This window comes from Stenotrophomonas sp. GQ19, from assembly GCF_059758695.1.
Genome location: NZ_JCAXES010000009.1, coordinates 1 through 229,194 on the forward strand (window position 1 = coordinate 1; position 229,194 = coordinate 229,194).

Below are 229,194 nucleotides of genomic sequence, written 5' to 3' on the forward strand. Positions count from 1 at the left end.
CGAAACGTTGTTGCCGATGCCGCTTCGTCGTTTGCCCCGAGAGGCTTTCGTCGTTGCGAGCCGCCTATTATGTCAGGCTTTTCGTTTCCGTCAACACCTTCTTTCGAAGGATGTTGCCGTCGCTGCGGGTGGGTGTTCACCGGGGTGAAGACCGCGTCGCAGCGAGGGAGCGAATACTAAAGACTTCTGAAAATTCGTCAAGGCTTTTCTTCGATCTTTTTCATCGACGCGTCATCAATGCGTGCTGCTCATCTACAAGCGCGGCAGCACGCGCGTTGCGCGTGCTGCCGCAGGCTTGCTAACAATGCATGTCTTGTCGTCAGGGATGCATGTGATGTCTGCAGTAGCCAAGCGTTCGTTGTTGCGCGATATGTCGTTGCCTTCGTTGATGGCCGGCTTCATCACCGTGTTGGTGGGCTTTGCCAGTTCGGCGGTGATCGTGTTCCAGGCCGCACGCGCGATGGGCGCATCGCAGGCGCAGATCGCCTCGTGGATGTGGGCGCTTGGACTGGGCATGGGCATCACCTGTATCGGCCTGTCGCTGCGCTACCGCGTGCCGGTGGTGACGGCATGGTCGACGCCGGGCGCGGCCATGCTGGTGGTGGGCGCCGGTGCGGTGGGCTACAGCGATGCGATCGGTGCGTTCGTGCTGGCCGCAGTGCTGGGCATGATCGCCGGCTTCTCGGGGATCTTCGCCCGGCTGATGCAGCGGGTACCGATGGCGTTGGCTGCGGGCATGCTGGCCGGCGTACTGCTGCGCTTCGGGCTGGAGGTGTTTGTGTCCATGCAGACGCAGCTGGGCATGGCACTGGCAATGTTCGCCACTTGGCTGATCGGACGCCGGCTGTTCCCACGCTATGCGGTGATCGCCACGCTGCTGGTGGGTATCGCCGTGGCTGCCGGCCAGGGGCTGCTGCATATGCAGGAGGTTCGCCTGCAGCTGGCCACGCCGGTGTTCACCTGGCCCACGCTGTCGTGGGCGGCAGTGATCGGCGTTGCCCTGCCCTTGTTCGTGGTGACCATGGCGTCGCAGAACATCCCGGGGGTGGCGGTGATCCGTGCCTCCGGCTACGACACACCGGTGTCCCCGGTGATTGGCTGGATCGGCGTGGCCAACACGCTGCTGGCCCCCTTCGGTGCGTTCGGACTCAACCTGGCGGCGATCACCGCCGCGATCTGCATGGGCCGCGAGGCGCACGAGGATCCCGCGCGCCGGTACACCGCCGCGGTGGCCGCCGGCGGCTTCTATATCGTGGTGGGCCTGTTCGGGGCGACGGTGGCGGCGGTGTTCGCGGCCTTCCCCAAGGAACTGGTGGCCTGCGTGGCCGGCATTGCCCTGTTCGGCACGATCGCCAACAGCCTGTCGATGGCGCTGCGGGAAGAAGCCGACCGCGAGGCGGCCCTGGTGACCTTCCTGGTTACCGCCTCGGGGCTGTCACTGGCCGGGATCGGTTCGGCCTTCTGGGGGCTGGTGGCCGGTGGCATCTGCCTGCTGGTGCTGCGACCCGCGCGCGCCTGAGCCGGCTCAGGGATCCAACAGGAAGGACAACGCACCGATCACCACGATGTAAATGGCCATGCCGACCAGTACCGCCGACCAGCGGGTACCGCCCAGGCCAGCCAGTGCGGCGTGCTGCGCGGGCGCGTCACCGGGATGGCGTGCCTCGGCCAGCGCGATCATCCGCTGGGTATGCCGCAGATACAGGTGATTGCCCACCGAACCGGCCGCGACGCTGGCCCCCAGGGTGATCACCAGCGATACGCTGTCGCTGACATCGATCAGGGTTTCCAGGATGGACAGGACGGTGAGCGCGCCGATCCACATGGCCGCCACCGCATACATGCGGCGGTACAGCATCCAGAACGCGCCAAACAGGAAGGCGGGCCAGTTCCAGGCGGTGGTGCTGGCCGCCGTGCCGTCGGCTGTGAGGTCCAGGCGCCACTTGCGGCGATACACCGGGAAGTTGGCGCCGACGAAGGCGGCATACGCCTGTTGGCCCGCCGCCAGGGGTTCCTGCACAGGCAGGGCGGTGGAATCGAAGGCCGACGCCGGCGCAGCGTAGGGATCCTGCGGCCGCTCGACCGGCGTCGGCGCGGGCACCGCCAGATCGGCCACGCCATGCAGGGGCTGCCACTGGGCCATGCCCTGGCGCCAGACCAGCGTGTCGGCGGTGATCTGGCCCTGCGCAAGCAGCTGCTGCAGCTGCGCGGCGGGCACCGGTCCCTGACGCTGCTGCTGGTGATCGGCGTAGTACCACGGGGTATCGGACATGACTCGTTCCTTGAGGGAAAGGCACCGGTTCGCCCGTCCGGGCGTCCGGCTGACGGATTACAGGGGGAGTACGCGGAAGGTCTGGGTGAGCGTGTGGCTGGCGCCGGCAGGCAGGGTGACCACGTCCGGGCCGGCGTTGGCGGCCTCCAGGCAGACGTAGTTGCGCCAGCCTGCACCGACGTCGGCCATGCCGGCCGCCCCCGCCTGGCCCGGGTTCCAGGCCACCAGCGAGCGGCTGCCCTGGGTGGTGATTTCGATGCGCCGCTTCAGGCCCGGATCCTTGAGTACGTAACGGCCGGCGGCGCCGGTATAGATGCGGTCGCTGCGGCCGGGATCGCGCGGGTCGCGCAGGTTCCAGTCGCCCTGCTGCACGCGCGGGGTGGCGTAGTTCTCGAACTTGTCCAGATAGGTGAGGCCGTCCAGCCCCTGTACGTCCACGGCCGTGGCGTCGTCCACCCGGAAGTAATTGTGCAGGGCCTGGGTGAAGCTGACCGCTTGGCTGCCGGTGTTCTCGGTGATCAGGCGCTGCTCAAGCGTGCGGCCGATGCGCAGCTGCATGGTCAGGCGCAGGGCCAGGTTGTCCAGCGGCGGCGGGGCCAGGGTGAGCAGCACAGTGCCGTCGGCCTCGCGGCGCGCCTCCTTCAGTGTCCATGCCACGTTGCGCACGAACCCATGCGAGGGCACGTCGGTGCCCTGCCCCTGTCGCCCGAAGTACGGCCAGCACACCGGGCTGCCGCCGCGGATCGGGGTGGGCAGCGCCTGCGCGCTGGGTGACAGCCACAGGAGGTCCTGGCCGCCCTTGGGGACATAGGACAACAGCTGCCCGCCGAACACCGCGATGGCCGCGCTGGCAAACGGGGTGTCCACCTTCCAGGCAGGGAAGCCCTGCACGGTGCCCAGGCTCAGGCCCTCGACCTTGGGCAGGGCGGCGCTGGGGCCGGCCGGGGACTGCACCAGGCGGGCGTGGTTGGGCGGCAGGGTGAACACGGTGGATGCGGGCATGGCAGTCGGGGAGATGGAGGTGGGAGGCGCACTGCGCAAGGCAGTGAGGATGCGTTGGCCGGCACGGCCATCGGTGGTGGCCCAGCCGAGGCGCTGCTGCTCGACCTGGATGGCGCGGCGGGTAGCGGTGCCCACCATGCCGTCGGCGGCACCGATGTCGTGGCCGCGGGCCAGCAGCAGGCTCTGCAGTTCGCGACGCTCGCGGCGGCCGATGCCGGGGTCGTCGGTGGGCCACGCCGCCACGGTGCCCGCACCGCCGCGCAGGCGGTCGGCCAGGGTGGCGATGGCCAGTGCATAGCTTTCGGCGGCGTTGTAGGCGTAGATCGCGTCGTAGTTGCGGAACACCAGCCAGGCCGGCCCTTTGGCGCCGGTAGGCAGCAGCAGCGCGGCGTTGCTGTCGTCGGGCAGGCCGGCCGGGGCCAGCGCACCGCCGCCGACCGGGGCGATGCCCAGTGCGCGCCAGCTGGCCAGCGGTTTGCGCTGGGTGCGCCCGGCCAACGCCGGGTTGAACCCGGCGGGAAGGCGGACTTCGATGCCCCACGGCTGGCCGGTGCGCCAGCCGGCCTTGGCCAGGTAGTTGGCGGTGGAGGCCAGGGCATCGGGAATGCTGGCCACCAGGTCACGCCGACCATCGCCGTCCCCGTCCACGGCGATACGCGCGTAGGTGGACGGCATGAACTGGGTGTGGCCGAAGGCACCGGCCCAGGAGCCGGTGAGGCCTTCAGCCTGCAGGTCGCCGGCGTCGAGCAGCTTGAGCAGGGCGAGCAGTTCGCCGCGGAAGAACGGCTGGCGGCGCCCATTGCATGACAGCGTGGCCAGCGACTGCAGCAGCGGGCGCTTGCCGAACACGCGGCCGTAATCGCTCTCCACGCCCCACACCGCCACGATGGTGGCCGGGTCGACGCCGTACTGGGTGGACACCCGGTTCAACAGGTCACGGTGCTCGAGCAGACGCGCGCGTCCGTCGTCGACGCGCTGACTGTCGACCAGCGCGGCCAGGTAGTCCCACAGCGGCGTGGTGAATTCCGGTTGCGCGTCGAGCAGCGGCAGCACGCTCAGGTCGGGGGTCAGGCCGGCAGTGAAGCGCGCAAAACCCGCCGCGCTGATGCCCTGCTTGGTCGCCTGCGGCTGCAGGGTGGCCAAGCAGCGGTCGAAATCGTCCTGCGGTGCGGCCGCGACCGAAGCACTGGCCAGGCAGAGCGCGCCGAGCAGCCAGCGGAGGGAAGACCTCATTGGCGGGAATCCTTGCAGCCAAGTGAAGCAACATCATAGCGGCACGCTGCGGTGTGCCGGCGGGGAACGGTCGTTTCAGGCAGCCTGCAGCAGGCGCAGACCGAACGCCGGCGCGCTGGCGGTCCAGCCGGCACACACGCGCAACCCGGCCCGGGCGGCCAGTGCCGCGAACGAGGCCTCGGTGTACTTGTGGCTGTATTCCACGGTCATCGCTTCGCCTTCGGCGAAATCGAATGTGCGGCCGGCCACCTCAACCCGCTGCGCACGGGTACTGACCAGATCGGTTTCGATGCGCAGCCGTTCCACGCTGTAACGCGCGCGATGCTGGAAGCCGTCGAGATCGAAGGTGCTGCCGATCTCGCGGTTGAGCCGGGCGAGCAGGTTCATGGTGAAGGCGGCCGTGACACCGGCGGCGTCGTTGTAGGCCGCTTCGATCAACGCGGGGTCCTTGTGCAGGTCGATGCCGATCAGGGCCAGCCCCTGCGTGCCCATGGTCTGGCGCATCGCCTGCAGCAGCGCGACCGCGTCGGGTTCGGCGAAGTTGCCCAGCGTGGAACCCGGGAAGAACAGCAGCCGGCGTGCGGGTTCGCGCTGCGGCTCGGGCAGCTGCACCGGGCGGGTGAAGTCGGCGCAGACCGGCAGCATTTCGATGTCCGGCAGGGCCACGGCCAGCCGCGCGATGCTGGCCAGCAGGGCGGCGCGCGAGATTTCGATGGGCGTGTAGGCCACCGGGTCGGCGAGCGCGTGCAGCAGCAATTCGGTCTTGCGGCCGCTGCCGCTGCCCAGTTCGACCACGTGCAGGCGCGGGCCGACCACGCCGGCGATGTCGGCGGCGCAGTCCTGCAGCAGCTGCAGTTCGGTGCGCGTGGGGTAGTACTCGGGCTGGCGGGTGATCTGCTCGAACAGCGCCGAGCCGCGGGCGTCGTAGAAGTACTTGGAGGGCAGCTGCCGGGGCCGGGTGGACAGGCCCTGCAGGATGTCGGCGGTGATCCGGGCGCGATCGGGCTGCAGGTCGGTGAGCGCCTCGAGCGCGTCGGTGACGGTGCTCATGCCGGGTCCCGCGCCAGGCGCACGCCGGAGAACTGCCAGCGCGCCGAGGGCGCGAAGAAGTTGCGGTAGCTGGCGCGTACGTGCGCGTCGGGGGTGGCGCAGCTGCCGCCACGCAGGATCCATTGGCCGTTCATGAATTTACCGTTGTACTCGCCGAGGTTGCCGGCGAAGGGGCGAAAGCCCGGATAGGCACCGTAGGCGCTGCTGGTCCATTCCCAGACATCGCCGAACAGCTGCAGGAGGGCGTGGTCGCCTGCCGGGGCGCCGCGCGGGTGGAGGTGGTCGGCGTCGGCGAAGTGGCCGTGGGACGGGACGCCGGCGGCGGCCGCTTCCCATTCGAACTCGGTGGGCAGCCGCGCGCCCTGCCAGCGGGCGTAGGCGTCGGCTTCGAAATAGCTGAGGTGGCAGACCGGTGCATGCGGGTCCAGCGGGCGCCAGCCGCCCAGGGTGAACTCGCGCTCCAGCGCGTCATCCCAGTACAGCGGGTGCTGCCAGCCTTCGGCCTGGCACAGCGCCCAGCCCTCGCTCATCCACAGGCCCACCTCGGCATAGCCGCCGGCCGCGATGAACTGCCGGTACTCGGCATTGCTGACCGGGCGGTTGGCCAGGGCATGGGCCGGGACCAGAACGCGATGCACGGGCGATTCGTTGTCATAGGCGAACGCGGCATGGGCGGGCCAGGCGGGCGCACCGATCTCGACGATCTGCTCGGGGCTGTCCTGCCAACGCAGCGGCGTGGCGGTGGCCTGCGCGTGGGCGAGGTCGTCGCGGTACGCCGGCTGCAACGGGTTGCACCACAGCGCGTGCTTGATGTCGGTGAGCAGCAGCTCCTGGTGCTGCTGCTCGTGATGCAGGCCCAGCAGCAGCTGGTGGCAGGCCTGCGGCGCGAGCGCGTCGGCCTGCAGCAGGGCGATCACCTGCGCATCGACCCGGGCACGGTAGTGCAGCACCTGCTCCAGCGAGGGACGCGAGAGCAACCCGCGCTGCGGACGCGCGTGCGCCGGACCGATGCTCTGGTAGTAGCTGTTGAACAGATAATGCCACTCGGCATTGAACGGGACGTGGCCGGGCTGGCTGGCCAGCACGAAGCGTTCGAAAAACCAGGTGGTATGGGCCAGGTGCCATTTGCTGGGGCTGGCGTCGGGCATGCTCTGCACCATCGCATCCTCGGCGCTCAGCGGTGCCGCCAGCGCAACGCTGCGCGCGCGGATGCCGGCGTAACGCGCCGCAAGTGCAGCGGCAGGGGATGTGGCGGCGGGCGGTGGCGAGGCGACGGCGGTGTTCATCGCGGTCAGGATCGACCAGCGCTGGTGAGCGGGACGTCATGGGAAGGCTCACGTGGCGTGACACGCTCAAGTTGAATACGCAGCGGCCGCTACCGGGAAGACCATTGCCTGCGTGGCCCGGTTTGCACCTGCAGCCCTGGCGCGCCGGCCTGCTTTCGTGGAACCGTTCTTGCCCAGTCACCCGCTACGCCAGCCCGGCCATTACCTGTTCCTGTTGCCTGCCCTGCTGGTAGGCGTCGGGGTGTGGTCGGCCACGCCGGCCGACGAGGTGGGCAGTGCGATGCACCGCATCCTGCCGCTGGTGCTGACCTGCCTGGGCACCGGCCTGGGCCTGGTCTACAACCGGGTGCGTGCGGTGTGCCTGCTGCTGGCGATCGCGCTGGCCTTTGCCGTGCTGCACGGGCTGGTGGGCAGCTTCCTCAATACCGGCGCGGTCAGTGCGCTGACGCCGCTGGTGTTCCATGCGGTGTCGCTGTGGCTGCCGCTGCTGTTTGCGTTGCACGGGCTGTGGCCCGAGCGCGGCAGGATGCGCCAGGACCTGCTGCTGCGCGGCATCGTCAGTGGCATGGCCGTGGGCGTCTTCGCGCTGCTGGCGGCGCAGGGCCCGCAGGGCATGCACGACCTGCTGTCGAACCATCACTGGCCCTGGTTGCCGACCGGCTGGAGCCGCCTGGCCCAGGTGCCGACGGTTGCCTTCGTGGTGGCCCTGCTTGGGCTGGCGGTGCAGGCGCTGCGTCAACCACGCCCGCTGCATACGGCGATGCTGGTGGCCCTGCTGGTGGTCTGGGCGATGCTGCCGCGGGTGTTCCTGTCGCCCGCCCTGCTACCGGCGTTGGCTAGCACGGCCTTGCTGCTGCTGGTGTCGGCGATGCTGCAGGAGTCCTTCCACATGGCCTACCGCGATGAACTCACCGGCCTGCCCGGGCGGCGGGCGCTGAACGAGTGCCTGCAGCGGGTGGGCGCCACCTACACGATCGCGATGGTGGACGTGGACCACTTCAAGCGCTTCAACGATACCCATGGCCACGACAACGGCGATGACGTGCTGAAGCTGGTGGCCGCGCGACTGGCCGGCGTGGGCGGTGGCGGGCGGGCGTTCCGCTACGGTGGCGAAGAGTTCGCGCTGGTGTTCCTGGACCGCCCTGCCCCGGCGTGCGTGGACGCGGTGGAAGCGGTCAGGGCCACCGTGGAAGGTACGCGCCTGCAGCTGCGCGACCGCGCCGCGCGGGTCCGCGACGATGCGGTCGGACGCTTGCAGCGCGGCCGCGGCGGCGCCGGCACGGTGGTGCAGGTGACGGTGAGCATCGGCATGGCCGACAGCCGGGTGGGCGACAGCCCGCAGGCGGTGCTGAAGGCGGCCGACCAGGCGCTGTACGCGGCCAAGGACGCCGGGCGCAACTGCGTACGCGCGCACGGCCAGCAACGGCCGGTGGCGGTGCGCAGCCGCGAGGCGGCTCAGGGCAGCGCGTCGAGGTAGAACCAGCGGCCGTCTTCGCGGACGAAGCGGCTGTGTTCCAACATTTTGACCGCACTGCCGCCGCCCACCTTGTAGCGGGCGGTGAACTTGACCTGGGCGTGGTCCGGGTCGGGGGTGGTGTGCGTATGGATTGTGAGGCCCAGCCAGCGGGTGCGCTGGGCGGGCGCTTCGTCCAGCGACAGTTCTTCCGGGCGCGTGGACCGATGCCAGCTGGCCAGCAGGTAGTCCGGCAGCTGCTTTACGTAGGCGCTGTAGCGCGAACGCATCAGGGCTTCGGCATCGGGTGCGGCGGCGCCTGCGTGGTAGAGGCCGCAGCAGGCGGTGTAGGCCAGCGGGCGGCCGCAGGGACAGGGGTCGGGTGTGGTCATGGCGGTATTGTCGCGCGTTTGGGTGGGTACGCCGTGGGGGTTGGGGCGGTGGATTCACCGTGGGTGCCGACCGTTGGTCGGTACGTGCGCGCGGCGGTGGACGGCAGCCGACCAACGGTCGGCTCTAGGTGGTGTCGGGGCGGTCGGTAAGGCAGCCGACCAACGGTCGGCTCTACCCGGTGTGGGGGGGCGGGCGTATGCTTGCGCGCCTTGTGTCGCGAAGTTGCTGCCGTGCTCGAGCTGGTTCCCCCTGAGCTGTTGTGGTTGGTGGCGATCGCCTTCATCGCCGGTCTGGTCGATGCCGCGGTCGGTGGCGGTGGGCTGGTGCAGTTGCCGGGTCTGTTCACGGTGCTGCCGCAGCACACGCCGGCGATGCTGTTTGGCACCAACAAGTTCAGTTCGATGTTCGGGACCGGTGCGGCCGCGTGGCGCTATGCGCGCAATGTGCGCTTCCCGTGGCGGCCGGTGCTGTTCGCGGCGGGCACGGCGTTCGTGTTTTCCTTCGCCGGGGCCACGGCGGTAAGCCTGTTGCCCAAGGACGCGGTGCGCCCGCTGGTGCTGGTACTGCTGGTGGCGATGCTGGGCTACACGTTGTGGAAGAAGGACTTCGGCGCCCTGCACCGGCCGCGCGAGATCGGCCGCAAGGAGCTGGGCACGGCGCTGGCGATCGGGGCGGTGATCGGCTTCTACGACGGCTTCTTCGGCCCGGGCACCGGCAGTTTCCTGATCTTCCTGTTCGTCCGCTTCTTCGGGCTGGACTTCCTGCGCGCCTCGGCGGCGTCGAAGGTGGTGAACCTGGCCACCAACGTGGCGGCCATCTCGTTCTTCGTGCCGACCGGCAACATCCTGTGGCTGTTCGCCCTGCCGATGGCCGCAGCCAACATCATCGGCTCGGTGGTGGGCACGCGACTGGCGCTGCGTGGCGGCACGCCGTTCATCCGCAAGCTGTTCGTGGGCCTGGTGGTGGTGCTGATCGCGCGGATGGGGTGGGATACGTTCGGCGGGTGACGCGTGGCGTTGGGGGATCGCGTAGAGCGGGGCTCTGCCCCGCTGCGGTTGGTGCGGACGTGGTCCGGGAGCAGCCGACCAACGGTCGGCTCTACCAGGGGTGCGCGCAGCCGACCAACGGTCGGCTCTACCGGGGTGCGCTTAGGCGTCCTGCTGGCGGCTGCGTTCGGGCAGCTTCAGGCGCTTGGCCTCTTCGTCGTACTCGATCAGCAGTACGCCGGAGTCGTGGCGGCCGCTGATTTCGACGAAGCAGGCGCCGCCGATGAACGGCTCGAGCGTCATCACCGACTTCAACGGCGTGGCCACCACCATCTGGAAGCCGAAGTTCTCGAAGATGTTCATCGCCAGCGCGGTGAACTCGTTGTCGGCCTTGTCGAACGCTTCGTCCAGCACCACGGCGGCATAGCTGGGCAGCTGGCTTTCGGCGCCGCCCAGCTGGTAGCGCAGTGCCGCGGCCAGGCAGGTGGTGGCCAGCTTCTGCCGCTGGCCGCCGGACTTGCCGGCGCCACTGCGGTAGATCTCCACCTGCTGGCGGGTGGCCGCATCCAGCTCGACGCCGATGAACTCCACATGCAGGCGCACGTCGAGCACGTTCTCGCGCCAGCGCCGGTCCTCGCCTTCCTGCGAGCCCAGCCGCTTGACCAGTTCGCGCAACACGGCGAACTGTGCCTCGGCCACGTCGCGTTCTTCGGTCTGGTGGTGCGACAGCACTTCGCGCAGCTGCTGGTGGAACTCCAGGACCTCCGGCAGGCGCCGGTCGCTGAGCTCGATGGTGAGCAGGGTGCCGCGGTTGAACGGCACCTGCTCCAGCGAGGCGTTGACCTCGTCCAGGCGCTGGCCGATCGACTTGCGGGCCTCGGCGCTGTGCCGCTGCAGGGCCAGCAGGTTGTTCTTGCTCTGGTTCTGCAGCAGGTCGAAGAAGCGCTCTTCGTGCTGCGGCAGGCCATCGCGTTCCAGGCGCTGCAGGCGGGCCAGGAAATCGTCGGCCGAGGCGACCGACGCGGTGAAGTCGCCGGATTCCTCCGGCCATGCCTGGGCGAAGCGCCGGAAACAGGCCACCAGCTGCGTCTCGACACGGTGGACGTCGTGCTGTGAGGCGGCGAGGCTTTCGTTGATGCCCTTGCTGATCTCGCGCATGTGCGCTTCCAGCGTTTCCAGGCTCAGCCCACCCAGCGCGTCCAGACGGCGCTGCAACCCGGCTTCCTGGGTCGCCCCGAGTGCCGGCAGTACCAGGGCGCGGCTGCGCTGGCGCTGGGCGTCGAGCTTGTCGCGTTCGCGGGCGTGCTGGGCAAGTTCGACGCGGGTGTCTTCGTAGGTGCGGCGGGCCTGCGCGATGTCCGCGCGGGCCTGGTCGATCTGCTGGGCCAGGCGGGCCAGGTCGGCGTTGCCTTCCTTCAGCTCGTGCAGCGAAGCGGCAATGTCGTCCAGGCGCTGGGTCGCGGTTGCGACGTCCACTTCCTCCCACACGAAGTTGACCAGCTGGTTGCAGGCCAGGCGACGGTCGTTGTCGCGGTCGCGCTGGCTGCGCAGCCGGACAACGTCTTCGTCGCACGCGGCGATGCGTTGCGCCAGTTCCTGCGCTTCCTTGCGGAACAGCGCCAGCTTTTCGGTGTTGCTGAAGCCCAGCAGCCAACGGCGACGGTCGCTGATGGAATTGCGGTCGTCCTTCTCGAAGCGGTCGCCGGGGTGCTTGACCTGGCCTTCGCGGGAGATGCCGCGATCGACATCGCGCAGCTGCTTGGCCTCCACGCACTCGTAGTCGTAGCGCTTGCCCAGCTCGCGGCGCAGCCACGATTCGAACACGCTGTCGCGGAACTCCAGCTTGTGCAGCAACGAACGCGCGGAGGGTTCGCGGGCGATGGCATCGTCATTGCGGCGCACGCGGTAGTAGGTCAACCGCATGCCAAGGTGGGTGCGATTCACCCACGCGTTGACCTCGTTGTAGTGCTTGTCTTCCACCAGCAGCGACTGCGCGAAGCCAAACAGCACGCGCTCGATCGCACCCTGCCACGCGCCCTGCTCCTGGCGGACCTGGATCAGTTCGCCCACGAACGGCAGCGCCGCTTCGGGCACGCCGGTTTCTTCGGCCAGGCGGCTGCGCAGTTTCTGCAGCGGGGCGGGAATGCTCGACGGATTGCGCTCCATCGCCTCCAGTTCGGCGCGGACATCGCCGAAGCGGCGCGTATCGTCCTGCTTGCCGGCCAGGCGTTCGGTGATGGCATCGTCCAGCGCGGCCGCGGCCTGCTGGCGATTGTCCAGCTCGCCCTGGGCGCGGGCGATCAGCTGGGCGAAGCCGTGCGCATCATCGGGCACCGTCTCCTGCAGCTTCTCTGCCGCCTGCCGGGCCTGGTCATGCTTGGCCTGGCGGCGGTCGCGCTCGGCCTGGGCACGGCCTTGCTCGCGTTCCAGTTCTTCGATGCGCTCGCCGCCCTGCTGGCGCCGCTGCAGCTCCAGCCCGGCCAGGTGTTCTTCGTGGTTGCCCAGCGTCTGGCGGCGCTGGGTTTCTTCGCCCAGCAGCCCGCGGTGGCGCACGTCGATGTCGTGCAGGCGCTTTTCCAGCAGCTGCTGCAGGCGCGATTCGCGGAAGCTGTCCAGCCCGAGCTTCAGGGTTTCCTCATCGGCGCGCTGCAGGTTCATCGCCTTCAGCTCGGCGTGCAGCGCACGCGCGGGCAGCAGGGTTTCCACCTGGCGGCGGGCGGTAACCACCGACTTATGGGCGCCATCGAGTTCGGCGAAGTCGCTGACCAGCCGTTCGGAGGCGTCGAACGTCTTGGGCGTGTCCAGCATGAAGTCGCGCAGGAAGACGTTGAGGTCGCCCAGGTTCTTGGCCGACTGCGTCTTGTGCAGCAGGCGCAGCGCCATTTCATTGTCGATGCCCAGCAGGTGCCGGAAGCGCTCGGCGTAGCCGACGAAGCTGTCGAAGTGATGCACGTCGCCCAGGCGCTGCTTGAGCTTGCGCAGGTCCAGGTCGAAGCCGCCCAGGTCCTTGGCGATGTCGAACGGCCGCTCGGCGATCAGGTAGTGCTTGCGCACGTCAGCGGCGGCCGCGCCGTTGCCGGCGATCCAGAACAGGCGCACCAGGCTGACCACGCGGCCATCGCCGGCGCGGTACTCGAGCACCAGCGCGGTCCAGGTGGCACCCTTGCGCAGGTACTGGGTGGCGATTTCACCGGTGCCCCGGTCCTGCTGGTCGGCCCACGCGCCGCGCACGTAGGACACCAGGTTGCGGTCGCGGCCACTGCGTTCGGCTTCGCGCGCGGCGGCGTTGAAATCGACGATCGACGGCGGTACCAGCATGGCCGACATGGCATCGAGCAGGGTCGACTTGCCCGAGCCCGAGCGGCCGACGAACAGGAAGCCGCGCTCGGCGATCGGCACTTCGGTCAGGCCGTTGAAGGTGCCCCAGTTGTGCACCTGCAGGCGGCGCATGCGGAACTGCTGCAGCCGCGGATCGGGCAGCCCGTCGTTGAACAGGGCGGGGGTGTGCTTGGAAATGGCCATGCGTTATCGGTGGTCCGTTCAGGCTTTTGCTGCGGGGGTGTCGCGCAACTGGCGGTACACGTTGGACAGCGCGGAGACGTCTTCGGCGGAGAACAGCAGCTTCAATGCCGGCGACACTTCGTGGCGGTCGTCCTGGCCGGCAAGGCGGGTCAGGATGTGGTTTTCCTTCATCTTCTGCACCGCCGCGGCCACGCGACGATTGAAGCCGGCGCGGTCGGTGGAGAGGTTCTTTTCGTAGATGGCCAGGGCCTCGGCCATCTCGGTGTCAGCCACCACTGCGCGGTTGCCGCGCGCATCGGCCTCGGCCAGCTGCTGGCGCAGGTACAGCAGCAGCACCGAGTCGATGAAGGTCAACGGCGAGCTGCGCAGGAGCACCGGTGCGTCGATGTCTTCGGTGTCGGCCTGGCGGGTGAAGGCCACGCCGCTGTCGCGGTCCAGCACCAGTTCCAGGAACAGGTCGGCCAGCGCCGAGCGGATGGCCGCCTCGCTGCGGATCAGGGCCGGCCACAGCTTGGCGTGGCGCAGCTGGTCGATGCTGGGGCCGATCAGCAGCTGGCACAGCGCGCGGCGCCCATCCAGCGGCAGCCGCCCGGTGTCGCCCAGGTAGAACACGTCATTGCTCCGCCGCGGCAGAGGCGTTACCACCACCGGTTCGGCGTCGTGATCGTCTGCGGCGCCATCGGTGGGGGCGACGTCATGGGAATCTTCATGCCAGTTCATGGCGTTTCTCCTGGGTGAACCAAACCAGCGGGATGCGGGCGCGTCGCCACTGTCCATCGCCGCCACGCCAATGGGCGGTTTCCTGTTCGCCGTCCACCACGGTGCCGTGGCGGGTGCCCAGCGACAGGTAGCCGATCACGCTGCCCAACCCCTGCGGCGCTTCGCGCTGCGACAGGGCCTGGGCGATGCTCAATTTCGGTTGCGCGCCCAGCAGTTCGTGCAGGTCGCGGCGCAGGGTGCGGAAGTCGATTTCCGACGACGCCACCAGGTCGCCGACGCTTTCCAGGCTGATGCTGGCCGCGTCGTTGCGCTGCACGCTGCCGTCCACCTGCGCGCTGCGCGGGTCGTGCAGCTTCCACTGCGACCACGAGCGCAGGCGGCTGGTGGTGAGCTGCAGGTCGCGGCCGATCGGGCGCTGGGCGGAGAATTCGTCGCGCAGCGCCAGCGCTTCGGACTGGGCCTGCTTGAGCAGCTGGTTGAGCCGGCGCTGTTCCAGGTAGCCCCGGCTCTGCACGAACCCGCGCAGGCTGCGCGCGAAGTGCTGCAGCACGTCGTGGACCTGGCCGCCGCGGTCGAGCATGGTGCCGGTGAAGCCGCGCAGGAAGGCGCGCTCGTTGCGGTCCAGCTTGCGCGCGAAGCCACGTGCCAGCACGGCCTCCAGCGCGGCGTCGAGCTGGGCGCTCTGCTCGGCATCGTTGAGCAGGCGCCAGAACGCCTGGAAGCTGCGCCCGGCATCGCTGTCGCCGATCACATCCACGCCCTCGAACAACCGGGAGAGTACGTCGCCGCGCTCGCTTTCGTCGTCGATGATGCGTTCGCGGAATTCGCGGTTGAGGCGCTCGAAGTCGTCGCGCACGCGGCGGAAGTCTTCGGTGAGGTCGTCGGCCAGGCCGATGATCTGGCGCGCACGTTCCAGCGCGCGCTTGCCATCCAGCGCCACCACCCGGCCCTCGCCCACCCGCGCGATCTCCGCGTCGATGCGGTCGCGTTCGTCGCGCAGTGCCGACAGCCGCGCATCCGGGTTGGATTCGGTCTGCGCGGCCAGCTGCGAGAGCTGCTCGATCACCAGCGCCAGGCGGCTTTCGGTAGCGGCCACGCGGCTCTGCTCCAGGCTGTCGGCGAACCGGATGGCCTGCAGCGCCTGGGTGGACAGCTCGTACTGCTCCTGGTCGGCGCCGTCGGGCAGGCGCCGCTCCAGCCAGCCCTGGGCCAGCCAGTGGGCGATGTAGGCCTGGGCGGTGCGCGGCAGCTCACGCGAGAGTTCCTCGCCGTTGAGCTGGTCCAGCGCGCGCTGCAGGCGTTCATGCAGGGCGGCGGCCGGCAGCGTGCGCTCGCCGTCCATCAGCAGGCTCTGCAGCAGGCCGATGATTTCCGGGGCGTTGGCCGCGGCCAGCAGCTTCCACTGGGGCTGTTCGCGCAGGGTGCGGTAACGGGTGATGCGTTCGCGGTGCTTCATGCAGCCAGGACATCCGGAAGAACACCGCGCGGCCGGACGCCGCGCAGCAGGAAGGGAACCGGCCCGGCACGATGGTGCCGGGCGCGCGGCAGGTTCAGCGCTTGCCGCCCACTTCGATGAAGCGCAGGAACTCGGCGCGGGTGCGGGCGTCCTCGCGGAAGCTACCCAGCATCTTGGAGGTGACCATGCTGACGCCGCGCTTGTGGATGCCGCGGGTGGTCATGCACTCGTGCGCACCTTCCACCACCACGCCCACGCCCACCGGCTGCAGCACGTCCTGGATGCACTGGGCGATCTGCGCGGTCATCTTTTCCTGCACCTGGAAGCGGCGTGCGTAGGCTTCGACCACGCGGGCCAGCTTGCTGATGCCCACCACCTTGCCGGCCGGCAGGTAGCCCACGTGCACGCGGCCGATGATCGGGGCCATGTGGTGCTCGCAGTGGCTTTCGTACTCGATGTCGCGCAGCACGATCAGTTCGTCGTAGCCGGCCACTTCCTCGAAGGTGCGCTCCATGTAGGCGCGCGGGTCGTCGCGGTAGCCGCTGAACCAGTCGCCGTAGGCTTCGGCCACGCGCCGCGGGGTATCCAGCAGGCCTTCGCGGGTGGGGTCTTCACCGGCCCAGCGCAGCAGGGTGCGCACGGCCGATTCGGCATCGGCCTGGGTGACCGGGGTGGCGTCGTTGTCTTTCTTGCTCATTACATACAGCACCCGAAGGGGGGCGAGCATCGTACCCGACAGAGCCCTCGGGCGTCCCACGCCACCGGCCCGGGACGCGCCCCGGCGGGCCCGGCGTTGGGCCGCGGTTGGGCTGGGGGTATTGATAGGATGGAAATTAGTAGTATCCTATCGATCTGCCATGAAACGTACCCTCGACGAACGTACCCAGCTGCAGATGCAGCTCAGCTCCGGCCTGCTTTACGCAGGGCGGCAGTGGCAGCGCCTGGCCGACCAGGCCTTGGGCAGCTACGGCATTTCCGCGGCGTGCACCATGCCGCTGCTGATGATCGGGCGCGCCGGCGGGGGTATCCGCCAGGTGACCCTGGCCCAGCAGCTGGGCATGGAAGGTCCGTCCCTGGTGCGCCTGCTGGACAAGCTCTCGGCCAGCGACCTGGTCCGCCGCGAGTGCGATGCCAGCGACCGCCGCGCCAACCTGCTGTGGCTTACCGACAAGGGCGAAGCGCTGGTAAGCCAGCTGGAGACCCAGCTGATCGGGCTGCGCCAGGACGTGTTCGGTGAACTGTCCGTGGACGAACTGCGCACCGTGCTGAAGCTGTGGCAGCTGCTGGCCGACGCTGCCGACCGCGTGACGTAAGCGTTGCCCCGTTGTACCGCCCGGTGTCGTGCTGCGACGGCATGACGTACGACGACCAACGGTCGTCGCCTACCTTTCTCCAGTGAACCCTTTGCCTCGATGTACGGTGAATTCAGTCTCTATGGTGTGTTTGTCCCGACCCTGCTCGGGCTGATGCTGCTGGCCTACCTGCTCAAGAGCGGGCTGCGCCTGGTCCTGCAGCGCACCGGCGCCTACCGCCACATCTGGCACCCCGCCCTGTTCAACCTGGCCGTGTACGTGATCGTGCTCGGCGGGTTGTTTTCCCTGATGCGTTGGATGCAATCGTGAACAAGATCCTCAAGCAGACATTCCCGGTCGTGTTGACCGTCGTGGCGGTGCTCGCCGCCGTGCTGGTGCTGCGCCACCTGTGGGCGTACTACATGGACGAGCCGTGGACGCGCGATGCGCATGTCAGCGCCGACGTGGTGCAGGTGGCGCCGGACGTGTCCGGGCTGGTGGAGGCAGTGAAGGTGGCCGACAACCAGCCGGTCACGCGCGGGCAGGTGCTGTTCGTGGTGGACCGCGCCCGTTACCAGATCGCGCTGGAGCAGGCCCAGGCCGCACTGGGCGAACGCCGCGCCACGCTGGAGCAGCTGCGCCGCGAGATCGCCCGCGACCGCAGCCTGTCCGACCTGGTGGCCGCCGAGGACGCCGAAGTGCGCCGGGCCAAGCTGCAGGCCGCGCAGGCCTCGATGGCCACCGCGCAGGCTGCCGTGGACCTGGCCAAGCTCAATCTGGCCCGCACCGAAGTGCGCAGCCCCAGCGATGGCCACGTCAACGACCGCACCGTGCGCGTCGGCGACTACGTCACGGCCGGGCGCCCGGTCATCGCGGTGCTCGATACCGGCTCGTTCCGGGTCGATGGCTACTTCGAGGAAACCCGCCTGCGCGGCGTGCATGCCGGGCAGAAGGTGGACATCCGCCTGATGGGCGAGGCGCAGCCGCTGCAGGGCCACGTGCAGAGCATCGCCGCCGGCATCGAGGACCGCTACCGCAGCGAGGGCAGCAGCCTGCTGCCCAACGTGACCCCGGCCTTCGACTGGGTGCGGCTGGCCCAGCGCATCCCGGTGCGCATCCATATCGACCACATCCCGGCCGGCGTGAACCTGATTGCCGGGCGCACCGCCACCGTCACCATCCAGCCCGATGCGGCCCAGCCGACGCCGGCACGACCGGCACAGGCGGCGTTGTGAGCCGCCCTGCCCTGCACCGCATCGCACTGGGGCTGGCGCTGACCACGCTGGCGGCGTGCACGACCGTGGGCCCGGACTACGCCGTGCCTGCAGGGTCGGTGTTCCAGCGGCCGGAGGCCAATGCCGCCTTCATCGACACCGGCAACCCGCAGGTGGCCGCCGGCGCCGAACTGCCCGCGCGCTGGTGGGAGCTGTACCAGGACGACACCCTCAACGCTCTGGTGCAGCAGGCGCTGCGCGACAACGTGGAACTGAAGGTGGCCGATGCCAACCTGCGCCGCGCCGCCGCCGTGTACGAACAGGCGCTGGACGCCGGTGGCTTCGAATACGAGGCCGACGCCGGGGTGAGCCGCGCGCAGCTGTCGGCCGAGTCGTTCCTGCTGGAACACGAACTGCCGCCGATCAATCTGGCCGACGGCAAGTTCGCGGTGTCCTACCAGTTCGATCTGTTCGGCAAGCTCAAGCGCGCCTCCGAGGCCGCGCACGCCGACGAACAAAGCGTGGCCGCCGCGCTCGACTTGGCCCGCGTGTCGCTGGTGGCCCAGGTGGCCGGCAGCTACGTGGAGATCTGCCACGCCAACCATGAGCTGCACGTGGCCGAGCACTCGCTGCAGCTGCAGCACCGCAGCCGCGAGGTGACCCAGCGGCTGATCAACGCCGGCCGTGGCACCCCGCCGGAACTGGCCCGCGCCAACGCCCAGGTGGCGATGCTGCAGGCCGCGCTGCCGCCGCTGCACGCGCACCGCCAGGCCGCCGAATACCAGCTGGCCGCCCTGCTCGGCCGCACGCCGGGGCGACTGCCCGACGGCGTAGCCGACTGCAGCCAGGCCCCGACCCTGGCCCAGCCGCTGCCGGTGGGCGATGGCCGTGCGCTGCTGGCACGCCGCCCGGACGTGCGCCAAGCCGAACGCCGGCTGGCCGCCGCCACCGCGCGCATCGGCGTGGCCACCGCCGAGCTGTACCCGGACATCCGCCTGGGGGCGTCGGTCGGCGCGGCCGGCCTGCTTGAGGATTTCGGCCAGCCGCTGACCCAGCAGTGGTCGATCGGCCCGCTGATCTCCTGGACGCTGCCGTCCTCGGGCACGCATGCGCGCATCCACGCCACCGAGGCCGGGGCCGACGCGGCGCTGGCCGAGTTCGACCACAGCGTGCTGCAGGCGCTGCGCGAAACCCAGACCGCGCTGAGCCGCTATGCGCAGGACCTGCAGCGGTTGCAGTCGCTGCAGCTGGCCCAGCAGCAGGCCGCGCTGGCGGCCAGCCAGAACCGCCGCCTGTACCAGGGCGGGCGCACCCCGTACCTGTCCAGCCTGGATGCCGACCGCACGCTGGTGTCGGCCGATGCCACCCTGGCCGACGCGCAGGCGCAGGTATCGCGCGACCAGATCCAGCTGTTCCTGGCGCTCGGCGGCGGCTGGAATGCCGACGCCGTGGCCCCGCGCACGGCCACGAGGTAACCCCATGTTGCTGCTGGACCGCCAGGCGTGGCTGTTTTCGGTCAAGACCTTCCTGGCCGCACTGGCCGCGCTGTACATCGGCCTGGCCGGCAACCTGTCGCGCCCGTACTGGGCGATGGCCACCGTGTACATCGTGACCCAGCCGATGCTGGGCCCCACCCGCGCCAAGGGCGTGTACCGCATCCTGGGCACGATCATCGCCGGGGCGGCCACGCTGTGGATGCTGCCGCACCTGGTGGAAACCCCGTTCCTGCTCAGCGCGGCGATGTCGCTGTGGTTGTCGGCCTGCCTGTTCATCGCCCTGCTCAACCGTGGCCCGCGCGGCTACGCGTTCCTGCTGGCCGGTTACACCACCGCGTTCATCGGCTTCCCGGCGGTGACCTCGCCGGACACCATCTTCGATACGGTGGTGGCACGCAGCGAGGAGATCATCCTGGGCACGGTGGTGGCGGTGCTGTTCGCCTCGCTGTTCTTCCCGACCTCGGTGCAGCCAATGCTGCGCGCGCGGATCGGCAACTGGATGGGCGATGCGGCGCAGTGGTGCCGGCAGATCCTGCTGCGTGGCCAGGCGCACGCCCCGCGCAACCGGCTGGCGGCCGACCTGGTGCAGTTCGAGGCACTGATCGAGTTCCTGCGCCGCGACGACCCGCGCCATGCCGGTGCGGCGGTGTCGATGCAGCGGCTGCGCGAACGCATGCTGCTGATGCTGCCGGTGCTGTCGTCCATTGCCGACCGGCTGGGCGCCCTGCGCGCGGGCGGACGCGCGCTGCCGCCCGGGCTGGAGCCGCTGGTGGCCGACATTGCCGCGTGGCTGGACACGCCCGGCCGGTCCACGGCCACTGAATACGCCGCACTGCGCGCGCGCATCCTGGCGCTGAAGCCGGCCGTGGATGGCGAGCTGGACCACCTGCTGCTGGTGACGCTGCTGCTGCGGTTGGAAGAGCTGGTGGACCTGTGGCAGGACTGCACCACCCTGCAGGCGGCGATCGAGGACGGCGACGCGCCGCGCGATACCGCCCACTACCGGATCCGCACCACGCGCAGCGCCGATGCCCGCCACGTGGATTACGGCATGGCGCTGTTCTCGGCGGCCAGCGCCGGGGTGGCGTTGATGACGTACTGCGCGCTGTGGATCACGCTCGGCTGGGAAGGCGGTGGCAACGGCGCGATGATGGCCGCGGTGGCCGCCGCGTTCTTCGCCGCGCAGGACGATCCGGCGCCGAGCATGCTGTCCTTCCTGCTGTGGGCCATCGTGGCCAGCGTAGTGGCCGGCGTGTACCTGTTCGGCGTGTTCCCCGCCGTGCACGACTTCGGCAGCCTGGCGCTGGTGCTGGCGGTGGTGTTCCTGCCGGTGGGGCTGCTGCTGCACACGCCGAAGAACGCGTTGATCGGGCTGCCGCTGATGGTCAACCTGGTGGCGCTGCTGAACGTGCAGAACACCTACAACGCCAACATCCAGAGCTTCATCAATTCCTCGGTGGCGATGTTCATCGGGATCGGGTTTGCGGTGGTGATGACCCGGCTGTTCCGCTCGGTGGGCGCCGAATGGACCGCGCGCCGGCTGGTCCGCCAAGGCTGGACCACGCTGGCCGACGCCGCGCAGGGCCGCGGCCAGCAGGGCCGCCAGCAGTTCGCCGCACGCATGCTGGACCTGCTGGGCCTGCTGGCGCCGCGGCTGGCGGCCACCCCCGAAGGCAGCGACATCGCCTCGGTGGACATGCTCACCGAAGCACGCATCGGGCTGAACATCCTGCAGCTGCGGCGCGCCCGGCATGGGCTGCCGCCGACCAGCGCGGAGGCGATCGAGGCGATCCTTGACGAGGTGGCCGCGCACTACCGCGCGCAGGTGGCCCAGCGCCGGCCGCTGGCGGCCCCGGCCGGGTTGCAGGCCAAGCTGGAGGCCTCGCTGCGGCGGGTGCAGACCGTGGACGCCGGCAAGGCCCGCGATGAGGCGCTGATGGGCGTGATGGGGCTGCGTTTTGCGCTGTTCCCGGACGCGCCGGTGGTGGACAGCCCCGCTGCCGCACAGCCCGCCCTGCCCGCGCCGCGCTGAACCGGCCGGGTGTGGGCGCGCCAGCCCGTGCCGATCAACGCTATCCTGACCCCTGCATTTCTGCATTGAAAAAGGTGATCCTGGATGAGTTACGACATGATGGTGTTCGACCCGGCCGTGGCCCCGCGCGATGCGGCGGCCTTCCTGGAGTGGTACGACGCGCAGACCGAGTGGAGCGAGAAGCACGAGTACGATGACCCGGCCGTGTCGGTGCCGGCGCTGCAGGCCTGGTTCGCCGCCATCGTCGAGCACTTCCCGCCGATGAACGGCCCGCTGGCCGATGACGAAGATGACCGTCCCGAAGTGACCGACTACAGCGTCGGCCAGCACGTGATCTATGCCTCGTTCGCCGATTCGGTGGCCGAGAACGCGCATGGCCTGGTGCAGGTACTGGCCAATGCCCACCAGGTGGGCTTCTTCGACGCCAGCGGCGACGGCGCCATCGTATTCCCCGACGGCACCGTGGTAGTTCCCGAGTAAGCCCGGCGCGGCGCTAGAACAGCTGGCCCTGGGCCGGCGTCGGCGCCTGCACCGCAGGTTCGGCCACGGCTGCATCACCGGATGCAGCCGTGTTGCCCGCCAGCCGCGTCGCCAGCCCGGATACGCGGCTGGCATGCCGCTTCAATGCGGCCTCCAGCACCGGCGCGCTGCCCAGCACATGCAGTGACTGGCGTGCGCGGGTCATGCCGGTATAGAGCAGCTCGCGCGACAGCACCCGGTTGTCGCGCCACGGCAGCTGCAGCCAGACCTCATCGAATTCGGACCCCTGCGCCTTGTGCACGGTCATCGCGAATGCGCTTTCGTGCGCGGGCAACGCGCCCGGGTGGAAGCCGCGGGGTTGATCGGGCGTGTCGCCGGGGAACCAGGCGGTGACCGCACCGTGGCGGTCGGCCAGGCAGATGCCGATGTCGCCGTTGAACAGGCGGTGGCGGTAGCTGTTCTCGGTGACCAGCAGCAACCGTCCGTGGAAGTAGCCCGGGGCCATGCCCGCGCGTGGCACGCCGGCCAGCAGCGCTTCGATGCGTGCGTTGAGCCCGCGCGCGCCCTGCGGACCTTCGCGCACGGCGGTGAGCAGGCGGATGCGACCGGCGTTGGCCAATGCCTGGCCCGGGTCGACGGCATCGCCGAGCCCGCGCCAGTGCGACAGCAGGTGGTCGCGGTGCTGCTGGAACGGGTCGACCTGGTCTTCGTGGAAGTGCACGCCGGCCAGCTGGCCGCCCCGCAGCAGGGCCAGCGCAGTGGCAGGGTCGCCTTCGCGCACGGCATGCGCCAGCGGTGCCAGGTCCAACGCATCGGTCTGGCGATAGCCGCGCTGCAGCTGCACCCTTCGACCGCCGAACCGCGTGGACGCCGCCAGCGGCTGCAGGGCGGCCGGGGCCAGCAGCGTGTGCAGCGCGGCGTGATCGTCGGCCTGGGTGCCCAAGCCATCGCCGCTGGCACGCAGGATCGCACTGAGCACATCGCCCGCTTCCACCGACGGCAACTGGTCCGGGTCGCCCAGCAACACCAGCCGGGTGCCGGCGGCGATCGCTTCCACCAGCTTGGTCATCAGCGGCAGGTCGATCATCGACGCTTCGTCCACCACCACCACGTCGAACGGCAACGGGTTGTCGCCGTGGTGACGGAAGCGCGGCGAATCGGGGATCACCCCGAGCAACCGGTGCAGGGTGGTCCCGGTGCTGGGCATGGCGTCGCACAGCGCGGGGGCAATGCCGAGCAGGCGCAGCCGCTGCACCGCCAGGCGCAGGCTTTCGGCCATGCGTTCGGCGGCGCGGCCGGTAGGCGCGGCCAGCGCCACCCGCGGCAACGGCTGGTCGGCCTGCACGGCCTGGGCCGCCAGCAGCACCAACAGCCGCGCGATGGTGGTGGTCTTGCCGGTGCCCGGCCCGCCGGTGACCAGCACCAGCGGATGGCGCAGTGCCACGCCTGCCGCGCGGGCCTGGTGGTCAATGCCCTCGCGCGCCTGCGGGAACAACTGCGCGAACAGCGACGCCAGCGCCGCTGGATCGGCCTGCCCCGATGCATGCGTGGCGATGCGCTGCAGGCCATCGGCCAGGCGGCGCTCGTACTCACGGTAGCGGCGCAGGTAGAGCAGGCCGTTTTCCAGTACCAGCGGGACGTCGGTCGCCGGGGCGTTGTCGGTGTCGGGCACGTCCACCCACGGCGAGGCCTGTAGCTGCTCCCGCCATGTGTCGGCGTCGGGCCAGGGGGTGTCCATCTCGACCAACCGCTGCGGCTGGCGCAGGTCCAGCCCGGCATGCCCCTGCGACACGGCCAGCGAGGCCAGCGCGGCCGCGGCCAGCACCGTATCGGGCGTGTCCGGGCGCAACCGGCGCAGGCTCTGCGCCAGCGCGTGGTCGAGGGTGCGCAGCGCACCGCTGTTCTTCAGTGTCGTCAGCAGGCTCATGCTTCACCCCGCGCGCGGGCCGCCATGCGCGCCTGGGCGTGCTCGCCACCGGCGAACAAGGCATCCAGTGCATCCACCAGGACCGGGTCGAAGCGGTGCGCATACACGCCGGGGCTGTCGGCGCGCGAGGCATCCAGGCCACGGCAGAACAGGTAGCGGATGCCGCCCATGTCGCGCGCGTAGTCGTACTGTGCGCCCAGGCGGAAGCGCAGCCAGCGATGCAGTGCCACCGTGTAGATCAACGCCTGCAGGTCGTATTCGCTGTGCTGCATGGCACCCTGCAGCCGCACCGGGTCGTAGCCGGGCAGCCGGTTGGATTTGTAGTCGAGCACGTACCAGCGATCGGCGCGCACGTAGGTGAGATCGATCTTGCCGGTCATCAGGCCCTCCAGCTTGCGCCGCGTGCCGAAGCCGCGCCGTTCGCGGACCAGCCCATGCGCGTGCAGCAGGTCGAGCAGCAGCGGCACGGCGGTGGGCTGCATGGCGAAGTGGAACTCGATCTCCGCCCGCCGGTCGGTGGCCGGCAGGTCGTGCAGTGCGCCGCCTTCCGGCAGCGGCACGGTCAGGGTCTGGCCGACCAGGGCGGTCAGCACCGCCACGCCATCGTCGAGGTCTTCGTCGGCATAGCCTTCCTCGCCCAGCGAGGTGCGCAGTACGTCCGCCTCGTCATCCGGCGCCGGTTGCCCGGCCTGCCAGTGTGCCCAGCGCGCGAAGTCGGTGTTCTCCAGCGCGTCGTGCAGCACGTTGCCGAAACGGCTGCCCATGAAGCGGGGGTCGACCTCGTCGTCGCGGAGCGGCACGGCCTGCGTGGTGTCCAGGGTGAGATCCTCGCCGCTGGGTTCGTCGGCGGCGGGCGCCGGAACTTCGGTGGCGGCCGCATCGGTGTCGTGGCCGGCATCGGCATGCGCCAGCTGGGTGAAGCTGTACACCCACCAGTCGTGCGGGATGCGCCGGGTCAGCGCGCGCACCGGCGGCAGATCGCCGTCGCGTTCGCTGGCCAGCTGCGCCGGGCGCGGTTCCAGCGGTGCCTGGATCACGACGATGTCCGGATGCGCGCGCAGCGCCTCCAGGTCGGACAGCATCGGGGCCAGCCGGGTTTTCGCGGCGCCGGCCAGGTCGCCCGCGGCGATCCACAGCGCGTGCTCGGCACGGGTCAGGCCGACGTACAACAGGCGCGCGTCTTCGGCCTCCTGTTCCTGCGCGCTGCGCGTGCTGGCCGCGCTCCAGGCCTCGTCCTTGTCCAGCTTCCAATGCAGTTCGCGGCGCGCGTTGGCGTGCACGGTGCAATGAGTGTCTGTATTGGGCGCGCTGCCGCCGATGCCCACGAACGGCAGGAACACCAGCGGATACTCCAAGCCCTTGCTCTTGTGCAGGGTGATGATCTGCACCCGGCGTGCGTCCGACTCCAGCCGCAGCAGCTGCGCCTCGTCATTCTGGTCGGCGTGGGCCATCTGCACCTGCAGCCAGTCCAGCAGGCCGTGCATGCCCAGCGTCTGCGCAGCGGCCTGCTGCAGCAGTTCGCCCAGCTGCAGGTAGTTGGTGAGGCGGCGTTCGCCGTCGATCAGGCCGAGCAGGCGCTCGGCGTGCTCGGCGCACAGGTCGGCGATCACCGCGAACGGACCACCGCGCTGCCAGCGTTCGCGCCACAGCAGCAGGCGAACCTGGAAGCTGCGCTGTGCGTCGCCCTCGCGTTCCAGCGCATCGATGGCGGCGGCATCTTCGCCCAGCAGCACGGTGGACAACGCCGCGCGCAGGCGGCCTTCGTCGGCCGGCTGCAGCAGAGCCAGCAACAGCACGCGCAGGTCCTGCGCCTCGGCCGTGGCATACAGGCTCTGCTTGCCGGCGGCGACAGCCGGAATGCCCACCGCGCTCAACGCCTGCTGGATGCGCGTGGCTTCCTTGTGCGAGCGCACCAGCACGGCGATGTCGCCGGGCTGCAACGGCTGCCCGCGCAGCAGCGCGCGGCCCTGGCGGGCCTCGCTGAGCAACTGGTGGATGGCCGCCACGCAGGCATCGCTGGCCTGTTGTCGCGAGGCATCGGCCTTGAGCGCGCCGCCCTCGGGGTTGTCCAGCAGGCGCAGGGTCAGGCCGGGCGCCGGCGTGCCGTCGCGCAGGAAGTCGGTATCCAGCCGGGTGCTGCCCGGGTGCACCGGCTCGAAGCGGATGTCTGCTTCCAGGAAGGCGGTGTCGCCGGCGTTGGCATACAGCGCCTGGATGGCCTGCAGCACGGCCGGCCGCGAGCGGAAGTTGCGGTCCAGCGGCGGCGCGGGATCGGCCTGGTGCTTGGCCTTGAGGTAAGTGTGGATGTCGCCGCCGCGGAACCCGTAGATGGCCTGCTTCGGGTCGCCGATCAGGAAAAGAGCCGGGGCCAGGCCCGCCGCACGGGTTTCCTCCGAATCGCCGAACACGCGCTGGAAGATGCTCCACTGGCGGTCATCGGTGTCCTGGAATTCGTCCACCAGCGCGATCGCGTACTGCGCGCGCAGCTGTTGCACCAGCACGGCGCGATGGGGCCCGTCGAGCGCGTCGGCAACGCCGTCGATCAGGTCGTCATAGGTCTGTACCCGGCCGATCCGCTTGAGCTCGGCCAGGCGTGCCCGGGCCTGGTCGCGCAGGGCGTGCAGGAAGGCGATGGCCTGGCCGCGCTGCCACTGCGCCAGCGCATCGGTGGCAGCCAGGTACAGCGCCAGCGCGTGCTGCAGCGGCGAGTGCGGCGCCTTGCCGGCGTGCGCCTTGTTGGTGCGCGCGCTGAGTTCTTCGGGGGTCAGCCGGCGCAGCCGCTCCGGATCGGCGTCCAGCGGCGCCCCCGGATCGTCCGCCCCGGCCCAGCGGTGCAGCTGCACGCTCAGCGGCTCCAGCCAGGCCAGCTTGTAGCTGGTGCCATTGAGCACCTTGCTATCGACCGCGGCACAGACCTCGCCCATGAACGTATCGCCGTGCTGGCGGTAGGCCTCGGCGAACTGGCGCGCGGCCAGCGCATGCGCCGGGCGCGGATCCTCGTTCTCCACAGCGGGCACCGGCGGCAACAACGGCAAAGGCTTGATCAGCGTGGCCAGGTCGCCGGCCAGCGCCTCCGGCGACGACCACAGGCGGGTCAGCGCATCGACGGTGGCCGCATCGTTGGCGTGGACCCGCCACAGGTCGGCGGCCAGTTCGTCGTGCAGCGCGCGTTCGCTGGGCAGCAGCGCGGGCGGGTCAAAGGTGTGGCCACTTTCCAGCGCATGCTCGCGCAGCACCCGGGTGCAGAAGCCATGGATGGTGAAGATGGAGGCCAGGTCGATTTCATCGGCGGCGGTCTGCAGCCGGCGCGCCAGCGCGGCCGGGGTTTCCTCGCCCAACGCCAGCTGGCGCTGCAGGATCCACCGGGTCAGCACCACCTCCGGGCTGTCATCCTCGCTCGGCGCGCGTTCCACCAGCTGCGCGGCCAGGGCCAGGCGTTCGCGGATGCGCTTGCGCAGTTCCTGGGTGGCCGCGTCGGTGAAGGTCACCGCCAGGATCTGGCCGATGCGCCAGCCTTTTTCCACCACCAGCCGGGTGAACAGGGTGGCCAGGGTGAAGGTCTTGCCGGTGCCGGCACTGGCCTCGATCAGGCGCACGCCGTCCAGCGGCAGCGCCAGGTAGGGGTCATGAAGCAGGTCGGGAGCGGTCATCGCGCGGCGCCTTGTTCGTCGAAGCCGGCAAACACCCGGCCTTCGCGCACCGCGGTGAACACCACGAAGCTGTTGTGCAGCAGCTGCCGGTAGCTGTCGGCGCTGGCGAAGGGATCGTGGCCGCGCAGCGCCAGCTGGTAGCCGGCGCCACTGGACTCGGCCCAGCTGCGGTCACTGCCATACCACCGCGCGCGACCCTCGGCCTCGCGCTTGGCCGGCAGGGCCGTATACAGCGCCCAACCGGTGGACGGCGCATACAAGAGCGGCGCGCGCAGCCCCTCGTTGCGCAGCTGCAGCAGCCGCCGCAGCACCTGCTGCGCCTGTTCGGGCGGCAGCGGCGGCAGCACATGCGGGCCCAGGCCATCCTCGCCACTGTCGTGGAACTGCACCAGCGGCAGCGTGTCGCCGGCGGCGTTGGCCAGCAGCCAGTCCAGGCCGTTGCGGATCGCGGCGCGGCCGTTGAGCGGCCCCGGGCGCAGGCGCACGATGCCCTGCGCATGCACGTCGTTGATGCGCCCGTGCAGGCGCACGCCATCGATGACGACCTCATGCCGGCGGCTGTCGGCCACGCTGCCGGCCTGCCACTGCGCCAACGCCTGCGCGTAGGGCCGGGTCTGTGCCTGCAGCACCTCGAACTGGCGCTCGCCCAACGCACCGGACGGCAGCAGCGCACGTGCGCGCAGCCGCGGATACAGCGGCGCCTCGTCCTGGCCCAGGGTGGCGTCGATCACCGCCTGCTGCAGCCGCAGGGTGTCGGTGCCGCGCGCGGCCATCACCAGCGGCTCCACGTCGTCGGCGTCGGCCAGGTCTTCGGGCAGGCGCAGGCCCAGCCGTTGCGACAGGAACTGGCTGGCCGGATCGGTCAGGAAGCGGCGCAGCGCATCCAGGCTGAGTTCGGTCTCGCCCGGCAGCGTGTCGGCCGGCGGCAACGGCTGGTCGAACCACGCGCCCAGCGGACGCCGCCGCCCGCCCAGCGATCCCGCGGCCGGATGCCACTGCTGGCGATAGCTGAAGCGGCGCGGCTCGTCGCCGCCGCCGAACGCGGCCGGCGCGAACGGCTGCAGCGCGTGGCGCACGGTGAGCTGGCGGGCAGCGGTGGCCGGCACCTGGTGGTACTCGGCCGCCGCATCGATCAGCTCACTGACCAGCACCGATGGCTCGCGCACGCTGCCATCGCGCGGATCGGCGCCCAGGTAGCTCAGGTAGAACACGTCCTGCGCCGAGGCGAACAGCTGCAGGAACAGAAAGCGGTCGTCCTCGCGCAGCGAGCGGTCGCCGTAGCGGCGCTTGTCGGTGCCCAGTTCGGCGGTGAGCTGGTTGAGCCCGGCGGCTGGATCGCGGCGCGGGAAATCGCCGTCGTTGAGGCCCAGCACGCAGATCACCCGGAACGGCAGCAGGCGCATCGGCACCATGCGGCCGAAACTGATCCCGCCGGTGAGCAGCGGCGCGCGGGTGTCCGCTTCGGCCAGCACGCCGGCGAAATGCGCGCGCACCACTTCCGGGGCCACCTCACCCTGGAACTCGGCCTGGTGAGCGTCGCGGGCGAATTCGTTGATCAGCTTGCGCAGGCGCTCCAGCGCACGTTGGCTGCTGGCCGCCTGCGGGGGAACCGGCAGCAGCGCGTCCAGCAACGCCAGCAGGCGCTGGCGCCAGTGCGCCGGCGGCATCGCCTCGCCCAGCACGCGCTGGTAGCGGGCCAGCACCCGCAGCAGGCCCAGCAGGCGATCCAGCGCGTCGAGCGCGCTGCCTTCCAGTTCCGGCCAGGGCGCCACCCCGGCGATATCGCCGTCGCTGCCACTGGCATGACCGAGCAGCAGCCGGTCCAGCGCGAACTGCCAGGTGAAGGCATCGTCGCGCGGGGCCTGGTGCTGGTGGCGGTGCTGGGCATCCAGGCCCCAGCGCGCGCCGGCGGCCTGCAGCCAGTCGTGCAGGCGATCAAAGGCGGCCGCATCCAGACCGGCGGCCTCGGCCAGCGGCGCGCTGGCCAGCAGGTCCAGTACTTCGTTCAAGCCGAAGCGCGACACCGGCAGGCCCAGCAGGTGCACGAACACGTCGGCCAGCGGTTCGCCGGCCAGCGGGCTGGTGTCGGCCAGCGCGTAGGGAATATGGTCCTCGCCGCCGCTGCGCCCGCCGAACACCGCTTCCAGGTAAGGCACGTAGGGATCGATGTCCGGGGCCAGCACCGCGATGTCGCGGGCCTGCAGCGGCGGGTCGAAGCGCGGGTCCTGCAACAGCGCGCGCAGCTGGTCGTGCAGCACCTGCAACTCGCGCAGGCGGGTGTGGCAGGCGTGCACCTGCAGGCTGGGGTCGTCGTGGCGCAGGCCCTCGCGGCGCGCGCCGGCCGGCTGGCCGCGGCGATGGAACAGGTCGCGCTGCAGCCGGTGCAGCAGGCTGTCGGACAGTCCGCCGGCGTCCATGTCCGGGCGCGCATCGTCTTCGGGATCGTCATAGGCGGCGATCTCGCCCGACGGATGCACCACTTCATAACTGCCCAGCACTGCCATGAAGTCGCGGCCGGCCGCGCCCCAGGCCTGCAGCAGGCGGTTCTCGCCGGCCGCGTCGCCGAACGGGTCCGGCGCGCCGCTGCGCAGCTTCTCGCCGAGCGTCTGCAGGTCGCCCCAGTAGGCCTGGGTGGGCGTGGGCAGGTAGAAGTGCATCGTGCCGACCCGGGCCTGGGTGGCCATCACCCGCAGCACGTCGGGGGAGATGTTGAGCGTGGCAAAGGCGAACACCCGCGCCGGCAGGCCCTGCGGCAATGGCTGGCCGGGGCCTTCGAAGCGCGACAGGTAGGCATCGATGCGGCGCGCGCGGTACTGGTGGCCACGGGCGATGTGCCGCCACAGGATGGCCTGCGGGTCCTGCGCGTCGGCCCCGGCCTCCCAGCGCAGCAGCCAGTCGCGACGCCAGGCCTGGTACTTCTCGTACACCGCCGCCAGCTCGCCGGCCAACGCCCACGGCTTGAGCGGGTCGGCCACCGACAGGTAGGCCTGCAGCGCCTGCATGGGTGCCTGCGCCAGCACTGCGGGGTCGGTCAGCGCGGCATACAGTTTCCAGCGCAGCGCCGCCGCGGTGAGGTCGTCATGCTCACCCGGCACGTTGGCGTTGAGCGCGCGGGCGACGAACTCGCCCGGGGTGAGGAACTCCAGGTTGGCGGCAATGCCATACTCGACCGCCAGGGTGGACTGCAGCCAGCGCCGCATCGCGACCTGCGGGATCAGCACCACCTCCGGCACCAGCACGGACTGGCCCGGTACCGGCTCACGCACGGCCGTGGCCAGCAGCGCAGCCAGCACGTCGAGTGAGTTGGAGTGGTACAGGCGGAAGTCGGACGCAGCATCAGTCATCGCGCCAGTGTGCCGCAGCGGCCGCGCGATCACGAGGGTGGCCGGGCTCGGATCCGCATGAAAAACCCGGCATGCCGCGTACCGGCACGGTGTGTTGCGAGCGGCGTCGCAGGCCGGGCGGCAGGGTCGTGCCACAATACTGCACGGTCCAGTTCGGTTATGTTCAGCCGTTCACCACGATCTTACAACGTTGGAATTTTGTTAATGGCGTCCATGACGGCTTCCGAAGTCCCGCTGGTGCAGTTGTCCAACGTGCGTATCGATCGCGGCGGTCGCAGCATCCTGCGCGACGTTTCGCTGCAGGTGCCGCGCGGCAGCATCACCGCCGTGCTGGGCCCGTCGGGCAGCGGCAAGTCCACCCTGCTGGCGGCGCTGACCGGCGAACTGCGCCCGGTGGCCGGCACGATCACCCTGTTCGGCCAGCCGATCCCCGAGCGCAGCAGTGCGCTGCGCGAGATGCGCCGCAGCGTGGGCGTGCTGCTGCAGGGCAATGGCCTGCTCACCGACCTGACCGTGGCCGAGAACGTCGCCCTGCCGCTGCGCACCCACACCCGCCTGCCGGCCCCGGTGCTGCGCCGCCTGGTGGACATGAAGCTGCACGCGGTGGGCCTGCTGGCCGCCGCCGATGCCTGGCCGCGCGAGCTGTCCGGCGGCATGGCCCGGCGCGTGGCGCTGGCCCGCGCGCTGGCCCTGGACCCGCCGCTGATGATCTACGACGAGCCGCTGACCGGGCTGGACCCGATCGCCTCGGGGGTGATCATGAGCCTGATCCAGCGCCTCAACCACAGCCTGGGCCTGACCAGCATCATCGTCAGCCACCATGTGCACGAGACCCTGCCGATCTGCGACCAGGTGATCGCGATCGCCAATGGCGGCGTGGTGTTCCAGGGCAGCCCGGCCGACCTGGACGCCAGCCAGGACCCGCTGCTGCGCCAGTTCCTGCACGGCCAGCCCGATGGCCCGATTCCGTTCGATGCCGCGCCGCGCGCGAGGGTTGCCTGATGCCGTTTGTTGACGCCACCCGCTCGCTGGGCCGCGCCGGCCTGTTCTCGCTGACGGTGCTGCGCGGTTCACTGCCCACTGCCGACTTCCTGGCCGAGCTCACCCGCGAGATCTACAAGGTGGGCGCCCGCTCGCTGCCGATCATCGCCGTGGGCGGTGCCTTCGTCGGCCTGGTGCTGACCCTGCAGGGCTACCGCACGCTGACCACCTTCGGCGCCGCCGATGCGCTGTCCACGCTGCTGGGGCTGTCGCTGTACCGCGAACTGGCGCCGGTGCTGACCGCGCTGCTGTTCATCGGCCGCGCCGGCAGCTCGATCGCCGCCGAACTGGGCCTGATGCGTGCCACCGACCAGATCAAGGCGCTGGAGCTGATGGCCATCGACCCGATCGCCAAGGTGGTGGCCCCGCGCTTCTGGGCGGCGGTGCTCACCGTGCCCCTGCTCACCGGCATCTTCTGCTCGCTGGCCATCAGCGCCAGCTACTTCGAAGCGGTCCACGTGCTGGGCCTGGACAACGGGGTGTTCTGGTCGGCGCTGAGCAACAGCGTGGACTTCTGGGACGACTTCGGCGTGGCAATGCTGAAGTCGGCGATTTTCGGCGGTACCGCCGCGCTGGTGGCGTCCTACGTGGGCTTCCACGCCGAACCCACCATTGAAGGCACCTCGGTGGCGACCACCCGCGCGGTGGTCAACGCCTCGCTGCTGGTACTGATGTTCAACTTCGTGCTGTCGGCAATGATGTTCCGCTGAACACCGATCCATGAAACCCGCCCGGGCACGCCTGGGCACCTGACAAACGAACAGTGAGACAACCATGGCCATCCGCGGTCCCAGACTCGAATTTTCCGTCGGCGCATTCCTGCTGCTGGCGCTGGCCTCGCTGCTGGTGCTGGCCGTCGCCTCCACCAACCAACGCTGGGGCTTTGGCAGCGACGGCTACGAACTGAAGGCGCGTTTCACCCAGATCGGGCAGCTGCGCAAGCAGGCCCCGGTCAAGATTGGCGGCGTGACCGTCGGCCAGGTCGGCGCCATCGAACTGGACCCGCTCAAGTTCGATTCCATCGTCACCCTGAAGCTGGACCCGAAGTTCAAGGATCTGCCGGCCGACACCTCGGCGGGCATATTCACCAGCGGTTTGCTTGGCGAGAGCTATATCGGACTGCAGCCGGGCGGTGATCCGGACGTGCTCAAGTCCGGCGATGAGATCGCCTTCACCCAGCCGGCGGTAGACCTGCTGCAGTTGGTTGGCAAATATATGTTCAGTGGCCCGGCCAACGCCGGTGGCACTGAGTCCCAGGACGCCCACGGCGCTGAAGCGCCTGCAACGGAACCGCAGAAATGACCCGTAAACTGATTCCGGCCCTGCTTGCCTCGGCCCTGCTCGCCAGCCTTCCCTCGCTGGGCTTCGCCCAGGCGGCCCCGGCTCCGGCCGCTGCCGCGCAGAACGACGCCGGCAAGGCTGTGCTCGACGCCAGCACGCGCATCCTGAGCACGCTGCAGCAGCGTCGCAGCGAGTTCCGCGCCAACCCGACGGTGCTGCGCAGCTTCATCAACAGCGAGCTCAACAAGACCTTCGACCGTGACTACGCCGCCCGCCTGGTGCTGGGCGTGCACGGCCGTGGTGCCTCCGATGCCGACGTCAAGCTGTTCGCCGATGCCATGGCCGACAACCTGATGCAGCGCTACGGCGCGGCCCTGCTGGAAATCCAGGGCAAGCCGACCTTCCGCCTGAAGGGCCAGTCGCCGCTGCCGGGCAACCGCGGCGTGCGCGTGTCCACCGAACTGATGCGCGCCGGCAACGAGCCGACCCCGGTCGACTACCTGATGCGCAACGTCAACGGCCAGTGGAAGATCTTCGACGTGATGATCGAAGGCATCTCCTACGTGCAGACCTTCAAGACCCAGTTCGATGCACCGCTGCGCCAGAAGTCGATCCAGCAGGTGGCCACCGAACTGCGCAACGGCACCATGCAGGCCGGTCAGGCGCCCCGTGGCAAGTAACAGCGCCAGCGTGCAGCGCAACGGCACGGCGCTGGTCTTCAGCGGCGTGCTCGACCGCGCGGCGGCGACCGCCCTGTGGCCGTCGCTGTCATCGCAGGAGGGCGTGCGCGAGCTCGACCTGACGGCGGTGACGCGGGTGGACAGCGCCGGCCTGGCGCTGCTGGCCGAACTGGCGGCGCGTGCGCGCGCGGCCGGCGGCACCGCGGAGATCATCGGCAGCCCCACCGGTTACAACGAACTCAGTGCCGCCTACCGGCTCGCACCGACCCTGGATTTCCATGCCCTTTCTGCGGCGAGCTGACATGAACGTCATACGCACCCTCCCCCTTCTCGTGTTGGCGCTGGCGCTGACCGCCTGTGCCGGCAAGCCCGCGCGCGACAGTGCCCCGGCCAGTGTTGCCGTGGACAGCAGCGCTGCTGCAGCCACGACCGACACCGCGGTTGCCGCAACCGACAGCGCCAGCACTGACGTCCCGGCCCCCGTTGCCGATGTCGCGGCGCCCACCGATGCCGGCACGCCGCCGGCCAGCGGTGATGCTGCCCCGACCAACGCCGAAGATGACTTCGCCGCGTTGTACGGCGGCCCGGCGCCAAGCGTTGACGGCACCGAGCCCAACCGCGCCACCTACGATCCGTGGGAGCCGCTCAACCGCCGCGTGCACAGCTTCAACAACGTGGTCGACCGCGCCATCGCCCGTCCGCTGGCCACCGCCTACACCCACGTGGTGCCCCGCTTCGCGCGCACCGGCGTCAGCAACTTCTTCAACAACCTGCGCGCCCCGGTGACCATCACCAACCAGCTGCTGCAGGGCCGTCCGGACGATGCCTGGGACAGCCTGGGCCGGTTCCTGATGAACTCCACGCTGGGCGTGGGCGGGCTGTTCGACCCGGCCAGCAAGGCGCTGGTGCCCAGCCGCAAGGAAGATTTCGGCCAGACCCTGGGTGCCTGGGGCTGGCGCCGTTCGCGCTACGTGGAACTGCCGTTCTTCGGCCCGCGTACCGTGCGCGACGTGTTCGGCCTGGCCGGCGACATGCCGCTCTCGCCGATCCGCACCATCGAGGAAGACAAGGTGCGCATCGGCCTGCAGGGCCTGCAGCTCGTCGATATGCGCTCGCAGTTGCTGGCCATCGACGACATGCGCGACAACGCCGTGGACGAGTACACGCTGGTGCGTGATGCCTGGCTGCAGCGCCGCAACTACCAGATCGAAAACGACCTGCGCGGCAAGCATGCGCGCGGCAAGGACGCCGACGACACCGCCCCGATCCCGATCGATGCGATGCCGATGCCCAACTGGGGCAACTGACCGGACAAAAAAAACCCCGCCAAGGCGGGGTTTTTTTCTGGGCCTGCGCCCCGCCGTGACTCAGGCGGCCAGCGCGGCGTCGATCGCGGCCACCAAGCGGGCGTCGTCGACGGCCACGTCCGGGGCGAAGCGGGCGATGACCTGGCCATCGCGACCGATCAGGAACTTCTCGAAGTTCCACAGCACGCCCGGCGCCGGGTTGACCACCAGCTCGGGGTACTTGGTGACCAGGCCTTCCAGCTTCTCGCGCATCGGGCCTTCGCCGGTGGCGGCCGGCTGTGCGTCGGTCAGCGCGCGGTACAGCGGGTGCACGTCATCGCCGGCCACGCTGATCTTGGCGAACAGCGGGAAGGCCACGTTGTATTCCAGCTGGCAGAACTGCTGGATCTCCGACTCGCTGCCCGGCTCCTGGCCCAGGAAGTTGTTGGCCGGGAAACCCAGCACTTCCAGGCCGGCATCGTGCTTGGCTGCATACAGCTGCTGCAGGCCTTCGTACTGCGTGGTCAGGCCACACTTGGAGGCCACATTGACCACCAGCAGCACCTTGCCGCGGTAGTCGGCCAGCGACGACGGCTGGCCTTCGATGGTGGTGACGGGGATGTCGTAGACAGTCTGGCTCACTACAGTTCCTTGGGTTGGGACAGGGACGCCACGGGCGGGCCCATGGCGGGAAAGCATCAATCAACGCAGATCGTGCCCAATGCCACACCACCGTCGATGCGCTGGCGGCAGCCGAAGTTCTGGCTGATGTCGGTCTGACAGAGGCCTTGGGCCTTGGCACCCGGGGCTACTTCGCCCTGCGCCAGGCACTGGCCGGTGCAGTCGGCCTTGGCGCTGCACGCCTTGCCGGCATCGGCGTAGGGCACCACGCACTGCACGCGTTGCAGCCGGCCCAGCGGCGTGAGCGCGCCACCGGCCTGCCGGCACGCGGCCGCGTCCAGGGTTGCCGGGGTCGCGGTAGCGGCACCGTCGGCAGGCACGGGGCCATCCGGGGTGGTGGTGCTGGCGCAACCGGCCACGGCCAGCAGCAGGGACAACAACAGAGTCAGGCGCATGCGGACATTCCTTGAACGATCGACAGGTGCACAGCATGCGCGATCACGTGCATGCGGGGCATGTACGCCAGGTGTCAGTCCTGCGCGCCGCTGCTCTCGTCCATGCCGCTGTCGTCGTCTTCGCCGGTGGTGTCGTCCAGCAGGTCCTGGCTTTGCTCGGCGGTGAGCGACTCCACGCCGCGCAGGCGGCGCTCGATGGTGCGGGTCTTGCGGCTGGCCTCGCCCAGGCTGCGGCCCACCGTGCTGATCTGCTTTTCGGCCTTTTCCAGGATGCCGGCGAACTTGCCGAACTCGCTCTTGACCGCGCCCAGCAGGCTCCACACCTCGCTGGAGCGCTGCTCGATGGCCAGCGTGCGGAAGCCCATCTGCAGGCTGTTGAGCAACGCGGTGACGGTGGTCGGCCCGGCTACCACCACGCGATGCTCGCGCTGCAGCAGGTCGACCAGGCCGGGGCGGCGGATCACTTCGGCGTACAGGCCCTCGGTGGGCAGGAACATCACTGCGAAATCCGTGGTGTGCGGCGGCACGATGTACTTGTCGCAGATCGACTTGGCCTGGATGCGGATGGCGCGTTCCAGCTGCGCGCCCTGCACGCGCACGCCGTCGGCGTCGCCCTGTTCCTGCGCATCGAGCAGGCGCTCGTAATCCTCGCGCGGGAACTTGGAATCGATCGGCAGCCACACCGGCGTGTCCTCGTGGCCACGGCCCGGCAGACGCACGGCGATGTCGACCATTTCCCCACTGTCCGGGCGCACCTTTACCCCGCGTGCGTACTGCTCCTGGGTCAGGGTCTGCTCCAGGATGTTGTCCAGCTGCACTTCGCCCCAGCTGCCGCGGTTCTTGACGTTGGTCAGCACGCGCTTGAGGTCGCCCACGCCGGTGGCCAGCTGCTGCATTTCGCCGAGCCCGCGCTGGACCTGCTCCAGGCGGTCGGAGACCAGCTGGAACGAGGCGCCCAGGCGTGCTTCCAGCGTGGTCTGCAGCTTCTCGTCCACGGTGACGCGCATCTGGTCGAGTTTTTCGGCGTTGTCGGTCTGCAGGCTCTTGAGCTGCTGCTCCAGCGTGGCGCGCATCTCGCCGATGCGGGCCTCGTTGCGCTGGGTCATCTCCTGCAGGCGCAGGCCCAGCGATTCGGCCAGGCGCTGCTGCGACTGCGCGGTTTCCTCGCGACCCTTGCGGGCGTCCTCGCCCAGGGCCTGGCGCAGCGCGACCATGTGGCTGTCGGTGCGCGTGGTCAGTTCCACCAGCTGCTGGCCGAAGGCCTCGATGCGGGCCTGTTGCTGCTGGCCGAACACGTCCAGCTGCGCGCGCATGTCGTGCAGGCGCTGGGCCAGCAGTTCGCCGGTGCGCTGCTGGGCCAGCGCGCTCTCTTCGCGCGCCTTGCGCGCATCTTCGCCCAGCGCATCGCGCAGCAGATCCAGGCGCTGGTCGGTGCGGGTGGACAGGTCGGTCAGCGCGCGCGCGAAGGATTCCAGCCGCGCGTCCTGCTGCCGGCCCAGCCCTTCCAGCTGCTCGCGCAGTTCGCCGCGGCCCACCCGCGCTTCGTCACGCAGGGCCTGTTCAAGACCGCCATGCTGGGAACGCCGCAGCAGGACCAGCAGCTGCAGGACGAGGACGACGCAGACAAGGCCGCCAAGGATCAGGAATTCGGTTTGCATGCACGCAAGTGTAGGCTGAGCCGGTCTCATTGGCTGCGTCGGGCGGGTACATGCTGGAGTTGTATGGGAAGTCGACCTCGATCAACGTACGCAAGGTGCTGTGGCTATGCGCCGAGCTGGAGCTCGATTACCGGCACATCGGCGCCGACGCCGGGGCGGCCGACGCGGACCTGGATGCCTGCGTGCGCCGGTTCAATCCCAACGCGCAGGTCCCGGTGCTGCGGGATGGCGACTTCGTGCTGTGGGAGTCCAACAGCATCTGCCGCTACCTGGCGGCACGCGAGAACCGGCATGACCTCCTGCCGCAGGCGCCGCAGGGTCGGGCGCAGGTGGAGCAATGGATGGACTGGCAGGCCACCGATCTCAATACCGCATGGCGCTATGCCTTCATGTCGGGTGTACGCCGGCATCCCGAATACACCGATGCCGCAGCAGCGGCAACCAGCCTGGCGCACTGGAATCGCCTGATGGGCGTGCTGGACCGGCAGCTGGCGCAGACCGGCGCGCATGTGGTCGGCAACCACTTCAGCCTGGCCGACATCGTGCTGGGACTGTCGACCCAGCGCTGGCGCATGACCCCGGGCGAAAAGCCGCTATTTCCGGCGGTGCAGGCGTGGTTCGCACGGCTGGGTCCACGTGCGGGCTTTGCCCTGCACGTGGACAACGGCGTGCCCTGACGCCGTTCAGAGCTGGGTGAACACCTGCTCGCGCGGCAGCCGCGACTTGGGCAGGCCGGCATTGAAGTTGGCCGCGCTGCCGTAGCCCAGCGCCACCAGCACCACGCTGGTGAAGCCGCGCGCACGCAGGCCCAGTTCGGCGTCCAGCACCTCGGCGTCGAAGCCTTCCATGGGGGTGGCGTCGATGCCGTGCACGCCCGCCGCGAGCAGCAGCGTGCCCACGGCCAGGTAGGTCTGCTTCTGCATCCAGTGCTGCACGTCGCCCAGGGTGTGGCGGTGCAGGTCCACATAGTGGTGCAGCGCGCCGCGCTGGCCTTCGCGCGCCTCAGGGCTGGGATAGCGGCCGTCAGCGGTTTCCTGGTCGATCACCTGGGCCAGGTACGCGTCATCGATACCGGTGCGGGTGGCGAACACGATCACGTGCGAGGCGTCGGTGATCTTGGCGGTGTTGTAGGGCTGGTCGGGTTGCGTGGCGCGGGCGATGCGCGCCCGTGCCTCGGGAGTGCCGGCCACCAGGAAGTGCCACGGCTGCGAATTCACCGACGAGGGGGCGTTGTGCAGCACCTCCAGCAGGTCCTCCAGCACCGCGGGCGGCAGCGTGCGGGTGGGGTCGTAGGCCTTGGTGGTGTGGCGGCGCAGAGCCACCGGAGCGAGGGTCATGGGAACAAAGTCCATTGCGGGTTCAGTTGGGGGGATTCAGTAAGGGGTTCAGAAGCCTTCGAGGACCAGCTTGCCGCGCGCGCGGTGGCTCTCGATCAGGGCGTGGGCCTGGCGCAGGTTGGCGGCGTTGATGCGGCCGTAGTGCTCGCCCAGGGTGGTGCGGAGCACGCCGGCGTCGACCAGCGCGGCGACCCGTTCCAGCAGGTCGTGCTGGCGCTGCAGGTCCGGCGTGTTGAAACTGGAGCGGGTGAACATCGACTCCCAGTGCAGCGACAGGCTCTTGCGCTTGAGCGCCATCACGTCGAGCTGGCCGGGGTCGTCGATCAGCGCCAGCTGGCCCTGCGGGGCGAGCACGGCCACGATCTGGTCGTAGTGCTGGTCGGTGTGGGTCAGGCTGGCCACATGGCTGACCTCGGCGATGCCCAGCCGCTGCAGGCCGTCGGTGAGCGGCTGCGAATGGTCGATCACATGGTGCGCGCCCAGGCCATACACCCAGTCCTGGGTGTCCGGGCGCGAGGCGGTGCCGATCACCGTCAGCCGGGTCAGCTGGCGGGCCAGCTGGACCAGGATCGAGCCCACGCCGCCGGCCGCGCCCACCACCAGCAGGGTCTGGCCCTCGCCACCGCCCTCGGCGATGCGCAGACGGTCGAACAGCAGTTCCCAGGCGGTGATCGCGGTGAGCGGCAGGGCGGCCGCAGCGGCGTCATCCAGGCTGGCGGGCTTGTGGCCGACGATGCGTTCGTCCACCAGCTGGTACTCGGCATTGCTGCCCGGGCGACCGATGGCGCCGGCATAGAAGACCGCGTCACCCGGCTGGAACAGGGTGACCTCATCGCCCACGGCATCGACGATACCCACCGCATCCCAGCCCAGCACCCGCGGCTCGGTCACGGCCACGCCGTTGCGCACCTTGGTGTCCACCGGGTTGACCGAGATCGCACGGACCGCCACGCGCAGGTCGCGCGGGCCCGGCTGCGGGATCGGCAGGGTGACGTCCTGCAGCGCGCGCGGGTCGCTGATCGGCAGGCCATGTTCGGTATAGGCAACAGCTTTCATCGGGGCAGGTCCGTTCGGGAAGACGCACAGCCTGCGCTTCACGCCGCGCGCCGGAAAGGCGCAGAATCGGGCAGCACTTTCACTGTGGGAATGAAAATGGTCCGCGTCGACGATCTCGGCCTGTTCGTGCGTACCGCCGCGCTGGGCAGCTTTTCCAACGCCGCACGTGAAGCCGACCTGCTGCCCGGGCAGGTGGCCGCGGCGGTGGCGCGGCTGGAGCGCGAGCTGGACCTGCGCCTGTTCGTGCGCTCCACCCGCAGCCTGCGCCTGACCGCCGAAGGCGCGCTGTACCTGCCCTACGCACAGGAAGTGCTGGCCGCCCTGAGCGAGGGCCAGGCGCGGGTGCGCGGCGAGGATGCCGAACTGCGCGGGGTGCTGCAGGTGGCCGCGCCGTCGGACCTGGGCCGCCACGTGCTGCTGCCGTGGCTGAGCGAGTTCCGCCGCGCGCACCCGAAGCTGCAGCTGCGCCTGCACCTGTCCGACCAGGTGGCCGACGTGTTCCGCGATCCGGTCGACATCGCCTTCCGCCTGGGCCGGTTCGACAACGCCAGCTACGTGGCGCTGCCGCTGCTGCCGGGCAACCGCCGCGTGCTGGCGGCGGCGCCGGACTACCTGGCCCGGCATGGCACGCCCGACAGCCTGGAGGCGCTCAAGGACCACCACTGCCTGCTGTACCAGCTGGCCGGGCGCGCTTACGACCGCTGGAACTTCGAGGTGGACGGGCGCCGGGTGGTGGTGCCGGTGCGCGGCAACATGGTCTGCGACGATGCCGACGTGGTGCGGCGCTGGGCCGTGGCCGGCGAAGGCATCGTGTTCAAGTCGTGGCTGGATCTGTGCGCCGACGTGCGCGCCGGGCGCCTGCAGGTGCTGCTGGGCGGTGCCGGCGACAGCCTGCCGTTGAACCTGGTGTGCCCGCACCGCAAGCAGTTCTCCCCGGCCATCCGCCAGCTGCACGCGATGTTCGAACAGCGCCTGCAACCGCTGCTGAAGGATCTGCCGCGCACGGCCGGCTGACGCTATCGGGATGGGGGGTGGTGCCGGACAATGGTGCTCCCCCGTAGTCGAGTCGCCGCCATGCCGTGGATGGGCATCCAGGACCTGTGGACCTTCGTTGCCGCCGTGCTGGTGTTCCTGGCCCTGCCCGGCCCGGGCACGTTCACCCTGCTTACCGCCACCGGCCGCGGCGGCGTACGCGGCGGCTACACGGCGCTGTTCGGGCTGCTGCTGGGCGACCAGATCCTGATGTGGCTGGCGGTGGCCGGCGTGGCCGCGCTGCTCAAGGCCAACCCGCTCGTGTTCCACGCGGTGCAGTACCTGGGCGCGGCGTACCTGGTGTGGGTTGGCATCAGCCTGCTGCGCCGGCCGCGCGGCGGGGGCGAAGAAGGTGGCATCCGCCTGCAGCCCGGCCACTACTTCCGCCAGGCGGTGCTGATCAACCTGCTCAACCCGAAGGCGATCATCTTCTACATGGCCTTCCTGCCGTTGTTCATCGATCCGGCCCGCCACCAGGGCGTGGTCACGTTCGCGACCATGGCGGTGATCATCTTCGTCATGGGGCTGGCGTATTGCTCGGTGCTGATCGGGGTGGGCAACCTGTTGCGACGTAGGATTCTTCAGCATCCTCGTGTAGGACTTCTACTGAAGCGCGTAGCGGGTGTTTTCCTGATCGGTTTTGGCGTGCGGCTCGGCGTCAGCGGCTGACGCCCCGCCCTGCGGGCCGATGCGCCGATCCGACGGGCACCGGTGCCGCGCGGCGAATAGCCAACGTCATCGGAACGCGTGCTTTCGATAAGCAACTTGAGATTCCCCGCGACGCCCTCGCGGTGTCCAATCGGCCCCATCGCCCAACGGTTGCCGTCCAGTGCGACCGCGCGCCCCACGCGAGGAACCGATGCCGCCCGTGTATTTCGTCCACCACCTTGCCGGTCACCGCGAGCGCCTGCTCGGCATGGCCACCGGCCGTGTCGACCTGGCCCACCCGGCGGTCAGCCGCATCCTCACCGGCCTGCAGCCGCTGGATCGCATCGACCTGCGCGCGTGCCGGTTTGACTGCCAGGCCAGCCTGGACCTGGCGTTGCGTCGGCGCATCCGCGAGGCCGAAGAGGCCGCGCAGGGCTGGCGGGTATTCGACGCGCACGGCGTGTTGCGCTGCAAGCGCTTCCCCTGCGACGACCGGGTGGTGTTTCCCCACGGGTTGCCGGGCGATGCGGTGTGGCTGCGTACGTTGGTGGACGACCGGCCCGACCTTCTCGCCGGCTGACGCGCGCCGCCTCAGCGCGCGTCCAACGCCTCCCGCAGGTGGTCGATGAACACCCGCAGCTTCGGCGCCATCTGCTCGCGCGCCGGGTAGTACAGGTGGAATCCCGCGAACGGCTGCTGCCAGTCCTGCAGCACGCAACGCAGGCGCCCGGCGGCCACGTCGGCGGCCACCACGGCCTCGAAGGCCTGGCCCATGCCCAATCCGGCACGCACCGCCGCGTGGATCAGGGCGGTGTCGTTGAACACCAGCGGCCCGCTCACCGCCACGTCGAAATCGCGGCCGTCGCGGCTGAACTCCCAGGGCATCAGCCGGCCGGTGCTGAGCCGGTGCACGATGCAGGCGTGGTCGACCAGCGCGGCCGGCGTGAGCGGTTCGCCGTGGCGCGCGAAGTAGGCCGGCGTGGCCACCACGACCTGCCGCTCCAGTGGGCCGATCGGCACGGCGATCATGTCGCGCGCCAGCGATTCGCCCAGCCGGATGCCGGCGTCGAAGCCACCGGCGACCAGGTCGGCCAGCCCCGGCTCCACGAACAGCTCCACCTCCACCTGGGGATAACGCGCCAGGAAGCTGGGCAGGTGCGGCAGCACCAGCAGTTCGGCGGCCACGCGCGGCACGTTGATGCGCAGTTTGCCCGCCGGTACCGCACGCACGCTGTCCAGGTCCACGAAGGCGGCCTCGATCTGGGCGAGGCCTTCGCCCACGCGCGCCAGGAAGCGCGCGCCGTGTTCGGTCAGGGCCACCCGGCGCGTGGTCCGGTGCAGCAGGCGCACCCCGAGGCTGGCCTCCAGCGCGCGTACGGTCTGAGACAGCGCCGACGGCGAGACGCCCAGGTCATCGGCGGCGCGGGTGAAGCTGGCACGCTCGGCCACCCGGGCAAAGGCAACCACGGCAGACAGCGGGGGCTGGGAGGACATTGTGAAGCCTGCCTTCAAGGTCGATGTGGCGAACACCAGTTTATCCACATGGTGCAGCGGAGGATGCTGTGGGCACCGGCGCTCGACCGCGCCGCCCCTTCCCCGCTTCCGGAGCCTTCCATGCAGACCCGTACCCTTGGCCACCACGGCCCCACCGTTTCCGCGCTCGGCCTGGGCTGCATGGGCATGAGCGCCTTCTACGGCGGTCGCGGCAGCGATGCCGAGGCCACCGCCGTCATCCATCGCGCGCTGGCGCTGGGTGTCACCCTGCTCGATACCGCCGACATGTACGGCCCGCATACCAATGAAGTGCTGGTCGGCAAGGCCATCGCCGACCGCCGCGACCAGGTGTTCCTGGCCACCAAGTTCGGGATCAAGCAGGAGCCCAGCGACAGCGCCGCACGCAGCGTGGACGGCCGCCCGGAGTACGTGATCGCCGCCTGCGACGCCAGCCTGCAGCGGCTCGGCGTGGACCACATCGACCTGTACTACCAGCACCGCGTGGATACCCGCGTGCCGATCGAAGACACGGTGGGCGCGATGGCGCGTCTGGTTGAACAGGGCAAGGTGCGCTTCCTGGGCCTGTCCGAAGCATCGGCGACCACCATCCGGCGCGCGCACGCGGTGCATCCGATCACCGCCGTGCAGACCGAGTTCTCGCTGTGGTCGCGCGACCCGCAGTCCAACGGCGTGCTCGACACCGTGCGCGAACTGGGCATCGGCTTCGTGCCCTACTCGCCGCTGGGCCGCGGCTTCCTGACCGGCGCCATCCGCCGCCCGGACGACTTCGACGCCGATGACTACCGCCGCCAGTCGCCGCGCTTCCAGGGCGACAACTTCGCCCGCAACCTGGCCCTGGTCGATGCGGTCACCGCGATGGCCCAGGCCAAGGGCATCACGCCCGGACAACTGGCACTGGCCTGGGTGCTGGCACAGGGCGACGACCTGGTGCCGATCCCCGGCACCAAGCGCCTCGCCTTCCTGGAAGAGAACCTGGGCGCGCTGCAGGTGCAGCTGAGCCCGGACGAGCTGGCCCGCATCGACGCGATCTTCCCGGCCGATGCCGCGGCGGGGCAACGCTACGCCGATGCGGCGATGGCCACGCTGGACCGCTGAGGGAGCGGTCACGACCAACGGTCGTGACCTACCGGGTTCCGTCCTGCCCCGGTCGGTACGAACAAGCCGGGTGCGGTTCCCCACCGGTAGGTACCGACCGTTGGTCGGTACGAACAGGCGATGGGCCACAATGGGGGGCCATCGCCTGTGAGTAAACGGATGTCCCACCCCGACGACCTGCTGGCCCGTGCCTGGGCAGAGCGCGAAGAATCCCTGTATCCCCGCCTGCTGGGCGCCCTGGGCCCCGGCCTGTACCCGCTCGACGCGGCGGTGTTCTCCACCGTGTTCGGCCAGGACAGCGTAGACCCGCGCTGGCTCACCATCGGCGTGTTCGAGTGCCCGCCCACGCCGGACCGGCCCGGTTGGGCCTATGTGAGCTCCGGGCTGTCCAACCCCTGGGATGAGACCGAGGCCGACCCGGACAGCGTGTCCGGCCTGGGCATGGAATTCCTGCTGCAGACCACCGAACGCGCGCCGTGGGCACTGACCCTGGTGCAGCGGTTCTGCGCCTACCAGCTGCTGCTGGCCGCCGGCCGCATGGGCGACCATGCGCCGCTGGACCTGTGGGACCGCATGCGCATCGGCACCCCCATCGACAACGCCGACAGCCAGCTGCAGGCGCTGGTGTTCGTTGCGGCCGAGCACCTGGGCGACATCCAGAGCCTGGTCAGCGGCCAGTTCCGCTTCCTGCAGATGCTGCCCCTGACCCTGGACGAACATGCCTTCGGCCAGCAGCACGACTTCGAGACCGTGGTTGAACAGCTCAAGACCCATCACGCCGCACCGGTGGTGGACGCGCGCCGCGGCAGCATTGCGCTGCAGCCGCCGGCCTGATCCAACGGTGGCTCCGCGGGCGGGGCCGCCGCCTGTCCCCTGCACCCGACACCAAGGAACCCCGATGCGCTGGTCTGCCCTGCTTCCCCTGCTGGTGCTGTTCGCCCCGGCCGTGGCCCACGCCGATGAGATCCGCTGCCTGAGCGGCGGCAGCCAGGGGCAGATCCACCTGTCCTGGAAACTGCCGGCCGAGGGGCAAGGCACCAGCTACGTGCGGTATGCCGGCAAGACCGCCTGGCTGCGCCTGACCCTGCTGAGCCAGGACAGCACCGAGATGGCCGAGGGCCGCCCGTGGCAGTTCGACACGGTGTGGGAGGAGCACCTGGACGGCACGATGATCGGCCGCTACGCGATCTCCACCCAGGGCGCGCGCATCTACGGGTTCGACTACACCAACGCCCGCACCGGACGGCAGACGACCTTCAGCGAGGACATCGGCGCGCTGACCGACACCGGCTGCCGCTGGGACTGACGCCGGCGCATTTGTGCTGTTTTCGTCACTCACCGGCACTCAGGATTTACTTACGCCCTCCTGTGACGCCCGGCAGTAGTAATGCTGCACCGCATTGGGTAAAACTCGCAGACTAGTCAGTAGCCGTCATTTACCGCGAGGTCCCATGTCATCGTTGCTCCGGCGCAAGTCCCTAGACCAAGTCACCGTCCATGAAGCCGGCAGGCGACTGGTCCCGACCCTGAGCTGGCCGCACCTGATCGCACTGGGCATCGGCGCTATCGTCGGCACCGGCATCTACACCCTGATCGGCGTGGGCGCCAACCTGGCCGGCCCGGCCGTGCTGATCTCCTTCGCCATTGCCGGTGCGGTCTGTGCCTGCGCGGCGCTGTCCTACGCCGAACTGGCCACGATGATGCCGGCCGCCGGCAGCGCCTACACCTACAGCTACGCCGCATTGGGCGAGATGATCGCCTGGGTGGTGGGCTGGAGTCTGATCCTGGAGTACTCCCTGGTGGTGAGTACGGTGGCGGTCGGGTGGTCCGGCTATGCGGTGGGCTTCCTGCATGGCTGGGGCATCGACCTGCCGCTGGCGCTCACCGCCGGCCCGCACGTGGCCGGCGGCTTCATCAACCTGCCCGCGGTGCTGATCACCTTCGTGGTGGCCGGCATGCTGATGGCGGGCACCAAGGAAAGCGCCACGCTCAACGCCATCCTGGTGGTGGTCAAGATCATCGCGCTGACCCTGTTCGTGGCCATCGCGCTGCCGCACTTCGATACCGCGCACATGGACCCGTTCATGCCGTTCGGCTTCGCCAAGTCGGTGGGTGTCGGCGGTGTCGAGCAAGGCGTGATGGCGGCGGCGGCGATCATCTTCTTCGCCTTCTACGGCTTCGATGCGATCTCAACCGCGGCCGAGGAAACCAAGAAGCCCGACCGTGACCTGGCCATCGGCATCATCGGGTCGATGGTGGGCTGCACCATCATCTACGTGCTGGTGGCGCTGGCCGCAGTGGGCGCGATGAGCTACACCATCTTCGGCCAGAGCGCCGAGCCGCTGGCGCTGATCCTGCGCGAGCTGGGCAGCCCGGGCGCGGCCAAGTGGATTGGTGCGGCGGCGGTGATCGCCCTGCCGACCGTGCTGCTGGCCTTCCTGTACGGGCAGAGCCGCATCTTCTTCGTCATGTCGCGCGATGGCCTGCTGCCGCGAGGGCTGTCCAAGGTCAGCGCGCGCACCGGCACGCCCATCGCCACCACGTTGTTCACCGCGGTGCTGGTCGCCGCGCTGGCCGGCGTGGCCCGCCTGGATGAAATCGCCGCCCTGGCCAATGCCGGCACGCTGGCCGCGTTCACCGCGGTGGGCCTGTGCCTGGTGGTGCTGCGCGTGCGCGAACCGGGCCGCGTGCGCAAGTTCCGCACCCCGCTGGCCTTCATCGTCGGCCCGCTGGCGGTGATCGGCTGCGTGTACCTGTTCTTCAGCCTGCCCAGCAAGACCCAGCTGTATTTCCTGGCGTGGAACGTGGTCGGCCTGATCGCCTACTTCGCCTATGGGCGGCGTAACGCGGTGATCAACAAGGCCTGATCCGAGGGCGTGCCGACCAACGATCGGCACCTACCGGGTGTGGCACACGGCGGCGGTGGGAGGCCGGGCAGAGCCCGGCTCTACGCGCTGCCGGCCACCCCGTTGTGGAAACACGGCGGCGGTGGGAAGCCGGGCAAAGCCCGGCTCTACGTGCTGCCGGCCATCCCGCCGTGGAAACACGGCGTCGGTGGGAAGCCGGGCAGAGCCCGGCTCTACGTGCTGCCGGCCACGCTCCCGTAGAGCCGGGCTCTGCCCGGCTGCTGTTGGCCATGACTGCGCGGCGCCCTCGCGCCTCGTCACTTCTTCGGCGTCGCCACCTTGTCCGCATGCGCCTGCGCCTGGGCCATCACCCGCAGCAGGTTGCCGCCCCAGATGCCGGCGATCTGCTTCTCGCTGTAGCCCTTGCGCAGCAGCCACGCGGTGATCTTCGGCAGCTGGCTCACATCCGGCAGGTCCGCCAGGCCGCCACCGCCGTCCCAGTCCAGACCGATCCCGGCATGCTCCGGGCCGACCACCTTGAGGATGTGCTCGAGGTGGGCGAAGAAGTCATCCAGCGTGGCCTTGCGCAGCGGGTAGCGCTGATCGAGTGCGTCCAGCCCCTGCTTCAGTGCCACGCCCTGGGCGATCGTCATCCCGTCGTAGTCGCCGCCGAGCTGCTTCATCAACGCCTCCTCGGCCTGCGCGCGCTGCTCGGTCTTGCCGGTGTCGATCAGGTAACCGCCATAGGCGTTGACCTGGATCACCCCGCCGGCCTTGGCCAGCTGCTTCAGGCGTGCATCGTCGAGGTTGCGCGGGTGGTTGTAGATCGCCTTGGCCGAACTGTGCGACAGCACGAACGGCACCGGCATGCGCTCGAGCAGGTCGTCGAACACCGCGTCGGAGGCATGTGACTGGTCGATCACGATGCCCAGCCGCACCGCTTCGTCCACCAGCGCCTTGCCGGCCGGGCTGAGGCCCTTCCATTCGGCGCCCTTCTTGTCGGTGGCCGAATCGGCGAACTCGTTGTTGGCGAAATGCACCGTGCTCAGCAGGCGCAGGCCCGCCAGGTGGTAGAAGCTCAGCAGCGAGGGATCGTCCACCAGCGGGCTGGCGTTCTCCATGCTGATGTAGACCACGCGCTTGCCGGCGGCCTTGATCCGGGCCGCATCGGCGGCGGTGAGCGCCAGCTGGAAGGTGTCCGGATGCGCGGCGAGCATCGCGCGGATGTCCATCAGCCGCAGCAGCCCCGCGTCGCGTTCGTGCACATGCGCCGCTTCGCTGCGGTCGCCCTGGTCGGTGTAGATCGCCCAGAAGCCGCCATCCAGCGCCCCTTCCACCATGCGCGGGTAATCCACCTGCGACAGCGCGTTGTGGTCGTGCCGCTGCTGGATGTCGAAGCCGGCGCGGTGGAAGTTGGCCGGCGTATCCAGGTGGCTGTCCAACGTGAGCAGCGTCTTCTGCAGGGCCGAGGCCCGGGCCAGTTCCTGCGGGGTGAACTCGATGGCGTGGGCGGCCAGCGGCGTGCACAACGCCAGCGACACCAGCAATGACAGACTGCGCAACGTCATGACGCCTCACCTTGGATGGGAAGCGTCAGACCATAGCGCTGTGAGGACAACAAACGGTAGTGCCGGCCGCTGGCCGGCTCCCCGCGACAATCGGAGACCAGGAGGAGCCGGCCAGCGGCCGGCACTACCTGATGCCGAACGTGGCCGGGATCCTGCGAATCAGTCCAGCACGCGGCAGAACACCGCCTTGAGATAGCGCGATTCCTGCACGTGCGCCATGAACGGGTGGTCCGGACCGGCGCCGGCCACCTTCAGGATCTGGATGGTGCGGCCGGAATAGAACGCCGCGCGGCGCAGCATGTCCAGGAACTGGTCCTCGGCCACCAAGCCGGTGCACGAGAACGTGGCGAACAGCCCACCGGGCTTGACCACGCCCAGCGCCAGTTTGTTCATGTCCAGATACTTCTTCAGCGCGGTGATGACCTGGTCGCGGTCGCGGGTCATCTTGGCCGGGTCCAGGATCACCACGTCGAACTGCTCACCGCGGTTGGCCGCATCGCGCAGCCACGGGAACACGTCGGACTGGATGAACTTCGGGCGCACGTTGTTGAGGCGCGAGTTGGCCTTGGCAATGGCGATCACGTCTTCATCGATGTCGATGCCGACCACTTCCGACGCACCGCGAGCAGCGGCGTACACCGCAAAGCCGCCGGTGTTGCAGCACAGGTCGAGCACGCTCTTGCCGTCCACCTGCTCGCTCAGCCACTGGCGGTTCTCGCGCTGGTCGGCGAAGAAGCCGGTCTTGTGCGCTCCGGCCGGGTCGGCGCGGAACTTCACGCCGTACTCGGTGATCACCGAGGCTTCGGTGGTGGTGTTGCCATGGAAGTCGAAGCTTTCCTGCTTCTGCACGTGTTCGTCGGCGAAGCTGTGGAAACGGCAGCCCGGGAACTGCTCACGCAGCGCTTCGTAGATCCACTCGCGGTGGCGGAACATGCCGGCGGCGAAGAACTCCACCACCACCAGGTCGTTGTAGCGGTCCACCACCAGGCCGGACAGACCGTCGCCTTCGCTGTGCACCACGCGCCAGGCGTCGGACACCGCGTCCAGCTTCAGCACGTCGCGGCGCAGCGAGACGGCCTGGGCGATCTTGCGCGAGAACCAGCCCGCGTCGACCGGAACGGCCTGGTCGGTTTCCAGGATGCGCACGGCGATGCGCGAATGGCCGTTGTAGAAGCCCCGGCCGATCCACTCCCCGTCCACGCCGATAACGTCGACGATGGCACCGGGTTTGGGACGGACGGCCGGCTTTTCGACCAGTTTCTGGAAGATCCACGGGTGGCTGGAGCGCCAGGCGTTCTTGAGGCGGACAACGGGGGCAGGGGTATTCATGGGCGTATTGTAAACGGGAAGCCTGCAGCCCTCGGCGTTGGGAGCGACACCGCCGGCGCTCTGGGAGTGACGGCCGCAGGCCGTCAGCGCGGTAACCCCGGCCGCTACGTGGTTGACGGCCAGCGGCCGTCACTACCGGTTGGGGCGTTTGGTTCAGCAGCACCGGGGCATGGAAAGGATTTGACGCCGGCCCGGCCACCCCGCAGAATCGGCCCCAGAAGGGGAGTAGCTCCCAGACGTTGTCGCCGTCAATTCGAGCCCGCAGGCTCCGGTGCAACGGCAGTCCCACCCATCGGGACTGCGAGCGAGACCTTCGCCGTATGGCGAAGCTCTGTTCCCCGGATCCCCCCGATCCTCCGTTGCAGATCCTCGCCGTCCGGCTTGAGGCAATCATTTTTCCAACGGATAAACCCAATGCAGACGATCGGTAATGTGTGGTTGTGGGGCGGCTTCGGCGCGGTGGTGATCATCGCGCTGCTGGTCGACCTCGTATTGATGCGACATGGCGGGCCGCACAAGGTCACCTTCAAGGAGGCCCTGTGGTGGTCGATCGGCTGGGTCGCCCTGGCCCTGGCCTTCAACGGCGGCCTTTGGTACTACCTGAACGAGACCGCCGGCCAGGTGGTGGCCAACAAGGTCGGCTTGGAGTTCCTGACCGGTTATCTGGTCGAGAAAGCCCTGGCCGTGGACAACATCTTCGTGTTCCTGATGATCATGGGCTACTTCGCGGTGCCCGAGGAACAGCGCCAGAAGGTGCTCATCATCGGCATTCTGGGCGCGATCGTGCTGCGTACGATCATGATCTTCGCCGGTAGCGTGTTGCTGACCAAGTTCCACTGGCTGCTCTACGTGTTCGGTGCGTTCCTGCTGTTCACCGGCTGGAAGATGTGGTTCTCGGCCGGTAGCGAGCCGGATCTTGAGACCAACCCTGCCCTGCGCTGGATGCGCAAGCACCTGCGCCTGCTGCCCGACTACGCCGGCAACGCCATGAGCGTCATGCGCGATGGCAAGCGCTGGTACACCCCGCTGTTCGTGGTGCTGATCCTGATTGCGGTCACCGACGTGATCTTCGCGGTGGACTCCATCCCGGCCATCTTCGCCATCACCACCGACCCGTTCATCGTGCTCACCTCCAACGTGTTCGCGGTGCTGGGCCTGCGCGCGATGTTCTTCCTGCTGGCCGGCATGGCCGATCGCTTCCACCTGCTGCCGTATGGCTTGGCCCTGGTGCTGGCCTTCATCGGCATCAAGATGATGCTGATCGACATCTTCAAGATCCCCACCCCGATCTCGCTGGGCGTGGTGGCCGTGATCATCGCCGCCACCGTGGTGCTGAGCCTGAAGAACCCGCCGAAGACCGGCGACGCGTAACCGACGTGCCACCGGCGGGATTGTCCCGCCGGTGGCACTACTCTCTCCCGTCGCGTTGCCCTTGTGTTCAGCCCGGGCGACGCAATCCCTAAGGGTATGAACGCCAACCTGCCCCTGCCCGCCGGCGAACCGCCGACCTCTCCCCGCAACGACCGCGGTCGCGTGCTGCGGGCGTTCAACCTGAGCCTGGCCTTCGTGCTGGTGCTGGTGGCCATCTATACCGCGCAGGGTCATTTCGACTGGCGCCCGTGGGCGGTGGCCCCGCTGGACAAGGCCGGCCTGCTTGGCATCCTCGGTGCGCCGCTGCTGCACGGTTCGGTACAGCACCTGGGGGCCAATGCCTTCGCCTTGCTGATCCTCGGGACGCTCGCCGGCAGCGTCTATCCCAAAGCCACCCTGCGCGCGCTGCCCCTGCTGTGGGTCGGCTCCGGACTGGGTGCCTGGCTGCTGGGTGACCTGGGCAGCCGCCATCTCGGTGCCAGCGGCATCACCCATGGCCTGATGTTCCTGATCTTCGTGCTGGGCCTGCTGCGCCGCGACCGGCCGGCCATTGCCGCCGGCCTGATCGCCTTCCTGTTCTACGGCAGCATGCTCATCACTATCCTGCCGCATGAGCCGGGGGTGTCCTGGCAGTCGCACATGGGCGGTGCCTTCGCCGGCATCATCAGCGCGCTGCTGTTCCGCCTGTCCGACCCGATGGCCCCGCGCAAGCGCTACAGCTGGGAAGAGGAAGACGACGAGGACGACCTGCAGCTGCAGCGTGACAACGACCTTGAACCGCCCTCCCCGCACCGCGTGCCGGTGCTGTGGCAGCCGCGCGAAGGACAGGACTTTGTGGTCCTCCCGTTCCGTCCGCGCGATCCGGGTGCGCCGCGCGAATAACGGCGGCTCACTTCGGGGGCTTGATCACGCCGGTGGCACTGATGCGCAGGCATTGCCAGGCGATGTAGCCCACCACCAGCACTTCCACCACGCCGAACAGCGTGTGGACCGAGAACGCCATGGGGCGCTCGTCCCACAGGTAGCTGTGCGATCCGGTGCGGAATCCGCTGACACGCAGGCGTCCGGTGAACAGCGCCGTTCCCACGGCCAGTGCCTGGGACAGCTCCAGTACCGCCAGGAACAGCCCAAACAGCGCGACCACCGCACGGGCAAGGAGGCCGATCCTGTCGTTGGGGTCGGACGCATTCGGCGCATTGGGGGTGGACGCTTTCCGCACCACGCGGGGTGGCGGGGCATGCACCGCGTTGAAGGCCTCTGCGCGCCGTCGCCAGGCCGGTAGTGGGGCCACCGGGCGGGCGTCTGCACCGGCAGCATCCCGATCAACGCGGGTGACCGCCACCTGCAGGTAGCCGGCAACTTCGCCAAGCCACCGCTCTGTCGACGGTCGGCCCGGCAGAAGCGCGAAGTTGCCGGGGCTGAGGCAGTGTTCGCGTCCGTCGGGCAGGATCATCCAGAGCGTACCGATGGCTGGCCGGGCATCCTTGCGGACGCGCAACTCCAACGCGGTGGGTCGGCCAAGTGCGAACTGCTCGACCTGCTCACGCAGGCCCAGCAGCATCCGGCGGCGGCGTTCAACCACGTCGTTGCGCCGGGACACGGTGAGGATCTCCCGCGGCGCCAACGACCAAAGCGCCAGCAGGCTCATCGCGGGCGGCAACAGCATCGCCAACCCTGCCAGCAGCGTATTCACCAGTGAGCCGGCTTTCATTCCCGCCATCAGCGCCGCCGCGGGGATGCCGAAGCCGATAGCCAGGAACAGCAGCACCATGCCACCGAGCACATGGTTGTGTGAGCGAATGCGTAGATCGCCGTCCGGCGTGTGTTCGTAGCGATGCCCGATCAGCATGCGACCTCCTTGTCTGCCGGGCACGGTAACGCGCGCAGCGCGCGGTCGGCAAGCGCGGTTGGGGCATGCCCCGGCAGGCATCGACCGTTGGTCGATGCGGGTAGCACCGATCACGGTCGCACCGACCAACGGTTGGTACCTACGGGTTTGCCACCGCCGTGCCATCGCCATCCACCGCGCGCCGGCCCAGCGCCGGGTCATCGGTGAAGAAGGCATCGATACCGGTGGCCAGATAGGCGCGCATCTCCGCCACGGAGCCATCGGCGTTGCGCGCGTTCGGTTCGCCCTTGCGGAACTCGGCGGCCTGGAACGGGTTCTCCGGGCGGAACGTGTACGGAACCACCATCAGCCCTGCCGCATGTGCATCGCGCACCAGCGACGTAGGCGTGCCGAGCGTGCCGGCGGCGTCCAGCGGAATGATCAGACGCAGGCTCGGGCCGATGCCGTCGGCATAGGCGGCCACCTGCTCCAGCCCGGCCGGGGTGATGATGTCGGCATAGCGCTGGCTGCCCTTGGCGGCCAGCACGTCGCCGGGCTGCTGCTTCGGGTCGCCGATCAACTGCAGCAGGCGGATGTTGGAATCGGGTGCCAGCTTGCTGCGCAGGTAACGCAGGTTGCCCACCTCGAACGACTGGATCGTCACCGGTGCCACGCGGGTATAGGCGTTGCCCTGCAGCGTGGCCAACACCTTGTCTTCCATCGGCAGGCCGATGCCCTTGAAGTAGGTGCCGTGCTTGATCTCCGGCACCAGCCCGATGCCGCGGTTGGCGCGGCCGGCCTGCTGGACCAGGAAGGCGATGATCTCGTCCAGGGTGGCGATGCGGAACTGGCCGTCGAAGGCGGTGCTGCGCAGCTGCGGCAGGCGCTCGCGGGCGTACAGCGTCTTCAGCTCGGCCAGGGTGAAGTCTTCGGTGAACCAACCCTCCATGCGTTCGCCGTCGATGCTCTTGACCGTCTTGCGGCTGGCGAACTCCGGGTGCGCGGCCACGTCGGTGGTGCCGCCGATCTCGTTCTCGTGGCGGGACACCAGCACGCCGTCCTTGGTCATCACCAGGTCCGGTTCGATGTAGTCGGCGCCGTCGGCGATGGCCTGGGCATAGGCGGCCAAGGTGTGCTCGGGCAGCAGCGCACTGGCGCCGCGATGGCCGTACACCGCTGCCTTGCGCGGCGCGGGAGGGGAGGATTCAGCGCTCATGGCCACCGATGGTGCCACGGTCAGCGACAACAGCAAGGCACAACCCCACGACAACTTCGACACTGCAAACCCCTGTTTGATGCGGCCCGCGCCAACGCGGCCGGGCGTGGATGGACCGGCGCATTGTGGTGGTGCGGTGTGACAGGGGGAAGAAACGGCACGCGGAAGGGCCGATGGACGTGGCAGAACCGGCTTCAGGAATCCTCGCCGGGCTGCCCTGATGCGCTACCAACCGCTTCCACCGCCTTTATCACCTTGTCGAAATCACTTTCGAACAATCGCGGGCTGATGGCATCGAGGTTGTAGTGGTCCACGCCTCGGGACACCGTGCGGCTGCCTTCCTGCTGAACTATCCGGAATTTCCGGAGGGTTGCCGCTGGGGTCAGCTCTTCGCTGTCAAAGATATTCTTCAGATGTTCATTGACCGTCCGCACGTCCACGCCGAACAACGCAGCCATCCGCTTCTGCGACAGCCAGATCGAATCGTCCTCGTAACGGGCCTCGATGCTCTGATCGCCCGTCTGGCTGGTGAAGATCAGGAACTCGACAGTACTGTTGCGGATCAATGTTGTCGTGCCCATCACCGGATCCTCAAAGGGGCTGTCACGCGACTGGGGCGTACTCCGGGGAGTCTGGTCGGTCTAACGCCGGCAAGGTGTGTCTGATGACGCACTTTCGGCGCTGACGATCATAGCCCCTACTTCCCGATGCAGAAGCTGGAAAAGATCCGCCCCAGCAGATCGTCGGCGCTCATCCGCCCGGTGATCTCGCCCAGTGCCTCATGCGCCAGGCGCAGTTCCTCGGCGGCCAGCTCCAGGTGTTCGTGGACCAGCTCGGCTTCGGCGCGCTCGGCGTGGCCGATGGCCAGCACGATGGCTTCAACATGACGGGCGCGCGCGGAGAACTCGCCGTCCACGCTGTCGCCGGCGCTGCCACTGGCGAGTTCGCGCAGGCGGGCGTGCAGGCGGTCCAGGCCCTGGCCGGTGGCGGCGGAGACGTGGACGACGTTCGCATCGCTGTCGCCGGGAAGGTGCTCCAGCAGGTCGCTCTTGTTGTGGACCCACAGCTGCTGCGGCACGCCGGCCAGGGCGTCGGCCACCGCGGCATGCCCGGCCTGCGGGTCGCGGGCGTCGAGCACGATGATGGCCAGGTCGGTGCGCTGCATCTCCACGTGCGCGCGGCGCATGCCTTCGCGCTCGATCGCGTCGCCGCCGTCGCGCAGGCCGGCGGTGTCGACCAGGGTCAGTTCGAGGCCATCGATGCGGATGGTTTCGCGCAGGGTGTCGCGGGTGGTGCCGGCAATGTCGGTGACGATGGCGCGCTCGCTGCCGGCCAATGCGTTGAGCAGCGAGCTCTTGCCGGCGTTCGGCGGGCCCACCAGCACCGCATGCAGGCCATCGCGCAGCTTGCGGCCGCGCTCGGCATCGTCGCGCAGCTGCCCCAGCGCGCGCAGCGCCTGGCCTAATCCGGCGCGCACCTGTTCGCCGCCCAGCGTGTCCAGCGGCTCGTCGGCGAAGTCGATCGCCGCTTCAACATGGATGCGGAGCAGAACAAGCTGTTCTGCCACCTCGTCCACGCGGCGCGAGAACACCCCGTCCAGCGACCGCCGCGCTGCGCGCGCTGCGCGGGTGTCGCTGGCCGCGATCAGGTCGGCGATGGCTTCGGCCTGGGCCAGGTCGAGCTTGCCGTTGAGGAAGGCGCGTTCGCTGAATTCACCCGGCCGGGCCTGCCGCGCGCCCAGCGCGATGCAGCGCGCGACCAGCTGCTGCAACACCACCGGGCTGCCATGGCCCTGCAGTTCCACCACGTCTTCGCCGGTGAAGCTGTGGGGGGCCGGGAACCACAGCGCGATGCCATCGTCGATCACCTCGCCCTGCGCATCGCGGAAGCGGGCGTAATGCGCCTGTCGCGGCTGCATCGTGCGCACGCCGATGGCGTCGGCGATGCCGCGCGCACGCGGGCCGCTGAGGCGCAGCATGCCGACGCCGCCGGCACCGGGCGCGGTGGCGATGGCAACGACGGTGTCGATGTTGGACGGGGTGGTCATCGCTCAGAGCTTCTCCAGCTGGGCGCGGGCCTGGGCCGCGGCGCTGCCCTGCGGTTGCAGGGCCAGGTAGGTGCTGTAGGCCTGCTTGGCCTTGGCCTTGTCGCCGGCATGGAAGTAGGCGTCGCCCAGGTTGAAGTGGGCCACCGCCCGCGAGGGATCGATCTTCAAGGTGTTCTCCAGCCAGCGTGCCGCTTCGGCATAACGCTGCTGCCGGTAGTACACGAAGCCCAGGTTGTTGGCGGCCTGGGCGAAGTCCGGACGCAGCTTCAGCGCTTCGGTGAACTGGGCCACTGCCTCGTCGTAGCGCTTCTCGCGGTACAACTGCAGGCCGCGGTCGTTGGCCTGCTGCGCGCGCTGGCGGTCGGACGTGGGCGCAGCCGCGGGCACCACCAGCGTGCTCTTACCGCCCTGCAGGTCGGCCACGGTCACCGGCGCTTCGTCCTTGCCCTTGGCGTCCTGCGCCGCGTCGACCTTGTTGTTCAACGCAATGGCGTCGGCCGACAACTGGCGGGTATCGGCGGTGAGGTATTCCTGGCTATCGGGCACCTGGAACACGAACTCGCCGCCCTGCGACCCCGGCAGGCTGCCAAAGGCGGGCGTCTGCTGCGACACCGCCGACACGGCCGGGGCCACGTACGCGGCCAGCTCGGTACCGGTGATCAGCCCGTCGCCGTTGAGGTCGCCCTTGCCGGCCAGGGCCTGCAGCAACACCCAGGTGAACACCGAATGGCCGTTCGGGCCGGCATCGGCCACCTGCTGGTCGGCGCCACCGGCGGTGAGCATCTGGCGCGCGCTGCGGCGTGCGTTCTCGCGCAGGAACGCCGACGACGAGGGCCCGCCGCGGGTCAGGCCGAGGCCGCTGTAGCAGGCGTCCATCACGAACATCACGTGCTTGGCCTGCATGCTCTCGGCGATGTTCTGGATGTCGGTCATCGCGATGGCATCGGTGGCGAACTCATCCGGGTTGGAATCCACCGGGATGATGTAGCCCAGGTCGCGGCCCGAGGCCAGGCGGCGGGTGGCGCCATGCCCGGCGAAGAACACGAACACCCGGTCGTCGCGCCCGGTGCGGTCATCGGCCAGGCGATCATGGAAGGCGGCCAGGATATTGTTGCGGGTGGCCTGCTGGTTCTTCAGCACGATCACCTGCGACGACGGGAAGCCGAACTGCCCGGTCAGGGTGTCGGCGATGGCCTGTGCATCGTGGCTGGCGTACTCCAGCTTCGGCCACTTGGCGTAGTCATCGATGCCGATCACGATCGCCCAGGACTTCTGGTAGCCGGTGGTGACCGTAGGCGCGCTGTCGGCTCCCTTGCGCGGGCGGGCCACGCTGAAGTCGCGGCCATTCCAGCCGGCGAACTGGTAGCCATCGGCAATCAGCCGGTCCAGGATCTGCGGCAGCGCCTTGACCGCGCGGTCATGGATGTCGTGGAACAGGATGATGCCGCGCTGTTCCTTCTGCACCTGGTCGACCACGCGCTGCACGATCGACTCGGGCACCGGGTCGGCCCAGTCCATCGAGTCGATGTTCCACATGATCGACTTCAGCCCGGCCTCGTTGAGCAGCTGCAGGCCTTCAGCGTTGCGCGCGCCATACGGGAAGCGGAACAGCGGCGCGCGCTTGTCATCCACGTCCTTGAGCAGCGTGTCGGTGGACAGCACCTGCTCGCGCAGCGCATCGCCGGTGGTACGCGACAGCTGCGCGTGGGTCAGGCTGTGGTTGCCCACCGCGTAGCCCTGTTCCATCAGGTTGCGGCTGATGCCGGCCAGCGGGCCCAGTTTGACCTTGCCATCGGCCTGCACTTGACCGAGGTTGCGGCCCACTTCGAAGAACACACCGGGCACGTCGTAGCGCTCCAGGATGGCCACCACTTCGTCGGTGTAGGCCTTGTGCGGGCCATCGTCGAAGGTGAGCACCACGGTCTTGGGCGGCAGGTCGCGGCCGAAGATCTCGCGGTCGCTGTCCTTCATCGACATCGGGTACGGCTCGATCACGCCGTAGTCGCGCAGGATGTCGGCGCGGCGGTACTGCGCGTGCAGGTGGGTGATGTAGTCGTCCCACTTCTCGCGCTTGAGCGCGATTGCCCGGGTGCGGTCGAAGCGGCTGAAGATGCGGGTGATTTCCTGGTTGTAGGTGCGCTCGATCTCATCCAGCGCCTCCAGGTCTTCCCCGATCCGCTGGTGCAGCTTCACCGCAGGCAGCGAGGAATCCTTGCCCACGCGCTCGTGCAGGTCGCGCAGTACTTCGCGGAAGGCCAAGCGGTCGGCATCGAACAGGTCCGGCGCCGATTCGATGTAGTCCAGCACCGTGCCCAGGGAGGCGAAGCGTTGCGGGCTCGGGCTGCGCAGCAGCGTGTCGAACTGGGCGGCGATGGCGGCGCGCTGCGCCAGGCCGTCGTGGAACAGCTGCTGGCCGATGCGGCTGGAGGTGGCGCGATCGCCCGGCGACTGCTGCGCCTCGTCGGCCAGCAGCACGATGATGCGGCGGTGGCCGTCGAGCTGCTTCTGCAAGGCCGCCAACAGCGGCGCTGCCGCCGGATCCGCGGCGGCGGCGGCCGCCTGCGCGCTGGGGGTGGCCGGCGTCTGGGAGTCGGTCGCGTCCTGCCGGCCACAGCCAGCCATCACCAGGGTCAGCAGCAGCACGGGCACGGGCAGACGGAACAGCGACGACGCAGGGGGCATGGGGGGACTCGGGGAAACGCGGCAACGGTGGCGGGGATTGTATCGCCGCCAAAGAAAAACCCGCCGGATGGCGGGTTTTTCAGGGGCAACCAACCAGGGGTCGGTTTTATTTCTTCTTGATCGGCGCGGTGGTGGCCGGCACCGGGTCGCTGCCGTGGCGCTTGGTCATCCACCACTGCTGCAGCAGGCCCAGGCCACCGTTGACCACCCAGTACAGCACCAGGCCGGACGGCATGAAGGCCATCATGACGCCGAACACCAGCGGCATCATCTGCATCATCTTGGCCTGCATCGGGTCCATGCCCGGCGCCGGGGTCAGCTTCTGCGTGGCCCACATCACCGCCACGTTGATCACCGGCAGGATGAAGTACGGGTCGCGTGCGGTCAGATCCTGGATCCAGCCCAGCCACGGCGCCTGGCGCAGTTCCACCGATTCCACCAGCACCCAGTACAGGGCGAAGAAGATCGGCATCTGGATCAGGATCGGCAGGCAGCCGCCCATCGGGTTGATCTTTTCCTTCTTGTACAGCTCCATCATCGCGGTCTGGAACTTCTGGCGGTCATCGCCATAGCGTTCCTTGAGCTGCGCGATGCGCGGCTGGAAGCGACGCATCTTGGCGCCGCTCTTGTACTGCACCGCCGACAGCGGATACAGCACCAGCTTCAGCAGCACCACCAGGCCGACGATGGCCCAGCCCCAGTTGTTGACGACCTTGTGGACCTGGTTCAACACCCAGAACAGGCCCTGGCCGATGATGGCCATCAGCGAGAAGCGGCTGTAGTCGACCACGCGGTCCAGGCCCTTCACGTCTTCCTTGGCGAGCAGGTTGACCAGCTTCGGGCCCACCCACAGGCGTGCCTCGGTGCTGGCCTGCTGCCCGGCGGCCACGGTGAAGGCCGGACCGGTGGCCTGGATCTGGTCGCGACCGTCATGCTGGGACAGCACGTAGTTGGCGGCCTGGTCCGGCTGCGGGATCCACGCGGTGAAGAAATGGTGCTGCAGCATCGCCAGCCAGCCGCCGGTGATGGTGCGGTTGAGGTTGCCGTCGTCCAGGTAATCCTTGAACGCGCGACGCTCATAGCCGTCCTGCGGGCTGAACCAGGTCGCGCCGTTGAAGCTGAACGAGTCCGGGTTGGTCATGCTGCGCGACAGGATGGTCGGGGTGCGGTCCAGGGTGCGGTACACGTAGCCGTTCCACGGCGCGGTGCTGCCGTTGACCACTTCGTCCTTCACCTTGATCGCGTACTCGTTGCGGCCCAGGGTGTAGGTACGGCGAATGGTCACGCCGTTGGGACCGTTCCACACGAACGGGATCTGCAGTTCCTTCTGGTCCTTGCCCAGCACGAAGTCGCGGCTGTCGCCGACCAGCTTGAAGCCATTGGCTTCGGGCACCGGCATGCTCTTGTCCTGGCTGGTCCAGCCGCTCACCGCGCGATACGGGTGCGTGCTCTCTTCGGTCAGCAGGCGCACCGGCGGGCTGCCGTCGGCCTTGGTCTGCGGGAACTGCAGCAGCTCGGCGTCCAGCACCGTGCCACCGTCCAGCACCAGGCGCAGGACGTCGGTGGTGACGGTCACGCGGGCGGCGCCGGCCTGGGCCTGGGCGGCCGGCTGGTTGGCCGGTGCGCTGCCCGGGGCCTGTGGCACCGTCGCGCCCGGGACCGACCCGGCGGCACCCGGCACGGTCGCCTGGGTCTGGGCAGCCACCGTCGGGGTGGCCGGCGCGGCCTTGTCGCGGCCCCACTCCATCCACAGCAACACGGCCACCATCAGCCAGGCAAAAATCAGGAAAACGCGGGTCTGGTTCATCAGCGGGCAGGCTCGACGGGGCCGGCAGGTGAGGCCGGCTCGGACTGGGAAAGGGGTGCAACGCCCAGGGGCGGCGGCATTGTGCCGTCCGCGCCCGGCATGGGCAATGCGCCAAGGCGGCGCAGCAGGCGTTCAAAGGCCTGACGGATGTCTGCATTGCTGGCGGTACGGGCGGCGCTACGGGCAACGACGACAAAATCGCCGGCACTCATCCACGGCCGTAGGTGGCGTGTGGCATCGCGTAGCACACGCTTCACTCGGTTGCGACCCACGGCTCGGGGATCGACTTTGCGCGACACGGCGAGACCCAACCTGGCTGGCGTATCGCTCTTCAGCCAGTGCAGGGTCATCAGCGGATCGGACACACGGCGGGCGCCGTTGAAGACCGTTGTATATTCGGCACGCGTACGAACCCGCGCAGAGCGAGGAAATCGCTTGCGCGGGTCGGAACTGCTCACAGTCAGGATTGCGTCTGCCGCGGGAAGCGGCATTGCAATCAAGCGCTCAGGACTTTACGGCCCTTGGCGCGGCGACGCGACAGGATCTTGCGGCCGTCAGCGGTCTTCATACGGGCACGGAAGCCATGGTCGCGCTTACGCTTGAGGTTGCTGGGTTGGAAAGTGCGCTTGGTGGCCATGCGGGCCTCTATATGAAGGGGACGGAAAGAACCGGAAATTCTATAGACCTGACCAAGGTGCCGTCAAGTGTCTGGCACTACGGGATTTCATCCGGCTGTGCAATAGCTGTGGATCATTTTGTGAATAACTTTGGGACAACCATTCCCGGCCCCCCTCGTCGGTGGTAGTCTGCGCCATCCATTCTTCCCTCCTTCCGGCCTGCGGTGCGGCGGTTTCCTACGCCTGTACGCTGGCCCCAGACGATTATTGCCGATGGATGCCTGGTCCCGTTGTCTCGAACGCCTCGAAGCGGAGTTCCCGCCCGAGGATGTTCACACCTGGTTGAAGCCACTGCAGGCCGATCTGCGCGTGGACAGCCTGGTGCTTTATGCGCCAAACGCCTTCATTGTCGACCAGGTGCGCGAGCTGTACCTGCCGCGCATCAAGGAACTGCTGGCGCACTTCGCCGGTTTCGGCGACGTTTTTCTTGAAATCGGCTCGCGTCCGCGGGCCGTGGAGGCGCAGATTGCGCCGAATCCGGGCTTCAGCGCCCCGGCCGTGGCGGCCGAACCGCTGGTGCCGTTCGCCGGCAACCTGGATTCGCACTACACCTTCGCCAACTTCGTGGAAGGCCGCAGCAACCAGCTGGGCCTGGCCGCGGCGTTCCAGGCGGCGCAGAAACCGGGTGACCGGGCGCACAACCCGCTGCTGCTGTACGGCGGCACCGGCCTGGGCAAGACCCACCTGATGTTCGCGGCCGGCAATGCGATGCGCCAGGCCAATCCGGCTGCCAAGGTCCTGTACCTGCGCTCGGAACAGTTCTTCAGCGCGATGATCCGGGCGTTGCAGGAAAAAACCATGGATCAGTTCAAGCGCCAGTTCCAGCAGGTGGACGCGCTGCTGATCGATGACATCCAGTTCTTCGCCGGCAAGGACCGCACCCAGGAAGAGTTCTTCCATACGTTCAACGCCCTGTTCGACGGCAAGCAGCAGATCATCCTGACCTGCGACCGGTACCCGCGCGAAGTCGAGGGCCTGGAAGCACGGCTCAAGTCGCGCCTGGCCTGGGGCCTGTCGGTGGCCATCGAACCGCCGGACTTCGAGACCCGCGCCGCGATCGTGCTGGCCAAGGCACGTGAGCGTGGCACCGAGATTCCCGACGATGTGGCGTTTCTGATTGCCAAGAAGATGCGCTCCAATGTCCGCGACCTCGAGGGTGCGCTGAATACCCTGGCCGCACGCGCCAACTTCACCGGCCGTGCGATCACCACTGATTTTGCGCAGGAAACCCTGCGCGACCTGCTGCGCGCCCAGCAGCAGGCGATCAGCATTCCCAACATCCAGAAAACCGTGGCCGACTACTACGGGCTGCAGATCAAGGATCTGCTGTCCAAGCGTCGGACCCGGTCGCTGGCCCGTCCGCGCCAGGTAGCCATGGCGCTGACCAAGGAACTCACCGAGCACAGCCTGCCGGAAATCGGCGATGCCTTTGCCGGCCGGGACCACACCACGGTGCTGCATGCCTGCCGTCAGATCCGGACGTTGATGGAAGCCGACGGCAAGTTGCGGGAAGACTGGGACAAGCTGATCCGGAAGTTGAGCGAATGATGCATGCACGCCGCACAGGCGTCATCGCATAAAACGGTGCAGAATCCGGTAGCAAGCAGGGGACAGGGTGTGGATAAGAAATCGGGTAAATTTCCCTGGTGATTTATCCACAGCTTCACCCTCCCCCCGAGGGTTAGTAGTGCAGAGGGTTTCAGGCTCTGAAACCTCTTTGTTTACAAAGACTTAGCTGTGTTTTCCAGCGATTCTGTTCCTACCATCACCACCAAGCTTTTGATTTATTCCATATTTTTTTAAAGCATAGGGGCACGGAACCACATGCGTTTCACACTGCAGCGCGAAGCCTTTCTCAAGCCGTTGGCACAAGTCGTCAACGTGGTCGAACGCCGCCAGACCCTGCCGGTTCTGGCAAATTTCCTGGTCCAGGTGCAGAACGGGCAGCTGTCGCTGACCGGTACGGACCTGGAAGTGGAAATGGTGTCGCGGATCGCGGTGGAAGATGCCCAGGACGGCGAGACCACCATCCCCGCCCGCAAGTTGTTCGAGATCATCCGCGCCCTGCCCGACGGCAGCCGGATCACCGTCTCGCAGACCGGTGACAAGATCACCGTGCAGGCAGGCCGCAGCCGCTTCACCCTGGCAACCCTGCCGGCCAACGACTTCCCGTCTGTGGACGAAGTCGAAGCCACCGAGCGTGTGGCCATCGGCGAAGCCACCCTGAAGGAACTGATCGAGCGCACCGCGTTCGCGATGGCCCAGCAGGACGTGCGCTACTACCTCAACGGCCTGCTGTTCGATCTGCGCGGCGATGCCCTGCGGACCGTCGCCACTGACGGACACCGCCTGGCGCTGTGCGAAACCGAGCTGGAAAAAGCCAGCGGCGCCAAGCGTCAGATCATCGTGCCGCGCAAGGGCGTGACCGAACTGCAGCGTCTGCTGGAAAGCGGCGATCGCGAGATCGAGCTGGAAGTCGGTCGCAGCCACGTGCGGGTCAAGCGCGACGATGTGACCTTCACCTCGAAGCTCATCGATGGCCGCTTCCCGGATTACGAGGCAGTGATCCCGATCGGTGCCGACCGTGAAGTGAAGGTCGACCGCGAAGCACTTCGGGCCTCGCTGCAGCGCGCCGCGATCCTGTCCAACGAGAAGTACCGAGGCATCCGCGTGGAAGTCTCGCCGGGCAACCTGAAGATCAGTGCGCACAACCCGGAGCAGGAAGAAGCCCAGGAAGAGATCGAAGCCGACACCACGGTCAGCGATCTGGCCATCGGCTTCAACGTGAACTACCTGCTGGACGCGTTGTCGGCACTGCGCGATGAGCACGTCGTCATCCAGCTGCGTGATTCGAACTCCTCTGCCCTGGTCCGTGAGGCCAGCAGCGAGAAGTCCCGTCATGTGGTGATGCCGCTGCGTCTCTGACGACGCATGGTTCCACGTGGAACCGACGTGTTGAAGAAGCCCGGCCATGTGCCGGGCTTTTTCTTGTTCCACGTGGAGCATTGCGGTTTTCAAGGTAACACGCAGCGGTTTCGATCCTGGTTGGTGGCTGCCGTCAAAAGCGTGGATCAACGACTCGCGACAGTGGGGGTCGCATCAAGTTTCGAGGTCGGTAGATCCGACGCATTGCGCAGAGGTTTCCCCTGCTCCCAAGCCTTGCTTTCGCGTTCCATGCCGACGGCTCGTTTGCCTGCCCGGATCACTGCTCTATGCTTTAAAAACTGTATATAAATCTAAAGCTAGGTGGTGGTGGTAGGGCCAGATTTGGTTGAAAAGTACCTTATCTTATTGAAATTCAAGGGAATATCAGGCCTGAAACCCCCTACATAAGGCCCCCTGAGGCTGGGGGTGATCCTGTGGATATCTTTCAAGGCGGGTTTTGGGCCTGTTTTTATCCACAGCTCGTACATGAGTTGTGCATAAGTCATACAGAGCCTCTGTGGACAGCGAAACTCAGCCGTGCCGTATTTGGCCAAATCTGAATAGGCATGCCGGGTCCAGTGCAGCAGATTTCAAAGAATTCACCCGTAGCGGGAATCGAACCCCGCGAAGGGTCAGGCGAAAGCCCATCAATTTTCTTGAAATCTGCAGGCCTGCCGCCCTGCCCGGCCGCCAGATTTCAAGAAATTCACGGTGCTGCGTGGCCATGTGGCGGGCGGCTCCGTGCCCTGCGCTGGTGGATCGACGTGGATCGGGGCAGCAGGAAGCGCGTTCACCCCGCGGCCCACGTGAAACACACCCGATGCAGTAAGCTGATCGATTGCCCCTACCCGACTGCCGCCTTGTGCGGCCGTGATCGACTGCATGCACATCCGCCGCTTGTCCCTGCACCAGGTTCGCCGCTTTGACCACGTGGAACTGGCCCCCCAGCCGGGCATCAACCTGATTACCGGTGACAACGGCGCCGGCAAGACCAGCGTGCTGGAGGCCCTGCATGTGATGGCGTATGGGCGCAGCTTCCGCGGCCGGGTGCGCGACGGTCTGGTGCGCGAAGGACAGGACGCGCTGGAAGTCTTCGTGGAATGGGACGAATGCCGCGAAGGCGCGCCAAGTTCCACGCGGCGCAAGGCCGGGCTGCGTCACAGCGGGCAGGAATGGAAGGGTCGGCTCGATGGCGAAGACGTTGCGCAGCTGGGAAACCTTTGCGCAGCGCTGGCCGTGGTGACCTTCGAGCCCGGCAGCCACGCCCTCGTCAGCGGCGGTGGCGAACCGCGCCGTCGCTTCCTCGATTGGGGTTTGTTCCACGTGGAACCAGACTTCTTGGCATTGTGGCGGCGCTACTCGCGGGCACTGAAGCAGCGCAACGCCCTGCTCAAGCAAGGGGGCAACGCTCATGCGCTGGACGCCTGGGACCACGAGCTGGCCGAAGCTGGCGAACCGCTGACCACGCGGCGCCAGCATTACCTCGAGCGGCTGCAGGACCGGGCCACCGCGTTGGCCCAGGTGCTGGCACCGAACCTGGGCATACAGTCGATGACGCTGAGCCCGGGCTGGCGCAAGCAGGAGGTGTCCCTGTCCGATGCCCTGTTGCTCGCCCGGGAACGCGACCGCATGGCCGGCTACACCTCCGTCGGCCCGCACCGGGCGGACTGGAGCGTGGGCTTCGCCAGCATTCCAGGCCGCGACGCCTTGTCCCGCGGCCAGGCCAAGCTCACCGCATTGACCTGCCTGTTGGCCCAGGCCGAGGACTACGCCGAGCAGCGCGGCGAATGGCCGGTGATCGCGCTCGACGACTTGTCCTCCGAACTGGATCGCAACCACCAGGCCCGGGTTCTGGACCGGTTGAAGTCCGGGCCCGCGCAGATATTCATCACCGCCACCGAGACCCCGGCGGCGCTGCACGACGCAACCGATATCACCCGGTTCCACGTGGAACATGGGCATGTCCAGCCTGTGCCATAGTGGTCGGGAGGGCGCATGCGCCCGGCTGGTATAATTGCTGTTGCAACCCCTTACCCACGGTGCCCCGCGTCAAGCGGCGGCCCGACCTGCGGAGCCTACGGCAAGCGCAATGACTGAAGAACAGAACACCCCGGCAAACAGCGGCAACTACGACGCCAACAGCATCACCGCCCTGGAAGGGCTGGAAGCTGTCCGCAAGCGTCCTGGTATGTACATCGGCGACGTCCATGACGGCACCGGTCTGCACCACATGGTGTTCGAGGTCGTCGATAACTCCATCGATGAAGCCTTGGCCGGCCACGCCGACCACGTGTCTGTGATGATTCACGCCGATGGCTCGGTTTCCGTCTCCGACAACGGTCGCGGTATCCCGACCGGCAAGCACGAGCAGATGAGCAAGAAGCTCGACCGCGATGTGTCTGCTGCCGAAGTGGTCATGACCGTGCTGCACGCAGGCGGCAAGTTCGATGACAACAGCTACAAGGTGTCCGGCGGCCTGCACGGCGTGGGCGTCAGCGTGGTCAACGCGCTGTCGCAGAAGCTGGTCCTGGACATCTACCAGGGCGGCTTCCACTACCAGCAGGAATACGCCGACGGTGCGGCACTGCACCCGTTGAAGCAGGTGGCCGCCAGCACCAAGCGCGGCACCACCCTGCGTTTCTGGCCGTCGCTGAAGGCGTTCCACGACAATGTGGAATTCCACTACGACATCCTGGCCCGTCGCCTGCGTGAGCTGTCCTTCCTCAATTCCGGCGTCAAGATCGTGCTGGCGGACGAGCGTGGCGATGGCCGCCGCGACGACTTCCATTACGAAGGCGGCATCCGCAGCTTCGTGGAGCATCTGGCGCAGTTGAAGACGCCGCTGCACCCGAACGTGATCTCGGTAACCGGCGAGTCCAACGGCATCACCGTGGACGTGGCGCTGCAGTGGACCGATTCCTACCAGGAAACGATGTACTGCTTCACCAACAACATTCCGCAGAAGGACGGTGGTACCCACCTCGCCGGCTTCCGCGGCGCGCTGACCCGCGTGCTCAACAACTACATCGAGCAGAACGGCATCGCCAAGCAGGCCAAGATCAACCTGACCGGCGATGACATGCGCGAAGGCATGATCGCCGTGCTGTCGGTCAAGGTGCCGGACCCGAGCTTCTCCAGCCAGACCAAGGAAAAGCTGGTCAGCTCGGACGTGCGCCCGGCCGTGGAAAGTGCCTTCGGCCAGCGCCTGGAAGAATTCCTGCAGGAAAACCCGAACGAAGCCAAGGCGATTGCCGGCAAGATCGTTGACGCTGCGCGTGCCCGTGAAGCGGCGCGCAAGGCGCGCGATCTGACCCGCCGCAAGGGCGCGCTGGATATCGCCGGCCTGCCCGGCAAGCTGGCCGACTGCCAGGAAAAAGATCCGGCGCTGTCCGAACTGTTCATCGTCGAGGGTGACTCGGCAGGTGGCTCGGCCAAGCAGGGACGCAACCGCAAGAACCAGGCGGTACTGCCGCTGCGCGGCAAGATCCTCAACGTGGAACGTGCCCGCTTCGATCGCATGCTGGCCTCGGACCAGGTCGGTACGCTGATCACCGCGCTGGGCACCGGCATCGGTCGGGACGAGTACAACCCGGACAAGCTGCGCTACCACCGCATCATCATCATGACCGACGCCGACGTCGACGGCGCGCACATCCGTACGCTGCTGTTGACCTTCTTCTACCGGCAGATGCCGGAGCTGATCGAGCGCGGCCACATCTACATCGGCCTGCCGCCGCTGTACAAGATCAAGCAGGGCAAGCAGGAGCTGTACCTGAAGGACGACCCGGCGCTGGATGCCTACCTGGCCAGCAGTGCGGTGGAAAACGCGTCGCTGATTCCGGCCGATGGCGAACCGGGCATCGAAGGTGTGGCCCTGGAAAAGCTGCTGCTGTCCTACGCCTCGGCGCAGGAAGCGATCAGCCGCAACGCCCACCGGTACGACCGCCAGGTGCTTGAAGCCCTGATCGATTTCACCCCGATGGACCTGGAACACCTGCGCAAGGCCGGTGCCGATGAGGGCCTGGGTGCGCTGGCGACGCGTCTCAACCGCAGCAGCCTGGGCTCGCCGCGTTTCAGCTTGGAGCTGCAGGAACCCACCGAGGAGCGTCCGGCCGCGCTGCTGGTCACGCGCCGCCACATGGGCGAAGCGTTGATCCAGGTGCTGCCGTTGTCGGCCTTCGAAACCGGTGAACTGCGTGCCCTGCACCAGTCCTCGCTGCTGCTGCACGGCCTGGTCCGCGCCGGTGCGAAGATCAGCCGTGGCGCCAAGTCGGCCGAGATCGAGAGCTTTGCACAGGCACGCGAGTGGCTGCTCGAGGAAGGCAAGAAGGGCCGCCAGATCCAGCGCTTCAAGGGCCTGGGCGAAATGAACCCGGAACAGCTGTGGGACACCACGGTCAACCCGGATACCCGCCGCCTGCTTCAGGTGCGGATCGAAGACGCCGTTGCGGCCGATCAGATCTTCAGCACCTTGATGGGCGATGTGGTGGAGCCGCGCCGTGACTTCATCGAAGACAACGCGTTGAAGGTCGCCAACCTGGATATCTGACACAATCGGGGCACGGTCGGCCGCCTGCGTACTGCAGGCGGGCCGGCCAACGCCTTCTGCTGCCAGGAATCCGATGTCTGCTACCGCACCGGCGTCCACCGCCACGCCCCCGTTGCCCCCTGCCTCGCCGTCGGCCTCCGGCGGCAAGCGCGGTTCCCCCGTTGCCGGCTTCTTCATCGACCTGGGCATCGCCGTCGTCGCGCTGTTCGGGCTCAGCCTGATCAGTGGACTGGCCTGGGGCCTGTATCGCGGTGCCGTGGTGGGTGCACAGGCAGCACGCGATGGCACTCCCCTCGACACCGGCGCGCTCTCCCAGCAACTGGGCCAGCCCGGCGCCCTGGCGCAGATCCTGATGGCGTTGATCGCCACCGGCGGCGCTGCCCTTCTGCTGTATTTCCTGCGACGTCGTGCCGACGCCGCCGAACGGCATGCCTCGATGCAGGCCGCACGCCGCCCTTCGACCTGGGGCTGGACCCTGCTGGTGGCCACCGGCGTGGTGATCGGCAGCAACCTGATCGCCTATCTGGCCAAGCAGGCCGGCATTGAACCGGTTCCCACCAACCTGGCCTTGATGGAACAGGCGCTCAGCCGTTTCCCGTGGTTCCTGGCCGTGTTCGCCATCGTGCTCGCCCCCGCCTACGAAGAACTGCTGTTCCGCCGCGTGCTGTTCGGGCGCTTGTGGAAGGCCGGTCGGATCTGGCTGGGCGTGCTGCTGAGCAGTCTGGCCTTCGCCCTGGTGCATGAAATTCCCGGCACCAGCGCCAACGGCCCGCTGGAGATCGCGCAGCTTTGGCTGGTGTACGGCGGCATGGGCGCGGCCTTCGCATGGCTGTACCAGCGCACCGGCACCCTGTGGGCGCCGATCGTGGCGCACGGCCTGAACAACGCCATCGCCCTGGCCGCACTGGTGTTTCTGGGTCTTCACTGATCCACCGCTTCGCTTGACGAAAATTTACGGCGCGCAGTTCCACACTGGGCACATGAACACGGGGGAGCTTCGATGAAACCAGTGCTGTTCGGGGTCGCGTTGGCGCTGCTGGTCAGCGCATGTGCCACCACCACCTCACCCACCGGCCGCCGGCAGATGGTGGGCGGTGTGTCGCAGGCCGAACTGGACCAGTTGGGCGCGCAGGCATTCAACGAGACCAAGCAGAAGGAAAAGGTCAGTACCGACGGTCGGCAGAATGGCTACGTGCAGTGCGTGGTCAATGCGCTGGTCGCGCAGCTGCCGCCACAGTACCGAGGCGTACGGTGGGAAACCGCGGTCTTCGTTGACGCCGAACCCAACGCCTTTGCCCTGCCCGGCGGCAAGGTGGGGGTCAATACCGGCATCCTCACCGTGGCCAAGAACCAGGACCAGCTGGCGGCCGTGATCGGCCACGAGATTGGCCATGTCATCTCGCGGCACCACGAGGAGCGCCTGACGCGCCAGATGGGTGCGCAGACCGGATTGGCCGTGCTCGGCGCGCTGGCCGGGGCTGCCTACGGCGATGGCGCCGCCGGCACGGTCAACCAGCTGGGCGGCATGACCGCGCAAACGGCCTTCCTGCTGCCGGGGTCACGGACCCAGGAAAGCGAGGCCGACGTGGTGGGCCAGCGGTTGATGGCCGAGGCCGGCTTTGATCCGGGCCAGGCGGTCAACCTGTGGCAGAACATGATGGCCGCCAGTGGCGGGCGATCCCCGCAATGGCTGTCCACCCACCCCGATCCGGCCAACCGCATCCGCGAACTGCAGCGTGACGCGCCGGCCCTGAGTGGGGTATACCAGCAGGCCCAGGCCGCAGGACGCAGGCCGAAGTGCGGCTGATACGACCAAAAGATGCTGTATTGCAGCATCGGAAACGATTTCTCACGCCATGAGTTTCTGATACGTTTGGCGGCTCAGATTTTTCTGACAGTCCGTTTTGATGCCGCTGCGGCGGTTCGATCGAGGTGAAAGATGATTTTCAGCAATTCAAAGCACGCCGTCCTTTCCGTCCTCATCGCGACCGCCATCGGTGGCGTCATGGTCACCGATGCGTTTGCCCAGTCGCGTTCGGCTGAACGCAACAATGAGCGCCGCGGTGGCAAGAACAAGGCCACCAAGGCCGAGCCGCTGTATCCGCAGGCGACCCGCCAGGAGCCGGATGGCAAGTCCTCGGCCAAGCTTGGCAGCAAGCTGCAGAAGCTGATTGACACCTACAACGACCAGAAGTTCCCCGAGACCCGCACGCTGGCCGATGAAATCCTGGCCAACAGCGCCGCCAACGACTATGACAAGTCGCTGGCCGCGCAGCTGGCCTCGCAGGCGGCCTACCAGACCGAAGACAACGTCGCGGCCAAGAAGTACCTGCAGCAGGTGCTGCAGTTCAACGGCCTGGACAACAACGGCCACTACCAGTCGCTGCTGATGCTGGCCCAGCTCCAGCTGCAGGACGACGAAACCGCCGCCGGCCTGGCCACGCTGGACAAGTACTTCGCCGAAACCAAGTCGACCAAGCCCGAAGAGCTGGTGATCAAGGGCCAGGCCCTGTACCAGACCCAGCGCTACGCCGAGGCCATCCCGGTGCTGCAGCAGGCCATCGCCGGCGCCGCCGAGCCCAAGGACAACTGGAACCAGCTGCTGATGGCCGCCATGGCCGAAGCCGGCCAGACCGGTGAAGCGGTCAAGCAGGCCGAAGGCATCGTCGCGCGCAACCCGAACGACAAGAAAGCCCAGCTGAACCTGGCCAGCATGTACATGCAGGCCGATCAGATGGACAAGGCCGCCGCGGTGATGGACAAGCTGCGTGCAGCCGGCCAGCTCACCGAAGAGCGCGAGTACAAGCAGCTGTACTCGATCTACGCCAATACCGAGAACAAGGAAAAGGACGTCATCGCGGTCATCAACGAGGGGTTGCAGAAGGGCATCCTGAAGCCGGATTACCAGGTTTACCTGGCCCTGGCCCAGTCCTACTACTATTCCGACGAGGTGCCGAAGGCGATCGAAGCGTGGCAGAAGGCCGCTCCGCTCTCCAAGGACGGTGAAACCTACTTGAATCTGGCACGCGTTTTGCATGCCGAAGGTCGCATCCCCGAAGCCAAGCAGGCTGCCCAGCAGGCCTTGGCCAAGGGTGTGAAGAATCAGGCGGATGCCAAGAAAATCATCAACCTGAAGTAAGTAGGAATAACGCCTGAACGCCTGCCACAGTGATGCGCAGGCGCTCAGGATTGGTATAAGCTTGGAGGTTCCTGCGGTGTCATGCACCGCTGATCATGGGCTACCTGTCCCCGGGTATCCCGGCCCCACTAATGAGCTCTTGGCGCATGACGGAACAACTAGTCGTTCACAGGTACGAACAACGCGATGACACCGGCTTAAGCTGGCCGCGAATCGTGGGTATCGCTTTTGTAATCGCACTGCATCTCGCCGCCTTCATGATGCTTCTGATCCCGGCCGTGGCTCCCAAGGCCGCTGCGGAGAAAGAACGCAACATCATGGTGACCCTGGTCGACGCTCCGCCGCCGCCCCCACCGCCGCCGCCGCCGCCGCCGCCGACGGACACCCCGCCGCCGCCGGTCAAGAACCTGTCGCCGCCCAAGCCCTCGCCGGTGCCGCCACCGCCGCAGGCCCCCGTGGTCGACGTGCCGGAACCGCGCGCCAACGACATCGTCACCCCGCCGAGCCCGCCGTCGCCGCCCGCGCCGCCGAGCACGATCGAGGCAAGTGTCGATATCTCCTCGAAGAACATGAACCCCCCGCGTTACCCGCCGGCCGCATTCCGTGCAGGTATCCAGGGTGAAGTCATCCTGATCATTGATGTCGACGCCAATGGCAACGTCACCAATGTGTCGGTCGAACGGTCCAGCCGTAACCGTGACCTCGACCGCGCCGCAATGGACGCAGCTCGCAAGTGGAGCTTCCGTTCTGCGGAGTCGGGCGGGAAGAAGGTCGCAGGTCGCGTTCGCGTCCCGGTCAACTTTGCGCTGAACTGATGGTCGCCGGTGGCCCGCCGGCCACCGCTCCGTCGGTCGTTTACAGCTACACCATTCATCACCACACACAACAAAGGTAAGCGTCATGCTGCAGGAACTCTTCATCGCCGCTGCTGCCGGGGGCAACCCGTCGAATGCCCTCTCGCAGATGGGCTTCGAGCATCTGATCCACGAAATGACCACCAAGCCGGGTGATTTCGCCGTCTCCTGGGTCGTGCTGCTGACCCTGATCATCATGTCGGCCATGTCCTGGTACTGGACCGTCATCAACATCTTCCGTGCTACCCGCCTGAAGAGCGCTGCCGACAAGGTCGTGAGCCTGTTCTGGGATACCCCGAACGCCCAGGACGCCATCCGTGCGATGGAAGAGCAGCCGGCTTCCGAGCCCTTCTCGAAGATCGCTCTGGACGCTGCCCAGGCAGCTGCCCACCACCAGCGTGCCGAAGGCGGCGCAACCGGTGGCCTGGGTGAGAACCTGAGCCGTTCGGAGTTCGTCGATCGCGCCCTGCGTCAGGCCGTGACCCGCGAAAGCAACAACCTGCAGTCGGGCATGACCCTGCTGGCCACCGTCGGTGCAACCGCTCCGTTCGTCGGTCTGCTGGGTACCGTGTGGGGCATCTACGGCGCGCTGATCAAGATCGGTGCCACCGGTTCCGCCTCGATCGACGCCGTTGCAGGCCCGGTGGGTGAAGCACTGATCATGACCGCCATCGGTCTGTTCGTGGCTATCCCGGCCGTGTTCGCCTTCAACTTCTTCAGCAAGATCAACAGCGCCACGATCAGCAAGTTCGATACGTTCGCTCACGACCTGCACGACTTCTTCGCCACCGGTTCGCGCGTTCGCTAATTGCGACGCGCTTTACCTGGCGAGAACGTAGTCAACACGATCTAGACGGAGCCCGTTATGGCTTTCAGTAGTGGTAACAGCGGCGGCCCCATGGCCGACATCAACGTTACGCCCCTCGTGGACGTGATGCTGGTGCTGCTGATCATCTTCATCATCACGGCGCCCCTGATGTCCCACAAGGTCAAGGTGGATCTGCCGGAGGCCAACCTGGTGCAGAACCCGGAAGACGCTGAGAAGCGTTCGGGCCCAATCACCCTGGCAGTCAAGGAAGACGGCTCGATCTACTGGAACGACGAGGAAATCAACAAGCAGACGCTCGAGTCGCGCTTGTCGACCGCCGCCCAGCAGACCCCGCAGCCCCCGCTCAATCTGCGTGGTGACCGCACCACCAAGATGCGTGTCATCAACGAGATGACCAAGATTGCGCAGGAGCAGGGCATGCTCGACGTTGGCTTCGTTGCCACCAAAGAGAAGGGGCAGTAAGCCATGGCGTTCAGTACTGGTGGTAACAAAGGCCCCATGGCCGACATCAACGTCACGCCCCTCGTGGACGTGATGCTGGTGCTGCTGATCATCTTCATCGTCACCGCGCCGATCATGACGTACCCGATCGCCGTGGACCTGCCGCAGCGCGTGCTCAACCCACCGCCGCAGCTGGTCGAGCCGCCGCCGCCGATCGAACTCAAGATCGACGCCAGCAACCAGGTCTCGTGGAACAACAGCCCGGTGGCAACCGGCGAGCTGCAGCAGCGTATGGAACAGGAGGTCCAGAAGGACCCGACGAACCAGCCGGAACTGCGCATCGACGCCAGCCCGGACTCTGAGTACGACGTGATGGCCAAGGTCTTGGCCGCCGCGAAGAACGCTCAGATGAAGAAGATCGGCTTCGTACAGCAGTAAATCGCACGACGCAGTCATGACGCGACTGGAAAACGCCCCTGGAGACAGGGGCGTTTTTTTTGGTTCTTCGCCCATCTGCGGGGCACGCAAAAACGGGCCTTGACGCTCTTCGGCGCGGCCGTCGGTGGGTCGGGCGCTGGGCCCCCATGCCCTTTCCGGCGACGCCCCCGGCGTCGGCCTGCGGCCGCCCCCTCCTCCTTTATTTCGCCTCCAAGGGCATGGGGGCCCAGCACCCGACCCACCGACCAGCGCCAGAAAAGCTGGCTTCCCCCTGCTTGCCGCAAGCCGAGCCCCGTAGCGGCCGGTAGGCCTCTGGGCAAAATAAAGGAGGAGGCCGCCCCGCGGCCGGGGGACATTTGCACCAGGGGCCTACCGGCCGTTACGGGGCCCTCACGCTCGCGACCGGCCTGATCGGGGACGCCAGCCGATCCGAACGGCGCCTGCACACCCGGCCACCCGCGCACCGTCGTGCTCACTCTGCGACGGCCCTTGCAAAAAGACGCTCCCCTCCGTTGGGAGAAGAACCTTTTTTATGGGTCGGTGCCGACCGCGGCGCCGGGTACGCGCGCAATGCACGCGGCCCGCTATCATCCGCCCATGCTCGCCACCTACCCTGCCCTTGCGGCCTGGCTCGACGCCATCCCGCACCTCCGTCCCCTGCTGGTGGCGGCCTACATCCTCTACCTGCTGTGGCTGACCGGCTGGATCATGCTGCAGAAACGCGAGCCGGTTGCCACGTTGAGCTGGATCCTGTCGCTGGCCGCCCTGCCCTACCTGGGGTTGTTCATCTATTACCTGCTGGGCCCGCAGAAGGTGAAGCGGCAGCGCCTGCGCCGCGGTCGGGCGCGCTCGGGCATGGAGCACTACAGCAGCGTGTGCCCGCCGGATGCGGACTGCACCGAACTGGCCAAGATCGCCCAAGCCACCACCGGCCTGGCGCCCACCTCGGCCACCGAGGTCGAATGGCTGGTGGATGGCGGGGCCACCTACACCGCGCTGCTGGCCGCCATCGCGCAGGCCCGCGACCACGTCCACGTGGAGTACTACATCTTCAACCCCGACCATGCCGGCACCGCGCTGCGCGATGCGCTGGTCGAGCGCGCCCGCGACGGTGTGCGGGTACGCCTCCTGCTGGATGCGGTGGGGTCCTCGGCCATCCGCACGCGCTTCCTGCAGCCGCTGCTGGACGCGGGTGGGGAGGTGGCGTGGTTCCATCCGCGGCAGCTGCTCAAGCCGTTCAAGCGCCCCTGGTTGAACATGCGCACCCACCGCAAGCTGGTGGTGATCGATGGGCGCACCGCCTTTACCGGCGGGATCAACATCACCGACGAGGAAGACGAACGCCGCCGCCCCGATGCCTACCGCGACCTGCACATGCGCCTGGTCGGCCATGTGGTGCGCAGCCTGCAGCTGGTCTTCATCGAAGACTGGATCTACGCCACCGCCCAGCCGCCCGAGCGCTTCGCCATCGCCCAGCTGTGGCCCAACGACATGCCCAGCCGCGCCGACGGCCGTATCGATGCGCAGGTGCTGGTGTCCGGCCCCGACTCGGCCTGGGAGACCATCCACCGCCTGCAGGTTGCCGCCATCCACGAAGCGCGCGAACGGGTCTGGCTGGTGACGCCCTACTTCGTGCCCGGCGAGGCCGCGCGGATGGCGCTGACCTCGGCCGCACTCGGTGGCCTGGACGTGCGCCTGCTGGTGCCGAAGATGAGCGATTCCTGGTTCGTCACCCAGGCAGCGCGCTCCTACTTCGACGAACTGCTGCAGGCCGGGGTGAAGATCTACGAATACGGCCCGCGCATGCTGCACACCAAGGCGTTCATTGCCGACCACGACGTCTGCATCGTGGGCAGCGCCAACTTCGACCATCGCAGCTTCCGGCTCAACTTCGAGCTGTCGATGATGCTGGTGGACGAAGACCGGGTGGCCGCGCTGGAGCGCATCCTGGTCGCCGAATTCGATGCCTCGGTGCGCGTGCACAACGACCGCCGCCGCTCCCTCTGGCGGCACCGGGTACCGGAAGCATTCGCCCGGCTGGCCTCACCGCTGTTGTGACCGCGCACGTGGAACCGCACCGGCCGGCGGCGCTACACTGGCGCGGTCAACGGGGAGAATGACGATGCATTGGCTGTTCCTGCTACTGGCGCTGGGCTGCTTTGCCCTGGCGCTGAAGGTGCCCCAGATGTCGCTGATGCTGCTCGCGCTGCTCGGTACGCTGGTGTTCCTGCTGATGTGGGTACGCGGGCTGTACGTGGCGCGCTTCGGCACCCTGCAGCGCGACATTTCCAGCGTGATCGACCCCACCGAACTGCGCCGGCTGCGCGAACAGGCCCAGGCCCGTCGCCAGCCCGAAGAAGACTCCGACACACCGTAGTGCCATGACCCAGCTCAGCGTCAACGTCAACAAGATCGCCGTCCTGCGCAACTCGCGCGGCGGCACCGACCCCGACGTGCTGCAGGCCGCCCGTGCCTGCCTGGACGCCGGCGCGCATGGCATCACCGTGCACCCGCGCCCGGACCGCCGCCATATCCATGCCGAGGACGTGCTGGCGCTGTCGGCGCTGACCACGGCACGCGGCGTGGAATTCAACATCGAGGGCAACCCGTTCGCGCCGCCGCGCGAGGGCTACCCGGGGCTGCTGCCGCTGTGCGCGCAGACCCGCCCGGCGCAGGCCACCCTGGTGCCCGATGGCGACGGGCAGCTCACCTCCGACCACGGCTTCGACTTCGGCCGCGATGCGGAGCGGCTGCGGCCGCTGATCGCCGACCTGAAGGCGTATGGCTGCCGGGTCAGCCTGTTCGTGGATGCCGGCAACCCGGACATCGCCCAGGCCGCGGCGATCGGTGCCGATCGCATCGAGCTCTATACCGGCCCTTACGCCGAAGCGCATGCGGCCGGCGATGCCGGGGACATGTTGGCCCTGTTCGCCGACGCCGCTCGCCGCGCGCAGGCCGCCGGATTGGGCGTGAATGCCGGGCACGACCTGTCGCAGGACAACCTGCGCGCCTTCCTCGCGGCGGTGCCGGACGTCCTGGAAGTCTCGATCGGACACGCGCTGATCAGCGAGGCCCTGTACGCCGGACTGGACGCCACGGTGAAAGGCTACTTGGCGCAATTGGCCCCCTGACAGCCCCGCGATGGCCGGTTCCAGGCCAGCGGCGATGTCTGATTCTGGCCTGTGGACAAGTATGGGGACCAATTCCGCCGATTTCGGTCAGAATCCAATGGTGGCAAGCCTTTCCCGGTTGACACAGGTCTGTGGTTAGCAATACTACTAACCCCGATTGATGGGTTACCGCGCATGCTTCCCCACCCTCCCGTCGCAGCCACTGCGACACCCCGGCGATAGCCTCGGCCGATGGGTATCGCGATCAAAGGCCGAGGCTCCACCACGCACCTGGCGGGCCGCTTCGAGGTCACCGTCAGCGAAGCCGTGCACGATGGCTGGGACGCCGAGGAGAGCGAGGAGTTTCTCGCGCCGCGCCTGCGCACCGAAGTGCGGGCCGAGACCGCGCGCAGCATCATCAGCCGCAACAAGTCGCCGGACGTGGGGTTCAGCCAATCGGTGAACCCGTACCGCGGCTGCGAACACGGCTGCTCGTACTGCTTCGCCCGGCCGTCGCATGCCTACCTCAACCTGTCGCCCGGGTTGGACTTCGAAACCAAACTGTTCGCCAAGACCAACGCACCGCAGCTGCTGCGCAAGGAGTTCTCGCGCCCCGGCTACGTGCCGCAGCCGATCGCCCTGGGCATCAACACCGACGCCTACCAGCCGATCGAGCGCAAGCTGAAACTCACCCGGCAGCTGATCGAAGTGATGCTGGAAACGCGGCACCCGTTTTCGCTGATCACCAAGAACGCCCTGGTCGAACGCGACATCGATCTGCTGGCCCCGCTGGCCGAACAGAACCTGGTGAGCGTGCACTTCTCGGTGACCTCGCTGGACCCGCACCTGTCGGCGAAGCTGGAACCGCGCGCCTCTGCGCCGCACGCGCGCCTGCGGGCAATGCGCCGCCTGCACGACGCCGGTATCCCGGTCGGGGTGATGGTGGCCCCGGTGATCCCGTGGATCAACGACGCCGAACTGGAAGCGGTGCTGGAAGCCGCGCGTGATGCCGGCGCCTCCACCGCCGGTTACGTGCTGCTGCGCCTGCCGCTGGAGGTGGCCCCGTTGTTCCGCGACTGGCTGGATACCCATCACCCCGATCGCGCCGCGCACGTGATGAGCACCATCAACCAGCTGCGCGGCGGCAAGGACTACAACAGCGAGTTCGGCAGCCGCATGCGCGGCGAAGGCGTGTACGCCGATCTGCTGTCGAGCCGGTTCAAACTCGCACGCAGGCGCTTGGGGTTCGACGCGCAGAACAGCCATTGGCCGAAGCTGGATTGCGACAAGTTCGTGCGACCGTTGCCGCCGCGGGTGGATTCGCCGCAGGGGTCGTTGTTCTAGATCGTCACCGGACGACGGGATGCGTGGGAACCTGCGCTGTACGCCACGCTGGATCAAGCGCGTGCACAGGGCACCATCAAGGACAGCTGACCATCTGCTCTGCCAGCTTGATGGTGATGCGCTGCGGACGCGTCGCCGTGATGGCGATGGGTCTGCGGTAGGGGTGTCGGGAGCCGGCCAGCGGCCGGCACTACCGGGGCGTGCGTGGTGTCGCCGTCAGTTTCCTGCAAACAACTTCTGCGCACTCTGGAACAGCACCCAGCTGGTGGCGATGAACTTGTCGCCACCCTGCGGACGATTGCCGCGATGCGTGTGGGTGAACGCCGTCGGGGCGATCAGCAGGCTGCCGGTGCGCGGGGCGATCTTGCGGTGCTGGAACAGGAATTCGGTTTCGCCCTGCTCGAAATCGTCGTTGAGGTAGAGCGTCCACAGCAGGTGGCGGTGCAGTGTTTCGCCGGCGGGATCGCGCGGGTAAAGCTCGCAATGCCAATAGGGATAGCCACCCTCGCCCGCTGCATACCATTGCAGATTGATGGCACCGGGGCGCAGGCACGTACGGGCCAGATCCGACAGCGTGGCATCGTCCATGCCGGGGAAATCGTCGGCCGCCAGGCGGCGCGGCTGGCCGTTGCTGTCTTGGATCTGCAACATCAGCGGTGAGATCAGCGCCTGTGGATAACGCCGTAGATAACTCAAAACGCCGCGGAAAACCGCCTGTTGCAACAGTATGTCGATATCGCGCCACGCGGCGTCGCCGCTGATGCGCAGATCCTTGCTGTGCTTGAGTTCCGGGAACACGCCGCTGCCCACTTCGCCGGGTCGCAACTGCGCACTGGTTCGCATCCTGGCCTGGATGGCGGCACACACATCGGCGGGGATGGCGTTGTGGATTACTTCAATGAAGTCGTGCTGCGTGTCGGCCGTCATGGGGTCATCCGTGGGCATCTGGCCCCGATGGTGACCGCTGCACTGGCCGATGTCACGCCGTTGCCACGTTGGGTTTCTTCATGGCACACACGGGGCCGGCAATGGGCCGGCCCCGTGCGTTGCGATCAGCCCTGCGCGCTGTCGTGCTCGCGGTGATAGCGGGTGGCTTCGGCCACTTCATTGCGCGAGCCAAGGAACACCGGCACGCGCTGGTGCAGCTGGTCGGGCTGGATGTCCAGGATGCGCTCGCGGCCGGTGGTGGCCGCGCCGCCGGCCTGCTCGACCAGCAGGCCCATCGGGTTGGCTTCGTACATCAGGCGCAGCTTGCCGGCCTTGGACGGGTCCTTCTTGTCCCACGGGTAGATGAAGATGCCGCCGCGGGTGAGGATGCGGTGCACGTCGGCCACCATGCTGGCGATCCAGCGCATGTTGAAGTTCTTGCCGCGCGCGCCTTCCTTGCCGGCCAGCAGGTCCTGCACGTAGCCCTGCATGGGGGCTTCCCAATGACGCTGGTTGGACATGTTGATGGCAAATTCCTGGGTGTCGGCGGGAATCTGCATGTCCGGCGTGGTCAGCACGAACTCGCCCTTCTCGCGGTCCAGGGTGAAGGCATGGGTGCCGTGGCCCACGGTGAGCACCATCTGGGTACTGGGACCGTAGATGCAGTAACCGGCGGCGACCTGCGCGGTGCCCGGCTGCAGGAAGCTGGCGTCGTTGGGCTGTTCGGTGCCGGGCGGGCAGCGCAGCACCGAGAAGATGGTGCCGACCGAGACGTTGACGTCGATGTTGGAGCTGCCATCGAGGGGATCGAACAGCAGCAGGAAGTCACCGCGCGGGTAGGTGTCCGGCACGGGCTGGCAGTGGTCCATTTCCTCGGAGGCGCAGGCGGCCAGGTGGCCGCCCCAGGCGTTGGCCTCGAGCAGGATCTCGTTGCTGATGACGTCCAGCTTCTTCTGCGCTTCGCCCTGCACGTTGCCGGTACCGGCCTCGCCCAGCACGCCACCGAGCGCGCCCTTGCTGACCGCGATGGAGATGCTGGTGCAGGCGCGGGCGACGACGGCGATCAGCTGGCGCAGGTCGGCGTTGATGCGGCCGGCATGCTGCTCTTCGATCAGGTACCGGGTAAGCGACGTACGGGACATGGAATGGCTGCCAAAGACATTTGGGGGCCGTATTGTCGCCCGTTGCCGCGGGCATTACGAGGCAGGCGCAGGACAGGCCGCCAGGTCAGGAAGGCAGGGCCGCGTACGCAGCAAGGATCTGGATACGGGAACGGCCGCACTGGGCGGCCGTTCCTGTGGGTGCTTCAGCGCGCGCCGATCAGCCCTTGGCGACGGTCGCCACGGCCTTGGCCACGTACGCCAGGTTGCCCTGGTTCAGCGCGGCCACGCAGATGCGGCCGGTGCCGACGGCGTAGATGCCGAACTCGTCGCGCAGGCGGTCCACCTGCGGGCGGGTCAGGCCCGAGTACGAGAACATGCCGGCCTGGTCGTTGATGAACGCGAACTCCGGTGCGTCGGCGGCGACCAGGTTCTCCACCAGGCCGTGGCGCAGGGCGTGGATGCGCTCGCGCATCTCGGTCAGTTCCGCTTCCCACACCTGGCGCAGCTCGACGCTGTTCAGCACGCCGGCCACCAGCGCAGCGCCGTGGTTGGACGGGCTGGAGTAGATGGTGCGGATGATGCGCTTGACCTGCGACTGCACGGCCTTGGCCGAGGCCGCGTCCGGGGCCACCACCGACAGCGCGCCAATGCGTTCGCCATACAGCGAGAACGACTTGGAGTACGAGTTGGCGACCACGAAGCTGTCGATGCCGGCCTCGGCGATGATGCGCACCGCGGCGCCGTCTTCGCTGATGCCCTTGTCGAAGCCCTGGTAGGCCATGTCGATGAACGGGAACAGCTGGCGGTCCTTCAACAGCTCGGCCACCTGCTTCCACTGCGCGACGGTGAGGTCGGCGCCGGTCGGGTTGTGGCAGCAGGCGTGCAGCAGCACCACGGTGCCCGGCTGCAGCTTGCCCAGGTCGGCCAGCATGGCGTCGAAATCCACGCCGTGGGTGGTCGGGTCGAAGTAGCTGTACTCCACCACCTCGAAACCGGCGGCGCTGAACACGGCGCGGTGGTTTTCCCAGCTGGGGTTGCTGATGGCGATGGTGGCGTGCGGCAGCAGGCGGTGCAGCAGGTCTGCGCCCACGCGCAGCGCACCACTGCCACCGATGGTCTGCGAGGTGGCCACGCGACCGGCGGCCAGCAGCGGCGAGTCTTTGCCGAACACCAGCTCGCGGGTGGCCTGGTTGTAGGCCGGCAGGCCGTCGATCGGCAGGTAGCCGCGCGGCTTGGCTTCATCGGCCAGCTGCTGTTCGATCTGCTTGACGGCGCGGAGCAGCGGAATGCGGCCGCTTTCGTCGTAGTAGATGCCCACGCCCAGGTTGACCTTGGTCGAGCGGCTGTCGGCGTTGTAAGCCTCGGTCAGGCCCAGGATCGGGTCGCCTGGGACCAGTTCCACATTTGCAAAGAAGGACACGGCGGTACTCATTCGGATGACGGAAGGGGGGGAGGTTGGCGCGACGCAGGTTGCGGCAGAATCAGCCAAAACCAAGCCATCCTAACAAAGCCGCGCCGTGGGCGCGGCGGCTGCCGTCACGTCATCTTCCGTACCATGGCGTGCGGCGTGCCCTGCCGCTGAGGACCCCTGCCCGTATGCTGCGTTTCTCCGCGTTTGTCGTCCCCTCCGCGCTGCTTTCGGCGGCGCTGCTGCCGAACCCGGCACAGGCCGCGCCTGCCCCGGCTGATACCCCGCCGATCGAGCGCCTGCCCACGGTTCAGGTGCAGGCGGCGCGCGTGCAGCAGGTGGACGATGCGGACCTGCCGGCGTCGATCAGCACGGTCTGGCTGGATGACGACGCCAATGGAACCCTGGCCCAGGTGTCCGAAGCGCTGGGCGGCATCCCCGGCGTGGTGGCGCGCGACCGCCAGAACTATGCGCAGGACACCCAGCTGTCGATCCGGGGCTTCGGCGCACGGTCCACGTTCGGGGTGCGCGGGGTGCGCGTGCTGGTGGACGGCGTGCCGGCCACCATGCCCGACGGCCAGGGCCAGCTGTCGCATGCCAGCCTGCTCTCGGCGCAGCGGGTGGACGTGCTGCGCGGCCCGTTCTCGGCGCTGTACGGCAACTCCTCCGGCGGCGTGGTGCAGGTGTTCAGCGCCGACGGCGCCCCCGGCGACCCATGGCGGCTGCGGCTGGACACTGGCAGCGACAACACCCTCAGCGCCGGTGCGCAGCTGCGCGGCCAGCAGGGACCCATCCGCTACAACGTGGCCGCCAACCACTTCCGCACCGATGGCTGGCGTGACCACAGCGCGGCCCGCCGCGAGTCGATCAACGCGCGGCTGGGCACCGACGTGGGCGGCGGCCAGCTGGACCTTGTGCTGAATTACTTCGATTCGCCCGATGCGCAGGACCCGCTCGGCCTGAGCCGGGCCCAGGTCAACGCCGACCCGCGCCAGGCCACCGCCGTGGCCAGCCAGTACAACACCCGCAAATCGGTCCGCCAGGCCCAGGCCGGGCTGGTCTTCACCCGCACCGACGGCGCCCACACCTGGCGGGCGATGGGCTATGCCGGGCAACGCAGCGTGGAACAGTACCTGGCCATTCCCCCCGGGCCGCAGGCCAACCCGCTGCATGCCGGCGGGGTGATCGACCTGGACGGCGACTACGGCGGCGTGGACGCGCGCTGGAGCTGGCACGGCGACTGGGCCGGACGACCGCTGGATCTGGTGATCGGCGCCAATGCCGACCGTCAGCTGCAGGATCGCCGCGGTTACGAGAACTTCGTGGGCGATCAGCTGGGCATCAAGGGCCGCTTGCGCCGCGACCAGGCCGACCGGGTGGAGAACATCGACCAGTTCGCCCAGGCGTGGTGGCAATGGGCCCCGCGCTGGTCGCTGCTGCTGGGCCTGCGCCACAGCACGGTGCGGTTCCGCTCCAACGACCACTACATCACCGCCAGCAACCCCGATGACAGCGGCGCGCGCCGCTACGCGGCCACCACGCCGGTGGCCGGGGTGGTGTTCCGCGCCAGCGATGCCTGGCGGCTGTACGCCTCGGCCGGGCGAGGCTTTGAGACGCCCACCTTCAACGAGCTGGGCTACCGCGCCGACGGCCAGGCGGGCTTGGCGCTGGACCTGTCGGCCGCGCGCAGCCGCAACCTGGAAGTGGGCAGCAAATGGCACGCGCAGAGCGGGGCGCGGCTGGAGGCGGCCGTGTTCCGGGCCGACACCGATGACGAACTGGCGGTGGCCAGCAACAGCGGCGGGCGTTCCACCTACCGCAACATCGGCCGTACCCGGCGGCAGGGCGCCGAAGCCAGCTACGTGCAGCCACTGGGGGCGCAGACCGAACTGGCCGTGGCCTACACCTGGATCGAAGCGACGGTGCGCGATGCGTACCCGCTGTGCGGTACCGCCGGCTGCAACACGGTGCAGGCCGGCGCGCGCCTGCCCGGCGTGCCCCGGCAGCAGTGGAACGCGCGGATGCAGTACACGCCCGGGCCGTGGCAGTGGGCCGCCGAACTGGTGGCCTCCAGCGACACCGTGGTGAACGATTTGGCCACCGAGAAGGCGGCCGGGTATGCGTTGCTGAACCTGGAAGCGGCGCGCCGCTGGCAGACCGCGCAGGGCACGTTGCGGGCGTTCGCGCGCATCGACAACGTGCTGGACCAGCGCTACATCGGCTCGGTGATCGTCAACGACGGCAACCAGCGGTACTTCGAGCCCGGCCCGGACCGGCGGGTAGGCGTGGGCCTGCAGTGGCAGTGGGCGCCGTGATCACCGGGCCGCTGCCGGTATAGCGCCGCCCACCCAACGGGCTGCCGCTAGCGCGGGATCTTGGCCGGCACGAACGGCGAGGTCGGGTCGCTGGCGGGGAAGGTTTCGTCCAGGGCTTCATCCTGGTTGTCGCTGGCGTGCTCCTTGCGCGCCTGGCGCTGTTCCTGGTTCTCCCGCCCGCCCGGGTGCGGCACGCCGGTGGGGTCCTTGCGGTCGCGGTAGCCGTGGCTGGGGCCGGACACCACCGGCAGGTGGTCCGCTTCGGCCGGGGGAGACATGCCGGCGCCGCGGTCTTCGGCGTCCTGGTTGTCGTGTTTGGCGTGCTGTTCGCCAGGCACCGGGGTGCTGGCTTCGCGCAGGGGATCGCGTGGCATGGGAATCACTCCGGAACGGGGGACCTCCACTACAGCGCTTGGCGGGTGAAGTCCCTGCGAATCGCCTGCCCTGAACACATCTGTCACGGCTGGCTAACGGCGGCGGGACTATTTCTGCCTGCCCTGTACCGCCGGAGTCGTGCCATGCCCCGCCTGGACCGTCGCGCCGCCCCCGCGCTGTTCAACGCCTACCTGCAGCCCACCCGGAACACGCGCCGCGTACGCCGTGAGCGCACCGAGGAAGCCCAGGCGGTGGCGCAGGACTACCTGCAGTACATGCGCAACGACTACGAGCGCCGCCGCGGGCATGGCCACCGCAGCTGGCGCGATCTGTACCCGGCGTACGCATTCGCCCTGACCACGCACTATGCGGCCTGGCCACGCGGCAACGACGACGACACCGACGGCGAGCTGGCCGAGCACTGGGAACAGATGCGTGGGCAGTCGCGGTTGGGCTGGGGGCAGGCACGCGGCATCGTCGAGGACGCCTGGCTGGCGCTGGATCACATGCCGCCAGCGGCGGTGCACGGCCTGCTGCAGTAACCCGTAAAGGGGTCCTGCACGGTGCGGACACGGGCGTTTCACGCCTGCCGCGGTACAGCTGCCCTCCCCCTGTAGCGTTGGAGTGGCCCTGCCATGGCCCGACCGATCTGGACCGGTACCCTCTCGTTCGGCCTGCTCAATGTGCCGGTCTCGCTGATGTCCGGCGAGCGCAAGGTCGACCTGCAGTTCCGCATGCTCGATTCACGCGACCGCAAGCCGATCCGCTTCGAACGGGTCAACGCCGATACCGGCGAAGAAGTGCCGTGGAAGGACATCGTCAAGGCCTACGAGTACGACAAGGGCAGCTACGTGGTGCTGGAGGAAGACGACATCCGCTCGGCGGCGCCGGAGAGCCATGAGGCGGTGGAGGTGGAGACCTTCGTGGATGCCAGCACCATCGACCCGCGCTACTACGAGAAGCCCTACCTGCTGGTGCCGGCCAAGAAGGCCGAGAAGGGCTACGTGCTGCTGCGCGAAACCCTGCGCAGGACCGACAAGGTGGGCATCGCCCGGGTGGTGGTGCGCACCCGCGAGTACCTGTGCGCGGTGATGCCGCATGGCGACGCGCTGGTGCTGATGATCCTGCGTTACCCACAGGAACTGGTCGACCCGGAAGACTACAAGCTGCCCACCGGCTCACTGGCCGACTACCGGATCAACAGCAAGGAAACGGCCATGGCCGAGCAGCTGATCGCGTCGATGTCCGGCGAGTGGAAACCCGATGACTACCACGACGAATTCCGCGAACGGCTGCAGGTGCTGCTGAAGAAACGGATCAAGGCCAAGGGCGGCACCACCAAGGTGGAGGAAGAACCCGCGCCGCGCGAGGACGACGCCACCAACGTGGTCGACTTCATGTCGCTGCTGCAGAAGAGCCTGGATGCCAAGAAGCGCACGCCGGCCAGGAAGACCGCCGTGACCGCTGCGCCGAAGAAGGCCGCCGCCAAGAAGGCCAAGGCACCGGCGAAGACACCAGCCAAGGCGGCCAAGGCCGCGAAGAAATCCACCAAACGCGCCACCCCCACGCGCAAGGCCGGGTAAGCGCCGATGTCACTGCAGGAATACCGCCGCAAGCGTCGTTTCGACGGCACCCCCGAGCCGGACGCCGACCGCCGCGGTGCGCCGGCGCGGCGCCCGATCTTCGTGGTGCAGCTGCACCATGCCAGTTCGCGCCACTACGATTTCCGGCTGGAAGCCGATGGTGTGCTGAAGAGCTGGGCGGTACCCAAAGGGCCGTCGCTGCGCGCGGGCGAGAAGCGCCTGGCGGTGGAGGTGGAGGACCACCCGCTGTCCTACGCAGGGTTCGAAGGCGATATTCCCAGCGGCCACTATGGCGCCGGGCATGTGGATGTGTACGACCACGGTACCTGGGCCTGCGATGGCGACCCGCTGGAGGCGATCGCTGCCGGCAAGCTCGACTTCGTGCTGCACGGCGAGCGCCTCAACGGCGGCTGGAAGCTGGTGCGTACGGCGATGAAGGGCAAGCAGCACCAATGGCTGCTGATCAAGCGCGACGACGCGCAGGCACGGGACGCAGAGGCCGATGACATGCTGGACACACCGCCGCCACGCGGCGCCGCCCGCAAGCGCGCAGCGGGGACCAAGGCTGCGCCGCGCGCTGCCGCAAAAACAGCCAAGCGCCCGGCCACGCCCGCGCCTGCACGCAAGGCCGACGCGCGCTGGCGCAAACGCGCGTTGGCACTGGAGGGCGCACGCGACGTCCCTTACCCAGCCGGCTTCAAGCCGCAGCTGACCGACCACCGCGCCACCGCACCGGACGGCGATGGCTGGCTGCACGAGATCAAATGGGACGGCTACCGCCTGCTGGCCGAGGTCAACGACGGGGTGGTCGCGCTGCGCTCGCGCGGTGGCCTGAACTGGACCGAAGATTTTCCCGAGGTGGTGCAGGCCATTGCCGCGTTGCCGGTGCGCGACCTGCGCCTGGACGGCGAGCTGGTGGTGCTGGATGCGCAGGGCCGCAGCGATTTCACCGCCTTGCAGAAGGTCATCGACGGCACCGCCAAGCAGCCGCTGCGCTACGTGGTGTTCGACATGCCCGGCATTGCCGGGGTGGATATCAGCCGCTGCGGGCTGCTGCAGCGCAAGGCGCTGCTCAAAGACCTGATCGGTCCGGGTCCGGGCACGCTGGCCTACAGCGACCACGTGCTGGACCATGGACCGGCGGTGTTTGCCGCCAGTGGCGAGGCCGGATTCGAAGGCATCATCAGCAAGCGCGTGGACGCGCCGTACGTCAACGCGCGCTCGCCGACGTGGATCAAGATCAAGCACGAGACCACCGACGAATTCCTGATCGTGGGCTACACCGATCCCAAGGGCGCGCGCAGCGGCTTCGGCTCGCTGCTGATGGCCACGCCCGACACAGGTGGCCTGCGTTACGTGGGCCGGGTGGGTACGGGGTTCGACGATGCGTTGCTGCGCACGCTGACCGCGCGGTTGAAACCGCTGGCGGTGAAACAGGACGTGCTGGCACTGCCGGCGCACGTGCCGTTCAACGCGCGCAGCGTGCATTGGGTGAAGCCGGTGCTGGTGGCCGAAGTGGCGTTCCGCGGCTGGGCCAAGGAAGGGCTGCTGCGCCAGGCCAGCTTCAAGCGGCTGCGCGAGGACAAACGTCCCGGTGACCTGGGGGCGGCAGGCCAGGTGCTGGCGAAGGGCAAAGGTATGAAGAAAGCAACCACGCGCGGCAAGGCCAGCGCGCCGGCCGCAGGTGAGGCCGCGGAAGACGTCAGCATCAGCCATCCCGAACGCGTGGTGTTCGCCAAGGCGAAGATCACCAAGGGCGAGGTGGCCGACTACTACCGGCAGATGGCGCGCTGGGTGCTGCCCGAAGTGGCGCGGCGGCCGCTGTCGGTCCTGCGCTGCCCGGACGGGGTGGATAAGCCCTGCTTCTTCCAGAAACATCACGGCACCGGGCTCGGCGAGGCGGTGCGCGCGATCCCGCTGGAACAGAAAAGCGGGCGCGAAGACTACCTGTACATCGAGGACGTGGCCGGGCTGCTGCAGCTGGTGCAGATGAACACGCTGGAGCTGCATCCCTGGGGCGCAACCGTGGCCGATCCGGAGCATCCGGACCGGCTGGTGTTCGACCTGGATCCCGGCGACGGGGTGAGCTGGGCGCAGGTGAAGTCGGCCGCGCGCGATGTGCGCGATCGGCTGTTGGATACCGGCCTGCAGAGCTTCGTGCGGCTGTCCGGTGGCAAGGGCGTGCACGTGGTGGTGCCCTTGCAGCCCAAGGCCGACTGGGCCCAGGCCAAGGACTTCTGCGACGCGTTCGCGCAGGCCATGGCCGAACATGCGCCGGACCGCTACGTGGCCACCATGAGCAAGGCCAAGCGCACCGGGGTGATCTTCATCGACTGGTTGCGCAATGCACGCGGCGCCACCAGTGTCAGCTCGTGGTCGCTGCGCGCGCGGCCCGGTGCCGGCGTGGCGGTGCCGCTGCGGTGGGAAGAGCTGGGCCGAATCACGGCCGCCGATGCGTTCCCCATGGCCAAGGCGCTGCAGCGTGCGCAGCGCTTGAAGCAGGATCCATGGGAGGGAATCGAGGCGGTGAAGCAGGTGCTGCCGGGGGCGTGACGCCGTAGGGAGTGCGCGGGTGGTGCGTTTGCCTCGGCGGTCGATCGGGATGCGACCCTACCGCGTGGTTCGCCTCACTGCGGGCGATAGCGCGCGCCCAGCCAGATGCCGGCGGCCTGCAGCGGCAGCGAGAGCAGCAGCACCAGCACGAACCAGAACGGGAAGTCGTTGCCCAGGTCCCAGGCGGCATAGGCCGACGCAGCGGCGATCACCGCCCACACCACCCCACCGTGGACGTAGGGCAGCGTCGGCGCGTAGCGCGCGGCGAATGCAGTGGCCGCCAGGCCGCCGAGGATGGTCCAGCCCAGGTCCCAGGCAAGGCGTGCCTGCCCGCCCTCGCCCAGGCCGATCCACGGCGCGATCCAGCCGGCCGCGCCGCTGACCATGCCCAGCACGAACAGCGCCACCACCACGCACAGCACGGACAGTACGACGGTCTTGGCAAGCGACAACGCGGACATGGCGATCCAGGGCAACGGGACGGTGCCCATTATGGACGCGTGCGCGGGCTCAGACCTTGCCGGCGTCCTTCAGCTGCGCGAACTCGTCATCGCTGAACAGCCGCGAGCGCACTAGGAAGCGCACGCCCTCGCCGTTCTCCAGCGAGAACATGCCGCCGCGTCCGGGCACTACGTCGATGATCAGCTGGGTGTGCTTCCAGTACGCGAACTGCGACGGGCTGATGTAGAACGGGGCGCCGCCGATCTCGCCGAGCTGCACGTCGCGGTCGCCCACGATGAAGTCACCCTGGGCAAAGCACATCGGCGAGGAGCCGTCGCAGCAGCCGCCGGACTGGTGGAACAGCAGCGGGCCGTGGCGGGCGTGCAGCGTTTCGATCAGCTGCAGCGCTGCCAGGGTGGCGGTTACCTGGGGTGGTTGGGCGCGCATTGTTGGGTTGTCCTGGGAGCCGGCCAGCGGCCGGCAGTACCGGGTTCTGGGCATTGCGGGGAGCCGGCCAGCGGCCGGCACTACCGGTGCAGGGTGCGGCCTGCCTTCGTTGGGAGAGGAGGAACGAGGACAGGCCGCGGCACGAGCGGTTACGCGTTGAGATCCAGCACCACGCGGCCTTCGATCTTGCCGGCGTGCATGCGCGCGAAGATGTCGTTGATGTTCTCCAGGCGGTCGCTGGTGACCGTGGCCGCCACCTTGCCCTGCTCGGCGAACTCCAGCGATTCCTGCAGGTCCAGGCGGGTACCGACGATCGAGCCACGCACGGTGATGCCGTTGAGCACCATGCCGAAGATGTCCAGCGGGAAGTTGCCCGGCGGCAGGCCGTTCAACGACACCGTGCCACCGCGGCGGACCATGCCCAGTGCCTGTTCGAAAGCCTTCGGCGATACCGCCGTGACCAATGCACCGTGCGCGCCGCCGATTTCCTTCTTCAGGAACGCGGCCGGGTCGGTGGTGCGCGCGTTGACGGTGATCGTCGCGCCGAGGCGCTCGGCGAGCTTCAGCTTGTCGTCGTCGATATCCACCGCAGCCACGTTCAAGCCCATGGCCCGGGCGTACTGCACCGCCATGTGGCCCAGCCCGCCGATGCCGGAGATCACCACCCACTGGCCCGGACGGGTGTCAGTGACTTTCAGGCCCTTGTACACCGTCACGCCGGCGCACAGGATCGGCGCGACCTCGATGAAGCCCACGCCCTTGGGCAGCAGGCCCACATAGTTGGCATTGGCCAGCGCGTATTCGGCGAAGCCGCCGTTGACCGAGTAGCCGGTGTTCTGCTGCGCTTCGCACAGCGTTTCCCAGCCTCCCATGCAGTGCTCGCAATGGCCGCAGGCCGAGTACAGCCACGGGATGCCGACGCGGTCGCCTTCGCGGATATGGCTGACACCCGCACCCACCGCCACCACGTGGCCCACGCCTTCGTGACCGGGAATGAACGGCGGATTGGGTTTGACCGGCCAGTCGCCCTCCACCGCGTGCAGGTCGGTGTGGCAGACACCACACGCCTCGATCTTCACCAGGATGTCGCCGGGGCCGGGCCGCGGTACCTCCACTTCCTCGATGCGCAACGGCTTGCCGAATTCGCGGACGACAGCGGCCTTCATGGTCTTGTTCATGCATGGATCTCCGTGGATTGCCAATGACAGCACTGTGGCGCCGGCCTCCGGCCGACGCCTTGATCGTGATCAAGCAGGGCGCGGGCTCAGAAGAAGCCCAGTTTCTTCGGCGAGTAGCTCACCAGCAGGTTCTTGGTCTGCTGGTAGTGGTCGAGCATCATCTTGTGGTTCTCGCGGCCGATGCCGGACTGCTTGTAGCCGCCGAACGCGGCGTGTGCCGGGTAGGCGTGGTAGCAGTTGGTCCACACGCGACCGGCCTGGATGCCGCGGCCCATGCGGTACAGGCGCGAGGCGTCGCGGCTCCACACGCCCGCACCCAACCCGTACAGCGTGTCGTTGGCGATCTCCAGCGCTTCTTCCTCGGTCTTGAAGGTGGTCACCGATACCACCGGCCCGAAGATTTCTTCCTGGAAGACGCGCATCTTGTTGTGGCCCTTGAACACGGTGGGCTTCACGTAGAAGCCACCGGCCAGGTCGCCGTCGAGGGTGGCCTGCTCGCCGCCGATCAGCACCTCCGCGCCTTCCTGCCTGCCGATATCGAAGTAGGACAGGATCTTCTCCAACTGCTCCGACGACGCCTGCGCGCCGACCATCGTGTTGGGGTCCAGCGGGTTGCCCTGCTTGATCGCGGCCACGCGCTTGAGCGCACGTTCCATGAATTTCTCGTAGATCGATTCCTGGATCAGCGCGCGCGACGGGCAGGTGCACACCTCGCCCTGGTTGAAGGCGAACAGCACGAAGCCTTCGATGGCCTTGTCCAGGAAATCGTCGTCCTCGGCCATGACATCGGCGAAGAAGATGTTGGGCGACTTGCCGCCCAGTTCCAGCGTCACCGGAATCAGGTTCTGGCTGGCGTACTGCATGATCAGGCGGCCGGTGGTGGTTTCACCGGTGAAGGCGATCTTGGCGATGCGCGGGTTGGACGCCAGCGGCTTGCCTGCTTCCACGCCGAAGCCATTGACCACGTTCAGCACGCCGGCCGGCAGCAGGTCGCCGATCACCTCCATCAGCACCAGGATCGAGGCGGGGGTCTGTTCGGCCGGCTTGAGCACCACGCAGTTGCCGGCCGCCAGCGCCGGGGCCAGTTTCCAGGCGGCCATCAGCATCGGGAAGTTCCACGGGATGATCTGCCCGACCACGCCGAGTGGCTCATGGAAGTGGTAGGCAATGGTGTCCTTGTCGATCTCCGACAGGCTGCCTTCCTGTGCGCGTACCGCCCCGGCGAAGTAGCGGAAGTGGTCGGCCATCAGCGGGATGTCGGCGTTGAGCGTTTCGCGGATCGGCTTGCCGTTGTCCCAGGTCTCGGCATGCGCGAGCAGGTCCAGGTTCTCCTCGATCCGGTCGGCGATCCTGTTGAGGATGTTGGCGCGTTCGGTGGTGGAGGTCTCGGCCCAGGCGCGTTTGGCGGCATGCGCGGCGTCCAGCGCCGCTTCGATGTCCTCGGCGTTGGAGCGGGCCACCTCGGTGAAGACCTTGCCGGTGACCGGCGTGGTGTTCTCGAAGTACTGGCCGCTGCGGGGTGCCACCCACTGCCCGCCGATGAAGTTGCCGTAGCGCGGCTTGAAGATGGACTGCGGGTCGGTGGCGTGCGGCTTGGCGGACGTGACGGCGTTCATCGGGGTGCATCTCCGGCAGGTAGGGAAAGGCCCGTAAGGGTCCTTCCCTGCCGCAAGGACGATGCCAACTCCGGCCTGCTGCGCTGCGGCACGCCTTCCGGCCGCGGCCGGCCACGGAACATGCCTGTGATCTGCGGCGGTGCAGCAGCGAAGGTCATTGCGCAGTAACGCTGCCTGTGCTGTTTATCGGAACAGGTCCCGCTACAACTGTCGCAGTTTGCGACACTGGAGAAACAGGTGTCCCAGCAGCCGCTCCTGCACCGTGTCGGCAATGCGCGTCGTTCGTTCTTCGAGCGCGGCGCGACGCCGGTCGGCATCGTGCCCGACACCATCCTGCAGTCGTGGCAGCGCTGCCTGCGTGGCGGGCTGTCGGTGGATGCGCAGCCGGAGGTGGAGCCGTTGCCGGATGCACGCCTGCGCGAACTGCGCGAGCGCCAGCAGAAGCTGTGGCGGCTGGCCCGCCCCGAACTGGACGGGCTGGCCGCCGACATCGCCGCCGCCGGCAGCATCGTGCTGCTCACCGATGAAGACGGCTGGATCCTGGATGCCGAAGGCAGCCCGGGTTTCCTCGACAAGGCCGGGCGCGTGGCCCTGATGCCGGGCGTGCGCTGGGACGAGACCACGGTGGGCACCAACGCCATTGGCACGGCCATCGTGGAAGGCCGCTCGGTGGAAGTGCGGGGTGGCGAGCACTACTTCGCCCCGCACGGCATCCTGACCTGCTCGGCCACGCCGATCTTCGACCCCTACGGCCAGCGCGTGGGCGTGCTGGACATCTCCGGCGATGCACGATTGCAGCACCTGCACGCGCGGGTACTGGCGCGGCAGGCCGTGGCGCACATCGAGCACCGCTACTTCGACGCGGGGCTGGCCGACTGCGAGCTGGTGCGGCTGCACCACGACGCCACCCTGCTGGGCACCCCACGCGAGGGCATCCTGGGCTTCCGCGGCGGCCGCCTGGTGGCTGCCAACCGTACCGGCCTTGCCCTGTTCGGGCTGGAGCATGCCGACATCGGCCATGCGCCGTATGCCGCGCTGTTCGATGGGCCGCTATCGCGGCTGCACGACGACGGTGCGCTGATCGACCGCCAGGGCCGCGCGCTGTACGGGCAGCTGGGCGAGGGCCAGCGTGCGCCGGTGCGGGGCCGTGCGGATGCGCGGCCGGCGGCGTTGCCGACCGGGTCACGCCGACCGGCGGCCACCGCAGTGGATGCCACCCCGCTGTTCGATGCCGACCAGCAGCGCGCGCTGGATCGCGCCTGCCGCGTGCTGGATGCGCAGTTGCCGGTGCTGCTGCAGGGTGAGACGGGCACGGGCAAGGAGGTCTTCGCCCGCGAACTGCACCGGCGCAGCCTGCGCGCCGACAAACCCTTCGTCGCGGTCAACTGCGCGGCCTTGCCGGAGGGCCTGATCGAGGCCGAACTGTTTGGCTATGAAGAAGGCGCATTCACCGGTGCGCGCCGCCAGGGCAGCACCGGCCTGCTGCGCCAGGCGCAGGGTGGCGTGCTGTTCCTGGACGAGATCGGTGACATGCCGCTTGCCCTGCAGCCACGGCTGCTGCGCGTGCTGCAGGAACGCACACTGTCGCCGCTGGGCGGCGGCAAGCCGGTGCAGCTGGATTTCACGCTGATCTGCGCCACCCACCGCGACCTGGACCTGGCCATGCAGGCGGGCGATTTCCGCAGCGACCTGTACTACCGCATTGCCGACCACGCGGTACTGCTGCCACCGCTGCGCGAGCACCCGGATCGCGCGGCGCTGGTTGCCGGCCTGTGGACCCGCCTTGGGCGGGGCCGTGAACTGGATCCTGCCGCGCGCGCTGCGCTGGCCGCGCATGCGTGGCCAGGCAACGTACGCCAGCTGTGCGCGTGCCTGCGCACGCTGGTGGCGTTGAGCGACCCGGGCGATGTCATCGGGGTGGATGCGCTGCCGGCGCAGGTCCGTCACCCTGCCCCACCGGCGCCGCGACCGGCGAGCGCCGGCGATGGCCTGGAAGCGATGACCCTGGCGGCCATGCGCGAGGCACTGGCCGTCAGCGGCGGCAACGTGGCCGCCGCCGCGCGGGCGCTCGGCATCAGCCGCAGCACCCTCTACCGGCGCCTGGGCGAGGCCGCGCACCGGCACTGAGCCGGCGCGTCGGCTCAGCCGACCAGCGCGGCCGAGTCGCGGGCCAGCTGTTCGATCGCGGCCCAGTCGCGGGCCTGCAGCAGCGCACGCGTGGTCAGCCACGAGCCGCCCACGCACAGCACGTTGGGCAGATGCAGGAAGTCGCGTGCGGTCTGCGCGCTGATCCCGCCCGTGGGGCAGAAGCGCACGTCGCCGAACGGCCCGTTCCACGCCGACAGCATCGCCGCGCCACCGGCCTGCACCGCCGGGAAGAACTTGAAGGTATCCAGGCCGTGCTCCAGGCCCAGCATCAGCTCGGACGAGGTGGCCACGCCCGGCAGGAACGGCAGGTCGGTGTCGCGCGCGGCGGCGTACAGGCGCGGGGTGGCACCCGGCGACACGGCAAACCGCCCGCCCACCTGCTTGACCTGTTCCATCTGCGCGGCGGTCAGCACGGTGCCGGCGCCCACCACCGCATCGGGCACGGCCTCGACCATGGCCTTGATGGCCTCCATCGCCACCGGCGTACGCAGCGTCACCTCGATCACCGGCAGGCCGCCGTTGAACAGGGCGCGCGCTACCTCGACCGCATCGTCGATGTTCTCGGGGGTGAACACCGGAATCACCGGGGCCAGTTTCAGGACAGCACGTACACGTGGATCAGCGCCGGACATCGAATCGCTCCTCGCCCGTCAGGGCCATCACGTCAGCCTCGCTGACAGGGTTGAAGTCGCCCGGAATCGAATGCTTGAGGCAGGCCGCAGCCAGGCCGAAGCGGACGATCGCCTCCGGTGCGAAGCCGCGCATCATGCCATGCAGGATGCCGGCGGCGAAGGCATCGCCGCCGCCGATGCGGTCCACGATGCCGATCATCTCGCGGGTTGGCGCTACCGCGCGGGTGCCATCGCGGCCGACCAGCATCGCCCCGAGGGCATGGTTGTCCACACTGTGCGGCGTGCGCTGGGTGCAGGCCATCCACTGCAGGCGCGGGAACGCGGCGAACGCCTGCGCGGCGGCCGCATCGACACGCTCACGCACATCGGCCTGTTCGAATTCACCGCCGAGCACCACGCCGATATCGCGGTAGTCAGCGAAGACCATATCGGCGCAGGCGAACAGCTGGCGCAGGATGCCGGGGGCATCGCCCTGCCAGCGCGCCCACAGCGACGGCCGGAAGTTGCCATCGAAGGACACCCGCACGCCACGCGCGCACGCCGCCTGGGCGGCCACCAGCGTGGCCTGGGCCATGGCCGGGTTCAGCGCGGGGCTGACCCCGGACAGGTGCAGCCAGTCGGCGCCGTCCAGCAGCGCGTCCCAGTCGTAGTCGGCCGCGCTGCCGCAGGCGAATGCCGAGTCGGCGCGGTCGTAGACCACTTCGCTGGCCCGCTGCACCGCGCCGGTGGTGAGGAAGTACAGGCCCATGCGGCCGGGCCGGACCTGCACGTGGCCGGTGTCCACCCCATGCCGGCGCAGTTCGCCGGCCACGAACCGGCCCAGCGGGTTGTCCGGCAAGGTGCTGACCATCGACACCGCGTGCCCCAGATGGGCCAGCGACACGCCCACGTTGGCCTCCGCGCCGCCAGGATGCACCGCCAGCTGCGCGCTCTGCAGCAGCAACTCGCGGCCCGGTGCGCTCATGCGCAGCAGCAACTCTCCGAAACAGACAACACGACTCATGGCGGTGGATCCTTGTGAAAGCGAGGGCGCGTGCGGCGGCACCCGGATGGAATGGCTAGCGGTGTCATTCTAGCCATGCCGGACCGGGCGTCTACCGCCCGCATTGTCGAAAGCATTGTCCCGCAAGCCTCCGGGAGACATTGAAAATCTGTTGCGCTGCAAGATGCTCCTTCTGGAACGGGCTGTTAACGTCCGCCCTGACCAGCGGTGTCATTGCACTGACATGTCGCCGGATAGCTGTTTCATGTAGCACCTTGGGAGAGGGAAAACATGCAATCTCGAAACATCCAGAAAAAGACACCGGTTACCTTGCTTGCCCTGTCGATCGGCCTGGCGCTGAGTGGTACCGCGCTGGCCCAGGAAGCCCCTACCGACCTGGACACTGTCACCGTGACCGGCTACCGCGCCAGCGTCGAGAAGGCGCTGGACATCAAGCGCGGCGAAGCCGGCGTGGTCGATGCCATCGTCGCCGAGGATATCGGCAAGTTCCCGGACCTCAACCTGGCCGAGTCCCTGCAGCGCATTCCGGGCGTGGTCATCACCCGTGAAGCCGGCGAAGGCCGCAACATCTCGGTGCGTGGCCTCGGCCCGGACTTCACCCGCGTGCGCATCAACGGCATGGAAGCGCTGACCACCGTCGGCGCCGGCGACCAGAGCGGCGGCACCAACCGCGGCCGCGGCTTCGACTTCAACGTGTTCGCCTCGGACCTGTTCTCGCAGATGGTGGTGCGCAAGACCGCCTCGGCCGACGTCGAGGAAGGCTCGCTGGGCGCCACCGTGGACCTGCGCACCGCGCGTCCGTTCGATTACGACGGCTTCACTTTCGTGGCCAGTGGCCAGGCCGGCTACAACGCCATGGCCGAAAAAGCCGATCCGCGCCTGGCGGCGCTGATCTCCAACACCTTCGCCGATGGCACCTTCGGCGCGCTGCTGTCGGTGGCCTATTCCGAGCGCCAGGCGCTGGAAGAGGGCTCCAACACCGGGCGTTGGGCCAATGGCCCGAGCAACGGTGGCTTCGCCGCCAGCCCGGCCTTCCCGGCGGCGCGCAGTGCAGACGTCTACCACCCGCGCTTCCCGCGCTACGTGCAGCTGGAACACCAGCAGGAACGCCTGGGCGTGACCGGGTCGCTGCAGTGGAAGCCCAACGACGCCACCGAAATCTCGCTGGACGCGCTGTACTCCAAGATCGACGCCACCCGCGACGAACACTACATCGAAGCCATTTCCTTCAGCCGCAACCGCGATACGGGCACCGGCGTGAATCGCCGCCCGGAACGCGACGGCAAGCCGGCGATGGTGGTGCGCAACGGTGAGATCCGCAACAACGCGCTGGTCTACGGCGAGTTCGATAACGTCGACATCCGCACCGAGAACCGCCACGACGAGTGGAGCACCGAGTTCAAGCAGGCCAGCCTCAACTTCGATCATCGCTTCAGCGACGCGTTCTCGATCAACGGCAAGGTGGGCGCCTCGCGCTCGGCGCACGAAAACCCCGTGCAGACCACCATCATCATGGACAAGTACGACGTTGACGGGTACAGCTACGACTACCGTGGCAACAGCCGTGCGCCGGTGCTGAACTACGGCATCGACCCGACCGATCCCAACGGCTGGGAACTGGCCGAAATCCGTCTGCGCCCGCAGTACGTGGACAACGACTTCGACACTGCCGAGGTCAACTTCAACTGGAACATCAGCCCTGGCTTCCGGCTCAAGGGCGGCGTGCTGGCCAAGAACTACACGTTCAGCACCGTTGAACTGCGTCGCACCAGCGAAGTGGCCGTGCCAACCTTCGCCGACGGCAGCCGTATCGTGTCGCCGGACCTGACCAGCCAGGCGGGCCTGAAGGGCATCTCCGGCTCGCCCTCCAACTGGGTGGTGCCCAACCTCGATGCCATCGCCGACGCGCTGGACATCTACAGCAACACCGGCACCTTCGCCGTTGCGCCCCGCGCCAACAACAGCCGCAGCGTGGAAGAGAAGGACCGCGGCGTCTGGCTGATGGGCGAGTTCTCCACCGACCTCGGGTCCATTCCGCTGTCGGGCAACTTCGGCGTGCGCTACGTGCAGACCGAGCAGACCTCCAGTGGCGCAGCCACGGTGGGCGGCGCGCTGGTACAGGCCACCACCAACCGCAAGTACAACGACACCCTGCCCTCGTTCAACCTGGTGGCGGAAATCGCCCCCGACTTCCTGATCCGCCTGGGCGCGGCAAAGGTGATGAGCCGTCCTGGTCTGGGCAACCTGACCCCGGGCGTCACCGTGGCGGTCGCCGGCGGCGCACGGACCGTGGCCGGTGGCAACCCGAACCTGGATCCGTTCCGCGCCACCAACGTGGACATGAGCTTCGAGTGGTACTTCAACGAAGGCGCGATGGCGGGCATCGGCCTGTTCTACAAGGACATCGAATCGTTCGTGCAGAACACCCGCGAAGTGCGTCCGTACTCCAGCAGCGGCCTGCCGGCCAGCCTGCTCGACGGCACCGGCGCGTCGGTCAACGATGATTTCACCTTCACCATTCCGCTCAATACGCCTGGCGGTGAGCTGTACGGCGTCGAGGCCAACTACACCCAGCCCTTCACCTTCCTGCCGGGCAAGTGGTCCAACCTGGGCGTGCAGTTGAACTACACCTGGGTGGACACCAGCATCCAGTACGTCAATGGCGCCGGCGTACCGGTGATGAAGAACCAGCTCACCGGCACGTCCAAGAATGCCTGGAACGCCACGCTGTTCTACGAAGGGAAGGTGTGGTCGGGCCGTGTCTCGGCGACCAACCGCAGCGACTACCTGACCGCGGCACCGGGCCAGGAGGTTGGCTTCAACATGGATGGAACGCACGGCATGACCGGCACCACCGTGCTGGACGCCTCCCTGCGCTACCGCATCAGCGACCAGCTGGAGCTGAGCCTGGAAGGCATCAACCTCACCAACGAGGCGTCCGACGAGTGGGTGTACTCGCCCAGCACGGGCGAGTTGCCGCTGCAGTACACCGAGAGTGGCCGCCAGTTCCTGCTCGGCGTGCGCTACAAGTTCTGATTCACCGGCAGGACCCAGCGGCGGCGTGAGCACTCACGCCGCCGGCTGCGCGCGCCGCCGTCGTTGCCATCCACACCCGTCACTGCATGCACGCTGCTGCGGCGCAAGATGCCGCCGCGTGAAGGGTTTGTTACGTTTCGGATGACCAACGGTGTCACAGCGGCACATGCGCGACAGACGCTCCGGGGGAGGCCGGACGTCCATGACTCATCACCATCACGCTCGCATGGCGGCGCACCCTGGAAGGAAACACACGATGGATCGACCGTTCTCCTGTAAAAAGACACCGGTTACCGTGCTTGCGGTCGCCATTGCATTCGCCCTGCAGGGTACCGCTGGCATCGCCGCGGCCCAGCAGACGCCGGAAGCGGCGGCCGCACTCAACGCGGTGGACCTGGACAAGGTGGAGGTCAAAGCCACCTACCGCGAAAGCCTGCAGCAGTCGCTGGATGAAAAGCGCTACAGCGTCGAGCAGGTCGATGCGATCTACGCCGAAGACATCGGCAAGTTCCCCGATCTGAACCTGGCCGAGTCGATGCAGCGCATTGCCGGCGTGTCGATCGACCGCGAAGGCGGCGAAGGCCAGCAGATCTCCGTGCGCGGCCTGGGCTCGGACTTCACCCGCGTGCGCATCAACGGCCTGGAAGCACTCTCCACCGCCGGCAGCGGCACCACCGGGGTCAACCGCAGCCGCGGTTTCGACTTCAACACCTTTGCCTCCGAACTCTTCAGCCGGGTCAAGATCAACAAGACCCAGTCGGCGCAGACCGACGAAGGCTCGCTGGGCGCCACGGTCGACCTGCGCGGTTCGCGCCCGTTCGACTTCGAGGGCTTCCAGGCATCGCTCGGTGGCCAGTACGGCTACAACGAGCTCTCCAAGAACAAAGACCCGCGCATCTCCGGGCTGATCAGCAACACCTGGGCCGACGGCCGCGTCGGCGCGCTGATGTCGGTGGCCTACAGCAAGCGCACCATTTTCGAGGAAGGCTACAACCCGGTCCGCTGGGAGCACGGCAACTACCGCAACTCCAACCAGAGCACCGCGGCCAACAACGGCACCTACGGCTTCTGCAGCCCCACCGGCTACGACCCGCAGACCCCGCGCAATCCGCTCGCCAATGAAACCGCCGCCGGTGTGGGCAGCGCCGCCAACCAGGCGCGCAGCAACGGCTGGGGCAGCTACGGTATCGATGCCACCCACTGCGGCCCCGGCCTGGACCGGCCCGCCGCCACGGCCGAGAACATCGCCGCCTACGAGACCGCGACCAACGCGTGGATCCCGCGCTACCCGCGCTACGTCCGCACCGAACACGAGATCGAGCGCCTTGGCGTCACCGGCGCGCTGCAGTTCAAGGTCAGCGACGACACCCAGTTGAACCTGGACGTGCTGTATTCCAAGCTCGACAAGGACGTGCGCGAAGACTCCATCGGCGCCAACCTGCACCGCACCGCGCAGTACGGCGGCAAGACCCAGATCGTGGTCCGCGAGGCGCAGGCCGATGCGCAGAACCGCCTCACCTACGGCGTGTTCGACAACGTGGACTTCCGCACCGAATCCACCGCGATCGAAGAAAGCACCGAGTTCAAACAGTTCAGCCTGAACCTGGAGCACCGCTTCAACGACGCGGTGCGGCTGGACGCGGTGATCGGGCATTCCGAGTCGAACTACGAACGGCCGGTGTTCTCGATGGTCAGCTTCGACAACAGCAACCTGGACGGCTTCGTGCTGGACATGCGCAACGGCAAGGTGCCGGCGATGTCGTTCCCGTTCGACCTCAGCGCCGTGGACAACTGGAAGTGGCTGGGCTACGGCAGCACGCCGGTCAATGCCAACGGCACCGCGCGCGGCGGCAACATCAGCGAAGTGCGTTTGAACCCGCAGTACGTCGACAACGCGTTCGACACGGCCAAGGTGGACCTCACCTTCGTCATCAATCCCACCTTCACCCTGCGCGGCGGTCTGGCCTACAAGGACTACGACATGAGCACGCAGGAGTACCGCAACATCAGTTACGGGCGCCTGTCGCAGGCGCTGCCGGACGGGGTCACCGTGGGTGACCTCAGCAGCTCGCTGAGCGGCTTCGGCAAGGGCATGGACGGCAGCCTGCCCAACGCGTGGCTGGTGCCGGACTTCAAGCAGATCGCCAACCTGCTGGACATCTATTGCAACTGCAACACCGGCACCCTGGGCGGCGACTACCGGCTGGCCAGCGTCGGTCACTTCGGCGCGTCCAACAACAACTTCGACGTCAACGAGAAGAGCTACGGCAGCTACCTGCAGCTGGACTTCAACACCGACCTGCTGGGCCGCGCGTTCCGCGGCAACCTGGGCGTGCGCTACGTGCAGACCCGCATCACCGCCGATGGCTATGCGCCGTGTACCGCCACCAACGCCAACGATCTGTCCTCGGCCTGCGCACCGTTCTTCGGGGTGGCCAGCGCCACCGCCGACCCCGGCGAGCGCCTGCAGGTCGGTACCCGGGTCGGCCACAAGTACGACGACTGGCTGCCCTCGTTGAACCTGGCCTGGGACCTGACCGACACCTTCGTGCTGCGCTTCGGCGCGGCCAAGACCATGGCCCGCCCGACCCTGTCCAACCTGTCGCCGAGCGTCAGTGGTGGGCCCACGGCGTATTTCGACGATGACCGCGCGTACTCGATCAACCTGGGCAACCCCAAGCTGGATCCGTTCCGTTCGACCAACTACGACCTCAGCGCGGAGTGGTACTTCGACGAAGGCGCGCTGCTGTCGGCGGCGGTGTTCTACAAGGACATCGACAGCTACGTGCAGCGCACCCGCCTGATGACCACCTGGGCGGACATGGGCTATTCGCTGGATCTGCTGCCGACCGGTTTCAGCCCGGACACCGTGTTCAACGTGCAGAGCTACTTCAACACGCCCGGCGGCCCGCTCAAGGGCTATGAAGTGTCCTACCAGCAACCCTTCAGCTTCCTGCCCGGCTTCTGGCGCAACTTCGGCGTGCAGCTCAACTACACGCACGTCGAGTCGAAGATCAAATACATGTTCAGCTCGGGCACCGGCAGCACCATCGTCACCACCTACACCGAGAACGACCTGCTGAACCTGTCACCGAACTCGTACAACGCCACCCTGTACTACGACGATGGCCGCTTCAGTGCCCGCGTCTCCACCAGCTACCGCGACGCGTACATCAGCACCATCCTGTCGCAGGAAAACGTGTGGGACCTGGATGGCAAGCAGCTCGCCACCGCCGATGTGCAGGGCAAGTACAGCGTGGAGAACGTGGACTTCAACATGTCTTACAAGGTCAACAAGAACCTCTCGCTGACCTTCGAGGCGATCAACCTGCTCGACACCGCCGATGAGCGTTATGTCGATTCGGCGTTGTCGCTGCCGGACCGCTACACGCATACCGGGCGGCAGTACTACCTCGGCCTGCGCTACAAGTTCTGACCGTGCTGCGCCTGCCGCCACCTGTATCGCGCCCATCCCCGTCCTTCTCTCCGGGATGGCGGGCGCGGTGCGGGGGCGGGAGGCCACCGTGAGCCGCTGACGCCTGCTGGTGGTTCCGCTGTACTGTTTCTGCTGTCGAAAGGAAGGTCCCATGCATCGCCCTGTCGCCCCCTTGATCCGTCCCTCCCGCCTGTCGGCCAGCCTGCTGGCCCTGCTGCTTGCGGGCAGTGGCACCGCCTGGGCGCAGACCGCCCCGCAGCTGCTGTTCCACGTCTCGGCCGACCAGGGCCTGCAGGCCGACACCGCCGCAGGCGATCCGGTACCGAACTTCGTGGACAAGGTGAAGCGGGTGCCGAACGGTGCGCATGGCAGCGCGATCGAATGGGCGGATGATGGCGTGTTGTCGTGGAACGCGCCGGGCAACATCCAGGCCCAGCGCGGCACGCTGGGCTTCTTCTGGCGGTCCCGCTACGCGGTGGGCGACGCACCGTTCGTGATCTTCCGGGTCGGCTACGCCGACCACAGCAGCTGGGACATGGCCTGGCTGCGCATCGACTGGAACGGCCACGGCTTCGATGCGTTCGTCACCGATGCCAACCTGGCGCGCACGCGCGTGTCGTTCAAGCTCGACCAGACCCCCTCGCCGCAGCAGTGGCAGCACATCGCCTTCGGCTGGGACGAAAACCACGGCGTGCGCCTGTACGTGGACGGCAAGGAAGTGGCCCGCCAGGAGACCACCGCCGACTACGACGCCGCACTCGATCAGCTGGGCCTGGCCGCGCGCGTGATGGCGCCCTACCAGGTGCAGAGCCGCTACAACTTCCTGCGCGGCAGCGACTTCGACGAGATCCGTGTCTACGACCGCCTGCTGGATCCGGCCGGTATGGCCGCCCTGGCGCGCAATGCCACACCCGCCACCGCCGTGGCCGTGCCGGACCCGATGCGCGCCTGGCGCCACCGCCATGGCTGGGACGCCACCCCGCCGCCGGCGCTGACCGCCGCGACCACGACGATCCGCAAGGTCGAGTTCGCCGATACCAAAGACCACAAGCAGTGGATGTGGAAGGCCACCGACGGCATCGCCGAGACCACCTGGCCGGGCGTGTACAACCGCTCGCGCCTGCCGGGCCGCAACGACTACTTCCAGCTGCCCGACTGGAACACCTACGTCGAGGGCGGCCAGCAGCTGGACCTGACCCTGCCGGCCGGTGAAAGCGTCAACCGCATCGAAGTGCGTGGCGCCGCGTTCGGCGGGCTCAGCCACAGCGCCGATGGCCAGCCGCCGCAGACCCTGTTCCAGCGCCCGCAGGGCGTGGTGCGCAGCGTGAACGCCATTGCCGCCCAGACCGGCGGCGTACTGCACTTCCGCAATACCGAACAGGAAACCCCGATCCAGGAAATCTGGGCCTACCAGGTGAGCGATGCCGCCGAGCCGGAGGGCACGGTCAAGCAGCGCTACCTGGTCGACAGCCAGGCCCTGCCGGACTACACCAACATCGCGGCACTTCGGGAGTACATCGACGGCCGCTACCCGGCCGCCGAACGCAGCACGGTGATGGCGTTGCCCAAGGGCGCCGGCGCGCGCCGGCGCACGGCCGATACGCTGCCCGCGCAGCCGCTGCCGATCGTGCACGTGCTGATTCCCTCCGGCGTCAGCGATGCCCCGGCGGCACAGCCGCTGATCCGCAGCTGGGCACACAGCTGGGAGAACATGCACGATGGCCTGGACGGCGTGGCCATCGACCTGCCCGCGCTGGACCTGCCCGCCACCCACGACGGGTTGATCCCACTCAACATCCGCATCAAGGACCCGATCTGGCCGGCGCGCGACATGATAGACGTGTCGGTGTCGGTCAAACCGGGGCAGAAGCGCACGCTGTGGCTGGATCTGCGCGACCGCATCCTCACCGCGGACAGCCTGTGGATCTCCATCGCCTCGGCCGCACCGGGCTTCAACGCCACCTCGCTGGACGGGGCGGAGATCCGCATGGTCTACAAGGACCGCGAGGAGGCGAAGAAGGAGCACATCGCCGACCGCTTCAACCAGGCACGCGACAATTGGGGCTTCCTGGTCGAAGAACACACCACGTCCAAGCGGCAGCGCCTGTACGCGCGCGTCTACGCCGACCTCAGCGACCTGCTGCGGGTTGATCCGGACCACGTCAACGGCCGCCTGTACTGGAACTACATCAGCTACAACAGCCAGGGCAAACCGCCGTTCACCCAGCCGCAGGCGCCCAAGGGCGTGCCGCAGTGGGCGTTCGCGCAGACCGAAGACCTCAAGTACGTGCGCCGCTTCATCGACTGGTGGATCGACAACCGCCAGATTGCCTACGGCGACTTCGGCGGCGGCATCTCCGACGACTCCGACCTGACCCAGCAGTGGCCGGGGCTGGCGCTGATGGGCGTGCAGCCGGACAAGCTCAACGCCTCACTGACCGCACTGTCCGATGCGGTGTACCGCAATGGCATGTTCAGCAACGGCCTGAGCACCATCGAGACCGACGAGCTGCATGCCTACGAGGAAGGCATCAACACCAACAGCGCGATGCTCTACCTCAACTGGGGCGATCCGCTCACCGTCGAGCGCCTGATGGAAACGGTGAAGGCCTTCGACGAACGCATCATCCTGCCCAACCCGCAGGGGCACCTGCTGTTCTCCAGCAACTGGTTCGGCGGCAACAAGGTCTACCGCGAACCGAACTGGCAGTGGCAGAAGCCGTATTCCTTCCCGGTGCTGCACCCGGCCTTCCTGATGGGCCAGTACAACGCCGACCCGACCGGGCGCAAGCTGGTCACCGGGCTGGCCGACAGCTACCTGGCGCATGCCTACACCGACGACAAGGGCCGCTGGGCGCTGCCGAACGAGATCCACTGGGCCACCGGCAAGACCCGCGGCGGTGAGCTCAACAACGGCTCGGGCAGCGGCGACATCATGCATACCTTCTGGGCGGCATGGCGCTGGACCGGCGATGACAAGTACCTCAAGGCGCTGGACTACCGCGTCGAGCGCGGTGGCCCGGGGGCGCTGTCCAACCTGGGCGAGAACTACGTGGAAGCGTTGGGGCGCGCGGCCGAATGGAACCCGCGGTTCATCAGCGACGCCGACGCGGGCAACACCGGCTTCTCCAGCCTGATGGCGTGGCAGGCCACCGGCGACAAGAAATACCTGGCGGCGCTGCACGCCGACGGCATCCAGGCCAAGGCACAGCGCGAGTACATGAATACCGAAGGCCACTGGTGGTCCGACCGTGTCGAGGCACCGAGCGAATTCCTGCAGCGTGCGCGGCTGGGCGGCATCGCGCTCAAGCGCAACCAGAGCTGGCCGGGCCACACCGTGAGCTGGCGCTTCGCCCAGCCGAACGCGGCCGAACAGGTGGCGCTGCTGGTGCACGCGCCCTCGCCGGACCGCTTCAAGGTGATCGCCTACAACCTGGGCACGCGCGCGGTGGACGCGGAGATGAGCACCTGGAACGTCACGGCCGGGCAATGGCGGATGACCAGCGGCGTGGACCGCGACGGCGATGACACGATCGACGGCAAGACCACCACGCGGGATCTCACTCTGGAGCGCAGTGCATCGACCACGTTGCGCTTCGCACCGGGCCAGAGCCAGGTGTTCGAGTTCACGCTGGTGCAGGCCGGCACGCCGGTCGAACGGCGTGCGGACCTGGGCATCGGGCGCGGCGATGTGCGCGTGGACGGGCAGCAGCTGCACGTGACCGTGCACAGCCTGGGCCACGTGGGCACCGGCCCAGCCGTGGCGGTGCTGGAGGATGCCAAGGGCCGTGAGCTGGCGCGGGTTGAGATGCCGAGCCTGCCCGCACCGAGCGACCTGCTGCCGAAGACCGCCACCGTGCGCCTGCCGCTGCCGGCCGGGGATCGCCGTGGCCTGCGCGTGCGCGTGATGCAGGCCGATGGCGCGGCGGAAGTGACCCAGCGCAACAACGTGGTGATGCTCGACCGGTAGCGTCCTGCCACGCATGGCGGCTTTGGCCGCCGATCACAGCGTGACCTGGCCCTCGATGCAGGTCACGCAGTCACCGCCGATCCACAGCGCATCGCCTACCCGCTCCACCCGCAGCCGACCGGCACGCCCGATCGCCGTGCCCTGGCTGATCACATAGCGTTCCGGCGCTTCGCCGGTGCCCAGCAGCCAGCGCGCGATGCCGGCATTGAGGCTGCCGGTGGCCGGGTCTTCCGGTGCGCCGTCGCCGGCAATGAAGGCGCGGCTCTCGTACTGGGCCTCGCTGCCATCGCTGGCGAGCCACGGCCCGAACACACCCACCTTCAGGCCCATCAGCTGCGCATAGTCCGGCTGGACCGCCAGCACCGCGGCACGATCGCGCAGGCGCAGTGCCAGCCAGCCGGTGCCGTTGTCGGCCCAGCGGGCGTCCACCACGTCCTCCGCCGCCACGCCCAGGCCGCGTCGGACGCGCTCACGCAGGTCCGGCGTCAACGCTTCGCACCGCAGCAGCGGCGGCGCCAGGAAGGCCAGGCCGGCGTCGCTGCGGCGGATCCGCACCAGTCCGATCCCGCACTCCTGCACGATCTCCTCGCCCTTGGGCACGCCGCCGTGGGCCAGCCAGGCATGGCAGCTGCCCAGGGTGGGATGCCCGGCAAACGGCAGCTCTTCCAGCGTGGTGAAGATGCGCACGCGGTAGTCCGCCTGCGGATCGGTGGGCGGCAGCAGGAACGTGGTTTCGCTCAGGTTGGTCCAGCGCGCAAAGGCCGCCATGCGGGCGTCTTCCACGCCGTCGGCCTCCAGCACCACGGCCAGCGGATTGCCCCGCAGGGGATCCTGGCTGAAGACATTGACCTGCTGGAACGGAAACGTACGCATGGCGGAGCTTCGAAAGGCGGAACCGGATGATGCGCGCGGCACAGGCCGCGGGTCGAGCGCGGCACTAGGCCGCGTCGGTTTCCATCACCTGCACGCGGCGCTGGTACCAGTCGCCTGCGTCGGGTTCGAAGATCGCGCTGCGGGTCATCTCGCCCTCGTACACATGCACCGAGATGGCCAGGCTGTCGTCGCTGGTGTTGCGGATGGTGTGGTATTCGTGCGGCGGGATCAGGCTGCCGGCACTGCCGCAGTCACCCAGCACCGCCGGTTCGGCACGGAAGCGGAAGCGCTCGCCGTCGCGTTCGAGCAGCCGGTACTGGGTGATTTCCAGCTGGCCCAGCCACACCCCTTCCACGCACCACAGCCCGCTGTGGTCGTGCAGCGGCGTGCCCTGCCCCGGGCCCCAGCTCATCGCCACGATGCTGTAGCCGTGCGCGGCGCTGCGATACAGCTCGCGGCGGGCGTAGTGGTCTTCGATGGGATGGTGCACGCAGGCCGGCAGCTGGATGCGGCTGTCGGCGATGGCCTCGCGCAACGCGCTGCGCAGGGTGGCGGCGATCTGCTGCGGGCTCTCGTGCTGCACCGCGTGGTCGATGGCCGCGATCAGTCGATCACGGCCATGGAAGGGCGGGAAGAGATTGCGTTGGTCTTGCATGCCCTGAGTCTAGGCCATCGCGGTGAATGTCGTGTTTGATCTGAATCACATCCAATCGCCCCACGATCACCGAAATACTGATCCATTCGAAGGAAATCGTGGGATATGCCTATCGATCACGGGATCAGCAGCGGCCGCAAGGACGGCACCTGCCGGGCCAGTTCCTCGGTCACCAGCGTGGCAAACAGCGCCGCGCCGTCCGGGCCCAGGTGGGTGTAGTCGAACGCGACCTTGGCCTGGCCCATCGGCTCGGCGATGGCGTTGTCCTGTGCGGCCGGTGCCCCCGCGACGGGCGCTGCCCCCACCGTCGTGCCGCCCAGCGCCGCGCTGACCTGCGCCGGGGTGGCCGCCGCCTGCGCCAGCGGCATGGCCGCCACCGGTCCCAGCGCCTGCACCACCGCACGGCTGCGGGCATGCAGGTCGACCAGCGGCACCTCCATCTCGCGCGCCACGCTGCGCACGGCCTCGGCCCAGGGCGCCAGATCGTCGATCAGCACGCCATCGGTGAACTGGCGGCGGGTCAGCGGCGTGACCAGCACCGGCTGCGCGCCCGCCGCGCGGATCTCGCGCACGTAGCGGCGCAGGTTGTCCGGGAACTCGCGTTGCAGGTCGGTCGAGCGCCCCGGCTTGCCCGGCTGGTCGTTATGGCCGAACTGCACCAGCACCCAGGTGCGCGCGTAACCGGGCGTGCGCATCTCCGCCTCGGCCAGCGCCCAGGAGCCTTCGGCGCGGTAGTTGTAGGTGCTGCGCCCGCCCCGGGCCAGGTTGGTGCAGGTCAGGAACGAGGTCACGTGGCGCGCGCAGAAGGCCGGGCCCCAGCCCCCCTGCACGGCGGTGGTGGAATCGCCCACCAGCACGATCTTGCTGGCGCGGATCGGCGTCGGTGGCGGACGATCCAGCACCGCCGGATCTGCGGCGGCGTGCGCCGTGCCCAGTGCACCGAACAGCAGGCTGCCCAGCAGCCAGGTCGACGCGCGCATCAGAACGTACCGCGCTGGATGAAGGGGGCCTGCTGATAGAGACGACGCTCGCCGCCACGCGGGTCGTCGGCCTGCCGCGACGTGGCGTCGAACAGCATCGTTTCGCGGCGGGCGAGCGAATAGGTCTGCCAGCGCGGCAGCGCGGCGTGGTTGGGATCGCCGTGGCGGGCGAAGGCGATCAAGGCCTCGCTCATGGTCGCAGCCACGCGCGTGGCCGCTTCGCTGTCGCCGGTGCGCGAGCCGGCGCGGTCGGTGGTGTCAAACACCAACGGGATATCCAGCGTGTGGAAGGCGCCGAACTTGCCGCCGTCCAACGGTGAGCCCCAGTCCAGCTGATAGGCCCAGGTGGGTGCGCCCTGGCGTGCGCGCGCCTCCAGTTCCTCCACCGCACCGCGCCACGAGCGGCCGGCGGTGGTGGCCGCGAAGAACACCTCCGTGGGCGTGTAGTGCGGATACAGGCGGCGGTACTCGGCGATCACCACCGAGGGCAGCAGGTCCACGTACTGCTCTTTCTCCAGCTTGGCCGGCAGCGTCTCCCACGTGAGCGCGAAATTGGCCGGGTCGTTGCCCAGGAACGCGCGGGTTTCATCGTGGGTGTTGCCGATCACCATCGGAATCCCGGCGGACTGTGCGGGCGCCTCCGGCCAGAACGGGTGCACCGGCAGCGAACGCCCGTCGAGCACCGGCCCAACGTAGAGGCTGCTGTTCTCCACGCGCGAAGGATCGCGTGCACGTGTGGCCGCCAGCAGCGCCTCCATCGGCAGCGTGCGCAGCGCATCGGCATCGGCCGCGCCCACCGCCTGCATCGCGATCTGCGCGCGCTGGGTGGCCGCACGCGGGCCGGCCGCGGTGACCTGCTGCCCACTCATGGTCCAGGCGCGCTGGAACAGGCCACGCGCGGCCGGCATGGCCATCAGCGTGGCGATCTTGGCGCCGCCGCCGGACTGCCCCACCACAGTGATGTTGCCGGCATCGCCCCCGAACTCGGCGGCATGCTGGCGCACCCAGTGCAGCGCCTGCACCAGGTCGAGCTGGCCGACATTGCCCGAGTCGGCGAAGCGCGCATCGCCCAGCTGCGCCAGGTACAGGTAGCCGAACACGTTGAGCCGATGGTTGACCGTGACCACCACCACGTCGCCGCGCCGGCACAGCGCGCTGCCGTCGTACAGCGGGTCGCTGCCGGAGCCGTTGTTGTACGCACCGCCATGGATGTAGAACACGATCGGCCGCTTTCCGCCGTCGCGCAGCGCCGGTGTCCACACGTTGAGGTAGAGACAGTCTTCGCTGCCCGGCCCTTCCGTGCCGGTCTGCGGGGCGGCGTTGCCATAGTCCAACGCATCGCGCACGCCACGCCAGGCCACCTCGGGCAGCGCCGGCTGGAACCGCCGGGGCGCGGTGTCGGCACCATAAGGGATGCCGCGGAACACATTCACCCCCTGCTCGCGTTGCCCGCGCACCCGGCCACTGCGTACCCGGGCCAGCGGCGCGGCGTCGTCGCGCGGCCCAGGCACGCCGGCGAAGGCCGGCAGCAGGGGCAGGCTGGTGGCGCCCAGCATCAGGGCATAGCGCGCGCTGTCGCGCAGGAAACGTCGACGCTGCAGGTCGGCGGGGGACTCACTCATGGCGCGCGGGCTCCGTGTGGCGCGAAGGGATCCAGCGCAGGGCCAGCTCGGGCCACTGCGCAACGGTCAAACCGGGCGGGATGCGCACGCCGAAGCCGTGGCCGCCCTGCGGGAACAGGTGCATTTCGGTGGACACGTCGGCCCGCAGCAGCGCCTGGTAATAGACCAGGCTGTTGTGCACCGACACCACGGTGTCGTCCTGCGCATGCACCAGGAAGGTGGGCGGGGTATCGGCGCGGACCTGGTCCTGCATCGAGAACTGCTGCTGCAGCGTGCTGTCCGGATGCGGCCCGAGCAGGCGCGAACGCGACCCGGTGTGTGCATGGGTGCCCATGTCGATCACCGGGTAGATCAGCAGCGCCACATCCGGGCGTGCGCTGAGCGCATCGATGGCGTCGCGGTGCGGGTACACCGGCGTATCGAAGCCGTTGCTCAGCCGCGCGGCGACATGCCCACCGGCCGAAAAGCCCATCACCCCGATGCGCGCCGGATCCAGCTGCCAGCGCGCGGCGCCGGCGCGGATCACCCGCATCGCGCGCTGCGCATCGGCCAGCGCCGCCTGGCGGTCGCTGCGGCCGGCGGGCAACCGATAGCGCAGCACGAACAGGGTGACCCCGCCCTCATCGACAAATGCCGGCACCAGGGCGGTGCCCTCTTTGTCCAGCACGATGCGCTGGTAGCCGCCGCCCGGCACCACCAGCAGGGCGCTGCCATTCGGGCGCGGCGGCCGGTACACCACCAGGTAAGGCGCACCGACGTTGTCGATGTAGCGGTCCGGCAGCGCGGGGTCGGTACTGCGTTCGATCACGTTGGGCACGCTGGCCGGGCCGGTCTCGCCGGGGACCTGGCCGTGCGGCCACAGCTCGATGCGGTCCGGCGCGCCTGCGGCCGGTTCGGTGGCCGGCACAGAACGTTCGGCCGCGCGGGCCAAGGCAAGGGGACTGGCAAGCAACAGCAGCATCAACAACGGCAGCAACAGGGGGCGGCGCATCCGCATCGGTCCTTTCCAGGTGGGGGCGTACCCCGGATCGTGCCTGACGATGGCGCCTCTGATGCGCTGCACATTGCCAATGACACCGGTTTACCATATACAGCTCATCCAGCCACTGTCGATTGGCAGTGCAACATTTCTCCGGGAGACCCGCTTGAGCAACGACAACGGCAAACAGGACCTGCCAGACCACGGTTTGGGTGAGATCGCCCGCCACTTCGTCGGCGCCCGCCAACAGGGCCGATCCCTGCCGGATTTCCCGGGCACGATCCCCGCCGACCTGGTCACCGCCTACCAGGTGCAGGACCAGGCCATCGCGCTGTGGGGCGACCAGGTAGTGGGCTGGAAAGTGGGCTACATCGCCGCCGAACGCCGCGATGCCTCGGGCGACGACCGCCTGCTGGGCCCGATTTTCTCGCGCAATCTGCAAAATGCTACCGGTGGAACAGTGGACATTCCGGTGTTCGTCGGCGGCTTCGGCGCGGTCGAGGCCGAGTACGTGATCCAGCTGCAGGAAGACGCCCCGGCCGACAAGCTGCACTGGACGCCGGAAGAAGCCGAGGCGCTGGCCGCCCGGCTGTTCATCGGCGTGGAAGTGGCCAGCAGCCCGCTGGCCACCATCAACAAACTCGGCCCGCGCGTGGTGGTGTCCGATTTCGGCAACAACAACGGCCTGGTGCTCGGCACCGAGATCGCCGACTGGACCCGCCTGGACGATGCCGACCTGCGTGCGGAAACCCGCATCGACGGTGAGGTGGTCGGTACCGGCGGTGCCACCCTGTTGCCCGGTGGCCTGCGTACCGCCTACGCCTTCGCCTTGGGCCGTTCGGCGCAGCGCGGTCGGCCGTTGAAGGCCGGCGACCTGATCGCCAGCGGCAACGCCACCGGCATCCACGACATTGCCGTAGGCCAACAGGCACTGATCCGTTTCGCCGGTTACGGCGACATTACCTGCAGGGCCATCGCTGCCGGGTAACCGCGCAGCCTTGGACAGTCCGCTTGGGAGGGCGCAGATGTTCACTCGCAGAAATTTCCTTGGCACCGGTCTGGGCGCGCTTGCCGTGCCTGCGCTGGCGGCCTGTTCGCGGTCAACGGGCAGCGCGCCGGCCGGTGCGCAGTTGCTGACCGCCACCGACGTCCACGTGGCCGACTACCCCACCGTCACCGCGGTGAAGTGGATCGGCCAGCAGCTGGAACACAAGACCGGCGGCCGCCTGAAGCTGCGCCAGTACCACTCCGGCCAGCTCGGCCGTGAGTCCGAGGCGATCGACATGGCCCGCTTCGGCGCCATCGACATCACCCGGGTCTACTCCGGTGCACTCAACAACGCCTTTCCGCTGACCCAGGCGCTGTGCCTGCCCTACGTGTTCGAGTCGGTGGCGCACATGCGCCGCGCGCTGGACGGTGGCGTGGCCGACGCAGTGCTGAAGGGCTTCGAGACCCGCGACCTGGTCGGCCTGGCCATCTACGATTCCGGCGCGCGCTGCTTCTACAACACCAAGCACCCCATCGTGGAGCCCAAGGACCTGCACGGCCTGAAGCTGCGCGTGGCGTCGTCGGACATCTTCATCCAGCTGATGCGCCTGCTGGGTGCCAACCCCACCCCGATGTCGCTGGGCGACACTTTCTCGGGCATGGAAACGCACATGATCGACGGTGCGGAAAACAACATGCGCAGCTTCCATTCCAGCCGTCATTTCGAGGCCGCGCATTACTGGTCGCAGAGTGACCATTCCTATGCGCCGGACGTGCTGCTGATGTCGCGCCAGAGCCTGGAGGCGCTCACCCCGGCCGACCGCGCGCTGGTGATCGAGACCGCGCGTGAATCGGTCACGGTGATGCGCCAGCAGTGGGATGCCTCGGAAAACACCGCCCGCCAGGCCGTGGCCGACTTCGGCATCACATTCAACGCCGTCGACATGCCGGCCTTCCGCAAGGCCGCCGATCCGCTGCTGCAGCAGTACCTGCAGCAGCCGGCGCTGGCCGCGCTTACCCGTCGCATCCGCGACTTCGCCTGAGGCCCCGACGCGATGTCCGACCCGACTTCCGAAACGCCCGTCATCGTCAGCGCGCCGCAGCGCGTGCTCAACGTCATCGCCGACGTCGCCATCCACATTGCCGTCATCGCCCTGCTCGGGCTGGTGGTGGTGCAGGGCTGGCAGGTGTTCGCACGCTACGTCATCAACGACTCGCCCAGCTGGACCGAGCCGGTCACGCTGCTGCTGCTGGCCACCGCGATGAGCCTGGGCGCTGCCACCGGCGTGCATACCCGCCGCCACTTCGGCTTCTTCCTGCTGGCCGCGCACATGGGCCCGGGCCTGCGCCGCGCGGTGGATGTGTTCGCCGCGCTGGTGGTGGCCGTGCTCGGCACCGTGATTGCCTGGTGGGCCGCGGTGCTGCTGCTGGACGGCCTGGACATCAAGGCGGCCGGCGCCAACCTGCCGCAGAGCATCAACTACCTGCCGCTGTGCATTGGCGGCGCACTGATGGCGATCTTCGCCGTGAACCAGATGGTGCAGGCTGTGCTGCCCGTCGACGCCGACACCGTTGCCGAGGGAGACCGCTGAGCCATGGGTATCACGATCCTGTTTACCGTTTTCGCGGTGCTGCTGCTGCTGGGCGTGCCGGTGGCCTATGCGCTGGCCGCCGCCGCCCTGGCCACGCTGTGGTACCTGGACCTGCCCACCCTGGTGCTGGTCCAGCAGATCTCCGCCGGCACCGGCTCGGCCTCGCTGATCGCCATTCCCTTGTTCATCTTCGCCGGTGAAATCATGATGCGCGGCGGCATCTCCGAACGCCTGATCTCGCTGGCGTCCTCGCTGGTGGGGCGCATGCGCGGTGGCCTGGGCCAGGTGTCGATCCTGTCCTCGCTGTTCTTCGGTGGCGTGTCCGGTTCGGCCATCGCCGATGTCTCGGCGGTGGGCGGCACGATGATTCCGCAGATGGTCAAGCGCGGCTACGACCGCGACTTCGCGGTCAACGTCAGCATCACCGCTGCACTGGTCGCGCTGCTGGTGCCGCCGTCGCACAACCTGATCCTGTTCTCGGCCGCGGCCGGTGGCGGGCTGTCGATCGCCGACCTGTTCGCGGCCGGTATCGTGCCGGCGCTGCTGATGACCGTCGTCCTGATGATCACCGGTTATCTGGTGGCACGCCGCCGCGGTTACGGCGTGGAGATCTTCCCGGGCTGGCGCGCGGTGCTGCTGCGGCTGGTCTCGGCGCTGCCGGGCCTGGGCCTGGTGGCGCTGATCTTCATCGGTATCCGCGCGGGCATCTTCACCGCGGTGGAAAGCGCGGCCATCGCCGTGGTCTACGCCCTGCTGGTCACCACCGTGCTGTACCGCCAGCTCAACTGGCGCGAGTTCATGGGCACGGTGACCCATGCGGCGCGCAGCACCGGTGTGATTCTGTTCGTGATCGCCACCGCCGCGGTGTTCGGCTGGCTGCTGGCCTACCTGGAAGTGCCCGCGGCCGCGGTGAATTTCCTGCAGTCCTTCGCGCACAGCCAGTTCATGGTGCTGCTGATGATCGTGCTGATGCTGTTGCTGCTGGGCACCTTCATGGACCTGGCACCGATGATCCTGATCTGCACGCCGATCTTCCTGCCGGTGGCCAAGGCCTACGGCATCGACCCGATCCACTTCGGCCTGGTGTTGGTACTGACCGGTGGCCTGGGCCTGGTGACGCCGCCGGTGGGCTCGGTGCTGTTCATCGGTACCGCGATCGGCAAGATCAGCGTGGGCGAGAGCATGCGCTCGATCTGGCCGTTCTGGTTCGCCGCGCTGGGCGTGCTGTTGATCGTGACCTTCTTCCCGGAAATGTCGCTGTGGCTGCCCGCCCTGCTGCGCGCGTAAACGTGCGGCGGCTGGCTGCCCTGCTATGGATCGCCCTGCCCTGCGCCGTCATGGCGCAGGGCCAGGACATCCCCCTGCGGGGCTTCCAGGACGGCATCAACCATTGGCAGAGTGGGCACGGCACGGACTACCCGCGCTGGTCCCCCGGTCAGTACCGGCAGATCGCCGACAACCTAGTCGCCCTGCAACGCCATGGCGGCGGTTGGGCGGTCAACCAGGATCCGCAGCGGGTCCTCGACGATGCCGCCAAGACACAGGCGCTGGCCGACCAGGCTACGCCCGGGGGCAGCTTCGACAACCGCAACATCTACACCCAGGTCAGCTACCTGGCCGAGGCCTTCGCGCGCAGCGGCGATGCCCGCTACCGCGACGCAGCCGTGCGTGGCCTGGACTTCATCCTCGCCGAGCAGATTCCCACCTGTGGTGGCTGGCCGCATTCGGTGCCGTCCCGCACTGCGTACCACGGCCACATCACCTTCGCCGACGACGTCACCAGTGGCGTGCTGACCACGCTGCGGCGCGTGCTGCGCGAGCCGGTGTTCGGTTTCATCACTGCCGAACAGCGTGCCCGCGTGGACGCCGCCGTGACCGCCGGGGATGCCTGCCTGCTGCGCCTGCAGGTGCGCCAGGACGGCGTGGCGACGATCTGGGCCGGGCAGTACGACCGCACCACCCTGCTGCCCGCGCAGGGCCGGAAGTTCGAGCTGCCCGCATTGGTCACCGACGAGAGTGTCGGCGTGGTCCGTTACCTGATGGCGATCCCGGACCCGTCGCCGGCGGTGGTCACCGCCATCAACGACGCCATGGCGTGGTTCCAGGCGCACGCGGTGACCGGGTGGCGGCTGGAGACGTTCGAGACGACCCCGGCGCAGTTCCAGTTCCATCGCACCACCGTCGACCGCCGCCTGGTTGCCGACGCCGGCGCGCCGCTGCTGTGGGGGCGCTTCCACGACCTGCAGGACAGCTCGGTGCTGCTGGCCAACCGCGAGGGCGAACGGGTGGCCCGTTTCGAAGAGATTCCGCGCGAGCGCCGCACCGGCTACCACTGGTACGGCACCTGGCCGCAGGCCCTGATCACCACCGACTACCCGCGCTGGCAACAGCGCACCGCCGGGACCGGCGCGCGCTGAGCGCGGCCGGCCCACGCTACGTTCAAGGAGACACACGATGCGTTTGAGGACGACCCTGGCCAGCTTCGCCACCGCCTGCCTGCTGCTGGCGGGCGCCGGCCACGCCGCCGAGCCCGCCACCGCCTGGAAGCGCGGGATCGAGAACCAGCGCCAGGCCGACCTGGGCAACGGCACCTTCCTCAACCCCGTGTTCGCCGGTGACCGGCCGGATCCCTCGGTGCTCAAGGATGGGCAGGACTACTACCTCACCCTGTCCTCGTTCGATGCCTACCCCGGCCTGCCGATCTGGCACTCGCGCGACCTGGTCAACTGGCAGCCGCTGGGCCATGCCATCACCAAGAACGTGGGGGCGATCTGGGCGCCGGACATCGTCAAGCACGGCAGCCGCTACTACATCTATTTCCCGGCCCGCACCGGCGAGACCCGCAGCAACTTCGTGGTCTGGGCCGACAGCATCAAAGGCCCGTGGAGCGAGCCGATCGACATCGGGCTGGGGGCCTACATCGACCCGGGCCACGCGGTGGGCGAAGACGGCAAGCGCTACCTGTTCCTCAGCGGCGGCGACTACGTGCAGCTGGCCGACGACGGGCTGAGCGTGGTCGGCACGCCCAAGCACGTGTACGACGGTTGGAAGTACCCGGAAAGCTGGGACGTGGAGGCCTACGCGCAGGAAGGCCCGAAGATCAATTTCCGCGATGGCTGGTACTACATGACCACCGCCGTGGGCGGTACCGCCGGCCCGCCGACCGGGCACATGGTGATCACCGCGCGCTCGCGCTCGATCCACGGCCCGTGGGTGAACGCCCCCAACAACCCGATCATGCGCACCCGGTCGGCCGCCGAGCCGTGGTGGTCGCGCGGCCACGCCACGGTGATCGAAGGCACCGACGGGCGCTGGTGGATGATGTACCACGGCTACGAGAACGGGTATTGGACGCTGGGCCGCCAGGCCCTGCTGGAGCCGATCGAATGGACCGCCGACGGCTGGTTCGTGGCCAAGGGCGGCGACCTCGGACAGCCGCTGGCCAAGCCCTCGGGCAGCTCGGTGGGCCCGCACGGCATGGCGCTGTCCGACGATTTCCGCGGCACGCGCCTTGGCCCGCAGTGGTCGTTCTTCAACCCGGCCCAGGACGAGTACGCCCGGCTGGACTTCACCGGCAAGGGCCTGGTGCTGCAGGGCAAGGGTGAAACGCCCCGCGACAGCTCGCCGCTGACCGCCATCGCCGGTGACACGGCCTACCAGTTCGAGGTCGAGATGCACGTCGCCCCGGGCGCGGTGGGCGGTGCCCTGCTCTACTACAGCGACCGCCTGTACGTGGGCGTGGGCAGCAACGGCGAGAAGTTCATCATGCACCGCTACGGCGAGGAGCGCCCCACCCGGCTGGCCCCCAGCACCACCGGGGGCACGCTGTGGCTGCGGGTGACCAACAACCGTCACATCGTCACCATTCACTCCAGCACCGACGGCAAAACCTGGCAGAAGTACCCGGTTCAGATGGAAGTCTCCGGCTACCATCACAATGTGGCGGGCAAGTTCCTGGCCCTGAAGCCGGCCCTGTACGCTGCCGGCCAGGGCAAGGTGGAGTTCCGCAATTTCCGCTACCGCGCCCTCGATTGAGCTGCCCGCTAGAATCCCCTGACTCATCCCCGGTTTGAACGACATGTCATTGCGCAGCAAAACCGATCCGTCGCCGCACGGATTGACCAAAGGCAAGGCCGCCACGATCAACGACATCGCGCGCCTGTCCGGGGTGTCCAAGAAGACCGTCTCGCGCATCATCAACAACTCGCCGCTGGTGCGTAAAGACACCCGCGACAAGGTGGAAGCGTTGATGCGCGAGGTGGGCTACACGCCCGACCCGCTGGCGCGTGGGCTGGCCTTCCGGCGCTCGTTCCTGATCGGCATGGTCTACGACAACCCCACCGCGCAGTACATCGTGGACATGCAGTACGGCGCGCTGGACGCGCTGCGCGGCTCCAGTTTCGAACTGGTGGTGCACCCCTGCGACTCGCGCAGCCCCGGCTACATCGATGGCGTGCGCCGCTTCGTGCAGCAGCAGAAGCTGCACGGCGTGATCCTGGTACCGCGTGCGTCGGAAGACCAGGCGCTGGTGGACATGCTCGATGAGATCGGCGTCCGCTTCACCCGCATCGCCTCGCTGCCCCTGGACGACACCTCGCAGATGGTGGTCACCCACGACCGCGACGGCGCCGCCGAAGCGGCCGACTACCTGCTCTCGCTGGGCCACCGCGACATCGCCCTGGTGACCGGCCCGAGCGCCTACCGTTCGGCGCACGAGCGCACCGCCGGCTTCATCGATGCGCTGGCCAAGCGCGGCATCGAGCTGCCCCCGGCGCGCATCGTCGAGGCCGGCTATACCTTCGAATCGGGCGTGGCCGCCGCCGAAAAGCTGCTGCTGGGCAAGCAGCGCCCCACCGCCATCTTCACCGGCAACGATGAAATGGCCGCCGGCATCTACAAGGTCGCCCTGCGCGCGGGCATCAACATTCCGCGCCAGCTGTCGATCATCGGCTACGACGACAGCCCGCTGGCCTCGCGCCTGTGGCCGTCGCTGACCTCGGTGCGCCGCCACACCCGCGACACCGGGCGCACCGCCGCGGCCATGCTGATCCAGCCCGACGGCCAGGCCGCGCTGCAGATCGCCAGCGTGCGCCCGCACCTGATCGTGCGCGACTCCTGCCAACCGCCCGAGGATTGACGCGCGCCGCGATGGCAACGACGCGCGTTCAGGATCAACGCGTCGCCACGCGCCCGTGCAATCGGTTGCCGATCGCACGGCTTTTCTGACATGGACACCACGCCGGGCCCGCCCTGGCCTATCGTGCGCTGCAAAATGACACCGGTTTACCAACTCGCTACACTTTGACCAAATCGCGCCGGGGCCGACCTGCTGCCCCACCCCTGCTCTGGAGACGCCATGTACTGCAAGACCCACTACGCCACCCATCCCGACGCCATCAAGGGCGCCAGCAATGACGACCTGCGCGAGCTGTACCTGCTCGACGGCCTGTTCAACGCCGATGCGGTGACGCTGAAGTACACCCACTACGAGCGCTTCGTGCTCGGCGGTGCGGCCCCGGTCAACGGCCCGCTGTCGCTGCCCAGGCAGACCGAGCCGGCCTCGGCCGCCGGCCATCCGTTCCTGGAGCGTCGCGAGCTGGGCATCATCAACGTCGGCGCCGGCAGCGGCACCGTCACCGTGGACGGCACCGTGTTCCAGCTCGGCCCGAAGGACGGCCTGTACGTGGCCATGGGCAGCGTGGACGTGGTGTTCGCCTCCGATGATGCCGCCACCCCGGCGCAGTTCTACCTGGCGTCCACGCCGGCGCATGCGCGCTTTGAAACCAAGCAGCTGTCGATCAAGGACGCCGTGGCGCTGGATCGCGGCGCGCTGGAAACCAGCAACGAACGCACCATCTACCAGTACATCGTGCCGGCTACCTGCCAGTCCTCGCAGCTGCTGCTGGGCCTGACCGTGCTCAAGCCGGGCAGCGTCTGGAACACCATGCCGCCGCACCTGCACGACCGCCGCAGCGAAGTCTATTTCTACTTCGACCTGGGCCAGAACGACCGCGTGTACCACTTCATGGGCGAGCCCGAGGCGCAGCGCCACATCGTCATCCAGAACAACGAAGCGGTGGTGTCCCCGCCGTGGTCGATCCACATGGGCGCCGGCACCAGCAACTACGCCTTCATCTGGGCGATGGGCGGCGAAAACCTGGATTACACCGACATGCACGTGCTGGACATCTGCCAGCTCAAGTGACCCCCGCACGCCGCCCGCACCGCGCGGGCGGCGTCTGTGCCGCATTGGAAAAGGACCGCATACGCAATGGCTAATCCGTTCAGTCTGGAAGGCAAGGTCGCCCTGGTCACCGGTGGCAACACCGGCCTGGGGCAGGGCATCGCCGTGGCACTGGCGCAGGCCGGTGCCGACGTCGCCGTGGCCGGCATCCAGCCGCCCACCGAGACCATCGCCGCCATCACTTCGCTGGGCCGTCGCTGCCTGGCCATCGAAGCCAACCTGATCAGCATCGAGCCGGTCGAGCGGGTCATCCGCGAAACCATCGCAGGCCTCGGCGGCCTGGATATCCTGGTCAACAACGCCGGCCTGATCCGCCGCGCCGACGCGGTGGACTTCAGCGAGCAGGACTGGGACGACGTGATGAACGTCAACATCAAGTCCGCGTTCTTCATCTCGCAGGCGGCCGGCCGGCATTTCATCGCCCAGGGCCGCGGCAAGATCATCAACATCGCATCGATGCTGTCCTTCCAGGGCGGTATCCGCGTGCCGTCGTACACGGCCAGCAAGAGCGGCATCGCCGGCATCACCCGTCTGCTCGCCAACGAATGGGCCAGCAAGGGCATCAACGTCAACGCGATCGCCCCGGGCTACATGGCCACCGACAACACCGCCGCGCTGCGTGCTGACGAGGACCGCAACAAGTCCATCCTCGACCGCATTCCGGCCGCACGCTGGGGCACCCCGGAAGACCTCGGCGGCACGGCCGTGTTCCTGGCCTCCAGCGCATCGGACTACGTCAACGGCGCGGTGCTGCCGGTCGACGGTGGTTGGCTAGCTCGGTAAGCGACACCACCGAACGATGCGCCCACGCGGGCAGACGATGGGCGCCCTTGGGCGCCCATCTGTCATTCAGGCACCCCATCTGCCCGGTAGTGCCGGCCGCTGGCCGGCAGCTCTCAGGCACCCCATCTGCCCGGTAGTGCCGGCCGCTGGCCGGCAGCTCTCAGGCACCCCATCTGCCCGGTAGTCCCGGCCGCTGGCCGGCAGCTCTCCACCCAGGAGCATGACCATGCTGCGTTTGCTGTTGTCCCTGTCGCTGCTGCTCGCCGCCCCCAGCGCGCTGTGCGCGCCACACCGCATCTTCATTGCCGGGGATTCCACCGCCGCCGCATACGGCCCGGAGCGCGCGCCACAGGCCGGCTGGGGCCAGGCATTGCAGACCTACCTCGATCCCACCGTGTGGGAGGTCCGCAACCACGCCAAGGGCGGCCGCAGCACGCGCAGCTTCATCGACGAGAAACGCCTGGACGCCATCGCCGCCCAGCTCCAGCGCGGCGATGTGCTGCTGATCCAGTTCGGCCACAACGACGCCAAGTTCGAAGATCCCACGCGCTACACCGAGCCCGGCAGTGCGTATCCGCAGTACCTCATGCGCTACGTGCAGCTGGCTCGCGACAAAGGCGCCACGCCGGTGCTGATCAGCCCGGTGGCGCGACTGTTGTACGACTTCGGCTCACTGCTGGACACCCACGCGCTGTACACCCAGGCAATGAAGCAGCTGGCCACCCGCGAGCAGGTGGCGCTGATCGACCTCAACGACAGCTCCACGCGCTGGATCCGCGCGTTGGGCGAGCAGGGCGCGCGGCCGTACTTCCTGTTCGTGCCCGAACAGAACAAGGCCGATGGCACGCACTTCAGCACCGCCGGTGCAAACGCCGTGGCGTGCCTGGTCGTGCGCGACTGGGTTGCGCTGCAGCCCACGCTGAAACCCGCGTTGAAACGCGATATCGATTGCGACGTGCGCAGTGCAGGGCAGGGCGCGGATGCATCCAAGCCCTCGCGCGTGGTGCACGAGCGCGACATCGCGATCACCCAGCCCGGCCCGCATGGCGGCGCCGGCCCCACCACCGCCTACCCGTTCTTCGCCAACGACACCGACCTGCCGTTCGTGCTGCGCAAGCGCGTGCTGCACAAAGGCGCCGGCATCGGCCTGCACCCGCAGCACAAGGACGAGATCTACTACATCGTCAGCGGGCGTGGCAGCTATGTGCTGGACGGCAAACAACACGACGTGGCGGCAGGCGACGCGCTTCTCACCCGCACCGGCAGTCTGCACGCGCTGCAGCAGGTGGGCGACGATGACCTGGTGGTGCTGCTGGCCTATCCCCGGTAGGTACCGACCGGGGGTCGGCACCGGGCGTACTCACGGCTGCGGGCCGGCATCCGGTTCCGGCCCGAAATGCAGCACGCCGAGCCTGGCCAGGTCCTCGGGGCGTGCGTAGTACGCCTCTTCAAACTGCTCCAGCGCGTCCTGCTCCGCAGGCGTCATCGCCTCGTACAGATCGCTCAACTCGGTCACCGCCGGATCATCCTCAAAACGATCCAGCAGCCCGCGCATGCCGGCCAGCGCCGCATGGGTCTGGTCCGCACCCATGGCACGCAGCCCCTGCAGGGCCAGCTGGCAGGTGGGGTCGCCCCAGTTGCACAGGAACTGCATGAAGCCGCCGTTGTTGATGTCCGCTTCCATCCGCCACAACGCCACCAGCAGCTGGTCCTGCGCTGACAGCGCGTCCAGCGCCCAGTCCAGTGCATGCAACCGCTGCATGGCATGGTCGTAGCGCGCATCCCACAGCAGGTCCAGCACGTAGACCATGCCGGTGGCCGACGCCGGCGACAGCGCCGGCCAGTTCGCGCCGAGGCCGTCGTCGGTCAACACCCACTGCGCACGCTGCTTCGCCGACGCCTTCTCCAGCCGCGGGTTGCGCGTGAGGAACTCAGCCACCTGCGTGCCGTTGGCCAGCTGTAGGTGTACGTGGGTGGCATCGAAGTGGATGGATTGGATGCGGAACGCAGACAGAGGCATGGCGTTGGGCAGCGGCACGGGCAGGGCCAAGACCTTAACAGAGCTCAATCCATCCCCAGGTAGAGCCGACCGTTGGTCGGCTGCTCCCCATCCATGCCGCCCGCGGCACTGTCGCGCGAACGGCAGCCGACCAACGGTCGGCTCTACCGATCAGACGTCGCCGCCGTCTTCCCAGCCTTCGCCGGTGCCCTTCTGGAACACCGTGTCGCCGTCCTGCACGTCACCGGCGGGCAAATGGTCCTTGGCCTCCAGCGCGGCATAGATCGGGGTGAAGTCCGGTGCGGTCGCCTCCATCAACTGCTCGAAGCTGTCGATGACGAAGTAGGTTTTCTGGAAGGTGTCGATGCGGTAGCGGGTACGCATGATCCGCTCCAGGTCGAAGCCGATGCGGTTGGGCGCAGCCGATTCCAGCGAGTACAGCGATTCGCCCTTGGACGACACAATGCCGGCGCCGTAGATGCGCAGGCCTTCGTCGGTGTTGATCAGCCCGAACTCCACCGTGTACCAGTACAGGCGGGTGAGGTGCTGCAGCGCCTCGGGGCCGATCGCATGCGCCTTGACGCCGCCGCGGCCGTAAGCGGCCATGTAATCGGCGAACACCGGGTTCATCAGCAGCGGCACATGCCCGAACAGGTCATGGAACATGTCCGGTTCGGCGATGTAGTCGATCTGGTCGGGGCGGCGGATCCACCAGGTCACCGGGAAGCGGCGGTTGGCCAGGTGGTCGAAGAAATCCAGTTCCGGCAGCAGCCCTTCCACCCCCACCAGCGTCCAGCCGGTGGCGGCGCCCAGCACCTCGTTGAGCTGGTCGAAGCGCGGAATCATGTGCGCGCTCATGCCCATCTCGTCCTGCGCGTGCAGGAACTCCTTGCTGGCGCGGCCTTCCAGCAGCGCACGCTGGCGCTGGTACAGCGTGCTCCAGGTGGCGTGGTCGTCGGCGGTGTAGGTGTCCCAGGGCTGTTCCACGATCGCGGTGGTGTACACCGGCACGTAACCCTTGTCGGTCTGCTGGTGTTCGACGCGGCGCGGGGCGGTGGCGGTTTCCATCGTGGTGGTCTCCTGAGAAGTCATCTGACGATGCTAGGGCAGGGGGCGCGCAAGAGGTTTGCAAAGTTGCGCGGATATGCCCAACTGGCGCAATATCATTGCGTCCACCTCATGTTGCGGAGCAGCAATGGCCGGAGAACCCCAGTTCGACCGCACGGATCTGCGCCTGTTGGCTGAAATCCAGCAGCACGGCCGTGCCACCAACGCCGAACTGGCCGCCCGGGTGAACCTGTCCCCGTCGGCCTGCCTGCGCCGCGTGCAGCGCCTGGAGAACGAGGGCGTGATTGCCGGTTACGGCGCGCGGCTGGAACCCCGGCGCATCGGCCTGGGCCTGCAGGCGTTCGTCCGCGTGCAGCTGGAAAAGCACGACCAGCACGCCATCGGCGTGTTCGCCGACAGCGTGGTGGAGTGGGACGAAGTAGTCGCCTGCCACGCCCTCACCGGCGACATGGACTATCTACTGCACATCTACGTGCGCGACCTGGAGCACTTCTCCAGTTTCCTGCTGGACAAACTGCTCAACGCCGCCGGCGTGGCCGACGTCAATTCCAGCTTCGTGCTGCGCACGGTGAAGGATTTCCGCGCGCTGCCGTTGTCGCAGCTGGAATAACGCGGATCGCAAAGGCGATCACGTGGTGGAACCGATCGCTGATCAGTTGCGCGACCACCCCAACACGGTAGAGCCGACCATTGGTCGGCTACGCGACCACCCCAACACGGTAGAGTCGACCGTTGGTCGACTGAGCACTGCGTCGCAATGCTCAACATTGAAATGCGTTTAATCCTGCTCCGATAAAAAGGCGTCCTGCCGTTGCGTGCGCTGTATTCGCGGCCTTGCCCTTTCTCCTGCTGACGCAATTGCCTCTGTAACCCCCAGCGCCGCGCGACGCACCATGCGCGCGTGCGTTAGGGAGATGACGGATGGTCAAGGGTGCCGGAGCGCCACGCCACGGGGCAGTGGGAAACGGATCACAACATGGAATAGGAGCCTCGCGTCCTGTATTCAGGAGCCATGAGTAACAGGAGCGCGCTTTCATCAAGGCGTTAGGGTCGGTTAGGGTGAGAAGCGTATGACGGTTGGACGAGGATGAACGCGATTACTGACTCAATTCTGATTTTGCGGGGTCGACTCAGCTCCGTTGAAGTCGAAGATACGACTGCCTCCATCTTCTTCACTGGTTCCGATCAGATCGGCATGGCTGCAACCGGCGTGCTTGCCGCTGCCTCTGGCCTTAGCGGTATAGCAGCCGGAATGGCCTTCATGTCGACCGATGAATCGCACGAGCCAATTGTCGAAGCTAGAGTTGTTGTGAACGACCAGCCAGTAAGGGCTCTTCTTTGGTCATTTCCCTTCAAGGAAGGGGACGATGTCGAAATCGTGGGTGAGAGCCTGGGCGGGGAATTTGTTGCGTACGCTGTTCTCTCGCCGAGCAAGCGCCTGATATCCCTTTATCCTCATGTGTCTTCTGGATCGAGTGCCCATCTAGCTTCGGTTTTGAAGATTAGTGCAATTGTTTCTACCCTATTTCCAGCAGTAGCCTTCTTAGTGTTCGTCGCGCTTGGGACATTTATGTCGCTAGGTGAGGATTGGTGGCCCTTCGTGGCAGTTATGGCTGCAGGAAGCGCGGCGGTCGGCGTGATCTTATTTATCATCGGAATACGGATTGGCAATCGCTTCCAGCCTTTCGTGAAAATGGCCGACAGAATATTCTCTGCCTTGGGCTGGTCTGATGCCAAGCGGATAAGTCTGAGGCGCATCTCGCGTGAGAGGAGATTGCCGGGAGATCCCGCTGAATTGGGGGATCGATATTTCAGATACTAGTGGCTGCGATGCCAGCGATCCCGAGCGATGGCCGCCCGCAGCGGACCGTGGCTCCGCAGCTGGGTTCTTAACGTAGGAGGCTTGGTGCTCAAGAGTTGTCGAAGGCCATGCATTTCTCGAAGCAAAGCTGATCGCTAATGGATATGGCCCTACATTGTTGCGCAGGATCATTCCCCCGAACTGATCTATCTGGCGCGCCGGTACCAAGGCTCACCACTGCGGACAACCACCGCCCAGCGATCACTGCAAAGCTAAGAGCTTCGGCGCCCGGGGTTGACAAAAATGCGCGGGCATCTATCAAGTGCCAGGTTCGGTTGAGGTAAGGGCCAGATGAGAGTTTGATGCGTATGAACGCGAAATCTGATTCAATTGAAGTAGTGAGGGGGCGGCTCAGTTCCGTGCAAACGGAAGCCACAACTGCTTCGATGTTCTTTACGGGGGGCGAACAAATTGGAATGGCCGCAACTGGCGTCCTTGCCGCTGCGTCCGGCCTAAGCGGTATAGCCGCTGGAATGGCCTTCATGTCGACGGATGAATCGCACGAGCCAGTCGTTGAAGCTAAAATTGTCGTAAATGGCCAGGCAATGAAAGCTCTTCTTTGGTCATTTCCCTTCAGTGAGGGAGACGATGTTGAAGTAGTGGGTGAGTACCTAGGGGGTGAATTTGTAGCGTACGCCGTGCTCTCGCCGAGCCAGCGCCTGATAGCCCTTTATCCGCATGTCTCTGCAGGATCAAAGGCACATCTACGATCAGTGCTTAGAATTGCTGCCTTGGCTTCTTCAGGAATAACCATGGGCGTCTTCTTATTGCTGGTCGCAATGACTGCATTCATGGCACATGGTGCCGACTGGCTCGGCTTCATTGGAATGCTTGCTGCTTCAGGCTTGGCATTCGGGATCATCCTGTTCATCATCGGTCTGCGGATTGGGAATCGATTCCGACCATTTGTAAGAATGGCCGACAGAATATTTTCCGCTCTGGGTTGGTCCAATGCCGAGCAGATAGACCTGAGGCGCAGCTCGCGAGAGAAAAGACTGCCGGAGGACTCCGTTGAGCTGGGCGACCGATTCTTCAGATACTGAACATCGCGATGTTAGTAACCCGGAGTGGCCCGTCGTTCCCAGTTCAATAGCGATCAATTATGCGACGGGACGGGATGCCGGCAACATGAATCATGAAGTCTGAGTCCATGGCGGCCAATGCTTTCAGTACCCTCCGCGTCATTCGCGGAACGGTGAGTAACTTGCAAACAAAGAACATCGTAGTGAGTACGCTGCTGCGTCAACGTGACCGAGAGGGAGTTGCTGCAACGGGTGCGCTCCTCGCCGCGATGGGTCTCAGTGGTCCGGCAGCGGCCATGGCGATGAATGAAGTTGAGGACATGGACGAACCTGCAACTCTGGCTTCTTTCGAACTCAGCGAGTACACCGTGGAGGCGTTGCTCTGGAACTGGCCGTTCAACGAGGGCGATCAGCTTGCAGTTGTTGGACGAGACATGGGTGATGGTCGTTTCATCGCACTGGCTGTGCTCCATGAGGTTGATCGAACTATCGTTCTGTACCCGCATCTTAGCGCTGGCCGTGCTGCGCATTGGAGGAAGGTGGCGCGGCTGTCGCTCCTTGTAGGAGTACCCGCCACGCTTCTGGGCGGTGTTGCTGCACTGCTCGGATTCCTTGCTCTCGATGAGAGCCTCTCAGGGCTTTGCAAGGTCTTTCCCTGGGCGGCGTTGGCTAGCATTTCCATGTTCTGTTGGGTTGGCTACAGGCTCGGCCGAAGGCTGGTTCCTTTCACGAGAATGGCAGAAAGCGTCTTCAGGGCGCTGGAGTGGGCGGATGTGAAGAATATCGATCTTAGGGCGCTAGAGAAGGGAGCGAAGAGGTTCGAGGATCCTCCCGCACTCGGCGACAGCTATTTCAGGTATTAGACGAACTGTCGGGGGCGGAAGGTGCCCCAGGCTCGACTGGTGCGACCGCGAACGACCTGCTCGCTCAAGCTGCTTCATCTTTACGCAGGTCGTCGGCCTTACCCCCACGACCGAGCTTGAGACAGGTGTTGCTTGGGCGTAGTTAAAGATGGTCGCCCGAAGCTGGCGGATTTGTTTCTTTTGACAGAGCTCATGAGAGCAAAATTCAAATGGGCTTGAAATAATAATGTATCTGCTTGAGATGTTGAGTTGGAGATCAAAGCTATCCTGCAGCGAGAATACGCAGCGTAGGATGGAATCAGTGACTGCTGATGATCATCTGAGAACTGATTTTTCCGTGGGCGCAATTGCGGATCCTGGTGCGGCACTTTTCTCGTACGATGAGCGATACATCGATGTGCAAGGTGCTTGGCAGGAAGACAGACGTGGAATCATCACGTTCGCGTTCATAGGCGCCATGTACCTACTGCAGTACATGGCACTGTTCGGGAATGTAGTTCCTGGAATCAAGGACATGATGTCCGGCTTCGATCCATTGGGGAGGCCGCTGACGGCAGAGGGCTATATATTCATTCCCCTGTTCATTCTGATGTGGGTTGTTGCGAACGTGGTGTTCTTTCGATTTGCGTGGCGATGGCTTCGCCTTGAGATATTTGTTCAAAGAAGGATTGTTGTCCGCTTTAACAGGATCACCAAGCAAGTGCATCTAAACAGGCCGGCCTACGCTGGAGGAGTTGTCACCTTTCCTTGGGAGGCCACGATCGCTGATATGGTGGGGGGCGACGGACGCTCAAGGAACCAAGGGGGCACGTTGCTTCTTGCATGGCCCTCCCACTACAGCGGCGCGGGGTTTGACGATCTTTGCATCGTTGGTGGTGCAGTTGAAAATCGACAGCAAGCAGAGGCACTGTGGGAGTACATCCGGCGCTACATGGAGGAGGGGCCGGACGCTGCACCTCCTCCAGCGCGCCTGAGAGCTCTATTCCCTTGGCCGTGGGATTCGGTCCGCTCCACATTGAGTTTCCTTGTCCCGTCATGGCGCACTGGCGACAAAGGGCTTTTGCTCACGTTCGCGCTGATCTTGTCGCCCCTGCTGCTGCTCCACAGCATCTGCCATTGGCTCTCGCTGCTTCTGTGCTGGCCTACCCGATGGTCCGGGATCATCAAGAACGCAGGCTTGCCTGGAGCTGCTGTTCCCCGATTGACGGTTGCAGAAGATTTCGGCGTGGAAGTTGCCAGGAAACTAAGGGCATCAGCCATCAAGGTTGTCGATGAGCCGGATGACCATGCCGGGCTGCGTCGTGCAAAAAGCTCTATTGACGTTGATTTCAAGTGACGGGCCAAAATGTATCTTCTTGAAATGCTGTACTGGAAATCGAAGACGTCTAAAGACGTCGCCTCGTCGCTTCGTACGGCGGAGCGGGAGGGCGCGGGTTACCCCAACATCAGGCAAAGAGCTGAAGTGCCGCCAGATGACGGATTCGCACTTTTTAGTGTTGGCGAGAATTTCATTGACGTTCAGGGTGCTTGGCAGGAGGATCGGCGAGGCGTAGTTGCATTCCTATTCATTGGATTAATGTATTTTCTTCAATACCAGATATTTTTCAATCTAGTTCTCCCGGGCATCGGGAGCGTCTCTTCGGGCATAGGCCCTATGGGATATCCCCTCACTACTGAGGGATATATATTCGCTCCCCTTTCTATCCTTGTTTGGCTTGCGGCCAACATTGTTCTTTTTCGATTCGGCTGGCGCTGGATTCGCTTGGAGATCTTCACTCAGCGACGGCTTGTGATTCGCTTTAACAGACTCACCCGGCAGGTGCACATAAATCGTCCCTCCTATGCCGGCGGAATCGTGACATTTCCCTGGGAGTCTACCGTTGCGGATATAAGCGGCGGTGACAAGGGCTCGCGTCTTGGCGATGGCGTGCTCGCACTAGTTTGGCCGGCGCGTTACAGCGGTGCAGGTTTCGACGATTTTAGTCTGGTCGGCGGTACTCTGTCAGACCGCGATAGGGCTGAAGCACTATGGGAGTACATCCGGCGTTACATGGAGGAGGGCATCAATGCCGTTCCTAGTCCGACCAGGCTTCGTTCGATGTTTCCTTGGCCATGGGATTCTGTTCGATCAACTTTGAGTTTTATGAAGCCTTCTTGGCACAACGGTGACAAGGGGATGGTGCTCACATTCGCGCTTCTGCTCTCGCCCTTGCTGCTACTCCACAGCATCTGCCATTGGCTCTCGCTGCTTATGTGCTGGCCTACATGGTGGCCCAGGATCATTCGTCGCGCCGGACTGCCCGGTGCGCCCGTGCCGAAGCTGACTACTGCAGATGACTACGGCCCGGAGATGGCCGCGAAGCTCAGAGCGTCGGCGCTCAAGGTCGTCGACAACAACAGTGCTTCATCAGGACCCTAGCTTCGCTTTGGGTGAGATGGCTAGAGCGCACCTTCTCACTGCAAATGAAGGACGGATCTACAGGGAAGGTATAACTCGACCATCAACGGCGGAAGGCCAGTTTTGTGAAAGAAATTGTTGCAAACGAGTCTGTTGAGTTGGTTGACTTCTCATCCCCTGTTCGTGGGCGGGAGGGGGTCATGTACCCATTGAAACACTGGCGTCCAGAGGAGGTGGATCTCGACTTTGTCATGGACATCGGTGAGGGAGAGCTTGTTGTTGCGCCTAACCTGACAATGCTCTCTGGAGCCAAGGGTGGCGCTCTCTGGATGATTGGTGTCATTTTACTGGTTGATGCTGTTTTTATGCGCATAATTATCAAGTTCATTGCGCTGCATAATGACTACGTAGCAGCCGCTATCCCTGGTGCGTTTATCTGCATAAGCATTCCATTTTGTATATGGATACTAAGTTCCATCAGATGCAAAAGTCGCATTGAGCCAGTGCTGTTCAATCGGGAAGACGGGACGGTAAAGCACTACGGTGCTGACCGTGTCACAACGTTGGATTGGGCAAATCTGAAGCCTTTCATACGCATCGTGCGGGCCGTTGGAACCGCAGGTGGTGCTCAGGTGCAACTGCTCATCCTCGCAGAGTTTGACAGCACCTCGCGCAGGGTTGGAAGGGAGGTTGTAGTGGGCCGAGGAGACGTTGTCAGTGCTGGTTCGCTGAGATACGGGTTCTTTGAGGCATACATGGGCAAAACTCTTGAAGCGCTACCCGCGTTCCGATTGGCGTCGCTTCATATGAGCTGGATGCAGCGCATCGCGTCAAGCATCTGGATGGTCCCCGCGTTGGGCGCCAGCTGGCTTGGGGAGAGGCCTTGGTCAGGCTGGATAGCGCTGGGCACTATCATCAACACCGTTATTGCGCTTCCTTTGCTGGCTGCTGAGCTTGTGGCCGCAAAGATCTCGCTTGGACCCTGCGGTGAAGCCGCGTTGGGGCCTTGGAAAAAGCGATTCGCAGCGCTTCCGGAGGAGTCCAAGCTGCGGACACTTGCGCGTCATCGCGGTGGCATGTTCGCACCGGCCAGACGCTGGCTGTTCGCTTCGATAGCGATCGGATGTGTGTTCTGGCTGGCCGTAGGTGCGTTCTGGGTGATGCTGATCACCTCTAAAACGTCCTAGAACCATTTGGAGCATGTTGAGGACCATGACGCATGCCGCGATTAAGACATCGGGTACGCGGCACCGGTTGCACTGTCCAAGCGTCGTTCAATGGCATCTCGGAACCGGCACTTTGCCGCCGGGTCCGACGGATTGAACGCGGCGAGCGGCAGTGCAGCGTAGGCAGGGGCCGGTGCAATTGCGTCGTTTGGGGGGAGAGCAGCCGGGCAGAGCCCGGCGCTACAGAACCTTGATCAGCACTTTTCCTTGCGCCCCATCAGGCGTCCCACGCGCGACGGTTCATCGCACTTGGGCTTCGGCGGCGGTGGCGCCATCGCGGCCGCACGCGCCCGCTGCAGTTGCTGCACCTTCGCGCGGATCTGCGGCATCGCCGCCATCGCGGCTTTCTCGCCTTCCAGGATCGCGTAGCCGCGCTGGCTGAAATCGGCTGCGCCGATCTCCAGCACCTTGGGGCGGATGATGATGTCCGCGCGGGCCAGTTCCTGCTCGCCCAGGCGCTGGCCCATGATCGAGATGGACTGGTTGACGATGCCCAGCATCCCGGTCGGCGACTTGCCGCTGGCCTTGCTGGAAATGTCCACGGCGATGACGAAGTCCGCGCCCAGCTGGCGCGCGGCATCCACCGGCACCGGGCTGACCACGCCGCCGTCGACGAAGCTGTTCTTGCCGATCTTCACCGGCTCGAATACGCCGGGGATGCTGCTGGACGCACGTACCGCCTGGCCCACGTTGCCGCGCACGAACACGGCGCGGTCGCCGGTGTCCAGGTTGGTGGCCACGGCCGCGAACGGCTTCTGCAGTTTTTCGGCGGGGCGGTTGCCCACCTGCGCGTTCACGTAGTCCTGCAGCTTCTGGCCCTGCACCAGGCCGCCGGAGAACAGGCGCACGTCGCGGATGCTGGCTTCGTCCAGGGCCACGGCCTTGGACTGCATCTGGAACGCGTCCATGCCGCTGGCGTACAACGCGCCGACCACGCTGCCGGCGCTGGTGCCGGACACCACCACCGGCTCGAAGCCGTTGGCTTCCAGCATCTTGATCACGCCGATATGCGCAAAGCCCTTGGCCGCGCCGCCGCCCAGGGCGATGCCGATCTTGACCGGCTTGGCCTGCACCACCGGGGTGGCCACCGGTGGCGGGGTCGGGCGCACGGGGTCACCGCCGCAGCCGGCGAGCAGGCCGAGAGCGGCAACAGACAGCGTCAGGCGAATACGGTGCAGTGATTTCATCGGCGTGGCAGAAAGTGAATGGGCATCGAGGGCGTCAGCATACCGGTACTGCCGACCGTTGGCCGGCAATGGCGGAGCGCCGGTTTATATCGGGTTGCCGGCCACCGGCCGGCCCCCTCAGAACCGGTTGTCGCCGTCCAGGATCCGGCCGATGCCGCCCAGCACCGAACCCTCGCCACGGCTCTGCCCGCCGGCCTGGGGCGCGGCCATCCACATGCGCCCGGCCAGGCGCGAGAACGGCAGCGACTGCAGCCACACCTTGCCCGGGCCGGTCAGCGTGGCCAGGAACACGCCTTCGCCGCCGAACACCATGCTCTTGATGCCGGCCACGCGGCGCACGTCCATGTCCACGCTGGCGTGGTAGGCCACGATGCAGCCGGTGTCCACGTCCAGCCGCTCGCCGGCGGCCAGTTCCCGCTCCACCACGCAGCCGCCGGCATGCACGAACACCCAGCCGTCGCCCTCCAGCTTCTGCATGATGAAGCCCTCGCCGCCGAACAGGCCGGTCATGATCTTGCGCTGGAACTGCACGCCGATCTGCACGCCGCGCGCGCCGGCCAGGAAGCTGTCCTTCTGGCAGATGAGGCGGCCGCCGTGCTGGTCCAGCTTCATCGGCAGCACCGTGCCGGGGTAGGGCGCGGCGAAGGCGACCTTGGCCTTGCCCTGGCCGGTGTGCGTGTACAGGGTGGCGAACAGGCTTTCACCGGTGAGCACGCGCTTGCCCGCGCTCATCAGCTTGTCCATGAAGCCGCCGCCCTGGCCGCTGTGCGAGCCGTCGCCGAACACGGTGTCCATCTGCACCGCGGCGTCCTTGAACATCAGGGCGCCCGCCTCGGCGATGGCGCTTTCGCCCGGGTCCAGCTCGATCTCCACGAACTGCATTTCATGGCCGACGATGCGGAACTCGATGTCGTCGGCGCGCTGGCTGCGGCCACCGGGGCCGGGCAGGGGCGGCGGCGCGCCCTGCGGGGCGACGCTGCCGGCCAGCAGCTCGGGCACCTCGCTGATCGCCATCCAGCCGCTCATGCCCTCGCACCAGACCAGCGCCCGCGGGTTGAGGTGGGCGTACTTGCGGGCGGCGGCATCGTCGAGGGGACCGGTGCGGTCGGCCTGGCCGGAGGTATGGAAGTACCACTGGGTCATGGCGGTGTGCCTGGCAGACGGAGGAGGGAGCCAGTCTAGGGCGGTCGACGGAAGGCTGAGTGGGCCGGAAGTCGTGATCGGCGTCGAAAACCGCAACCCGTCTTCACATCCGGGTGGCCGGATCTTGGTAATGAATGACCGGAATTTGCGACGCTGTTGCTGTACTGCAACAATTGTCTGGTAGCGCCGGTCCACCACCCCTCCCAACACAGCCTAAAACGCCATGTTCCCGAACCGCACTGCCCACGGCCGGTTTCCGTCCGTGCACCCGCTCGTCATCGCCCTTGCCGCCCTGCTGCCATTGACGGCCGCAGCCCAGGACGCCCCCGCCACCAAGGATCCGGTCGCCCTCGACACCCTGCAGGTGACGGCCCAGCGCCGTGTGGAAAACGCCAAGGACGTCCCGGTGTCGATCTCGGCCATCCAGGGCGAGAAGCTCGACGTGCTCGGTTCGGCCGGCGACGACATCCGCTTCCTGTCCGCGCGCGTGCCCAGCCTGAACATCGAATCGTCCTACGGGCGTGCCTTCCCGCGCTTCTACATCCGCGGCCTGGGCAATACCGACTTCGATCTCAATGCCTCCCAGCCGGTCTCGCTGGTGTATGACGACGTGGTGCAGGAAAGCCCGCTGCTGAAGGGTTTCCCGCTGTTCGACCTGGCCGGTGTGGAAGTGCTGCGCGGCCCGCAGGGCACGCTGTTCGGGCGCAACACCCCGGCCGGCGTGGTCAAGTTCGATTCGGCGCGCCCGTCGCAGGACGCCGACGGTTACGTCAAGGTGGCCTACGGCAGCTACAACACCTGGAACACGCAGGGCGCCTACGGCGGTCCGCTGACCGACCGCTGGTCGGCACGCGTGTCGGCGCTGTACCAGCGCCGCGATGACTGGGTGACCAATACCCGCGCCAATGCGCCCGCGCAGGGCTTTGAAGGCTACGACGAAGCCGCCGCCCGCCTGCAGTTCCTGTACGAAGGCGACGACCTCGAAGCGCTGTTCAACGTGCACAAGCGCAAGCTCAACGGCACCGCGCGCCTGTTCCGCGCCAACATCCTCAAGCCGGGCACCAACCAGCTGGTCGAGAACTTCGACCGCGACGAGGTCTCCACCGACGGCCAGAACTTCTCGGAACTGGAAACCTGGGGCGCCAGCGCGCGCCTGAAGTGGGACCTGGGCCGGGTGACGCTGCACTCGATCACCGGCTATGAAACCGCCGAATCGCTCAACCACGGCGACATCGACGGCGGCTACGGCGCCAGCTTCCTCGGCGCAGGCAACTATGGCCCGGGCAACATCCCGTTCGCCTCCGAGTCGGCCGATGGCCTGCCGCACCACCGCCAGTGGACCCAGGAGTTCCGCATCGAATCCAACGAATGGGGCCGCTTCGACTGGCAGGCGGGGCTGTTCTACTTCGATGAAGACGTCACCATCGACAGCTTCAACTACGACTCGCTGGCCCCGGGCAACCCGCAGAACGGCCATGCCGTGCAGAGCCAGCGCAACAAGGCCTGGGCGGCGTTCGTGTCCGGCGATTTCGACGTGACCGAGCGCTTCAAGCTGCGCGGTGGCGTGCGTTACACGCAGGACAAGAAGGACTTCAGCGCCAGCGTGCTGCAGGCCGTGCCGTTCGGTACGCCGGTCAGCGGCCCGTACCTGGCCAACACCGACGTCAACGACGTCAGCTGGGACCTGAGCGCCGTCTACCAGATCACCGACAACCTCAACGCCTATGCACGCGTGGCCAAGGGCTTCCGTGCGCCGTCGATCCAGGGCCGTCTGGCCTTCGGTGGCGTCTCCCAGGCCGACTCGGAGAAGGTGATTTCCTATGAAGCCGGCATCAAGGCCGACCTGTTCGACCGTCGTGCGCGCCTGGGCTTCAACGTGTTCCGCTACAACGTCGATGGCCAGCAGCTGATCGCGGTGGGCGGCAGCAATAACACCGCCACCCTGCTCAACGCCGACAAGACCCTGGGCCAGGGCGTGGAACTGGACTTCGAGGCCTACCTCACCGACCACGTGCTGCTCACCCTGGGCAGCAGCTACAACGACACCGAGATCAAGGACCGCGACCTGGCGGTGGCGATCTGCGGTGGCGGCTGCACCATCACCGACCCCACGACGGTCATCGACGGTTCCACCTACGCACTGGTCAACGGCAATTCGCTGCCGCAGGCGCCGAAGTGGATCCACAACCTGACCCTGCGCGCCGGTTTCCCGATCAACGACGCCAGCGAGCTGTACGTGTACACCGACTGGGCTTACCGCAGTGAAGTGAACTTCTTCCTGTACGAGTCGCCGGAGTTCCGCAGCCGCTCGTCGCTGGAAGGTGGCCTGCGCCTGGGCTACAACTGGGATTACGGCCAGTACGACGTGGCCGTGTACGGCCGCAACCTGACCGACCAGGTGCGCGTGGTGGGCGCGATCGACTTCAACAACCTCACCGGCTTCCTTAACGAACCGCGCACGTTCGGCGTGGAGTTCACCGCGAAGTTCTGAAGGTAGGTACCCACCGTGGGTGGGTACGCACGGCAAACGAAAACGGCGCGGAGAAATCCGCGCCGTTTTCCGTCATACCGGTAGAGCCGACCGTTGGTCGGCTGCCCAACGCGCCTACAACGCGCTCTCAGGCCGCACCTTCAACACCGCTTCCTCGGCGGCGCAATCGCGGCTGGAATGCAGCCCGGCCTTGCGTGCCGCGGCGATCTCCTTGCGCGCAGCCAGCAGATCCTTGTTGAACGCGGCGTTGTCGTGCAGGCGTGCCACGGCGGCCGCACCCATGAACCGCCCTTCCAGGATGTCGCTCTGCCAGTGCACGTTGCACACCAGGCGGCTCTCGCCGTAGTTGCGGCCACGCAGCTGGATTGCATCGGCGCGCTCGGGGGCGATCTCCGACAGGATCAAGGCCCACGCCCAGCCGATGGACGTATGGCCGGACGGGTACGAGCCATTGCCGCGCAGCCCTTCTTCATCGTCGGGCGTGCAGGTGGGTTCGCCGTTGACCATGAACGGGCGCGCGCGCTGGTAGTGCTTCTTGGCGGTGCGCGTAGCCGAGCTGGCATCGATCCGGCTGCGCTCCAGCAGGCGGTACAGCGCGGGCGTCTTTACCGCGTCCACGTCCATGTCGATGGCGCAGGAGAACTGGTTGGCACCGGCCGGGAAGCCGAGCTCGGCATCGATATGGGCCTGCGCGAAGCGGGGGCTGCCACGTAGCGCGCGGGCTTCACGGCTGACCTGTTCGTCCAGCGCGAAGCCGGCCGAGCCGGCTGCCGGCGGGGCCGGCACCAGCGCCAGGCTGGCTGGCACCGCGTCGGCCTGCAGGTAACCCACCGCCTTGGTCGTGACCGATGCCTCCACGGCCGTGGTGCGCGGTGCGCCGGTGGTCGTACAGCCGGCCAGGGCCACCAGCACGGCAACGGTCAGCAGGGGGCGCAGGACGGGGGCGGCAGACGACGACATCGGCAGGACTCGCAAAGGGGGAGCCGGCATGATCGCAGCTTCACCCGGCCGCGACAGTGGCCGTTCGTCATGCGGCCAGATCCGGCACGCCCGGCAGTCGGATGACGGAAACCCGCGACTGGTTCACGGAATTGGGCCGCCGCGCGACATAGCTTCGGCGCAGGCGCCATCACTCGTCATATCTCTATGGATAGATGCACTGCATGGCAACGCGGTAGCGCCGGTCATCAGGGGGATCACCTGCAAGGGAGCAAACGGATGCGAAGCAACGCGGGATGGACGGGCGGTGGACTCGCCCTGGGCTTGATGCTGGCGTGCGGCACCACGCACGCGGCCGATGTGGTGGGCGTGGCGTTCGTGCACGGCACCGGCAAGCAGACCGATGCACGTACGGACTACTGGCAGCCGGGCATCATCGACACCGTGCGCCAGGGGCTGCCCAACAGCAGCAACTACACGGTCATCAACTGCGATTTCGAACAGTACATGTGGAAGCCCGAGGCGGCTGGCTGCCTCGCTGGGCAGCTGACCACCTTCATCAACACCAAGGGCATCACCAGGCTGGTGGTGATCACCCATTCCAACGGCGGCAACGTGGTGCGCTGGATCCTGTCCAACCCCACCTACGACAGCCGCTACCCGAAGATCATCCAGACCATCGGCAAGGTCACCGCGCTGGCACCGTCTTCGGCCGGTACGCCACTGGCAGATGCCGCGCTCAACGGCAACACGTTTGAAACCTCGGTGGGCTGGCTGCTGGGCTACAAGAGCGACGCCGTGCGCCAGCAGCAGGTGGGCCACATGGCCACCTACAACGCGCAGAACCTGTATGGCACCGCCGGACGCCCGGCGCTGCCGAAGCCGTTCCGCGCGGTGGTCGGCTCGGACGTGGAGTCGGCGGTGTGGGACAGCAACAGCTACTGCGGCGGGTATGCGCAGAACGTGGGGCTGGAGTTCACCCAGAACTGGTTGAACAGCTGTTCGGACGGGTTCCTGGAGTGCAGCAGCCAGAAGGCCGCCGGCACGCTGTGGTTCACCGACAAGGCGCGCACCCAGGGCGCCGAGCCGCTGAGCCACAACCAGAGCCGCCGCGAGTGCTTCGGCCTGGGCACGATCCTGCGCAACGACCTGACCCTGTGAGGAGCACGCCATGACTTCAAGACTGACGATTGCCGCCGCTGTTGCCGCGGCGCTGGTGGCCCTCCCGCTGCACGCCGCGCAGCCGCTGCTGGCCCGCAGCAGCGACCAGCTGGCGCCGCGCGTGGAAAGCGCGCCCCTGCAGGCCGACGGCATCGAGCGGGCCCCGGTGAGTTTTGCCTGGGCATTGGACCCCGCCGCTACGCTGACCGCGCCTGCGCCCTTCGTGGCCACCAGCCGCAGCTACTGGGAAATGGTGGACGCGGCCACCCTGCAACGCGGCCTGGACCTGCCGCTGACCGCACCGGATGCGGTGATCCAGGTCAGCCCGGCGCCGGGTGCCCGCGCGCTGGCACCGCAGCAGTGGCAGGTGCGCGACCCGGCCGGCACGCTGGCGGTGGACAAGGTGGTGGATGACCAGCAGCTGCGTGCGGCCGGCATGGCGGTGGGGCAGGGCAGCGCCATGGTGCGAACCGGGCGCAGTGCCGCGGTGGGTACCTATCGCCTGCAGAGCGCCCAGGCGCAGGGCCGCTACGTGGTGCAGGTGCTGGAGCCCAACAGCACGGTGGCGCTGAAGCTGCAGGCCAGCCGCCAGCAGGTGCTGGCCGGTGGCAGCGTGGAACTGAGCGCGCGGTTGCTGGATGACCGCGGCACGGCCACGCTGGGCGGTGCCACGGCGGCCGCGCGCACCCTGCCGGCCGGTGGAGAGGCGTTGCTGGTGGCCCCGGATGGCCGCAGCTGGCCGGTGCCGCTGGTGGCCGGCAAGGATGGCCTGCGCGCACGCGTGACGATCCCGCAGGACATCGGCCCGGTGCAGGGGCTGTGGGAACTGCAGGCCTTCGTCAGCGCCAACGGGGTACAGCGTGATGGCAAGGTGGCCTTCGCGGTGGCCCAGCCCACCGCGCGCTTCACCGGCCAAGCTGACGTGGACCTCGCCCGCCGCACGGTGACGTTGCCGCTGCAGATTGGTGCGCCCGGTCGCTACGAGGCGCGCGGCACGCTGTACGCCACCGGCCCGGACGGCCAGCTGCGGCCGGTGGCGCAGGCGCACAGCGCGGCGTGGTTCGACCGCGCCGGCCCGGGCGCCATCGCGCTGCCCTTCGCCAGCGTGGCGTTGCCGCGCGGGTATACAGCCCCGTTCGAGCTGCGCGACCTGCAGCTGCAGGACCAGGGACGGATGGCACCGATCGAGTCACGCGCGGTGGCGTTGAAGTTCTAGGCACCGCGGGCGACGGAGGCGATACCCTCCGTCGCCCGGCGGTAGAGCCACCCCATGGGTGGCTGCCTTTCATCGGGCACCCGTGCACCGCCAGCCACGCATGGCGTGGCTCTACCATTGGGGGCGCGGACACGGTACCCGTCACGCGCCAAGGTAGCGCCACCCCATGGGTGGCTGCGCGCCCTATCCGGCGAACGCGCTCAGCCGGCCCTCGTGCTCCACCACCTGGATCGGGCCGCCGAACACTTCCGACAGCGGCGCGTCGCGCAGCAGGTCGTCGCGCGGCCCATCGGCGATGATCCGGCCACCGCGCAGCAGCACCACCCGCGCGATCTCCGGGATGACCTCCTCGATGTGGTGGGTCACCAGCACCAGGGTGATGCCTTCGGCGGCCAGCCGGCGCATGGTGGCGATCAGGTGCTGGCGGGCGATCAGGTCCAGCCCGGTGGACGGCTCGTCCAGCAGCAGCGCCTGCGGCCGGTTGACCAGCGCCCGGGCGATCAGCACGCGCCGGGTTTCACCGGCCGACAGCTCGGCATAGCCCCGCGCCAGCAGCGCCAGCGCACCGGTCAGAGCCAGGGTTTCACGCACGCGCTGGCGCATGTCGTCGGTGACCTCGCGGAAGGCCGGCACCACGAAGCTGGCGAAGAAGCCCGACAGCACCGCTTCCTCCACGGTCAGCCCGGGCATGTCGGCCAGGTTGCTGCTCAGATCGCCGGTGACGATGCCCAGCTGCGAGCGCAGCCGGTCCACCTGCCAGCGGTTCTGGCCCAGCACCCGCACCGCCACGCTGCCATCGGCATGCGCCAGCGGGTACAGCTCGCGGGTGATCAGCTTGATGAAGGACGACTTGCCGCAGCCGTTGGGGCCCAGCAGCGCGGTGTGCTGGCCCTGGGCGATGCGCAGGCTGAGGTCGTGCAGAACCCGGACCTGGCCGCGGATCACGCAGGCACGGTCCAGCTCGATCAGGGGGACGTTGGCGGCCAGGGGCGCCGAAGAGGCTGCGACTGTCATGAATGCGGGGGCATGCTCACGAAGGAGGAAAACAACTGAATGACTGCGCAAAAATCGCACCAGACGGATGAAGTTTGCAACTGCAGGCCCCATCATGTCCCAAGGTGTACCTGTTCCCTTGCTGGCCGTTCGCGGCCCGGAGTCCTGCGATGCTCGATACGCTCCTCAACTTCCTGACCGGCGGTGTCGTCGGCCTCGGCTGGTGGGGCATGGCACTGGTGCTGCTGGTGTTCACCCAGCTCACCATCTTCGCCGTCACCCTGTACCTGCATCGCAGCCAGGCGCACCGTGGCGTGGATTTCCACCCGGTCATCGCGCATTTCTTCCGCTTCTGGACCTGGCTCACCACCTCCATGATCACCAAGGAGTGGGTGGCCATCCATCGCAAGCACCACGCCAAGGTGGAAACCGACGAAGACCCGCACAGCCCGGTCACCAAGGGCATCGGCATGGTGTTCTGGCGTGGCGTGGAGCTCTACCGCGAAGCCCGCGCGATGCGCGCGGACATCGAGCAGTACGGCCGCGGCGCACCGGACGACTGGATCGAACGCAAGCTCTACACCCCGCACGCCAACCTCGGCCCGGTCGCGCTGCTGGCCATCAACAGCCTGCTGTTCGGCCTGCCGGGCGTTGCCCTGTGGGCGATCCAGATGGCGTGGATCCCGTTCTGGGCCGCCGGCGTGGTCAATGGCCTGGGCCACTGGTGGGGCTACCGCAACTTTGAATCGGCCGACACCTCCACCAACCTGACCCCCTGGGCGTTCTGGATCGGCGGTGAAGAGCTGCACAACAACCACCACGCCTTCCCCAGCTCGGCCCGCTTCTCGATGCGCCGCTGGGAGTTCGACATCGGCTGGGCCGCCATCCGCGGCCTGCAGGCACTGCGCCTGGCCAAGGTGCTGCGCGTGGCTCCGTCCATGGACGTACGCCCGAACATCGCCGTGCCGGATGCCGAAACCCTGAAGGCGCTGCTGTCGCACCGCTTCCAGGCCATGACCGACTACCAGCGCAACGTGTTCGTGCCGGCCCTGCGTGAAGAGGCGGCGATGGCCGGCGCCAAGCTGCGCAAGCTGCTGCCGCGCCGCATGCGCCGCGGGCTGGTCAACGACGGCCGCTGGCTCAAGCCGGACTGCCGCGCCCAGCTCAGTACCTGGGTCGAGCAGCGCCCGCGCATCCGCGTGCTGGTCGAACACCGCGCGCGTCTGGCGGCCCTGCTGGAAGCGCGTGGCAACGATGCCGCCGAGCGCCTCAAGCTGCTGCAGGCGTGGTGCCACGAGGCCGAAGCCAGCGGCATCGCCGCGCTGCAGGCCTACGCCGCCCGCCTGAAGGGCTACGCGCTGACGGCGCACTGACCGGTGCGCCCTGGCGTGATGAACCGTAGAAAACGCCGCCTCATGCGGCGTTTTTCCTGCATGGCCCTGCTGATGGCCGCCGGCATGGCGCAGGCGCAGGTGGCCGACACCGGCAGCTACCTGCAGCGCATGGATACCGACGGCGATGGCCGGGTCAGCGTCGAGGAATACGTGCAGTGGATGATGTATGCCTTCGAGCGCATGGACCGCAACGGCGACGGCGTGCTCAGCGCCGATGAACTGCCCGGCGGCAAGGGCGCCCCGATCACCAAGGAACAACAGCGGCAGACCCTGATGCAGCGCTTCCACAAGCAGGACGCAAATGGCGACGGGTACCTGAGTGCCAAGGAACTGGCCGCGCCGCCGCGGTGAGCGTGGTCTGGCCACCAGGTGAAGCGTTGGGCGATCATGCTCGGCATGGACGATCTGATCGAGGAATGGTGTGAATTCTGCGCGGGACGCAGCGAACAGGAAACGTGGTACTTCTCGGGCCTGCTGCAGGGCGTTACCGAGGCGGCGGTCCTGACGCAGGTGTTCGCATCCTTTCCTCACGCCGATGCCCTGGAGGCGCGCGCCTTGGACGTGCTCCAGGCCGGTCGCTGGGGCAATCATCTCTACCTCCAGCCCGCCCACGAAGGGAATGCACAGGCCCGAGCCACCGCCGCGCGTGCGTGGCTGGACGAACTGGCGCGCGTTGCCGGCGCGAATGGCGAACCGGCGTTGCAGGCAACGCTGCTCAGCGTCCCGGTTGTCAGCACATCGTCCGACCGACTGGAAGCGGCTCGGTCCACGTCCGAACCGTCGGCCTACCTGCACGATGTGATCTGCGAGGTAGTGAGGAATGCGCGCAGGCTGGACACCGCGCAGGTCGCCGCACTGGACGAGGCGCTGTACCACGTCGCTTCGGATCTGTACCTGGGCTGGTACATCTCGCAGCCGCTGGCACCTGACGCCATCGATTTCGCGCCCTATCTGGCGCTCTGGCGTTTGGGGGGATGTAGCGCGCTGGTCGAGGATGCATTCCTGGTCCAGGAGTGAACGGAGCGCATGCGACTCGTTGAGTAGAATTTCCCCATGCCTGAACTGCCCGAAGTAGAAACCACCCGCCGCGGCCTGGCCCCGCACCTGGAAGGCCGCCGCGTGCATGGCGTGATCCTGCGCCGGCCGGACCTGCGCTGGCCCATTCCCGAAGAGATCGGCGCGCTGCTGCCCGGGCAGGCGATCGAGGGCGTGCGCCGCCGCGCCAAGTACCTGCTGCTGGATACCGCCATTGGCAGCGCCCTGCTGCACCTGGGCATGTCCGGCAGCCTGCGCGTGCTGCCCGGCGATACCCCCGTGCGCGCGCACGACCACGTCGACATCAGCCTGGACAACGGGCGCCTGCTGCGCTTCAACGACCCGCGCCGGTTCGGCAGCCTGCTGTGGCAGCCGGCCGGGGAAACCCACGCACTGCTGGCGGGGCTGGGCCCGGAGCCGCTGGAGGAGGCCTTCAACGGCGATTACCTGTTCCAGCGCAGCCGGGGCCGCAGCGCGTCGGTGAAGACCTTCCTGATGGACCAGGGCATCGTGGTCGGGGTGGGCAACATCTACGCCGCCGAAAGCCTGTTCATGGCCGGCATCAACCCGCTGCGCGAGGCCGGGAAGATCTCGCGCGCGCGCTACCAGCGCCTGGCCGATGCCGTGAAGCAGATCCTGGCCTACGCCATCACCCGCGGCGGCACCACCCTGCGCGATTTCATCAACCCCGACGGCGCCCCGGGCTATTTCGAGCAGGAACTGCTGGTTTACGGCCGTGAAGGAGAGCCCTGCCGCCAGTGCGGCCGGCTGCTGCGGCACGCCACCATCGGCCAGCGCGCCAGCGTCTGGTGCGGCTACTGCCAGCGCTGAACCCTCGCACGCCCGTCGCCTTGGCGGCGGTATAGTCCGCCCAACGTCACCGGCGGGGGTGTGCGATGGACGAAGCACCGGATATCACCGTATGGCTGGATTCAGCCCGCGCGGGCGACCGCGCCGCCCTGGACCGGGTGCTGACCCTGCTCTACCAGGAGCTGCACAGCATGGCCCGGCGCCAGTTGGCCGGCCAGCAGGGGCGCACGCTCGATGCCACCTCGCTGGTCCACGAGTCCTACCTGAAGCTGCTCGGCGCACGCGGTGCGGCCCGCTTCGAAGACCGCGCGCACTTTTTCGCCTATGCCGCCTCGGCCATGCGCAGCGTGGTGGTGGATTACGCGCGCAACCGGTTGGCGCGCAAACGCGGGGGCGACCTCAAACGGGTGGACCTGCCCGAGAACAGCAGCAGCGGCGTGCGCCTGGATGAAGACCTGCTGGCGCTGGACGTGGCCCTGGCCCGGCTGCAGGCCGTAGACGGCCACCTGGCCAAGGTGGTGGAGCTGCGCTATTTCGCCGGGCTGTCCGAACAGGAGATCGCCGATCTGTGCCAGCGCTCGGAGCGCAGCATCCGCCGCGACTGGCAGAAGGCGCGCATGTTCCTGCTGGCCTCGGTGCGCGACGACTGAACGCGGCGGGCAATGACGGTCCCGCGTGGCGGCGCGGGCGGTGGTACATCGTTCGGGGAGCAGATCGATGGAAGCGTCGCGCTGGCGGCAGGTGTCTTCGCTGCTGGACCAACTGCTGGAACTTGCCGACGGGCCGCGTGCGCAGCGGCTGGCGCAGCTGCGCCTGGCCGATCCGACGCTGGCCGACGACCTGGAACGCCTGCTGGAACACGAGCGCGACAGCCACGAGTTCATGGCCCAGCAGTTGTGGACCGCCGCCCCGCAGGACAGCCGCGCCGGCACCCTGATCGGGCCCTACCGGTTGTTGCGCGCGCTGGGCGAGGGCGGCATGGGGGAGGTCTGGCTGGCCGAACGCGCCGATGGCCTGTACCAGCGCCAGGTGGCCCTCAAGCTGCTGCGCAGTGGCTATGCCGACCCGGGCCTGCGCCAGCGCTTCAGCCGCGAGCGCGAGATCCTGGCGCGGCTGCAGCACCCCAACCTGGCCGAACTGCTCGATGCCGGCGTCGATCTGCAGGGCCAGCCTTACCTGGCGCTGGCGTATGTGGAAGGTGAGCCGATCACCGACTACTGCCAGCAGTTGCAGCTGCCGCTGGAACGCCGCCTGCAGCTGATGCTGCAGGTGTGCGCGGTGGTCACCCACGCACACGCCAACCTGATCGTGCACCGCGACCTGAAGCCCTCCAACATCCTGGTCACCGCCCACGGTGAAGTGAAGCTGCTCGACTTCGGCATCGCCAAGCTGCTTGACGACCCGGAGGCGCGCGACAACGCGCAGCATCCGGCCACCGAGGCGCGCGCGTTCACCCTCCACTACGCCGCCCCCGAACAGGTGCGCGGCGAACCGGTCACCACGCTCACCGATGTGTACTCGCTGGGCGTGGTGCTGTTTGAAGTGATCACCGGGCGTAAGCCCTACCGGTTGCGCCGCCACAGCGATGCCGAATGGGAGCGCTCGATCCTGGAGGTGACCGCACCGCGCGCCTCGGCGGTGGTGCTGCGCGGCAGCGCCGGGAGCTCGCCCACGCTGGCCGATCGGCGGCTGGCCCGGCGCCTGCGCGGTGATCTGGACACCATCCTGCTCAAGGCCCTGCAGAAGGAACCGGCACAGCGCTATGCCTCGGCCGAAGCGCTGGCGCAGGACCTGCGCCGCTTCCTGGAAGGCCGGCCCATCCATGCGCGGCCGCAGCGCACCCTGTACCGCCTGCGCAAGTACATCGGCCGGCACCGCTGGGGCGTGGCGGTGGGCTCGCTGGGGGCCGTGGCGCTGGCTGGCCTGGCGGTGGTGGCGCTATGGCAGATGCAGCAGGCACGGCGCGAAATCGCCCGCGCCCAGGCCATGCAGGAATTCACCGTGGGCCTGTTCGACCGCGCCGCCGGCGTGCGCCATGGCAGCTTCGACGTGCGCCAGCTGCTGGCCACCGGGCAGCAGCGCGGCGAGGCCGAGCTGGCCGATCAGCCGTTGTCGCTGGCCGATCTGCAGGGCGTGATCGGACGCCTGCGGATCGGCATGGGTGACTATCAACTTGCGCTGCAGACGCTGGACCGCCAGCGCGCACTGCTGGAGCAGGCGGGCGAGGTGCCACCCCCGTTGCAGCTGGAAGCGGTGACCCAGCGCGGACGCGCGCTGCGCATGCTGGGCCGCTCGCGCGAGTGCGTGGCGCACATGACCCCGATGCAGTCGCTGGCCGCGCAACAGCGCAGCGCGCTGCCCGGCCTGGTGGCCGAGTACCACGCCCAGCTGGGCCGCTGCCAGCAGCTGTTGGGCTACCGCGATGAGGCGCGCGCGGCCTTCGCGCTGTCGCTGGCCGTGCGCCGCGACGTCCTGCACGACACCGCCGGCACCGCCGAGAGCCTGTCCGACCTGGCCGCGCTGGACAGTGACGACGGCCGCCCGCAGGCGGCCCTGGCCGGCTACCAGCAGGCGCTGCAGCTGCTGCAGCTGCGGCCCGGCGAGCGCCAACCGCAGCTGATCGTCCTGCGCCGCCACCTGGGCGAGACCCTTGCCGCGCAGGGTGACCTGGCGGCCGCCGAGCAGACCCTGCACATCGCCTGGTCCGATGCGGTCAGCCTGTATGGGCCGGACCATCCGGAGACCTTGTCGATCCGGCGCCTGCGTGGCGTGCTGGCCCTGCAGCGCGGTGACCTGCGCCAGGCGGACGCGACCCTGCAGCAGGTCCATCGCCTGACCCGGCTGGCGCTGGGCGAGCAGCACCGCGACACCGGCCTGAGCTGGCACGCGCTGGGCCTGCTGGCGCTGGAGCGCGGTGACAGCAATGAGGCCGTGGTCGATTTCGAGCATGCCGTGGCGATCTGGCGGCAACCGGACTGCGTGCGGTTGCTGCCGCAGGGCCTGTACGACTACGGCAGTGCCTTGGCCCAGGCCGGGCGCTGGCAGGCCGGGTTGGCCGCCCTGCATGAAGGCCGCCAATGGCAGGCCGCGCAACGCGGCGACCACGATCCGTCGGTGCAGCAGGCCGACCTGCGGATGGCCGAGATCACCAGTGCCTACGGCGACCCGCGCCAGGCCGGCGACCAGCTGGCGCAGTTGATGCTGCGCCACCGGCAGGGCGGTGCCGAGGCCATGGCCGGGCAACAGGCCCTGCAGCTGGCCTGGGGCCGCAACCTGGCCCGCATGGGGCAGGACGTGGAGGCCGAGCGCGTGCTGTTGGCGGTGGCCGACAGCCGCGCGCCGGACCCGGCCAGCACCGCCGTGCGCTGGCAGGCGCGCACCCGCCTGGCCGCGCTGCACTGCGCGCAGGTGCCGCTGCGTAGCCGCGAGGCGCTGCTGCGGCTGCAGGGCGAGGCCCGGGTGCAGTGGCCGCAGGGCGGGGCCGCGCTGCGCGACATCGACCAGGCGCTGCAGGCCTGCGCCACCGCCGCGCTGGCTACCACCCGCTGAGCGGCGGGCTGGCTGAACGCCACGCGCGCGCCACCTCGGCGATTTAACGTTCGCCTGCCTATGATGGCCGGCCCTTTCCTGCCAGTGCTGCCTGCATGCAACGTCGCGACTTCATCCGCAATGCCTCCCTGGCCTTGGCCGCGATCGGCTTCCCGGCGCTGCCGGCCTGCGCCGCGCAGGGCAGCCAGGTGGGCCTGCGCCGGCTCGGCCAGCCGCAGCCGTTCGATTTCGCCACCCTCAAGGGCCAGGCGCGCGCGCTGTCGCAGGCCGCCTACCAGACCCACAGGCGCACGTTGCCCGGGCCGCTGGAAGCGTTGGACTGGGACCAGTACCAGTCCATCAGCTACCGCCAGGACCATGCGCTGTGGGCCGACAAGCCCGGCAAGTACCAGGCCAAGTTCTTCCACCTGGGCCTGTACTTCCATTCCCCGGTGCGGATGTTCGACGTGGTCGACGGCACCGCGCAGGAGCTGGCCTACGACCCGGCCGCGTTCGATTACGGCAAGAGCGGGCTGAAGGGCAGCCACCTGCCGGCCGACTTGGGGTTTGCCGGCTTCCGGCTCAACACCCGCCAGGACACCAACCGTGATTTCGCCGCGTTCCTGGGCGCCAGCTATTTCCGCGCCGTGGGCAAGGAAGGCCAGTACGGCCAGTCGGCGCGTGGCCTGGCCATCGACACCGGCATGGGCAAGCCCGAGGAATTCCCGGACTTCATCGCCTATTACCTGGAACAGCCGGCGGCCGACTCCAACACCCTGGTTGTCTATGCGCTGCTGGACTCGCCCAGCGTGGCCGGCGCGTACCGGTTTGCGATCACCAACGGCGACACCCTGCTGATGGACATCGACTGCGCCCTGTACCCGCGCAAGGCCATCGAGCGGTTGGGCATCGCCCCGTGCACCAGCATGTACCAGGTGGGCGAGAACGACCGCCGCATGGCCTGGGACTGGCGCCCGGAAATCCACGATACCGACGGCCTGTCGATGTGGACCGGCAGCGGCGAGTGGATCTGGCGCCCGCTGTGCAACCCGCACAACCTGCGCTTCAACATGTTCGTGGACAACAACCCGCGCGGCTTCGGCCTGCTGCAGCGCGACCGCAACTTCGACCACTACCAGGACGACGGGGTGTTCTACGAGAAGCGCCCGTGCCTGTGGGTGGAACCGAAGGGGCAGTGGGGCAAGGGCTCGGTGCAGCTGGTCGAGATCCCCACGGTGGATGAAACCTTCGACAACATCGTGGCGTTCTGGAACCCGGAGGCCAAGCCGCAGCCAGGCCAGGAGCTGTTGCTGGGCTACCGCCTGTACTGGGGCGCGCAGCCGCCGGCCCGCACGCCGCTGGCGCATTGCGTGGACAGCCGCACCGGGTTGGGCGGGGTGATCGGCAAGAAGCGGGCGTACTTCTCGTGGCGCTTCGCGGTGGATTTCGAAGGCGGCGAGCTGGCCGCGCTGATCGACAAGGGCGAGGTGGAAGCGGTGGTCCAGGCCAGCCGAGGCCGCGTGGAGATCGTGTCGGCGCGCCCGCTGCGCGAGATCAAGGGTTACCGCGCCATGTTCGACCTGGTCCCGCCGGACGATTCCACCGACCAGATCGACATCCGCCTGTACCTGCGCAGCGGCGGCAAGACCCTGACCGAAACCTGGCTGTATCAGTACAGCCCGCCGCCGAAGGGCGCGCCGGAGCGCACGCTGTACTGAGGGCAGGCGAACCGTTCCAGACGTAGCGCCGGGCTATGCCCGGCTGCTGCTCACATCGGCAACTGTGCCTGGGCCGGTTCGATCTTGCCTTCGCCCCGCGTGATCTTCTTGAACTCGGCCCGGCTCACCGACACGTAGCGCTCGTTGCCGCCAATCTCCACCTGCGGGCCGTCCTGCACCGCATGGCCGTGCTCGTCCACCCGCACGGTCATGGTGGCCTTCTTGCCGCTGTGGCAGATCGTCTTGATCTCCTGCATCTCGTCGGCCCAGGCCAGCAGGTACTGGCTGCCTTCGAACAGCTCGCCGCGGAAATCGGTGCGCAGCCCGTAGCACAGCACCGGAATGCGCAGCTGGTCGACCACCTCGCTGAGCTGCCAGACCTGGCTGCGGCTCAGGAACTGCGCCTCGTCGACCAGCACGCAGCCGAGCTTCCCGTGGGCCTCCAGGTCCTGCGCAATCAGCCGCTGCAGGTCGGTGTCGCGGTCGAAGGCCACGCCGTCGGCCTTCAGACCGATCCGTGAAGCCACCACGCCCCGCCCGGCGCGGTCGTCCAGGCGCGGGGTCAGGATGGCCACGCGCATGCCCCGTTCCCGGTAGTTGTGCGCCGACTGCAGCAGCGTGGTGGTCTTGCCGGCGTTCATCGCCGAATAATAGAAATAGAGCTTGGCCATCGGCCAATTCTAGACGCCCGGCCGGCTCCCGTGGCTGCCCGGCGGGGCCGGCGGACGCAATCGTCCGCCGCGGCCGGGCCCTCCGACCCGGCCGGGCGGCCCGGTACAATGCTCCTCCCCCGGAGATGGCATGCACGGTCTCAATCCCCCCCAAAGCGCCGCAGTGCTGCACTGCGAAGGTCCTCTACTGGTGCTTGCCGGCGCCGGTAGCGGCAAGACGCGCGTGATCGTGGAAAAGATCGCCCAGCTGATCGCGACCAAGCGCTACCCCGCGCGGCGCATCGCGGCGATCACCTTCACCAACAAGTCGGCCAAGGAAATGCGCGAGCGCGTGGCCAAGCGCCTGCACGGCGGGGATGCCGAGGACGTCACCATCTGCACCTTCCACGCGCTGGGGCTGAAGTTCCTGCAGATCGAGCACGCCGCGGTGGGGCTCAAGCGCGGCTTCTCGATCTTCGATGCGGACGACGCCACCTCGCAGGTCAAGGACCTGATGTACGGCGCCAAGCCCGACGACATCGAGGACGTGAAGAACCTGATCTCGCGCGCCAAGAACGCCGGCCTGTCGCCCGAACAGGCCATGGCGGCGGCGCGCAGCACCCGCGAGAAGGAAGCGGCCAGCGTCTATGAGCGCTACCAGCTGCGCCTGACCGCGTTCAACGCGGTCGACTTCGACGACCTGATCCGGCTGCCGGTGCAGGTGCTGGAAGAGAACCCCGAGATCGCCGTGGCCTGGCGCGAGCGCATCGGCTACCTGCTGGTCGACGAATGCCAGGACACCAACGATGCGCAGTACCGGCTGCTCAAGCAGCTGGCCGGCAGCAAGGGCAACTTCACCTGCGTGGGCGACGATGACCAGTCGATCTACGCCTGGCGGGGCGCCAACCCGGAAAACCTGCAGCAGATGGCGCGCGACTATCCGGCGCTTGAAATCATCAAGCTGGAGCAGAACTACCGCTGCTCCAACCGCGTGCTGCGCGCGGCCAATGCGCTGATCGCCAACAACCCGCACGAGCATCTGAAGAAGCTGTGGAGCGACCAGGCCGACGGCGAGCGCATCCGCGTGTGGGAGTGCCGCAACAGCGAGCATGAAGCGGAGAAAGTAGCCGCCGAGATCTCCTTCCTGGCGACCTCGAAGAAGATTCCGTGGAGCGATTTCTGCATCCTGTTCCGCGGCAATTTCCAGTCGCGGCCACTGGAAAAAGCGCTGCAGCTGGTGCGCGCGCCGTACCACATCACCGGCGGTACCGCGTTCCTGGAACGCCAGGAGGTCAAGGACACGCTGTCGTGGCTGCGCCTGCTGGTGAACCCCGACGACGATACGGCGTTCATGCGTGCGGTGCAGTCGCCCAAGCGCGAAGTGGGTGCCGGCACCCTGGCCAAGCTGGCTGAACTTGCCTCGGAGAAAGAGCTGCCGATGGCGCACGCGGCAGAAGCCATTGGCGCGTTGTCGCAGCTGCCACCGCGCGCGGCCAACGGCCTGAGCCGCTTCACCGACATCCTGCGCGACCTGCGCGCGGAGATGCCCAAGCTCAGTTCCGGCGACCTGGTGCGCAAGCTGGTGAAGGAATCCGGGCTGGTCTCCGAACTCCGCAGCGCGTGCAAGGAAGAATCGGTCTACCAGCGTCGGCTGGGCAACCTCGAAGAACTGGCGCAGTGGTTCGAAGGCGGCCCGCGCGGCGCCACCACCGCCGACCTGGCCGCGCAGCTGGCGCTGTTGTCGCGCAACGACAAGGACGACGGCGGCAACCAGGTGCGGATGATGACCATGCACGCCTCCAAGGGCCTGGAATTCCCGTACGTGTTCATCATCGGCTGCGAGGATGGCGTGCTGCCGCACCAGGTCAGCCTGGACGAAGGCAACCTGCAGGAAGAACGGCGCCTGCTGTACGTGGGCATCACCCGCGCCAAGGTGCAGCTGTGGATGAGCTACAGCAAGCTCACCCGCAAGTTCGGCGAGCACGTGCGGCTCAAGCCGAGCCGGTTCTTCGATGAAATTCCGGCCGAGGAAATGCAGCGCGACGGCGCAGACCCCGTCGCCGACGCCGCGCGCAAGAAAGAGCGCGCCAGCGCGGGCCTGGCCGCGATCCAGGCACTATTCGACTGACCCACTGCACGGGTAGAGCCGACCGTTGGTCGGCTGCCCGAAGCGCGTCGGCTGCCATGCCCCGCCTCGAAGAGCAGCCGACCAACGGTCGGCTCTACCGTGTTCGGGGCGCGCATTGCACAATCGGCGTATCGCCTTCCACCGGTACCCGCATGTCCGCCGTGATCCAGACCGAACGCCTGCACCTGCGCCTGATCGATCCCGATCACGATGCGGCCGACATGCTGGCCCTGCTGAACGAGCCGGGCTTCATCCGCAACATCGCCGACCGTGGCGTGCGCACCCTGGCGCAGGCGCGCGACTACACCGCCGAGCGCGTGCTGGGCAGTTACACCCTCAATGGTTTCGGCATGTACGCGATCATCCGCCGCAGCGACGGTGCGTGGCTGGGCAATGCCGGACTGGTGCGCCGCGACGGCTTGCCCGCCCCGGACATCGGCTACGCGCTGCTGGCCCAGTACGAGGGCAACGGATACGCGTTCGAAGCCGCGCGCGGGGTCATGCACTACGCCCGCGACGTGCTGGGCCATACCGATCTGTACGGCATCGTGTCGCCGGACAACCTGCGTTCGGCTGCGCTGCTGCGCAAGCTGGGCATGGAAGACCGCGGCGACCTGCTGCTGCCGCCACCGCATGGCGGGGATGTCGTGCTGCTGTTCGCCACCCCGGGCGCCCCGGCCCCCTGACGCCGACAACCGGGCACGCAACACAGGGTAGAGCCGACCGTTGGTCGGCTGCCCTTGGCCGGACAGATCACGCAAACACCACGAGGTAGAGCCGACCGTTGGTCGGCTGCCCTTAGCCGGACAGACAACACAAACACCACGAGGTAGAGCCGACCGTTGGTCGGCTGCCCCTCACCCCCCCAACTGCGCGCGCAACTCCGCCAACTGCGCCTGCAACTCCGCCACCGTGGCTTCCAACTGCTGCACGCGCGCTTCCAGCGCCGGGCTGCCACCGCCACCGCTCGACGAAGACCCCTTGTAGCTCTCCGCCAACGCCTGCACGTCCACCGGGCCAGCCAGCAGGTGCATGTAACGGTCCTCGCGCTGGCCGCTGGCGCGCGGCAGCTGCACCGCCATACCGCGCTGGATCATGCGTTCGATGTGGTGGCGCACTTCCTCGGCGTCCTGGAACTGGAACAGGCGCTCGCTGCGGGTGAGCAGCTCGTTCACCGTCTGCGGGCCGCGCAGCAGCAACAGGCCCACGATGGCCAGCTGTTGCCGGGTCAGATCCAACGCACTGCCGGCGCGGTGCTCGTAGCGCTCGGCCCGCGAGGAGAACTGCTGGCGCGCCAGGCCCAGGCTTTCCAGCTGGCGCAGCGCGTGGTGCACATCGCCGGCCGACAGCGCCATCACCGGCTCGCGCGCGGTCTTCTGGTTGGCGGCCACCTGGGCGGCATTGACCGTCAGCGGGTAGGCGTCCGGGGTGGTCGCCTCCTTCTCGATCAGGCAGCCCAGGGCGCGGGCCTGGGCCGCGCTCAGCACGGGCAGGGCGGGGGTCTGGGTGTCGTCGGTCATGGCGCGCTCCGGGGTGTTTCAGGGGCGTGCAGCATAGCCGAGCCCCGCCGATGGCATGAACCGGGCCGGACAAGCCGGTAAACTGGCGCGACTTTGTTGCTGGTGACCCCGATGCGTCGTACTGCTGCTGTTTCCCTGTCCGTGCTTGCCTGCGCCGTGATGGCGTTGAGTGCCTGCAAGCGCACCGAAGCCCCGGCCGATGCCGCCCCGCCGGCCGCCGCTGCGGCCCCCGCCGGCGCGCCCGCTGCCAGCGCCGATGCCGCCGTGTCGGCCAACGACAACCTCAACGCGGTGCTGTGGATGCAGCGCGCGCAGGAATACCGGGCCATCACCGAGCAGACCTACCGCGCCGCCGCCGACCACCTGGACAAGGCGCTGAAGGAACCCAACTGGGACGCGCTGGTGTCCGAAGAGCGCGGCAACGCCGCCAAGGGCCTGAAGCCGGCCGTGGTGCTGGACGTGGATGAAACCGTGCTGGACAACTCGCCCTACCAGGCGCGCCTGGTGCGTGACGGCAAGGAATACGACGAGATGACCTGGGACCAGTGGGTGGCCGAAAAGAAGGCCAAGGCGATCCCCGGCGTGGTCGATTTCGCCAAGGCCGCCAATGCCAAGGGCGTGACCCTGCTGTACATCTCCAACCGCGCCGTGCACCTCAAGGAGGCCACCCTGGCCAACCTGCGCGCCGAAGGCCTGCCGGTGGCCGACGACAGCGTGTTCCTGGGCCTGGGCACCGTGGTGGAAGGCTGCGAGCAGGCCGGCAGCGAGAAGAACTGCCGCCGCCGCCTGGCCGGCCAGAAGTACCGCGTGCTGATGCAGTTCGGCGACCAGCTGGGCGACTTCGTGGAAGTCACCGCCAACACCAACGACGGTCGCGACGCACTGCTGCAGCAGTACCACGACTGGTTCGGCGAGCGCTGGTGGATGCTGCCCAACCCGACCTACGGCGGCTTCGAGCCGGCGCAGTTCAACAACGACTACAGCCAGTCGCGCCAGGCCCGCCACGACGCCAAGCGCGCCGCGCTGGACTACGCGCCGTGAGCCGCGCCCCGCTGCCGCTGCGCGATGACGAGCGCCTGATCTTCGCGCTCGATGTGCCGGGCCGCGACGAAGCGCTGGCGTGGGTGGACCGGCTGGGCGACAGCGTGTCGTTCTACAAGATCGGCATGGAACTGCTCGCCTCCGGCGAGTACTTCCAGGTGCTCGAGACGCTGGCCGCGCGCAACAAGCGCGTGTTCGTCGACCTGAAGTTCTTCGACATCCCGGCCACCGCCGCGGCGGTGATCAAACGCCTGTCGCAGTGGCCGGTGAGCTACGCCACCATTCATGGCTGGCACCCGGCCATGATGGCGGCCTGTGCGGCCGCCAACGGCAGCGACATGCGCCTGCTCGCGGTCACCGTGCTGACCTCGATGGGCCATGAGGACCTGCGCGGCATGGGCATCGACCGCGAACCGGTGGACGTGGTGGTCGAGCGTGCACTGGCCGCCCAGGCCGCCGGTATCGACGGCGTCATCGCCTCCGGGCAGGAAGCCGGGCCGATCCGCGCCGCCACCGGTGCCGGTTTCTCCATCGTGTGCCCCGGCATCCGCCCCGGCGGCCCGGTGGGCGACGACCAGAAGCGCACCGTGGGCGTGGCCCAGGCGTTCGCCGACGGCGCCGATGCCATCGTGGTGGGTCGCCCGATCCGCCTGGCCAGCGACCCGCGTGCCGCCGCCGACGCCATCCAGCTGGAAATCGCCACCGCCTGGCGCGCCCGCCAGGCCTGAGCCCGCGGGCCCGCCCGACCCGCCGCCGCGACGTTGTGCGGCGGGTGGGCGACCACCCGCCGGGCACACGCCCCACATGCGATGGCGGCACGACCCCAGAACAACGCCGACGGCTCTTCTCAGCAGGCCATCGCCCGCCACACCCGGTAGGGTCGCGCCCCAGCCGACCGCCGCGATGCACCCCACATGCGATGGCGGCATGACCCCCGAACAACGCCGACGGCCTTCCCGGACGCCGCGCCCACGCATCAGGAAACGCCGCACTCCCGGTGAACTGGGATTACGCACCCGTTCCGCTGCCCCTCCCTGCGATGGAATCCATCCTGCCGGTGCATTCCTGCCCGGCCTGTTTCCATCAACGCAATGGAGGTGCCGCATGCATGTCTTCCCCCGACTGGCCCTGGCCGCCGGTTTCCTTGCCCTGTCCCTTGCCGCACACGCAGCACCCGCGCTGCCCGGTGGCGAGCCCGTGCGCCCGCTGATCATCGGCGGCGAAGACGCACTGCCTGGGCAATATCCGTTCATGGTCAGCCTGCAGCGGCTGGATTTCGGCGACTCCGACCACACCCGGCACTGGTGCGGCGGCACGCTGATTTCCCCGTCCTGGGTCCTCACCGCCGCCCACTGCGTCGAGGGTGCCCAGCCCGCCGGGTATGCGGTGCTCGGCGGCGCCACGACGCTGGACGCCACGGCCCGCGAACGGCCGTCCAACATCCGCGCCATCCACGTGCATCCCGCGTTCGACAGCAACACCCTGGTCAATGACGTGGCGCTGATCCAGCTGCGCGAACCCCTGGCCGGCGTCACCCCGGCGCAGATGCTGGAGGGCAGTGATGCCGGTTACCTGCGGGCCGGGCGCCGGTTCGATGTGATCGGCTGGGGCGACACCGGGCTGGAGGGCGACGCTGCCTCGCCCACCGTGCTGCAGACCGTCAAAACGCCGTTCGTGTCGTTCCGCACCTGTCGGCAGGCCTATCCCGGGCTGCAGGCGGGTGCGGTCATCTGCGCCGGGGAAGAAGGCATCGACAGCTGCCAGGGCGACTCGGGCGGGCCGTTGCTGGTGCAGCGGCGCGGCGCCTGGACGGTGCTGGGCGTGGTCAGCTGGGGGCAGGGCTGCGCCCAGGCCGGCTACCCGGGCGTGTACGCGCGGCTGGGCGATGGTTACATCAAGGACTTCATCGCCGCGACCTGGCTGGGGGACTGACACCGGCGGGAAACGCGCGGCGCGGTACTGTGGGCCGATGTACCGTGGCAGTGGGAGGGCGACGCAGCGGCGTCGCCCTCCCGCGTGTTCCGGCACGAAGAGCGCCTGATCGCCACGGATTGCCACTGATCGAACCCCGTTCGGTTCCATTCCAGGGGGCTGGGCCGGGTTGGCCGGTGGGTGGCTTGCCGCGTCAGGGGCGCAGGCCGCAAGATGCGATCCGGTCCGGGGAGTCCGAATTCATGTCCATGTCGTCCAAGTCGTGGCAGTACCGGGGGCAGGCAATGGCCCTGGTCCTGTGTGGGGCGCTGTTGGTGGGGGCCTGCAAGCGGGACCGGATCGATCCGGATGCGCCGGCCGCCGAACCGGTGGCCGCACTGCAACAGCTGGCCCGGCACGTGGCCGACAACGACCTGCTCGGCTACGCCCGCGCGTCGGTACCGCCGGCCCACTACATGCGCCTGCAGGCCGCCTGGGCGCAGGGGCACAGCCGTTGGCCGCTCACCGAGCTGCCGCTGGATGGCCAGCTGTTGCCGATGCTGGCCTCGCTGTCGCGGCCGGACGCACCGCAGCGCCTGCAGCGCTCGTTCGATACCCAGATTGCCGGCCAGGCCACCGGCGTGCGCCAGGCGGCGCACTCGATGGGCCTGTTCGGCGTGCAGTACCTGCGCAACCAGAGCGACTACACCGATGCCCAGCGCGCCCATTACAGCCAGGTGGTGGACGCCCTGAGCAAATGGGCGGCGGCCGCGCCATTGACCGACAAGCAGCGCGCCCGCACCACCATCACCCTGCTCACCGCCACCGCGCGCACCGCCGGGTTGTCCACCGATGCGCAGCTGCAGGCGGCCGGCATGGAAGAGTCGCTGCGCCGCCTGGCGCCGTTCTTCAAGGCGTTCAAGACCGCGCTGGCCAGCTACGGCCTGGCGCTGGATGAGGCCTTGACCGGCCTGCGCGGCGAGCTGGTGTCCGAACTGGGCAACGACGCGGTAGTGCGGGTGCAGTACCCGCTGGCAGGCGAGCAGATCGAGGCGCAGGTGCGCATGACCCGCCGTGATGGCCACTGGTACGTGGCCCGCACGCTGGAACAGGCCGACGCGCTGCTGCAGGCCGCCGACGCCGCGCAGGCCGCGCAAGCTGAACATGACGCCGCCGAGGCGGCCAAAGCAGAGGCCGCCGCACAGGTCAAGGACGGTGCTTCTGCACCGGCTAAGCCATAATGAAGCCGATGCCGAACCAGAATCCCCTGCCTTTCCCCGGCGAAGAGCCGCCCAAGACCCCGGACGCTTCGTCCGCGTCGCCCGACAGCGTGGCCGCCACCGGCGCCCCGGCCGATCCCGGCCAGGCGACGGCGGCCCCCTCTGCCGAGGTCGACCCGGCCAGCGTCGCGCCCGCCGCGATCGTGCCCGGCACCCGCGCCCCGGTTGGCCGCCGCCCGTGGTGGGCGCGCCTGCTTGGCCGCCTGGTCGAGCCGTGGCTGTCGCTGAAGATCGAACCCGAACACCCCGGCCAGTACAACGACGGCCGCCCGGTGGTCTACGTGCTGGAAGACTACGGGTTGTCCAACGCGCTGATCCTGGACAAGGCCTGCCGCGAGGCCGGCCTGCCGTCACCGCTGGTGCCCATCGCCGGCGACCCCACCGGGCGCAAGCGCGCCTACGTGGCGCTGTCGCGGCGGAGCAGCAGCAACTCGCTGATTCCCGAGCAGCGTGGCGCCAAGACCCATTCCGATTCGCTGGCCAAGGTGCTGCAGGCCCATCGCGCGCGCGATGAGCTGGACGTGCACCTGGTGCCGGTGTCGATCTTCGTCGGCCGCGCCCCGGACAAGCAGAGTGGCTGGTTCGCGGTGCTGTTCTCGGAAAACTGGGCGCTGGTGGGTCGCTTCCGCCGCCTGCTGGCCGTGCTGCTCAACGGCCGCAGCACCATCGTGCGGTTCGCCCCGCCGATCTCGCTGCGCAGCACGATCGACGAGGGGCTGGACCCCGAGCGCACCGTGCGCAAGCTGCAGCGCGTGCTGCGCACCCATTTCCGCCGCATCCGCGAGTCGGTGATCGGGCCGGACCTGTCCACCCGCCGCCTGCTGGTGGACAAGGTGCTGGACGCCGATACCGTGCGCGAGGCAATCGCCTCGCAGGCCAAGCGCGACAACTCCAAGCCGGCCGATGCCTGGAAGAAGGCGCATGCCTACGCCTGGGAAATCGCCGCGGACTATTCCAGCCCGGTGGTGCGTTCGGCCAGCTTCATGCTCAGCCATGTCTGGAACCGTATCTACGCCGGCGTGCTGGTCCATCACCTGGACAAGTTCAAGGCGGCCGCGCCCGGGCACGAAGTGGTCTACGTGCCCAGCCACCGCAGCCACATGGACTACCTGCTGCTGTCCTACCTGCTGTACGACCGGGGCATCGTGCCGCCGCACATCGTGGCCGGCATCAACCTGAATCTGCCGGTGGTCGGCACGCTGCTGCGCAAGGGCGGTGCATTCTTCATCCGCCGCTCGATCCGCGGCAATGCGCTGTACTCGGCGGTGCTCAGCGAGTACGTGGCCCAGCTGGTGGCCGGTGGCTATTCGATCGAGTACTTCGTCGAAGGCGGTCGCTCGCGTACCGGGCGCCTGCTGCAGCCCAAGGGCGGCATGATCTCGATGACGCTGCGCGCGTTCCTGCGCCAGCCGCGCAAGCCGGTGCTGTTCCAGCCGGTCTACATCGGCTATGAAAAGCTGATGGAAGGCGGCAGCTACCTGGACGAACTGTCCGGCCGGCCGAAGGAAAAGGAATCGATCTGGTCGCTGCTGTGGTCCATTCCCAAGGTGCTCAAGCAGAACTACGGGCAGGTGGTGGTCAACTTCGGCGAGCCGATCGCGCTCAACGACGTGCTCGCCCAGCAGGCGCCGGACTGGAACGGCCAGCCGGTCAGCGAAGACGAGAAACCGTCGTGGCTGTCGGGCACCGTCGACCACCTGGCCGAGCGCATCCAGGTGCATATCAACGGCGCCGCCGACGTCAATCCGATCAATCTGCTGGCGCTGGCGCTGCTGTCCACGCCCAAGCACGCGATGGGCGAAGCCGACCTGATCGCGCAGATCGAGCTGTGCAAGACCCTGCTGGTTGAAATGCCGTACTCGGACCGGGTCACGGTGACCCCGCATTCGCCGGACCGCATCATCGCCCACGCCGAGGAAATCAACGTCCTCACCCGCATCAAGCACCCGCTGGGCGACGTGCTCAGCGTCAGCGGCGACACCGCGGTGCTGCTCAGCTACTTCCGCAACAACGTCATCCACCTGTTCACCGCGTCGTCGTGGGTGGCGTGCTGCTTCCAGAACAACCGCCGCATGAGCCGCACCGGCCTGGTCCAGCTGGGCCGCACGGTGTATCCGTTCCTGCAGGCCGAGCTGTTTCTGCCGTGGACCGAGGAAGAGTTTGCCCAACGCATCGAGCAGACCATCAACGTGTTCGTGCGCGAAGGGCTGCTGCAGAACGTCAACGACGACGACGGTGGCATCCTGGCGCGCAATACCGGGCAGACCGATGAAGTGTTCCGCCTGCGTGCCATCGGCCATTCGCTGCAGCAGGCATTCGAGCGCTATTACATCGCCATCTCGGTGCTGGTGAAGAACGGCCCCGGCACGCTGGGTGCGGCCGAGTTGGAAAGCCTGTGCCAGCAGGCCGCCCAGCGCCTGAGCCTGCTCTATGCCCCGGCCGCGCCGGAGTTCTTCGATCGCACGCTGTTCCGCGGCTTCATCCAGAAGCTGCGCGAACTGCGCCTGGTGTGGCCGGACGAGAACAGCAAGCTGCTTTTCGACGACCGCCTGGACGCGTGGGCCAAGGACGCCAAGTTCATCCTCGGCCGCGAGCTGCGCCACACCATCGAACGGGTGAGCCCGGAAGCGGCCAAGCCGGAAGAACCGGTCAGCACGGATTGACGGAAGCGGATGCGCCGAGGCGCATCCGTCCGACCGCACCGTCGGCGGGCATCGCGACGGACCGCAGCCGACCAACGGTCGGCTCTACGCGGGTTCGTCTGGAATCAGCATGTCGGCCAGCTTGGCGATGCAGTCCTTCAACTGCAGCTTGCGCCGCTTCAGGCGCTTGGCTTCCAGTTCGTCTTCGCCGTTGGCGGCCATGCGCTGGATCTGCTCGTCCAGCACGCGGTGTTCCTGCCGGAGTTCGGCAAGACGGACACTGATCTGCTCGGGTGTGAGGGTATCCACAGCTGTCGAGCATACACATCTGCGATGACGCCCGGGAGTGAACGCAGTCACGTCGGGGTCCCTGTGAGGGTGCCCCCCAGCCGGTAGAATGACACCATGCATTCCGCCGTCATCCGCCTGCCCGATCCCGTCCCACGCGCCCGCGATCCGCGCGCGGCCGACGCCGTGCAGGACAAGCTGGCGCGGCGCCTGCGCCGCCAGGTGGGCCAGGCCATTGCCGACTTCGGCATGATCGCCGACGGCGACAAGGTGATGGTGTGCCTCTCCGGTGGCAAGGACAGTTACACCCTGCTGGACGTGCTGCTGCAGCTGCAGAAGAAGGCGCCGGTGCGCTTCGAGCTGGTGGCGGTCAACCTGGACCAGAAGCAGCCGGACTTTCCCGCGCACGTGCTGCCGCAGTACCTGGAATCGATCGGCGTGGCCTACCAGATCATCGAGCAGGACACCTATTCGGTGGTCAGCCGGGTCATTCCGGAAGGGCGCACGATGTGTTCGCTGTGCTCGCGGCTGCGGCGCGGCGCGCTGTACCGCCACGCGGCGGAAAACGGCTTCAGCAAGATCGCCCTGGGCCACCACCGCGATGACAGCGTGGCCACCTTTTTCCTCAACCTGTTCCACCACGCCAAGCTGTCGGCCATGCCGCCCAAGCTGCGCAGCGACGACGGCCAGCACGTGGTGATCCGCCCGCTGGCCTACGTGGCCGAGGACGACATCCGCGCGTATGCGCAGGCCCGCGCGTTCCCGATCATTCCGTGCAACCTGTGTGGCAGCCAGGACAACCTGCAACGCCGCCAGGTGGGCCAGATGCTGCAGCAGTGGGAGCAGCAGCACCCCGGCCGCATCGACCAGATCGCCCGCGCGCTGGGCACCGTCGAGCCGTCGCAGCTGGCCGACCCGGCCCTGTTCGATTTCATGGCGCTGGCCCGAAGCCCGGCCACCGCCGTGCCGTCCCCGCCGTCGGCCTGGGCCGACGACACCCCCGACATCGGCGGCGCGACCGGGCCGGCCTGAGCCGCCCACCGCCCCGCCTTCCCTTCACGACCTACTTCGGACTTCCATGTTCTTTCGCAACCTGACGCTGTTCCGCTTCCCGACCGCCACCGATTTTTCCGAAGTAGACACCCTGCTGCCGCAGGTGCTGCTCAAGCCGGTGGGTCCGCTTGAAATGAATTCGCGTGGCTTCATCTCGCCGTTCGGCCGCGAGGAAAAGACCGTGTTCTCGCACCGCATCGGCGATGCGCTGTGGCTCACCGTGGGCGGCGAGGACAAGATCCTGCCGGGCGCGGTGGTCAACGACCTGCTGGCGCGCAAGCTCGAGGAGATCGAAGAGAAGGAAGGGCGCAAGCCCGGCGGCCGCGAGCGCAAGCGCCTCAAGGACGACCTGCTGCACGAACTGATGCCGCGCGCCTTCGTGAAGAGCTCGCGCACCGACGCCCTGATCGACCTGACCCACGGCTACGTGGCGGTGGACAGTTCCAGCCGCAAGACCGGCGAGAACGTGATGTCCGACATCCGTGGCCTGCTCGGCAGCTTCCCGGCGATGCCGCTCAACGCCGAAGTGGCCCCGCGCTCGATCCTGACCGGCTGGATTGCCGGTGAGGAACTGCCCACCGGGCTGAGCCTGGGCGAAGAGTGCGAGATGAAGGACCCGGCCGAGGGCGGTGCGGTGGTCAAGTGCCAGCACCAGGAACTGCGCTGCGACGAGATCGACAAGCACCTGGATGCCGGCAAGCAGGTGACCAAGCTGGCGCTGGTGTTCGAGGACAACCTGTCCTTCGTGCTGGGCGACGACCTGATCGTGCGCAAGCTGAAGTTCCTGGACGGCGCGCTGGACCAGCTCGAACACGCCGACGACGACGGCCGCCGCGCCGAACTGGACGCCCGTTTCGCCCTGCAGAGCGGCGAAGTACGGCGCCTGTTCCTGCTGCTGGAAGAGGCCTTCAAGCTCAGCAAGGCCGACTGAGCCACCGGCGCCATCGCGTAGAGCGGGGCTCTGCCCCGCTGCTTTACGCACCCGGTAGAACGGGGCTCTGCCCCGCTGATTCCGCCCGGTACCAGAACAGGTAGAGCGGGGCTCTGCCCCGCTGCTTCACGCACGTGGCGCCTGACCCGAAAGGCAGCGGGGCAGAGCCCCGCTCTACGTCTGGGTACCCGGTGGCGCCCTGAACAGCGCGCAGTCATGCGCCGGTCACTGCCGGCGCTATGCTGTACCCATGTCCGGATTCCTCCGCCGCCTCATTTCGCCGGCTGCCCCCACCCTGCAGCGCGACACGGTTCGACTGCGGCTGGAAGATGCCGAGATCGACGTGCTGCGCGTGCGCGATCCGCGTGCGCGGCGGATCAAGCTCAGCGTCGACGAACGGGGCGTGCGCCTGACCCTGCCGCCGCGGGCCAGCCTGGTGATGGGCGAGCGTTTCCTCGAACAACACCGCGACTGGTTGTCCACGCAGCTGCGCAGCTACCAGGCGCAGAACCTGCCGCCGCCGCTGGTGATCGGCGAGCCCGGCGTGTTGCCGTTGCGCGGTGCGTTGCTGCCGTTGCGGTGGGAAAGCGGTCGCTTCGCGCACATGCACGTGGACGGCGAGGGCGCTTGCCTGCACTGGCCGGCGCGCGGTACCGACGCCACGCTGCGCCGCACCCTGCGCGAATTCTACGAAGCACAGACCCGCGCCGATGTGGGCCAGTGGCTGCCGCGCTACCTGCCCGCGCTGCCGCGCGCACCGGCACGGCTGCGCCTGAAGGTGATGTCCTCGCAATGGGGCTCGCTGGCGCCCGACGGCAGCATGGCCCTGGACCTCGCGCTGGTACTGGGCCGGTCATCGGCCTTCGAGTACGTGCTGGTGCACGAACTCTGCCACCTGATCCAGGCCAACCACTCGCCGGCCTTCTGGGCCGAGGTCGAGCAGCGTTTTCCGGCGTGGCGGCAGGAGCGTGATTATTTCCAGGCCGAAGGACGGCGGTTGAAGGCCACGCTGCGGCAACTGCTGACCCCCACCCCGTAGAGCCGACCGTTGGTCGGCTGCGTAGCCCGGTGGTAGAGCCGACCGTTGGTCGGCTGCCTAGCCCGGTGGGTAGAGCCGACCGTTGGTCGGCTGCCCATGACATCCAGGCCCCCGAGGTTGCCGGCCAGCGGCCGGCACTACCGGTATCTTCCGTACCGACCAACGGTCGGTACCTACCGGGTAGCGCGGTCGGTACCTACCGGGTGGCGCGGGCGGTGGCGGCCTGCGCCCAGCGGGCGGCCACGCGGGGGGCGGTGATGCACACGGCCTGGTCGGTGACGGTGGTGACGGCGCGTTCCAGCAGTTGGATGTCGGCCTCGTGCTGGCGGGCCACGTGCGGGTCCTCGAAGAAGATCGCGCGCTGGCAGTGGCCTTCCAGCACGCGGTCGGCGATCTGCGCGTCGCCGCCCATCGGGCCGCTCTGGTAGCGCTGCACCCAGGCCTGGTCCTGCGGCCAGCCGCGGCTCCAGGCCAGCTCGTTGAGGCGCTGGCCGGTGGTGCCGGTGCCCACGCGGTGGGCGAAGCGTGAGAGCAGGTCGAAGTGCTCGTCGGCAAAGGCCAGGATGGCCGGCTTCATGGCGTCGTGCGCAATCAGTGCCAGGGTCTGCCGTTCGAACGCATGCAGGTCGTCGGCGCCCGGATCGGCGGCCAGCCCGGCGTGCACGCGCTCCACTTCCACCCAGTCGCGCGCGGTGGCCACGGTGGAAATGAACGGTTTGCCGTGGATCACACACTGGCGCTTGAGCGCGGTGGCCTCGGGGAAGATCGACGAAGGGTCCACCGGGTCCATCAGGTAGATCGCCCCGTCCAGCGTGCGCTCGGGCGAGCCCATGCCGACCACTTCGGCCACCAGCTTCATCAGGCCGCCCTCGCGCCCGTTGGGATAGCGCTTGAGCGGGGCGAAATCGGGCAGGAAGCCCAGCCGCTGGATCGCATCGAAGGTGCGCCCGACCGCATGCAGCTCCACGCCCAGCTCGCGCAGGCCACCGTCGCAGGCGCGCAGCCAGCGGAACAGGGCGGCGTGCTTGTCGTGGTGGTGCAGGCGGTTGGCGGCCAGGCCGATGCGCATGGGGATGATCCGGTAGGGAGGGGCAATCGGCATTCTATGTCGCTTCCCGTGCTGCGGAACTGCGAACCCGGGCACGCGTCTTCACGCATTTTCGTATTAGTTGCATAGCCCGGCAGCGGGCCATAACCGACAGTGGAGGTCGTCAGTCAATCAGGAAAACCCGCCATGGCTCTCTCCCAGGTTCCCAAGGACATGTCGGTCCAGTCCCTTGCTGCGGATCGCAGTGCCCGCATCCGCGCGCTGGGTAGGCTGCTGCGGCATGCCGCCAGCGGCGATGCCGACGTGCTGCTGGTCGGGCTGGCACGCATGCTCGACGCGCACATCGACAACGATCATGCCGATGACGCCAGCAATGGACGTATCCGCGACCAGCTGGACGAGATTGAACTGCTGCTGGCGCTGGAAATCGAGCGGGCCGGTGTGCGGGCCGCCCCGGTGTTGTCGAACGCGGCGTAAGGGCAGCCGGGCAGAGCCCGGCTCTACGGCGCCGCGCGTTTCGTGGCCTGCCGGGCCACGTTCGGCAACCGCGCGCAGCGCGGTCGCCCCATCCCGCCACGTTACACCGCCAGCAGCTGCGCGATGCTGGCCGCCGCATCGCGGCCCTCGGCCACGGCGGTGACCACCAGGTCGGCACCGCGCACGGCGTCGCCGCCGGCGAACAGGCGCGGGTGCGCGGTCTGGAACGGCAGGCGGTCCTTGCCACCGGCGATGATGCGGCCGTTGTGGCCGGCTTCCACGCCGCGCTCGGTCAGCCACGCCGGGGTGCTGGGCGAGAAGCCGAAGGCGATGATCACCACGTCCGCTTCCAGCAGCGATTCGCTGCCTTCGATCGGCACCGCGTTGCGGCGGCCCTGCGCGTCGGGCTCGTCCAGGCGGGTTTCCACCACCATCACCCCGATCACCTCGTCATCCGCGCCGGCTTCAATGGACAGCGGCTGGCGGTTGAACAGGAAGCGCACGCCTTCCTCGCGCGCATTGGCCACTTCGCGTGCCGAGCCGGGCATGTTGGCTTCGTCGCGGCGGTAGGCGCAGGTCACCTTGGCCGCGCCCAGGCGCACCGCGCTGCGTACGCAGTCCATGCCGGTGTCGCCACCGCCCAGCACCACCACGCGCTTGCCCTCCAGGTCGGGCAGGGCGATCTGGTCTTCCCAGCCGGCAATGGGCCGGCCGTGCGCGTCGCTGCCGCCGACGATGCGGCTGTTCTGCACCAGGAACGGCAGCGCCGGCAGCACGCCCTTCAGGTCCTGGCCGAGCAGGCCGCCGTCGGTATAACGGTAGGCGCCGGTACCGACGAACACCGCGTCGTACTCGGCCAGCAGCTGGTCCACGCTGACGTCGCGGCCGATCTCCACGCCCAGCCGGAACTGCACGCCCATGCCTTCGAGCACGTTGCGGCGGCGGCTGATCACGGCCTTGTCGAGCTTGAAGCTGGGGATGCCGAACTGCAGCAGCCCACCGATCTGTTCGTAGCGGTCATACACCACCGCCTGGATGCCGGCATGCGCCAGCTTATCGGCGCAGGCCAGCCCGGCCGGGCCGGCGCCGATCACCGCCACGCGCTTGCCGGTGGGCTCCACGGCAGTCATGTCCGGGCGCCAGCCGGTGGCCAGCGCGGTGTCCACGATGTACTTCTCGACCGCGCCGATGGTGACCGCGCCGAACTCTTCCAGCGTGCAGCTGCCTTCGCACAGGCGGTCCTGCGGACACACCCGGCCGCACACTTCCGGCAGCGGGTTGGTGGAGTGGCAGAGCGTGGCCGCTTCGTGGATGCGGTTTTCCTGCACCAGCTGCAGCCACTGCGGGATGGCGTTGTGCACCGGGCACTTCCAGCTGCAGTACGGGTTGCCGCAGTCCAGGCAGCGGCCGGCCTGGAACTGGGCGTCTTCCTTGCCGAACTTGCCGTACAGCTCGCCCCAGTCGCCGGACGTGCGCAGTTCGACGGGAATGCGCTGCGGCATGGTCCGGGGCAGGTCGAGGAACTGGAAGGCTTGCTTGCGGCTCATGGGTGGGCCCTGCGTTGTTCGGTCGCCGGGCAGAGCCCGGCGCTACGGAATGTTCGGGTTGCCGGGCAGAGCCCGGCACTACGATTTTTGGGTTGCTGGCCAGCGGCCGGCACTACGATTTTTTGGGTTGCTGGCCAGCGGACGGCACTACGTGGACGGTCAGGCGGCGCGGCGCAGCGAGTCGGTGAGGGATTCGATGCTGGCGGCCTTGGGTTTGACCAGCCAGAACTTGCCTACGTAATCGCGGAACTCGTCGAGGATCTGCTGCGCCCAGATGCTGCCGGTCAGTTCGCGGTGGCGGCTGATCAGCGTATGCAGGTGCTGGCGATGGTTCTCGAAGCCCTCGGCGGAAATGCGGTGGATGTCGATGAGTTCGTGGTTGTAGCGGTCCACGAAGTCACGGTCGATATCCAGCACGTAGGCCAGGCCGCCGGTGAAGCCGGCGCCGAAGTTCAGGCCCACCTTGCCCAGCACCAGCACGATGCCGTCGGTCATGTATTCGCAGCAGTGGTCACCGGCGCCTTCGATCACCGCCAGCGCGCCGGAGTTGCGCACGCCGAAGCGCTCGCCGGCACGCCCGGCCGCGAACAGCTCGCCGCCGGTGGCGCCGTACAGGCAGGTGTTGCCGATGATCGCGGTGTTGCGTGCTTCGAAGCGCGCACCACGCGGCGGGCGTACCACCAGCCGGCCGCCGGCCATGCCCTTGCCGACGTAATCGTTGGCTTCGCCTTCGACCTCCAGCTGCAGGCCGCCCACGTTGAACGCCCCGAAACTCTGCCCGGCGGTGCCGCGGAACCGCAGGGTCAGCGGCGCATCGCTCATGCCCTGGTTGCCGTGCACGCGGGCGATCGCACCGGACAGGCGGGTGCCGATCGAGCGGTCGGTGTTGTGGATCAGGAAGCGGTGTTCGCCGCCGAGCTTGCCGGCAATGGCCGGGGCCAGCAGACCGTCCATCTGCGTGGCCAGGCTGTCCGGCGATTCGTACAGGCGCTGCGCGGCGCAGTGGCTGCCTTCGTACCGGGCCGGGTTGAGCAGGCGCGACAGGTCGACCTTGACCCCGGGGCGCGGCGCTACCTCGACCTGTTGCAGCAGGTCGGTGCGGCCGACGATCTCGTCCAGCGAGCGCACGCCCAGGTAGGACAGCCAGCCCCGCACTTCCTCGGCCAGCAGGCGGAAGAAGTTCTCCACGCGCTCGGGCAGGCCGGTGAAGTACTGCGCGCGCAGGCGCTCGTCCTGGGTGGCCACGCCGGTGGCGCAGTTGTTGAGGTGGCAGATGCGCAGGTACTTGCAGCCCAGCACGATCATCGGCGCGGTGCCGAAGCCGAAGCTGTCCGCACCCAGCAGCGCGGCCTTGATCACGTCCAGGCCGGTCTTCAGGCCACCGTCGGTCTGCAGCAGGGTGCGCCCGCGCAGGTCGTTGGCCACCAGTGCCTGGTGCGATTCGGCCACGCCCAGCTCCCACGGCACGCCGGCATAGCGGATCGAGCTGACCGGGCTGGCACCGGTGCCGCCGTCATGGCCGGACACGGTGATCAGGTCGGCGCCGGCCTTCACCACGCCCGCGGCGATGGTGCCGACACCGGCATGGCTGACCAGCTTCACCGACACCAGCGCGTCGGGGTTGACCTGCTTGAGGTCGTAGATCAGCTGGGCCAGGTCTTCGATGGAGTAGATGTCGTGGTGCGGCGGCGGCGAGATCAGGCCGATGCCCGGCTTGGCATAGCGCAGCCGTGCGATCAGTTCGTTGACCTTGTGGCCGGGCAGCTGGCCGCCTTCGCCGGGCTTGGCGCCCTGGGCGACCTTGATCTGCAGCACTTCGGCGTTGACCAGGTATTCGGCGGTGACGCCGAAGCGGCCCGAGGCCACCTGCTTGATCTTGCTGCGCTTCTCGGTGCCGTAACGCACCGGGTCTTCGCCGCCTTCACCGGAGTTGCTGCGCCCACCGAGCCGGTTCATGGCAATGGCCAGCGCTTCATGCGCTTCGGGCGACAGCGCACCCAGGCTGATGGCGGCGGTGTCGAAGCGACGGAACAGGTCTTCGGCCGGGGCCACCTCGTCCAGCGGCGTGGGCGTGGGCGCGGCCTTGAGCTGCAGCAGGTCGCGCAGCGCCGACACCGGGCGGCCGTGCACGGCCTCGCAGTAGCGCTGCCAATCAGCGGCATCACCACTGCGCGCGGCGCGCTGCAGGGTCATGACCACGTCCGGGTTGTACATGTGGTATTCGCCGCCGTGCACGTACTTCAGCACGCCGCCCACGTCCGGGCGCAGCAGGTCGTTCCAGGCACGCACGGTGAGTTCGCGGGCCTCGTCGTCCAGGCGCGCAAAGCCCACGCCGGCCACGCGCGAGGCGGTGTCCGGGAAGCACAGGTCGACCACCTCGTCATCGAGGCCGACGATCTCGAACAGCTGCGCGCCGCGATAACTGGCCACGGTGCAGATGCCCATCTTGGAGATGATCTTGGACAGGCCCTTGTAGATGCCCTTGCGGTAGCGGCGGCCGATCTGCGACTGCTCGCCGCCCTTGCTCAGCTGCAGGATGCCGCGCCGGCCCAGGTCGAACAGGGTCTGGTAGGCCAGGTACGGGTACACCGCGGTGGCACCGAAGCCGAGCAGGCAGGCCATGTGGTGCGCGTCGCGTGCGGTGCCGGTTTCCAGGATCAGGTTGACGTCGCAGCGCAGCCCGGCGTTGGACAGGTGGTGGTGGACCGCGCTGGTGGCCAGCAACGCATGCACCATCGGCCGGTCGGCGACCGGGTAGCGGTCGCTCAGCAGCAGCATCACGATGCCCTCGCGGGCAGCCGCCTCGGCCTCGGCGCAGATGCGCTCGATGCCGGCCTTCAGGCCTTCGTCCAGGCTGTAGGACAGGTCGATCAGGCGGTTCTTCTCGACGTACTGCTCCATCTTGATCAGCTGGCGCAGCTTGCGCTGGCTGAGCACCGGCGAATTGAGGATGACGTGGTTCACCGTCTCCGCACCGGCATGGAAGATGTTGGTCTCCTTGCCGAGCTGCGTGGTCAGCGACATGACGCAGTCTTCGCGCAGCGGGTCGATCGGCGGGTTGGTGACCTGCGCGAACGCCTGGCGGAAATAGTCGTACAGCGGGCGGCTGTGCTGGCTGAGCACGGCCATGGGCGTGTCGTCGCCCATCGAGCCGGTGGCTTCCTGCTCGGTCTCGGCCAGCGGCCGCAGGATCTGCTCGACTTCTTCGGTGCTCAGCTGGAACAGCTTGTGGTAGCTGCGCAGGGTGCGCTCGTCGAACGGTTCCTCCACCAGTGAAGGATCAATCAGCTCGGTCTGCAGGTAGGTCACGCCCTGTTGCAGCCATTGCTTGTACGGCGCGCGTCCGCGGTTGATGCGGTCGATGGCGTCCGAGTCGAGCAGATCACCGCGCTTGAGGTCGATGGCCATCATCTCGCCCGGGCCCAGCTTGCCCTTGCGCACCACGCGCTCGGCCGGCACTTCCCACACGCCCGCTTCGGAGGCGACCAGGAAGTGGCGGTCGGAGGTGAGCATCCAGCGCGCCGGGCGCAGGCCGTTGCGGTCCAGCGTGCAGGCCGCATAGCGACCGTCGCAGGCGACGATGCCGGCCGGGCCGTCCCACGGCTCGCTGTTGAGCCCGTAGAACTCGTAGAACGCGGCCAGGTCGGGGTCCTTGAACTCCAGCGACTGGGTGGCCGGCGGCACCAGGATGCGCAGCGCCTGGATCAGCTCCATGCCGGCGCTGACCATCAGCTCCAGCATGTTGTCCAGGCTTTGCGAATCCGAGCCGTGCATGGAGATCACCGGGTCGAACTGGCCGATGTCGAAGCGCGGGGTCTTCCACACCTTGCTGCGCGCCTGCGCCCAGCGGCGGTTGCCCTCGATGGTGTTGATCTCGCCGTTGTGGGCGAGCATCCGGAACGGGTGCGCCAGCGGCCAGCGCGGCAGCGTGTTGGTGGAGAAGCGCTGATGGAACACGATGGCGCTGGAGGCCAGGTCGTTGCGCTGCAGGTCCACGTAGAAGCGGCTCAGCTTGTCCGGCAGCACCATGCCCTTGTAGCTGATCGCGTTCGGGCTGAGCGTGGTGACGTAGTAGTCGGCGTGCTCGCGCAGCTGCTGTTCGCTGCGGCGGCGGGCCAGGAACAGGGCCAGGGTGAAGGTGGCCTCGTCCTGCTCGGCACCGGCATCCACGAACACCTGTTCGATGCGCGGCAGGGTGTCGCGGGCCAGTTGCCCGCACACGCTGGGGTCGGTGGGCACCAGGCGCCAACCGACCGGTCGACAGCCGGCATCGCGCAGCTGCTGTTCCAGGGTGTCGCGGCAGGCCTGGGCGGCCGCTTCGTCGTGCGGCAGGAACACCACGCCGGCGGCGAAACGCGCCCCCAGGCTGAGCCCGGCTTCGGCGGCGAGTGCCTTGAGGAACACGTCGGGGCGGCGCAGCAGCAGGCCGCAGCCGTCGCCGGTGATGCCATCGGCGGCCACGCCACCACGGTGGGTCATGCGCGAAAGTGCCGCAATGGCGGTGTCCACCAGCAGTCGGGACGGCTGGTCGTCGAGCTGGGCAACCATGCCGAAACCACAGGCATCGCGCTCATCTTGCGGGTCGTAAAGCCCTTGGCGGTTGCGGGGGGCCATCTCTGCCTCAATGTCGGGTGAGCGGCGACACTCGTCCCCGCTCAATCCGTTGAGCGCATCTGGAGGCACCGGATGACTCGACTAGATCACAGTTGCTGCAACGCCGCAATACACGGTTGCAGGCGCAACCAAACCCCTTCAAAAACCGCCTGGAACCAGGGTTCCAGGCGTCCCTGTTCAGCCGCAGCGCAGGCCGCTGATGGCGCCCTTTTCGTCCACTTCGATGTTCAGTCGTTCACCGACGAACTCCATCGTGGTCATGTCGTTGGGCTTGAGCACCCGCAGCTGTTTGGCGCTGGCGTCCTGCTGGGCCTGGCTGCCGATTTTGTCGGTATAGGCCTGGCCGACCAGGCTCTGCACCTGGGTGGCATCGCAGTTGCCGACCGGCGGCGCTTCCAGCGCCTTGCCTGTTTCATCGGTCGGGGCCGCAGCGGCCTCGGCGGCCTTCTGGGCATGGGTGCCCACGGCTTCCTGCTCGTCCATGGGCGGCGCCTGGCAGGCGGCCAGTACGAGCAGGGCGGGAATGACGGCCACAAGGCCAATGGAACGCCGCAGGCGGCGGAACGACAAGGACGGCATCGAGACTCCAGACATCGAACCAGGGAAACCTTGGAGGATATCGCCAAGCGGGGCGTGAGGTGTTCGTGTTGTGTTATTGACGCGCCCTCGCACCCGCACCGGGTATCACTGCAGGCCCTTACCGCCGCGTCCTCCGATGAGCCCCAGCCGTCGCGTCACCCCCGAAGTCGCCGCCGCCCGCGAGGCCGGCCTGCGCTATGTCAGCGATGAAATGCCGGGCCTGCAGCGGCGCCGTGCCGGCAAGGGCTTCAGCTACCGCGACGCCGATGGCGCGGCGGTGCGCGATGCCGCCACCCTGGAACGGATCCGCGCGCTGGCGATTCCGCCGGCCTACACCGACGTGTGGATCTGCGCGCTGCCCAATGGCCACCTGCAGGCCACCGGGCGGGACGCGCGCGGGCGCAAGCAGTACCGCTACCACACCGACTGGGCGCGGGTGCGCGGCGACGGCAAGTTCGACCGCATCATCGCCTTCGGCACTGCGCTGCCCGTGCTGCGCCGCCGCCTGCGGCGCGACCTGAAGCTGACCGGCTTCCCGCGCGACAAGGTGCTGGCCATTGTGGTCGCGCTGCTGGCGCAGACGCTGGTGCGGGTGGGCAATGAGGTATACGCCCGCGACAACCGGTCCTACGGGTTGACCACGCTGCGCAACCGGCACCTGGCGCTGGTCAAGGGCGGGCGTGCGCAGATGCGCTTCCGCGGCAAGTCCGGACAGGCGCATGAGGTGGACGTGGATGATCGCCGCCTGGTGACGCTGATCCGTGGCTGCCAGCAGCTGCCCGGGCAGGCGCTGTTCCAGTACCGCGATGACGAGGGGGCGGTGCAGCCGGTGGATTCGGGCATGGTCAACGACTATCTGCACGACGCGATGGGCGAGGATTTCAGTGCCAAGGACTTCCGCACTTGGGGCGGGACGCTGGAAGCCATCCGCCAGTTGGCCGTCACCGAGCTGCCCGAACCGTCCAGCGAACGTGCGCTTGCGGGGTTGCAGAAGCAGGTGGTGTGCGAGGTGGCGAGCCTGCTGGGCAATACGCCGTCGGTGTGCAGAAAGTCCTACATCGATCCGTGCGTGTTCGACGGCTGGCGCGCCGGCTCGCTGAAGGCGCTGGCAGGTCTGCGCGGCGAGCGGCAATGGGAGCAGGCGACGTTGAAGGTGCTCAAGGCCGCACGGCGCACGGTCAAGCGCGCGCGGGCGGCCTGAGCGGGTCCATCAGCCGCAGTAGAGCGCGGTGATGTTGTTGGTGCGGCCGGTTTCGATGGTCAAACGCTCGCCGCCGGTTTGCGCGCCCGGGGTCGGGTTGGCCGCGCCACTGGCGGTGGGGCCGCTCTCGGCGCGCTGCCCGCGCACCACGTTCACCTGCAGGCTGTCGCTGTCCACCCGGGCGCGCTCGATGGTGGCCGCCGATGCGGCCAGGCCCACCGCACCGCGCACCTTGTCCACGTGGCACTGGCCGGAGATCACCCCGTCGATGGGTTGCACCTGCGCCACCGGGGTGCTGCTGCAGGCGGAAAGGGTGGCCAGGGCGGCCGCCGCGAAAAGGGTGCGGTACATGGGTGACTCCAGCAGGTTTTCCGGCCTGCAGCGTGCCGCGTTTGACGTATGCAGCGGATGAAGCCTGCACGGATTGCCCACATCGCACTCACTTTGCGTGGCCGCGCGGTTGGCCACACTGCCTGTGCACTTGAACGCTTTCGCAAAGGAGCCGCAGATGGCCACCCGCAAGACTCGCACGCCCACCTCGCCCGCCGCCGCTGACAAGGCCGCCAAACCCCTGGCCGAGCGCACGCCGGTGGTGAAGACCGCCACCCGCAAGGCAGCGGCGAAGGACCCGCGCGCCGCCCGCGTGGCCGCGCGCCAGCGCCGCCTGCAGGACCAGGAGAAGGCCAAGGATGCACGCGTAGCCAAGCAGGCCGCGAAGAAGCAGGTGGCGAAGAAGGCGACCAGGAAGGCCACCCAGGCCGGCGCGCGCAAGCAGCCGGAGACGATGCCGGCGCAGCAGATCGCCAAGCCGGGCAATGAGCACGAACTGGCGCTGGCGCCGCGCTTCCTTGCCCCTGACTACAAGGGCAGCGGCAAGCTTGCCGGCAAGCGCGCCATCATCACCGGGGCCGATTCGGGCATCGGCCGCGCGGTGGCCGTGTTGTTTGCCCGCGAAGGCGCCGACGTGGCCGTGCTGCACCTGGACGAAGCGGCCGACGCCAAGGTGACGCGCCAGCATGTGGAAGCCGAAGGCGGCCGCTGCCTGGTGATCGCCGGCGACGTGCGCGACCCCGCGTTCTGCAACAAGGCGGTCAAGCAGGTGGCCAAGGCCTTCGGCGGGATCGACATCCTGGTCAACAATGCCGCCTTCCAGCTGCATTGCGAGCGCCTGGAAGACCTCGAGGACGCGCACCTGCAGGAAACCCTGCAGACCAACATCGGCGGCTATATCCAGATGGCCCGCGCGGTGCTGCCGCACCTGCAGGAAGGCGACTGCATCATCAACACCGGGTCGGAGACGGGCCTGTTCGGCAGCAAGGCGTTGATCGACTACTCCGCCACCAAGGGCGCCATCCACGCCTTCACCAAGGCGCTGGCCAGCCAGCTGCTACCGCGCGGGATCCGGGTCAACGCGGTGGCGCCGGGCCCGGTCTGGACACCGCTCAACCCGGCCGACAAACAGGCCGCCGACGTGGCCGAGTTCGGCAAGGACAGCGACATGGGCCGCCCGGCGCAGCCGGAGGAGTTGTCCCCGGCCTACGTGTTCCTTGCCTCCCCGGTGACCGCCAGCTATATCAGCGGGGCGATCCTGCCGGTGATGGGCGGGCCGCGCGGCTGAGCGCGGCGCGGTAGCACGGCAGGCTGACGCGCGCGATCTACGCCGCGTCAGCCGCCGGTGGGCGGAGTGGGACGGACATGGATAAGGAGTGCAACGATGGGTGTCGCCGCCGCAACCGGATTGGGACTGCTGCTGGCGGGCGTGGCCGCCGCGCCGCTGACGTCGATAACCACCGAGGACGGTGTGACGGCCACGCACTACGTCTCCCGCCACCAGCTGCACTGCGGTGACAGTCGCTTCGACATCACCGTGGACGCGGGGCAGGCCGCGCCGGTGACTGCGTTCACGGTCAACGACGTGGCGCTGCCGCCGGAGCAGGTACGGCAGATCAATGATCAGATCGGTGCGCGCTCGGGGTTTCTGGGCCTGCGCAGTTCCTGCACGCGGCAGCGCCAGGCGCTGACGCTCCAGTTCACCTCGCCGACGCGGACCTACGGGGTTGCCGTGCGCTTCGTCGATGGCCGGCTGGCATCGGTGGTGGGCACAGCGCCGTAGAACGCGGCGATCGGGGCGATGAAGTCCTGCGGGTTGGCACCGACCAGGTTGGTCAACACGACCACCGCCAGCCGACGTTCGGGATAGACGATGAACGCCGCGCGTGCGCCGCCCATGCCGCCGACCTGCAGGTCCGGGGCCGTGCCCATGATGGGCCAGCCGGCCGACCAGGCGCCGGGCTCACCGTTGTTCAGGCGTTCCGGTGTCCACATGCGGCGCACGCCGTCCGGCCTGAGCAATTGCCCCTGCGACAGCGAGATGATCCAGCGGCCCACCTCGTCGGCGGTGGTGAGCATGCCCGCACCGGCCCACAGACCCGGTGACAGGTCGTAGAACCAGTGCGACAGCCGTTGCGGTGCATCGGCGGCGTCGGTCTTGCGGGGGAACCAGCTGTAGATGGTGGCCGCGTCGGCGACCAGGTCGTAACTGTCGCCGAAGGTGGTGCGTGGCATGCCCACCACGTCGAACTGATGCCTGGCCATGTACTGCGGATACGGCATGCCGGCCTGCCTGGCGATGATCCGCGCCAGCAGCACGTAGTTGGTCTGGTTGTACCGGAAGCGCTCCCCCGGCGCTGCTTCCACCGGCAGGGCGGTTACCTGCGTCCACGCCTGCTCTTCGGTGCCGCCGCCCAGCAGGCCCTGCGCATCGAGGATGTCCGGCAGGCCGGAGGTATGGGCGAGCAGCTGGCGCACCTGCACCTTGCCCCACGCCGGCGGCAGATCATCCAGGTAGCGCGACACCGGTGCCTGCAGATCCACGCGCCCGGCTTGGGCCAGCTGCGCCATCGCGACCCCGGTAAAGGACTTGGTGGCCGAGTTGAGCGGGAAACGCGTGTCGCGCGTGGCGGCCACGCCGTTCTCGACATTGGCCAGTCCATAGGCCTCGGACAGCACCAGCTGGCCGTCCTTGACCACCGCGATCTGCAGGCCCGGAATGCGCCTGGCCTGCATCGTGTCCTGCACGAACCGGCGGGCCTGCGCGTTGGCGGGATCCCAGGCGGTGGAGGGAGCGGCGAAACACGCCAAGGGCACTGCGAGCGCGGCCAACAGGACGGGGGTGCGGAGGGCACTGAAACGCATGCAGCTTTCCTTGGGCGGGTGCACCGGTCGCCGCGCGCCGGTGGAGCGGCGGACAGTCCGGGCTCGCAGGCTTGGATGCGGCGGCGGGCGAAAAGGTTTAACCGGCGCGCAGGCGACCGTTCGTCGGCGCGCGCCGTCCGGCACTTGACGACAGTTGTAGTCACTGGCACGGTGACGACACGTGTAGTCATCGGAGTGTGTCATGCGCGGCAAAACCATCGGGGACCAGGAACTGGCCCTGTTGCAGTACGTAGCAGAACAGGGCGGCGCCACCGTCGGTGAAGTGGCGGCGGGGTTTGGCGAAGAACGCGGGCTGGCCCGCTCGACCGTGCTGACCATGATGGAACGCCTGCGCGGCAAGGCCTACCTGCAGCGCAAGCAGGTGCAGGGCGTGTACCGCTACGCCGCCACCAGCGGCCAGGACAGCGTGGTGCAGGGCGCGGTGGCCAGCTTCGTGGAAAAGACCCTGCAGGGCTCGGTATCGCCGTTCGTGGCCTTCATGTCGCACAAGGCCGAGGTCAGCGACCAGGAACTGGCCGAGCTGGAAGCGCTGGTCGCGCAGTTGCAGTCACGCAAGCGGGAGGGCTGAGCCATGGAGACGCTGATGATGGACCTGCTGGTGCGGCTGGGCTGGACCAGCGTGCAGAGCGCGGTGCTGGTGGGCCTGGTGTGGGGCGTGTGCCGGCTGCTGCCGGGCCTGCCGCCGTCCACGCGGGTGCGTTTGTGGTGGTTGGTGGCCCTGCAGGCGGTACTGGGCCTGGTCTGGAGCAGTCCGCTGGAGCTGGCGGTGTTGCCCGCGCCCGCGGCGCAGACCACGCAGGTGATCGCACTGCCTGCCATGGACGCCGCGGTTGCGGTGGCACCTGCGGCCGCCGACACGGTTGCGATGGCGGCGCCGGCCTCGGTGCTGTGGTCGTGGCCTGCCGTGCTGCTGGCAATGTGGGCGGCGGGTGTGCTGGTGATGCTGCTGCACAGCCTGCGTGGCTATCGCCACAGCCGCGCGCTGGTACGCGATGCAGTGGAGTGCACCGATGCCTCGCTGCAGGACGCATTGCAGCTGGCGGCCGAAGCACACGGCCTGCGCCGCGCGCCCGCCTTGAAGATCTCCGCGCAGATCCGCTCGCCGCAGCTGATCGGACCGTGGGCCCCGGTGCTGCTGCTGCCCGCGCGCGAACTGCCGGCGATGGCGGCCGACGACCTGGACATGGCGCTGACCCACGAGCTGGTGCACCTGCAGCGCCGCGACCTGTGGTGGGGCTTGCTGCCTGCGTTGGCGCAGCACCTGTTCTTCTTCCATCCGCTCGTGCATCTGGCCGCCCGCGAATATGCGCTGGCCCGCGAAGAAGCCTGCGATGGTGCGGTGGTGGCCGGGCATGGCCATTGCCGGCACGACTACGGCCGGTTGCTGGTGCAGCTGGGCGTGGCCCCGCGCCCGGCGGTGGGTGTGGCCAGTGCGTCGCCGAACTTCCGCAGCCTCAAGCGTCGCCTGCTGAGCCTGCAGCAGACCCGTCGTTTCCCGCGCATGGCGGCCATGGCGATCACCGCGGTGTTCGTGCTGGTCGGTGTGGCGCCGCTGCGGCTGGTGGCTGCGGTTGCGCCACCCGCGCCGCCGCCGCCACCGGCTGCACCGCACGCCCCGGCCACGCCGCCGCCCGCGCCCTCCGCGCCGGTCCCTGCCCCGGAACCGATGGCGGTCCCTGCGCCGCCGGCACCGCCGATGGCACCGCAGGCGCCCCGTGCGCCGGCCTCACCGCAGGCGCTGGACGATGGCATGCCGCTGGTCACCCACGGCCAGCTCACGCTGTCCCGGCAACCGGCGCAGGCCTTCGTACTGATGGGGGATGGCGACAACTTCGTGAATGCCTCGGTGGCCGACCTCAAGCAGGCGCGGCGCGATGCCCGCGATGGCGAACCGGTGCTGTGGGTACGGCGCGGGCAGGCCCGCTACCTGATCCGCGATCCGGCCGTGCTGCGGCAGCTGGGACGCAGCCAGAGCGAAGTGGCCGCACTGGGCGACGCGCAGGCGGACCTGGGCGATCGCCAATCGGAGATCGGCGAGCAGATGGCCAGGGTGAGCATGCAGGTCACCGCCGACGTCATGGCGCATCTGGATGTGGACGCGGTGACCCACGCGGCCGCGCAGCACGCCACCCTGGACGCGGCCGCCGAGGCCAACCAGGCGGCACGTCAGGCGCGCAAGGCCTCTGCCAAGGCCGTGGATGCGCAACAGCTCGCCCGGGTGGCCCGCGAACAGGCCGAACTTGGCCGCGAGCAGGCGCGCCTGGCGCAGCAGCAGAGCCTGGCCTCGGCCCGCGCCGCACGTGACGTGCGCGCGGCGATCGACCAGGCACTGTCCAGCGGCAAGGCCGAGCGCCTGCGCGACTGACCGCGCGGCAACGGCGGCCTGCGCAGCGACGCAGGCCGCCGCCTTCATGGGCTCACGCGATCAACCGCAGTTGGCGCGGACGATCTTGTTCTGTTCGTCCACTTCGATGCTGACGCGGTCTTCGCGGTAATCCATGGTCATGGCCATGCCCGGCTTGAGCACGCGTGCATGGCGGGCGCCGCTGTCCTTGACTGCTTTGGCGAGCACCGCCTCGCTGGCGGTCTGGCCCACCAGGCCATTCAACTTCTCCGCATCGCAGCGGGCGGCACTGTCGGCACCGGCGGCCATGGGTTCGGACGTGGGGGCGTTGGTTTTCGGCGGCTGGCTGCAGGCGGCCAGTGGCAACGCACAACCTAGGGTCAACAACAGGGCAAGGCGCATGCGGTACTCCTCCCGGGGTCAGTAGCGGGCAGTGTGGTGGGTGCGTGCTTCACATCGCGTCAAAAGCCCACCGCCGCGTTCATTCGCCCTGCAGTGCCAGCGTTTCCCGCGCGCGCTGTTCCTCGGCCACCAGCCGCAGCATCAACAGCGACAGCGTCACCACGTCCTGGTGGTTGTGCTCGGCCACGCGGCGCAGGTTCACCGCGCTGCCGCCGCGCAGGTAGTTCAGCCATGCCGCCGGCGCTTCCGAACCGGGCAGGTCGTCTTCGCGCACGATCTGCAGCAGCTGCCGTTCGATGGTGGCCAGCCGGCAGTTCTCCCAGGTGCCGCGGTAGCGGCGGCGGGTCGGGAACAGCAGGTCCACGTGGTCCAGCGGGGTGATCGGGCAGCGCTGCCGGGCCAGCCGGTAGCGGGTCTTGAGCAGCGGGGCGTCGTAGCAGCGGCCGTTGTAGCTGGAGAACACGGTGGTGGGCTGCAGCCAGCCGGCGAACTCGCGCAGCATTGCGGTTTCGGCGGCCATGGTGGTCATCAGCAACTGGCGGATGCGCAGACCCTCGCCCTGTTCGGGATGGGCATGCCAGTCGGCCGCCCCGATCATGAAAGCGCGGGTGCCGGTACCGCCGGCCAGGCCGGTGGTTTCGGTATCGAAGAACATCAGGTCCTGCGGCTGCACCTGGTCGCCCTCGCGCTTGGCGAAGGCCAGCGACAGCGGTTGGGTGGGAATGGGCTGGGGCAGGAACGATTCGATCAGGAACAGCCCGGGCGCGATCTCCTCGCCGGGCACATGGCGGTCCTGCGCGTTGGCGCGCGGCGCGGGCGCTGCGGCGCTGCCCCGACCACGCAGGCCCAGCAGCCGGTGCAGGCTGCCCACGTCGGGCGTGCGCAGCGCCGGTGCGGGCGCTGCGGGCGTGCTGGTGGCCGCACCAGTGGGCTTGTGGCGGATTTCCTGTTCGACCCAGGCAAACACCGAGGCCGGCGCGGGGGACCGTGCGCGCGCATCGTTGGCGGCGGCGGGGAGCGCGGTGACGTGTGCCGACCGACGGTCGGTGCCGACCGTTTCGTTGGGGGTGGCCACGCCCGTGTCAGCGGCGGGCGGTGCACCCTCGGTCGCCTTCGTCCGCTCCCCCGCAGGCGCGGGGGTGGCGTCACCGGCCTGCCGGCGCAGCAGGCGCAGCTTGTCCAGGCTCAGGCTCACTGCGGCACCACCTCGGCATGCACGCGGTCCTGCGCGTCGGCGCCGGGCAGCGCCGGGGCATCGAACAGGTCCAGCACCTTCAGCGCCAGCGCCCGGGGCGTGGTGGCATCGTCTTCCTGCCCGGCCAGCACCGGACCCACGCAGGCCGGGCAGCCGGCCTTGCAGTCGCAGCGCTGCACCAGCTCGCGCGCGCGCTGCAGCAGTTCGTCCTGGCGCAGCCACAACGGCTCGCTCAGGCCCACGCCACCGGGGAAGTTGTCGTACAGGTACACGGTGGGCACGAACTGCTGCTGCAGTTCGATCGCGCTGGCATCGAACTCGGCCCCGCGCAGCTGGCCACGGCCGCTCTGGTCGGCCACCGCGAACCACGCGCCGTCGCCGTTGCCCACCGCCTTCTGCAGGTCGCGCGCGTCGGCCATCACCGCCACCGTGGCCACGATGTGCAGCGCATATGCCGCGCCCAGGAAACCATCCAGCGCTTCCTGCTTGCTCTCGAACGCGGTCAGCAGCAATGCCTGCGGCAGCTGCCACCACACCGCGGTGGTGTGCAGTTCCTGGTCGGGCAGGTTGACCGGGCCGTAGCCGATGTTTTCGTGGGTGTAGTAGCGGATCTTCTTGTAACCGGCCACGCGCCGCACCACGTGCACCTCGCCGTGGTGGGCATCGCCCTGCCCGGCAAGGCAGCCGTCGAAACGGTCCAGCACCTTGAGCTTGGTGAAGTCGATGCTGTCGGTGTAGTAGTCCACGTGGGTGCGGGTGACGTAGGCCTTGCGGCCGTCCCAATCCAGCCGCTCCACCTGGTACGGCGTGGACTGCACCATGTGGATGGCGCCTTCATACAGGGTGAGCGCGGCCGCCGAATAATCCACCTCGGCGATGATCTGCTGCTTGCCGTCGCTGCGGTCGACCACCACGAAGTTGCCGTCGGCCACCGAACGCAGGCTCACCGCGTTGGCCGGGTAGCTGTCGGCGATCCACTCCCAGCGGTCGCCTTCGCGGTGGATCACCTCGGTTTCGGCCAGCGCTTCCAGGAACACCAACGGGTCGATCGGCCCGAACGGGTCGCCGGCCAGGAACGGCAGCTCGAAGGCGGCGCAGCGGATGTGGTCGAACAGGATCAGCGGCTGGTCCGGGGCGATGCGCGCGTGCTCGGGCGATGCGTCGGCGAAGAAGTCCGGGTGGCGCACCACGTACTGGTCCAGCGGCTGCGAACTGGCCACCATCACCCCCAGCGCGGGCTGCTGGCGGCGCCCGGCGCGACCGAAGCGCTGCCAGGTGGCCGCCACGCTGCCGGGGTAGCCGTTGAGCACCACCACGTCCAGGCTGCCGATATCCACGCCCAGCTCCAGCGCCGAGGTGCTGACGATGCCGTCGATCAACCCGGCTCGCATGGCACGCTCGGTCTCGCGGCGCTCGGTGGGCAGGTAGCCGCCGCGGTAGGCGCGGATGCGCGCGGGCTTGCGCGGGTCGTGGTCGAAGATGTCCTTGAGGTACTTGGTGAGCACTTCAACCATCAACCGGCTCTGCGCGAAGATCAGCGTCTTCAGCCCGGACTTGATCGCGATGCGGGCGATGCGGTTGCTCTGCGAACGCGCCGAGGCGCGCAGGCCCAGGTCGGCGTTGACCACCGGCGGGTTCCACAGCAGCACGTGCTTGGGCCCGCTGGGCGCGCCGGATTCGGTGATGGCGGTGACCGGGGCTTCGATCAGCGCCTGCGCATGCGCCTGCGGGTTGCCGATGGTGGCCGAGCACAGGATGAACTGCGGCTCCACCCCGTAGAACGCGCAGATGCGCTTGAGCCGGCGCAGCACGTTGGTGACATGGCTGCCGAACACGCCGCGGTAGGTGTGCACTTCATCGATGACCACATAGCGCAGGTTCTCGAAGAACTGCGCCCACTTGGTGTGGTGCGGCAGGATCGCCTGGTGCAGCATGTCCGGGTTGGAGACCACGATGTCGCCGTGCAGGCGGATCGCCTGGCGCGCATCGCCGGGCGTATCGCCGTCGAAGGTGAAGGCTTTCACGCCCAGGTCGCCGGCGCGGTTGAGTTCCAGCAGCTCGGCCACCTGGTCCTGGGCCAGCGCCTTGGTCGGGAACAGGTACAGCGCCTTGGCCTTGCCCTGCATGGCCGCACTCACCACCGGCAGGGTGTAGCACAGCGACTTGCCGCTGGCGGTGGGGGTGACGATGGCCACGTGCTCGCCGCGCTGGGTGGCATCCCACGCCTCGGCCTGGTGGCTGTACAGCTGCTCGATGCCGCGCGCCTTCAGGGCGGCGGTGAGCGCGGCCGGCACGTCGGCCGGGATCGGCGCGTAGCGCCCTTCGCGGCCGGGGATGGTGAAGCTGCCGGTGATGCGGTCGGCGTAGCGCTGCTGCAGGCGCGCGGTGAGCAGCGCGCCGTTGCGCGAGGGCAGCCCGTCGGTGGTGGACAGGCGGCGCTCGGCATCTTCGGTGCGCTTGGCGAGTTCGTAGGCCATGGGAACAACGATCTGCAAAGGACGCCATGGAACCACAGCGGCGTCTCAATGTTTGAGACACACCGCGGGTGGTGGGTGAATGATTCAGCGCGTGGGTGCGGGACGTGTGGCCAGCGCGGCCACCGCAGCGTCTAGGCAGCCAGCACCGCTGCCAGTATCACCAGGAGCAGGCGTACGCCCGGCGTCATTGGTGCTGCCGGGTCTCGGCATCCACGGAGGGAGCCCATGTGGCGTGATGGAAGTGCGTCTGGCGGGTGCAGCGCAGCAGCAGCAAGGTCTGTACGCCCAACAACAGCACTGCCAATGCACGCCAGACACTGTGGACAAGTGCCGCGGTGAAGGGCGAGGCCTCTGATCGGGTATCGATGTGCAGGCGCAGGCCGTGGACGTCGTGCTCGCGCCCGACCACCCAACCGCGCAACGCGAACGGGCGCTGCTGGCTCACCTGGTCGCGGGTGTGTTGCCAGTGCTCCAACGGTGCCTCCACTACCGAGGGACGGATGTCAGCGGCCCGATGCACGTCGATCAGCACCAGGCCGTCGGTTGGCGTTGCCAGCGCGATCGAACCGATGTCCGCCAGCTTGTGCTGGGCGAACTCACGCACAATGGCCAGCTGGATCTCGTACAACGCTTTCAGGTCCGCTCCGCCCAGGTACACCGTGTCGTCGTGGGCCTGCGCCAGGCCCCGGAGGGTGTCGGAAAGATACTCCCAGCGGTTGCCATCGACGCGCGGCACGCGTCCGCCCGCTTTTTCCTGAAGCGCCGGCAGCAATAGCTCCAGTAGGCGGTCACGCAAGGCGTCGCAAGCCACAACACCCTCCAAGCACACCCGTTCAAGTGCCTCCACCAGCGGTGCCACGCCGAGGATCCGGTTGCGGTGGCCTGCGGTGGACCGGCTCGGAAAGGTCGACTGCAGCGCCAACAGTTCGAGACGACTTATCTCCACGCGCATGGCATCGTCGCGGTCCAGCAGGTCCAACGTGGGGGGCAGCACGATCCCAGGAAGCTCGATCGCCGGGCCACCCCACAGCGTCTGCCGACAATCGGATTGCGCCAGGGTATGGCCGGCAGCCAGCAGCGCAGCGATACCGCAGGTGCCGTCACCCTGCAGGCTGACCCGATCCCCTGGTCGCGGCGGAGCGGCCAGTACGGTGGCTGGCGTGGGGTCGCTGCGCAGGGCCGGGACATGCAGCGCATGACGGGCAATGCGCAGGTCGTCAAAGACGGCGTTCCCGGCCTGCAGCGACCACAGCGTGGCCAGCATTGCCGTCCCCAACCAGACCAGGTGGCGGCCCAATGTCGACGGGGGCAGGCGGCGTGCCTCTTCGACCAGCGAACGGCCGGGATTCAGCGACAACAGATACCGATCAGCAGTGCGAACCTCGGCAATCACTGGTTGCCCCAGCGGAAGTGCATGGCCGGTGCACCAGTGGCGCGGCGCATTGACTTGCACATTGCCGATCTCCAGGACAGGGGTGTCGATTTCGACCTGGCCAATGGGCTGCGGGCGTGGCTCCCCAAGGGTGCCTTTGAACTGGTTGACGGTACCTGCCGCAGGCAGCGGTCGGCGACGCGGGCGGGTGAGTGCCACGCCGACTGACGCGCTTACGATGCCGGCCACCAGCATCAACCAAGGCAGGTCCAGCACGCGCATGGTGCCCAGCCACAACAGCAGGCAGGCCAGCAAGTAGCAGCCGGCGCTCGGCAGACCCAGCCACTGCGGCTGGCGGAGGGCCCGTTCCTCAGGGGTTTCCTCCCGCTGAGCAGGCAGGTCCGAGGAGCAACAATCGATTTGGGGCCCGGCTACCGGAGCCAAGCCCTGCCCCTGGGCCGCATCATCGACAGGAGGTGCGGGCGTGGTCTGCCGTTCTGTGGCCAACCATGCATAGTGCTCTGCCTTTGCTACCTGTTCGCGCACCAGTCCTGCGGCTATGTCGAACCCGTTCATGCGCACGACGATCGCTTGCGAATGACCGAGTACCACCTCGGCACGGGGCTGCGCCGGCACGAACTGGCGCGCGTCGTAGGGCAGCACCACCTCCACCTCCCCCAGCCGTTCATGGAGTAGCTGCGCCTCGTCATGCTCGAGGCTGTAGGGACCTGCCAGGTTTCGGACCTCCCGCGATTCAGCCAGCTGCCCGGTCAACCGAAAAGGTTCCAGCGCAGCGAACTCCGCTTCATCCAGCGCGCGCACGACTGGCGTCTTGCGCAGTGCCCTGATCGCATACCGTGCATCGCGACGTCGCCCGGCGTAGATGACTGCGCCCAGCAGCGACAGCAGCAGGATCAGGAGCTTGGCAAACACCAGAAAGGTGAGCATGGGCGGTTCCAGGCACGGGTGAACCGCACAGCGTCGCCCTTGCCGTGCACGGCGACAATGCAACATGTTGCAATGTGGCGTCACACACGGGCTGAACGCCGCTTGCGCCACGCAACGAAATCTGAATCCTGGCACGGTATCCTCGCCGATGAACGCACCGGAGATTGGTAGAGCGCCGTGTCACGACGTGGACCGCAGGGAGCACTTCTGATCAGCATGTTGCTGGCCAGCATCGCGCACGCGCAACAGGCCGCGCCGAGCATGTCGCCCGCGCCGGTGGCGTCGACCGACGTGGCCGCCCCACCGCCGCAGGACAGCGTCACCACGCTGGGCGAAGTACGCGCCATCAAGCCCGATGAAGACGTGCCGCTGGATCTGTACCGGTTCAAGAGCCCGGTGCAGGCCGAAAACAACCGCTTCAGTCGCTCCTGGCGCGAGCCGCCCACTCCAGAGCAGGTGAGCATGAGCGGCGGCTACGTGATGATGGGCATCTACTACGGTATCGCCAAGGCCGCGCAGGGTATCCATACGATCACCGGCGCACCGGACCAGATCCAGTCGGCCATCGCCCGCCCACCGCCGCAGCTGACCGAACAGCAGCAACTGCGCGCGCTGCAGTTCTGCGATCCGCAGCAGGGCTGCGTGGCACCGCCGCAGAAGTGACCGGCTATCCTGTCGCCCCGCCACGCCCGCTTACCGCCATGTCCCTGCGCTCTGTGTTCCTGCTTGCCGCACTGCTTCCCGTCACGGCCATGGCCAGTGGCAGCGCCGACGATGGCAGCTGCCGCAACGGCGCCTTTCCCTCGGAACAAAGCGGCTTCGCGCTGGCGAAGGTGGTCGGTGCATCGCGGCTGTACCTGTTGAGCGACACGGAGGGCTGCCCGGCGCGCGGCGAACCGGCGTGCCGCCAGCGCAGCTACGTGGTGCCCGGCGATACGTTGATCACCGGGCGCGACAAGGATGGGTACCGCTGCGCGTTCTTCCCCAACAAGGGGGGCGGCAGTGCGGGCTGGGTAGCCAGCACGCGTCTGCAGCCGCAGCCGCTGCCACCGCCGACGCTGCAGGCATGGGCCGGTGATTGGCGCGATGGCGATGACCATCTGGTCATCGGCGTGCGGGGCGGCCAGTTGCACGTGGAGGGCGATGCCTACTGGCCGTCGGCCAATCCCACCCCGGAGGTGCGCCCGTACGGGCCGAACATGGGCCAGGTGGAGGCGCTGGCCGCGCCAACGGGGAACACGGTGGCGTTCCAGGACGCCACCTGCACGCTGCGCGCCCACCTCCTGGGCGACTACCTGATCGTGGCCGACAACAGCGAATGCGGTGGCATGAACGTGCGCTTCAACGGTGTGTACCGGCGTACCCGCCCGCAGCGGTAACACCGGACAGGGCCCGGCGCGAGGGTGGCCGGCCGGGCCAGTACACGACAACCACGTGCGTCAGGCTGCCAGCCCGGGTACCGGGCGGGTCTGCATGTCCGCGTCCAGCGCGCGGCGGCGCGCCCGGGCCCGGGCTACCCCGCGCCACAGCAGCGCGGCTTGGCCCAGTGCCAGCGCACTGGCCAGCAACAGGGCCAGGGTGCTGGCAGCGGCGGCCACGATGCGGCGCTGGTCGGCATCGGTATTCACCTCCAGGCGCAGGCCGGCGGCATCTTCGTGGCGGCCCACCACCAGGCCGTCCACCGTGAACGGCACCGGTGTGGCCAAGGTGGTCATCGCCTGCTCCCAGCGATCCAGCACCGATTCGGCACGCACGTCGGCCGCATCGAGCCGCACCGCGTCGGCATCGCCCCGCAGGTCATGCGGGGTGGCCAGCACCACGCCGCCCTGCTGCAGCGACAGCAACTGCGGGGCAAGCGTCTGCAGCTGCCGCGCGATGGCGATACCGGCATGGCCACGGGTAATGTCCTGCAGCGCGCTCAACTGGTGCGATGGCATCAGCATGCCGTCGTTGCCTTCCTCGACGGCACGGCGCAGTTCGCGGGCCAGGAGTGGCCAGCTGTCCAGGGCGAGTTCCTGGCCGTCCACGTCTGCCGTGGCGGCAAGCTCGTCCACGATCTCGCGCTTCAGCGCGTCGCAGTCCTCCAGGCCGGCGGCGCACGCCTGTTCGACGACCTCCACCAGGTTGCCCATGCCACTCACGATCTTGCCGCCGCTATGCTGCGCCGACAGTGCGGCCTGTGCGTAAGGATCGCTGCCGGCCTGCTGCAACATCAGCAGGCGCAGCATGGCCGACATGTTGTCTTCGCGGACGCTGACATAGTCGCCGCGATACAGCGACAGCAGCGCGTCGGGCATCTGCAGCCCGGGCAGCCTCACCGGCGTGCCACCCCAGCGCACGCGGCTGCAATCGGGCAGCACGATGGCCGCATCGATGTCCTGCAGGGGAGTGAGGGCGAGTTCGCACTGGCCTTCGCCGCGCAGCCTGACCCGGTCGCCACCGCGCGGCGGCCGCTGCGCCAGCGAAGCCGCGGTGGCATCGCTGCGGGTCTCTCCGCCACGCACGCCCTGCCACGCCAGCGCCATGTCGTCGGTGACGCCATGGCTGTTGAGCAGCGCGGCCAACAGTGCCACCAGCCCCACGGCCAGCAGCACCACATGATGGCCCCAGCGCGCCGCCGGGAAGCGACGTGCTTCGTCCACCTGCGACCACGCGCTGCCCATCGCCAGCACCTCGCCGCTGGTCGCCAGGATCTCCATCTCCACCGGCTGCCCGAGCGGCAACCGCCCGGAGTGCTGCCAGTGCGCCGGCATCTGTACCTGCAACGCATCGCCAAGGAAGTAGTGATAGGTGCGCAGGGCTGCATTGGTCGGATTGGGCAGCTCCACCAGGCGCAGCGGCCCGTGGACGCGGTTCACCGCCAGCGGCTTCGCCGGCGCGGCCGGGGCGGGGCGCCGCCACTGCCACCACACCGCTGCGCCGGCCATCGCCAGTGCCGCCAGCAGCAGCGGCACGCGTGCACCGCCGAGATCGGCATTGGCCACTACCAGCATCAGGACGAACGCGAGCACCCAAAGGCCGGCCATCTTCCACACGCGCGAGGTGGGCTGGCGCAGTGCCGCTTCCTCGGGCGTTTCCACGCGCCGTTCCCGTACCTCCACGGGCGTTTCTGCGATCTGTTGCACGGGCCTGCTGAGCGTGGCGTCGGCATCCGCAGGATCGCCCTGACCGGGCAGGGGCGGTGGCAGTTCGTCATCGCCGTGGGCACTTGCCTGCTGCAGGGTGCGGGCACGGCCGTCCACCACGGTGAAGCCGTTGAGCCGCACCACAATGGCCTGTTTGGCGCTCAGCACCACTTCGGCATCGTTGTCGTCGTCGTGCAGGAACGCCGGCGCGTCGTAGGGTAACAACACCTCCACGTTGCCCAGCGTGTCGTGCAGGGTCTGGGCGCCGTTGACCTCGAGGCCATGGCGGCTGAAGCGTCCACGCAGCGCCCGTACCTCCGGCGCCCAGCTCAGTCCGCCGGCCACGCGCAGCGGCTCCAGCGCCAGTGCTTCGTCGGGCGTCAAGGTGCGCAGCACGGGTGCTTCGCGCAGCTGCGCCAACGCACCGTGATTGTCGCTGCGACGCGACTTGTAGGACAGGAAGCTGAAAAGGGCCACGCCCAGCAGCACCAGTTTCAGGATGATCCAGAACGTCATCGCGTTGCTCCCGCGCGTGTGCGGTTGGGCCCGGACGGATCGGGCAGGAAACGCGTGCGATCGGCGCACGACATCATGTCGTTCATGGCTCCCTCCATTGGAGCGGCATTTGGCGGGCGCTAGTCTGCCGCGCGCGGCCGGATAGGGCAAATGGCATGCCTGCGTTTCTTGCGTGATGCCGCTCGCGGTGCAGCGGCGACAGCACGCCGACCGCTACGAATACCGGGCGTCGTAAACACGTCAGCGCGGCGGCGGTGGCGGTGGGCTGTACCCGGCATCGGGGGTGACGGTCACCGCCTGCAACGTCATCGGCTCGGCATCGGGCTGTTCAACTGACGCGATCGGCGCGGGCTGTGCAGCCGCTTCCAGCGCCTGGATGATGGCCTGCTGGCGTCGCTGGCCGTCGGCCACCTGCATCGCCATCATCTGCGCAGCGAATTCACGCTGACGCTGCTTGGCCACGTGGTCGCGCAGCAGCAGCCCCCCCACCAGCAGCAGTGGCACGGAAAGGAGCAGCACTGAGGCGATCAGCTGCGTGCGCTGGGAGGGGGTGTTCGACGGCTTTTCCATGTATGCGTGACCTGTCCTTGGTGTGCAGTGCGCAGGTAGTGTGCACGAGGCAGTCATGGCATGCAGAAACGGAGCGCACGTTGTGATGAATGGTGGCTGTGCGGGCAGCGTGCCGGGTTACGGTGTGCCGCGCGGGCGCCAACGCTCCAACCACCACAGCAGGCCGGCCACCATGAGGAAGCCAAGCAGCCACGGCCAGCGCGGGCCGGGCGCGGGAACGACCGCGGCGGTCGATGCGGCGGTGGCAGTGCCCAGCCGCAGCGCGGTGGCATCGCGGGTCTGCTGGCGGTGCATGGCCTGCGCGCGCGCCGGGTCGAACACGTAGAACGCCTGGGCGCGTGTGCCCATCTGCACCTGGTGCCAGCCTGGCTGCTGCGGCCAGTAGCCGGCACAGCGGTCGCCGGCGGTACCCGGGTCGATGTGCAGCGCTACCGTGGTGCCCTGCGGGCTGCGCACGGTGGTGCCGTCGGCCAGCGCGCACAGCGCGATGCGTTCGCCGGCCCAAGCCGTGGCACTGCCCAGGCGCACCGATGCAGGGGTCGCCAGCGGGCGCGCCAGCGTCGCCACCACGCTGCTCCACAGCTCGGCATGACGATCGTCGCGGCCGGCCAGCACCAGGCGGTAGCTGTCGGTGACGGGCAGCAGCGCGAGGCGACCACGGCCCACATCGCGCCAGCCGCCCAGCGCGGCACCGTTGGCATCGCGCAGCAGCGGCGTGGCATCCAGGGCGCGCAGGTTGAACTGCTCCAGCGCAGGCAACGGGGCGTTGTGCGAGGTGCTGTCCGCTTCGTCGATGGCGGCGGTGGGTGCGCTGGCCGCGCGCTGCGGCCCACGCCGCGCCTGCAGCAGCGCAGGATCCGGATCGGCGGCCAGGCGCAGCGGCAGGCTCTGGTTGCTGCCGCTTGTCGCCAGGCCCCAGCTACGCAGTGTCTGCCGCGTGCCATCAGTGAGCGGGCCGCTGCTGCGCACCAGTACGCCGAGGCCATCGCGCAGTGCCTGCTGCACGACCGCGCGCTGGGGCGGGCCAAGCGCGGCCACGCTGCGCTCATCGAGGATCAGCACATCGGTGGCGGCCAGACGCGCGGCGGTCAGGGCCACGGGTGCGTCGCCGAGCACCACCCCGGCGCCCGCACTGGCCTGGGCGTGCAACTCCAGGCCGGTATCGGTTGCCCAGCGGCGCAGATACTTCAGCTCCGGCGTGGGGGCGCCGGCCAGCACCAGCACCCGCACGCCGGGGGCGTCGTCGGTCTGCAACGGCACGGGCACGGTATCCACGACGTGCCTGTCGGCGTCGAGCAGGCGCAGGCTGAATTCGCTGCGGCCGCTGGCACGGGCAACGCCGTCCAGCGCGACGCTGCCATCGCGGCCGGGCGCGGCGCGGTCCACGACGATGCCGGCCGGATCAAGCAGTTCGGCGCGCGCACCGGTCACGCCCTGGGCCCGCGCCCGCACCGTGAACAGTGCGCCGGGGACGGTGATGGCCGGTGGTTGCAGAGCGACCCAGCCGCGGGGCGCGGCGGCTGGCTGCAGCGTGACCTGCCGGGGCAACGCGATGTCGCGGTCACGCGCCACCAGCCCATCGCCCTGCAGTACCAGGGCCTGCGTGCCGGGGTGCTGGCGCAATGCCGTGGCCAGGTCGGGCGCGACGCGGGCGCCGCTGCGCGCCGGCGCTTCCGGCAGTGCAATCACGCTGTCGTCGCCGGCTGCGTTCGGTGTGGCCGCCGCGTGGCCGGTCAGGATGGTCAGGCGCTGGGCGGCGATGTGCACCGGCGGTGGCAGCAGGGTGAGGTACAGCAGCGCGGCCGCGCCGACCTGCAGCACCAGCAGCGCGACGATGCGCGCGGTACCGTGCGTGGGGTTGCGACGCTGCTGCAGCAGCGTGCGAACGCTGCCGATCAGCACGATGGCCAGCAGTGCCGACGCGATCCAGGCGGCGTCATTCATCGCGTGGCCTCCAGGGCATCCAGGTAGGTCTGGCCCATGCGATCGGGAGGCGTGCGCCGCGACACCTGCGGACTGGGCCGCGACAACGCCCGCCACAGGCGCGCGCGCAGCACCGCACGGCACTCGCCGCAGTCCGGTGCAACCCGCAGCTCTTCGATGGCCGCGGCCAGGCTGAGCGGATCGGGCAGGCGGCTGTCGTTGCGCTGCAGCCACTGCGCGATGGCATCCAGGTCGGGCGTGCTGGCCGGGTCGGCAAGCTGTTGCCAGGCGCTCACGATGGCTGGCTCCGGCGCGGGCACCGCGGCGATGGGCAGGGTGCGGCTGCCGAGGTCGGTGCGGTCGCCGCTGAGCCGACGGCTTTCATCGATGGGCGGCAGTTCCGGACCCACCCGCGCCAGATAGATGCGCTCGGCCTGCTGCACCTGCTTGATGAAGGCCAAGGCCTTGTTGGCGTAGGGCAGCGCGGCGTCGGGCCGGCCCTGGCGCAGTTCGCCTTCGGACGACCACATCTGGTCCAGGGCGGCTTTCAGCGTGGCGCGGGTCTGCGGGTCGAGCAGGGTGGCGGCTTCGGCGTGGTCGTGGGTGTGGCCGTACTCGGACAGCACGTCGGTGGCGCTGCCGAACACCGGCGGTGCCTCCGGCGTGGCGCCTGCATGGTCATGGCCGTCATGGCCGGCCTGCGCGTGGTCGCTCTTTTCGGCCTGCGCATGCGCGTGCGCATCGGTGTCGTCGTGTGCATCGGCCGTGGGGGTGTCGCTGGTGGGCAGCGCGTCGCTGGTCGGCGGCGGCTTGGCGCCGCCTTCGCTCTCCTCGCCCAGGAACTGGCCGTAGCGCAGGCGCAGGATGCGCTGGTCCACGCCGATGGCATCGGCGCGCTTGATGAATTCTTCGGCAGGCAGCTGGCGACGCAGTTTGATCAGCGCCTCGGCGTCGATGATGATCTGGCGCTGGCTGCGGAAGTAGGCGGGCAACGTCTTCTTGACCATGCCGTCCAGTTCCGCGCCCTGCACCTGCTCCACGCTGGGCAGGCGCAGGATCACGCTGGTGCTCTGCGCGGTCTGTGGCGTGGGCACACGGTTGTCGCGCACCTGCAGTTGGGCGATCACATCGTTGCCCGGCTCGGCACCCAGCGCGGCCAGGTCCAGCGTGCGCGCGAAGCGGCGCAGCGTGGGCGTGCCGCTGCTGGCCAGAGTGAGGGTGTGTTCGCGGAAGGTGATGTTCTCGCCGCTGCCCTGGGCCAGGGTGATCTTCAGCTGGGCATCGGCAGCCACGCCGTGGTCGTCGCTGGCCTCGAACTGCAGCACCCACTGCCGCTGCCCGGGCGTGCCCAGCACCAGCGTGCGGTCCGGGGCGAGCACGCGCACGCGCGGCGGCTGGTCGGGCAGCACATCCAGGCGGTACAGGCGTGGCCCCGCCAGCGCCGGTACGGTGACCACGCGGTACAGCGCGGGGCGGTCGGCGGTCCATGTGCCGGTCCAGGTGTCGCCCGCGCGACGCAGGGCGACACGGCGGCCATCGTGGAACTGCAGCACGGCCTCGCTGGGCTGCGCGCTGAAGCGCAGTGACCACTGCAGCGCGCTGCCCTGCGCGACCTTTGCATCCAGTGTGCTCTGTACCCGGGCCGGTTGCCCGGTGTAGGCCGGGGCGTTGATCGCCAGCCGGCCGGACTGCAGGCGGGGCGGTTGTGCGGGCGTGGCAAGCGGGGCGGTGGCCGACGATGGGCGCGCGGTGCCGCCGCTGGTACGCGGCCATCCCAGTGCCAGCGCGATCAGCACCAGCGCACCCAGCCAGGCCACCAGCAAGGCGCGGCGCGGCCACGCCGCGCGCAGGTCGGGCGTTCGCGCCTGCAACGCGGCGTGGACATGCGCGCGCTGCCGACGCTGCAGGGGGTTGAGCGCATCGTCGGGCGCGAACAGCAGGTCGGCGCTGTCCTGCAGTGCGGCGTGGCGGTCGAGCTGGCGTACCAGCCAGCGCCGGTCCAGTTGGCGGCTGCGCCAAGTGGCCAGTGCCACGCCGGCCAGCAGCGCCACCAGCAGCACCACCGTGGCGATATCGAACCCGCCCAGGCGCAACGCCACGGCCGTGGCGCCCAACGCGAGCGGCAATGCCAGCAGCAGCGTCGACCACCACCGGCGTCGGCGTGCCTGCCGCCAGCGCTGCTGCAGGGCGGCGATCATGCCGTCCCCCCACGCCGGGGCGATGTGGCCAGCCAGCGTTCAAGCGCGAACAGCAGCACGGTCAATGCCAGCAGCCACGGTGCAAGGTCGAGCGGCTGCGGCGTGGGCGCTTGGGCACCCTGCAACGGCGCGTGCGCGCGCGCGGCTACCCACTGTGGCGCGGCGACCGGACGAACCAGCTGCAGCAGCCGTCGCGGGAACTCCGGGTCGCGCAGGCCCGGCGACGCCGCCGGTGACACTGCCGCGTGGAAGCGCAGCAGACGCCCGCTGCCGATGCGGTATTCGCTGAGCACCGCCGCGCCCTCCGCGTCGCGCAGCACCACGACCCCGGCCGCACCGGGCGGCGCCGGTGCGCTGCCCAGCACTGTGCCGCCGCCCGCCAGCCAGGCCTGCCAGGCCGGTGGCAGCGGGGCGTTGGACGGCCACACGCCGACCTCGTCGTTGCCGGGCACGGCCGCGTTGGTCGGTGCGAGCGGCGCGGCGCTCCAGGCGCGTTGCACCGCATCGAACACGCGCTGCGCCTGTGCATCGGCATCCACGCCCAGGTGCAGGCGCGGCGCGCGTGCCGTCGGCTGCGCCGGGCTCGGCTTGGCCGCCGCCAGCGGTTGCCACTGCACGGTGCGCGACAGTCGCGGGCGCTCGGCGTCCGTGCCGGGCATCGGGTCGGGCACGTAAACGGTCAAGGGGGTGCCGGCAGGCAATTGCTGGTCCAGCTCGCGCAGCAGGCTGGCCAGCGGCTGCGCGCCGGTGGGGGCGGGCTGATCCAGCGGCGGGAAGCTCGGTGCCAGCCAGCGCCAATCGGCGTTCGGCTGCCGTGCGTGCTGCGCGGCGACATCCAGCCCGGGGGCCACCGCAACCACCGGATGCGTGTCGGCAGCGCTGCCCTGCAGTACCGGGCGCGCCAGCAGCAGCGCCAGGGCGGCCAGCAGCGCCAGGCGCACCAGCAGCAGCGGCCACTCGTCGAAACGAACGCGTTGGCGCGGCCGTACCTTGGCGCGCAGCCAGCGCAGGGCGGCAAACTCCAGCGGTGCGTACTGGTGGCGGCGCGCCAGGTGGACCAGCAACGGCACCAGCCACGCAGCCAGCGCCAGCAGGCCCAGCGGGAACAGCAGCGCCAGGCTCATGCGCCGCCGCCCGGGCCGAACAGCTGGCGCAGCGGTGCATCCAGCGGTTGGTCCAGGTAGCCCACCGCATACGCGATGCCGCTGGCGTGCAGGCGTGCCTGCAGGTCGCGCTGGGCCTGGGCGAAGCGGACCAGGTAATCGGCGCGGATGGCGCGCCCGTCACCCAGCAGTTCCTCGCCGGTTTCCGGATCGCGGAAGCGGTGGCCGTCGGTGAACGGGAAGTCGCGTTCGTCGGCGCCCAGCAGTTGCACCTGCAGCACCTCGCGGCGCGCAGCGGCCAGGCGTTCCAGCAGCACGGTGCCGGCCGCGTCGAAGCCATCGCCGAGGGCCACCAGCAGGTCGCCGGGCTGCACGCGCTCCCATACCGGGCGCAGCTTGTCGGCGGGTGGCCAGCCGCCGTGGGTCTGCAGCTGGCGCAGCAGCAGGTGCACGCGGTCGCGCTGGCGCGGGCCGCTGCCAGCGGGTATCAGTTGCACGCCGTGGCCGTTGACGGCGATCACCCCGAAGCGGTCGCCCTGCTGCAGGGCCAGTTCGACCAGGCAGGCGGCCGTGGCGCAGGCGTGGTCCAGGCGCGACCAGTCCGGGCGGGCGCGGTCGTGCTGGGCGGCCGAGGCGCTGGCGTCCACCAGCACCCAGCTGGTGATCGGGCTTTCGCGTTCGGATTCGCGCACGAAGAAGCGGTCCGAGCGGGCGTACAGCTTCCAGTCGATCTGGCGCAGTTCGTCACCCGGCTCGTAGGCGCGGTACTGCGCGAACTCCAGCCCGGCACCGCGGCTGCGGCTGGCATGCTGGCCGATGCCGTGCGCACCCCGCGCACGCCGCGGCAACAGACGCAGCGCCTTCAGGCGGCTGCGCACGTCGGCGGGAATGGCGATGGGGGCGTGCAGCGTCACGGCGGGCTCAGGCGGGGAACGGCACGGCCTGCAGCAGCGCGGCGATCACATCGTCGGCACTCTTCTGCTCGGCCTCGGCGGCGAAGGACAACAGCAGGCGATGGCGCATCACCGGTGCCACCAGCGCCTGCACATCCTCACGGGTGGCGGCGAAGCGGCCCTGCAGCAGGGCGCGCGCCTTGGCGGCCAGCACCAGCGACTGCCCGGCACGCGGGCCGGCGCCCCACTTCACCCACTGGTTGATCGCCTCCGGCGCGGTAGTGCCCGGGCGGCTGGCGCGCACCAGCCGGGTGATCCAGGTGAGCACGTCATCGCTGACATGCACCTGGCGCACGGCGGCCTGCAGGGCCAGCACGTCGTCGGCGTCCATCACCTTGGGCACGCTGCCGGTCGCGCTGCCGGTGGTCTGCAGCAGGATGTCGCGCTCTTCCTGCTCGGTGGGGTAATCCACGCGCACGTGCAGCAGGAAGCGGTCCAGCTGCGCTTCGGGCAACGGGTAGGTGCCGGCCTGCTCGATCGGGTTCTGCGTGGCCAGCACGAAGAACGGGGCAGGCAGGGTGTAGGTGGTACCGGCGTAGCTGACCGTGCGCTCCTGCATGGCTTCCAGCAGCGCGGCCTGGGTCTTGGGCGGGGTGCGGTTGAGCTCGTCGGCCAGCAGCAGGTGGGTGAAGATCGGGCCCTGCTGGAAGCGGAAGTGGCGGTGGCCGGTGCCGTGGTCTTCCTCCAGCAACTCGGTACCCAGAATGTCGCTGGGCATCAGGTCCGGAGTGAACTGCACCCGGCGGAACTGCAGTTCCAGCGCCTGGCCCAGCGAGCGCACCAGCAGGGTCTTGCCCAGCCCCGGCGCGCCTTCGAGCAGGCAATGGCCGCCGGCCAGCAGGCCGATCAGCAGCTGTTCCACCACCGCGTGCTGGCCAACCACGGCCTGGCCCAGCGCGCTGCGCAGGTGCTGCAGTTTGGGTAGAAGGGCATCAAGGCGGTCGGGGGTCATAAGGCGCTCGCATCAATCGATGTAGAGCCACGCCATGCGTGGCTGAAGAATCAGGAAGAAACTAGTTGTTCAACGCGTACATCACGATGTTGACCGCGAAACGCGTGTTGTCTTCGGCCAGGAACCGCTTGTTGCGCCAGTCGTAGTCCCACTCGCAGCCGTAATCCTTGTTGCTGTAGAGCAGACCCAGCCGGCCATCCACCTCGATGCCCTTGAGGTAGTCATGCACCAGGTCATCGCCCCAGCCATTGAGCTCGAAGCCGGTGGCGGGCGGCCCGTCGGGGAAGCGGAAGAAGCTGCGGTACAGCGCGTGGCTGTTGGGCAGTTTGTTCAGCGCCTTGGGGCCGAACAGCTTGGCCATCTGCGCCTCGAACGACTTGGCAAACAGACCGTCGATGTCGTGGTTGCAGTCATCCACGAACACGAAGCCCCCGTTGCGCACATAGCGCACGAAGTTCTGCCGCTCGGCGGCGTTGAACTCCACCAGCTTGTGCCCGGCCAGGTAGCAGAACGGGGCTTCCAGCATGCGTGGATCGGACAGGGCGATGACATGCTCGGTCGGGTCCACGCGCAAAGAGGTGTAATCGATCAGCGAGGTGATCACGTTGGACGGCATGCGCGCATCCACGTCCCAGTCGCCGGAGTCGTACTTGAGGCGGGTGAACCAGAAGTCGTAACGACCGGCCTGGGCGCGCGCCAGTGAGGGCAACGCCGCGAATGCGGCGCTGCCCAGCAGCAGGCGCAGGAACTGCGCGCGGTTCATCCGTGCATCAGACCGCGTCGGACAACGAGGTGAAGGTGAAATCGCGCAATTTCATCGGCGGAATCATCATCACGAAGTTCGACTCGTCACCGGCCACGCGCACCGGCTTGCCCAGCTCTTCGATGTTGTTGAGCATGATCACCGGCGACTCGTTGAAGCGGAAATTCTTCACCGGGTACTTGATCTGGCCGTTCTCGATGTAGAAGGTGCCATCGCGGGTCAGGCCGGTCAGCAGCACGGTCTGCGGATCGACCATGCGGATGTACCAGGTGCGGGTGACCAGGATGCCCTTCTGGGTGCCGCGCACCAGATCGGCGGTGCTCTTGTCGCCGCCGCTCATCAGCAGGTTGCCCGGGGTGGCATTGGCGGTCTTGCCCTGCTTCTGCGCCCAGAACCGGGTGTACTCCAGGTTGGCGACCTTGCCGTTCTCGATGATCGGCAGCTTGCCGCGCGGCATGCCTTCGCCATCCCACGGCAGCACCGGGGCTTCGGGGTGCCACGGGTCGGCATGCATGTTCACGCGCGGGTCGTAGACCTGCTCGCCCAGCTTGTTGCCGCCGCCCTTCCTGGACAGGAAGCTGCGGCCTTCATCGGCCGAGCGCGCGCTGAAGAAATTCATCATGAAGCTGATCAGGCCCGCCGCGGCGGCCGGCTCCAGGATCACCGTGTACTTGCCCGGTTCCAGCGCCTTGGCTTCCTGCGATTCGGTGGCCTTGCGCATCGCGATCTGGATGTCCTGGTCGGCCTTGAAGTCGGCGGCATCCTTGAGGTTGCGACCCACCCAGCCCGAACCGCGGCCATCTTCTGTGCGCACGGTGCAGGTGTAATCGAAGTTGGTGCTGCGCTGGTAGCCGAAGTTGCCGTTGCTGTTGGCGGTGGCGTAGAAGCCCTGGCCGTCTTCCAGGAAGCCGGCGGCGATCAGGCCCTTGCCGCGGCACGGGGCGATCGAGTCGGCGGCGACCTTGGCGCGGAACGCCGGGTCGATGGCGGCGGTGGACGCGCTGAAGGTGGGGCTGGCGGTGTAGGTCTGCTTGCCGATGGCCGGCATGAACTCCGGGTTTTCCGGGGCCAGGCGGGCCAGGTCTTCGGCGCGGCGCACCACGCGTTCCAGCGCGGCATCGTCGAACTCGTTGATCGAGGCGGTGCCCACGCGCTTGCCAAAGGCCACGGTGACGGCCAGTTCGGTGTTGTCCACGATGCCGCTGGTGGAGACGTTGTTGAGCGCGAAACGGATGTTGCCGTTGATCGAGCCAGCCAGCACGGCGGTGCATTCATCGGCCTTGGACAGCGCGATGACCTTGTCGAGGATGGCCTTGGCTTGTGCTTCGGTGAAGATACTCATGATTCGTAGGCTCCTGACCGGTCAGCCGAGGCTGCGCGCGGTGTTGATGACGTTGATGCCGTTGAAGCGCGCAGTGGACGACCCGTGCGAGACCGCCGAGACCTGGCCCGGCTGGCCCTTGCCGTCGAAGAACGAACCGCCCAGGCGGTAGTCGCGTTCATCGGCCACGGCGCTGCAGGCGTTCCAGAATTCCGGCGTGCGGATCTGGTAAGCCACGTCTTCAAGCATGCGGGTGATCTTGCCGTTCTTGATCTCGTAGAACAGCTGGCCACCGAACTGCGCGTTGTAGCGCTGCTGATCGATGGAGAAGGAGCCGTCACCGATGATGTAGATGCCGTTTTCCACGTCCTTGACCAGGTCGGCCACGCTCAGCGGGGTCTTGCCCGGCGCCATCGACACGTTGGCCATGCGCTGGAACTGCACGCTGGACCAGGAGTCGGCATAGCAGCAGCCGTCCGAGGCGGTCTTGCCCAGGATGTGGGCCTGGTCGCGGATGGTCTGGTAGTCCACCAGCTTGCCGTCGCTGATCAGGTCCCAGCGCTTGGTCTTGACGCCTTCGTCGTCGTAGGCCACCGCGCCGAGGCTGCCCGGCTGGGTCTTGTCGGCGAAGATGTTGACCTTGTCGCTGCCGTACTGGAAGTGCTGTTCGCGCTTGTCCAGGGTGGCGAAGCTGGTGCCGGCGTAGTTGGCTTCGTAGCCAAGCACGCGGTCCAGTTCCAGCGGATGGCCGACCGATTCGTGGATGGTCAGCCAGGTGTGCGAGGGGTCCAGCACCAGGTCGTACTTGCCCGGCTTCACCGACGGTGCCTTCAGCTTCTCCTGCGCCTGCTTGGCCGCCGCGATGGCGTCTTCCTTCATGTCGTAGGAGGAGCTGTAGTTGACCACCCCGTTGGGGGTGAGCACCTTGCCGGCGGCGGCGCCATCGAGGTATTCGTAGCCCATGCCCATCGGCGCGGACAGGCCTTCGCGCGTGCGGAACTTGCCGCTGGCCTTGTCGATGGCGGTGATGGTCATCGGGGCCCAGATGCGGTGCACGTCCTGGTCGATGTAGGAGCCATCGGTGGAGGCGAAGTACTTCTGTTCGTTGACCAGGAACAGCATCGAGTTGACGAAGCTGGCGCCGGCGGCCATCGCCGCGGCGTTGACGTCCAGCAGCAGGTCCACCTTCTCCTTGATCGGCACGTCCATCGCATTCTTGCGGATGGGGGTCTTCCAGCTCACTTCCCCCACGCCGGGTGCGGCGGCCAGCTGTACCGGCGCGGTCTGCACGCCCGAGTTGGCCTTGGCGATGGCGGCCGCCTGCTGCGCGGCGCGCGCCACGTCGGCGGTGCCCAGCTGGTTGGTGGCGGCAAAGCCCCAGGCGCCGTTGACGATCACGCGGATGCCCACACCGGTGGATTCGGTGTTGACCACGTTCTGCACCTTGTCTTCGCGGGTGATCACGAACTGGCGCAGGTAGCGCCCGATGCGGACGTCGCAGTAGGTGGCGCCGGCCTGGCGGGCAGCGGCCAGCGCGGCGTCGGCCAGGCGCTTCTTCAGCCCCAGGTCCAGCGTGCTGTGCAGCTGCTCGGCGGCGATCACCTTGCCGAAGAATGACGGCACGATCAGTCCGCCAGCGGTAAGCCCGGTGAGGGCGAGGAAGTCACGTCTTTGCAAGGCAGCTCTCCACGTCGGTGTGGGGGTGGCAGGGAAACGGCGACATCACAGCGACCGCCGGGGCGGTGGCCCCGATTCTTGCGGCCATCGGAAGGGGGCGTCAAATGACGAAATGCAGGGTAGGCAGGGAATGCTCATCCCAGGCTGCGCGCGGTGTTGATGATGTTGATGCCATCAAAGCGCGTGGTCGACGAACCATGCGACACCGCCGAGACCTGGCCGGGCTGGCCCTTGCCGTCGAAGAACGAGCCGCCGAAGCGGAAGTCGCGTTCATCGCAGATCGCGCTGCAGGCATTCCAGAATTCCGGCGTGCGGATCTGGTAAGCCGCATCTTCGACCATGCCGGTGATCTGGCCGTTCTTGATCTGGTAGTACAGCTGGCCGCCGAACTGCGCGTTGAAGCGCTGCTGGTCGATGGAGTACGAGCCGCGGCCGTGGATATAGATGCCGTTCTCCACGTCCTTGATCATGTCGGCCACGCTCAGCGGGGTCTTGCCCGGGGCCAGCGAGACGTTGGCCATGCGTTGGAACTGCACGCTGGACCAGGAATCGGCGTAGCTGCAGCCGTGTGATTCGGTCTCGCCCAGGATGTGCACCTCATCGCGTGTGGCCTGGTAGTTGACCAGGATGCCGTCCTTGACCAGATCCCAGCGCTTGGTCTTGACCCCCTCGTCGTCGTAGCCCACCGCGCCCAGGCTGCCGGGGGCGGTCTTGTCGGCGAAGAAGTTGACCCGCTCGCTGCCCCAGCGGTAGCCGGCGTCGCGCTTGTCCAGGGTGGCAAAGCTGGTACCGGCGTAGTTCGCCTCGTAGCCCAGCACACGGTCCAGCTCCAGCGGGTGGCCGACGTTCTCGTGGATGGTCAGGAACAGGTTGGACGGGTCCAGCACCAGGTCGTACTTGCCCGGCTTCACCGACGGGGCCTTGAGCTTCTCGCGCGCATGCCGCGCCGCGGCGATGGCATCTTCCACCGGGTCGTAGGAATCACGGTAGGCGGTGATGCCGCCGGGCAGGGCGATCTTGCCGTTGGCATCGCCGTCCAGGAATTCGTAGCCCATGCCCATCGGCGAGGACAGCCCGGCGCGCGTGCGGAACTTGCCGCTGCTCTTGTCGATCGCGGTCGCGGTGAACGGCAGCCAGATGCGGTGCACGTCCTGGTCGATGAAGGAGCCGTCGCTGGAGGCGAAGTACTTCTGTTCGTTGACCAGGAACAGGGTGGAGTTGATGAAGTTGGCGCCGGCATTGAGCGCGGCGGCGTTCAAGCTCAGCAGCAGGTCGACCTTGTCCTGGATCGGCACGGCCATCGCGTTCTTGCGGATGGGCGTCTTCCAGCTCACCTCACCCACGCCCTGCACGGATGCCAGCTGGACCGGACGGGTCTGGATGCCGGCGTTGGCCCGGGCGATGGCGGCCGCCTGTTCCACTGCGGCCTTCACTGCGGCCGGTGTCTGCTGGTGCGTGGCGGCAAAGCCCCAGGCGCCGTTGACGATCACCCGGATGCCGATGCCCGACGATTCGCGGTTGGTGACGTTCTGCACCTGCGCCTCGCGGGTGATCACCGACTGGTTGAGGTAGCGGCCGATGCGTACGTCGCAGTAGCTGGCCCCCAGCCGTTTGGCGGTCGCCAGTGCCGCGTCGGCCAGCGCCTTCTTGCGGGCCACGTCGCCCGGCTCGAGCAGCTGCTCGGCGGCGATCAGGCGGGAGTGCGGCAGCATCAGGCCAGCCAGGCCCATTCCAGACAGCGTCAGAAACTCACGGCGTTGCACAGCTTGCGATTCCCCGGGTACGGTCGCGGGCAAGGCGCCGGCGACAGTGGACAAGTCCTCGACTTTCGGTGGCAGGCGGCAGTGGCACAAGTGACTGCGGTCATGGTTGGATGTGTCTTGTCCAATTCATCTTGAGCATTGCATGAGCCAGCAACGTTGGTCCGAGGCCTGCGAACGCAACCGTGAGCCGATTCTTGCGGTGCTGCAGCGGCACCTGCACGACCGCACGCGCGTACTGGAGATCGGCAGTGGCACCGGGCAGCACGCGGCGTACTTCGCCGCACAGCTGCCGCACCTGCAGTGGCAGGCCAGCGACCACCCGGACTACCTGCCGGGCATCGCCGAGCGCCTGGCGCAGGCCGCGCTGCCCAATGCGCCCGCACCGTGGCCGCTGCAGGCGGTGCTGTCGCCCCGGCCGGGCCTGGGCCCGCTGCCGGAGGCGCCGCGGGGCTTCGATGCGGTGTTCAGTGCCAACACCCTGCACATCATGAGCTGGACGCACGTGCAGGCGTTGTTCGCCGGGTTGCCGGCGGTGATGGCGGACAACGCGCTGCTGTGCATCTACGGGCCGTTCAATGACGGCGGTGCGTTCAGCAGTGACAGCAACCGGCAGTTCGATGGGTGGTTGAAGGCGCGCGATCCGGACTCGGGCATCCGTGATGCGGAGGCGGTGGACGCGTTGGCGGCCGCGCAGGGGTTACGGCTGGTGGAGGATGTGGCGATGCCGGCCAACAACCGGTTGCGGGTGTGGCGGCGGGGGTGATCAGGCGGTGGTGGACTGCGCGGCCAGCCGCGAGGCGGCAGTGCGAAGTCCTTGGAAGATCGGTTCGGCAACCTGCATCGGGAAGCCGTCCGGGAGCATCCCGCCGACGTGCCGGATGGCGGGTTCAACCTGAGCCAACAGTTCCTCGATCCACGGCTCGGCCCCGGCCGCAATGCCTGCGGTACGGGCGGTTTCATTCCAGTGACGACGGAGAATGGTGAGCAGCTTCCGGTGCCGGTTCTTGCCCCGCACCGACATGGCCAGCTGGGCATCGTGCGGATCCAGTTTCCCCGGACCGCGGCCCAGGATGGGATAGACCGAGAGCACGTCGTAAACCGGTGTGAGGCGGAACCTGCCCCCGGCGTGAATGTGGACACTGAAATTCTTGGCATGACCATCGGTGGCGGCCAGCATCCAGAACAAAAGCTGCGTCTTGAAGAAGTGCTCGCGATCCTGTGCGTGGTCCGATTGCCTCAACAGCGCCAGGATCTCGAGCATGCCGGGGCCGCCATCGGATTCGTACTTCTTTGCGCTGGGGAGTCCAAACACCTGACACATGTCTTCCTGTGGAAGCCGCAGCCACCACTGCCCGCTACGTGCCAGACGCCGATCGAAGCGTTCGACGATGAGCGCACGCTGGTCCTCGAAGCGGCCCATCTCCGTGTGCGCCGTCGGGATGTTGAACGCGCCGATCAGCTGCATGCAGAGCCACTCGTTCTCTACCGACAGCTGCATGTCGGCGCGCATGTTGCCAACCAACCCAAGCGGCAGTTTGAAGATGTGGGTGGTGGGCGTGCTGCCCGCTGGCAGGCACCATGTGCCACCGTGCCAGAGCAGCGCGGTCTTCTCCTGCGCCCCCGCGATGGAGATGCGGAAATCATCGGCCTGGCGTGGCGAAGTGCCAGGCACGGGTAACCTGGTCACCCCACGCAGCACATCGGCAACCTCTGCGTCGGAGAGCGGCCGGCACTGGATACTGTGCAGATCCGCAGGGCGCGTGCCATCGGGCAGCAGTTGCACCGCGCCCACGCAATCGCGGCCAATGGCCTGAAGCAGGTCGAAGGTTCCTGCGGTGTGCGTGCCGAAGCGGTCACGCAGGCGATTGCGGATGCCATGGTTGTCGGGGAGCAGATTGTCAAAGTAGTCCGAGACGACGTGACCTCGGTGGCTTGCCCCTGCAGGCAGCAGGGGCAGGGACAAGGACAACGGCCGTGGCGATTCCGACTCCAGCCAGGACGATGCGTAGGTCAGTTCCGCGGGCGCGTTGGCGCTATGGCGCCACGTGGCCACCTCGCTTCCGTTCATCCAGACCTTCAACGCTGCCATCGCTACCACTCCATCTCTGGCGGCTGTGCGGTGGGTGTGGCGCGCTGGAGCGACACCTCAAGACCCAACACGGCCCACACCTTCATCAGCCGCTCAAAGGTCGCGGCTTCGGGTTCGCGCTCAAGCGCGGTGATGGCCTGACGCGACACCCCCAACCGTTCGGCAAGCGCGGCCTGGCTGTAGCCCGCCTGTTTGCGAAAAGCGCGCATCAATGCGCCCAGTTGATGAGGCGTGCGTACGACGCGGCTGTCATTGCTCATGGGTGTCTGCTCTGCTGGACGACGAGTGCCGCCAAGCCACCGGGTGAACCATATCCGGGGTTCGACGCGCCGGTTGGGACCGCAATCCCGCTATGAAGGAAATCAATCGCAACCTCTTCGCAACCTATAGGTTGCTTGGGCCAAATGCAACCCATACATTGCATTTACGAAATGCAATGTATACGTTGCTTTTCCCGTGGTGAGACGGGTCTCACTCTGGCAATGTTCCTACCGGTGTAGCCGAACGCTGACATCACACCCGATGCCAGCGTTCGCTTACCTCATGCCACCTGCACGATATGCAGGGCGCGCGGGTTCTTCCACTGTGCCAGCAAGGTGGCTTCGCGTGCCTTGGCCTTGTGCAGGTGCGCTTCCTTGACGTGCCCGTAGCCGCGGATGTGTTCGGGGATGCTGGCGATCTCCACCGCCAACGCCACGCGGTCATCGCGCAGCCCCTCCAGCAGCAGGGCCACGGTCTGTTCGTAGTCGGCGATGAGCTGGCGTTCGCCACGGCGTTCGGCGGTGCGGCCGAACACGTCGAAGGTGCCGCCGCGCAGGAACTTCAGCTTGGCCAGCAGGCCGAACGCCTTGAGCATCCACGGGCCGTATTCCTGCTTGATCAGGCGGCCCTGCTCGTCCTTCTTGGCAAACAGCGGCGGGGCCAGGTGGAAGCGCACCTGGAAATCGCCCTCGAACTGCTGCTGCAGGCGGCGCTGGAATTCGCCGCTGGTGTACAGCCGTGCCACTTCGTACTCGTCCTTGTAGGCCATCAGCTTGAAGTAATAGCGCGCCACGGTTTCGGTCAGCGCGGTGCTGCCCACCGCGTCCCACTCGGCGGCCCGCACCTTGTCCACCAGCGCGCGGTAACGCGCGGCGTAGGCGCTGTCCTGGTAGTCGGTGAGGAAGCGCACGCGGCGTTCGACCATCTCGTCCAGCGAGCGCGACAGGCGCTCGTCGTCCAGCGGCAGGAACGCCACATCCTCGCCCACGCCATGGCCGGGCAGACCACGCAGCTCGCGCTCGTCGCCGGTATCGCGCGGGGCTGCGTTGGCGCCCCATTCGTTGCCTTCCCACTCGCCCGGCGGCAGGTCGTGCAGCGGGCCGGGCGTGCGCTCGGCATCGGTGTGGCCGTTGCGCACCAGGCCGGCGGCCTGCTGCACGGCCTGCGGGTCCACGGCGGCCAGGCGGCCCCAGGCGAACGCCTGCTGGTTCATCTGCACGGCCGCGCCGTTGAGTTCCACCGCGCGCATCAGCGCCTCGAACGAGATCGGCACCAGCCCCTGCTGCCAGGCATAGCCCAGGATGAACAGGTTCGACGCGATCGCATCGCCGAGCAGGGCGGTGGCCAACTGGGTGGCATCGAGCAGCAGCGGCTCGCGCCCGCCCAGCGCCACGCGGATGCCGGCGATGATGTCGGCCGCGGGGAACTGCATGTCCGGGCGCGTGGTGAAGGTGCCCGGCATTGCTTCATAGGTGTTGAGCACCACCTGCGAGCGCTCGGCGCGCACCTTGGACAGCGCCCAGTAGTCGTTCACCACCACCATGTCGCAGCCCACCACCAGGTCGGCTTCGCCGGCGGCGATGCGTACCGCGTGGATGTCTTCGGGCGTACGTGCGATGCGGATATGGGTGGTGACCGCGCCGCCCTTCTGGGCCAGCCCGGTCTGGTCGAGCACGCTGGCGCCCTTGCCTTCCAGGTGCCCGGCCATGCCCAGCAGTGCGCCGATGGTGACCACGCCGGTGCCACCGACGCCGGTGATCAGGATGTTCCAGGGCTGTTCCAGCGTAGTGCGGAAGGTCGGTGCCGGCAGGTTGTCCAGCAGCGCGGTCTTCGAACTGCGCGCGCCCTTGCGCGGCTTGCCGCCGTGCACGGTGACAAAGCTGGGGCAGAAGCCGGTGGTGCAGCTGTAGTCCTTGTTGCAGTTGGACTGGTCGATGTCGCGCTTGCGCCCGAACTCGGTTTCCTTGGGCAGCACCGACACGCAGAAGCTCTTCTGCCCGCAGTCGCCGCAGCCTTCGCAGACCAGCGAATTGACCACCACCCGCTTGGGCGGGTCGACCAGCTTGCCGCGCTTGCGGCGGCGGCGCTTCTCGGTGGCGCAGGTCTGCTCGTAGATCAGGATGCTGGTGCCCTTCACCTCGCGCAGCTGCTTCTGCACCGCGTCCAGCTCGGCGCGGTCATGGAATTCCACGCCCTCGGGGAACAGCTCGCGCTTGTTCCACTTGCCGATCTCATCGCTCACCAGCACGATCGTCTGCACGCCTTCGGCACGCATCTGGTGGGCGATCTGCGGCACGCTCAGGGTGCCGTCCACCGGCTGCCCGCCGGTCATCGCCACCGCGTCGTTGTAGAGGATCTTGTAGGTGATGTTGACCCCGGCCGCGATGGCCTGGCGGATTGCCAGCGAGCCACTGTGGAAGTAGGTGCCATCGCCGAGGTTCTGGAATACGTGTTCGGTGTCGGTGAATGCGGCCTGCCCGGCCCAGGTGACACCTTCGCCGCCCATGTGGGTGAAGGTGTCGGTGCTGCGGTCCATCCAGGTGACCATGTAATGGCACCCGATCCCGCCCAGCGCGCGCGAGCCTTCCGGCACGCGGGTGGAGGTGTTGTGCGGGCAGCCGGAGCAGTAGTGCGGCACGCGCGGGAAGCTGGCGCGCGGCAGGGCCAGCTCGGCTTCCTTTTCGTCCATCCAGCGCAGGCGCTGTTCGATGGATTCATTGGTGAAGAAGCGTTGGATGCGGCGGCCGATGACGCCGGCGATGGTGGCCGGGGTCAGCTCGTTGGTGGACGGCAGGATCCAGGTGCCCGCCTCGTCGTACTTGCCCACGATCGACGGGCGCGGGCCGGCACTGGCCGGCCAGTTGTAGAACTGCTCCTTCATCTGGCGCTCGATGAAGGCGCGCTTTTCCTCCACCACCACGATGTCTTCCAGGCCCTGCGCGAAGCGCGCGATGCCCACCGGCTCCAGCGGCCAGGTCATGCCGACCTTGTACACGCGGATGCCGATATCGGCGCAGGCCTGCTCGTCCAGGCCCAGGTATTCCAGCGCCTGCAGCACGTCCAGGTAGCTCTTGCCGGTGGTAACGATGCCCAGCCGCGCACGCGGGGAGTCCATGACCACCCGGTCGATGCCGTTGGCACGGGCGAAGGCCTGCGCGGCGGGAACCGCATAGCGGTGCAGGCGCATTTCCTGGTCCAGCGGCGGATCGGGCCAGCGGATGTTGAGACCACCGGCCGGCATCTCGAAGTCCTCGGGCAGCAGGATCTTCCGCGCGAACGGGTCGACCTGCACCGAGGCCGAGGATTCCACGGTCTCGGCAATGGTCTTGAAGCCGATCCAGCGCCCGGTATAGCGGCTCATCGCCCAGCCGAGCAGGCCCATGTCCAGGATGTCCTGCACACCGGCCGGGTTGAGCACCGGCATCATCGCGCTGACGAACTCGTCCTCGCTGCCATGCGGCAGGGTCGAGCTGCGGCAGGCATGGTCGTCGGCGGCCAGCGCCAGCACGCCCCCGTGCACCGAGGTGCCGGCCGCGTTGGCATGCTTGAACACGTCGCCGCAGCGGTCCACGCCCGGGCCCTTGCCGTACCACATGCCATACACGCCCTGGACCTTGGCGCCCGGGAACAGGTTGGTCTGCTGGGTACCCCAGACCATGGTGGCGCCCAGGTCCTCGTTGAGGCCGGGGGTGAACTTCACCCGCGCCGCCTCCAGGTGCTGGCGGGCCCGCCACAGTTCCAGGTCGAAGCCGCCCAGCGGGCTGCCGCGGTAGCCGCTGATGAAGCCGGCGGTGTCCAGCCCGGCCGCCTCGTCGCGCAGGCGCTGCATCAACGGCAGCCGTACCAGCGCCTGTACCCCGCTCAGGTAGATGCGGCCATCGGTACGGGTGTACTTGTGGTCCAGCGTATAGCTGGCGTCCAGGCCACCGGCGTCGGGCTGGTTGGCGGAGGAGGGCGAGGTGAGTTCGGCGGTACTGGTCATGGCTGGCCCGGGAAGTCGGCTGGCACGGCCGCAGCAAACACGACCGGAAAGGCGCGGATTGTAGCAGTGGCGCCGAAATGGACCTCGGGCACTCGCGTCCGGGCGCACGCTGGGGTTAGGATCGGGATGGGAGGTTGTTGTGACAACCCGGGGGAGTTTGCATGGCAGTGGCAAGACAGGGGCGCGCCGGCGTGATGCGGGCGGCTGGTTTGGCTGCGGCGTTCATCGCCGCAATGACGACATTCGGGGTAGCGGCGCAGCCGCTGCCCGCGTTGCAGGAGTTCTACTTCGACACCGATCCCGCTGCCGTTCCGATGGTGGTGGTGCCGGCCGGCAGTGGCGACCTGGTGGACCAGCTCATGAAGCAGCGCGAGCGCGGGCGCAAGGCGCTGGATGCCACCGTGCAGCTGGCGGGCGTGGCGTTCTCGCAGGGGCGTCCGGAGCTGGGCCGCACGCTGTACGCCGAGGCAAGCAGCAGCGCGCCGCCGACCACGGCGACGGGGCGCGCGGTGCGCTGGAACTACGGCTGGGACCTGTTCCGGCTGGGCGAGGTGGAGGCGGCGTTGGCACAGTGGAGCACGGCCCAGGGCGGCATGCGCGGCAACCCGTCCTGGGTGCCGGCCACCTACGCGCTGGCGCTGTGGACCCTGGGGCGCAAAGACGAGGCCGTGCAGTGGTACGCCGCGGCGGTACGCACCGAGCCCCAGCAATGGAGCAGTTCCGCACGCTACGCCGACCTGCTGCCCAGCTGGCGCGACAGCGAGCGCGCCACCCTGGCCGAGGTGCAACAGGCCTGGGCGGCACAACCGCCGGCCTGGCCCTGAGCCACCGGGCGCTGCCTGTGGCGGCCGCCCGGACCGGACCTGTGGCACCTCGCTTCGACCAAGGTCGGAGCGGCGGCGGCATGCGCATCGGCTAGGCTGTTGCGATGGCTTTCGATGCGTTCGCCCTGATCCTGACCATGCTTGGCCTGGGCATGCTGTTTGCGCGCCTGCGCGCGCTGCCCGAGACCAGCGCCGAGGTGCTCAACCGCGTGGTGCTGTATGTGTGCCTGCCTGCGGCGGTGCTCACCTACGTGCCGCGGCTGCACCTGGATGCCAGCCTGATCGGGCTGATGGCCACGCCCTGGCTGCTGATGCTGGCCAGTTGGGCGCTGGTGTCGCTGGCCACGCGCGTGTGCGGCTTTGCCCGCGACGTGCACGCGGTGCTGCTGATCTGCGTGACCCTGGCCAACTCCAGCTTCATCGGCTACCCGATGGTGCGCGCCCTGCTGGGCGACGCCGCACTGCCCTACGCGGTGGTCTACGACCAGTTCGGCACGTTCCTGCTGCTGTCCACCTTCGGCCTGTACGTGATTGCCCGTTACAGCGGCGACACCCCGCCCACGGCGGCCCAGGTGCTGGCCCGCATCGCGCGGTTCCCGCCGCTGTGGGCGCTGCTGTTCGCACTGCTGCTGATGCCCGAACAGCCGCCTTCCTGGATAGGTAACGGCCTGAAGCAACTGGCCGATGCGATGCTGCCGCTGGTGATGCTGGCGGTTGGCCTGTCGATCCGGCTGCGGCTGTCACGCCAGGAACTCACCCCGCTGGGGATCGGGCTGGCGCTGAAGCTGCTGGTGATGCCCGCCCTGGCGGTGCCGATCTCGTGGCTGCTGGGCCTGCAGGGCACGATGCTGCAGGTGAACGTGCTGGAATCGGCGATGCCGACCATGATCACCGCCGCCGCCCTGGCGATCTCGCACCGGCTGGCACCGCGGCTGGCCGCAGCGATGGTGGGGTACGGCATTCTGTTGTCGCTGGTGACGCTGCCCGCGTGGGTAGCCGTGCTGCAACAACCCGCATAAAAACCGGTAGAGCCGAAGAACCGGTAGAGCCGACCGTTGGTCGGCTGCTCTACCAGGGCCACCGACACCGCCCGCGCGCGTCAGCCGACCAACGGTCGGCTCTACGTCGGCGTGTCGGCGGACGTTTACCTCATAGGAACCGGTAGAGCCGACCGTTGGTCGGCTGCTCCACCAGGGCCACCGACACCGCCCGCGCGCGTCAGCCGACCAACGGTCGGCTCTACGTCGGCGTGTCGGCGAACGTTTACCTCATAGGAACCGGTAGAGCCGACCGTTGGTCGGCTGCTCTACCAGGGCCACCGACCCCGCCCGCGCGCGTCAGCCGACCAACGGTCGGCTCTACGTCGGCGGGTCGGCGAACGTCGGCGAGGCGCCGAACGTTTACCCGTCGGCGCTTACCGTGCGGCCGCGCGCCCATTCGCGCAGTGCGGTGACCTGTTCGGCCATCAATACCGACAGCGGCCGGCTGCTGCGGATCTCGGCCATCAGCAGGTCGGTATCCAGCACGCGTTCCTCGGCATGGGCGGCGTACAGCCCGGCCACCACGGCCTGCTCGATCTCGGCACCGGAGAAGCCGTCGGCGGCGGCGGCCAGGGCCGGCAGCGCGAAATCGTCGGCATTGAGCTGGCGCCGGCCCAGGTGCAGGCGCAGCAGCTCCACCCGGGTGTTGGCATCGGGCAGGTCGACGAAGAAGATCTCGTCGAAGCGGCCCTTGCGCAGCAGTTCGGCGGGCAGCTCGTGCACCTGGTTGGCAGTGGCCACGATGAACACCGCGCCCTTGCGCTCGGCCAGCCAGGTCAGCAGGTAGCCCAGCACGCGCCGTGACACCCCGCCGTCCTCGCCACCGCTGGCCAGGCCCTTCTCGATCTCGTCGATCCACAGCACGCACGGCGCCAGCTGCTCGGCCGAGGCCAGGGCGTCGCGCAGGTTCTTCTCGGTCTCGCCGTGGTACTTGTCATACAGGCTGCCGAAATCCAGCCGCAGCAGGGGCACCCCGAAGCCGGCGGCGGTGGCCTTGGCCAGCATCGACTTGCCACAGCCCTGGACCCCCAGCAGCAGCATGCCCTTGGGCGGGTCCAGCCCGGCGGGGCCCTGGCCCCCCAGGAACACCGGGCGGCGCTGGTTCACCCAGCGCTTGAGCCGGTTGGCCCCGGCCACGTCTGCAAAGCGGGTGGTGTCGTATTCGAAGTGCAGGTGTCCGGCACGGTTGAGCAGCTCGAACTTGAGCCGGGCCAGTTGCGGCAGGTCGTCCTGGCTGAGCGCGCCGTCGGCGAAGATCAGCTGCCGGCCGATGCGTCGCGCGTCCACCATGCTCAGGCCGCGCAGGTTGTGCAGGATCTTCTTGACCGCCTCGTTGTCCACTTCGACCCGCCGCCCGCCGTTCTCGCGGGCATAGGCTTCGGCCTCTTCGCGCAGCATCTTCAGTAGCGCGTTGAGGTCGGGCAGGCGCGGGTTGAAGCGGGTGGCCAGGGCTTCCAGTTCGGCCGGCAGCTCGACCTTGGCACCAATCAGCACCAGCACGTGGGCTTCGCAGTGGCGGCGCTGGATCAGGTCGCGCAGCGCGCGCTGGTGGCTGGCATAGCCCAGGTAGGGATGGAAATCGAGCAGCAGGTAGATGCCGCGCTGCTCGGCCTGGCGGATCATCTGCAGGGCCGAACTGGCATCGGGCGGCCCAACCGCGTCGTCCTCGCGGTCCATGTCGATGCGGCGCAGGCCCTCGGTGATGGACCAGCGGTGCAGGGCCCGCCAGACATGCATCAGGGTCTGCCGGAACAGCTCCACGATGCGACCCTCGTCCTGGGTCTCGATGATGATCAGCGGGGTGTTGGCGCGGATCAGCGCGCTCAGGTCCTGTAACTCGCTCATGCCGGCTTGCAGTCCATTGGATCGCGCACGATAGCAAAGCGCCGGCCGGTGCAGGGGTTCAGCAGTGCGACTATCTCCGTCACGGACGGCGGTGTACGCTGCGACGACGTTCCCCGGAAGCGAGGCTGGCATGAAGACGATCCTGGTAGCCGGTTCCAAGGGTGGGGTGGGCAAGACCACCGTCGCCACCCACCTGGCGGCGCATGCCGCATTGGACGGCAAACGGACCGTGCTGGCCGACGCCGACCCGCAGGGCTCCAGCACCCGCTGGGCGCAGCGCCGCGCGGTGCTGGAAAGCGCCGTGCTGCCGGTGGACGTCTACCGCAAGAAGGCCTGGGAGAAACTCATCCCCGACGGCACCGACGAAGTGATCATCGACGCACCGGCCGGGGCATTGGCCGACGATCTGGGCCACTTCCTTGACGTTGCCGATGCCGTGGTGGTGCCGGTGCTGCCCTCCGCGCTGGACATCGAAGCCATCGTCGGCTTCCTCAACAGCCTGTCCAAGGTGCCGCGCGTGCACCGCCGCACGCTGCCGGTGGGGCTGGTGCTCAACCGCACCAAGCCGTGGACCCAGACCTCCCAGCAGGCCATCCAGATGCTGGCCGAGTGGCCGTATGACGTTGTCGCGCAGCTGCGCGACAGCCAGAGTTACGTGGTGATGGTCGGGCTGGGACGCAGCCTGTTCGATTACCGCTCCGCGCAGGTGCGCGAGCACCAGAGTGACTGGGAGCCACTGTTGAAGTGGCTGAAGAAAGCCTGATCCGGAAGAGAGCCTTTATGCGAGAACTGATCCTGCTGCGCCATGCCCACGCCGAAGCCGCCAGTACCGGCCAGGCTGACCTTGACCGTCCGCTGTCACCGATCGGCCTGGCCGAAGCGGAAGCGGCCGGCCGCTGGCTGAAGGAGAACAACCTGCTGCCCGATTGCGTGCTGTGCTCGCCGGCGCGGCGCACCCGTGAAACCCTGGAGGCCGTGCTGGGCATCACCGGTTTTGTCGAAAAGCGCCTGGAAGATGCCGTATACGACGCCACCCCGGGCACCTTGATGGGCCTGATCGAGGCCCGTGGCGATGTCGACCGGCTGCTGGTGGTCGGGCACAACCCCGGCCTGGAACAGCTGGTGGCGCTGCTCAGTGAAGGCACCAGCAGCGATTACCGCGGCATGCCGCCGGGCGGCATCGCGGTGCTGTCGGTGGACGGCAAGGCCAGCATCGAGCCCGGCGTGGCCACCCTGACCGCGTTCTGGTGGCCGTAGCCCATGGCGGTAGTGCGCGTGTTGTTGGGCTGCCTGCTGGCACTGGCAGCCGAAGCGGCCTGCGCTGAACCACCGGCGCCTGCCCCGCGCCAGGTGCTGGAGTTCGATACCGCGCGCTCGCGCTTCGGTTTCGAGATCCGCACCCGGCTGGGGCAGCGCATCGAAGGGGTGTTCCCGCGTTTCGAGGGGCGTATCGAGGTGCTGTCCGACGGGCGCCACCAGGTGCACCTGCGGATGTTCACCCGCTACGTGGAAATCCCCGGCAAGGCCCGCTACACCGGCTGGATGCGCGGCGAAGAGTTCTTCGATTCGGCGCGCTACCCGGTGGTCGAGTTCGACTCGGTGCCCTACTGGCCCGAGGTCGTGGACAAGGGCGGCGGGGTGGAGGGCAGGCTGATCCTGCGCGGGGTAAGCCACCCGGAGACCCTGCGGGTCGAACCGGCGGAGTGCCCCCGGGCCGGGTATGATTGCGACGTGGTCAGCCGCGGCAATGTGCAGCGAGGCCGGTATGGAATGGACAGCTGGCAGCTAGCCTTGAGTGATCGAGTGACCTTCGTATTGCGAGCGCGTCTGAGCGAGGCGCCGAAACCGTGAACCCATTGTTGAAGATCGTGCTGCTGGCACTGCTGTTGCTGGTCAGTGGCTGTGCGTCGCTGTCCAACGCCGAGCGCGAGCGCGCGGCCGGCATTGCCGTGCAGGCCCGTTCAACCGTGGTCGAGTGCAGCCAGCCGGACCGCTGCGCGCTCGATTCGCCGCTGCGTGGCCTGGGCGGCAAGGCGTTTGCCGCCTCCACCGAGGCCGCCCCGCAGCACTACGCCACCATCATCGATGAGGGCGAGGTGTCGCTGGTGGCGCGGCTGAACCTGATCCGCAGCGCCACCCGCAGCATCGACCTGCAGACCTACATCTTCGACAAGGACGACAGCGCCCGGCTGGTGCTGGACGAACTGCTGGGCGCGGCCCGGCGCGGGGTCAAGGTGCGGGTGCTGATCGACCAGCTCTCGGCGATCTCGGACCTGGAAATCCTCGGGGCGCTGGCCAGCAGCCACCAGAACTTCGAGCTGCGGGTGTACAACCCCACCTTCGGCAAGGCGCGGTTGAACTACTTCGATTACGCCGGCAGCGTGCTGTGCTGCTTCCGTCGCTTCAACCAGCGCATGCACAACAAGCTGCTGGTGATCGACGATGCGCTGGGCGTGGTGGGCGGCCGCAACTACCAGGACGACTATTACGACTGGGACAGCGAATACAACTTCCGCGACCGCGACGTCCTCGTGGCGGGCCCGGAAGTGCGCGAGATGGCGGCCAACTTCGACGCCTTCTGGCGCGCGCCGCGCAGCGTGCCGGCCGAACGCCTCAACGATGTCGGCGGCTTGCTGCTCAAGAACGGTGCGCCGCCGATGCCGCCGGCCGAGTTCCGCCACCCGCAGCGGATCGCGCGGGTCAGCGCCGAAGCCGACGACCCGGCGTATGTCACCCGGGCGTTTGTCGACACCGCGCTGCCGGTGGCATCGGTGCGCTACGTGGCCGACCTGCCGCGCAAACACCGCCGCGAACGGGCCAGCCAACCGGCCAACGGCCAGCACGTCACCGAGCCGCAGCTGGACGCGCTGATTTCCAGCGCGCAGACCGAAGTGTTGCTGCAGACGCCCTACCTGGTGCTGTCCAAGCCCGCCCGCAAGCTGTTCTCCGACCTGCGCAAGCGCCCCCAGCCGCCGCGCATCGTGGTGTCGTCCAACAGCCTGGCGGCCACCGACAACCCGATCGTCTATGCGCTGTCCTACAAGTACAAGCGGCGCAACCTGCGCGAGCTGGGCTTCAACATCTACGAATACAAGCCGTTCCCGCTGGATGCCCCGGTGGATTACCGCAACCTGCTGCCGGCCCCGCTGGGCGAGGCGCCGCCGTCGGACGGCAAGCGCAGCAGCCTGATCGGTGGCAGCGCGGCGGGGAGCAATGCACGCGGCAGTGCCGGCAACGGCGAGCGCCGGCGCAGTGAGCCCGACGCGGACACCACGGCCAGCGCCACCCCGCGCCAGACAACCCCCGGCCCGGCCGCGCGCCGCCGCACCGACGGCAGCGTGGTCGAACGCCGCGTGCTGCGCGCCGAAACCCGGCCGTCGTTCCTGGGCACCAAGGCGGTCAACAAGCCGCTGCCGGTCACCCGCACCGGTGCGCGCATGGGCCTGCATGCCAAGTCGATGGTGGTGGACCGCCGCATCGGCGTGATCGGCACGCACAACTTCGATCCGCGCAGCGAGAACTACAACACCGAAGGCGCGGTGATCATCGACGACCCGGTGTTTGCCGAAGCGCTGGCGCAGAGCATCCTGCGCGACATCCACCCGCAGAACTCGTGGGTGGTGGCGCCGCGCACCAAGCCGCCGGTGTTGTCCGGCTTGAACTACAGCGTCGGCAAGGCATCCGAAGCACTGCCCGTGCTGGATTTCTGGCCGTGGCGCTACGCCACCGATTACGAATTCAAGCCCGGCCCCGACTGCCCGGCGCCGCTGCGCCGCCAGCACGAGGATTTCCATAAGTGCTACGTGGCCGTCGGCGACTTCCCCGAGGTCAACGTCGGCCCGAAATGGCTGCTGGTACGCATGCTGACCGCCTTCGGCGCCGGCCTGGTGCCCATCCTGTAAACCCTTGGTTCCACGGAGCTGCTGCATGTCCCAGGTATTCCGCGAGGCGGTGTCGATCGAGGCACTCAACGCACTCAGCCGCAACACCCTCATCGACCACCTGGGCATCGTCTTCACCGCCGCCGGTGAGGACTGGATCAGCGCCACCATGCCGGTGGATGCGCGCACCCGCCAGCCCTACGGCATCCTGCACGGCGGCGCCTCGGTGGTGCTGGCCGAAACGCTCGGCAGCAGCGCCGGCAACCTGTGCGTGGACACCACCCAGCAGGTCTGTGTCGGCCTGGAGATCAACGCCAACCACATCCGCGCCATGCGCGGTGGCGTGGTCACCGGCACCGCGCGCGCGGTGCACGTGGGCCGCCGCACCCATGTCTGGGATATCCGTATCGAAGACGAAGGTGGCCGCCTGGTGTGCACCTCACGGCTGACGTTGGCCGTGGTTCCGGCGGTCGCGCCGGCCTGATCGCTGCACTGCATGGATGCTGTGTTGCGTCGGTCGCCACAGTGCGCCGGCGCACTGTCGGCGTGGGCGCTGTGCCGCAACCGGGCAGCGGCTTGACCCCTTGCGGTCGCTGGCCCTCCCGCGTTATCGATTTGGCCGTCTGCGGCTGGCAGACCCTGCGGCGCTCGGGTATCGTGCGCGGATGAATTCCCCCACCCCGGCCTCACGTGGCGGCGTGGCGCGTGTGTGCCGTTACCTGTACCGCGTACCGCTGCTGCTGGTCCACCTGTTGCTGTTCCTGCCGATGCTGCTGATCGCCATGCTGCCCCCGTGGGGCGTCATGCGGGTGGGCAACCGTCCGTTCGAGCACGTCGCGGTCAATGCATGGTCCAGCGGCCTGATGTGGATCTTCGGCTTCCGCCTGCACCGGATCGGTACGCCGTTGCCGGGTGCGGTGCTGTTCGTGGCCAATCACGTCAGCTGGGTCGACATCAACATGCTGCACAGCCAGCGCATGATGGGGTTCGTGGCCAAGCGCGAGATCGCCAGCTGGCCGGTGGTGGGCTGGTTGGCCGCCCGCGGCCAGACCATCTTCCACCAGCGCGGCAGCACCGAGTCGCTGGGCGGGGTGATGCAGGAAATGGTGGTACGCCTGCGCGAGGGCAAGGCCGTGGGCGTGTTCCCCGAGGGGCGCACCCGCGGCGGCCATGAAGTGGGCCCGTTCCACGCCCGCATCTTCCAGGCCGCGGTGGAAGCCCAGGTCCCGGTGCAGCCGGTGGCGCTGCGCTATGGCTGGCGCGGCGACGCCCAGACCATCGTGGCGTTCGGCCCGGGCGAGAGTTTCTTCGCCAATTTCCTGCGCCTGCTCGGTGAGCCGGCCCGCCGCGCCGAGGTGCATTTCCTCGCGCCCATTGGTACGCACGACCTGGAAGGCCGTCGCCGCATCGCTGAAACTTCGCGGACGCGCATCCTGGCGGCGATGAACGCCGAGTAGCGCATGTCGGCCCTTCACGCGCCAGCGTCGCAACCGGGAGCAGGCTGCCGCCCATGTTGACCGCTGCCGACTACCGCCCGCCGCGTTGGCTGCGCAATCCGCACCTGCAGTCGATGCTCAGCTCCAGCCGCATGCGCATGCAGCGCGGCCTGATGCTGCTTGCCGCCACCGGGGCGATGACCGAAGAGCTGATCCTGGACGGCGGGCAAGGTGTGCGCCTGCAGGGCTGGCACAGCCACGTGGAAGGCCGCGAGCCGATCGGCATGGCGCTGCTGCTGCATGGCTGGGAAGGCAGTGCCGAGTCCAGCTACATGCGCATGACCGCCGCACGCATGCTGGAGGAAGGGTTCGACGTGGTACGGCTGAATTTCCGCGACCACGGCAACACCCACCACCTCAACCCGGGCATCTTCCACTCCAACCGCATCGACGAAGTGGTCCAGGCCGCCGGCGACATCGCCCAGCGCTGGCCGCAGTTGCCGCTGGTCGCGGCCGGGTATTCGCTGGGCGGCAACTTCGTGCTGCGCCTGGCGCTGCGCGCGCCATCGGCGGGGGTGCCGCTGCGCCGGGTGGCGTCGGTGTGCCCGGTGCTGGACCCGGCCATCACCATGGAGAGCATCGAGAACGGCCCGGCGATGTACGACTGGTATTTCCGGCGCAAATGGGCCGGCTCGCTGCGCCGCAAGCGCGACCTGTTCCCCGAGCTGAGCGACTGGGACGACCGGGTGCTCAAGCTGGACATCCGCGCCCTGACCGCCTGGCTGGTCGAGCACCACACCGATTTCGGCTCGCTGCAGGCGTATTTCGACGGGTACTCGATTGCCGGTGACCGGCTGGCCGGGCTGGCCGTGCCGGCCGACATCCTGATGGCCCAGGATGACCCGGTGATCCCGTTCGCCACCTTCGACGGCTGGCGCCTGCCGGCCCACGCCCACCTGGAAATCGCCCCGTGGGGCGGCCATTGCGGCTTCCTGGAGAACTGGCGCGGCGACGGCTTCTCCGAACGCTGGGTCTCCCAGCGGCTGCGCGCCGAAGCCGTGCGCTGAGCGAGCTTGGCCCGGCGGGCGTGCTCTACAATCGGGGTTTGACCCACGCTGGACCGTCATGCAAGACAAGATCCTCCAAGCCCTGCGCCGCAATGCGGCCGACGATGCCGTGCAGCTTGCGCGCCAGTGGACCGCCGACGAGCCGGAGCAGCCGCAGGCGCACCGCTGGCTGGCGCTGTCGCTGCAGCAGCAGGGCCAGTACGACGCCGCCCTGGAGAGCCTGCAGCAGGCCCTGGCGCTGGCGCCGGACAACGCCGACCTGCACCTGCAGCACGCTGGCCTGCTGCTGGCCCTGCGCCAGTTCGACGCGGCCGGGTCGGCGCTGGACCGCACCGCGTCGCTCAATCCCAATGAGCTTTCGGCCTACCTGATGCAGGCGCACATGGCGCTGCTCCGCAACGACGTGGACGAAGCCGAGCGCATCACCCGCACCGCCGCCCGCCTGGACGAGGACAGCCCCGAACTTGCGGCGTTGAACGGCATGATCGCGCTGCGCCGGGGCGAGGGCGACCGCGCGCTGGCCTTGCTGTCGGCCGCCGCACGTGCGCTGCCGGATGACGCGCGGGTGCTGTACGCGCTCGGGTTTGCCTACATGAGCAAGGACATGCTGGCCTTCGCCGAGCAGGCGTTCCGGCGCGTGATCGAGCTCAATCCGGCCGTGACCTCGCTGCGCGCGCTGCTGGTGCAGCTGGCGCTGCGCCAGGGCAACAGCGAATCAGCCGCGGCCACGCTGCGCCAGGTGCTGGCCGAGCCCGACGGCGACACCCCGGCCACGCGCCGCCTGGCCGGTGAGCTGGAACTGCAGTCCGGCCAGCCGCTGCAGGCGCTGGAGCACCTGTTGCCGGTGCTGGAACAGACGCCCGCCGATCGCCACACGCTGCAGCTGCTGCTGATGGCCTGGCAGCGCCTGGGCCGCGAACAGCAGGCCCGCGACACCCTGGACGCGCTGCTGGACACCCACACGCAGCTGCACGACCTGTGGCTGGCGCGGCTGTCCATCGAAGTGGTGGGTGCGGCCGAAGCGGTTGCCGTGGGCGAGCGCTGGCTGCAGGCCATGCCCGAGCACCTGCCGGCGCTGGAAACGCGCATGCGCCTGCACGACATGGCCGGCGAAGGCGAGGCGGCCGAGGCGATCGCACGCCGCATCGTGGCGCTTGAGCCGGGCCGCGCCAGCGGCGAGACCCGCATCGTGGACGGCCTGCTGGCACGCGACCCGCAGGCGGCGGTCGCCCATGTGCAGGCCATCCATGACAGCGCACCGGACGCAGCCAAGTCCACCCTACGTACGTGGCTGGGCGCCGTCCAGGACCAGGCCGGGCAGCATGCCGACGCGCTGCGCAGTTGGGTTGGCGCGCACGCCGCAGAAGCCGGCCAGCGCCTGCCGCTGCCGCCGCAGGCCAAGGCGCCGCTGAGCTGGCCGGAGATGGGCACCATTGCCGAGGACGCCGTGGCCCGCCCGATGCTGGTCTGGGGTGCACCGGGGTCGGGCGTGGAGCGCGTGGTCGCGGCCATCGCCGCGGCCAGCAACGTGCTGCGTGGCGACCGTTTCGGCCAGAACCCGCCCGACGATGCCTTCCAGAGCTACCACACCCTGCAGAACCTCTCGACCGGCACGCTCAGCCCCGAGCAGCTGGTGGCCCAGTGGCGCGAACAGCTGCCCTCGCGCGGGCTGGCCGACGCCAATGTGATCGACTGGCTGCTGTGGTGGGACAACGCGCTGTTGTGGGCGCTGCGCCCGCAGCTGCCCGAAGGCCGCCTACTGGTCGTACTGCGCGACCCGCGCGACATGCTGCTGCACTGGCTGGCGCATGGCGCACCGGCGCCGTTCGCGGTCAACGGCATCGACGAAGCCGCCGAGTGGCTGGCGCGTTCGTTGGCCCAGGTGGCCACTCTGCACGAGCAGGACCTGTACCCGCATGCGCTGGTCAACATCGATGGCATCGGCAACGACCCGGCCGTGATGGCCGAGCACCTTGGCCGTCTGTTCGGCATGCGCTTCCCGCCGGCGCCCACGCTGGGTCCGGCGCGCCTGCCGGCCGGCCACTGGCGCCAGTACCGCGAGGTGATGGCCGCGCCGTTTGCGCTGCTGACGCCGGTTGCGGTGCGCCTTGGTTACCCGGAAGAATGAGGAGTTCCGCATGCGCCTGAGCAGCACCCGCCTTCAGAATGGCCAGCCGATCGCGGCGGAATTTGCCGCCGGTGACGCCGCTGGCTTCGCCCCCAACCGCAACCCACCGCTGGCCTGGAGCGAGGTGCCCGAGGGCACCCGTTCGTTCGCCCTGCTGTGCATCGACCCCGATGTGCCGACCGTACCGGAGACGGTGGGCCGGCAGGACTGCACCGTGCCCCGCGACCAGCCGCGCGCCGACTTCGTGCACTGGGCCATGGCCGACATTCCGGCCACGTTGCGAGAGATCGTGGCCGGCAGCTGCAGCGAAGGCTTCACGGTCAAGGGCAAGACCGCGCCGGCCGGACCGGCCGGGTCGCGCCAGGGCCTGAATGACTTCACCGGCTGGTTTGCCGGCAACCCGGACATGGCCGGCCAGTACCTGGGTTACGACGGCCCGTACCCGCCGTTCAACGACGAACGCGTGCACCGGTATTTCTTCCGGCTGTTCGCGCTGGACGTGGCGCAGCTGGACCTGCCGACGCCGTTCACCGCCGCCGATGTGCACCGGGCGATGCACGGCCATGTGCTGGCCGAGGCCGCGTTGCACGGCACGTATACGTTGAACCCGGCGCTGGGTTGATCAACCCAGCCGCCCCGATCCGGTAGTGCCGGCCGCTGGCCGGCTCCTCATGGGCCCTTCCGAAGGTTCATGAGGAGCTGGCCAGCGGCCGGCACTACCCGGTAAAAGAAGAAGGGCGGCCTCTGGCCGCCCTTCCGCGTTTCAATTCTTGACCGTTTCCGACTCGACCACCATGTCCAGCACGTACGCCAGCGACGAGGCGTCGGCCGGCGGGTTGGCGATCTTGTAGCGCTTCACACGCACCACGTTGCGCACGCCGTCTTCGTGGGTGTAACCCTCGATGGTGCCGTAGAAGTTCTCGAACGCGCCCGGGGTGCCCTGCTTGAGGCCCTTGTCGTCGAAGGCCACTTCGCGGGTCTGCAGGCACTGCATGTCCGGGATCATCGGGTGCGAGCACGGCTTGGTCTTCGCGGCCACTTCCAGGAACACCGTCTCGCCTTCGCCGCCGTAGCGGGTTTCGGCAGTCGGCTCGGGGGTGAAGACCAGCACGTCGCCGGCGGCGGTGCGCAGGGTCAGCTGGCCCTGGCCGGCCAGTTCAGCCTTGAGTGCGCCTTCCAGTCGCGAGCCCACGGCCTGGTCCAGCGCCATCAGCGCCTTGTCGGTGCAGGCCATCATGGTCGAGGCCATCGGCGACACGGTCAGGGTGCCGTCGGCCAGCGTATAGCCGCCGCCCATGCGGTTGCAGGTGTTGCTGACCGACAGGCGGCCGTCGTTGAAGTCCAGCGTCACCGGCTTGTCGGCACGGGCAAACAGGGCGTCCACGCGCTTGCCGCTGGCATCGGTGGCGCTGTCCAGCAGCCAGTGGTTGCCCTGCAGGCGCTGCACGTCCAGCTTGGCGGCGGCCTGGGTAGTGGCGGCCGCCGTCGGCGCGGGGGCGAGGTCATCGCTGCCGGTGCCGGCCGGTGCGGTGGTGGACGGGTTGCTGCAGGCGGCCATCAGGGCCAGCGGCAGGATCAGCATCAGGGTGCGGGTGCGGTTCATGGACATCTCCTTGGGAACCCGGGGAAAAACGGTGCAGCGTACGAAACGGGGTCAGGCAGGTACCGGCGGCGTTCAGTTGCCAGCAGGCAACCACAGCAGCAGTGCCGCGCCGAGTGCGATGCGATAGAACGCAAACGCGGTGAACTTGTGGGACTTGATATAGCCCAGCAGCCACTTCACTACGACGAAGCCGGTGACGGCGGCGGCAAGGAAGGCCACGCCCACGTCGGTCCAGTTCTCGTTGCCGAGCTTGCCGTCCTTGGCCATTTCCAGGAACGCGTAGGCACTGGCGGCGAACATGGTGGGAATGCCCACCAGGAACACGAACTCGGTGGCCGCCGCGCGCCGGCTCAGGCCAAACAGCATCGCGATGAAGATCGCCGCCGCCGAACGCGAGGTGCCCGGGAACACCCCGGCCACCACCTGCGCCAGGCCGACCAGAATGGCCACCTTCCAGGTCACCTCGTCACGGTCGGGCAGGCGCGCGCTGTAGGTTTCCACCAGGATCATCCAGATACCGCCGATGATCAGCGCCCAGGCCACCGGGGTGACCGTCTCGGGCAGCTCCCAGCCAGCCAGGCGTACCGGCAGGCCGACCACGGCGGTGACCAGGAAGGCGGTGCCCAGCTTCATCACGTAGTCGCGGTTGGCGCGCTCGTGCAGGCCGGTGGCCAGCGTCCACAGCCGCTGGCGGAACACCAGGGTGATGGCCAGGATCGCGCCGGCCTGGATCACGATGTTGAAGAAGTCCGAGCGCGCGCCCAGCCAGTGCTGGGCAATCAGCAGGTGGCCGGTGCTGGAGATCGGGAGGAATTCGGTAAGGCCTTCGAGGATGCCCAACAACAGGGCAGAGAGCAGGTCGGACATCGGGTGCTGGGACTCGGAATGGATGAAATCGCGGTAAAGCATAAAACATCAAACGCCGCACCAAATGTGTGCGTGGTGCGGCCGTTGCACCGTTGTGGTGCGGCGGGTTCCGCGGCGATCCGGGTGCGCGGCCAATGAAATCAACGACTTGTGAAGAATAAAAAGTTGGCACGGCGATTGCTCTACTCACCTACGCAATCATCCATCCGAGGGTTTCACCGATGTCCGTGGAAAACGTTGAGAAGCTGATCAAGGACAACCAGATCGAGTTCATCGACCTGCGTTTCGTCGACATGCGCGGTATCGAACAGCACGTCACCTTCCCGGTGAGCATCGTCGAGCCGTCGCTGTTTGAAGAAGGCAAGATGTTCGATGGCAGCTCGATCGCCGGCTGGAAAGGCATCAACGAATCGGACATGGTCCTGCTCCCGGACCCGGCCAGCGCCTACATCGACCCGTTCTACGCCGACCCGACCCTGGTGATCAGCTGCGACATCCTCGACCCGGCCACCATGCAGCCGTACGGCCGCTGCCCGCGCGGCATCGCCAAGCGCGCCGAGGCCTACCTGAAGTCCTCCGGCATCGCCGAGCAGGCCTTCTTCGGCCCGGAGCCGGAGTTCTTCATCTTCGACTCGGTCCGCTTCGCCAACGACATGGGCCACACCTTCTTCAAGATCGATTCCGAAGAAGCCGCGTGGAGCACCGGTGACAAGTACGACGGCGCCAACAGCGGCTACCGTCCGGCGGTGAAGGGCGGTTACTTCCCCGTGCCGCCGACCGACTCGCTGCACGACCTGCGCGCTGAAATGTGCAAGACCCTGGAACAGGTCGGCATCGAAGTGGAAGTGCAGCACCACGAAGTGGCCACCGCGGGCCAGTGCGAGATCGGCACGAAGTTCAGCACCCTGGTGCAGAAGGCCGACGAACTGCTGCGCATGAAGCACGTCATCAAGAACGTCGCCCACCGCAACGGCAAGACCGCCACCTTCATGCCCAAGCCGATCGTCGGTGACAACGGCAGCGGCATGCACGTGCACCAGTCGCTGTCCAAGGGCGGCACCAACCTGTTCTCCGGCGACGGCTACGGCGGCCTGAGCCAGATGGCGCTGTGGTACATCGGCGGCATCTTCAAGCACGCCAAGGCCATCAATGCCTTCGCCAACTCCGGCACCAACAGCTACAAGCGCCTGGTTCCGGGCTTCGAAGCCCCGGTGATGCTGGCCTACTCGGCCCGCAACCGCTCGGCATCGTGCCGCATTCCGTGGGTGTCCAACCCGAAGGCGCGCCGCATCGAAATGCGCTTCCCCGATCCGATCCAGTCCGGCTACCTGACCTTCACCGTGCTGATGATGGCCGGCCTGGACGGCATCCGGAACCAGATCGACCCGGGCGCACCGAGCGACAAGGACCTGTACGACCTGCCGCCGGAAGAAGAGAAGCTGATCCCGCAGGTCTGCTCCTCGCTGGACCAGGCCCTGGAAGCGCTGGACAAGGACCGCGAGTTCCTGAAGGCCGGCGGCGTGATGAGCGACGACTTCATCGACGGCTACATCGCGCTGAAGATGCAGGAAGTGACCCGCTTCCGCGCCGCCACGCACCCGCTCGAGTACCAGATGTACTACGCCAACTGAGCAACCGGTGACGATGACGAAGGCCCTCCCTCCCACCTTCGTCATCGTCACTGCTTTTCCGGCTGGGGAGCCGGCAAGGCACGTGTAAAACGGACCGCCGGTCCGTTATGTGCGGTAGAGCGGACCGTTGGTCCGCTGCACCAGGGGCAAGAGAGACCGGACGCGTGCCATGGGCCCCTCCTCCCTCCCGCGTCACCGCTACCGTTGCCCGCAAGGGCCCCGGCAGTGGCGAGGCCCATGCATCGTTCGGCGCACCAGGGGGCGGCCATGTGCAAGTGGCCGCCCGCTGACCTGACACCGGCCAGCAACACACCGCCGGTTCCATCCACCATCGGGACATGCGCATGAAACTGATCTCCGCCATCATCCGGCCGTTCAAGCTCGACGAGGTCCGCGAGGCCCTCTCCGATGCGGGCGTGTCGGGCATCACCGTGACCGAAGTAAAAGGCTTCGGGCGCCAGAAGGGCCACACCGAGTTGTATCGCGGCGCGGAGTACGTCGTGGATTTCCTGCCGAAGATCAAGATCGAAACGGTGGTCACCGACGACCGCCTGGACGCGGTGGTCGAAGCGATCCAGAACGCGGCTGGCACCGGCAAGATCGGTGACGGCAAGATCTTCGTGACCGCGGTCGAACAGGTCGTTCGCATCCGCACCGGCGAAATCGGCGCTGACGCGCTCTAACCCCACTCGGAGCCCACAATGAAGACCTCTTTGTTCACCGGGTGGCAAGCCCGGTTCCATGCCGTGTGCCTGTTGATGCTGGTCAGCGCACTGGCCGTTGGCGCGTTCTCCAGCACCGCGCAGGCCCAGGCGCAGGTCACCCCGGCACCGTCGGAGACCGTCGCGGTCGAGCCGTTGCCCGTTGCCGCCGCGCCGACCGCGCCGGCCGCCGAAGCTGCCGCCGCTGCCGCGCCCAGCTTCGATCACGGCGACGTGGCCTGGATGCTCACCTCCACCCTGCTGGTGCTGTTGATGGTGGTACCCGGCCTGGCCTTGTTCTATGGCGGCCTGGTGCGTTCCAAGAACGTGCTGTCCATCCTCAGCCAGATCCTGGTGGTGTTCTCGCTGATCCTGATCCTGTGGGTGGCCTACGGCTACAGCGCGGTGTTCAGTGAAGGCAACGCCTTCTTCGGCTCCTTCACCGAGTTCGCCTTCCTCAAGGGCTTCAGCCCCGACTCGGTCGGCAACACCCCGATCAAGGGCCTGCCCGACTATCTGTTCGTTGCCTTCCAGTCGACGTTTGCCGGCATCACCACCGCGCTGATCGTCGGTGCCTTCGCCGAGCGCATCAAGTTCAAGGCAGTGCTGCTGTTCTCCGCGCTGTGGTTCACCCTGAGCTACATCCCGATGGCCCACATCGTGTGGGGCGGCGGTTACCTGGGGGCGATGGGCGCGATCGACTTCGCCGGTGGCACCGTGGTTCACATCAATGCGGGCGTGGCCGGCCTGGTCGGCGCGTACTTCGTCGGCAAGCGCATCGGCTACGGCCAGACCGCGCTGAAGCCGCACAACGTACCGTTTACCTACATCGGCGCGATGCTGCTGTGGGTGGGCTGGTTCGGCTTCAACGCCGGCTCGGCCGCCGCCGCCGACACCGTGGCGTCGCTGGCCTTCCTCAACACCATCCTGGCCACTGCCGCGGCGGTGCTGGGCTGGACGCTGGTGGAAGCGGTGAGCAAGGGCAAGCCGTCGGCCCTGGGCGCGGCGTCCGGCGCGGTGGCCGGCCTGGTCGGCATCACCCCGGCCTGCGGCACCGTGGGTCCGCTGGGCGCGATCGTGATCGGCCTGGTGGCCGGCGTGGTCTGCGTGTGGGGCGTGACCGGTCTCAAGCGCCTGCTGCGCGTGGATGACACCGCCGACGTGTTCGGCGTGCACGGCATCGGCGGCATCGTCGGCGCGTTGCTCACCGGCGTGTTCAGCGCCCAGTCGCTGGGCGGCACCAAGGCCGATCTCGACATCGGCCACCAGGTCTGGGTGCAGCTGGTCAGCGTCGGCTTCACCATCGTCTGGTGCGCCGTGGTCACCGCGGTGATCCTGCTGGTGGTCCGCATGGTGTTCGGCCTGCGCGTCACCGAAGAAGCCGAGCGCACCGGCCTGGACGTCACCTCGCACGGCGAATCCGCCTACGAGGCCTGATCGCCCGCAACGTAATGCCGGGCTCTGCCCGGCAACCAGCCAACGTAACGCCGGGCGCTACCCGGCAACGCACCAAACAAGAAACGAGAGAGACGCAGTACCTTCGCCGGCGGCCTTCGGGTCGCCGGCTTTTTCTTGTTCAACGGCCCCGCCAGCACCCGCGCGCAGAATCCCGCACAATGCAGGCATGCGCCCCATCCGCACCGTACTGCCGCTGTTCGCCTGCCTGCTGCTCGCTGCGTGCGCCAGCACCGGCATTCGCAGCCCACTCGCCAGCTGGGTGCCATCGCCCAACTACAACGCGCGCAGCCCGGTCATCATCGTGCTGCACCACACCGACCAGCACTCGGTCCAGGAAAGCCTGGACACCCTGCGCAGCGCCAACAGCGGGGGCAAAGTCAGCGCGCACTATCTGGTCGGTGCCGACGGCCACATCTACCAACTGGTGGGCGACGACCGCCGCGCCTGGCATGCCGGCCCGGGCCGCTGGGGCACCATCACCGACCTCAATTCGGCCTCGATCGGCATCGAGATCGACAACGACGGCGACACCCCGTTCGCGCCCGCGCAGATCGACGCCGTGATCCGCCTGCTGGACGACCTGTGCACGCGCCTGCGCATTCCGCGCACGCAGGTCATCGGTCATGCCGACCTCGCGCCCACCCGCAAGCAGGACCCCAGCCGCTTCTTCCCATGGCAGCAGCTGGCCCAGGCCGGCTTCGGCGTGTGGCCGCGCGACAGCGACGGCGCCGCACCGGCAGGATTCGATGCGTACCTGGCGCTGCGGACCTTCGGCTACCCGCTGGACGACCGCGATGCCGCCGTCGGCGCATTCCATCGCCGCTTCCGCGGCCGCGATGACCTGCCCGCCACACTGGATGCCGAAGACGCCCGCATCCTGCATTCGCTGCTGCGCCAGATGCCATAACGGCCGCGCGATCCCAGGACCACCGCCATGACGATCACACGCCTCACCGCCGCATGCCGACGTCCTGTGGCACTGGCCCTCATGCGCACCCGTGAACCGGTAGAGCCGACCGTTGGTCGGCTGCTCTCCCTCACACACCGCGCGTGGTCGCACCGCCAGCCGACCAACGGTCGGCGCTACGATTCCAGCCGCATCAGCCGGCCAACGGTCGGCGCTACGATTCCAGCTGCGTCAGCCGACCAACGGTCGGCGCTAC

The 229,194-nt window shown here is 68.1% G+C and carries 188 protein-coding genes and 1 pseudogene; 110 read left to right on the forward strand and 79 right to left on the reverse strand.

From position 1 onward, the window contains the following. Positions 1–302 (forward strand): hypothetical protein (locus AC6CHL_RS15840; RefSeq protein WP_498295260.1); only part of this gene is annotated, 302 nt, incomplete at its 5' end. Between the two features lie 32 nt (positions 303–334). Next, positions 335–1,519 carry a benzoate/H(+) symporter BenE family transporter gene (locus AC6CHL_RS15845; RefSeq protein ID WP_038692739.1) on the forward strand — a complete coding sequence of 395 codons (1,185 nt, stop codon included), beginning with the start codon at positions 335–337 and terminating at the stop codon, positions 1,517–1,519. Between the two features lie 6 nt (positions 1,520–1,525). Here AC6CHL_RS15845 and AC6CHL_RS15850 read toward each other — a convergent pair whose 3' ends face one another. The 4 genes from AC6CHL_RS15850 to egtB all read right to left on the reverse strand — a co-directional run bounded on the left by AC6CHL_RS15850 (position 1,526) and on the right by egtB (position 6,843). Next, positions 1,526–2,272, reverse strand: a complete 747-nt coding sequence (locus tag AC6CHL_RS15850) for a GYF domain-containing protein (protein WP_498295261.1) — start codon at positions 2,270–2,272, stop codon at positions 1,526–1,528. A 57-nt stretch (positions 2,273–2,329) separates the two neighbouring features. Further along, the gene (locus AC6CHL_RS15855) at positions 2,330–4,507 is read right to left on the reverse strand and encodes a lytic murein transglycosylase (protein WP_498295263.1); all 2,178 of its coding nucleotides are present in this window, start codon (positions 4,505–4,507) and stop codon (positions 2,330–2,332) included. Positions 4,508–4,582: 75 nt separating this feature from the next. Then, a complete protein-coding gene (gene egtD / locus AC6CHL_RS15860) occupies positions 4,583–5,557 on the reverse strand; it encodes an L-histidine N(alpha)-methyltransferase (protein ID WP_038691627.1) in 975 nt (324 codons plus the stop codon). Then, on the reverse strand, positions 5,554–6,843 hold the full coding sequence (egtB, locus tag AC6CHL_RS15865) for an ergothioneine biosynthesis protein EgtB (protein WP_038691626.1): 1,290 nt from the start codon (positions 6,841–6,843) through the stop codon (positions 5,554–5,556). The genes egtD and egtB overlap by 4 nt, the downstream gene beginning before the upstream one ends. Before the next feature lie 169 nt (positions 6,844–7,012). Here egtB and AC6CHL_RS15870 point away from each other — a divergent pair, with 169 nt between their 5' ends. Then, complete coding sequence (locus tag AC6CHL_RS15870) at positions 7,013–8,320, forward strand: GGDEF domain-containing protein (RefSeq protein WP_498295264.1); 1,308 nt, start codon at positions 7,013–7,015, stop codon at positions 8,318–8,320. On the opposite strand, the gene AC6CHL_RS15875 is transcribed toward AC6CHL_RS15870, so the two are convergent. Further along, a complete protein-coding gene (locus AC6CHL_RS15875; RefSeq protein WP_447596132.1) occupies positions 8,299–8,688 on the reverse strand; it encodes a YchJ family metal-binding protein in 390 nt (129 codons plus the stop codon). The two genes, AC6CHL_RS15870 and AC6CHL_RS15875, sit on opposite strands and share 22 nt — an antisense overlap. A gap of 231 nt (positions 8,689–8,919) precedes the next feature. Here AC6CHL_RS15875 and AC6CHL_RS15880 point away from each other — a divergent pair, with 231 nt between their 5' ends. Next, positions 8,920–9,696 carry a sulfite exporter TauE/SafE family protein gene (locus AC6CHL_RS15880; protein ID WP_038691622.1) on the forward strand — a complete coding sequence of 259 codons (777 nt, stop codon included), beginning with the start codon at positions 8,920–8,922 and terminating at the stop codon, positions 9,694–9,696. A 141-nt stretch (positions 9,697–9,837) separates the two neighbouring features. Here the strand turns inward: AC6CHL_RS15880 and AC6CHL_RS15885 are convergent, their stop codons facing one another. The 4 genes from AC6CHL_RS15885 to folE form a co-directional block, all read right to left on the reverse strand. Further along, the gene (locus AC6CHL_RS15885) at positions 9,838–13,197 is read right to left on the reverse strand and encodes an ATP-binding protein (RefSeq protein WP_498295266.1); all 3,360 of its coding nucleotides are present in this window, start codon (positions 13,195–13,197) and stop codon (positions 9,838–9,840) included. An 18-nt stretch (positions 13,198–13,215) separates the two neighbouring features. Then, positions 13,216–13,917, reverse strand: a complete 702-nt coding sequence (locus AC6CHL_RS15890; RefSeq protein ID WP_038691618.1) for a DUF4194 domain-containing protein — start codon at positions 13,915–13,917, stop codon at positions 13,216–13,218. Beyond that, positions 13,904–15,373, reverse strand: a complete 1,470-nt coding sequence (locus AC6CHL_RS15895) for a DUF3375 domain-containing protein (RefSeq protein WP_038691616.1) — start codon at positions 15,371–15,373, stop codon at positions 13,904–13,906. The genes AC6CHL_RS15890 and AC6CHL_RS15895 overlap by 14 nt, the downstream gene beginning before the upstream one ends. A 94-nt stretch (positions 15,374–15,467) precedes the next feature. Further along, positions 15,468–16,070, reverse strand: coding sequence for a GTP cyclohydrolase I FolE (folE, locus tag AC6CHL_RS15900; RefSeq protein ID WP_038691614.1), 603 nt, complete (start codon positions 16,068–16,070; stop codon positions 15,468–15,470). A 160-nt stretch (positions 16,071–16,230) separates the two neighbouring features. Between folE and AC6CHL_RS15905 the strand changes: the two genes are divergently transcribed. The 6 genes from AC6CHL_RS15905 to AC6CHL_RS15930 all read left to right on the forward strand — a co-directional run bounded on the left by AC6CHL_RS15905 (position 16,231) and on the right by AC6CHL_RS15930 (position 21,887). Continuing rightward, complete coding sequence (locus AC6CHL_RS15905; RefSeq protein ID WP_038691612.1) at positions 16,231–16,686, forward strand: MarR family winged helix-turn-helix transcriptional regulator; 456 nt, start codon at positions 16,231–16,233, stop codon at positions 16,684–16,686. Positions 16,687–16,785: 99 nt separating this feature from the next. Continuing rightward, positions 16,786–16,995: a DUF1656 domain-containing protein gene (locus tag AC6CHL_RS15910; RefSeq protein ID WP_017354740.1), complete on the forward strand. Its 210-nt coding sequence runs from the start codon at positions 16,786–16,788 to the stop codon at positions 16,993–16,995. Next, positions 16,992–17,900 (forward strand): efflux RND transporter periplasmic adaptor subunit, encoded by a 909-nt coding sequence (locus AC6CHL_RS15915; protein WP_193557473.1) that lies wholly within the window; start codon positions 16,992–16,994, stop codon positions 17,898–17,900. The genes AC6CHL_RS15910 and AC6CHL_RS15915 overlap by 4 nt, the downstream gene beginning before the upstream one ends. Further along, positions 17,897–19,354, forward strand: coding sequence for an efflux transporter outer membrane subunit (locus AC6CHL_RS15920; RefSeq protein ID WP_498295268.1), 1,458 nt, complete (start codon positions 17,897–17,899; stop codon positions 19,352–19,354). Before AC6CHL_RS15915 ends, AC6CHL_RS15920 begins: the two co-directional genes overlap by 4 nt. 4 nt (positions 19,355–19,358) lie before the next feature. Further along, a complete protein-coding gene (locus AC6CHL_RS15925; RefSeq protein WP_498295269.1) occupies positions 19,359–21,407 on the forward strand; it encodes an FUSC family protein in 2,049 nt (682 codons plus the stop codon). Between the two features lie 84 nt (positions 21,408–21,491). Then, complete coding sequence (locus AC6CHL_RS15930; protein ID WP_038691604.1) at positions 21,492–21,887, forward strand: hypothetical protein; 396 nt, start codon at positions 21,492–21,494, stop codon at positions 21,885–21,887. Between the two features lie 13 nt (positions 21,888–21,900). Here the strand turns inward: AC6CHL_RS15930 and recD are convergent, their stop codons facing one another. Genes recD through recC form a run of 3 tightly spaced genes read right to left on the reverse strand, consistent with a single transcriptional unit; the run spans position 21,901 to position 30,808 of the window. Continuing rightward, positions 21,901–23,814, reverse strand: a complete 1,914-nt coding sequence (gene recD / locus AC6CHL_RS15935) for an exodeoxyribonuclease V subunit alpha (protein ID WP_498295270.1) — start codon at positions 23,812–23,814, stop codon at positions 21,901–21,903. Beyond that, a complete protein-coding gene (gene recB, locus AC6CHL_RS15940; protein ID WP_498295272.1) occupies positions 23,811–27,464 on the reverse strand; it encodes an exodeoxyribonuclease V subunit beta in 3,654 nt (1,217 codons plus the stop codon). Before recB ends, recD begins: the two co-directional genes overlap by 4 nt. Then, positions 27,461–30,808: an exodeoxyribonuclease V subunit gamma gene (gene recC, locus AC6CHL_RS15945; protein WP_498295274.1), complete on the reverse strand. Its 3,348-nt coding sequence runs from the start codon at positions 30,806–30,808 to the stop codon at positions 27,461–27,463. The genes recB and recC overlap by 4 nt, the downstream gene beginning before the upstream one ends. A gap of 213 nt (positions 30,809–31,021) precedes the next feature. On the opposite strand from recC, the gene AC6CHL_RS15950 reads away from it, so the two are divergent. The 6 genes from AC6CHL_RS15950 to AC6CHL_RS15975 all read left to right on the forward strand — a co-directional run bounded on the left by AC6CHL_RS15950 (position 31,022) and on the right by AC6CHL_RS15975 (position 35,117). Continuing rightward, positions 31,022–31,810 carry an ABC transporter ATP-binding protein gene (locus AC6CHL_RS15950; protein ID WP_038691596.1) on the forward strand — a complete coding sequence of 263 codons (789 nt, stop codon included), beginning with the start codon at positions 31,022–31,024 and terminating at the stop codon, positions 31,808–31,810. Beyond that, on the forward strand, positions 31,810–32,559 hold the full coding sequence (locus tag AC6CHL_RS15955) for an MlaE family lipid ABC transporter permease subunit (protein WP_128095231.1): 750 nt from the start codon (positions 31,810–31,812) through the stop codon (positions 32,557–32,559). The genes AC6CHL_RS15950 and AC6CHL_RS15955 overlap by 1 nt, the downstream gene beginning before the upstream one ends. Before the next feature lie 64 nt (positions 32,560–32,623). Beyond that, a complete protein-coding gene (gene mlaD, locus AC6CHL_RS15960; protein WP_038691593.1) occupies positions 32,624–33,151 on the forward strand; it encodes an outer membrane lipid asymmetry maintenance protein MlaD in 528 nt (175 codons plus the stop codon). Continuing rightward, the gene (locus AC6CHL_RS15965; protein ID WP_038691592.1) at positions 33,148–33,810 is read left to right on the forward strand and encodes an MlaC/ttg2D family ABC transporter substrate-binding protein; all 663 of its coding nucleotides are present in this window, start codon (positions 33,148–33,150) and stop codon (positions 33,808–33,810) included. The genes mlaD and AC6CHL_RS15965 overlap by 4 nt, the downstream gene beginning before the upstream one ends. Next, positions 33,800–34,111, forward strand: coding sequence for an STAS domain-containing protein (locus AC6CHL_RS15970; RefSeq protein ID WP_498295275.1), 312 nt, complete (start codon positions 33,800–33,802; stop codon positions 34,109–34,111). The genes AC6CHL_RS15965 and AC6CHL_RS15970 overlap by 11 nt, the downstream gene beginning before the upstream one ends. A gap of 1 nt (position 34,112) precedes the next feature. After that, on the forward strand, positions 34,113–35,117 hold the full coding sequence (locus AC6CHL_RS15975; RefSeq protein ID WP_498295277.1) for an MlaA family lipoprotein: 1,005 nt from the start codon (positions 34,113–34,115) through the stop codon (positions 35,115–35,117). A 60-nt stretch (positions 35,118–35,177) separates the two neighbouring features. On the opposite strand, the gene AC6CHL_RS15980 is transcribed toward AC6CHL_RS15975, so the two are convergent. The 3 genes from AC6CHL_RS15980 to AC6CHL_RS15990 all read right to left on the reverse strand — a co-directional run bounded on the left by AC6CHL_RS15980 (position 35,178) and on the right by AC6CHL_RS15990 (position 37,830). Further along, the gene (locus AC6CHL_RS15980; protein WP_448134784.1) at positions 35,178–35,738 is read right to left on the reverse strand and encodes a glutathione peroxidase; all 561 of its coding nucleotides are present in this window, start codon (positions 35,736–35,738) and stop codon (positions 35,178–35,180) included. Between the two features lie 56 nt (positions 35,739–35,794). Next, the gene (locus AC6CHL_RS15985; protein WP_463602001.1) at positions 35,795–36,172 is read right to left on the reverse strand and encodes a hypothetical protein; all 378 of its coding nucleotides are present in this window, start codon (positions 36,170–36,172) and stop codon (positions 35,795–35,797) included. A 74-nt stretch (positions 36,173–36,246) separates the two neighbouring features. Then, positions 36,247–37,830, reverse strand: a complete 1,584-nt coding sequence (locus tag AC6CHL_RS15990; protein WP_314403442.1) for a DNA recombination protein RmuC — start codon at positions 37,828–37,830, stop codon at positions 36,247–36,249. Positions 37,831–37,880: 50 nt separating this feature from the next. Here AC6CHL_RS15990 and AC6CHL_RS15995 point away from each other — a divergent pair, with 50 nt between their 5' ends. Further along, positions 37,881–38,507 (forward strand): glutathione S-transferase family protein, encoded by a 627-nt coding sequence (locus tag AC6CHL_RS15995; protein ID WP_038691581.1) that lies wholly within the window; start codon positions 37,881–37,883, stop codon positions 38,505–38,507. A gap of 6 nt (positions 38,508–38,513) precedes the next feature. Here AC6CHL_RS15995 and nfsB read toward each other — a convergent pair whose 3' ends face one another. Continuing rightward, positions 38,514–39,167, reverse strand: coding sequence for an oxygen-insensitive NAD(P)H nitroreductase (gene nfsB, locus AC6CHL_RS16000; RefSeq protein ID WP_463602003.1), 654 nt, complete (start codon positions 39,165–39,167; stop codon positions 38,514–38,516). A 48-nt stretch (positions 39,168–39,215) separates the two neighbouring features. Continuing rightward, positions 39,216–40,223 carry a zinc-binding alcohol dehydrogenase family protein gene (locus AC6CHL_RS16005; protein WP_498295280.1) on the reverse strand — a complete coding sequence of 336 codons (1,008 nt, stop codon included), beginning with the start codon at positions 40,221–40,223 and terminating at the stop codon, positions 39,216–39,218. 90 nt (positions 40,224–40,313) lie between these two features. Here AC6CHL_RS16005 and AC6CHL_RS16010 point away from each other — a divergent pair. The 3 genes and pseudogenes from AC6CHL_RS16010 (at position 40,314) to AC6CHL_RS16020 (ending at position 42,483) form a co-directional block, all read left to right on the forward strand. Beyond that, a pseudogene (locus AC6CHL_RS16010) lies at positions 40,314–41,284 on the forward strand (LysR family transcriptional regulator). 13 nt (positions 41,285–41,297) lie between these two features. Further along, positions 41,298–41,924 (forward strand): leucine efflux protein LeuE, encoded by a 627-nt coding sequence (gene leuE, locus AC6CHL_RS16015; protein ID WP_038691574.1) that lies wholly within the window; start codon positions 41,298–41,300, stop codon positions 41,922–41,924. A 190-nt stretch (positions 41,925–42,114) separates the two neighbouring features. Then, a complete protein-coding gene (locus AC6CHL_RS16020; protein WP_498295282.1) occupies positions 42,115–42,483 on the forward strand; it encodes a hypothetical protein in 369 nt (122 codons plus the stop codon). 11 nt (positions 42,484–42,494) lie between these two features. On the opposite strand, the gene AC6CHL_RS16025 is transcribed toward AC6CHL_RS16020, so the two are convergent. Next, entirely contained in the window at positions 42,495–43,397 is a 903-nt protein-coding gene (locus AC6CHL_RS16025; protein WP_498295284.1) for a LysR family transcriptional regulator, read from the reverse strand. A gap of 120 nt (positions 43,398–43,517) precedes the next feature. On the opposite strand from AC6CHL_RS16025, the gene AC6CHL_RS16030 reads away from it, so the two are divergent. From AC6CHL_RS16030 to AC6CHL_RS16045, 4 genes are all read left to right on the forward strand, one after another. Continuing rightward, positions 43,518–44,513: an aldo/keto reductase gene (locus AC6CHL_RS16030; protein WP_498295285.1), complete on the forward strand. Its 996-nt coding sequence runs from the start codon at positions 43,518–43,520 to the stop codon at positions 44,511–44,513. A gap of 159 nt (positions 44,514–44,672) precedes the next feature. Beyond that, positions 44,673–45,347, forward strand: coding sequence for a suppressor of fused domain protein (locus AC6CHL_RS16035; protein WP_498295287.1), 675 nt, complete (start codon positions 44,673–44,675; stop codon positions 45,345–45,347). Between the two features lie 64 nt (positions 45,348–45,411). Further along, positions 45,412–45,819: a hypothetical protein gene (locus AC6CHL_RS16040; protein WP_498295288.1), complete on the forward strand. Its 408-nt coding sequence runs from the start codon at positions 45,412–45,414 to the stop codon at positions 45,817–45,819. Between the two features lie 145 nt (positions 45,820–45,964). Continuing rightward, a complete protein-coding gene (locus AC6CHL_RS16045; protein WP_038691561.1) occupies positions 45,965–47,380 on the forward strand; it encodes an amino acid permease in 1,416 nt (471 codons plus the stop codon). A 296-nt stretch (positions 47,381–47,676) separates the two neighbouring features. Here the strand turns inward: AC6CHL_RS16045 and AC6CHL_RS16050 are convergent, their stop codons facing one another. Together AC6CHL_RS16050 and AC6CHL_RS16055 are read right to left on the reverse strand one after the other, a co-directional pair. After that, a complete protein-coding gene (locus tag AC6CHL_RS16050) occupies positions 47,677–48,927 on the reverse strand; it encodes a dipeptidase (RefSeq protein ID WP_498295290.1) in 1,251 nt (416 codons plus the stop codon). 159 nt (positions 48,928–49,086) lie between these two features. Further along, a complete protein-coding gene (locus AC6CHL_RS16055; RefSeq protein WP_038691557.1) occupies positions 49,087–50,256 on the reverse strand; it encodes a class I SAM-dependent rRNA methyltransferase in 1,170 nt (389 codons plus the stop codon). A 414-nt stretch (positions 50,257–50,670) separates the two neighbouring features. On the opposite strand from AC6CHL_RS16055, the gene AC6CHL_RS16060 reads away from it, so the two are divergent. Both AC6CHL_RS16060 and AC6CHL_RS16065 read left to right on the forward strand, forming a co-directional pair. Further along, positions 50,671–51,627 (forward strand): TerC family protein, encoded by a 957-nt coding sequence (locus AC6CHL_RS16060; protein WP_038691555.1) that lies wholly within the window; start codon positions 50,671–50,673, stop codon positions 51,625–51,627. A gap of 96 nt (positions 51,628–51,723) precedes the next feature. Further along, the gene (locus AC6CHL_RS16065; RefSeq protein WP_038691553.1) at positions 51,724–52,509 is read left to right on the forward strand and encodes a rhomboid family intramembrane serine protease; all 786 of its coding nucleotides are present in this window, start codon (positions 51,724–51,726) and stop codon (positions 52,507–52,509) included. A 7-nt stretch (positions 52,510–52,516) separates the two neighbouring features. On the opposite strand, the gene AC6CHL_RS16070 is transcribed toward AC6CHL_RS16065, so the two are convergent. The 8 genes from AC6CHL_RS16070 to rpmH form a co-directional block, all read right to left on the reverse strand. Beyond that, a complete protein-coding gene (locus AC6CHL_RS16070; protein ID WP_498295292.1) occupies positions 52,517–53,647 on the reverse strand; it encodes a hypothetical protein in 1,131 nt (376 codons plus the stop codon). Beyond that, positions 53,616–54,671, reverse strand: coding sequence for a glycerophosphodiester phosphodiesterase (locus AC6CHL_RS16075; RefSeq protein WP_498295294.1), 1,056 nt, complete (start codon positions 54,669–54,671; stop codon positions 53,616–53,618). Before AC6CHL_RS16075 ends, AC6CHL_RS16070 begins: the two co-directional genes overlap by 32 nt. Before the next feature lie 194 nt (positions 54,672–54,865). After that, positions 54,866–55,252, reverse strand: a complete 387-nt coding sequence (locus AC6CHL_RS16080; protein ID WP_244880152.1) for a virulence RhuM family protein — start codon at positions 55,250–55,252, stop codon at positions 54,866–54,868. Between the two features lie 116 nt (positions 55,253–55,368). Continuing rightward, a complete protein-coding gene (mnmE, locus tag AC6CHL_RS16085) occupies positions 55,369–56,718 on the reverse strand; it encodes a tRNA uridine-5-carboxymethylaminomethyl(34) synthesis GTPase MnmE (protein WP_498295296.1) in 1,350 nt (449 codons plus the stop codon). 3 nt (positions 56,719–56,721) lie between these two features. Beyond that, a complete protein-coding gene (locus AC6CHL_RS16090; protein ID WP_498295298.1) occupies positions 56,722–59,400 on the reverse strand; it encodes a polysaccharide deacetylase family protein in 2,679 nt (892 codons plus the stop codon). 106 nt (positions 59,401–59,506) lie between these two features. After that, the gene (gene yidC / locus AC6CHL_RS16095; RefSeq protein ID WP_038691545.1) at positions 59,507–61,207 is read right to left on the reverse strand and encodes a membrane protein insertase YidC; all 1,701 of its coding nucleotides are present in this window, start codon (positions 61,205–61,207) and stop codon (positions 59,507–59,509) included. Next, the gene (rnpA, locus tag AC6CHL_RS16100) at positions 61,207–61,698 is read right to left on the reverse strand and encodes a ribonuclease P protein component (protein WP_081797298.1); all 492 of its coding nucleotides are present in this window, start codon (positions 61,696–61,698) and stop codon (positions 61,207–61,209) included. The genes yidC and rnpA overlap by 1 nt, the downstream gene beginning before the upstream one ends. Positions 61,699–61,703: 5 nt before the next feature. Further along, positions 61,704–61,844, reverse strand: a complete 141-nt coding sequence (gene rpmH / locus AC6CHL_RS16105; protein WP_006404565.1) for a 50S ribosomal protein L34 — start codon at positions 61,842–61,844, stop codon at positions 61,704–61,706. Between the two features lie 253 nt (positions 61,845–62,097). On the opposite strand from rpmH, the gene dnaA reads away from it, so the two are divergent. The 15 genes from dnaA to AC6CHL_RS16180 all read left to right on the forward strand — a co-directional run bounded on the left by dnaA (position 62,098) and on the right by AC6CHL_RS16180 (position 79,513). After that, positions 62,098–63,432, forward strand: a complete 1,335-nt coding sequence (gene dnaA, locus AC6CHL_RS16110) for a chromosomal replication initiator protein DnaA (RefSeq protein WP_137191476.1) — start codon at positions 62,098–62,100, stop codon at positions 63,430–63,432. A 276-nt stretch (positions 63,433–63,708) separates the two neighbouring features. Continuing rightward, the gene (dnaN, locus tag AC6CHL_RS16115) at positions 63,709–64,809 is read left to right on the forward strand and encodes a DNA polymerase III subunit beta (protein ID WP_019184048.1); all 1,101 of its coding nucleotides are present in this window, start codon (positions 63,709–63,711) and stop codon (positions 64,807–64,809) included. An 882-nt stretch (positions 64,810–65,691) separates the two neighbouring features. Continuing rightward, entirely contained in the window at positions 65,692–66,789 is a 1,098-nt protein-coding gene (recF, locus tag AC6CHL_RS16120; RefSeq protein WP_498295301.1) for a DNA replication/repair protein RecF, read from the forward strand. 109 nt (positions 66,790–66,898) lie between these two features. Beyond that, positions 66,899–69,358, forward strand: coding sequence for a DNA topoisomerase (ATP-hydrolyzing) subunit B (gyrB, locus tag AC6CHL_RS16125; RefSeq protein WP_038691537.1), 2,460 nt, complete (start codon positions 66,899–66,901; stop codon positions 69,356–69,358). Between the two features lie 73 nt (positions 69,359–69,431). Continuing rightward, on the forward strand, positions 69,432–70,286 hold the full coding sequence (locus AC6CHL_RS16130) for a CPBP family intramembrane glutamic endopeptidase (RefSeq protein WP_447729321.1): 855 nt from the start codon (positions 69,432–69,434) through the stop codon (positions 70,284–70,286). 72 nt (positions 70,287–70,358) lie between these two features. Beyond that, entirely contained in the window at positions 70,359–71,165 is an 807-nt protein-coding gene (locus AC6CHL_RS16135) for a M48 family metallopeptidase (protein WP_038691533.1), read from the forward strand. 132 nt (positions 71,166–71,297) lie between these two features. Beyond that, positions 71,298–72,497, forward strand: coding sequence for a tetratricopeptide repeat protein (locus AC6CHL_RS16140; RefSeq protein ID WP_038691531.1), 1,200 nt, complete (start codon positions 71,298–71,300; stop codon positions 72,495–72,497). A gap of 146 nt (positions 72,498–72,643) precedes the next feature. Continuing rightward, complete coding sequence (locus tag AC6CHL_RS16145) at positions 72,644–73,312, forward strand: energy transducer TonB (protein WP_038691530.1); 669 nt, start codon at positions 72,644–72,646, stop codon at positions 73,310–73,312. Between the two features lie 85 nt (positions 73,313–73,397). Then, positions 73,398–74,159, forward strand: coding sequence for a TonB-system energizer ExbB (exbB, locus tag AC6CHL_RS16150; protein WP_038691528.1), 762 nt, complete (start codon positions 73,398–73,400; stop codon positions 74,157–74,159). A gap of 57 nt (positions 74,160–74,216) precedes the next feature. Further along, positions 74,217–74,642: an ExbD/TolR family protein gene (locus tag AC6CHL_RS16155; protein ID WP_038691526.1), complete on the forward strand. Its 426-nt coding sequence runs from the start codon at positions 74,217–74,219 to the stop codon at positions 74,640–74,642. 3 nt (positions 74,643–74,645) lie between these two features. After that, entirely contained in the window at positions 74,646–75,059 is a 414-nt protein-coding gene (locus tag AC6CHL_RS16160; RefSeq protein WP_038691524.1) for an ExbD/TolR family protein, read from the forward strand. 597 nt (positions 75,060–75,656) lie between these two features. Next, positions 75,657–77,117 (forward strand): cardiolipin synthase, encoded by a 1,461-nt coding sequence (gene cls, locus AC6CHL_RS16165; protein WP_498295304.1) that lies wholly within the window; start codon positions 75,657–75,659, stop codon positions 77,115–77,117. Between the two features lie 64 nt (positions 77,118–77,181). Then, complete coding sequence (locus AC6CHL_RS16170) at positions 77,182–77,436, forward strand: hypothetical protein (RefSeq protein ID WP_038692733.1); 255 nt, start codon at positions 77,182–77,184, stop codon at positions 77,434–77,436. Positions 77,437–77,440: 4 nt separating this feature from the next. Continuing rightward, positions 77,441–78,190: a pyridoxine 5'-phosphate synthase gene (locus AC6CHL_RS16175; RefSeq protein WP_498295306.1), complete on the forward strand. Its 750-nt coding sequence runs from the start codon at positions 77,441–77,443 to the stop codon at positions 78,188–78,190. Positions 78,191–78,421: 231 nt separating this feature from the next. Beyond that, on the forward strand, positions 78,422–79,513 hold the full coding sequence (locus AC6CHL_RS16180; protein WP_137191467.1) for a PA0069 family radical SAM protein: 1,092 nt from the start codon (positions 78,422–78,424) through the stop codon (positions 79,511–79,513). Between the two features lie 216 nt (positions 79,514–79,729). On the opposite strand, the gene AC6CHL_RS16185 is transcribed toward AC6CHL_RS16180, so the two are convergent. The 3 genes from AC6CHL_RS16185 to AC6CHL_RS16195 all read right to left on the reverse strand — a co-directional run bounded on the left by AC6CHL_RS16185 (position 79,730) and on the right by AC6CHL_RS16195 (position 82,963). Further along, positions 79,730–80,440, reverse strand: a complete 711-nt coding sequence (locus tag AC6CHL_RS16185; RefSeq protein WP_498295432.1) for a 2OG-Fe(II) oxygenase — start codon at positions 80,438–80,440, stop codon at positions 79,730–79,732. A gap of 125 nt (positions 80,441–80,565) precedes the next feature. Then, the gene (locus AC6CHL_RS16190) at positions 80,566–81,582 is read right to left on the reverse strand and encodes a class 1 fructose-bisphosphatase (RefSeq protein WP_038691499.1); all 1,017 of its coding nucleotides are present in this window, start codon (positions 81,580–81,582) and stop codon (positions 80,566–80,568) included. 178 nt (positions 81,583–81,760) lie between these two features. Continuing rightward, positions 81,761–82,963: an amino acid aminotransferase gene (locus AC6CHL_RS16195; protein WP_498295308.1), complete on the reverse strand. Its 1,203-nt coding sequence runs from the start codon at positions 82,961–82,963 to the stop codon at positions 81,761–81,763. Positions 82,964–83,139: 176 nt separating this feature from the next. On the opposite strand from AC6CHL_RS16195, the gene AC6CHL_RS16200 reads away from it, so the two are divergent. After that, positions 83,140–85,266 (forward strand): TonB-dependent receptor family protein, encoded by a 2,127-nt coding sequence (locus AC6CHL_RS16200; RefSeq protein WP_498295309.1) that lies wholly within the window; start codon positions 83,140–83,142, stop codon positions 85,264–85,266. A gap of 47 nt (positions 85,267–85,313) precedes the next feature. On the opposite strand, the gene AC6CHL_RS16205 is transcribed toward AC6CHL_RS16200, so the two are convergent. After that, positions 85,314–85,640 (reverse strand): hypothetical protein, encoded by a 327-nt coding sequence (locus tag AC6CHL_RS16205; protein ID WP_038691495.1) that lies wholly within the window; start codon positions 85,638–85,640, stop codon positions 85,314–85,316. Positions 85,641–85,784: 144 nt separating this feature from the next. Between AC6CHL_RS16205 and AC6CHL_RS16210 the strand changes: the two genes are divergently transcribed. From AC6CHL_RS16210 to ligD, 3 genes are all read left to right on the forward strand, one after another. After that, positions 85,785–86,183 carry a hypothetical protein gene (locus AC6CHL_RS16210; RefSeq protein ID WP_038691493.1) on the forward strand — a complete coding sequence of 133 codons (399 nt, stop codon included), beginning with the start codon at positions 85,785–85,787 and terminating at the stop codon, positions 86,181–86,183. Between the two features lie 93 nt (positions 86,184–86,276). Continuing rightward, positions 86,277–87,224, forward strand: coding sequence for a non-homologous end joining protein Ku (gene ku / locus AC6CHL_RS16215; RefSeq protein WP_447591087.1), 948 nt, complete (start codon positions 86,277–86,279; stop codon positions 87,222–87,224). A gap of 6 nt (positions 87,225–87,230) precedes the next feature. Beyond that, entirely contained in the window at positions 87,231–89,777 is a 2,547-nt protein-coding gene (gene ligD / locus AC6CHL_RS16220; protein WP_498295312.1) for a DNA ligase D, read from the forward strand. Between the two features lie 74 nt (positions 89,778–89,851). Here the strand turns inward: ligD and AC6CHL_RS16225 are convergent, their stop codons facing one another. The 4 genes from AC6CHL_RS16225 to adh all read right to left on the reverse strand — a co-directional run bounded on the left by AC6CHL_RS16225 (position 89,852) and on the right by adh (position 93,459). Continuing rightward, positions 89,852–90,238, reverse strand: coding sequence for a hypothetical protein (locus AC6CHL_RS16225; protein ID WP_498295314.1), 387 nt, complete (start codon positions 90,236–90,238; stop codon positions 89,852–89,854). A gap of 49 nt (positions 90,239–90,287) precedes the next feature. Next, positions 90,288–90,665 (reverse strand): DUF779 domain-containing protein, encoded by a 378-nt coding sequence (locus AC6CHL_RS16230; RefSeq protein ID WP_038691486.1) that lies wholly within the window; start codon positions 90,663–90,665, stop codon positions 90,288–90,290. A gap of 149 nt (positions 90,666–90,814) precedes the next feature. Next, positions 90,815–91,843: an alcohol dehydrogenase AdhP gene (gene adhP, locus AC6CHL_RS16235; RefSeq protein ID WP_038691484.1), complete on the reverse strand. Its 1,029-nt coding sequence runs from the start codon at positions 91,841–91,843 to the stop codon at positions 90,815–90,817. Positions 91,844–91,929: 86 nt separating this feature from the next. Next, complete coding sequence (gene adh, locus AC6CHL_RS16240) at positions 91,930–93,459, reverse strand: aldehyde dehydrogenase (protein ID WP_038691482.1); 1,530 nt, start codon at positions 93,457–93,459, stop codon at positions 91,930–91,932. 237 nt (positions 93,460–93,696) lie between these two features. Between adh and AC6CHL_RS16245 the strand changes: the two genes are divergently transcribed. Beyond that, entirely contained in the window at positions 93,697–95,586 is a 1,890-nt protein-coding gene (locus AC6CHL_RS16245; protein ID WP_498295316.1) for a sigma-54-dependent Fis family transcriptional regulator, read from the forward strand. Positions 95,587–95,600: 14 nt separating this feature from the next. On the opposite strand, the gene eda is transcribed toward AC6CHL_RS16245, so the two are convergent. Next, positions 95,601–96,239 (reverse strand): bifunctional 4-hydroxy-2-oxoglutarate aldolase/2-dehydro-3-deoxy-phosphogluconate aldolase, encoded by a 639-nt coding sequence (gene eda / locus AC6CHL_RS16250; protein WP_137191457.1) that lies wholly within the window; start codon positions 96,237–96,239, stop codon positions 95,601–95,603. After that, complete coding sequence (locus tag AC6CHL_RS16255; RefSeq protein ID WP_498295318.1) at positions 96,226–97,242, reverse strand: sugar kinase; 1,017 nt, start codon at positions 97,240–97,242, stop codon at positions 96,226–96,228. The genes eda and AC6CHL_RS16255 overlap by 14 nt, the downstream gene beginning before the upstream one ends. 270 nt (positions 97,243–97,512) lie before the next feature. Here AC6CHL_RS16255 and AC6CHL_RS16260 point away from each other — a divergent pair, with 270 nt between their 5' ends. From AC6CHL_RS16260 to AC6CHL_RS16270, 3 genes are all read left to right on the forward strand, one after another. Beyond that, positions 97,513–100,278 carry a TonB-dependent receptor gene (locus tag AC6CHL_RS16260; RefSeq protein WP_428711459.1) on the forward strand — a complete coding sequence of 922 codons (2,766 nt, stop codon included), beginning with the start codon at positions 97,513–97,515 and terminating at the stop codon, positions 100,276–100,278. A gap of 256 nt (positions 100,279–100,534) precedes the next feature. Next, positions 100,535–103,714, forward strand: coding sequence for a TonB-dependent receptor (locus AC6CHL_RS16265; protein WP_498295320.1), 3,180 nt, complete (start codon positions 100,535–100,537; stop codon positions 103,712–103,714). Between the two features lie 151 nt (positions 103,715–103,865). Further along, complete coding sequence (locus tag AC6CHL_RS16270; protein WP_498295322.1) at positions 103,866–107,684, forward strand: LamG-like jellyroll fold domain-containing protein; 3,819 nt, start codon at positions 103,866–103,868, stop codon at positions 107,682–107,684. A 33-nt stretch (positions 107,685–107,717) separates the two neighbouring features. On the opposite strand, the gene AC6CHL_RS16275 is transcribed toward AC6CHL_RS16270, so the two are convergent. The 5 genes from AC6CHL_RS16275 to AC6CHL_RS16295 form a co-directional block, all read right to left on the reverse strand. Next, positions 107,718–108,557 carry a PhzF family phenazine biosynthesis protein gene (locus AC6CHL_RS16275; RefSeq protein WP_498295324.1) on the reverse strand — a complete coding sequence of 280 codons (840 nt, stop codon included), beginning with the start codon at positions 108,555–108,557 and terminating at the stop codon, positions 107,718–107,720. Between the two features lie 64 nt (positions 108,558–108,621). Further along, a complete protein-coding gene (locus AC6CHL_RS16280; protein ID WP_051598945.1) occupies positions 108,622–109,212 on the reverse strand; it encodes a cysteine dioxygenase family protein in 591 nt (196 codons plus the stop codon). A gap of 116 nt (positions 109,213–109,328) precedes the next feature. Then, a complete protein-coding gene (locus AC6CHL_RS16285; RefSeq protein WP_498295326.1) occupies positions 109,329–110,192 on the reverse strand; it encodes a rhamnogalacturonan acetylesterase in 864 nt (287 codons plus the stop codon). Next, entirely contained in the window at positions 110,192–111,814 is a 1,623-nt protein-coding gene (locus AC6CHL_RS16290; protein WP_498295328.1) for a carboxylesterase/lipase family protein, read from the reverse strand. The genes AC6CHL_RS16285 and AC6CHL_RS16290 overlap by 1 nt, the downstream gene beginning before the upstream one ends. Continuing rightward, positions 111,807–112,805 carry an alpha/beta hydrolase gene (locus AC6CHL_RS16295; protein WP_498295330.1) on the reverse strand — a complete coding sequence of 333 codons (999 nt, stop codon included), beginning with the start codon at positions 112,803–112,805 and terminating at the stop codon, positions 111,807–111,809. Before AC6CHL_RS16295 ends, AC6CHL_RS16290 begins: the two co-directional genes overlap by 8 nt. Positions 112,806–112,959: 154 nt before the next feature. On the opposite strand from AC6CHL_RS16295, the gene AC6CHL_RS16300 reads away from it, so the two are divergent. The 10 genes from AC6CHL_RS16300 (at position 112,960) to AC6CHL_RS16345 (ending at position 123,729) form a co-directional block, all read left to right on the forward strand. Beyond that, positions 112,960–113,781 (forward strand): 2-keto-4-pentenoate hydratase, encoded by an 822-nt coding sequence (locus AC6CHL_RS16300; RefSeq protein ID WP_137191449.1) that lies wholly within the window; start codon positions 112,960–112,962, stop codon positions 113,779–113,781. A 37-nt stretch (positions 113,782–113,818) separates the two neighbouring features. After that, a complete protein-coding gene (locus tag AC6CHL_RS16305; protein ID WP_038691466.1) occupies positions 113,819–114,823 on the forward strand; it encodes a TRAP transporter substrate-binding protein in 1,005 nt (334 codons plus the stop codon). 12 nt (positions 114,824–114,835) lie between these two features. Next, the gene (locus tag AC6CHL_RS16310; protein ID WP_498295332.1) at positions 114,836–115,372 is read left to right on the forward strand and encodes a TRAP transporter small permease; all 537 of its coding nucleotides are present in this window, start codon (positions 114,836–114,838) and stop codon (positions 115,370–115,372) included. Positions 115,373–115,375: 3 nt separating this feature from the next. Then, a complete protein-coding gene (locus AC6CHL_RS16315; protein ID WP_498295333.1) occupies positions 115,376–116,659 on the forward strand; it encodes a TRAP transporter large permease in 1,284 nt (427 codons plus the stop codon). Beyond that, positions 116,632–117,789, forward strand: coding sequence for a pectate lyase (gene pelA / locus AC6CHL_RS16320; protein ID WP_498295335.1), 1,158 nt, complete (start codon positions 116,632–116,634; stop codon positions 117,787–117,789). The genes AC6CHL_RS16315 and pelA overlap by 28 nt, the downstream gene beginning before the upstream one ends. A gap of 37 nt (positions 117,790–117,826) precedes the next feature. Beyond that, entirely contained in the window at positions 117,827–119,407 is a 1,581-nt protein-coding gene (locus tag AC6CHL_RS16325) for a family 43 glycosylhydrolase (protein WP_498295337.1), read from the forward strand. Positions 119,408–119,450: 43 nt separating this feature from the next. Continuing rightward, positions 119,451–120,509 carry a LacI family DNA-binding transcriptional regulator gene (locus AC6CHL_RS16330; RefSeq protein WP_051599021.1) on the forward strand — a complete coding sequence of 353 codons (1,059 nt, stop codon included), beginning with the start codon at positions 119,451–119,453 and terminating at the stop codon, positions 120,507–120,509. Between the two features lie 219 nt (positions 120,510–120,728). After that, the gene (gene kduI, locus AC6CHL_RS16335) at positions 120,729–121,577 is read left to right on the forward strand and encodes a 5-dehydro-4-deoxy-D-glucuronate isomerase (protein WP_498295339.1); all 849 of its coding nucleotides are present in this window, start codon (positions 120,729–120,731) and stop codon (positions 121,575–121,577) included. Positions 121,578–121,643: 66 nt separating this feature from the next. After that, the gene (gene kduD / locus AC6CHL_RS16340) at positions 121,644–122,399 is read left to right on the forward strand and encodes a 2-dehydro-3-deoxy-D-gluconate 5-dehydrogenase KduD (protein WP_498295341.1); all 756 of its coding nucleotides are present in this window, start codon (positions 121,644–121,646) and stop codon (positions 122,397–122,399) included. 226 nt (positions 122,400–122,625) lie between these two features. Next, positions 122,626–123,729, forward strand: a complete 1,104-nt coding sequence (locus AC6CHL_RS16345; RefSeq protein WP_498295343.1) for a GDSL-type esterase/lipase family protein — start codon at positions 122,626–122,628, stop codon at positions 123,727–123,729. A gap of 30 nt (positions 123,730–123,759) precedes the next feature. Here AC6CHL_RS16345 and AC6CHL_RS16350 read toward each other — a convergent pair whose 3' ends face one another. Beyond that, on the reverse strand, positions 123,760–124,419 hold the full coding sequence (locus tag AC6CHL_RS16350; RefSeq protein ID WP_498295345.1) for a DMP19 family protein: 660 nt from the start codon (positions 124,417–124,419) through the stop codon (positions 123,760–123,762). 150 nt (positions 124,420–124,569) lie between these two features. Continuing rightward, positions 124,570–125,466 carry a phenylalanine 4-monooxygenase gene (gene phhA / locus AC6CHL_RS16355; RefSeq protein ID WP_038692706.1) on the reverse strand — a complete coding sequence of 299 codons (897 nt, stop codon included), beginning with the start codon at positions 125,464–125,466 and terminating at the stop codon, positions 124,570–124,572. Between the two features lie 127 nt (positions 125,467–125,593). On the opposite strand from phhA, the gene AC6CHL_RS16360 reads away from it, so the two are divergent. The 7 genes from AC6CHL_RS16360 (at position 125,594) to AC6CHL_RS16390 (ending at position 132,797) form a co-directional block, all read left to right on the forward strand. After that, a complete protein-coding gene (locus AC6CHL_RS16360) occupies positions 125,594–126,076 on the forward strand; it encodes an Lrp/AsnC family transcriptional regulator (RefSeq protein ID WP_038691453.1) in 483 nt (160 codons plus the stop codon). A 477-nt stretch (positions 126,077–126,553) separates the two neighbouring features. After that, entirely contained in the window at positions 126,554–127,288 is a 735-nt protein-coding gene (locus AC6CHL_RS16365; RefSeq protein WP_498295347.1) for a putative type VI secretion system effector, read from the forward strand. A gap of 341 nt (positions 127,289–127,629) precedes the next feature. After that, a complete protein-coding gene (locus AC6CHL_RS16370) occupies positions 127,630–128,370 on the forward strand; it encodes a putative type VI secretion system effector (RefSeq protein WP_498295349.1) in 741 nt (246 codons plus the stop codon). 107 nt (positions 128,371–128,477) lie between these two features. After that, complete coding sequence (locus AC6CHL_RS16375; RefSeq protein WP_498295434.1) at positions 128,478–129,212, forward strand: putative type VI secretion system effector; 735 nt, start codon at positions 128,478–128,480, stop codon at positions 129,210–129,212. Positions 129,213–129,513: 301 nt separating this feature from the next. Beyond that, on the forward strand, positions 129,514–130,548 hold the full coding sequence (locus AC6CHL_RS16380; RefSeq protein WP_498295351.1) for a DUF6708 domain-containing protein: 1,035 nt from the start codon (positions 129,514–129,516) through the stop codon (positions 130,546–130,548). A 9-nt stretch (positions 130,549–130,557) separates the two neighbouring features. Then, on the forward strand, positions 130,558–131,631 hold the full coding sequence (locus AC6CHL_RS16385) for a DUF6708 domain-containing protein (protein ID WP_498295353.1): 1,074 nt from the start codon (positions 130,558–130,560) through the stop codon (positions 131,629–131,631). Positions 131,632–131,810: 179 nt separating this feature from the next. After that, positions 131,811–132,797 carry a hypothetical protein gene (locus tag AC6CHL_RS16390; RefSeq protein ID WP_498295355.1) on the forward strand — a complete coding sequence of 329 codons (987 nt, stop codon included), beginning with the start codon at positions 131,811–131,813 and terminating at the stop codon, positions 132,795–132,797. 233 nt (positions 132,798–133,030) lie between these two features. Here the strand turns inward: AC6CHL_RS16390 and AC6CHL_RS16395 are convergent, their stop codons facing one another. Both AC6CHL_RS16395 and AC6CHL_RS16400 read right to left on the reverse strand, forming a co-directional pair. Then, entirely contained in the window at positions 133,031–134,023 is a 993-nt protein-coding gene (locus tag AC6CHL_RS16395) for a patatin-like phospholipase family protein (protein ID WP_498295357.1), read from the reverse strand. Between the two features lie 117 nt (positions 134,024–134,140). After that, the gene (locus AC6CHL_RS16400; RefSeq protein ID WP_038691444.1) at positions 134,141–135,166 is read right to left on the reverse strand and encodes a TIGR00266 family protein; all 1,026 of its coding nucleotides are present in this window, start codon (positions 135,164–135,166) and stop codon (positions 134,141–134,143) included. Between the two features lie 223 nt (positions 135,167–135,389). On the opposite strand from AC6CHL_RS16400, the gene AC6CHL_RS16405 reads away from it, so the two are divergent. After that, positions 135,390–137,657, forward strand: a complete 2,268-nt coding sequence (locus AC6CHL_RS16405) for a TonB-dependent receptor (protein WP_498295359.1) — start codon at positions 135,390–135,392, stop codon at positions 137,655–137,657. A 114-nt stretch (positions 137,658–137,771) separates the two neighbouring features. On the opposite strand, the gene AC6CHL_RS16410 is transcribed toward AC6CHL_RS16405, so the two are convergent. Continuing rightward, entirely contained in the window at positions 137,772–138,617 is an 846-nt protein-coding gene (locus AC6CHL_RS16410; protein ID WP_498295361.1) for an acid phosphatase, read from the reverse strand. 258 nt (positions 138,618–138,875) lie between these two features. Here AC6CHL_RS16410 and AC6CHL_RS16415 point away from each other — a divergent pair, with 258 nt between their 5' ends. Together AC6CHL_RS16415 and AC6CHL_RS16420 are read left to right on the forward strand one after the other, a co-directional pair. After that, positions 138,876–139,757, forward strand: a complete 882-nt coding sequence (locus AC6CHL_RS16415) for a lipase family protein (RefSeq protein WP_498295363.1) — start codon at positions 138,876–138,878, stop codon at positions 139,755–139,757. A gap of 10 nt (positions 139,758–139,767) precedes the next feature. Then, positions 139,768–140,973 (forward strand): DUF4785 domain-containing protein, encoded by a 1,206-nt coding sequence (locus tag AC6CHL_RS16420; protein ID WP_498295365.1) that lies wholly within the window; start codon positions 139,768–139,770, stop codon positions 140,971–140,973. A gap of 183 nt (positions 140,974–141,156) precedes the next feature. Here AC6CHL_RS16420 and AC6CHL_RS16425 read toward each other — a convergent pair whose 3' ends face one another. Continuing rightward, the gene (locus AC6CHL_RS16425) at positions 141,157–141,987 is read right to left on the reverse strand and encodes an ABC transporter ATP-binding protein (protein WP_448132653.1); all 831 of its coding nucleotides are present in this window, start codon (positions 141,985–141,987) and stop codon (positions 141,157–141,159) included. 149 nt (positions 141,988–142,136) lie between these two features. Here AC6CHL_RS16425 and AC6CHL_RS16430 point away from each other — a divergent pair, with 149 nt between their 5' ends. The 7 genes from AC6CHL_RS16430 (at position 142,137) to AC6CHL_RS16460 (ending at position 150,451) form a co-directional block, all read left to right on the forward strand. Continuing rightward, entirely contained in the window at positions 142,137–143,339 is a 1,203-nt protein-coding gene (locus tag AC6CHL_RS16430) for a DesA family fatty acid desaturase (protein WP_038691435.1), read from the forward strand. Between the two features lie 42 nt (positions 143,340–143,381). Beyond that, a complete protein-coding gene (locus tag AC6CHL_RS16435; protein WP_498295367.1) occupies positions 143,382–143,711 on the forward strand; it encodes an EF-hand domain-containing protein in 330 nt (109 codons plus the stop codon). A 45-nt stretch (positions 143,712–143,756) separates the two neighbouring features. Then, a complete protein-coding gene (locus AC6CHL_RS16440; RefSeq protein WP_498295368.1) occupies positions 143,757–144,377 on the forward strand; it encodes a hypothetical protein in 621 nt (206 codons plus the stop codon). Positions 144,378–144,413: 36 nt separating this feature from the next. Continuing rightward, on the forward strand, positions 144,414–145,226 hold the full coding sequence (mutM, locus tag AC6CHL_RS16445) for a bifunctional DNA-formamidopyrimidine glycosylase/DNA-(apurinic or apyrimidinic site) lyase (RefSeq protein ID WP_498295370.1): 813 nt from the start codon (positions 144,414–144,416) through the stop codon (positions 145,224–145,226). A gap of 65 nt (positions 145,227–145,291) precedes the next feature. Then, a complete protein-coding gene (locus AC6CHL_RS16450) occupies positions 145,292–145,855 on the forward strand; it encodes an ECF-type sigma factor (protein ID WP_038691429.1) in 564 nt (187 codons plus the stop codon). A 67-nt stretch (positions 145,856–145,922) separates the two neighbouring features. Beyond that, entirely contained in the window at positions 145,923–148,754 is a 2,832-nt protein-coding gene (locus AC6CHL_RS16455) for a protein kinase domain-containing protein (RefSeq protein ID WP_498295372.1), read from the forward strand. A gap of 95 nt (positions 148,755–148,849) precedes the next feature. Continuing rightward, positions 148,850–150,451 (forward strand): OpgD/OpgG family glucan biosynthesis protein, encoded by a 1,602-nt coding sequence (locus AC6CHL_RS16460; protein ID WP_498295374.1) that lies wholly within the window; start codon positions 148,850–148,852, stop codon positions 150,449–150,451. Between the two features lie 50 nt (positions 150,452–150,501). Here AC6CHL_RS16460 and AC6CHL_RS16465 read toward each other — a convergent pair whose 3' ends face one another. Continuing rightward, a complete protein-coding gene (locus tag AC6CHL_RS16465) occupies positions 150,502–151,122 on the reverse strand; it encodes a thymidine kinase (protein ID WP_428711487.1) in 621 nt (206 codons plus the stop codon). A 130-nt stretch (positions 151,123–151,252) separates the two neighbouring features. Here AC6CHL_RS16465 and AC6CHL_RS16470 point away from each other — a divergent pair, with 130 nt between their 5' ends. Then, the gene (locus AC6CHL_RS16470) at positions 151,253–153,229 is read left to right on the forward strand and encodes a UvrD-helicase domain-containing protein (protein WP_038691421.1); all 1,977 of its coding nucleotides are present in this window, start codon (positions 151,253–151,255) and stop codon (positions 153,227–153,229) included. Positions 153,230–153,381: 152 nt separating this feature from the next. Further along, a complete protein-coding gene (locus AC6CHL_RS16475; RefSeq protein ID WP_038691419.1) occupies positions 153,382–153,915 on the forward strand; it encodes a GNAT family N-acetyltransferase in 534 nt (177 codons plus the stop codon). Between the two features lie 171 nt (positions 153,916–154,086). Here AC6CHL_RS16475 and AC6CHL_RS16480 read toward each other — a convergent pair whose 3' ends face one another. Then, positions 154,087–154,749 carry a YceH family protein gene (locus AC6CHL_RS16480; protein WP_313244858.1) on the reverse strand — a complete coding sequence of 221 codons (663 nt, stop codon included), beginning with the start codon at positions 154,747–154,749 and terminating at the stop codon, positions 154,087–154,089. A 111-nt stretch (positions 154,750–154,860) separates the two neighbouring features. Between AC6CHL_RS16480 and AC6CHL_RS16485 the strand changes: the two genes are divergently transcribed. From AC6CHL_RS16485 to plsB, 5 genes are all read left to right on the forward strand, one after another. Next, positions 154,861–155,790 (forward strand): 5'-nucleotidase, lipoprotein e(P4) family, encoded by a 930-nt coding sequence (locus AC6CHL_RS16485; RefSeq protein WP_038692698.1) that lies wholly within the window; start codon positions 154,861–154,863, stop codon positions 155,788–155,790. Next, entirely contained in the window at positions 155,787–156,518 is a 732-nt protein-coding gene (gene pyrF, locus AC6CHL_RS16490; RefSeq protein WP_038691415.1) for an orotidine-5'-phosphate decarboxylase, read from the forward strand. Before AC6CHL_RS16485 ends, pyrF begins: the two co-directional genes overlap by 4 nt. Before the next feature lie 376 nt (positions 156,519–156,894). Continuing rightward, complete coding sequence (locus tag AC6CHL_RS16495) at positions 156,895–157,722, forward strand: S1 family peptidase (protein WP_448132662.1); 828 nt, start codon at positions 156,895–156,897, stop codon at positions 157,720–157,722. A gap of 242 nt (positions 157,723–157,964) precedes the next feature. After that, positions 157,965–158,942: a hypothetical protein gene (locus AC6CHL_RS16500; RefSeq protein WP_498295376.1), complete on the forward strand. Its 978-nt coding sequence runs from the start codon at positions 157,965–157,967 to the stop codon at positions 158,940–158,942. Next, a complete protein-coding gene (gene plsB, locus AC6CHL_RS16505; protein ID WP_448132664.1) occupies positions 158,942–161,644 on the forward strand; it encodes a glycerol-3-phosphate 1-O-acyltransferase PlsB in 2,703 nt (900 codons plus the stop codon). Before AC6CHL_RS16500 ends, plsB begins: the two co-directional genes overlap by 1 nt. A gap of 84 nt (positions 161,645–161,728) precedes the next feature. Here plsB and AC6CHL_RS16510 read toward each other — a convergent pair whose 3' ends face one another. Further along, complete coding sequence (locus AC6CHL_RS16510; RefSeq protein WP_038691406.1) at positions 161,729–161,932, reverse strand: YdcH family protein; 204 nt, start codon at positions 161,930–161,932, stop codon at positions 161,729–161,731. A gap of 96 nt (positions 161,933–162,028) precedes the next feature. Here AC6CHL_RS16510 and ttcA point away from each other — a divergent pair, with 96 nt between their 5' ends. The 3 genes from ttcA to AC6CHL_RS16525 all read left to right on the forward strand — a co-directional run bounded on the left by ttcA (position 162,029) and on the right by AC6CHL_RS16525 (position 164,934). Continuing rightward, positions 162,029–162,943, forward strand: coding sequence for a tRNA 2-thiocytidine(32) synthetase TtcA (ttcA, locus tag AC6CHL_RS16515; RefSeq protein WP_498295378.1), 915 nt, complete (start codon positions 162,029–162,031; stop codon positions 162,941–162,943). A gap of 46 nt (positions 162,944–162,989) precedes the next feature. Next, a complete protein-coding gene (locus tag AC6CHL_RS16520; RefSeq protein WP_038691402.1) occupies positions 162,990–163,895 on the forward strand; it encodes a recombination-associated protein RdgC in 906 nt (301 codons plus the stop codon). 250 nt (positions 163,896–164,145) lie between these two features. After that, positions 164,146–164,934, forward strand: coding sequence for a M48 family metallopeptidase (locus AC6CHL_RS16525; RefSeq protein WP_038691400.1), 789 nt, complete (start codon positions 164,146–164,148; stop codon positions 164,932–164,934). 196 nt (positions 164,935–165,130) lie between these two features. On the opposite strand, the gene AC6CHL_RS16530 is transcribed toward AC6CHL_RS16525, so the two are convergent. After that, positions 165,131–166,003: a methylglyoxal synthase gene (locus AC6CHL_RS16530; RefSeq protein ID WP_447596169.1), complete on the reverse strand. Its 873-nt coding sequence runs from the start codon at positions 166,001–166,003 to the stop codon at positions 165,131–165,133. Between the two features lie 165 nt (positions 166,004–166,168). Between AC6CHL_RS16530 and AC6CHL_RS16535 the strand changes: the two genes are divergently transcribed. Beyond that, the gene (locus AC6CHL_RS16535) at positions 166,169–166,459 is read left to right on the forward strand and encodes a hypothetical protein (protein WP_159498706.1); all 291 of its coding nucleotides are present in this window, start codon (positions 166,169–166,171) and stop codon (positions 166,457–166,459) included. 101 nt (positions 166,460–166,560) lie between these two features. On the opposite strand, the gene AC6CHL_RS16540 is transcribed toward AC6CHL_RS16535, so the two are convergent. The 3 genes from AC6CHL_RS16540 to AC6CHL_RS16550 all read right to left on the reverse strand — a co-directional run bounded on the left by AC6CHL_RS16540 (position 166,561) and on the right by AC6CHL_RS16550 (position 173,199). Further along, on the reverse strand, positions 166,561–168,006 hold the full coding sequence (locus tag AC6CHL_RS16540; RefSeq protein WP_141059614.1) for an FAD-dependent oxidoreductase: 1,446 nt from the start codon (positions 168,004–168,006) through the stop codon (positions 166,561–166,563). Positions 168,007–168,165: 159 nt separating this feature from the next. Further along, a complete protein-coding gene (gene gltB, locus AC6CHL_RS16545; protein ID WP_498295381.1) occupies positions 168,166–172,620 on the reverse strand; it encodes a glutamate synthase large subunit in 4,455 nt (1,484 codons plus the stop codon). Between the two features lie 177 nt (positions 172,621–172,797). Beyond that, a complete protein-coding gene (locus AC6CHL_RS16550) occupies positions 172,798–173,199 on the reverse strand; it encodes an I78 family peptidase inhibitor (protein ID WP_081797291.1) in 402 nt (133 codons plus the stop codon). Between the two features lie 136 nt (positions 173,200–173,335). Between AC6CHL_RS16550 and AC6CHL_RS16555 the strand changes: the two genes are divergently transcribed. After that, positions 173,336–174,400, forward strand: a complete 1,065-nt coding sequence (locus tag AC6CHL_RS16555) for a DNA topoisomerase IB (RefSeq protein WP_498295383.1) — start codon at positions 173,336–173,338, stop codon at positions 174,398–174,400. Between the two features lie 9 nt (positions 174,401–174,409). Here AC6CHL_RS16555 and AC6CHL_RS16560 read toward each other — a convergent pair whose 3' ends face one another. Next, a complete protein-coding gene (locus AC6CHL_RS16560) occupies positions 174,410–174,751 on the reverse strand; it encodes a hypothetical protein (protein WP_038691388.1) in 342 nt (113 codons plus the stop codon). 157 nt (positions 174,752–174,908) lie between these two features. Between AC6CHL_RS16560 and AC6CHL_RS16565 the strand changes: the two genes are divergently transcribed. Together AC6CHL_RS16565 and AC6CHL_RS16570 are read left to right on the forward strand one after the other, a co-directional pair. Continuing rightward, positions 174,909–176,018 (forward strand): SDR family oxidoreductase, encoded by a 1,110-nt coding sequence (locus tag AC6CHL_RS16565; RefSeq protein WP_448132669.1) that lies wholly within the window; start codon positions 174,909–174,911, stop codon positions 176,016–176,018. A 96-nt stretch (positions 176,019–176,114) separates the two neighbouring features. Continuing rightward, the gene (locus AC6CHL_RS16570) at positions 176,115–176,513 is read left to right on the forward strand and encodes a hypothetical protein (protein WP_498295385.1); all 399 of its coding nucleotides are present in this window, start codon (positions 176,115–176,117) and stop codon (positions 176,511–176,513) included. Here the strand turns inward: AC6CHL_RS16570 and AC6CHL_RS16575 are convergent. Then, entirely contained in the window at positions 176,450–177,595 is a 1,146-nt protein-coding gene (locus AC6CHL_RS16575; protein ID WP_498295387.1) for a serine hydrolase domain-containing protein, read from the reverse strand. The genes AC6CHL_RS16570 and AC6CHL_RS16575 overlap by 64 nt on opposite strands. Positions 177,596–177,797: 202 nt before the next feature. Between AC6CHL_RS16575 and AC6CHL_RS16580 the strand changes: the two genes are divergently transcribed. Both AC6CHL_RS16580 and AC6CHL_RS16585 read left to right on the forward strand, forming a co-directional pair. After that, positions 177,798–178,184, forward strand: coding sequence for a BlaI/MecI/CopY family transcriptional regulator (locus tag AC6CHL_RS16580; RefSeq protein WP_038691382.1), 387 nt, complete (start codon positions 177,798–177,800; stop codon positions 178,182–178,184). Positions 178,185–178,187: 3 nt separating this feature from the next. Then, positions 178,188–179,981 (forward strand): M56 family metallopeptidase, encoded by a 1,794-nt coding sequence (locus tag AC6CHL_RS16585; RefSeq protein WP_498295389.1) that lies wholly within the window; start codon positions 178,188–178,190, stop codon positions 179,979–179,981. A gap of 60 nt (positions 179,982–180,041) precedes the next feature. Here the strand turns inward: AC6CHL_RS16585 and AC6CHL_RS16590 are convergent, their stop codons facing one another. The 4 genes from AC6CHL_RS16590 to AC6CHL_RS16605 all read right to left on the reverse strand — a co-directional run bounded on the left by AC6CHL_RS16590 (position 180,042) and on the right by AC6CHL_RS16605 (position 186,354). Next, positions 180,042–180,362: an I78 family peptidase inhibitor gene (locus AC6CHL_RS16590; protein WP_448132673.1), complete on the reverse strand. Its 321-nt coding sequence runs from the start codon at positions 180,360–180,362 to the stop codon at positions 180,042–180,044. A 79-nt stretch (positions 180,363–180,441) separates the two neighbouring features. Further along, positions 180,442–181,557: a ribonuclease H-like domain-containing protein gene (locus AC6CHL_RS16595; protein ID WP_498295390.1), complete on the reverse strand. Its 1,116-nt coding sequence runs from the start codon at positions 181,555–181,557 to the stop codon at positions 180,442–180,444. Next, a complete protein-coding gene (locus AC6CHL_RS16600; protein ID WP_038691374.1) occupies positions 181,554–184,034 on the reverse strand; it encodes a DEAD/DEAH box helicase in 2,481 nt (826 codons plus the stop codon). Before AC6CHL_RS16600 ends, AC6CHL_RS16595 begins: the two co-directional genes overlap by 4 nt. A 184-nt stretch (positions 184,035–184,218) precedes the next feature. Then, positions 184,219–186,354 carry an IgaA/UmoB family intracellular growth attenuator gene (locus AC6CHL_RS16605; RefSeq protein ID WP_463600102.1) on the reverse strand — a complete coding sequence of 712 codons (2,136 nt, stop codon included), beginning with the start codon at positions 186,352–186,354 and terminating at the stop codon, positions 184,219–184,221. A gap of 216 nt (positions 186,355–186,570) precedes the next feature. Here AC6CHL_RS16605 and AC6CHL_RS16610 point away from each other — a divergent pair, with 216 nt between their 5' ends. Then, positions 186,571–187,017: a hypothetical protein gene (locus tag AC6CHL_RS16610; protein WP_463600103.1), complete on the forward strand. Its 447-nt coding sequence runs from the start codon at positions 186,571–186,573 to the stop codon at positions 187,015–187,017. Positions 187,018–187,055: 38 nt separating this feature from the next. Next, positions 187,056–187,733, forward strand: coding sequence for a hypothetical protein (locus AC6CHL_RS16615; RefSeq protein ID WP_498295391.1), 678 nt, complete (start codon positions 187,056–187,058; stop codon positions 187,731–187,733). Positions 187,734–187,793: 60 nt separating this feature from the next. On the opposite strand, the gene AC6CHL_RS16620 is transcribed toward AC6CHL_RS16615, so the two are convergent. The 11 genes from AC6CHL_RS16620 to AC6CHL_RS16670 all read right to left on the reverse strand — a co-directional run bounded on the left by AC6CHL_RS16620 (position 187,794) and on the right by AC6CHL_RS16670 (position 203,218). Further along, on the reverse strand, positions 187,794–189,995 hold the full coding sequence (locus AC6CHL_RS16620; RefSeq protein ID WP_498295393.1) for an IgaA/UmoB family intracellular growth attenuator: 2,202 nt from the start codon (positions 189,993–189,995) through the stop codon (positions 187,794–187,796). Positions 189,996–190,235: 240 nt separating this feature from the next. Beyond that, complete coding sequence (locus tag AC6CHL_RS16625; protein WP_448132678.1) at positions 190,236–190,565, reverse strand: hypothetical protein; 330 nt, start codon at positions 190,563–190,565, stop codon at positions 190,236–190,238. Between the two features lie 117 nt (positions 190,566–190,682). Further along, entirely contained in the window at positions 190,683–192,509 is a 1,827-nt protein-coding gene (locus tag AC6CHL_RS16630; RefSeq protein ID WP_498295394.1) for a hypothetical protein, read from the reverse strand. Then, positions 192,506–194,686 (reverse strand): hypothetical protein, encoded by a 2,181-nt coding sequence (locus AC6CHL_RS16635; protein WP_498295395.1) that lies wholly within the window; start codon positions 194,684–194,686, stop codon positions 192,506–192,508. The genes AC6CHL_RS16630 and AC6CHL_RS16635 overlap by 4 nt, the downstream gene beginning before the upstream one ends. Next, positions 194,683–195,804 carry a BatA domain-containing protein gene (locus AC6CHL_RS16640; RefSeq protein ID WP_498295435.1) on the reverse strand — a complete coding sequence of 374 codons (1,122 nt, stop codon included), beginning with the start codon at positions 195,802–195,804 and terminating at the stop codon, positions 194,683–194,685. Before AC6CHL_RS16640 ends, AC6CHL_RS16635 begins: the two co-directional genes overlap by 4 nt. Before the next feature lie 2 nt (positions 195,805–195,806). Beyond that, a complete protein-coding gene (locus AC6CHL_RS16645; RefSeq protein ID WP_498295397.1) occupies positions 195,807–196,703 on the reverse strand; it encodes a DUF58 domain-containing protein in 897 nt (298 codons plus the stop codon). A 7-nt stretch (positions 196,704–196,710) separates the two neighbouring features. After that, complete coding sequence (locus tag AC6CHL_RS16650; RefSeq protein WP_447591211.1) at positions 196,711–197,694, reverse strand: AAA family ATPase; 984 nt, start codon at positions 197,692–197,694, stop codon at positions 196,711–196,713. 61 nt (positions 197,695–197,755) lie between these two features. Continuing rightward, entirely contained in the window at positions 197,756–198,457 is a 702-nt protein-coding gene (locus AC6CHL_RS16655) for a DUF4159 domain-containing protein (RefSeq protein WP_038691357.1), read from the reverse strand. Positions 198,458–198,464: 7 nt separating this feature from the next. Then, positions 198,465–199,799 (reverse strand): TldD/PmbA family protein, encoded by a 1,335-nt coding sequence (locus tag AC6CHL_RS16660; protein WP_498295399.1) that lies wholly within the window; start codon positions 199,797–199,799, stop codon positions 198,465–198,467. Positions 199,800–199,820: 21 nt separating this feature from the next. Continuing rightward, positions 199,821–201,455: a TldD/PmbA family protein gene (locus tag AC6CHL_RS16665; protein WP_038691354.1), complete on the reverse strand. Its 1,635-nt coding sequence runs from the start codon at positions 201,453–201,455 to the stop codon at positions 199,821–199,823. 134 nt (positions 201,456–201,589) lie between these two features. After that, positions 201,590–203,218, reverse strand: coding sequence for a TldD/PmbA family protein (locus tag AC6CHL_RS16670; protein ID WP_498295401.1), 1,629 nt, complete (start codon positions 203,216–203,218; stop codon positions 201,590–201,592). A 142-nt stretch (positions 203,219–203,360) separates the two neighbouring features. Here AC6CHL_RS16670 and AC6CHL_RS16675 point away from each other — a divergent pair, with 142 nt between their 5' ends. Continuing rightward, a complete protein-coding gene (locus AC6CHL_RS16675) occupies positions 203,361–203,981 on the forward strand; it encodes a DUF938 domain-containing protein (protein WP_498295403.1) in 621 nt (206 codons plus the stop codon). On the opposite strand, the gene AC6CHL_RS16680 is transcribed toward AC6CHL_RS16675, so the two are convergent. The 3 genes from AC6CHL_RS16680 to AC6CHL_RS16690 form a co-directional block, all read right to left on the reverse strand. Then, positions 203,982–205,307 carry a type II toxin-antitoxin system HipA family toxin gene (locus AC6CHL_RS16680; RefSeq protein WP_463600111.1) on the reverse strand — a complete coding sequence of 442 codons (1,326 nt, stop codon included), beginning with the start codon at positions 205,305–205,307 and terminating at the stop codon, positions 203,982–203,984. A 2-nt stretch (positions 205,308–205,309) separates the two neighbouring features. Next, positions 205,310–205,567, reverse strand: coding sequence for a helix-turn-helix domain-containing protein (locus AC6CHL_RS16685; protein ID WP_137191396.1), 258 nt, complete (start codon positions 205,565–205,567; stop codon positions 205,310–205,312). 281 nt (positions 205,568–205,848) lie between these two features. Further along, entirely contained in the window at positions 205,849–209,550 is a 3,702-nt protein-coding gene (locus tag AC6CHL_RS16690; protein ID WP_498295405.1) for an indolepyruvate ferredoxin oxidoreductase family protein, read from the reverse strand. Between the two features lie 161 nt (positions 209,551–209,711). Here AC6CHL_RS16690 and AC6CHL_RS16695 point away from each other — a divergent pair, with 161 nt between their 5' ends. Together AC6CHL_RS16695 and AC6CHL_RS16700 are read left to right on the forward strand one after the other, a co-directional pair. After that, the gene (locus tag AC6CHL_RS16695; protein ID WP_498295407.1) at positions 209,712–210,374 is read left to right on the forward strand and encodes a tetratricopeptide repeat protein; all 663 of its coding nucleotides are present in this window, start codon (positions 209,712–209,714) and stop codon (positions 210,372–210,374) included. A gap of 104 nt (positions 210,375–210,478) precedes the next feature. Next, positions 210,479–211,393 carry an AEC family transporter gene (locus AC6CHL_RS16700; RefSeq protein ID WP_463600113.1) on the forward strand — a complete coding sequence of 305 codons (915 nt, stop codon included), beginning with the start codon at positions 210,479–210,481 and terminating at the stop codon, positions 211,391–211,393. A gap of 381 nt (positions 211,394–211,774) precedes the next feature. Here the strand turns inward: AC6CHL_RS16700 and AC6CHL_RS16705 are convergent, their stop codons facing one another. Next, positions 211,775–213,259 carry an AAA family ATPase gene (locus AC6CHL_RS16705; RefSeq protein ID WP_448132685.1) on the reverse strand — a complete coding sequence of 495 codons (1,485 nt, stop codon included), beginning with the start codon at positions 213,257–213,259 and terminating at the stop codon, positions 211,775–211,777. 130 nt (positions 213,260–213,389) lie between these two features. On the opposite strand from AC6CHL_RS16705, the gene AC6CHL_RS16710 reads away from it, so the two are divergent. From AC6CHL_RS16710 to AC6CHL_RS16750, 9 genes are all read left to right on the forward strand, one after another. Then, the gene (locus AC6CHL_RS16710) at positions 213,390–214,022 is read left to right on the forward strand and encodes a nucleotide-binding protein (RefSeq protein ID WP_498295409.1); all 633 of its coding nucleotides are present in this window, start codon (positions 213,390–213,392) and stop codon (positions 214,020–214,022) included. A 17-nt stretch (positions 214,023–214,039) separates the two neighbouring features. After that, positions 214,040–214,516, forward strand: coding sequence for a SixA phosphatase family protein (locus tag AC6CHL_RS16715; protein WP_038691340.1), 477 nt, complete (start codon positions 214,040–214,042; stop codon positions 214,514–214,516). A gap of 3 nt (positions 214,517–214,519) precedes the next feature. Next, positions 214,520–215,110 (forward strand): YceI family protein, encoded by a 591-nt coding sequence (locus AC6CHL_RS16720; RefSeq protein WP_354283197.1) that lies wholly within the window; start codon positions 214,520–214,522, stop codon positions 215,108–215,110. After that, positions 215,107–217,161 (forward strand): phospholipase D family protein, encoded by a 2,055-nt coding sequence (locus tag AC6CHL_RS16725; RefSeq protein ID WP_498295410.1) that lies wholly within the window; start codon positions 215,107–215,109, stop codon positions 217,159–217,161. Before AC6CHL_RS16720 ends, AC6CHL_RS16725 begins: the two co-directional genes overlap by 4 nt. Positions 217,162–217,186: 25 nt before the next feature. Continuing rightward, the gene (locus AC6CHL_RS16730) at positions 217,187–217,624 is read left to right on the forward strand and encodes a hotdog fold thioesterase (protein WP_498295411.1); all 438 of its coding nucleotides are present in this window, start codon (positions 217,187–217,189) and stop codon (positions 217,622–217,624) included. Between the two features lie 181 nt (positions 217,625–217,805). Beyond that, the gene (locus tag AC6CHL_RS16735; RefSeq protein WP_038691332.1) at positions 217,806–218,597 is read left to right on the forward strand and encodes a lysophospholipid acyltransferase family protein; all 792 of its coding nucleotides are present in this window, start codon (positions 217,806–217,808) and stop codon (positions 218,595–218,597) included. 56 nt (positions 218,598–218,653) lie between these two features. Continuing rightward, complete coding sequence (locus AC6CHL_RS16740) at positions 218,654–219,643, forward strand: YheT family hydrolase (RefSeq protein ID WP_038692689.1); 990 nt, start codon at positions 218,654–218,656, stop codon at positions 219,641–219,643. 58 nt (positions 219,644–219,701) lie between these two features. Further along, positions 219,702–221,771 (forward strand): tetratricopeptide repeat protein, encoded by a 2,070-nt coding sequence (locus tag AC6CHL_RS16745; protein ID WP_038691330.1) that lies wholly within the window; start codon positions 219,702–219,704, stop codon positions 221,769–221,771. 10 nt (positions 221,772–221,781) lie between these two features. Next, positions 221,782–222,393, forward strand: coding sequence for a YbhB/YbcL family Raf kinase inhibitor-like protein (locus AC6CHL_RS16750; RefSeq protein WP_448132689.1), 612 nt, complete (start codon positions 221,782–221,784; stop codon positions 222,391–222,393). A 141-nt stretch (positions 222,394–222,534) separates the two neighbouring features. Here the strand turns inward: AC6CHL_RS16750 and AC6CHL_RS16755 are convergent, their stop codons facing one another. Next, a complete protein-coding gene (locus tag AC6CHL_RS16755) occupies positions 222,535–223,374 on the reverse strand; it encodes an META and DUF4377 domain-containing protein (protein WP_038692687.1) in 840 nt (279 codons plus the stop codon). 72 nt (positions 223,375–223,446) lie between these two features. Further along, positions 223,447–224,241, reverse strand: coding sequence for an undecaprenyl-diphosphate phosphatase (locus tag AC6CHL_RS16760; protein WP_038692685.1), 795 nt, complete (start codon positions 224,239–224,241; stop codon positions 223,447–223,449). A gap of 221 nt (positions 224,242–224,462) precedes the next feature. Between AC6CHL_RS16760 and glnA the strand changes: the two genes are divergently transcribed. The 4 genes from glnA (at position 224,463) to AC6CHL_RS16780 (ending at position 228,938) form a co-directional block, all read left to right on the forward strand. Beyond that, positions 224,463–225,872 carry a type I glutamate--ammonia ligase gene (glnA, locus tag AC6CHL_RS16765; protein WP_038691327.1) on the forward strand — a complete coding sequence of 470 codons (1,410 nt, stop codon included), beginning with the start codon at positions 224,463–224,465 and terminating at the stop codon, positions 225,870–225,872. 344 nt (positions 225,873–226,216) lie between these two features. Beyond that, positions 226,217–226,555 (forward strand): P-II family nitrogen regulator, encoded by a 339-nt coding sequence (locus AC6CHL_RS16770; RefSeq protein ID WP_026070924.1) that lies wholly within the window; start codon positions 226,217–226,219, stop codon positions 226,553–226,555. 18 nt (positions 226,556–226,573) lie between these two features. Beyond that, positions 226,574–228,010: an ammonium transporter gene (locus tag AC6CHL_RS16775; protein ID WP_498295414.1), complete on the forward strand. Its 1,437-nt coding sequence runs from the start codon at positions 226,574–226,576 to the stop codon at positions 228,008–228,010. Between the two features lie 187 nt (positions 228,011–228,197). Continuing rightward, positions 228,198–228,938, forward strand: a complete 741-nt coding sequence (locus AC6CHL_RS16780) for an N-acetylmuramoyl-L-alanine amidase (protein WP_498295415.1) — start codon at positions 228,198–228,200, stop codon at positions 228,936–228,938. The last annotated feature ends 256 nt before the right edge of the window (positions 228,939–229,194 follow it).

What these genes read in the sequence shown, in the direction of transcription:
- mutM (WP_498295370.1), top strand. Translation starts at nt 144,414, where the DNA reads ATGCCTGAACTGCCCGAAGTAGAAACCACCCGCCGCGGCCTGGCCCCG.
- recD (WP_498295270.1), bottom strand. Translation starts at nt 23,814, where the DNA reads ATGAGCCTGCTGACGACACTGAAGAACAGCGGTGCGCTGCGCACCCTC.
- AC6CHL_RS16275 (WP_498295324.1), bottom strand. Translation starts at nt 108,557, where the DNA reads ATGCGTACGTTTCCGTTCCAGCAGGTCAATGTCTTCAGCCAGGATCCC.
- AC6CHL_RS16020 (WP_498295282.1), top strand. Translation starts at nt 42,115, where the DNA reads ATGCCGCCCGTGTATTTCGTCCACCACCTTGCCGGTCACCGCGAGCGC.
- AC6CHL_RS16135 (WP_038691533.1), top strand. Translation starts at nt 70,359, where the DNA reads ATGAAACCAGTGCTGTTCGGGGTCGCGTTGGCGCTGCTGGTCAGCGCA.
- AC6CHL_RS16035 (WP_498295287.1), top strand. Translation starts at nt 44,673, where the DNA reads ATGTCCCACCCCGACGACCTGCTGGCCCGTGCCTGGGCAGAGCGCGAA.
- AC6CHL_RS15855 (WP_498295263.1), bottom strand. Translation starts at nt 4,507, where the DNA reads ATGAGGTCTTCCCTCCGCTGGCTGCTCGGCGCGCTCTGCCTGGCCAGT.
- AC6CHL_RS16615 (WP_498295391.1), top strand. Translation starts at nt 187,056, where the DNA reads ATGTCCCTGCGCTCTGTGTTCCTGCTTGCCGCACTGCTTCCCGTCACG.
- leuE (WP_038691574.1), top strand. Translation starts at nt 41,298, where the DNA reads ATGCCGTGGATGGGCATCCAGGACCTGTGGACCTTCGTTGCCGCCGTG.
- AC6CHL_RS16530 (WP_447596169.1), bottom strand. Translation starts at nt 166,003, where the DNA reads ATGCGCATCGGCCTGGCCGCCAACCGCCTGCACCACCACGACAAGCAC.
- AC6CHL_RS16540 (WP_141059614.1), bottom strand. Translation starts at nt 168,006, where the DNA reads ATGAGCCGCAAGCAAGCCTTCCAGTTCCTCGACCTGCCCCGGACCATG.
- AC6CHL_RS16605 (WP_463600102.1), bottom strand. Translation starts at nt 186,354, where the DNA reads ATGCTCACCTTTCTGGTGTTTGCCAAGCTCCTGATCCTGCTGCTGTCG.
- cls (WP_498295304.1), top strand. Translation starts at nt 75,657, where the DNA reads ATGCTCGCCACCTACCCTGCCCTTGCGGCCTGGCTCGACGCCATCCCG.
- AC6CHL_RS16230 (WP_038691486.1), bottom strand. Translation starts at nt 90,665, where the DNA reads ATGCGCGCCCAACCACCCCAGGTAACCGCCACCCTGGCAGCGCTGCAG.
- rnpA (WP_081797298.1), bottom strand. Translation starts at nt 61,698, where the DNA reads ATGCCGCTTCCCGCGGCAGACGCAATCCTGACTGTGAGCAGTTCCGAC.
- gltB (WP_498295381.1), bottom strand. Translation starts at nt 172,620, where the DNA reads ATGGCCCCCCGCAACCGCCAAGGGCTTTACGACCCGCAAGATGAGCGC.
- AC6CHL_RS16385 (WP_498295353.1), top strand. Translation starts at nt 130,558, where the DNA reads ATGTATCTTCTTGAAATGCTGTACTGGAAATCGAAGACGTCTAAAGAC.
- AC6CHL_RS16330 (WP_051599021.1), top strand. Translation starts at nt 119,451, where the DNA reads ATGTCATTGCGCAGCAAAACCGATCCGTCGCCGCACGGATTGACCAAA.
- AC6CHL_RS16705 (WP_448132685.1), bottom strand. Translation starts at nt 213,259, where the DNA reads ATGAGCGAGTTACAGGACCTGAGCGCGCTGATCCGCGCCAACACCCCG.
- AC6CHL_RS16610 (WP_463600103.1), top strand. Translation starts at nt 186,571, where the DNA reads ATGTTGCTGGCCAGCATCGCGCACGCGCAACAGGCCGCGCCGAGCATG.
- recB (WP_498295272.1), bottom strand. Translation starts at nt 27,464, where the DNA reads ATGACCGCTCCCGACCTGCTTCATGACCCCTACCTGGCGCTGCCGCTG.
- AC6CHL_RS15850 (WP_498295261.1), bottom strand. Translation starts at nt 2,272, where the DNA reads ATGTCCGATACCCCGTGGTACTACGCCGATCACCAGCAGCAGCGTCAG.
- AC6CHL_RS15925 (WP_498295269.1), top strand. Translation starts at nt 19,359, where the DNA reads ATGTTGCTGCTGGACCGCCAGGCGTGGCTGTTTTCGGTCAAGACCTTC.
- AC6CHL_RS16315 (WP_498295333.1), top strand. Translation starts at nt 115,376, where the DNA reads ATGGGTATCACGATCCTGTTTACCGTTTTCGCGGTGCTGCTGCTGCTG.
- AC6CHL_RS16675 (WP_498295403.1), top strand. Translation starts at nt 203,361, where the DNA reads ATGAGCCAGCAACGTTGGTCCGAGGCCTGCGAACGCAACCGTGAGCCG.
- AC6CHL_RS16475 (WP_038691419.1), top strand. Translation starts at nt 153,382, where the DNA reads ATGTCCGCCGTGATCCAGACCGAACGCCTGCACCTGCGCCTGATCGAT.
- AC6CHL_RS16185 (WP_498295432.1), bottom strand. Translation starts at nt 80,440, where the DNA reads ATGACGGCCGACACGCAGCACGACTTCATTGAAGTAATCCACAACGCC.
- AC6CHL_RS16575 (WP_498295387.1), bottom strand. Translation starts at nt 177,595, where the DNA reads ATGCGTTTCAGTGCCCTCCGCACCCCCGTCCTGTTGGCCGCGCTCGCA.
- AC6CHL_RS16480 (WP_313244858.1), bottom strand. Translation starts at nt 154,749, where the DNA reads ATGACCGACGACACCCAGACCCCCGCCCTGCCCGTGCTGAGCGCGGCC.
- AC6CHL_RS16710 (WP_498295409.1), top strand. Translation starts at nt 213,390, where the DNA reads ATGAAGACGATCCTGGTAGCCGGTTCCAAGGGTGGGGTGGGCAAGACC.
- AC6CHL_RS16450 (WP_038691429.1), top strand. Translation starts at nt 145,292, where the DNA reads ATGGACGAAGCACCGGATATCACCGTATGGCTGGATTCAGCCCGCGCG.
- AC6CHL_RS16200 (WP_498295309.1), top strand. Translation starts at nt 83,140, where the DNA reads ATGCTGCGTTTCTCCGCGTTTGTCGTCCCCTCCGCGCTGCTTTCGGCG.
- plsB (WP_448132664.1), top strand. Translation starts at nt 158,942, where the DNA reads ATGAAGCCGATGCCGAACCAGAATCCCCTGCCTTTCCCCGGCGAAGAG.
- adh (WP_038691482.1), bottom strand. Translation starts at nt 93,459, where the DNA reads ATGAACGCCGTCACGTCCGCCAAGCCGCACGCCACCGACCCGCAGTCC.
- AC6CHL_RS15845 (WP_038692739.1), top strand. Translation starts at nt 335, where the DNA reads ATGTCTGCAGTAGCCAAGCGTTCGTTGTTGCGCGATATGTCGTTGCCT.
- AC6CHL_RS16455 (WP_498295372.1), top strand. Translation starts at nt 145,923, where the DNA reads ATGGAAGCGTCGCGCTGGCGGCAGGTGTCTTCGCTGCTGGACCAACTG.
- AC6CHL_RS15910 (WP_017354740.1), top strand. Translation starts at nt 16,786, where the DNA reads ATGTACGGTGAATTCAGTCTCTATGGTGTGTTTGTCCCGACCCTGCTC.
- AC6CHL_RS15885 (WP_498295266.1), bottom strand. Translation starts at nt 13,197, where the DNA reads ATGGCCATTTCCAAGCACACCCCCGCCCTGTTCAACGACGGGCTGCCC.
- AC6CHL_RS16695 (WP_498295407.1), top strand. Translation starts at nt 209,712, where the DNA reads ATGGCAGTGGCAAGACAGGGGCGCGCCGGCGTGATGCGGGCGGCTGGT.
- AC6CHL_RS16065 (WP_038691553.1), top strand. Translation starts at nt 51,724, where the DNA reads ATGAACGCCAACCTGCCCCTGCCCGCCGGCGAACCGCCGACCTCTCCC.
- AC6CHL_RS16685 (WP_137191396.1), bottom strand. Translation starts at nt 205,567, where the DNA reads ATGAGCAATGACAGCCGCGTCGTACGCACGCCTCATCAACTGGGCGCA.
- AC6CHL_RS16550 (WP_081797291.1), bottom strand. Translation starts at nt 173,199, where the DNA reads ATGCCGTCCTTGTCGTTCCGCCGCCTGCGGCGTTCCATTGGCCTTGTG.
- AC6CHL_RS16130 (WP_447729321.1), top strand. Translation starts at nt 69,432, where the DNA reads ATGTCTGCTACCGCACCGGCGTCCACCGCCACGCCCCCGTTGCCCCCT.
- AC6CHL_RS16660 (WP_498295399.1), bottom strand. Translation starts at nt 199,799, where the DNA reads ATGAGTATCTTCACCGAAGCACAAGCCAAGGCCATCCTCGACAAGGTC.
- AC6CHL_RS16435 (WP_498295367.1), top strand. Translation starts at nt 143,382, where the DNA reads ATGCGGCGTTTTTCCTGCATGGCCCTGCTGATGGCCGCCGGCATGGCG.
- AC6CHL_RS16190 (WP_038691499.1), bottom strand. Translation starts at nt 81,582, where the DNA reads ATGTCCCGTACGTCGCTTACCCGGTACCTGATCGAAGAGCAGCATGCC.
- AC6CHL_RS16375 (WP_498295434.1), top strand. Translation starts at nt 128,478, where the DNA reads ATGGCGGCCAATGCTTTCAGTACCCTCCGCGTCATTCGCGGAACGGTG.
- AC6CHL_RS16630 (WP_498295394.1), bottom strand. Translation starts at nt 192,509, where the DNA reads ATGAATGACGCCGCCTGGATCGCGTCGGCACTGCTGGCCATCGTGCTG.
- nfsB (WP_463602003.1), bottom strand. Translation starts at nt 39,167, where the DNA reads ATGACCCTCGCTCCGGTGGCTCTGCGCCGCCACACCACCAAGGCCTAC.
- recF (WP_498295301.1), top strand. Translation starts at nt 65,692, where the DNA reads ATGCACATCCGCCGCTTGTCCCTGCACCAGGTTCGCCGCTTTGACCAC.
- AC6CHL_RS16145 (WP_038691530.1), top strand. Translation starts at nt 72,644, where the DNA reads ATGACGGAACAACTAGTCGTTCACAGGTACGAACAACGCGATGACACC.
- AC6CHL_RS15985 (WP_463602001.1), bottom strand. Translation starts at nt 36,172, where the DNA reads ATGCGCCTGACTCTGTTGTTGTCCCTGCTGCTGGCCGTGGCCGGTTGC.
- ligD (WP_498295312.1), top strand. Translation starts at nt 87,231, where the DNA reads ATGTCACTGCAGGAATACCGCCGCAAGCGTCGTTTCGACGGCACCCCC.
- mlaD (WP_038691593.1), top strand. Translation starts at nt 32,624, where the DNA reads ATGGCCATCCGCGGTCCCAGACTCGAATTTTCCGTCGGCGCATTCCTG.
- AC6CHL_RS16365 (WP_498295347.1), top strand. Translation starts at nt 126,554, where the DNA reads ATGAACGCGATTACTGACTCAATTCTGATTTTGCGGGGTCGACTCAGC.
- exbB (WP_038691528.1), top strand. Translation starts at nt 73,398, where the DNA reads ATGCTGCAGGAACTCTTCATCGCCGCTGCTGCCGGGGGCAACCCGTCG.
- adhP (WP_038691484.1), bottom strand. Translation starts at nt 91,843, where the DNA reads ATGAACAAGACCATGAAGGCCGCTGTCGTCCGCGAATTCGGCAAGCCG.
- AC6CHL_RS16700 (WP_463600113.1), top strand. Translation starts at nt 210,479, where the DNA reads ATGGCTTTCGATGCGTTCGCCCTGATCCTGACCATGCTTGGCCTGGGC.
- dnaN (WP_019184048.1), top strand. Translation starts at nt 63,709, where the DNA reads ATGCGTTTCACACTGCAGCGCGAAGCCTTTCTCAAGCCGTTGGCACAA.
- AC6CHL_RS16045 (WP_038691561.1), top strand. Translation starts at nt 45,965, where the DNA reads ATGTCATCGTTGCTCCGGCGCAAGTCCCTAGACCAAGTCACCGTCCAT.
- AC6CHL_RS15905 (WP_038691612.1), top strand. Translation starts at nt 16,231, where the DNA reads ATGAAACGTACCCTCGACGAACGTACCCAGCTGCAGATGCAGCTCAGC.
- kduD (WP_498295341.1), top strand. Translation starts at nt 121,644, where the DNA reads ATGGCTAATCCGTTCAGTCTGGAAGGCAAGGTCGCCCTGGTCACCGGT.
- AC6CHL_RS16680 (WP_463600111.1), bottom strand. Translation starts at nt 205,307, where the DNA reads ATGGCAGCGTTGAAGGTCTGGATGAACGGAAGCGAGGTGGCCACGTGG.
- AC6CHL_RS16760 (WP_038692685.1), bottom strand. Translation starts at nt 224,241, where the DNA reads ATGTCCGACCTGCTCTCTGCCCTGTTGTTGGGCATCCTCGAAGGCCTT.
- egtB (WP_038691626.1), bottom strand. Translation starts at nt 6,843, where the DNA reads ATGAACACCGCCGTCGCCTCGCCACCGCCCGCCGCCACATCCCCTGCC.
- AC6CHL_RS16055 (WP_038691557.1), bottom strand. Translation starts at nt 50,256, where the DNA reads ATGAATACCCCTGCCCCCGTTGTCCGCCTCAAGAACGCCTGGCGCTCC.
- AC6CHL_RS15965 (WP_038691592.1), top strand. Translation starts at nt 33,148, where the DNA reads ATGACCCGTAAACTGATTCCGGCCCTGCTTGCCTCGGCCCTGCTCGCC.
- AC6CHL_RS16290 (WP_498295328.1), bottom strand. Translation starts at nt 111,814, where the DNA reads ATGAGTGAGTCCCCCGCCGACCTGCAGCGTCGACGTTTCCTGCGCGAC.
- AC6CHL_RS16005 (WP_498295280.1), bottom strand. Translation starts at nt 40,223, where the DNA reads ATGAAAGCTGTTGCCTATACCGAACATGGCCTGCCGATCAGCGACCCG.
- AC6CHL_RS16650 (WP_447591211.1), bottom strand. Translation starts at nt 197,694, where the DNA reads ATGACCCCCGACCGCCTTGATGCCCTTCTACCCAAACTGCAGCACCTG.
- recC (WP_498295274.1), bottom strand. Translation starts at nt 30,808, where the DNA reads ATGACTGATGCTGCGTCCGACTTCCGCCTGTACCACTCCAACTCACTC.
- AC6CHL_RS16225 (WP_498295314.1), bottom strand. Translation starts at nt 90,238, where the DNA reads ATGTCCGCGTTGTCGCTTGCCAAGACCGTCGTACTGTCCGTGCTGTGC.
- AC6CHL_RS16175 (WP_498295306.1), top strand. Translation starts at nt 77,441, where the DNA reads ATGACCCAGCTCAGCGTCAACGTCAACAAGATCGCCGTCCTGCGCAAC.
- AC6CHL_RS15995 (WP_038691581.1), top strand. Translation starts at nt 37,881, where the DNA reads ATGCTGGAGTTGTATGGGAAGTCGACCTCGATCAACGTACGCAAGGTG.
- AC6CHL_RS16485 (WP_038692698.1), top strand. Translation starts at nt 154,861, where the DNA reads ATGCGTCGTACTGCTGCTGTTTCCCTGTCCGTGCTTGCCTGCGCCGTG.
- AC6CHL_RS16265 (WP_498295320.1), top strand. Translation starts at nt 100,535, where the DNA reads ATGGATCGACCGTTCTCCTGTAAAAAGACACCGGTTACCGTGCTTGCG.
- AC6CHL_RS16390 (WP_498295355.1), top strand. Translation starts at nt 131,811, where the DNA reads ATGTACCCATTGAAACACTGGCGTCCAGAGGAGGTGGATCTCGACTTT.
- eda (WP_137191457.1), bottom strand. Translation starts at nt 96,239, where the DNA reads ATGTCCGGCGCTGATCCACGTGTACGTGCTGTCCTGAAACTGGCCCCG.
- AC6CHL_RS16090 (WP_498295298.1), bottom strand. Translation starts at nt 59,400, where the DNA reads ATGCCCCCTGCGTCGTCGCTGTTCCGTCTGCCCGTGCCCGTGCTGCTG.
- AC6CHL_RS16495 (WP_448132662.1), top strand. Translation starts at nt 156,895, where the DNA reads ATGCATGTCTTCCCCCGACTGGCCCTGGCCGCCGGTTTCCTTGCCCTG.
- AC6CHL_RS16555 (WP_498295383.1), top strand. Translation starts at nt 173,336, where the DNA reads ATGAGCCCCAGCCGTCGCGTCACCCCCGAAGTCGCCGCCGCCCGCGAG.
- AC6CHL_RS15875 (WP_447596132.1), bottom strand. Translation starts at nt 8,688, where the DNA reads ATGACCACACCCGACCCCTGTCCCTGCGGCCGCCCGCTGGCCTACACC.
- AC6CHL_RS16075 (WP_498295294.1), bottom strand. Translation starts at nt 54,671, where the DNA reads ATGAGCGCTGAATCCTCCCCTCCCGCGCCGCGCAAGGCAGCGGTGTAC.
- AC6CHL_RS16470 (WP_038691421.1), top strand. Translation starts at nt 151,253, where the DNA reads ATGCACGGTCTCAATCCCCCCCAAAGCGCCGCAGTGCTGCACTGCGAA.
- AC6CHL_RS16535 (WP_159498706.1), top strand. Translation starts at nt 166,169, where the DNA reads ATGGCTCTCTCCCAGGTTCCCAAGGACATGTCGGTCCAGTCCCTTGCT.
- AC6CHL_RS16560 (WP_038691388.1), bottom strand. Translation starts at nt 174,751, where the DNA reads ATGTACCGCACCCTTTTCGCGGCGGCCGCCCTGGCCACCCTTTCCGCC.
- AC6CHL_RS16425 (WP_448132653.1), bottom strand. Translation starts at nt 141,987, where the DNA reads ATGACAGTCGCAGCCTCTTCGGCGCCCCTGGCCGCCAACGTCCCCCTG.
- gyrB (WP_038691537.1), top strand. Translation starts at nt 66,899, where the DNA reads ATGACTGAAGAACAGAACACCCCGGCAAACAGCGGCAACTACGACGCC.
- dnaA (WP_137191476.1), top strand. Translation starts at nt 62,098, where the DNA reads ATGGATGCCTGGTCCCGTTGTCTCGAACGCCTCGAAGCGGAGTTCCCG.
- AC6CHL_RS16600 (WP_038691374.1), bottom strand. Translation starts at nt 184,034, where the DNA reads ATGGCCTACGAACTCGCCAAGCGCACCGAAGATGCCGAGCGCCGCCTG.
- AC6CHL_RS16325 (WP_498295337.1), top strand. Translation starts at nt 117,827, where the DNA reads ATGCGTTTGAGGACGACCCTGGCCAGCTTCGCCACCGCCTGCCTGCTG.
- AC6CHL_RS16780 (WP_498295415.1), top strand. Translation starts at nt 228,198, where the DNA reads ATGCGCCCCATCCGCACCGTACTGCCGCTGTTCGCCTGCCTGCTGCTC.
- AC6CHL_RS16060 (WP_038691555.1), top strand. Translation starts at nt 50,671, where the DNA reads ATGCAGACGATCGGTAATGTGTGGTTGTGGGGCGGCTTCGGCGCGGTG.
- AC6CHL_RS16460 (WP_498295374.1), top strand. Translation starts at nt 148,850, where the DNA reads ATGCAACGTCGCGACTTCATCCGCAATGCCTCCCTGGCCTTGGCCGCG.
- AC6CHL_RS16210 (WP_038691493.1), top strand. Translation starts at nt 85,785, where the DNA reads ATGCCCCGCCTGGACCGTCGCGCCGCCCCCGCGCTGTTCAACGCCTAC.
- AC6CHL_RS16465 (WP_428711487.1), bottom strand. Translation starts at nt 151,122, where the DNA reads ATGGCCAAGCTCTATTTCTATTATTCGGCGATGAACGCCGGCAAGACC.
- egtD (WP_038691627.1), bottom strand. Translation starts at nt 5,557, where the DNA reads ATGAGCACCGTCACCGACGCGCTCGAGGCGCTCACCGACCTGCAGCCC.
- AC6CHL_RS16715 (WP_038691340.1), top strand. Translation starts at nt 214,040, where the DNA reads ATGCGAGAACTGATCCTGCTGCGCCATGCCCACGCCGAAGCCGCCAGT.
- ku (WP_447591087.1), top strand. Translation starts at nt 86,277, where the DNA reads ATGGCCCGACCGATCTGGACCGGTACCCTCTCGTTCGGCCTGCTCAAT.
- AC6CHL_RS16590 (WP_448132673.1), bottom strand. Translation starts at nt 180,362, where the DNA reads ATGCGCCTTGCCCTGTTGTTGACCCTAGGTTGTGCGTTGCCACTGGCC.
- AC6CHL_RS16730 (WP_498295411.1), top strand. Translation starts at nt 217,187, where the DNA reads ATGTCCCAGGTATTCCGCGAGGCGGTGTCGATCGAGGCACTCAACGCA.
- AC6CHL_RS16345 (WP_498295343.1), top strand. Translation starts at nt 122,626, where the DNA reads ATGCTGCGTTTGCTGTTGTCCCTGTCGCTGCTGCTCGCCGCCCCCAGC.
- AC6CHL_RS16775 (WP_498295414.1), top strand. Translation starts at nt 226,574, where the DNA reads ATGAAGACCTCTTTGTTCACCGGGTGGCAAGCCCGGTTCCATGCCGTG.
- AC6CHL_RS16770 (WP_026070924.1), top strand. Translation starts at nt 226,217, where the DNA reads ATGAAACTGATCTCCGCCATCATCCGGCCGTTCAAGCTCGACGAGGTC.
- AC6CHL_RS16350 (WP_498295345.1), bottom strand. Translation starts at nt 124,419, where the DNA reads ATGCCTCTGTCTGCGTTCCGCATCCAATCCATCCACTTCGATGCCACC.
- AC6CHL_RS16070 (WP_498295292.1), bottom strand. Translation starts at nt 53,647, where the DNA reads ATGGCGATGGCACGGCGGTGGCAAACCCGTAGGTACCAACCGTTGGTC.
- AC6CHL_RS16040 (WP_498295288.1), top strand. Translation starts at nt 45,412, where the DNA reads ATGCGCTGGTCTGCCCTGCTTCCCCTGCTGGTGCTGTTCGCCCCGGCC.
- AC6CHL_RS15975 (WP_498295277.1), top strand. Translation starts at nt 34,113, where the DNA reads ATGAACGTCATACGCACCCTCCCCCTTCTCGTGTTGGCGCTGGCGCTG.
- AC6CHL_RS15930 (WP_038691604.1), top strand. Translation starts at nt 21,492, where the DNA reads ATGAGTTACGACATGATGGTGTTCGACCCGGCCGTGGCCCCGCGCGAT.
- AC6CHL_RS15990 (WP_314403442.1), bottom strand. Translation starts at nt 37,830, where the DNA reads ATGCAAACCGAATTCCTGATCCTTGGCGGCCTTGTCTGCGTCGTCCTC.
- AC6CHL_RS16140 (WP_038691531.1), top strand. Translation starts at nt 71,298, where the DNA reads ATGATTTTCAGCAATTCAAAGCACGCCGTCCTTTCCGTCCTCATCGCG.
- AC6CHL_RS16395 (WP_498295357.1), bottom strand. Translation starts at nt 134,023, where the DNA reads ATGAAATCACTGCACCGTATTCGCCTGACGCTGTCTGTTGCCGCTCTC.
- AC6CHL_RS16500 (WP_498295376.1), top strand. Translation starts at nt 157,965, where the DNA reads ATGTCCATGTCGTCCAAGTCGTGGCAGTACCGGGGGCAGGCAATGGCC.
- AC6CHL_RS16585 (WP_498295389.1), top strand. Translation starts at nt 178,188, where the DNA reads ATGGAGACGCTGATGATGGACCTGCTGGTGCGGCTGGGCTGGACCAGC.
- AC6CHL_RS16655 (WP_038691357.1), bottom strand. Translation starts at nt 198,457, where the DNA reads ATGAACCGCGCGCAGTTCCTGCGCCTGCTGCTGGGCAGCGCCGCATTC.
- AC6CHL_RS16270 (WP_498295322.1), top strand. Translation starts at nt 103,866, where the DNA reads ATGCATCGCCCTGTCGCCCCCTTGATCCGTCCCTCCCGCCTGTCGGCC.
- AC6CHL_RS16520 (WP_038691402.1), top strand. Translation starts at nt 162,990, where the DNA reads ATGTTCTTTCGCAACCTGACGCTGTTCCGCTTCCCGACCGCCACCGAT.
- AC6CHL_RS16310 (WP_498295332.1), top strand. Translation starts at nt 114,836, where the DNA reads ATGTCCGACCCGACTTCCGAAACGCCCGTCATCGTCAGCGCGCCGCAG.
- AC6CHL_RS16745 (WP_038691330.1), top strand. Translation starts at nt 219,702, where the DNA reads ATGCAAGACAAGATCCTCCAAGCCCTGCGCCGCAATGCGGCCGACGAT.
- AC6CHL_RS16570 (WP_498295385.1), top strand. Translation starts at nt 176,115, where the DNA reads ATGGGTGTCGCCGCCGCAACCGGATTGGGACTGCTGCTGGCGGGCGTG.
- AC6CHL_RS16025 (WP_498295284.1), bottom strand. Translation starts at nt 43,397, where the DNA reads ATGTCCTCCCAGCCCCCGCTGTCTGCCGTGGTTGCCTTTGCCCGGGTG.
- AC6CHL_RS16360 (WP_038691453.1), top strand. Translation starts at nt 125,594, where the DNA reads ATGGCCGGAGAACCCCAGTTCGACCGCACGGATCTGCGCCTGTTGGCT.
- mnmE (WP_498295296.1), bottom strand. Translation starts at nt 56,718, where the DNA reads ATGACCACCCCGTCCAACATCGACACCGTCGTTGCCATCGCCACCGCG.
- AC6CHL_RS16565 (WP_448132669.1), top strand. Translation starts at nt 174,909, where the DNA reads ATGGCCACCCGCAAGACTCGCACGCCCACCTCGCCCGCCGCCGCTGAC.
- rpmH (WP_006404565.1), bottom strand. Translation starts at nt 61,844, where the DNA reads ATGGCCACCAAGCGCACTTTCCAACCCAGCAACCTCAAGCGTAAGCGC.
- AC6CHL_RS16155 (WP_038691526.1), top strand. Translation starts at nt 74,217, where the DNA reads ATGGCTTTCAGTAGTGGTAACAGCGGCGGCCCCATGGCCGACATCAAC.
- AC6CHL_RS16440 (WP_498295368.1), top strand. Translation starts at nt 143,757, where the DNA reads ATGGACGATCTGATCGAGGAATGGTGTGAATTCTGCGCGGGACGCAGC.
- AC6CHL_RS16690 (WP_498295405.1), bottom strand. Translation starts at nt 209,550, where the DNA reads ATGACCAGTACCGCCGAACTCACCTCGCCCTCCTCCGCCAACCAGCCC.
- AC6CHL_RS16050 (WP_498295290.1), bottom strand. Translation starts at nt 48,927, where the DNA reads ATGACGTTGCGCAGTCTGTCATTGCTGGTGTCGCTGGCGTTGTGCACG.
- AC6CHL_RS15895 (WP_038691616.1), bottom strand. Translation starts at nt 15,373, where the DNA reads ATGAAGCACCGCGAACGCATCACCCGTTACCGCACCCTGCGCGAACAG.
- AC6CHL_RS16170 (WP_038692733.1), top strand. Translation starts at nt 77,182, where the DNA reads ATGCATTGGCTGTTCCTGCTACTGGCGCTGGGCTGCTTTGCCCTGGCG.
- AC6CHL_RS16420 (WP_498295365.1), top strand. Translation starts at nt 139,768, where the DNA reads ATGACTTCAAGACTGACGATTGCCGCCGCTGTTGCCGCGGCGCTGGTG.
- AC6CHL_RS16620 (WP_498295393.1), bottom strand. Translation starts at nt 189,995, where the DNA reads ATGACGTTCTGGATCATCCTGAAACTGGTGCTGCTGGGCGTGGCCCTT.
- AC6CHL_RS16635 (WP_498295395.1), bottom strand. Translation starts at nt 194,686, where the DNA reads ATGATCGCCGCCCTGCAGCAGCGCTGGCGGCAGGCACGCCGACGCCGG.
- AC6CHL_RS16720 (WP_354283197.1), top strand. Translation starts at nt 214,520, where the DNA reads ATGGCGGTAGTGCGCGTGTTGTTGGGCTGCCTGCTGGCACTGGCAGCC.
- AC6CHL_RS16080 (WP_244880152.1), bottom strand. Translation starts at nt 55,252, where the DNA reads ATGGGCACGACAACATTGATCCGCAACAGTACTGTCGAGTTCCTGATC.
- AC6CHL_RS16160 (WP_038691524.1), top strand. Translation starts at nt 74,646, where the DNA reads ATGGCGTTCAGTACTGGTGGTAACAAAGGCCCCATGGCCGACATCAAC.
- AC6CHL_RS16370 (WP_498295349.1), top strand. Translation starts at nt 127,630, where the DNA reads ATGCGTATGAACGCGAAATCTGATTCAATTGAAGTAGTGAGGGGGCGG.
- AC6CHL_RS16260 (WP_428711459.1), top strand. Translation starts at nt 97,513, where the DNA reads ATGCAATCTCGAAACATCCAGAAAAAGACACCGGTTACCTTGCTTGCC.
- AC6CHL_RS15955 (WP_128095231.1), top strand. Translation starts at nt 31,810, where the DNA reads ATGCCGTTTGTTGACGCCACCCGCTCGCTGGGCCGCGCCGGCCTGTTC.
- AC6CHL_RS16305 (WP_038691466.1), top strand. Translation starts at nt 113,819, where the DNA reads ATGTTCACTCGCAGAAATTTCCTTGGCACCGGTCTGGGCGCGCTTGCC.
- AC6CHL_RS16400 (WP_038691444.1), bottom strand. Translation starts at nt 135,166, where the DNA reads ATGACCCAGTGGTACTTCCATACCTCCGGCCAGGCCGACCGCACCGGT.
- ttcA (WP_498295378.1), top strand. Translation starts at nt 162,029, where the DNA reads ATGCATTCCGCCGTCATCCGCCTGCCCGATCCCGTCCCACGCGCCCGC.
- AC6CHL_RS16280 (WP_051598945.1), bottom strand. Translation starts at nt 109,212, where the DNA reads ATGCAAGACCAACGCAATCTCTTCCCGCCCTTCCATGGCCGTGATCGA.
- AC6CHL_RS16415 (WP_498295363.1), top strand. Translation starts at nt 138,876, where the DNA reads ATGCGAAGCAACGCGGGATGGACGGGCGGTGGACTCGCCCTGGGCTTG.
- AC6CHL_RS16580 (WP_038691382.1), top strand. Translation starts at nt 177,798, where the DNA reads ATGCGCGGCAAAACCATCGGGGACCAGGAACTGGCCCTGTTGCAGTAC.
- AC6CHL_RS16295 (WP_498295330.1), bottom strand. Translation starts at nt 112,805, where the DNA reads ATGCGCCGCCCCCTGTTGCTGCCGTTGTTGATGCTGCTGTTGCTTGCC.
- AC6CHL_RS16430 (WP_038691435.1), top strand. Translation starts at nt 142,137, where the DNA reads ATGCTCGATACGCTCCTCAACTTCCTGACCGGCGGTGTCGTCGGCCTC.
- AC6CHL_RS15950 (WP_038691596.1), top strand. Translation starts at nt 31,022, where the DNA reads ATGACGGCTTCCGAAGTCCCGCTGGTGCAGTTGTCCAACGTGCGTATC.
- AC6CHL_RS16405 (WP_498295359.1), top strand. Translation starts at nt 135,390, where the DNA reads ATGTTCCCGAACCGCACTGCCCACGGCCGGTTTCCGTCCGTGCACCCG.
- AC6CHL_RS16030 (WP_498295285.1), top strand. Translation starts at nt 43,518, where the DNA reads ATGCAGACCCGTACCCTTGGCCACCACGGCCCCACCGTTTCCGCGCTC.
- AC6CHL_RS16625 (WP_448132678.1), bottom strand. Translation starts at nt 190,565, where the DNA reads ATGGAAAAGCCGTCGAACACCCCCTCCCAGCGCACGCAGCTGATCGCC.
- phhA (WP_038692706.1), bottom strand. Translation starts at nt 125,466, where the DNA reads ATGGAAACCGCCACCGCCCCGCGCCGCGTCGAACACCAGCAGACCGAC.
- AC6CHL_RS16410 (WP_498295361.1), bottom strand. Translation starts at nt 138,617, where the DNA reads ATGTCGTCGTCTGCCGCCCCCGTCCTGCGCCCCCTGCTGACCGTTGCC.
- AC6CHL_RS16735 (WP_038691332.1), top strand. Translation starts at nt 217,806, where the DNA reads ATGAATTCCCCCACCCCGGCCTCACGTGGCGGCGTGGCGCGTGTGTGC.
- AC6CHL_RS16255 (WP_498295318.1), bottom strand. Translation starts at nt 97,242, where the DNA reads ATGAGTCGTGTTGTCTGTTTCGGAGAGTTGCTGCTGCGCATGAGCGCA.
- AC6CHL_RS16205 (WP_038691495.1), bottom strand. Translation starts at nt 85,640, where the DNA reads ATGCCACGCGATCCCCTGCGCGAAGCCAGCACCCCGGTGCCTGGCGAA.
- AC6CHL_RS16180 (WP_137191467.1), top strand. Translation starts at nt 78,422, where the DNA reads ATGGGTATCGCGATCAAAGGCCGAGGCTCCACCACGCACCTGGCGGGC.
- folE (WP_038691614.1), bottom strand. Translation starts at nt 16,070, where the DNA reads ATGAGCAAGAAAGACAACGACGCCACCCCGGTCACCCAGGCCGATGCC.
- AC6CHL_RS15890 (WP_038691618.1), bottom strand. Translation starts at nt 13,917, where the DNA reads ATGAACTGGCATGAAGATTCCCATGACGTCGCCCCCACCGATGGCGCC.
- AC6CHL_RS16755 (WP_038692687.1), bottom strand. Translation starts at nt 223,374, where the DNA reads ATGAACCGCACCCGCACCCTGATGCTGATCCTGCCGCTGGCCCTGATG.
- kduI (WP_498295339.1), top strand. Translation starts at nt 120,729, where the DNA reads ATGTACTGCAAGACCCACTACGCCACCCATCCCGACGCCATCAAGGGC.
- glnA (WP_038691327.1), top strand. Translation starts at nt 224,463, where the DNA reads ATGTCCGTGGAAAACGTTGAGAAGCTGATCAAGGACAACCAGATCGAG.
- yidC (WP_038691545.1), bottom strand. Translation starts at nt 61,207, where the DNA reads ATGAACCAGACCCGCGTTTTCCTGATTTTTGCCTGGCTGATGGTGGCC.
- AC6CHL_RS16285 (WP_498295326.1), bottom strand. Translation starts at nt 110,192, where the DNA reads ATGCGCGCGTCGACCTGGCTGCTGGGCAGCCTGCTGTTCGGTGCACTG.
- AC6CHL_RS16750 (WP_448132689.1), top strand. Translation starts at nt 221,782, where the DNA reads ATGCGCCTGAGCAGCACCCGCCTTCAGAATGGCCAGCCGATCGCGGCG.
- AC6CHL_RS16525 (WP_038691400.1), top strand. Translation starts at nt 164,146, where the DNA reads ATGTCCGGATTCCTCCGCCGCCTCATTTCGCCGGCTGCCCCCACCCTG.